The organism is Bradyrhizobium sp. WCU1, assembly GCF_053474805.1.
Window position 1 is genome coordinate 1,256,390 of the sequence record NZ_CM130280.1, and the last position, 230,686, is coordinate 1,487,075.

The 230,686-nt window shown below is 64.5% G+C and carries 186 protein-coding genes and 1 pseudogene (2 of these 187 cut by a window edge); 103 read left to right on the top strand and 84 right to left on the bottom strand.

Features of this window, described 5'->3' with window-relative positions; translation table 11 throughout:
- The 3 genes from ACTUWL_RS05730 to ACTUWL_RS05740 all read left to right on the top strand — a co-directional run.
- On the top strand, positions 1-1,092 hold the 3' portion of the coding sequence (locus tag ACTUWL_RS05730; protein WP_021076318.1) for a serine hydrolase domain-containing protein. It extends 183 nt beyond the left edge of the window; 1,092 of the gene's 1,275 nt are visible here — the last part of the coding sequence; its start codon lies beyond the left edge, outside the window; the stop codon is at positions 1,090-1,092.
- A 174-nt stretch (positions 1,093-1,266) separates the two neighbouring features.
- Positions 1,267-2,727: a sensor histidine kinase gene (locus ACTUWL_RS05735; RefSeq protein ID WP_106940224.1), complete on the top strand. Its 1,461-nt coding sequence runs from the start codon at positions 1,267-1,269 to the stop codon at positions 2,725-2,727.
- Between the two features lie 101 nt (positions 2,728-2,828).
- Positions 2,829-4,148, top strand: a complete 1,320-nt coding sequence (locus ACTUWL_RS05740; protein WP_035649685.1) for a dicarboxylate/amino acid:cation symporter — start codon at positions 2,829-2,831, stop codon at positions 4,146-4,148.
- A 55-nt stretch (positions 4,149-4,203) separates the two neighbouring features.
- On the opposite strand, the gene ACTUWL_RS05745 is transcribed toward ACTUWL_RS05740, so the two are convergent.
- Positions 4,204-4,605: a hypothetical protein gene (locus tag ACTUWL_RS05745; RefSeq protein WP_146160361.1), complete on the bottom strand. Its 402-nt coding sequence runs from the start codon at positions 4,603-4,605 to the stop codon at positions 4,204-4,206.
- Between the two features lie 477 nt (positions 4,606-5,082).
- Here ACTUWL_RS05745 and ACTUWL_RS05750 point away from each other — a divergent pair, with 477 nt between their 5' ends.
- The 4 genes from ACTUWL_RS05750 to ACTUWL_RS05765 all read left to right on the top strand — a co-directional run bounded on the left by ACTUWL_RS05750 (position 5,083) and on the right by ACTUWL_RS05765 (position 10,339).
- Positions 5,083-5,478, top strand: a complete 396-nt coding sequence (locus ACTUWL_RS05750; RefSeq protein ID WP_094194089.1) for a helix-turn-helix domain-containing protein — start codon at positions 5,083-5,085, stop codon at positions 5,476-5,478.
- Between the two features lie 380 nt (positions 5,479-5,858).
- Positions 5,859-7,190: a L,D-transpeptidase family protein gene (locus tag ACTUWL_RS05755; RefSeq protein ID WP_021076323.1), complete on the top strand. Its 1,332-nt coding sequence runs from the start codon at positions 5,859-5,861 to the stop codon at positions 7,188-7,190.
- Between the two features lie 208 nt (positions 7,191-7,398).
- Positions 7,399-7,728, top strand: coding sequence for a hypothetical protein (locus tag ACTUWL_RS05760; RefSeq protein WP_021076324.1), 330 nt, complete (start codon positions 7,399-7,401; stop codon positions 7,726-7,728).
- A 298-nt stretch (positions 7,729-8,026) separates the two neighbouring features.
- Positions 8,027-10,339 (top strand): NACHT domain-containing protein, encoded by a 2,313-nt coding sequence (locus ACTUWL_RS05765; protein WP_021076325.1) that lies wholly within the window; start codon positions 8,027-8,029, stop codon positions 10,337-10,339.
- 47 nt (positions 10,340-10,386) lie between these two features.
- On the opposite strand, the gene ACTUWL_RS05770 is transcribed toward ACTUWL_RS05765, so the two are convergent.
- The 8 genes from ACTUWL_RS05770 to ACTUWL_RS05805 all read right to left on the bottom strand — a co-directional run bounded on the left by ACTUWL_RS05770 (position 10,387) and on the right by ACTUWL_RS05805 (position 19,458).
- Positions 10,387-11,469 carry an isocitrate/isopropylmalate dehydrogenase family protein gene (locus ACTUWL_RS05770; RefSeq protein ID WP_021076326.1) on the bottom strand — a complete coding sequence of 361 codons (1,083 nt, stop codon included), beginning with the start codon at positions 11,467-11,469 and terminating at the stop codon, positions 10,387-10,389.
- A gap of 121 nt (positions 11,470-11,590) precedes the next feature.
- The gene (locus ACTUWL_RS05775) at positions 11,591-12,664 is read right to left on the bottom strand and encodes an alcohol dehydrogenase (RefSeq protein WP_021076327.1); all 1,074 of its coding nucleotides are present in this window, start codon (positions 12,662-12,664) and stop codon (positions 11,591-11,593) included.
- 141 nt (positions 12,665-12,805) lie between these two features.
- Complete coding sequence (locus tag ACTUWL_RS05780; RefSeq protein WP_021076328.1) at positions 12,806-13,774, bottom strand: ABC transporter ATP-binding protein; 969 nt, start codon at positions 13,772-13,774, stop codon at positions 12,806-12,808.
- The gene (locus ACTUWL_RS05785) at positions 13,771-14,757 is read right to left on the bottom strand and encodes an ABC transporter ATP-binding protein (RefSeq protein ID WP_106940222.1); all 987 of its coding nucleotides are present in this window, start codon (positions 14,755-14,757) and stop codon (positions 13,771-13,773) included. Before ACTUWL_RS05785 ends, ACTUWL_RS05780 begins: the two co-directional genes overlap by 4 nt.
- Positions 14,754-15,623 (bottom strand): ABC transporter permease, encoded by an 870-nt coding sequence (locus ACTUWL_RS05790; RefSeq protein ID WP_021080769.1) that lies wholly within the window; start codon positions 15,621-15,623, stop codon positions 14,754-14,756. The genes ACTUWL_RS05785 and ACTUWL_RS05790 overlap by 4 nt, the downstream gene beginning before the upstream one ends.
- Positions 15,610-16,560, bottom strand: coding sequence for an ABC transporter permease (locus ACTUWL_RS05795; RefSeq protein ID WP_021080768.1), 951 nt, complete (start codon positions 16,558-16,560; stop codon positions 15,610-15,612). The genes ACTUWL_RS05790 and ACTUWL_RS05795 overlap by 14 nt, the downstream gene beginning before the upstream one ends.
- Positions 16,561-16,566: 6 nt before the next feature.
- Positions 16,567-18,108 carry an ABC transporter substrate-binding protein gene (locus tag ACTUWL_RS05800; protein ID WP_021080767.1) on the bottom strand — a complete coding sequence of 514 codons (1,542 nt, stop codon included), beginning with the start codon at positions 18,106-18,108 and terminating at the stop codon, positions 16,567-16,569.
- A gap of 117 nt (positions 18,109-18,225) precedes the next feature.
- Positions 18,226-19,458 carry a CaiB/BaiF CoA transferase family protein gene (locus tag ACTUWL_RS05805; RefSeq protein ID WP_035652509.1) on the bottom strand — a complete coding sequence of 411 codons (1,233 nt, stop codon included), beginning with the start codon at positions 19,456-19,458 and terminating at the stop codon, positions 18,226-18,228.
- A gap of 149 nt (positions 19,459-19,607) precedes the next feature.
- On the opposite strand from ACTUWL_RS05805, the gene glgA reads away from it, so the two are divergent.
- Positions 19,608-21,032: a glycogen synthase GlgA gene (gene glgA, locus ACTUWL_RS05810; RefSeq protein ID WP_021080765.1), complete on the top strand. Its 1,425-nt coding sequence runs from the start codon at positions 19,608-19,610 to the stop codon at positions 21,030-21,032.
- 175 nt (positions 21,033-21,207) lie between these two features.
- Positions 21,208-22,266, top strand: coding sequence for a class I SAM-dependent methyltransferase (locus tag ACTUWL_RS05815; RefSeq protein ID WP_021080764.1), 1,059 nt, complete (start codon positions 21,208-21,210; stop codon positions 22,264-22,266).
- A gap of 58 nt (positions 22,267-22,324) precedes the next feature.
- On the opposite strand, the gene ACTUWL_RS05820 is transcribed toward ACTUWL_RS05815, so the two are convergent.
- On the bottom strand, positions 22,325-23,869 hold the full coding sequence (locus ACTUWL_RS05820; RefSeq protein ID WP_373011197.1) for a L,D-transpeptidase: 1,545 nt from the start codon (positions 23,867-23,869) through the stop codon (positions 22,325-22,327).
- Between ACTUWL_RS05820 and ACTUWL_RS05825 the strand changes: the two genes are divergently transcribed.
- Entirely contained in the window at positions 23,766-24,017 is a 252-nt protein-coding gene (locus ACTUWL_RS05825; protein WP_291734629.1) for a hypothetical protein, read from the top strand. The two genes, ACTUWL_RS05820 and ACTUWL_RS05825, sit on opposite strands and share 104 nt — an antisense overlap.
- Before the next feature lie 96 nt (positions 24,018-24,113).
- Here ACTUWL_RS05825 and ACTUWL_RS05830 read toward each other — a convergent pair whose 3' ends face one another.
- The 4 genes from ACTUWL_RS05830 to ACTUWL_RS05845 form a co-directional block, all read right to left on the bottom strand.
- Entirely contained in the window at positions 24,114-25,352 is a 1,239-nt protein-coding gene (locus tag ACTUWL_RS05830) for an MFS transporter (protein WP_021080762.1), read from the bottom strand.
- Positions 25,353-25,440: 88 nt separating this feature from the next.
- The gene (locus ACTUWL_RS05835) at positions 25,441-25,956 is read right to left on the bottom strand and encodes a PRC-barrel domain-containing protein (protein ID WP_021080761.1); all 516 of its coding nucleotides are present in this window, start codon (positions 25,954-25,956) and stop codon (positions 25,441-25,443) included.
- Between the two features lie 47 nt (positions 25,957-26,003).
- Positions 26,004-28,205 (bottom strand): amylo-alpha-1,6-glucosidase, encoded by a 2,202-nt coding sequence (locus ACTUWL_RS05840; RefSeq protein ID WP_021080760.1) that lies wholly within the window; start codon positions 28,203-28,205, stop codon positions 26,004-26,006.
- Positions 28,206-28,290: 85 nt separating this feature from the next.
- Positions 28,291-30,054, bottom strand: coding sequence for an ABC transporter ATP-binding protein (locus tag ACTUWL_RS05845; protein ID WP_021080759.1), 1,764 nt, complete (start codon positions 30,052-30,054; stop codon positions 28,291-28,293).
- A gap of 313 nt (positions 30,055-30,367) precedes the next feature.
- On the opposite strand from ACTUWL_RS05845, the gene ACTUWL_RS05850 reads away from it, so the two are divergent.
- The 6 genes from ACTUWL_RS05850 (at position 30,368) to ACTUWL_RS05875 (ending at position 36,319) form a co-directional block, all read left to right on the top strand.
- The gene (locus tag ACTUWL_RS05850) at positions 30,368-31,435 is read left to right on the top strand and encodes a glycosyltransferase family 4 protein (protein ID WP_021080758.1); all 1,068 of its coding nucleotides are present in this window, start codon (positions 30,368-30,370) and stop codon (positions 31,433-31,435) included.
- 301 nt (positions 31,436-31,736) lie between these two features.
- A complete protein-coding gene (locus ACTUWL_RS05855; protein ID WP_021080757.1) occupies positions 31,737-32,990 on the top strand; it encodes an ABC transporter substrate-binding protein in 1,254 nt (417 codons plus the stop codon).
- A 16-nt stretch (positions 32,991-33,006) separates the two neighbouring features.
- Complete coding sequence (locus tag ACTUWL_RS05860) at positions 33,007-33,876, top strand: branched-chain amino acid ABC transporter permease (RefSeq protein ID WP_021080756.1); 870 nt, start codon at positions 33,007-33,009, stop codon at positions 33,874-33,876.
- Positions 33,876-34,862: a branched-chain amino acid ABC transporter permease gene (locus ACTUWL_RS05865; RefSeq protein WP_021080755.1), complete on the top strand. Its 987-nt coding sequence runs from the start codon at positions 33,876-33,878 to the stop codon at positions 34,860-34,862. Before ACTUWL_RS05860 ends, ACTUWL_RS05865 begins: the two co-directional genes overlap by 1 nt.
- 10 nt (positions 34,863-34,872) lie before the next feature.
- Positions 34,873-35,622: an ABC transporter ATP-binding protein gene (locus ACTUWL_RS05870; RefSeq protein ID WP_021080754.1), complete on the top strand. Its 750-nt coding sequence runs from the start codon at positions 34,873-34,875 to the stop codon at positions 35,620-35,622.
- Positions 35,615-36,319, top strand: coding sequence for an ABC transporter ATP-binding protein (locus ACTUWL_RS05875; protein ID WP_021080753.1), 705 nt, complete (start codon positions 35,615-35,617; stop codon positions 36,317-36,319). The genes ACTUWL_RS05870 and ACTUWL_RS05875 overlap by 8 nt, the downstream gene beginning before the upstream one ends.
- A gap of 130 nt (positions 36,320-36,449) precedes the next feature.
- On the opposite strand, the gene ACTUWL_RS05880 is transcribed toward ACTUWL_RS05875, so the two are convergent.
- A complete protein-coding gene (locus tag ACTUWL_RS05880) occupies positions 36,450-38,393 on the bottom strand; it encodes an alkyl/aryl-sulfatase (RefSeq protein WP_021080752.1) in 1,944 nt (647 codons plus the stop codon).
- Positions 38,394-38,442: 49 nt separating this feature from the next.
- Positions 38,443-40,263 (bottom strand): flavin-containing monooxygenase, encoded by a 1,821-nt coding sequence (locus ACTUWL_RS05885; protein ID WP_021080751.1) that lies wholly within the window; start codon positions 40,261-40,263, stop codon positions 38,443-38,445.
- 124 nt (positions 40,264-40,387) lie between these two features.
- Here ACTUWL_RS05885 and ACTUWL_RS05890 point away from each other — a divergent pair, with 124 nt between their 5' ends.
- The 9 genes from ACTUWL_RS05890 to soxA all read left to right on the top strand — a co-directional run bounded on the left by ACTUWL_RS05890 (position 40,388) and on the right by soxA (position 49,148).
- Positions 40,388-41,176 carry an IclR family transcriptional regulator gene (locus tag ACTUWL_RS05890; RefSeq protein WP_021080750.1) on the top strand — a complete coding sequence of 263 codons (789 nt, stop codon included), beginning with the start codon at positions 40,388-40,390 and terminating at the stop codon, positions 41,174-41,176.
- 436 nt (positions 41,177-41,612) lie between these two features.
- On the top strand, positions 41,613-43,010 hold the full coding sequence (locus ACTUWL_RS05895; protein ID WP_035652504.1) for an MFS transporter: 1,398 nt from the start codon (positions 41,613-41,615) through the stop codon (positions 43,008-43,010).
- 154 nt (positions 43,011-43,164) lie between these two features.
- Positions 43,165-43,614 (top strand): (2Fe-2S)-binding protein, encoded by a 450-nt coding sequence (locus ACTUWL_RS05900; protein WP_021080748.1) that lies wholly within the window; start codon positions 43,165-43,167, stop codon positions 43,612-43,614.
- A gap of 10 nt (positions 43,615-43,624) precedes the next feature.
- Positions 43,625-45,817, top strand: coding sequence for a xanthine dehydrogenase family protein molybdopterin-binding subunit (locus tag ACTUWL_RS05905; RefSeq protein WP_021080747.1), 2,193 nt, complete (start codon positions 43,625-43,627; stop codon positions 45,815-45,817).
- Between the two features lie 57 nt (positions 45,818-45,874).
- Positions 45,875-47,146 (top strand): NAD(P)/FAD-dependent oxidoreductase, encoded by a 1,272-nt coding sequence (locus ACTUWL_RS05910; protein ID WP_021080746.1) that lies wholly within the window; start codon positions 45,875-45,877, stop codon positions 47,144-47,146.
- 13 nt (positions 47,147-47,159) lie between these two features.
- The gene (gene soxX / locus ACTUWL_RS05915; protein WP_035652501.1) at positions 47,160-47,588 is read left to right on the top strand and encodes a sulfur oxidation c-type cytochrome SoxX; all 429 of its coding nucleotides are present in this window, start codon (positions 47,160-47,162) and stop codon (positions 47,586-47,588) included.
- 8 nt (positions 47,589-47,596) lie between these two features.
- Positions 47,597-48,058 (top strand): SoxY-related AACIE arm protein, encoded by a 462-nt coding sequence (locus tag ACTUWL_RS05920; RefSeq protein WP_021080744.1) that lies wholly within the window; start codon positions 47,597-47,599, stop codon positions 48,056-48,058.
- Positions 48,058-48,378: a thiosulfate oxidation carrier complex protein SoxZ gene (gene soxZ / locus ACTUWL_RS05925; protein ID WP_021080743.1), complete on the top strand. Its 321-nt coding sequence runs from the start codon at positions 48,058-48,060 to the stop codon at positions 48,376-48,378. The genes ACTUWL_RS05920 and soxZ overlap by 1 nt, the downstream gene beginning before the upstream one ends.
- Complete coding sequence (gene soxA / locus ACTUWL_RS05930; RefSeq protein WP_021080742.1) at positions 48,375-49,148, top strand: sulfur oxidation c-type cytochrome SoxA; 774 nt, start codon at positions 48,375-48,377, stop codon at positions 49,146-49,148. Before soxZ ends, soxA begins: the two co-directional genes overlap by 4 nt.
- 149 nt (positions 49,149-49,297) lie before the next feature.
- Here the strand turns inward: soxA and ACTUWL_RS05935 are convergent, their stop codons facing one another.
- A complete protein-coding gene (locus ACTUWL_RS05935) occupies positions 49,298-50,071 on the bottom strand; it encodes a ferredoxin--NADP reductase (RefSeq protein WP_021080741.1) in 774 nt (257 codons plus the stop codon).
- A 169-nt stretch (positions 50,072-50,240) separates the two neighbouring features.
- Between ACTUWL_RS05935 and ACTUWL_RS05940 the strand changes: the two genes are divergently transcribed.
- Positions 50,241-51,437, top strand: a complete 1,197-nt coding sequence (locus tag ACTUWL_RS05940; RefSeq protein ID WP_021080740.1) for an amidohydrolase family protein — start codon at positions 50,241-50,243, stop codon at positions 51,435-51,437.
- A gap of 113 nt (positions 51,438-51,550) precedes the next feature.
- On the opposite strand, the gene ACTUWL_RS05945 is transcribed toward ACTUWL_RS05940, so the two are convergent.
- From ACTUWL_RS05945 to ACTUWL_RS05980, 8 genes are all read right to left on the bottom strand, one after another.
- Positions 51,551-52,006, bottom strand: a complete 456-nt coding sequence (locus tag ACTUWL_RS05945; protein WP_021080739.1) for a MarR family winged helix-turn-helix transcriptional regulator — start codon at positions 52,004-52,006, stop codon at positions 51,551-51,553.
- An 18-nt stretch (positions 52,007-52,024) separates the two neighbouring features.
- Positions 52,025-52,729 (bottom strand): ABC transporter ATP-binding protein, encoded by a 705-nt coding sequence (locus tag ACTUWL_RS05950; RefSeq protein ID WP_021080738.1) that lies wholly within the window; start codon positions 52,727-52,729, stop codon positions 52,025-52,027.
- Positions 52,726-53,517, bottom strand: coding sequence for an ABC transporter ATP-binding protein (locus tag ACTUWL_RS05955; RefSeq protein WP_021080737.1), 792 nt, complete (start codon positions 53,515-53,517; stop codon positions 52,726-52,728). Before ACTUWL_RS05955 ends, ACTUWL_RS05950 begins: the two co-directional genes overlap by 4 nt.
- The gene (locus tag ACTUWL_RS05960; RefSeq protein ID WP_021080736.1) at positions 53,514-55,403 is read right to left on the bottom strand and encodes an ABC transporter permease; all 1,890 of its coding nucleotides are present in this window, start codon (positions 55,401-55,403) and stop codon (positions 53,514-53,516) included. Before ACTUWL_RS05960 ends, ACTUWL_RS05955 begins: the two co-directional genes overlap by 4 nt.
- Positions 55,404-55,574: 171 nt before the next feature.
- Positions 55,575-56,789, bottom strand: coding sequence for an ABC transporter substrate-binding protein (locus ACTUWL_RS05965; protein WP_021080735.1), 1,215 nt, complete (start codon positions 56,787-56,789; stop codon positions 55,575-55,577).
- 27 nt (positions 56,790-56,816) lie between these two features.
- On the bottom strand, positions 56,817-57,401 hold the full coding sequence (locus tag ACTUWL_RS05970) for an amino acid synthesis family protein (protein ID WP_021080734.1): 585 nt from the start codon (positions 57,399-57,401) through the stop codon (positions 56,817-56,819).
- 16 nt (positions 57,402-57,417) lie between these two features.
- On the bottom strand, positions 57,418-58,326 hold the full coding sequence (locus ACTUWL_RS05975) for a UPF0280 family protein (RefSeq protein WP_021080733.1): 909 nt from the start codon (positions 58,324-58,326) through the stop codon (positions 57,418-57,420).
- Positions 58,323-59,771 (bottom strand): hypothetical protein, encoded by a 1,449-nt coding sequence (locus tag ACTUWL_RS05980; RefSeq protein WP_021080732.1) that lies wholly within the window; start codon positions 59,769-59,771, stop codon positions 58,323-58,325. The genes ACTUWL_RS05975 and ACTUWL_RS05980 overlap by 4 nt, the downstream gene beginning before the upstream one ends.
- 275 nt (positions 59,772-60,046) lie before the next feature.
- Between ACTUWL_RS05980 and ACTUWL_RS05985 the strand changes: the two genes are divergently transcribed.
- The 6 genes from ACTUWL_RS05985 (at position 60,047) to ACTUWL_RS06010 (ending at position 68,165) form a co-directional block, all read left to right on the top strand.
- Positions 60,047-60,514, top strand: a complete 468-nt coding sequence (locus ACTUWL_RS05985) for a (2Fe-2S)-binding protein (protein WP_021080731.1) — start codon at positions 60,047-60,049, stop codon at positions 60,512-60,514.
- A gap of 20 nt (positions 60,515-60,534) precedes the next feature.
- Complete coding sequence (locus ACTUWL_RS05990; protein ID WP_291736597.1) at positions 60,535-64,047, top strand: molybdopterin cofactor-binding domain-containing protein; 3,513 nt, start codon at positions 60,535-60,537, stop codon at positions 64,045-64,047.
- A 61-nt stretch (positions 64,048-64,108) separates the two neighbouring features.
- A complete protein-coding gene (gene pncB, locus ACTUWL_RS05995; RefSeq protein WP_021080729.1) occupies positions 64,109-65,413 on the top strand; it encodes a nicotinate phosphoribosyltransferase in 1,305 nt (434 codons plus the stop codon).
- 45 nt (positions 65,414-65,458) lie between these two features.
- Positions 65,459-66,754, top strand: a complete 1,296-nt coding sequence (locus ACTUWL_RS06000; RefSeq protein ID WP_021080728.1) for an O-acetylhomoserine aminocarboxypropyltransferase — start codon at positions 65,459-65,461, stop codon at positions 66,752-66,754.
- 4 nt (positions 66,755-66,758) lie between these two features.
- On the top strand, positions 66,759-67,538 hold the full coding sequence (locus ACTUWL_RS06005) for an alpha/beta fold hydrolase (protein ID WP_021080727.1): 780 nt from the start codon (positions 66,759-66,761) through the stop codon (positions 67,536-67,538).
- Positions 67,539-67,946: 408 nt separating this feature from the next.
- Complete coding sequence (locus ACTUWL_RS06010; protein ID WP_021080726.1) at positions 67,947-68,165, top strand: hypothetical protein; 219 nt, start codon at positions 67,947-67,949, stop codon at positions 68,163-68,165.
- Here ACTUWL_RS06010 and ACTUWL_RS06015 read toward each other — a convergent pair.
- The 3 genes from ACTUWL_RS06015 to ACTUWL_RS06025 all read right to left on the bottom strand — a co-directional run bounded on the left by ACTUWL_RS06015 (position 68,152) and on the right by ACTUWL_RS06025 (position 68,977).
- On the bottom strand, positions 68,152-68,376 hold the full coding sequence (locus ACTUWL_RS06015) for a hypothetical protein (protein WP_035652497.1): 225 nt from the start codon (positions 68,374-68,376) through the stop codon (positions 68,152-68,154). The two genes, ACTUWL_RS06010 and ACTUWL_RS06015, sit on opposite strands and share 14 nt — an antisense overlap.
- A 54-nt stretch (positions 68,377-68,430) precedes the next feature.
- Positions 68,431-68,673 carry a hypothetical protein gene (locus ACTUWL_RS06020; protein ID WP_021080724.1) on the bottom strand — a complete coding sequence of 81 codons (243 nt, stop codon included), beginning with the start codon at positions 68,671-68,673 and terminating at the stop codon, positions 68,431-68,433.
- 94 nt (positions 68,674-68,767) lie between these two features.
- The gene (locus tag ACTUWL_RS06025; protein ID WP_021080723.1) at positions 68,768-68,977 is read right to left on the bottom strand and encodes a cold-shock protein; all 210 of its coding nucleotides are present in this window, start codon (positions 68,975-68,977) and stop codon (positions 68,768-68,770) included.
- A 421-nt stretch (positions 68,978-69,398) separates the two neighbouring features.
- Here ACTUWL_RS06025 and rpsU point away from each other — a divergent pair, with 421 nt between their 5' ends.
- Positions 69,399-69,674, top strand: a complete 276-nt coding sequence (gene rpsU, locus ACTUWL_RS06030) for a 30S ribosomal protein S21 (RefSeq protein ID WP_021080722.1) — start codon at positions 69,399-69,401, stop codon at positions 69,672-69,674.
- Between the two features lie 111 nt (positions 69,675-69,785).
- Positions 69,786-70,022, top strand: coding sequence for a DUF6894 family protein (locus tag ACTUWL_RS06035; protein ID WP_035652494.1), 237 nt, complete (start codon positions 69,786-69,788; stop codon positions 70,020-70,022).
- A gap of 340 nt (positions 70,023-70,362) precedes the next feature.
- On the opposite strand, the gene ACTUWL_RS06040 is transcribed toward ACTUWL_RS06035, so the two are convergent.
- From ACTUWL_RS06040 to ACTUWL_RS06055, 4 genes are all read right to left on the bottom strand, one after another.
- Positions 70,363-71,385 carry a S1C family serine protease gene (locus tag ACTUWL_RS06040; protein WP_021080721.1) on the bottom strand — a complete coding sequence of 341 codons (1,023 nt, stop codon included), beginning with the start codon at positions 71,383-71,385 and terminating at the stop codon, positions 70,363-70,365.
- A 313-nt stretch (positions 71,386-71,698) separates the two neighbouring features.
- Positions 71,699-72,154: a hypothetical protein gene (locus ACTUWL_RS06045; RefSeq protein WP_021080720.1), complete on the bottom strand. Its 456-nt coding sequence runs from the start codon at positions 72,152-72,154 to the stop codon at positions 71,699-71,701.
- Positions 72,155-72,162: 8 nt separating this feature from the next.
- Positions 72,163-73,764, bottom strand: coding sequence for a GMC family oxidoreductase (locus ACTUWL_RS06050; RefSeq protein WP_021080719.1), 1,602 nt, complete (start codon positions 73,762-73,764; stop codon positions 72,163-72,165).
- A 124-nt stretch (positions 73,765-73,888) separates the two neighbouring features.
- Complete coding sequence (locus ACTUWL_RS06055; RefSeq protein WP_021080718.1) at positions 73,889-75,112, bottom strand: cytochrome P450; 1,224 nt, start codon at positions 75,110-75,112, stop codon at positions 73,889-73,891.
- Positions 75,113-75,341: 229 nt separating this feature from the next.
- Between ACTUWL_RS06055 and ACTUWL_RS06060 the strand changes: the two genes are divergently transcribed.
- The gene (locus ACTUWL_RS06060) at positions 75,342-76,976 is read left to right on the top strand and encodes a flavin-containing monooxygenase (RefSeq protein ID WP_021080717.1); all 1,635 of its coding nucleotides are present in this window, start codon (positions 75,342-75,344) and stop codon (positions 76,974-76,976) included.
- 189 nt (positions 76,977-77,165) lie between these two features.
- A pseudogene (locus ACTUWL_RS06065) lies at positions 77,166-78,155 on the top strand (IS30 family transposase); the annotation flags it as partial.
- 41 nt (positions 78,156-78,196) lie between these two features.
- Here ACTUWL_RS06065 and ACTUWL_RS06070 read toward each other — a convergent pair.
- The 7 genes from ACTUWL_RS06070 to ACTUWL_RS06100 all read right to left on the bottom strand — a co-directional run bounded on the left by ACTUWL_RS06070 (position 78,197) and on the right by ACTUWL_RS06100 (position 89,729).
- Positions 78,197-81,499, bottom strand: coding sequence for an acetyl-CoA carboxylase family protein (locus tag ACTUWL_RS06070; RefSeq protein WP_021077413.1), 3,303 nt, complete (start codon positions 81,497-81,499; stop codon positions 78,197-78,199).
- A gap of 230 nt (positions 81,500-81,729) precedes the next feature.
- Complete coding sequence (locus tag ACTUWL_RS06075; RefSeq protein ID WP_021077414.1) at positions 81,730-82,614, bottom strand: ABC transporter permease; 885 nt, start codon at positions 82,612-82,614, stop codon at positions 81,730-81,732.
- Positions 82,611-83,567 (bottom strand): ABC transporter permease, encoded by a 957-nt coding sequence (locus ACTUWL_RS06080; RefSeq protein WP_021077415.1) that lies wholly within the window; start codon positions 83,565-83,567, stop codon positions 82,611-82,613. Before ACTUWL_RS06080 ends, ACTUWL_RS06075 begins: the two co-directional genes overlap by 4 nt.
- Positions 83,568-83,669: 102 nt before the next feature.
- A complete protein-coding gene (locus tag ACTUWL_RS06085; protein ID WP_021077416.1) occupies positions 83,670-85,217 on the bottom strand; it encodes an ABC transporter substrate-binding protein in 1,548 nt (515 codons plus the stop codon).
- The gene (locus tag ACTUWL_RS06090) at positions 85,214-86,233 is read right to left on the bottom strand and encodes an ABC transporter ATP-binding protein (RefSeq protein WP_021077417.1); all 1,020 of its coding nucleotides are present in this window, start codon (positions 86,231-86,233) and stop codon (positions 85,214-85,216) included. Before ACTUWL_RS06090 ends, ACTUWL_RS06085 begins: the two co-directional genes overlap by 4 nt.
- Positions 86,230-87,306 (bottom strand): ABC transporter ATP-binding protein, encoded by a 1,077-nt coding sequence (locus ACTUWL_RS06095; RefSeq protein WP_021077418.1) that lies wholly within the window; start codon positions 87,304-87,306, stop codon positions 86,230-86,232. Before ACTUWL_RS06095 ends, ACTUWL_RS06090 begins: the two co-directional genes overlap by 4 nt.
- A complete protein-coding gene (locus ACTUWL_RS06100; RefSeq protein ID WP_021077419.1) occupies positions 87,306-89,729 on the bottom strand; it encodes a CaiB/BaiF CoA transferase family protein in 2,424 nt (807 codons plus the stop codon). The genes ACTUWL_RS06095 and ACTUWL_RS06100 overlap by 1 nt, the downstream gene beginning before the upstream one ends.
- A gap of 245 nt (positions 89,730-89,974) precedes the next feature.
- On the opposite strand from ACTUWL_RS06100, the gene ACTUWL_RS06105 reads away from it, so the two are divergent.
- Positions 89,975-91,189 (top strand): mandelate racemase/muconate lactonizing enzyme family protein, encoded by a 1,215-nt coding sequence (locus tag ACTUWL_RS06105; RefSeq protein ID WP_021077420.1) that lies wholly within the window; start codon positions 89,975-89,977, stop codon positions 91,187-91,189.
- 173 nt (positions 91,190-91,362) lie between these two features.
- On the opposite strand, the gene ACTUWL_RS06110 is transcribed toward ACTUWL_RS06105, so the two are convergent.
- The 11 genes from ACTUWL_RS06110 to ACTUWL_RS06160 all read right to left on the bottom strand — a co-directional run bounded on the left by ACTUWL_RS06110 (position 91,363) and on the right by ACTUWL_RS06160 (position 105,285).
- Complete coding sequence (locus tag ACTUWL_RS06110) at positions 91,363-92,604, bottom strand: ABC transporter substrate-binding protein (protein WP_035650439.1); 1,242 nt, start codon at positions 92,602-92,604, stop codon at positions 91,363-91,365.
- A gap of 106 nt (positions 92,605-92,710) precedes the next feature.
- Positions 92,711-94,750, bottom strand: coding sequence for a hydantoinase/oxoprolinase family protein (locus ACTUWL_RS06115; RefSeq protein ID WP_021077422.1), 2,040 nt, complete (start codon positions 94,748-94,750; stop codon positions 92,711-92,713).
- A gap of 7 nt (positions 94,751-94,757) precedes the next feature.
- Positions 94,758-96,416 carry a hydantoinase B/oxoprolinase family protein gene (locus ACTUWL_RS06120; RefSeq protein ID WP_021077423.1) on the bottom strand — a complete coding sequence of 553 codons (1,659 nt, stop codon included), beginning with the start codon at positions 96,414-96,416 and terminating at the stop codon, positions 94,758-94,760.
- A 29-nt stretch (positions 96,417-96,445) separates the two neighbouring features.
- Positions 96,446-97,705, bottom strand: coding sequence for an MFS transporter (locus tag ACTUWL_RS06125; RefSeq protein ID WP_021077424.1), 1,260 nt, complete (start codon positions 97,703-97,705; stop codon positions 96,446-96,448).
- Between the two features lie 255 nt (positions 97,706-97,960).
- On the bottom strand, positions 97,961-98,806 hold the full coding sequence (locus ACTUWL_RS06130) for a CmcJ/NvfI family oxidoreductase (RefSeq protein ID WP_021077425.1): 846 nt from the start codon (positions 98,804-98,806) through the stop codon (positions 97,961-97,963).
- Between the two features lie 371 nt (positions 98,807-99,177).
- Entirely contained in the window at positions 99,178-100,119 is a 942-nt protein-coding gene (locus tag ACTUWL_RS06135; RefSeq protein WP_021077426.1) for an ABC transporter substrate-binding protein, read from the bottom strand.
- Positions 100,116-101,210, bottom strand: coding sequence for an LLM class flavin-dependent oxidoreductase (locus ACTUWL_RS06140; protein WP_021077427.1), 1,095 nt, complete (start codon positions 101,208-101,210; stop codon positions 100,116-100,118). The genes ACTUWL_RS06135 and ACTUWL_RS06140 overlap by 4 nt, the downstream gene beginning before the upstream one ends.
- A gap of 32 nt (positions 101,211-101,242) precedes the next feature.
- Complete coding sequence (locus tag ACTUWL_RS06145) at positions 101,243-102,415, bottom strand: acyl-CoA dehydrogenase family protein (RefSeq protein WP_035650401.1); 1,173 nt, start codon at positions 102,413-102,415, stop codon at positions 101,243-101,245.
- Positions 102,409-103,206: an ABC transporter ATP-binding protein gene (locus ACTUWL_RS06150; protein WP_021077429.1), complete on the bottom strand. Its 798-nt coding sequence runs from the start codon at positions 103,204-103,206 to the stop codon at positions 102,409-102,411. The genes ACTUWL_RS06145 and ACTUWL_RS06150 overlap by 7 nt, the downstream gene beginning before the upstream one ends.
- Complete coding sequence (locus ACTUWL_RS06155; RefSeq protein WP_021077430.1) at positions 103,200-104,216, bottom strand: ABC transporter permease; 1,017 nt, start codon at positions 104,214-104,216, stop codon at positions 103,200-103,202. The genes ACTUWL_RS06150 and ACTUWL_RS06155 overlap by 7 nt, the downstream gene beginning before the upstream one ends.
- The gene (locus tag ACTUWL_RS06160; RefSeq protein WP_021077431.1) at positions 104,194-105,285 is read right to left on the bottom strand and encodes an ABC transporter substrate-binding protein; all 1,092 of its coding nucleotides are present in this window, start codon (positions 105,283-105,285) and stop codon (positions 104,194-104,196) included. The genes ACTUWL_RS06155 and ACTUWL_RS06160 overlap by 23 nt, the downstream gene beginning before the upstream one ends.
- 476 nt (positions 105,286-105,761) lie before the next feature.
- Here ACTUWL_RS06160 and ACTUWL_RS06165 point away from each other — a divergent pair, with 476 nt between their 5' ends.
- On the top strand, positions 105,762-106,748 hold the full coding sequence (locus ACTUWL_RS06165) for an ABC transporter substrate-binding protein (RefSeq protein ID WP_021077432.1): 987 nt from the start codon (positions 105,762-105,764) through the stop codon (positions 106,746-106,748).
- A 365-nt stretch (positions 106,749-107,113) separates the two neighbouring features.
- On the top strand, positions 107,114-107,893 hold the full coding sequence (locus ACTUWL_RS06170) for an SDR family oxidoreductase (protein ID WP_021077433.1): 780 nt from the start codon (positions 107,114-107,116) through the stop codon (positions 107,891-107,893).
- Positions 107,894-108,014: 121 nt separating this feature from the next.
- Here the strand turns inward: ACTUWL_RS06170 and ACTUWL_RS06175 are convergent, their stop codons facing one another.
- Positions 108,015-108,314: an HU family DNA-binding protein gene (locus ACTUWL_RS06175; protein WP_021077434.1), complete on the bottom strand. Its 300-nt coding sequence runs from the start codon at positions 108,312-108,314 to the stop codon at positions 108,015-108,017.
- A 443-nt stretch (positions 108,315-108,757) separates the two neighbouring features.
- Between ACTUWL_RS06175 and ACTUWL_RS06180 the strand changes: the two genes are divergently transcribed.
- The 4 genes from ACTUWL_RS06180 (at position 108,758) to ACTUWL_RS06195 (ending at position 114,003) form a co-directional block, all read left to right on the top strand.
- On the top strand, positions 108,758-110,371 hold the full coding sequence (locus ACTUWL_RS06180) for an ABC transporter substrate-binding protein (protein ID WP_021077435.1): 1,614 nt from the start codon (positions 108,758-108,760) through the stop codon (positions 110,369-110,371).
- 199 nt (positions 110,372-110,570) lie between these two features.
- Positions 110,571-111,548 (top strand): ABC transporter permease, encoded by a 978-nt coding sequence (locus ACTUWL_RS06185; RefSeq protein WP_021077436.1) that lies wholly within the window; start codon positions 110,571-110,573, stop codon positions 111,546-111,548.
- A 2-nt stretch (positions 111,549-111,550) separates the two neighbouring features.
- Complete coding sequence (locus ACTUWL_RS06190) at positions 111,551-112,381, top strand: ABC transporter permease (protein WP_021077437.1); 831 nt, start codon at positions 111,551-111,553, stop codon at positions 112,379-112,381.
- Complete coding sequence (locus ACTUWL_RS06195; RefSeq protein WP_106940339.1) at positions 112,378-114,003, top strand: ABC transporter ATP-binding protein; 1,626 nt, start codon at positions 112,378-112,380, stop codon at positions 114,001-114,003. Before ACTUWL_RS06190 ends, ACTUWL_RS06195 begins: the two co-directional genes overlap by 4 nt.
- 26 nt (positions 114,004-114,029) lie before the next feature.
- Here the strand turns inward: ACTUWL_RS06195 and ACTUWL_RS06200 are convergent, their stop codons facing one another.
- Positions 114,030-115,397: an NAD(P)/FAD-dependent oxidoreductase gene (locus ACTUWL_RS06200; protein WP_021077440.1), complete on the bottom strand. Its 1,368-nt coding sequence runs from the start codon at positions 115,395-115,397 to the stop codon at positions 114,030-114,032.
- A 78-nt stretch (positions 115,398-115,475) separates the two neighbouring features.
- Between ACTUWL_RS06200 and ACTUWL_RS06205 the strand changes: the two genes are divergently transcribed.
- The 4 genes from ACTUWL_RS06205 to ACTUWL_RS06220 all read left to right on the top strand — a co-directional run bounded on the left by ACTUWL_RS06205 (position 115,476) and on the right by ACTUWL_RS06220 (position 119,594).
- On the top strand, positions 115,476-116,330 hold the full coding sequence (locus ACTUWL_RS06205; RefSeq protein WP_021077441.1) for a VOC family protein: 855 nt from the start codon (positions 115,476-115,478) through the stop codon (positions 116,328-116,330).
- A gap of 185 nt (positions 116,331-116,515) precedes the next feature.
- Positions 116,516-117,838 carry an ABC transporter substrate-binding protein gene (locus ACTUWL_RS06210; protein WP_021077442.1) on the top strand — a complete coding sequence of 441 codons (1,323 nt, stop codon included), beginning with the start codon at positions 116,516-116,518 and terminating at the stop codon, positions 117,836-117,838.
- Complete coding sequence (locus tag ACTUWL_RS06215; RefSeq protein ID WP_021077443.1) at positions 117,835-118,773, top strand: carbohydrate ABC transporter permease; 939 nt, start codon at positions 117,835-117,837, stop codon at positions 118,771-118,773. Before ACTUWL_RS06210 ends, ACTUWL_RS06215 begins: the two co-directional genes overlap by 4 nt.
- Complete coding sequence (locus tag ACTUWL_RS06220) at positions 118,770-119,594, top strand: carbohydrate ABC transporter permease (protein ID WP_021077444.1); 825 nt, start codon at positions 118,770-118,772, stop codon at positions 119,592-119,594. The genes ACTUWL_RS06215 and ACTUWL_RS06220 overlap by 4 nt, the downstream gene beginning before the upstream one ends.
- A 164-nt stretch (positions 119,595-119,758) precedes the next feature.
- On the opposite strand, the gene ACTUWL_RS06225 is transcribed toward ACTUWL_RS06220, so the two are convergent.
- Positions 119,759-120,436: a cysteine hydrolase family protein gene (locus tag ACTUWL_RS06225; protein WP_021077445.1), complete on the bottom strand. Its 678-nt coding sequence runs from the start codon at positions 120,434-120,436 to the stop codon at positions 119,759-119,761.
- Positions 120,437-120,624: 188 nt separating this feature from the next.
- Between ACTUWL_RS06225 and ACTUWL_RS06230 the strand changes: the two genes are divergently transcribed.
- Entirely contained in the window at positions 120,625-121,638 is a 1,014-nt protein-coding gene (locus ACTUWL_RS06230) for a formamidase (RefSeq protein WP_021077446.1), read from the top strand.
- 13 nt (positions 121,639-121,651) lie between these two features.
- Here ACTUWL_RS06230 and ACTUWL_RS06235 read toward each other — a convergent pair whose 3' ends face one another.
- Positions 121,652-122,692, bottom strand: a complete 1,041-nt coding sequence (locus tag ACTUWL_RS06235; RefSeq protein WP_021077447.1) for a YeiH family protein — start codon at positions 122,690-122,692, stop codon at positions 121,652-121,654.
- Positions 122,693-122,808: 116 nt separating this feature from the next.
- On the opposite strand from ACTUWL_RS06235, the gene ACTUWL_RS06240 reads away from it, so the two are divergent.
- Together ACTUWL_RS06240 and ACTUWL_RS06245 are read left to right on the top strand one after the other, a co-directional pair.
- Positions 122,809-123,741, top strand: a complete 933-nt coding sequence (locus tag ACTUWL_RS06240) for a LysR family transcriptional regulator (RefSeq protein ID WP_021077448.1) — start codon at positions 122,809-122,811, stop codon at positions 123,739-123,741.
- Positions 123,742-124,046: 305 nt separating this feature from the next.
- A complete protein-coding gene (locus tag ACTUWL_RS06245; protein WP_021077449.1) occupies positions 124,047-124,472 on the top strand; it encodes a hypothetical protein in 426 nt (141 codons plus the stop codon).
- Between the two features lie 133 nt (positions 124,473-124,605).
- Here the strand turns inward: ACTUWL_RS06245 and ACTUWL_RS06250 are convergent, their stop codons facing one another.
- From ACTUWL_RS06250 to ACTUWL_RS06260, 3 genes are all read right to left on the bottom strand, one after another.
- The gene (locus tag ACTUWL_RS06250) at positions 124,606-124,827 is read right to left on the bottom strand and encodes a hypothetical protein (RefSeq protein WP_035650444.1); all 222 of its coding nucleotides are present in this window, start codon (positions 124,825-124,827) and stop codon (positions 124,606-124,608) included.
- A 150-nt stretch (positions 124,828-124,977) separates the two neighbouring features.
- Entirely contained in the window at positions 124,978-126,216 is a 1,239-nt protein-coding gene (locus ACTUWL_RS06255; protein WP_021077451.1) for an ATP-binding protein, read from the bottom strand.
- A gap of 130 nt (positions 126,217-126,346) precedes the next feature.
- Entirely contained in the window at positions 126,347-127,606 is a 1,260-nt protein-coding gene (locus tag ACTUWL_RS06260) for an allantoate amidohydrolase (RefSeq protein ID WP_021077452.1), read from the bottom strand.
- Between the two features lie 359 nt (positions 127,607-127,965).
- Between ACTUWL_RS06260 and ACTUWL_RS06265 the strand changes: the two genes are divergently transcribed.
- From ACTUWL_RS06265 to ACTUWL_RS06285, 5 genes are read left to right on the top strand one after another with little or no spacing between them, the layout of a single operon-like run.
- The gene (locus tag ACTUWL_RS06265) at positions 127,966-129,075 is read left to right on the top strand and encodes a BMP family ABC transporter substrate-binding protein (RefSeq protein WP_021077453.1); all 1,110 of its coding nucleotides are present in this window, start codon (positions 127,966-127,968) and stop codon (positions 129,073-129,075) included.
- Positions 129,072-130,181, top strand: coding sequence for an ABC transporter permease (locus ACTUWL_RS06270; RefSeq protein ID WP_021077454.1), 1,110 nt, complete (start codon positions 129,072-129,074; stop codon positions 130,179-130,181). Before ACTUWL_RS06265 ends, ACTUWL_RS06270 begins: the two co-directional genes overlap by 4 nt.
- Position 130,182: 1 nt before the next feature.
- Positions 130,183-131,109 carry an ABC transporter permease gene (locus ACTUWL_RS06275; protein ID WP_021077455.1) on the top strand — a complete coding sequence of 309 codons (927 nt, stop codon included), beginning with the start codon at positions 130,183-130,185 and terminating at the stop codon, positions 131,107-131,109.
- A gap of 15 nt (positions 131,110-131,124) precedes the next feature.
- A complete protein-coding gene (gene biuH / locus ACTUWL_RS06280) occupies positions 131,125-131,808 on the top strand; it encodes a biuret amidohydrolase (RefSeq protein WP_021077456.1) in 684 nt (227 codons plus the stop codon).
- Positions 131,805-133,337 carry an ABC transporter ATP-binding protein gene (locus tag ACTUWL_RS06285; RefSeq protein WP_021077457.1) on the top strand — a complete coding sequence of 511 codons (1,533 nt, stop codon included), beginning with the start codon at positions 131,805-131,807 and terminating at the stop codon, positions 133,335-133,337. The genes biuH and ACTUWL_RS06285 overlap by 4 nt, the downstream gene beginning before the upstream one ends.
- Before the next feature lie 279 nt (positions 133,338-133,616).
- Here the strand turns inward: ACTUWL_RS06285 and puuE are convergent, their stop codons facing one another.
- Together puuE and ACTUWL_RS06295 are read right to left on the bottom strand one after the other, a co-directional pair.
- A complete protein-coding gene (puuE, locus tag ACTUWL_RS06290; protein ID WP_021077458.1) occupies positions 133,617-134,555 on the bottom strand; it encodes an allantoinase PuuE in 939 nt (312 codons plus the stop codon).
- Between the two features lies 1 nt (position 134,556).
- A complete protein-coding gene (locus ACTUWL_RS06295; protein ID WP_021077459.1) occupies positions 134,557-134,970 on the bottom strand; it encodes a DUF3830 family protein in 414 nt (137 codons plus the stop codon).
- Between the two features lie 197 nt (positions 134,971-135,167).
- On the opposite strand from ACTUWL_RS06295, the gene ACTUWL_RS06300 reads away from it, so the two are divergent.
- On the top strand, positions 135,168-135,902 hold the full coding sequence (locus ACTUWL_RS06300; protein ID WP_021077460.1) for an SDR family NAD(P)-dependent oxidoreductase: 735 nt from the start codon (positions 135,168-135,170) through the stop codon (positions 135,900-135,902).
- A 111-nt stretch (positions 135,903-136,013) separates the two neighbouring features.
- On the opposite strand, the gene ACTUWL_RS06305 is transcribed toward ACTUWL_RS06300, so the two are convergent.
- The 3 genes from ACTUWL_RS06305 to ACTUWL_RS06315 all read right to left on the bottom strand — a co-directional run bounded on the left by ACTUWL_RS06305 (position 136,014) and on the right by ACTUWL_RS06315 (position 138,297).
- Positions 136,014-136,904, bottom strand: coding sequence for an aldose 1-epimerase family protein (locus tag ACTUWL_RS06305; protein WP_021077461.1), 891 nt, complete (start codon positions 136,902-136,904; stop codon positions 136,014-136,016).
- Between the two features lie 114 nt (positions 136,905-137,018).
- On the bottom strand, positions 137,019-137,786 hold the full coding sequence (locus ACTUWL_RS06310) for an enoyl-CoA hydratase-related protein (protein WP_021077462.1): 768 nt from the start codon (positions 137,784-137,786) through the stop codon (positions 137,019-137,021).
- 76 nt (positions 137,787-137,862) lie between these two features.
- Entirely contained in the window at positions 137,863-138,297 is a 435-nt protein-coding gene (locus tag ACTUWL_RS06315; protein ID WP_035650408.1) for a MarR family winged helix-turn-helix transcriptional regulator, read from the bottom strand.
- A 287-nt stretch (positions 138,298-138,584) separates the two neighbouring features.
- Between ACTUWL_RS06315 and ACTUWL_RS06320 the strand changes: the two genes are divergently transcribed.
- The 8 genes from ACTUWL_RS06320 (at position 138,585) to ACTUWL_RS06355 (ending at position 147,059) form a co-directional block, all read left to right on the top strand.
- Entirely contained in the window at positions 138,585-139,484 is a 900-nt protein-coding gene (locus ACTUWL_RS06320; protein ID WP_021077464.1) for a CHAD domain-containing protein, read from the top strand.
- Between the two features lie 160 nt (positions 139,485-139,644).
- A complete protein-coding gene (locus ACTUWL_RS06325; RefSeq protein ID WP_021077465.1) occupies positions 139,645-139,917 on the top strand; it encodes a helix-turn-helix domain-containing protein in 273 nt (90 codons plus the stop codon).
- The gene (hyfB, locus tag ACTUWL_RS06330) at positions 139,914-141,929 is read left to right on the top strand and encodes a hydrogenase 4 subunit B (protein ID WP_021077466.1); all 2,016 of its coding nucleotides are present in this window, start codon (positions 139,914-139,916) and stop codon (positions 141,927-141,929) included. Before ACTUWL_RS06325 ends, hyfB begins: the two co-directional genes overlap by 4 nt.
- Positions 141,920-142,876 carry a respiratory chain complex I subunit 1 family protein gene (locus tag ACTUWL_RS06335; protein WP_021077467.1) on the top strand — a complete coding sequence of 319 codons (957 nt, stop codon included), beginning with the start codon at positions 141,920-141,922 and terminating at the stop codon, positions 142,874-142,876. The genes hyfB and ACTUWL_RS06335 overlap by 10 nt, the downstream gene beginning before the upstream one ends.
- Positions 142,876-143,538 carry a hydrogenase-4 component E gene (locus ACTUWL_RS06340; RefSeq protein WP_021077468.1) on the top strand — a complete coding sequence of 221 codons (663 nt, stop codon included), beginning with the start codon at positions 142,876-142,878 and terminating at the stop codon, positions 143,536-143,538. The genes ACTUWL_RS06335 and ACTUWL_RS06340 overlap by 1 nt, the downstream gene beginning before the upstream one ends.
- A complete protein-coding gene (locus ACTUWL_RS06345; RefSeq protein WP_021077469.1) occupies positions 143,535-144,983 on the top strand; it encodes a hydrogenase 4 subunit F in 1,449 nt (482 codons plus the stop codon). Before ACTUWL_RS06340 ends, ACTUWL_RS06345 begins: the two co-directional genes overlap by 4 nt.
- A gap of 18 nt (positions 144,984-145,001) precedes the next feature.
- Complete coding sequence (locus ACTUWL_RS06350) at positions 145,002-146,513, top strand: hydrogenase large subunit (protein ID WP_021077470.1); 1,512 nt, start codon at positions 145,002-145,004, stop codon at positions 146,511-146,513.
- Between the two features lie 12 nt (positions 146,514-146,525).
- Positions 146,526-147,059: an NADH-quinone oxidoreductase subunit B family protein gene (locus ACTUWL_RS06355; RefSeq protein ID WP_021077471.1), complete on the top strand. Its 534-nt coding sequence runs from the start codon at positions 146,526-146,528 to the stop codon at positions 147,057-147,059.
- 63 nt (positions 147,060-147,122) lie between these two features.
- Here the strand turns inward: ACTUWL_RS06355 and ACTUWL_RS06360 are convergent, their stop codons facing one another.
- Positions 147,123-148,133, bottom strand: coding sequence for a LacI family DNA-binding transcriptional regulator (locus tag ACTUWL_RS06360; protein WP_021077472.1), 1,011 nt, complete (start codon positions 148,131-148,133; stop codon positions 147,123-147,125).
- Between the two features lie 97 nt (positions 148,134-148,230).
- Between ACTUWL_RS06360 and ACTUWL_RS06365 the strand changes: the two genes are divergently transcribed.
- The 4 genes from ACTUWL_RS06365 (at position 148,231) to ACTUWL_RS06380 (ending at position 152,954) form a co-directional block, all read left to right on the top strand.
- The gene (locus ACTUWL_RS06365; protein ID WP_021077473.1) at positions 148,231-149,103 is read left to right on the top strand and encodes a phytanoyl-CoA dioxygenase family protein; all 873 of its coding nucleotides are present in this window, start codon (positions 148,231-148,233) and stop codon (positions 149,101-149,103) included.
- A gap of 78 nt (positions 149,104-149,181) precedes the next feature.
- Complete coding sequence (locus ACTUWL_RS06370; RefSeq protein WP_021077474.1) at positions 149,182-150,525, top strand: MFS transporter; 1,344 nt, start codon at positions 149,182-149,184, stop codon at positions 150,523-150,525.
- 3 nt (positions 150,526-150,528) lie between these two features.
- Entirely contained in the window at positions 150,529-151,389 is an 861-nt protein-coding gene (locus tag ACTUWL_RS06375) for a sugar phosphate isomerase/epimerase family protein (protein WP_021077475.1), read from the top strand.
- Between the two features lie 71 nt (positions 151,390-151,460).
- Complete coding sequence (locus ACTUWL_RS06380; RefSeq protein WP_291738574.1) at positions 151,461-152,954, top strand: hypothetical protein; 1,494 nt, start codon at positions 151,461-151,463, stop codon at positions 152,952-152,954.
- Between the two features lie 15 nt (positions 152,955-152,969).
- Here ACTUWL_RS06380 and ACTUWL_RS06385 read toward each other — a convergent pair whose 3' ends face one another.
- On the bottom strand, positions 152,970-153,818 hold the full coding sequence (locus ACTUWL_RS06385) for a division plane positioning ATPase MipZ (protein ID WP_158267772.1): 849 nt from the start codon (positions 153,816-153,818) through the stop codon (positions 152,970-152,972).
- A gap of 310 nt (positions 153,819-154,128) precedes the next feature.
- Complete coding sequence (locus ACTUWL_RS06390) at positions 154,129-154,917, bottom strand: crotonase/enoyl-CoA hydratase family protein (RefSeq protein ID WP_021077478.1); 789 nt, start codon at positions 154,915-154,917, stop codon at positions 154,129-154,131.
- Positions 154,918-155,019: 102 nt separating this feature from the next.
- Between ACTUWL_RS06390 and ACTUWL_RS06395 the strand changes: the two genes are divergently transcribed.
- The 4 genes from ACTUWL_RS06395 (at position 155,020) to ACTUWL_RS06410 (ending at position 158,667) form a co-directional block, all read left to right on the top strand.
- Complete coding sequence (locus tag ACTUWL_RS06395; RefSeq protein WP_021077479.1) at positions 155,020-155,589, top strand: TetR/AcrR family transcriptional regulator; 570 nt, start codon at positions 155,020-155,022, stop codon at positions 155,587-155,589.
- 37 nt (positions 155,590-155,626) lie between these two features.
- The gene (locus tag ACTUWL_RS06400) at positions 155,627-156,385 is read left to right on the top strand and encodes an SDR family NAD(P)-dependent oxidoreductase (protein ID WP_021077480.1); all 759 of its coding nucleotides are present in this window, start codon (positions 155,627-155,629) and stop codon (positions 156,383-156,385) included.
- Between the two features lie 112 nt (positions 156,386-156,497).
- On the top strand, positions 156,498-157,421 hold the full coding sequence (locus tag ACTUWL_RS06405) for a glutathione S-transferase family protein (RefSeq protein WP_021077481.1): 924 nt from the start codon (positions 156,498-156,500) through the stop codon (positions 157,419-157,421).
- 211 nt (positions 157,422-157,632) lie between these two features.
- Positions 157,633-158,667 (top strand): LLM class flavin-dependent oxidoreductase, encoded by a 1,035-nt coding sequence (locus ACTUWL_RS06410; RefSeq protein ID WP_035650457.1) that lies wholly within the window; start codon positions 157,633-157,635, stop codon positions 158,665-158,667.
- A gap of 499 nt (positions 158,668-159,166) precedes the next feature.
- Here the strand turns inward: ACTUWL_RS06410 and ACTUWL_RS06415 are convergent, their stop codons facing one another.
- Positions 159,167-160,717, bottom strand: a complete 1,551-nt coding sequence (locus tag ACTUWL_RS06415; RefSeq protein WP_021077483.1) for a porin — start codon at positions 160,715-160,717, stop codon at positions 159,167-159,169.
- 757 nt (positions 160,718-161,474) lie between these two features.
- Positions 161,475-164,579, bottom strand: coding sequence for a helicase-related protein (locus tag ACTUWL_RS06420; protein ID WP_021077484.1), 3,105 nt, complete (start codon positions 164,577-164,579; stop codon positions 161,475-161,477).
- A 625-nt stretch (positions 164,580-165,204) separates the two neighbouring features.
- On the opposite strand from ACTUWL_RS06420, the gene ACTUWL_RS06425 reads away from it, so the two are divergent.
- Positions 165,205-167,178 (top strand): substrate-binding domain-containing protein, encoded by a 1,974-nt coding sequence (locus ACTUWL_RS06425; protein ID WP_021077485.1) that lies wholly within the window; start codon positions 165,205-165,207, stop codon positions 167,176-167,178.
- A 98-nt stretch (positions 167,179-167,276) separates the two neighbouring features.
- On the opposite strand, the gene ACTUWL_RS06430 is transcribed toward ACTUWL_RS06425, so the two are convergent.
- The 3 genes from ACTUWL_RS06430 to ACTUWL_RS06440 form a co-directional block, all read right to left on the bottom strand.
- Complete coding sequence (locus ACTUWL_RS06430; protein WP_021077486.1) at positions 167,277-168,182, bottom strand: FkbM family methyltransferase; 906 nt, start codon at positions 168,180-168,182, stop codon at positions 167,277-167,279.
- A gap of 233 nt (positions 168,183-168,415) precedes the next feature.
- Complete coding sequence (locus tag ACTUWL_RS06435; RefSeq protein ID WP_021077487.1) at positions 168,416-181,699, bottom strand: filamentous haemagglutinin family protein; 13,284 nt, start codon at positions 181,697-181,699, stop codon at positions 168,416-168,418.
- A 278-nt stretch (positions 181,700-181,977) separates the two neighbouring features.
- Complete coding sequence (locus tag ACTUWL_RS06440; RefSeq protein WP_021077488.1) at positions 181,978-182,481, bottom strand: hypothetical protein; 504 nt, start codon at positions 182,479-182,481, stop codon at positions 181,978-181,980.
- Positions 182,482-182,841: 360 nt separating this feature from the next.
- Here ACTUWL_RS06440 and ACTUWL_RS06445 point away from each other — a divergent pair, with 360 nt between their 5' ends.
- Genes ACTUWL_RS06445 through ACTUWL_RS06455 form a run of 3 tightly spaced genes read left to right on the top strand, consistent with a single transcriptional unit; the run spans position 182,842 to position 188,121 of the window.
- Complete coding sequence (locus ACTUWL_RS06445; protein WP_021077489.1) at positions 182,842-184,989, top strand: hypothetical protein; 2,148 nt, start codon at positions 182,842-182,844, stop codon at positions 184,987-184,989.
- Between the two features lie 58 nt (positions 184,990-185,047).
- Positions 185,048-187,372, top strand: coding sequence for a type II secretion system secretin GspD (gene gspD / locus ACTUWL_RS06450; protein WP_291732032.1), 2,325 nt, complete (start codon positions 185,048-185,050; stop codon positions 187,370-187,372).
- Between the two features lie 20 nt (positions 187,373-187,392).
- On the top strand, positions 187,393-188,121 hold the full coding sequence (locus ACTUWL_RS06455; protein WP_168471099.1) for a COG3904 family protein: 729 nt from the start codon (positions 187,393-187,395) through the stop codon (positions 188,119-188,121).
- A gap of 65 nt (positions 188,122-188,186) precedes the next feature.
- On the opposite strand, the gene gspG is transcribed toward ACTUWL_RS06455, so the two are convergent.
- Positions 188,187-188,678, bottom strand: a complete 492-nt coding sequence (gspG, locus tag ACTUWL_RS06460; protein ID WP_021077492.1) for a type II secretion system major pseudopilin GspG — start codon at positions 188,676-188,678, stop codon at positions 188,187-188,189.
- 173 nt (positions 188,679-188,851) lie between these two features.
- Positions 188,852-190,786 carry a substrate-binding domain-containing protein gene (locus tag ACTUWL_RS06465; protein WP_021077493.1) on the bottom strand — a complete coding sequence of 645 codons (1,935 nt, stop codon included), beginning with the start codon at positions 190,784-190,786 and terminating at the stop codon, positions 188,852-188,854.
- A 370-nt stretch (positions 190,787-191,156) separates the two neighbouring features.
- On the opposite strand from ACTUWL_RS06465, the gene ACTUWL_RS06470 reads away from it, so the two are divergent.
- The 11 genes from ACTUWL_RS06470 (at position 191,157) to gspM (ending at position 204,110) form a co-directional block, all read left to right on the top strand.
- On the top strand, positions 191,157-193,346 hold the full coding sequence (locus ACTUWL_RS06470; protein WP_021077494.1) for a tetratricopeptide repeat protein: 2,190 nt from the start codon (positions 191,157-191,159) through the stop codon (positions 193,344-193,346).
- Between the two features lie 183 nt (positions 193,347-193,529).
- Positions 193,530-195,983, top strand: coding sequence for a tetratricopeptide repeat protein (locus ACTUWL_RS06475; protein WP_106940330.1), 2,454 nt, complete (start codon positions 193,530-193,532; stop codon positions 195,981-195,983).
- A 245-nt stretch (positions 195,984-196,228) separates the two neighbouring features.
- Entirely contained in the window at positions 196,229-196,861 is a 633-nt protein-coding gene (locus ACTUWL_RS06480) for an RNA polymerase sigma factor (RefSeq protein WP_021077496.1), read from the top strand.
- Between the two features lie 125 nt (positions 196,862-196,986).
- Positions 196,987-198,702 carry a GspE/PulE family protein gene (locus tag ACTUWL_RS06485; RefSeq protein ID WP_021077497.1) on the top strand — a complete coding sequence of 572 codons (1,716 nt, stop codon included), beginning with the start codon at positions 196,987-196,989 and terminating at the stop codon, positions 198,700-198,702.
- 7 nt (positions 198,703-198,709) lie between these two features.
- Positions 198,710-199,915 carry a type II secretion system F family protein gene (locus tag ACTUWL_RS06490; RefSeq protein WP_021077498.1) on the top strand — a complete coding sequence of 402 codons (1,206 nt, stop codon included), beginning with the start codon at positions 198,710-198,712 and terminating at the stop codon, positions 199,913-199,915.
- A 9-nt stretch (positions 199,916-199,924) separates the two neighbouring features.
- On the top strand, positions 199,925-200,374 hold the full coding sequence (locus ACTUWL_RS06495; protein ID WP_021077499.1) for a prepilin-type N-terminal cleavage/methylation domain-containing protein: 450 nt from the start codon (positions 199,925-199,927) through the stop codon (positions 200,372-200,374).
- 28 nt (positions 200,375-200,402) lie between these two features.
- The gene (locus tag ACTUWL_RS06500) at positions 200,403-200,813 is read left to right on the top strand and encodes a hypothetical protein (RefSeq protein ID WP_035650418.1); all 411 of its coding nucleotides are present in this window, start codon (positions 200,403-200,405) and stop codon (positions 200,811-200,813) included.
- On the top strand, positions 200,810-201,547 hold the full coding sequence (locus ACTUWL_RS06505; RefSeq protein ID WP_021077501.1) for a PulJ/GspJ family protein: 738 nt from the start codon (positions 200,810-200,812) through the stop codon (positions 201,545-201,547). The genes ACTUWL_RS06500 and ACTUWL_RS06505 overlap by 4 nt, the downstream gene beginning before the upstream one ends.
- A complete protein-coding gene (locus tag ACTUWL_RS06510; RefSeq protein ID WP_021077502.1) occupies positions 201,544-202,485 on the top strand; it encodes a type II secretion system protein GspK in 942 nt (313 codons plus the stop codon). The genes ACTUWL_RS06505 and ACTUWL_RS06510 overlap by 4 nt, the downstream gene beginning before the upstream one ends.
- Positions 202,485-203,534 carry a PilN domain-containing protein gene (locus ACTUWL_RS06515; protein WP_021077503.1) on the top strand — a complete coding sequence of 350 codons (1,050 nt, stop codon included), beginning with the start codon at positions 202,485-202,487 and terminating at the stop codon, positions 203,532-203,534. The genes ACTUWL_RS06510 and ACTUWL_RS06515 overlap by 1 nt, the downstream gene beginning before the upstream one ends.
- Positions 203,535-203,537: 3 nt before the next feature.
- Complete coding sequence (gene gspM / locus ACTUWL_RS06520; RefSeq protein ID WP_021077504.1) at positions 203,538-204,110, top strand: type II secretion system protein GspM; 573 nt, start codon at positions 203,538-203,540, stop codon at positions 204,108-204,110.
- A gap of 26 nt (positions 204,111-204,136) precedes the next feature.
- Here the strand turns inward: gspM and ACTUWL_RS06525 are convergent, their stop codons facing one another.
- The 3 genes from ACTUWL_RS06525 to ACTUWL_RS06535 form a co-directional block, all read right to left on the bottom strand.
- Positions 204,137-205,084, bottom strand: a complete 948-nt coding sequence (locus tag ACTUWL_RS06525; RefSeq protein ID WP_021077505.1) for a UDP-glucuronic acid decarboxylase family protein — start codon at positions 205,082-205,084, stop codon at positions 204,137-204,139.
- 1 nt (position 205,085) lies between these two features.
- Complete coding sequence (locus ACTUWL_RS06530) at positions 205,086-205,541, bottom strand: hypothetical protein (RefSeq protein ID WP_146160379.1); 456 nt, start codon at positions 205,539-205,541, stop codon at positions 205,086-205,088.
- Between the two features lie 1,300 nt (positions 205,542-206,841).
- Complete coding sequence (locus ACTUWL_RS06535; RefSeq protein ID WP_106940327.1) at positions 206,842-207,432, bottom strand: TetR-like C-terminal domain-containing protein; 591 nt, start codon at positions 207,430-207,432, stop codon at positions 206,842-206,844.
- A 537-nt stretch (positions 207,433-207,969) separates the two neighbouring features.
- On the opposite strand from ACTUWL_RS06535, the gene ACTUWL_RS06540 reads away from it, so the two are divergent.
- Together ACTUWL_RS06540 and ACTUWL_RS06545 are read left to right on the top strand one after the other, a co-directional pair.
- A complete protein-coding gene (locus ACTUWL_RS06540; protein WP_035650426.1) occupies positions 207,970-208,941 on the top strand; it encodes an AraC-like ligand-binding domain-containing protein in 972 nt (323 codons plus the stop codon).
- A 262-nt stretch (positions 208,942-209,203) separates the two neighbouring features.
- A complete protein-coding gene (locus ACTUWL_RS06545; protein ID WP_021077509.1) occupies positions 209,204-209,593 on the top strand; it encodes a PRC-barrel domain-containing protein in 390 nt (129 codons plus the stop codon).
- A gap of 20 nt (positions 209,594-209,613) precedes the next feature.
- On the opposite strand, the gene ACTUWL_RS06550 is transcribed toward ACTUWL_RS06545, so the two are convergent.
- Positions 209,614-210,087: a phosphate-starvation-inducible PsiE family protein gene (locus tag ACTUWL_RS06550; RefSeq protein WP_021077510.1), complete on the bottom strand. Its 474-nt coding sequence runs from the start codon at positions 210,085-210,087 to the stop codon at positions 209,614-209,616.
- A 180-nt stretch (positions 210,088-210,267) separates the two neighbouring features.
- A complete protein-coding gene (locus ACTUWL_RS06555) occupies positions 210,268-210,789 on the bottom strand; it encodes a hypothetical protein (protein ID WP_035650430.1) in 522 nt (173 codons plus the stop codon).
- Positions 210,790-210,873: 84 nt separating this feature from the next.
- Between ACTUWL_RS06555 and ACTUWL_RS06560 the strand changes: the two genes are divergently transcribed.
- The 4 genes from ACTUWL_RS06560 to ACTUWL_RS06575 all read left to right on the top strand — a co-directional run bounded on the left by ACTUWL_RS06560 (position 210,874) and on the right by ACTUWL_RS06575 (position 214,904).
- Positions 210,874-211,890, top strand: coding sequence for a quinone oxidoreductase family protein (locus ACTUWL_RS06560; RefSeq protein WP_021077511.1), 1,017 nt, complete (start codon positions 210,874-210,876; stop codon positions 211,888-211,890).
- 244 nt (positions 211,891-212,134) lie between these two features.
- Positions 212,135-212,746, top strand: coding sequence for an HdeD family acid-resistance protein (locus ACTUWL_RS06565; RefSeq protein WP_021077512.1), 612 nt, complete (start codon positions 212,135-212,137; stop codon positions 212,744-212,746).
- 335 nt (positions 212,747-213,081) lie between these two features.
- Positions 213,082-214,290, top strand: a complete 1,209-nt coding sequence (locus tag ACTUWL_RS06570; RefSeq protein WP_021077513.1) for an alcohol dehydrogenase catalytic domain-containing protein — start codon at positions 213,082-213,084, stop codon at positions 214,288-214,290.
- Positions 214,291-214,334: 44 nt separating this feature from the next.
- Entirely contained in the window at positions 214,335-214,904 is a 570-nt protein-coding gene (locus tag ACTUWL_RS06575) for a type 1 glutamine amidotransferase domain-containing protein (protein WP_021077514.1), read from the top strand.
- A gap of 237 nt (positions 214,905-215,141) precedes the next feature.
- On the opposite strand, the gene ACTUWL_RS06580 is transcribed toward ACTUWL_RS06575, so the two are convergent.
- A complete protein-coding gene (locus ACTUWL_RS06580; RefSeq protein ID WP_021077515.1) occupies positions 215,142-215,849 on the bottom strand; it encodes a helix-turn-helix domain-containing protein in 708 nt (235 codons plus the stop codon).
- A 308-nt stretch (positions 215,850-216,157) separates the two neighbouring features.
- Here ACTUWL_RS06580 and ACTUWL_RS06585 point away from each other — a divergent pair, with 308 nt between their 5' ends.
- From ACTUWL_RS06585 to ACTUWL_RS06630, 10 genes are all read left to right on the top strand, one after another.
- Positions 216,158-216,628 (top strand): PRC-barrel domain-containing protein, encoded by a 471-nt coding sequence (locus ACTUWL_RS06585; RefSeq protein WP_021077516.1) that lies wholly within the window; start codon positions 216,158-216,160, stop codon positions 216,626-216,628.
- Positions 216,629-216,694: 66 nt separating this feature from the next.
- Complete coding sequence (locus ACTUWL_RS06590; protein WP_021077517.1) at positions 216,695-217,300, top strand: hypothetical protein; 606 nt, start codon at positions 216,695-216,697, stop codon at positions 217,298-217,300.
- Between the two features lie 235 nt (positions 217,301-217,535).
- Positions 217,536-218,189 (top strand): BON domain-containing protein, encoded by a 654-nt coding sequence (locus tag ACTUWL_RS06595; protein WP_021077518.1) that lies wholly within the window; start codon positions 217,536-217,538, stop codon positions 218,187-218,189.
- 74 nt (positions 218,190-218,263) lie between these two features.
- Complete coding sequence (locus ACTUWL_RS06600; RefSeq protein ID WP_106940325.1) at positions 218,264-218,704, top strand: Hsp20/alpha crystallin family protein; 441 nt, start codon at positions 218,264-218,266, stop codon at positions 218,702-218,704.
- 138 nt (positions 218,705-218,842) lie between these two features.
- Positions 218,843-220,756: a molecular chaperone DnaK gene (gene dnaK / locus ACTUWL_RS06605; protein ID WP_021077520.1), complete on the top strand. Its 1,914-nt coding sequence runs from the start codon at positions 218,843-218,845 to the stop codon at positions 220,754-220,756.
- 42 nt (positions 220,757-220,798) lie between these two features.
- Positions 220,799-221,341: a nucleotide exchange factor GrpE gene (locus ACTUWL_RS06610; RefSeq protein WP_021077521.1), complete on the top strand. Its 543-nt coding sequence runs from the start codon at positions 220,799-220,801 to the stop codon at positions 221,339-221,341.
- A gap of 45 nt (positions 221,342-221,386) precedes the next feature.
- Entirely contained in the window at positions 221,387-222,298 is a 912-nt protein-coding gene (locus ACTUWL_RS06615; RefSeq protein WP_021077522.1) for a DnaJ C-terminal domain-containing protein, read from the top strand.
- A 2-nt stretch (positions 222,299-222,300) separates the two neighbouring features.
- Positions 222,301-222,579, top strand: coding sequence for a chaperone modulator CbpM (locus tag ACTUWL_RS06620; RefSeq protein ID WP_021077523.1), 279 nt, complete (start codon positions 222,301-222,303; stop codon positions 222,577-222,579).
- A 73-nt stretch (positions 222,580-222,652) separates the two neighbouring features.
- Positions 222,653-223,384, top strand: a complete 732-nt coding sequence (locus ACTUWL_RS06625; RefSeq protein ID WP_021077524.1) for a DUF6894 family protein — start codon at positions 222,653-222,655, stop codon at positions 223,382-223,384.
- A 515-nt stretch (positions 223,385-223,899) separates the two neighbouring features.
- The gene (locus ACTUWL_RS06630; RefSeq protein ID WP_448213435.1) at positions 223,900-224,997 is read left to right on the top strand and encodes an alkene reductase; all 1,098 of its coding nucleotides are present in this window, start codon (positions 223,900-223,902) and stop codon (positions 224,995-224,997) included.
- Positions 224,998-225,367: 370 nt separating this feature from the next.
- Here ACTUWL_RS06630 and ACTUWL_RS06635 read toward each other — a convergent pair whose 3' ends face one another.
- From ACTUWL_RS06635 to ACTUWL_RS06660, 6 genes are all read right to left on the bottom strand, one after another.
- Positions 225,368-225,538 carry a hypothetical protein gene (locus ACTUWL_RS06635; protein WP_158267771.1) on the bottom strand — a complete coding sequence of 57 codons (171 nt, stop codon included), beginning with the start codon at positions 225,536-225,538 and terminating at the stop codon, positions 225,368-225,370.
- A 26-nt stretch (positions 225,539-225,564) separates the two neighbouring features.
- Entirely contained in the window at positions 225,565-226,026 is a 462-nt protein-coding gene (gene trxC / locus ACTUWL_RS06640; RefSeq protein WP_035650436.1) for a thioredoxin TrxC, read from the bottom strand.
- Positions 226,027-226,043: 17 nt separating this feature from the next.
- Positions 226,044-226,895: an aldo/keto reductase gene (locus tag ACTUWL_RS06645; RefSeq protein ID WP_021077527.1), complete on the bottom strand. Its 852-nt coding sequence runs from the start codon at positions 226,893-226,895 to the stop codon at positions 226,044-226,046.
- 148 nt (positions 226,896-227,043) lie between these two features.
- Positions 227,044-227,577, bottom strand: coding sequence for a DUF1931 family protein (locus tag ACTUWL_RS06650; RefSeq protein ID WP_021077528.1), 534 nt, complete (start codon positions 227,575-227,577; stop codon positions 227,044-227,046).
- A 36-nt stretch (positions 227,578-227,613) separates the two neighbouring features.
- Entirely contained in the window at positions 227,614-229,365 is a 1,752-nt protein-coding gene (locus tag ACTUWL_RS06655; protein WP_021077529.1) for an FAD-dependent oxidoreductase, read from the bottom strand.
- 12 nt (positions 229,366-229,377) lie between these two features.
- Positions 229,378-230,686, bottom strand: partial view of an aldehyde dehydrogenase family protein gene (locus tag ACTUWL_RS06660; RefSeq protein WP_021077530.1) — the 3' portion only. Its footprint extends 266 nt past the window's final position; 1,309 of the gene's 1,575 nt are visible here — the last part of the coding sequence; its start codon lies beyond the right edge, outside the window; its stop codon occupies positions 229,378-229,380.

Below are 230,686 nucleotides of genomic sequence, written 5' to 3' on the forward strand. Positions count from 1 at the left end.
CGCAAGGCGCCGATGAAGGACGACACTATTTTCCGCATCTATTCGATGACCAAGCCGATCACCTCAGTCGCCTTCATGATGCTGGTCGAGGAAGGCAAGGTCGCACTCGACGAGCCGGTCGCGAAGTACATTCCGGAATGGAAGAACCTCGGCGTGTTCGTTGCCGGTACCGCACCCGCCTTCCTGACGCGCGCGCCGACGCGTCCGATGCAGATCGTCGACCTCTTGCGCCACACCTCGGGCCTCACCTACGGCTTCCAGCAGCGCTCCAATGTGGATGCCGCCTATCGCGAGAAGAAGATCGGCGAGGTCATCAAGGCCGGTACGCTCGACAGCATGATCGAGGACCTGGCGAAGATCCCGCTGGAGTTCTCGCCGGGCGAGGCCTGGAACTACTCGGTCTCGACCGACGTGCTCGGCTATCTCGTCGGCAAGATCGCAGGGATGCCGTTCGAGCAGTTCCTCAAGGAGCGGATCTTCAAGCCGCTCGGCATGAACGATACGGATTTCTTCGTGCCCGCCGACAAGGTGCACCGCTTCGCCGCCTGCTATTCCGCCGATCCGCAGGGCGGCTTCAACCCGCTCGCCGCCGAGCGCAAGGGCACACTGACGCTGCAGGACGATCCGACGACCAGCTCGTTCCTGTCGCCGCCTTCGCTGGTCTCGGGCGGCGGCGGGCTGTGTTCGACCGCGGCCGACTATCTGACCTTCTGCCGGGCGCTGCTCAACGGCGGCGAGCTCGGCGGCGTCCGCCTGCTCGGCCCGAAGACGCTGAAGCTGATGGCCTCCAATCACCTGCCCGGCGGCGTCGACCTGCCGGCGATGTCGCGTTCGATGTTCGCCGAAGCCGCCTATAACGGCATCGGCTTCGGGCTCGGCTTCGCCGTCACCATGCATCCGGCGCAGACGCTGATCGCCGGCAGCCCGGGTGAATTCAACTGGGGCGGCGCCGCGACGACGTCGTTCTTCATCGATCCGGCCGAAGAGCTGATTACCATCTTCATGACCCAGGTGCTGCCGTCGAGCGCCTATCCGCTGCGGCGCGAGCTGCGCACCATGGTCTACGCCGCGATCACCGAGAGCAATCTCTGACCAATGACTCTTCCGCGGCGCAGGACATGCGCCGCGGAGTTTGCAATTGCCAGTCATTTCCTTTGGCTGACTTTTCCGACTTCCCCTAAGTGCACCGCAAACGGGCATCGACCCGGGGACATCGTGCCGAAACTGACATTGCCAGTGCGTCTCGCGCTTCTGGTCGCGGGGACGATGTTGCCGCTGATCGTTTTCGCGGTCGGGATCGTGTTCCACAATTACCAGCGGGATCGTCAGGCCGCCACGCAGCGCGTGCTCGAGACGGCGCGCAGCATCCGCCTGCTGCTGGATGCGGAAATGCAGCGCATGACCGGCGGGCTGCAGGTGCTGGCGCTGACCAATTCGCTGCGCAACAGCGACTTCGGCAGTTTCCGCCGCGTCGCGGTCGGCTTCCTCGACCAGTACGGCAAGGACGGCGTGGTGCTGGTGGCGGACCGCAGCGGACGCCAGGCGTTCTCCTCGCTGACGCCGGACACCGCGGACCTGCCGCCGCGCAACAATCTCGAGATCGTCGAGAAGGTGTTCGCGACCCGGCAGCCGCAATACTCCAACCTGTTCTTCGGTCAGGTGAAGCAGCGCCTGATCATCACCGTCGAGGTGCCGGTGATCCGCGACGGCGAGGTGCTCTACGACATCTCCTTCAGCCCGCCGATCGAGATCTTCCAGGCCATCATCGAGAAGCAGCGCCTGAACCAGGACTGGACCATCTCTATCTTCGACGGCAACGGCGTCAACCTGGCGCGGGTGCCGAATCCGGAAGCGACCATCGGCCAGCGTGCCGCGCCATCGCTGTTTGCCGAGATGTTCCGCCGCGACGAAGCGACACTGCCGACCGTCTCGCTGGAAGGCGTGCCGCTGATCACGGGCTTCACCCGATCGCGCGTCACCGGCTGGACGGTCGCGGCGGGGATCACCGAGAACTCGCTAGTGGGGCCGCTGTGGCGCACGCTTGCGATCACCAGCGTGATCGGCGGCGTCCTGCTCCTGGTCGGCCTCGGCTTTGCGGTACGGATGGCGACCACGATCGCGCGCGGTGAGCTGCTGCACGATCTGCTGATCGAGGAGCTCAACCATCGCGTCAAGAACACGCTGGCGATCCTGCAATCGATCGCCACGCAGACCTTTCGCAGCGCGAGCCGCGCCGAGCGCGAGAAATTCGAGGGACGGCTCGGCGCCCTTGTCGAGGCGCACAATCTGCTCTCGACCGACAAATGGCAGGGCTCCGACCTGCAGGACGTGGTCAGCCGCGTGCTGCGCCCCTATCTGCTGAACAACACCGCCGAGCGGGTCAAGATGTTCGGACCGCGCGTGCCGCTGTCGCCCCGGCTTGCCTTGGTGCTGTCGATGATCCTGCATGAGATGGCGACCAACGCCGCCAAATACGGCGCACTCTCCAACGACACCGGCATGGTGACGCTGGACTGGGAAATCCTCGAGGAAGGCGCAGCACCGAAGCTCCGGATGATCTGGACGGAGGCTGGCGGCCCGGAGGTCGTAGCGCCAGTGCAGCGCGGCTTCGGCTCCCGCCTGATCGAGCGCAGCGCCCGCGACCAGTTAGGAGGCGAAGCCTCGGTCGATTTCCTGCCCCACGGCGTCGTCTACACGGTGATCAGCTCCCTCGAAACCGGCGATTGACCGGGCCAACGGCATCCAAACCTGCGACAACTTGGCACGCAAGTTGCTAAGATAGGACGGGTTCGGCCGGCATGAACACCGGCAAGAAACAGGGGGAATTGATGTCGACCATCGCAGCTGAAGCCACCATGGCACGCAAGCCGCTCTACACATCGCTGTTCGTGCAGGTGCTTGTCGCGCTGCTGCTCGGGATCGTCATCGGCATGGCCGCGCCCGATTTCGCGATCGGGCTGAAGATCTTCAGCGATGCCTTCCTGAAGCTGATCTCGATGATCGTGGCACCGATCGTGTTCTGCGTGGTGGTGCACGGCATTGCGGGCGCCGGCGACCTCAAGAAGGTCGGACGCGTCGGCGTCAAGGCGCTGGTGTATTTCGAGGTGATGACGACGGTGGCGCTCGTGGTCGGCTTGATCCTGGCCTATCTGTTCGGGCCCGGTCACGGCATGAACATCGACACCTCGACACTGGATGCCAAGGCGCTCGGCAACTACGCCAGCAACGCGCAGAAGCTGAAGGGCGAAGGCATCGGCAGCTTCCTGCTCAACATCATCCCGAGCACCTCATTCGACGCGCTGTCGCGCAACGACGTACTCCAGGTGCTGTTCTTCGCCATCATCTTCGGCGTCAGCCTGGCGCTGGTCGGCGGCGAGAAGGGCGAGCGGATCTCGTCCTTCATCGATGCGGTCTCCACCGTGCTGTTCCGCGCCATGGGCCTGATCGTGCGCTTCGCGCCGATCGGCGTGCTCGGCGCCGTCGCCTACACGGTCGGCAAATACGGCGTCGGCTCGCTGAAGCAGCTGCTGTCGCTGGTGGCGCTGTTCTACGTCTCGGTCGCCGTGTTCGTGCTCGGCGTGCTCGGCGCCGTGATGGCGCTCGCCGGCATCAACATCCTCAAATTCCTCGGCTACCTGCGCGAGGAACTGATGATCGTGGTCGCCACCGCCTCGTCGGACGCGGTGCTGCCGCAGGTGATGCGCAAGCTGGAGCGTTTCGGCGTCAAGGATTCGGTGGTCGGCCTCGTGATTCCGACCGGCTATTCCTTCAACCTCGACGCGTTCTCGATCTATCTGACGCTGGCGGTCGTCTTCATCGCACAGGCGACCAACACGCCGCTCTCGTTCGGCGACCTGCTGCTCGTGCTCGGCGTGTCGCTGATCACCTCGAAGGGCGCGCATGGCGTGCCGGGTTCCGCGATCGTCATCCTGGCGGCGACGCTCAATGCCGTGCCGAGCATCCCGGCGATCGGCCTCGTGCTGGTGCTTTCGGTCGACTGGTTCATCGGCATGGCGCGCGCAGTCGGCAATTTGATCGGCAACTGCGTCGCCACCGTCGTGGTCGCGGCATGGGAAGGCGACCTGGATCGGGACAAGGCCCGCCGTGTGCTCGAAGGCACCGATGCGGTGGACGTGACCGCGGGCTGAACCGCACGGCAGAGGACCGGCGGTGTCCCGCGCATCGCGCGGGACACGAGCGGGCTTACTTGATCAGCCGCAGATACGGCGGCAACTGCCTGGTCGCCGGTTCCTGCACCGGCTCGTCCGACGCGATGATATCGCACAGCGCCTTCAATTCGGAATCCGTCACCTTGTGGAGCTCCATCCGAAGCTCGAGGATCGCAAGGGACAATAGCCGCGCCGTCTCCGTATTCGCCCGGTCAGTCAGGAACCCCTGACATTCCTCCAGGGTTGCAAGCAGCGCCAGCAACCGTTCTTCCGCATTTGCGACCGGCATATCTTCCACTCCCGAAGCCGCGAGGTAGAGTCGAGGTGTTCCCCTCTTCCGCTTCATTTGGCCTCTCCTGCCAGAGTTCGCCGGCGTTTCGTAGGCGCACAATTGTTCCAGATGATTCAGAACTTTTGGGCAATTGTCCAGCAACATTCCGAAAGCCCGACTTGGACTTACGTCAAGTTTTCGCATTGGCGACGTTTCAGTCAAGCAACCTGAGCAGCTCGCCGCGACCTCTGGATGCACTAGCTGGGGTTGCATCCATATCAAGACGCCCGTACAATATAGTTGCCCGTAGAACTACGGGCGCAGTGCATTGCCGCCCAGTAAGCATGCGCGCAAAATCTGTGTCGATCAAACTCGCGCTAGTTGTGGTTTGGTCAATATTTTGCCAAATGTAGAGGGCGGGGTGTCGACAGACACCTTGGCGCGGTCGACTTAAGGTCGTCGGCCGAGTCGGTACTAGGGTGCTTCCAACGCGCAAATGCGTTTGGATACCATCCCGCGATCTTCTTGGATTTCGTAGTTCGGACGAACTGACGATCCACTCGAGCTTAACGCGGTACATCATGAATGTGTCCCTGACCCGACCGGGCCAGGGATTCTCGATTTGAAGGACGGGTCACAAGAATGAACAGATCAGCAGCAAAGAAGATGAAGCAACGCAGTGCCGGCAAGCCGGACATTGAGTTGGGCAAGCGGATTCGCCTGCGCCGGGTCGAGCAGAAGATCTCGCAGGCCGAGCTCGGCGACAAGCTGGGCGTCAGCTTCCAGCAGGTTCAGAAGTACGAGAAGGGTGTGAACCGCGTCGGCGCCGCTCGCCTTCAGCAGATCGCGAGCGCGCTGGACGTGCCGGTCACCTTCTTCTACGACGGCGACAACAAGGCCCGCGAAGTCGAGAGCCTGCTGTTCCTCGACAGTGCGTTCAGCCTCCGGTTGCTGCGCGCCTATAGCAAGATCAAGGATCAGACCGTGCAGCGCCAGCTGGTGTCGCTGATGGAATCGATCGCCGCCAACGAAGACTGAGCGGCTGCGCAGGTACGGTCGCGACGCCGCGAACGCGATCGACCAGGGCGAGCGGATTGGCCGGCGGCCGGTCATCGGACCACCACGGTCGGGCCAGGAAGATGTCGAAGCGCTGCCATCCGCGATGGCAGCGCTTTTTCTTTTTTGTCTCTTCGGCACCACGCGAGAGCGAGTTCCGCGCTGATGTGTACGGTAAGGCCGTTGCGATACCGGCAAGACGGCCGCGGTCATGCAGCGGCGGCAACCAAAACTTAATCAAGACGCAACGGTCTCGGCGTAGATCATCACCTCCGAATAAGCGCACCGCCCCCTTTGATTCGTGCGGCGGGGCCGAGTTTTCCGATCTTTCGCGCAAGCGGCGCAGTCCGGAGAAACGCGATATGCAGAGACAGACACTCGTCGTCGTCGCCACGATGCTTGCGGCGCTGCCGGCATTCGCCCAAACCGCCGGCGCGCCCGGTCCGGCTGCCGCGGTCCCACCTCATCATGCTGTGCCGGCTGCGATACCAGCGGCCACCCAGCCGAGCTCGGCCAAGCCGGCTGCGTCGGCCACGGTCGCGGAAACGCGATCGGCTGCAGCGCTCGCGTTGTCGCACGAACCGACCTACGATCAGGGCAGCGCGCAGCGCATTCGCGAGGTGGTGAAGAGCTATTCCGATCTCGCCGCCCACGGTGGCTGGCCCACGATTCCCGCGGACGCGAAATTCGCGTTGGGCGTCCAGGGCGCCAATGACGAGCTGTTGCGCAAGCGTCTGATCATCACCGGCGACCTTGCCGCCGACAAGACCACCGGCGCCTATGATGAGGTGGTAGCCGAGGCGGTGAAGCACTTCCAGGCACGCCACGGGCTCGCGGCAACCGGCACGGTGACGCCACGGACGCTGGCTGCGCTCAACGTTCCCGTGCAGAAGCGTCTCAAGCAGCTCGAGGCCTCGCTGGAGCGGCTGGACCAGATGGACTTCCAGTTCGGGCAGCGCTACGTGGTCGTCAACATTCCCGCGACCTTCGCCGAGGCCGTCGAGGACGACAAGGTCGTGCGGCGCTACCGCGTGATCGTCGGCAAGACCGAGAAGCCCTCGCCGACGCTGACGTCGGAGATCACCGACGTCATTCTCAATCCGACCTGGACGGTGCCGTCTTCGATCGTGAAGACGGAGATCACGGCTCATATGCGCAAGGATCCGACCTATCTGTCGCGCATGCACATGGACGTGCTCGACGCCCACGACAACCCGATCGATCCGCATGCGGTCGACTGGTCGGGCAATCACGTGCCCGACGTCACGGTGCGTCAGCAGAGCGGCGCGTGGAATGCGCTCGGCGCGGTCAAGATCGACATGCCGAACGCCTATTCGGTCTACATGCACGACACCAATCAGCACAGCCTGTTCAGCGACGACTATCGCTTCGACTCGCATGGCTGCTCGCGCGTCGACAATGTCCGCGATCTCGCGGCATGGCTGCTGAAGGACCAGCCGCAGTGGACCCGCGCCGCCATCGATGCCGCGATCATCACCGGGCAGCGTCAGGACATCCGCATGCTCAAGAAGGTCCCGGTGGCCTGGATCTACCTCACGGCCTGGATGACGAAAGACCGGACCATCCAGTTCCGCAACGACGTCTACGACCAGGACCAGCAACTCCTCGAAGCCACTGCAGAGGAAGCTGCGTTTTTCAACAAGGCCGCCGAACATCCGCTGACCACGCAGTAGCGCGCTTCCGAACGGAGCGCGACATCGCGAGTCCGCCCGCCATTGTGTCGCGCGGCCAATTGTCGCCCGCGCATCGCGCGACCTCACAACTCCCGCATTTCCTGCGTTGAACCGGCATCGCCAGGACCAAGTGCACGTGCCTGTCTTTTTTGTCGCAGCAACCAGGCGGCCGCATGAACGTTTTCAGGCTTCAACCAAGGAGATTTCGATGAATATCAAGCTTGCCGTTATTGGATTGGTCGCGCTCGGGAGCGCGACGTTGATGTCCGGTGCGGCGTCGGCGCTGCCGAACGGGCTTCCGCAGGCCAGCCACATCGCAGGCGAAACGTCCAATATCGACAAGGTGCGCCAGGTCTGCGATCGCTGGGGCCGCTGCTATTGGCAACCGGGTTACGGCTACGGACCGCGCCATCACGGATGGCATCATCGTCCGCACTTCCACCATCGCCACGGATACCGCCCTCATGGCGGTCATCACGGTGGCGGTCATCACGGCAGACATCGCGGCGACGGACATCACGGCGGACACCGCCGCTGATTATGCGAGGGGGCTTCGGCCCCCTCACCTTTTTTGCAGCAGGGCGCCGCCAGCGCAGCCTCCGACATTCGCCGGTACCGTTGCTGCCGTCAAAACGAGCAGCGTGACACCTTCGGCATGGACCGCGTGTTCGACGGCCGGCCAGTCCATCTCCGGCCACAAGGCTGGGCGTCACTGCATCGTCATCTAGCCAAATCGACCAAACAGGGCGTTGCATCGCGGAGCGATAGCGGCGTAGCTTGTCGCAACCTCCGATGACCCACGTCTACCGACGCCGGACGAACTGAGGAGCGGCAAGATGGCAGCCAATGAGGGCGATCGCTTCCGCGATCAGGTCGCAGCGTTCCTGCGCGCGGTCAGAAAAGACGTCGATGTCGAAGTTCTGCTCGGCCACAAGCGGGTCGACATCGTCTGGCGCAGGCAGGAATTCGGCAACAAGGCGCGGGTCGTCGCCATCGAGTGCAAAAAGTATTCGCGCGCCCTGAGCCTTGAACAGGTTAGCGGCATCTGGGCCGACTACAGCGCGCTCTATGATCAACATCTCATCGACGAAGTCCTGCTGATCACAAGTCAGGATATCAGCGCGACCGCAAAGGGCTACGCGAACGGCATGCGTGCTCTTTCGTACATGACGTTCTCACAGTTGCAGGACGCCACCCTCAATGTCCGTGCCTACCTGCGCAGCCTCGAAGCCTCCTATTCGGAGGAAGGAATCGAGAATTACTATATAGCCTCGCACTGCGATGCCGGTGTCGAGGTCGTCACGCACATATCGGATTGGATGACCGCCGAAGGACGCCCGACCCTGGCCGTGCTCGCCAGTTACGGCATGGGGAAGACGACGACAGCCAGAAAAGTAGCCGCAGAGCTGGCCAATGCACACCTGGAAGGCGAGCAGGTTCGAATTCCCATCTATGTGCAGCTTCAGGAGATCGTTGGAGAGCAAAGTCTGGAGGGCCTGCTCGGCAAGGTCCTCGCAGCGCGCGCACCCATCGAAGGTTACCACTTCGACACATTCATGACGCTCAACAAAGCCGGGCGTTTCCTGGTGATCCTCGATGGCTTCGACGAGATGAAGCATGCGATGACCTGGGACGACTTTCGCGCGACCTTCAAGGAACTGAACCGGCTCGTCACACCCAACGCCAAGGTGCTGCTTCTCGGCAGACCGACCGCCTTCCTGTCCGACGACGAAGAGACGTTTGTGTTGAAGGGAGTGCGCACGCTCGCCGGCCGTCAGGTTCGAGAGCCGGATTGGCCGGCCTACGAGACCACCAGGCTGCTGCCGTTCTCCCCCGAGCAGTCGATCATGTTCGTGAAGAGCTACTCGATGTATCGCACCGAAAACAGCGCGACGGACGAATACATCGTGGACCGTGCTGAGCTGGAAAGACGCACCAAGATACTCGAGCTCAACGACTTCGGCGATCTGCTTTCGCGGCCAGTCCAAGCCAAAATGTTCTGCGAGATGTTTCTCGACCGGTTCGTCGAACCAAAGCCCTATTTGACCGGAGAGCTGTACGAAGTATTCGTCACGCGGATCATCGAGCGCGAAATCGACAAGCGCACCAGATCGCCATTCGACTACGCTGACCGGCGGAAGTTCGCCGAAGCGATCGCCTGGTGGCTCTGGATGACAGCCCAAACCATGAGTGTCGATGAGGGCGACATCCCCGATGAGATCGTGCGCCCGTTCATGCCGGCGTCCGACGCCGATCTGGATGCCGTGAGGCGCGACCTTGTTTCGGCGTGCTTCCTGGATCGGAAGGGCAACAAGACCTTGTTCTTTCCCCACAGATCATTCCAGGAGTTTCTAGTCGCAAGTTACGTTGTCACGAACAAGATTGACGACATGAACCTGGTGGCGACCGCAGTCACCCGGGACGTCCTGAAGTTCATTGCCGAGTCACCGGACAGTTCGGCGACTTTCAAACTCTGGCACGAAGCCCTGCTTCACTTCTCCGGCGCAATGCCGCTGCATCTCCTGATCGACATTGCCAAATCCGCCGTCGAGCGAGCAGCACAACGACAACGGGTGCAGTGTCCGTGGGATATCGTCCTGCAATTCCTCACCTCGGTCAGAGGCGACGGTGCCGGCGAAACGCGTGTCGGGCTGATCGCCGTAGATCATATTCGCACGTCGCTGGACTTCTTTTCCGATCCGCAGCGCCGCCTGATCTGCATCGACGCCTTCCTGATCGCATTGACCCTTGCCGAGTCTGACACCCAATCGGTGATATCAACCCATATCTTCGGAGCTCTTGTGATCCAGTTGCGGATAGAGCTCGGCGATATGCCGGGATCAGCAGTGGATCCAAGGTTCTCGCTCAGTCGCTACATGAGCCAGGCGGAGTCCGACCCGTATTATCAGATACTGAAGAAGGCATTCACCTTCACCGAAGCGCGAGACGGAACAATAGAGGCAAAGTACATACCGCTTGAACTGGCGGCCGCAGTCCGCGAGCGGTATCCTTCATATCGCGTCAAGGACATCGACGGGTTGGAACGAGTGGCCAAACAGACCATCAGCATTTCGGCCGACCGCCCCTATCCGCACGTGACGCAAATTCGATTGAGGAGAGCACTGTCTGCTCTTGGTGTCCGGACCTAGAGCATGACCCGGAAAAGTGGAAACCCGGTTTCCGAAAGGATCATGCTCTAGAGCGACGCCAGAACTGCCCGCGCGACATCGGCGGTGCCGTTGCTGCCACCAAACTCGAACGGCTTGATACCGCCGGCATAGACCTTGTCGACCGCGCGCTCGATGTTCTCGGCAGCTTCAGCGGCGCCATCGAGACCATGCTTGTCGGCTAACCAGTCCAGCATCATCGCGGCAGACAGGATCATCGCGGTCGGGTTGGCCTTGCCCTGCCCCATGATGTCGGGCGCGGTGCCGTGACATGGCTGAAACACAGCGTAGCGGTCGCCGATGTCGGCTGACGGCGCCATGCCCATGCCGCCGATCAGGCCGGCTGTGAGATCCGACAGGATGTCGCCGAACATGTTCTCGGTCACCATGACGTCGAAGTCCCAGGGGCGCTTCACCAGCGCCGCCGCGGTCGCGTCGATGTAGAGGTGATCGGCCCTGACATCGGGATGGCGCTTGGCGGTCTCGTCAAAAATGCCGCGGAAGAACGCGAACGCCTTGAACACGTTCGCCTTGTCGACACAGGTCAGCCCGCCTCCGACGCGGCCGCGCGCCTTGCGACGTTCGGCGAGCCGGAACGAGAACTCGAACAGCCGCTCGGAGGTGCGGCGCGTGATCACCATGGTCTCGCGCGCCTCGCTGTCGGTGACCACCCCCTTGCCCATCGAGGCGAACAGGCCCTCGGTCGATTCCCTGATCACGACGAGGTCGATGCCCTTTTGATCTGCGCCGACGATCGTGCTCCTTACGCCCGGAATCAATCGCGCGGGCCGAACGCCGGCATAGAGATCGAAGATCACCCGCAGTTCGATCTGCGGCGCGATCTCGGTGTTGTCGGGATAGCGCACCGACGGCAGGCCACAGGCGCCGAGCAGGATCGCATCGGCCTCCTCGCACAGCCGGATCGTGCTTTCCGGCATCGACCTGCCGGTCTCCTTGTAATGGCCAGCGCCCGCAGGCGCCTCAGTGAAGCGGAATTTGAGGCCCACCGAGGCCTCGATCTTGCGCAGCACCTCGAGCGCCGGCGCCATCACCTCGGGGCCGATGCCGTCGCCGCCGAGGACTGCGATGTGAAGGGCGTCGTTGGCGGACATGGGGATTCCTCAAGACAATGAGAGAAGACCGGTCATTGCGAGGAGCGAAGCGACGAAGCAATCCACGTCGCTGCAATCGGAGAGATGGATTGGTACGCTTTGCTCGCAATGACGGAGGCGTTTATTGCGGCGTCAATACCGCACGTCCGACGAGCTGGCCCTTCTGCAGATTGGTCAGCGCCTCGTTCGCCTTCGCGAGCGGCATCGGCGTCACCGGGATCGCTGGAATCTTCTTATCGCGCACGAGGTCGAGCAGCTCCTGGGTCTCGCGCAGATTGCCGACATAGCTGCCCTGGATGGTGACCGCCTTGATCGGGATCAGCGGCAGCGCCCAGGTCGCGCCGCCGCCGAACAGGCCGACGATCACGAGCTTGCCGCCCTTGGTCAGGCAGTCGAAGCCGAGCTGCGAGGTCTGCGCGTTTCCGACCAGGTCGATCGCGGCGCGGATCGGCTGGCCGGCCTTCTTGATAAGCTGCTCCAGCGCGTCGGGGGCCTTGCCGTCGACGGTCGCGAGCGCACCGGCAGCCTCCGCCGCCTCGCGCTTCCTGGCATCGATATCGACCACGATCGCGCCCTTGCCGCCCATCGCCTTCAGCAGCGACAGCGCCATCAGGCCGAGGCCACCGGCGCCGAAGATTACGATCGGCGTGTCGAGGTCCTTCTCGACCTTCTTCAGCGCGCTGTAGGTGGTGACTCCAGAGCAGGCGTAGGGCGCGGCCGTGACCGGATCGAGCCCGTTGAGGTTGAGCAGATATTTCGGATGCGGCACGGTCATGTGATCGGCATAGCCGCCGTCACAATAGACGCCGAGCGCATTCGGCTTGATCGCGCACATGTTCTCGTCGCCGCCGAGGCAGGTCGGGCATTTTCCGCAGCCGAGCCAGGGATAGGCCAGCGCGACATCACCGACCTTGAGGCCGCCTTTGTCGGCGTCCTTGACGTCGGGGCCGAAGGCCACGATCTCGCCGACCGTCTCATGCCCCATCGTGCGCGGCAGCGAGACGCCGCGATCTTTCAGCGACAGCGGCTTGCGGCCATGGCCGAGATCATAGCCGCCCTCCCAGATGTGCAGGTCGCTGTGGCAGACGCCGGCGGCCTTGACCTTGATCAGCACCTGCGTGCCCGACGGCTGCGGTGTCGGCTGGTCGACCTCCTTCAAGGGGGCATTGAAATCGACGACCTGGAAACTCTTCATCGCTGTTCTCCCGAAGCTTGTTGTTGCGGCGGACCTTGCCACGCCTGCCCGCCCGGGACAAACGCTGATGACCGCATTTTCGAGCAAGCCGCCATGCAGCCCGCTCGAAGGCCAAGACGCACCATCTGTGGGCGTCACTCTTCAGATCAGTGGATGATGGCAGGCCGCGAATTGGCCGGTCGCGACCAGACGCAGTTCCGGCACCTCGCTGGCACAGCGCGCATCGGCGCGCGGGCAGCGGGTGCGGAAGCGGCAGCCGGAGGGCGGCGCGATCGGCGACGGCGGCTCGCCGACCGGGATGCTCCGGGTCGGGCGGACGTCCGGATCAGGCACCGGGATCGCCTCGATCAGCAGCGCGGTATAGGGATGCGCCGGCCGCGCGAACAGCTGCTCCGACGGAGCGACCTCGCAGAGCCGGCCGAGATACATCACCGCGACGCGATCCGAGACTGCCTTCACCACCGCAAGGTCGTGCGCGATGAACAGCAGAGTCAGGCCGTAGCGCGCCTTCATCTCCTCCAGCAGATTGAGGATCTGGGCACGAATTGAAACGTCGAGCGCGGACACCGGCTCGTCGCAGATCACGAATTCCGGATTGAGCACCAGCGAGCGGGCGATGCAGATGCGTTGGCATTGTCCGCCGGAGAATTCGTGCGGCAGCCGTCCGCTCACCAGCGCAGGATCGAGGCCGACCGCCGCCAGCACCTCGGCTACCCGCCGCTTGCGCTCCTCGGGGTCCTTGACGCCCGCGATCACCAGCGGCTCGGCGACGATGTCGCCGATCCGCCGCCGCGGATTGAGCGAGGCGATCGGATCCTGAAAGATCAGCTGCACGCGCCGGCGCATCCGGCGCAGCGCCTCGCCCTTCAAAGTGGTGAGGTCGTGGCCGTCGAACAGCACCTTGCCGGAAACCGCCTGGCGCAACTGCAGGACCGCGCGGCCGAGCGTGGACTTGCCGCAGCCGGATTCGCCGACCAGCCCCAGCGTCTCGCCGCGCGCGATGTCGAGGCTGACGTCGGAGACGGCATGGATGGTCTTCCCGCCCACCGAATATTCGACGACGAGGTTCTCCACCTTCATCAGCGGATTGGGTGCAGCCTGCAGCATCATGCGCCGACCCTCGCGGTGATCGGATGGAAGCAGGCGTAGAGATGTTCCGATGTCTCCGCCGGGCTCAGCTGCGGCTTCTCCGCGCCGCAGCGCTCGGCCGAATAGCGGCAGCGCGGCGCAAACGAACAGCCCTTGAGCGGCCGGGTCGGATCGGGCGGCCGCCCCGAGATCGCCGGCAGCGGCGTATGCGGCGCGACGTCGAGCTTCGGCAGCGCGGCGAGCAGCGCCTCGGTGTAGGGCATCCGCATCTGCTTGAACAAGGCGGGCGTCGGTGCGCGCTCGACGACGCGGCCGGCATACATCACCGCGACCTCGTCGGTGCGGCCGGCGACCACGCCGAGGTCATGGGTGATGATGATCATCGCCATGTGGCGGCGCTGCTGCTCGCGGGCCAGCAGATCGAGGATCTGGGCCTGGATCGTGACATCGAGCGCGGTGGTCGGCTCGTCCGCGATCAGCAGCTGCGGCTCGCAGGACAGCGCCACCGCGATCGCGACGCGCTGGCGCATGCCGCCGGAAAGCTGGTGCGGATATTGTGTCAGCCGCTGCTCGGGCGCGGGAATGCCGACTGCCGCCAGCAGTTCGATGCTGCGCTGCCGCGCCCGGGCGAGATCGAACTCGAGATGTTCCTGAATGGTCTCGATCAACTGGGTGCCGATGGTCAGCACCGGGTTGAGCGAGGTCATCGGATCCTGAAACACCACCGCCAGCGAGCGGCCGCGCAGCTTGCGCAATTTCTCCGCCGACAGCTTGGTCAGATCCTGTCCGCCGAACATCACCCGGCCGGACAGTTTCGCCTTCTTGGGCAGCAGTTGCAGGACGGCGCGCGACAGCATGGTCTTGCCGCAGCCGGATTCGCCGACAATGCCGAGCGTCCTGCCGGCGCCGACGGTGAGATCGACATGATCCACCGCCCGCAAATTGCCGCGCGGCGTCGGCAGGTCGACCACCGCATTCTCGACCGACAGCAACGCGCCGCTCATAGTGCACCTTGCCGGGGGTCGGTCAACGCGCGGATGGTGTCGCCGATCAGGTTGAACGAGAGCACGGTGAGGAACATCGCGATCGCCGGAATGAAGGCAAGCATTGGCGCCACATCGAGGCTCTCACGCCCCTCCCCGATCATGCTGCCCCAACTCGAGATCGGCGGCGGCACACCGAGGCCGAGGAAGGACAGCGAGCCTTCGACCACGATGGTGACGGCGACGCCGAGCAAGAAGAAGGCAAGCAGCGGCAGCAACACATTGGGCAGCAACTCACGCAGCAGGATGCGCGCATGCGTGGCGCCGAGCGCCTGTGCCGCGATGACGAATTCACGCCGCGCCAGCGTCAGCGTCGCTGCCCGCGCCACCCGCATGAAGGCGGGAATGCCGAGCACGCCGAGGATGCAGGTCAGGTTGAAGATCGACTGGCCGAGATAGGCGGTGACCGCAAGCGCCAGGATCAGCGGCGGGAATGCCAGCAGCACGTCCATGCTGCCGACCACGATGGATTCGAAACGGCCGCGGAAATAGCCGGCGAGGATGCCGAGCGCGCCGCCGATGGTGACCCCGATCATCGGCGCGCAGAGGCCGACGATCAGCGAGATCCGTGCGCCGTAGATCAACCGCGACAGCTCGTCACGGCCGAGGCCGTCGGTGCCGAGCCAGTGCTCGGCGGATATTGGCCCCCTCCGTTCGAGCATGTCCATGTCAGTCGGGCTCGGCAGCGGCAGCAGATCGGCGAAGATCGCGACCGCGAACACCAGCACCATCCAGCCGATCGCGACCCAGAACAGCGCGCCGAGCCGGCGCTTGCGCCGCACCGGTGCCGCATTGGTCTCATCGAGGCTGAGCTCAAGCGTGGCCATGGCGGATCCTCGGGTCGAGCACGGCGTAAAGCAAATCGACGATGAAGTTCATGATCACGAAGCCCGCCGCGACCAGCAGCACCACGCCCTGCAGGATGATCAGGTCGCGGGTATAGATCGCGCCGACCAGCAGACGGCCGATCCCCGGCAACGCGAAGATCGATTCAACGATGACGGTGCCGCCGATCAGGCGGCCGATGTTGATGCCGGTGATGGTGACAAGCGTCAGCGAGGACGGCTTCAGCGCGTGCACGAACAGGATGCGCGACGGCTTCAGGCCCTTCGCCTTGGCGAGCGCGATATAGTCCTCCTGGAGCGCCGCGATCATGTCCGAACGCAGCACCCGCATGATGCCGGGCCATTCCGCAAGCCCGAGCGTCAGCGCCGGCAGCACCATGAAGCGCAGATTGGCGATCGGGTCCTCGGTGAACGGCACGTAGCCGGTCGCCGGCAACAACCGCAGCTCGACCGCGAACAGATAGATCAGCAGGATCGCCGACAGGAAGGTCGGCACCGACAGCATGCCGAAGGCCGATCCAGTCATGAGACGGTCGAACGCACTGCCGGCCTTGGCCGCGCAGGCGATTGCGAGCGGCACGCCGATCGCAAGCCCGATCAGCTCGGCGAGGATCATCAGCTCGAACGAGACCGGGATGCGCTCGCTGACCGCCTGCCACACGGTCTGCCCGGTGCGGAACGAGCGTCCGAAATCACCCTGCAGGATGTGCCACAGCCAGCCCAGATAACGCAGCCAGATCGGCTGATCGAGCCCCATGTCGTGGCGCAGCGCCGCGACGTTCTCAGGCGTCGCCTGGTCGCCAAGTATCACGTAAGCGAGATCGCCGGGCAGCAGCGAGGCGATCACGAAGGTCAGCACCGAGACCGCGATCAGCACCGGTACCAGGTACAGGAGCCTGCGCGCGACGAACAACAGCATGAAAGGCTATTCCTTCCAGGCGTAGGAGACGTCGAGCACCCCGTTGAACATCTTTGGCACGCCCTTCACCTTCGCGCTCGATATCGCGTAGTAGGTATTCTGGAAGGTCCAGAACCAGATCGCCTCCTTGTTGATCAGTCGGCTGACCGCGCAATAGTCCTCGGTGCGCTGGGCGACGTCGGCGGTGGTTCGGGCATGCTCGAGCAGCCGGTCGAGTTCCGGATCGGAGAAGTTCGCCAGCGCCACCGGGCTGCCGGTGTGGAAGTTGGCGTACATCTGCGGGTCGGGATCGGCGAGATCGACGATACGCCACGGCGTCAGTTGGAACTGGCGCATGAAGGCGCGCGGCACGATCGTGGCCTGATCGACCTGCTCGATCTCCATGTTGGCGCCGACCCGCTTCCATAGCTGCTGCAACACCTGGCCGACGGTGCGGCCGCGCGGCGTCGCCGATACGATCATCTTGAAATCGACCGGCTTGCCGTAATCCTTGAGCAGCGCCTTGGCCTTGTTGATGTCTTCGGGCAGCGCGCCGTCGTCCTTGCACTTGACCCAGGAGCCGTCGCCATAGGGATTGGTGGCCGGCCGCGCCAAGCCGTTAGTGATCGCCTGCGATATCTTCTTGCGGTCGAGCGCCATCACCAGCGCCTGACGCACGCGGACGTCGTCGAACGGCGCCGCCTTGGTATTGAAGGCGTAGACCTGCGCGCCTGAGCCGGCATAGGTGTTCACGCTCAGGCTCTTGTCCTTCTGCGCCTTCACGATGTTGTCGGCGTCGTACTCGTCGTCCCAGATGACATCGGCCTCGCCCGATTGCAGCGAAGCAAAGCGCGACTGCGCGTCCGGCAACGGCTTCAGGATGATACGATCGAGATAGGGCTTGCCCTTGTCCCAGTAGTCCGGGTTCTTCTCCAGCACCATGCGGTCGCCGGCGGTCCAGGATTTCAGGACATAGGGACCGGTGCCGACCGGGTTGCGGTTGTAATCATCGCCCTTGGCCTTCCAGGCCGTCGGCGACTGCATCACGTTGTTGGAGCTCTGGATCGACTGGGTCTCCGGGAAGTTCACCGCCGGATCGCTGAAATTGTAGCGCACCGTGAGGTCATCAATGACGTCCACGCTCTTGATGCTGGTGATGTAGAACGCGCAGCGGCACTTGTTGGCCGGATCCTTCTGGCGGTCGAAGTTCTCCTTCACCGCCTGCGCATTGAACGGCGTGCCGTCGTGGAATTTGACGCCGGGCCGCAGCTTGATGGTCCAGGTCTTGAAGTCTTCGGAATGCTCCCAGGATAGTGCGAGCTTCGGCTTCGGCTCACCCTTGTCGTCGAGCGTCATGAGTGTGTCGAAGATCGCGGCCGCCGCGGTGTTGGCCGATGTGTCGTAGACGCCGACCTTGAGCGGGTCGAAGCCAGGGATATCAAGTTCCTGGCCGACGGTCAGCGTGCCGCCCGGCTTCTGCGCGTGGGCAGGCGCAGCGAATGTTGCGGCCGCTAATCCCGCCACAAGAAATATGCGCGCAACCGCGTGCGCGTGCCCGGCCAGCTTCATCGATGCTCCCTCCCAGGTGGGCGACGTCCGGTGTTCCGGATCGTCGTATGTCGGGCGGCAGCTTGTCCGGAATCGCCGCGCGCGACAAGACCGTAAAACGGATGAAAAGCCGCAGGCTTAACTTCGCGCCGTCTTCGCCGGTTGCGCTGCGAAGCCTGCGATCTGATCGTCGGAGAGGCCGATCTCCTTCAGGTATGACAGCGTGTGCTCGCCGAGCGTCGACATCCGCTTGCGGGCACCGACCGTTGCACCCGACATCCGGAACGGCAGGTTGAGCACCTTGAAGCTGCCGCCGCCGTCCGCGACCTCAGCCAGTGCGCCGCGATGGGCGATCTGCGGATCGGCGAGCGCCTCGCGCACGGTGCGATAGGCCGACGACGGAACGCCATATTCATTGAGCGCGGCAAGACAGGCCTGCGTGCTGACTGCGCGCGACCACGCCTCGACGCCCTCCATCAGATCAGCCCAATTGTCCCGCCGATCGGAATATTTGGCGAAGCGCGGATCGGACACCCATTCGGGTCGGCCGATCACCTGCATCAGGTTTTGGAACGTCTTCTCGCTAGCGATGGCCACCATCACATAGCCGTCGGTGGTCTCGATCGGGCCGAACATCGGACGCTGGGTCTGCTTCACCTCGAATTGCGACCACTGCAACTCGTTCAGGGTCAGGCTCAGCATCGATTCCAGCATCGAGACGTCGATATGCTGGCCCTTGCCGCTGGCGGCGCGCTGATAGAGTGCAGCCGAGATCGCGCCGAACGCATAGACGCCGGTCAGCACGTCGGCGTGGTAGATGCCGCAATAGTCCGGGCGCGAGCGGCCCGGCTGGTAGGCGAGATGCGCCATCTCGTAGCCCGAGGCGGCATGGATCACCGGCGCGTAGGCGGGCAATTCCGCCGACGGCCCGGTCTGGCCATAACCCGAGATCGAGCAGAAGATCAGCTTCGGATTGATGTCGCGGACCGAGGCATAATCGAGCTTCAGCCGCCGCATCACGCCGGGACGGAAATTCTCCACCAGCACGTCGGCGGTCGCGATCAGCCGGCGCACGGCCTCGACGCCGGCGGGCGACTTCAGGTCGAGCACCAGGCTCTGCTTGCCGATATTGAGTTGGCCGAACGCGGTCGAGCAGTTGTTGCGCAGCGGCGGCCGCGTCCGCATCGTCTCGCCCTCACTGGGCTCGATCTTGATCACCTCCGCGCCCATGTCGGCGAGCATCCGCGTGCAATGAGGTCCGGCGATCGTGGTCGAAAAATCGAGCACCCGAAGGCCGTCAAAGCTCCGTGTCAAATTCCCCTCATCGTCAGCGGCTATTGTCGTTGCCAAGGCTTCCTCCAGCTTCGTCATTGTTTGGCGTCGCGCGACCCTAAAGTGAGCCGTCCCGACAGGAAAGCGTCTCCTCCAGGCCGGGCCCGCGGGCGGTCTTGCATTTTACTCAAAGGCAGATTGGACCCGATCTTGCATGGCCCTGTCATGGGCTGGAACGAGGGCGCTTGTTGAAGGTCTTATTCGTCACGACGGAAATGGACGATTTCGTCCGTGTCGGCGGACTTGCCGCCGTTTCCGCAGCGCTTCCGCGGGCGCTCCGCCCCTGGAGCGACGTCAGGATCATGCTTCCCGGCTACCGGGATGTGGTCGAACAGTTCACCCATATTGAAATCGTTGGACAATGCGCAGCCCTGGCCGAGATGCCGGCCTGCACGCTCGGGCGCGCATCGACCAAGGACGGGCTGCCGGTCTATGTGCTGCTGTGTCCAGAGCTCTACGACCGGCCGGGCAATCCCTATGGCGATGAGTCCGGCCGCGACTGGCCCGACAACGACATCCGGTTCGGCCGCTTTGCCTCCGCCGCTGCCGAACTTGCAGCCGGAACGCTGGACAAGAATTGGGCAGCCGACCTGGTTCACGCCAACGACTGGCAGGCCGCGCTCACACCCGCCTACCTCGCCTGGCGTCAGCTGCGGATTCCGTCGATCCTGACCATCCACAACCTTGCCTATCAGGGCCTGTTTCCGAAGGACTCGCTGCGGCGGATCGGCGCACCGGACAGCTCATTCCACATCGACGGGCTGGAGTTCTACGACAAGCTCTCCTTCCTCAAGGGTGGGCTCGTCTACGCCTCGCACCTGACCACCGTCAGCGCGACCTACGCGAAGGAGATCACGACCGCGGAGCTCGGCTGCGGGCTGGAGGGGCTGCTGCGCGTGCGCTCCGCCGCCCACCAGCTGACCGGCATCCTGAACGGCATCGACGAGAGCTGGGATCCGCGCCACTGCGCGCAGCTCGCGCAGCCGTTCGGCGCCGGCGACTGGAAAGGCAAGCAGGCCAACGCCGACTATGTCCGCCGGCAGTTCGGGCTCGCGGTCTCGCGCGGGCCGATCTTCGGCCTGGTCGCGCGGCTCGTGCATCAGAAGGGCGTCGACCTCGTGCTGTCGGCCGCCGACGAAATCATCAGGGACGGCGGACAAATCGTCGTGACCGGCAGCGGCGAGCCCGCGATCGAGGACGCGCTGGTGGCCGCGCACCGGCGCCGCCCTGACGCGATCGGCGTCATCATCGGCTTCAACGACGGCCAGGCTCGCCGGATCTTCGCCGGCAGCGATTTCACCCTGATGCCGTCGCGCTTCGAGCCCTGCGGCCTCAGCCAGATGTACGCGCAGCGCTTCGGTTCGCTCCCGATCGGTCACCAGACCGGCGGGCTTGCGGAAACCATCGCCGACGGCGAGACCGGCTTCCTGTTCTCGCAGCCGTCGGCGGAGTCCTTCCTGGGCGGCGTCAGGCGTGCGTTCGACACCTATCGCGCCAAAGACCGCCTCAACGCGATGCGCGCCAGCGCGATGGCCAAGTCCTACAGCTGGAACCTGTCGGCGGCCTGCTACAGCGCGCTCTACAGACGGCTGGTGATACCGCAGGCGGCGTAGCCGGCGTTTCCCGCACCCGCGACATCGCATCGACTGGGATCCCAGCGGGCCGGTCACAATCACTTCATTGCTGCGAACCTTTCCGGCGATCGCGTCGCCCTACGGCTGGACGACGCATGCATGAAATTGCGAATGATGGACTTTTGACCAAACGCGATTGCGATGGAGAAACATCATGGACGTCAACCAAGAACGCCTCAATTCATTCATGGGAAAGATGATTGGCGATGTCGGTGCGGCGATGAACGCCTCGCTGATGCTGCTGGGCGACAAGCTCGGGCTGTACCAGGCACTCGCAAAGCAGGGACCGATGAATGCCTCGGCGCTGGCCAAGGCGACCGGAACGGCCGAGCGCTACGTGCAGGAATGGCTCTCGGCGCAGGCCGCCTCCGGCTACATCGAATATGACAGCAAGTCCGGGAAATTCTCGATGCTGCCCGAGCAGGCGCTCGCGCTTGCCGACGAGGACAGCCCGGTCTTCCTCGGCGCGGTGGGAAGCCTGGTCGGCGCGACGTTTCTCGACGAGCCGAAAATCACCGACGCGTTCAAGACCGGCAAGGGCGTCGGCTGGAACAAGCGCAACGAGTGCCTGTTCTGCGGCACTGCCCGCTTCTTCCGCACCAGCTACAAGCACTACCTGGTGCAGGAATGGCTGCCGGCGCTCGAAGGTGTCGTCGACAAGCTGAAGAAGGGCGCCGTCGTCGCCGACGTCGGCTGCGGGCACGGCGTCTCGACCCGGTTGATGGCGGAAGCGTTTCCAAAATCGACCTTCTACGGCTTCGACTATCACGACGGCTCGATCCAGACGGCGCGACAATCCGCGCGAGAGGCCGGATTGTCGGACCGCGTCCATTTCGAGACCCATTCTGCCAAGACATTCCCTGCCAAGGGGTACGATCTGGTGTGCTTCTTCGATTGCCTGCACGACATGGGAGATCCGGTCGGCGCCCTCAAGCACACCCGCTCTACCCTCGCCGACGACGGCACCTGCCTGTTGATCGAGCCGTTCGCCAACGACCGGCTGGAAGACAACCTCAATCCGATCGGGCGCGTCTACTACGCGGCCTCGACAATGATCTGCACGCCGGCGTCGCTGGATCAGGAGGTCGGGCTTGCGCTCGGCGCTCAGGCCGGAGAGGCCAGGTTGCGCGAGGTGGCACGCCAGGGCGGCTTCTCGCGCTTCCGCCGCGCGGCGGAAACGCCGTTCAACCTGATCCTGGAAGCGCGCCCGTAGTCGCCCCGAGCGATGGACGGCGGTGTCACGCCGCCGTCCATGCTCACAATGCGCCGGGCTACCAGTCCTGTTGCGATTGCCAGTAGTACTGGCCGCCGCGCCGGCGCGGATTGCCGGCTTGCGGATTGCCGTAATACGGCGTGCCGTACTGGGTCGGCGCCTGGGGATTGCCGTATTGCGGATAGCCGTACTGGGTACCGGACTGGGGATTCCAGCTGCGCCGGGAGAAGAAACCGAAACCGTCGTCGTCCGAGCTCGCAACCATGTCGTCGGTCTCCATCGGCCTGGTCGGCTTGCGCGTGATGAAACCGCCCTGGGGCTGGTTGCTCAAAACGGCGACGAACTCGGTGCGATAGTTGGTCTCGGCGCTCAATGGCTCATCCGAGATGATGATCGAGGAGCGCGGCACGACGGTCGGCGCGATCCGATCCAGCACATCCTGCGGGATGGTGACGCGGTCGAGCGCGTCCTTGGCGTTGTCGCCGTCGTCGATCGTCACCTCGGTCCAGCGCAGGCCGGAATCGTTGCGCGCCATCGCCGTGTAGATATGGGTGCCGATCGGCCGGTCCGGATCGCGAATGGTGACGGGAACCTCGATGCTTGAATCGAACACCTCGCCGCCGTCGGCCCATGGCTTGTGGGTGTTGCGCCGGACGTAGAGCTTCTGCGTCGCGCGGCTGATGTAGACCGAGACCGGCTCGAGCGCGAGCTTCGCTTCGGTCGCTGCCTTCTGGGTCTCGGTCTTCTTGGCCTCGGCCGCCTTGGCCGCGTCCTTTGCCGCTGCCGCGGCATCGAGCTTCGGCTTGGCGTCGCCCTGGGCGGCCTCGAATTGCGTGGTCGCCTCCGCGGCCTTGGCAGCCGCCTTCTGCTTCAGATCCTCGGCGCGCGCCTTGGCCTGATCGGTCTTGGCATTGGCGAGCGTCTTGTCGGCGAACGCAACGGCAGCATCGGCACGGGCCTTGGCCTGTTGCAGCTTGCGCAGCGAGGCCGGCGTGAACAGTGCGGCTTCCTTCGTGGCGGCGGCTGACGCCTTCTTGGCCTCGTCGGCGACCTTGGCGGCATCCGCGGCCTCGCGGGCCAGCGTCTCGGCACGCGCCGGAGCGGCGGCAATGGCCTGTGCGTTCGGCACGAACAGCGCCGGATGGCTGAAATCGACCGGGGCCACGTCATTCGGCGCGATGATCACCCGCATCCCGATCCGCGTCTTGTCGAACAGCTTCTCGGCAAAGTCGTAGGGCATCCGCACGCAGCCGTGGGAGGCCGCATAGCCCGGCAGCGGCCCACCATGCAACGCGACGCCATTCCAGGTGATGCGCTGCATGTTCGGCATCCAGGCATCGTCGTACATGGTTGAGTGATGGTCCTTGTCCTTCTCCACCAGCGCAAACACGCCGGCCGGCGTCTCGCGTCCCTTGACGCCGCTCGATACCGGCGCGCGGTAAATCCAGCCGTCGGCGTCGTAGACGGTCACCTTCTGGGCGCTGATCGACACGATCGCCATGATCGGCTCGCCCGCCGCGCGGGGCGCGGTCGCCTCGGCAGTTGCCGCTGGGCGCTGCTGCTTTGCAGCGACGCCGCCGGTCAATGACGCAAGTGTGACGATGGCCGCGAAAGTCACAAAGGCGGGAGGCCCCCAACGCCGCATCGTTCCGGTGATTTGCGCCGTCGTCCTACGATTTTCCATGCCGTTCCTCGGTCGAAATGCCTGCCCGCGCTACGCCGATCCGTACCAGATCACGATTTTGGATTGATTAATCCAGGGGACTGTCAGCTCGTTCCAGCAGCAAATCACTCATATATGACGGCGCATGCGTGAGGAAGGGTGCCTGGAGCCAAACCTGCCTCCGTCATGCCGTCCGCCGCGTCTCCGGCATCACCAGCCAGATCACGAGCAGCCCGAGCGCGGCAACGCCGGCGAGGCCCGTGAAGGCCGTGCCGCTGCCGAGCTTGTCGCTGACATAGCCGGCCAGCACCGTGCTGAGCGAAGCGCCGACGCCGACCGCGGTGCCGACGATGCCCTGTGCCAGGTTGAAATGGCCGCTGCCGAACGCGACGTCGGCCACGATCAACGGCACCATGACGCTGAAGATCGCCGCAGTGATGCCGTCGAAGACCTGCACCACGACCAGTAGATAGGGATCGCGCACCGTTGCGAACAACAGGCCGCGGATCACCAGCGAGGCGAACGCGATCAAGAGCAGCGGCCGCCGGCCCCAGGCCTGGGCCTTGCGGCCGACCGAGGGGGAACACAACGCGACGATCGCCTGCGGCACGATGATGCAGGCGGCGATCAGGACCGGCGCCCATTGGCTCGAACGCGTCGTCACCACGCCGGCCATCAACGGCAGCATCGCGGCATTGGCGAGCTGGAACAACAGCATCGCACCGGCGAAGATCAGCAGTGAGCGCTGCCGGACCAGGCCGAGGACGCTGGTTGCTTTCTTGTCCGGCACCTCGCGCTTCACCGCACCGTGGGCCTGCGCGATGTCGATCTCGCGCTCGCGGATCCGCGCCAGCGCCAACAGCGTCGGAATTGCCAGCAGGAAGGTGACGAGGAACACGGAACGGCTCGACAGGAAATAGCCGCAGGCCCCCATCAGCGCCGCGGCCGAGCCGCTGCCGAGCGAGGCGAACCGCGCGTTGCGGCCGAGCCGCTCGCCGATCGCCAGCGGCCCGACCAGGCCGAGGCTGATCGCGGCGATCGCCGGTCCCAGCACGCAGCTTGCAAGCGCGTGCAGCGTCGCGGCGAGCGTCACCACGGGAAAGATCGGCCACAGCGCGTAAGCCAGCGCAGCCGACCCGATCGCGGCCACCGCGCAGCCCGCGACCACGCGCTCCGAGCGCGCCGCATCGACGATCGCACCACCGGGTATCTGGCCGAGCAGGCCGACGATGCCCCCCATCGAGAGCACGAAGCCGATCTCGACCTGGGTCCATTTCTGGGTCGTCAGATAGACCGCGATAAACGGACCAAACCCGGTTTGCACGTCGGCCAGGAAAAAGACGAACCAGTCCAGCCCGCGCTGGCTTTCGCGCGACGGCGCACTCGGCTGCTCCGGGCCGGGCCGTTCAGCGACAATTGACACAACATGAGTGCCACCGGCAGATCGCTCGTCACGATCGTCGCCAACCGCCTCGAAGGAAGAGTTCGGACGCGCGACCAGCTTCTGCCCCCTAATGCTCGTAATCCCATGGATGGAGATTGCCGGCCGCGCCCAGCACGATCAGCGGCGTATCTTCCTTGTATTCAGGCGCAGCGCTCACCTGCTGCTTGTTGAGGTCCAGCGTGATGCTGTCGCTCTTGCTGGAAACGCCGGCGAACCGCAGCGCGTTCCAGTCGACCACGATCTTGCGGCTGCCGACCCCGAGAAAGCCGCCGAAATCGATCACCGCGGCGCGCACCTTGCCGTCGCGGTCGACGATGACGTCGACGATGCGACCCATGTCCTCATTGGCGGAACTGCGCACGTCGCGCCCGAGAATGCCGTGCGCGTCACGCGCGCCGATCACCGTCACCGACGGCGGTGGAGACTCCTTTGCCGCGGCGGCCGCTGGCGGCGCGGGAGTTTCCGCCGGCGCTTGGGCCGCTGCCGGCGGTGATGGTACCGGCGACGGCGACGCATCGTCGGCGGCGCGGACACCAGCACATGTCAGCAACGCCGCTGCAACAACCATGATCCTCGGACGCATGTTGCTCTCCCCACAATTTCCGTAGCGCGCGTGCCGCGCAGCGACGCTCAATGCGTCAACACGATCGACACCTGGATCTGGCCGCGCGTCCGCAACACTTCGAGTGACACCTCATCGCCGTGGCGGCGCAGCCGCAGATCGACGCTGGATGCGCCGAGCCTGAGATCGCGCAGCACCACGTCGTTGAGGAACTCCGGCAGGCACGGATCACGCAAGCGGATCTCGCCGCGCGCGGTGTCGAATTCCAGCCCGAGCGCGGCCTCCAGCAGCGTGAACGGCGTCGCGCTGGCCCACGCCTGCGGCGCGCAGGCCACGGGATAGAGCACCGGGCCGCGCCGGCGCTCGCGGCGGAAGCCGCAGAACAGCTCGGGCAGCCGCCGTAGCTCCATATAGCTCGCGGCGTCGAACAGCCCTTTGAAAAGATGCGCGACCGAACGCTTGAGGCCGTAGCGGGCCAATCCGAGCGCGATCAGCGCGTTGTCATGCGGCCAGATCGAGCCGTCGTGATACGACATCGGATTGTAGCGCGCTTCGCCGACGGCGACGGTTCGGATTCCCCAGCCCGAGAAGAATTTTTGGCTCATCAGATCCGCGGCGACCCGTCGCGCGCGGTCTTGGCGCACCATGCCGGAAAACAAGGTCTGTCCGGCATTCGACGTGCGCACCCTGCAGGGCTGCTTGGCGCCGTCGAGCGCGACCGCATAGGTGCCGAGCTCTTCGCACCAGAATGCCTCCTCGAACCGCGCGCGCAGCCGTTCGGCCTCGGCTTCGAGCTTCAACGCCTTGTCCGCAAAGCCGAGCGTGCGCGCCGCGCGCGCGGCGAGCTGCTTGCCGGCGAACACATAGCCCTGCACTTCAGCCAGCGCGATATTGCCCTCGGCAAGCGTGCCATCGGCGTGAAAGATGGCGTCGAAGGAGTCCTTCCAGCCCTGGTTCCGCAGTCCCTTTTCGGTGGCGCGCTGATACTCGACGAAGCCGTCGCGGTCGGGATCACCCGGACCGTCGATCCACTGCAATCCGGCCTCGACCGCCGGCCACAGCTCGCGCAACGTCTCGACGTCGCCGGTGCGCTCCAGATAGAGCCCCGCGAGCAGCACGAACAGCGGCGTCGAATCGACGCTGCCGTAATATTGCGCGAACGGCACCTCGCGCAGCGCGGCCATCTCGCCGCCGCGCATCTCGTGCAGGATCTTGCCGGGGGCGGCATCGGCGAGCGGATCGACCGCCTTGGCCTGGAACAGCGCCAGCCGCTTCAGAACGCCCTTGGCGATCCGCGGATCGACCCACAGCATCTGCAACGCGGTGATCAGGCCGTCGCGGCCGAACGTCGTCGAATACCAGGGAATACCGGCATAGGGATAACGGCCCTGCGGCGTCTCCGTCATCAGCATGTTGAGGTCGGCCATCGCCTGGCACAGCACCTCGTTGAAGATGTTGTTCGAGGTTTCGATCGAGGCCGCACCAGCCGACGAATTCCGCATCTCGCGCCGGTGCGCCAGGAGCCCGCGGAAAAACGGCACCGGCTTCTGCATGATCGGCTTGTTGCAGGACACTGCAACGAACAACGAGGTGAGCTGCCCCGGCTCGAGATCGAAATGATAGGTCGCGGCGTTGACCGACAGCCGGGTCGGCCGCGGATCGAAATGCAGCGCGGTGATCCGCGTCTGCTCGTCGAGACCGCAATACTCCAGCACCACGTCGGTCGGGCCGAGCAGCTTGCTCGAACCGATGCCACGCCGCGGCCGCCGCTCGCCGCGCACCTCGAACAGGTCGGCGAAGTCATTGTCGAACAGCAGCGTCAGATCGAAGCTCGCGGCATGATCGCCGTGGTTCTGCAGGCCAATGCGCTGATAGGCGGTGCCGCGCCACAGGAAGATCGAGCGCACGATGTGCAGCGTGTCCTTCTGCAACGTCAGGCGGCCGTCGCGATAGACGTCGGAATTGGTGAGATCGACCGTCAGCGCCGAATTGTCGTCGCGCATGTTGGAGCCGAGCAGCAAGGGCTGCACGTCCTCCAGCACCATTTCCAGCCGCGCGAGGTAGCGGGTGTCGGCGTTGAACAGGCCGTCCGGCCCGCCGGCCGAGGCGCCGATGTCGCCATGGCTATCGAGCACGATGAAGGTGTCGTCATGCTTGAGCGAGCGCCGCGGCCGCGCCGCCGGCCCGGTCATCGGAATGTAGAACGGCGATTCGGCTACGTGCTCAGTGATACGAGCGGTGATGATCTGCGTAACGACGTCAGCTGCCATCTGAACCTCTGGCGACTCTTCTCAGCTCGAATCCTAAGCTCAACGAACGCACGGGAACGCAAGCACAGGCTTGATGACGCGGGGATCAGGCCGCGCTGGTGGAAAGGCGGCCCATTTCGCGCGCCACGAGGTCGCGGTACGGACCCCTTCCCTTCACCAGGATATCGGGCGGACCGTCCTCGACGATCCGGCCGCCCTGCAGCACGACCACGCGGTCGAAGCTGCGCAGCGTCGCGAGGCGGTGTGCGATCGCGACCACCGTACGCCCGCGCATCAGGCGCGACAACGCCTCACGGATCGCCTCCTCGGATTCGGCATCGAGCGCCGCCGTGGCCTCGTCGAGCAGCAGGATCGGCGCGTCCTTCAGGAACGCGCGCGCGATCGCGATGCGCTGGCGCTGTCCGCCCGAAACCTTGACGCCGCGATCGCCGACGATGGTGTTCATGCCCTCGGGCAGGCTCTCGATGAAGTCGCAGCGCGCCGCGATCGCCGCGCGCAGCACTTCATCGTCGGTGGCGTCCGGCCGACCGTAGCGGATGTTCTCCAGGATCGAACGGTGGAACAGCGAGATGTCCTGTGGCACCACCGAGATTGCCGCACGGAGGCTCTGCTGGGTGACGCGCGAGATATCCTGGCCGTCGACCGCGATGCTGCCCTGCTCGACATCGTAAAAGCGCTGCAGAAGGGTAAATAGTGTTGACTTGCCGCCGCCGGACTGGCCGACCAGGCCGACGCGCTGGCCGGGCTGGATGCGGAGGCTGAAGCGCTCGAACACCTGCAGGCCGCCGGGATATCGGAACGACACGTTGTTAAACGCGATCGCTGCACCGCTCTTCACCAGCACCTCGGCTTCCGGATGGTCCTTCAGCTCGTGCGGCTGCAACAGCGTCGCCAGCGCCTCGGTGAGGCGCGCGACATGCTGGGTGACGTCGACCAGCGCAACGGCGAGATCGCGAGTCGCGCTGAGGATCGAGATGCCGAGCGTGCAGACCAGCACGACGTCGCCGGTCGTGGCCTGGCCCTGCTGCCAGAGCGAGAGCGCCCAGGCCAACATCGCAATAGTCAGAACGACGGTCACGGCAGCGTGAACGAGGCGGAGCTTTTCGAGATAGCGCAGGGAACGGCCGCGCGCGACCAGTTCCCGATTCACCGTCGCATCGAAGCGGTCGTGCTCGTAGCCGAGGCCGCAGAACGCGCGCACCAGCGGCAAATTGTTGATCACATCGACCATCTCGCCATCGACCGCGGCCGCCCGGTTGGCAAAATCGTCATGCAAGGGTCGGCCGGCGGCGGCCATGCGGAACATTGCCACCACCATGGTTCCCGCGATCAGGATCAGCACGGCTGACATTGTCAGGCTTACGGTCCCAACCAGGGTGATCGCGGCAAAGGTTGCGATGCACGGCGGCAACACATTCCATACGAACATGTTCTCGACTGTAAACACCGCGTTCGACGTCGCCGTGATCCGGCTGGTCAGCATGCCCGGCAGCCGGTCGGTGAAATAGCTCGGCGCGTGGCCGGTGAGATGGCGGAACATGTCGCGGCGCAGGTCGCCGGAGACGCTGACGAAGGTGTAGCTCGCGGTCCAGCTCGCGATCCGCCACAGGAAGTTGTCGGCGGCGATCAGCGACATGAGCAGCGCGAATGCCAGCCATACGCCATGCGCGGCCGACGGCCCGGCCGACAGCGCGTCGACCAGGTTCTTCACGCCATATTGCGTGCCTACCGAGCAGGCAACCGCTGCGACGACAGCCGACAAGATTACAACATGCGACGGAAGCCGCCGGCGCAGATAGCGCAGCACAAAAGGGAACGGGCGATGCGCGTATCCTGACAGATGGTCCATGACGTCCTGCAAAAGCTGTTGAAGGTGAACGAGAAAATTTTAATTGAAGCTCTCGTGCACGATGACGCGAAGGGCGGCGCTTGGATTTCTTGATGCAGCCATCACTGCGCAACAATTTTGCAACGCTGGCGTCGGCGAAAACCTGTTGGAGCGTGATGGCATCAGCAAGACCACAGTGTGATGGAAGAAAGAAGCGGCAGATCTCCCACACCTAAGGAACCTCGCACGTGCGAGAACGTTCCCGTCTTTGGCATGTCGGTGCCATCAGAGGGCTGAGGGCAGTTCATTCCACATTACAAACAGGAGACGGAGAATGCGCATCGCGCAGGTTGCCCCGCTGACGGAGGCTGTTCCCCCCAAGCTCTACGGCGGCACCGAACGGGTCGTGCACTGGCTGACCGAAGAACTGGTAACCCTTGGACATGACGTGACGTTGTTCGCCAGTGGCGATTCACAGACCTCCGCGAAGCTCGATGCGACTTGGCCGAAGGCACTGCGCCTCGACGGCTCCGTCCGCGATCCCAATGCGCTGCACATGGTGATGCTGGAACGCGTGCGGCAGAAGGCCGACGACGAGGAGTTCGACTTCCTGCACTGCCATCTCGACTATTATCCGTGGTCGCTGTTTGCGCGGCAGCCGACGCCGTTCGTGACCACGCTGCACGGACGGCTCGACCTGCCGGAGCATCAGCCGGTCTTCAACACTTTCTCCAAGATCCCGGTGATCTCGATCTCGAATGCGCAGCGCCGGCCGGTGCCGCAGGCGCACTGGGTGCGCACCATCCATCACGGCCTGCCGGAGAATCTGCTGACGCCGCAACCGGCCAGGCAATCCTATCTCGCCGTGCTCGGGCGCATCGCGCCGGAGAAAGGCGTCGATCGCGCGATCAGGATCGCAACCCGTTGCGGCATTCCGCTGAAGATCGCGGCCAAGGTCGATCGCGCCGACCAGGAATATTACGACGAGTTGATCAAGCCGCTGATCGCCGACAATCCGCTGGTCGAGTTCATCGGCGAAATCAGCGACCGCGAGAAGCCGGACTTTCTCAGCGGCGCGATCGGTCTGCTGGTTCCGATCGACTGGCCGGAGCCGTTCGGCCTCGTGATGATCGAGGCGATGGCCTGCGGCACGCCCGTCATCGCCTATAACCGCGGCTCAGTGCCGGAGATCATCGAAGATGGCCTGACCGGCTTCATCGTCGAGGACGAGATCAGCGCGATCTCCTCGGTCGGGCGCCTGTCGATGCTCAACCGCGACGCGATCCGCAAGCAGTTCGAGACCCGGTTCACCGCACGGCGGATGGCCCTCGATTATCTCGCCGCCTATCGCAGCCTGATGGAAGCCAAGCCGCGCTTCAAGCTGGTGGCAAGCGCGGAATAGAAGTTGCAGCGGTCGATCGAATAATCCGGCAGGCCGGCCGGCAGTGTCCGTGCCGGTCCGTTGGGTCATCCGATTATCAATAATACTGCCGTGTCCGTCGGCAACTCCCACGCATCGAAGTTGTCGGCATACGCGCGTCGCGTGATTGCTGCGACGCACCACTCGCAACGCGTTTGCTCAGCGCCCCGGCGGCTATCGTCTTTGCGATTGGCAAATTACGTGCTCTTATGCGCCCCGCTTGAGCCAAAAATAATAAGCGAGCGGACGGAGAGCCGCGCCGTGGTCGCACAGGGGGAACGCCATGACAGAGGACCGCAAGCCGCCGGCCATTAATAATGTCGCACCGTCCAAAGCCTCGCAGAAGAAGCTGAACCGCCGCAAATTCCTCGCCCGGACCGGTGGCGTGCTCGCAGCCGGCGCATTCGGCGCGGTCCCGATCCGGGGCTGGGCCGCCGATCCGATCAATATCGGCGCGCTCTATCCGACCACCGGCAGCATGGCGCAGATCGGCACCGGCTGCGTGGCCGCGGCGAAGCTCGCGGTCGACATGGTCAACGAGGCCGGCGGCATCAAGTCGCTCGGCGGCGCCAAACTCAACCTCATCGTCTCCGACGTGCAGAGCGACACCACGGTGACGCGCACCGAGACCGACCGTCTCATCACCGGCAACAAGCTGTCGGCGATCCATGGCTGCTACGCCAGCGCCCTGACCTTGATCGCGAGCGAGGTGTGCGAGCGCGCTCACGTTCCGATCATCACCGGATCGAGCTCCGACCAGCTCAACAAGGGACGCAGCTACACTTTCACGCCGTTCGCACGCGCCTCGCAATTCGCCAAGGCGCAGTTGCAGATGGCCAAGCTCGTCAGCGATCAGGCCAAGGTCGCCGTCATCTTCGAGAACACCGCGTTCGGCACCTCGACCTCGAACGGGCTGAAGGAGCTGGCGCCGGGCGAAGGCGTCGAGATCGTGATGTTCGAGCCCTACTCGGCCGGCTTCACCGATGCCAGCCCGCTGATCAACAAGGTCAAGGCCTCCGGCGCCAACACGCTGTTCTCGCTGTCCTACCTCAACGATCTCATCCTGATCGTGCGCACCGTGAAGCAGGTCGGACTCAACATCGCGATCAATGGCGGCTCGGGCGGCTTTGTGATGCCGGACTTCTACAAGAACGTCGGCAAGGCGGCCGAGGGCCTGCAGGGCGTCGCGCACTGGAACCACGACGTCAACGACGATGCGCAGAAGGTCAATGCCGAATTCAAGAAGCGCACCGGCGAGTTCGCGTTCGAATATGCCGGCGGGCTGGTCGCGCAGACCTTCATGCTGGCCGACGCGCTGGAACGCGCCGCCTCCGCCGACCCGAAGAAGGTGCGCGAGGCACTCTCGACCCTGGACGTCTCCTCGGGCTTTGCCGCGATGGCGCCGGGCGGCAAGGTGAAGTTCGGCCCCGACGGCAAGAACGTCTATGGCCGTCCGGTCGGCGTGCAGTGGCAGAACGCCGACCTCGCCAGCATCTTCCCCAAGGAAGACGCCCGCGCCCCGCTGATGAAGACCTGAACCACGGTCGCATCGCATGTGGGAGACACTGGCCCAGGCTGTCATCAACGGCCTGCTCATCGGCGGCATCTACGCGCTTGTCAGCATCGGCGTCACGCTGATCTTCGGCGTGGTCAAGATCGTCAATTTCGCCCAAGGCGAGTTCGTGATGATCGGGATGTACATCTCGTTCTTCCTCGCCACCCAGTTCGGCATCGATCCGCTGGTCTCGCTGGTGGTCTCGATGCCGGCGCTGTTCCTCGCCGGCGTCCTGATCCAGCATTTCCTGATCCGCAGGGTGCTCGGACCGAACGACATGCCGCAGATCTTCCTGACCTTCGCGCTGTCGCTCTTGCTGTTGAACCTCTCGCTGATGTTGTTCAGCGCCAATTACCGCACCGTCCACACTTTCTATTCGGACGAAGCGTGGCACATCGGCGGGCTGTATGTTCCCGTGGCCAAGCTGATCGCCTTCGCGGTCGCGATGGCGCTGAGCGGCCTGCTCTGGGTATTCCTGCACACCACCGATCTTGGCCGCGCCATGCGTGCGGCATCGCAGAACCGCGACGTCGCGATGCTGATGGGGATCAATCCGAACCGCGTGTTCGCGGTCGCCTTCGGCACCGCGCTGGCGCTCGCAGGCGCCGCCGGCTCGCTCCTGATGCCGTTCTATTCGGCCTATCCATTCGTCGGCCAGGTATTCGTGCTGATGGCGTTCGTCGCCGTCGTGATGGGGACGCTCGGCAATGTGATGGGCGCGCTGGTCGCGAGCCTGATGATGGGGATTGCGGAATCGCTCGGCATCCAGTTCGTCGGCGCCGATTCCGGGCTGATCGTGGTGTTCGCGCTATTGCTCTTAACGCTTGCCTTCAGGCCAAGCGGCCTTGGCGCCAGGAGGGGCCGCTGATGCAGACGTCAGGCACATTGAAATGGCTTGGGCTCGCGATCGGCGCGGTCGTCATGCTGGCGCTGCCCCAAATCGTCACGTCGTCGTTTGCGATCGACATCTTGATCCGCATCTTGCTGTTCTCGTTCATCGGCGTCGCCTGGAACCTGATGGGCGGCTATGCCAAGCAGCTTTCGCTCGGGCACGCCGCGTATTTCGGCCTCGGCGCCTACACCTCGACCATCATGCAAGTGAATTACGGCATCTCGCCCTGGATCGGGATGATCGCGGGCGGTGTGGTGGCAATGCTGGCGAGCCTGCCGATCGGCTGGCTCTGCTTCCGCCTGCGCGGCCCCTATTTCACCATCGCGACGATCGCGACGGCCCAGGTGCTGATGCTGATCTTCCTCAAGTTCCGCGACTTCGCCTGGGGCGCCGAGGGCACCACGATCCCGAACCTCGGCAGCGCGCCGCTGATGATGCAGTTCGAGGAGAAGTCGTCGTATTACTACGTCGTGCTCGGCTTGCTCGTGGTCGGACTGTGGATCACCCACAGGATCGAGAAATCCTGGATCGGCTACTACCTCGTCGCGATCGGTGAGGATGAAGATGCGGCTGAGGCGATCGGCGTCAACGCGCCGAAGGTCAAGCGGGACATCTACATGATCAGCGCGTTCCTGACCGCGCTCGCCGGCACCTTCTACACCCAGTACATCTACTTCATCGATCCTGCGACCGCGTTCAGCTTCAACGTCTCGATCGAGGCCGCGCTGGTGTCGATCGTCGGCGGCATCGGCACGCTGTGGGGCCCCGTGATCGGCACTGTGCTGCTGGAAACCACCTCGGCGCTGCTGCAGAGCTGGCTCGGCAGCTCGGTGGGCGGCATCCAGCTCACGGTCTACAGCCTGATCCTGATGGCGGTGATCCTGTGGCGGCCGACCGGGCTGATCGGGTTTGCGACCGATCTCTATCGCCGCTGTGTCCGGCGCCAGCCGGCGCGCGCCTGAGGTCGCCCCGATGGCAGAAGCATTGGTCGTCAGGGGTCTCAGCAAGCGTTTCGGCGGCCTGCGCGCCGTGCAGGACGTCAGCTTCACCGTGCAGGAGAACGAGACGGTGGCGCTGATCGGGCCGAACGGGGCCGGCAAGACCACGAGCTTTCACTTGATCACCGGATTTCACCGGCCGGACTCAGGCTCGGTGCTCGCCTTCGGGCAGGAAGTCGTGGGGCTCAAGCCGCATGACGTCTGCGCGCTCGGCATGGCGCGCACCTTCCAGGTCGCAAAGCCGTTCGGCGCGATGACGGTTCTTGCCAATGTGATGACCGGCGCGTTCCTGCGCGACCGCCATATCGCCGCCGCCCGCAGCAAGGCGCGCGAAGCAATCGAATTCGTCGGCCTCGGCGCCAGGGAGCAGACCCCGGCCAAGGACCTCACCACCATCGACCAGCGCCGGCTCGAGATGGCCCGCGCGTTGGCGACGCAGCCCAGGATCCTGCTGCTTGACGAGGTGATGGCCGGGCTCAACCCGGCCGAGATCGATCAGGCGGTGGCGCTGGTCAAGAAACTCTCCGCAAGCGGCCTGACCATCGTGATCGTCGAGCATGTGATGCGCGCGATCATGGCGGTGGCGCGCCACATCGTGGTGCTCGACCACGGCCAGAAGATCGCCGAGGGCGCGCCGAAGGAGATCGTGGAGAATACGGAGGTGATCCGCGCCTATCTCGGCTCCTACGTGCATCCGCCGGCGCCGGGAGACGCACATGCTTGAGCTCTCCGGCGTCAGCGCGAGCTACGGCTCGGTCCCTGCCATCACCGATGTCAGCATCGCCATTGGCGAGGGCGAAGCCGTCGGCCTGTTGGGCGCCAACGGTGCCGGCAAGAGCACGACGCTGCGCGCCGTCTCCGGCCTCGTCAAACTGTTCGCAGGCAAGGTCACCTTTGACGGCGTCGACCTCGCGACGCTGCCGCCCTACCGGATCCCCGAGCTCGGCATCGCACACGTCCCGGAAGGCCGCCAGGTCTTCCCCGAGATGACGGTGCAGGAGAATCTCGAGATCGGCGCCTATACGCCGAAAGCGAAGGCGGATCGCGCGCGCACGATGGAGCTGGTCTACAGCATCTTCCCGCGGCTCGCCGACCGCCGGAAACAGCTTGCCGGCACCATGAGCGGCGGCGAGCAACAGATGGTCGCGGTCGGACGTGGCCTGATGCTGAAGCCGCGCCTGCTGATGCTGGACGAGCCCTCGCTTGGCCTCGCACCCGTGATGACCGACGTGACCTTCGAGAAGATCGGCGAGATCCACAAGATGGGCACCGCGATCCTGCTGGTCGAGCAGAATGTCAGCCGCGCGCTGTCGCTGGTGCAGCGCGCCTATGTGCTGGAAAGCGGCAATGTGATCATGCAGGGCACCAGCGCCGAGCTCGCCGACAACAAGCAGGTGCAGGCGGCGTATCTCGGGATTTGAGATGTCCGTTCGTCATTCCGGGGCTCGCGTAAGCGAGAGCCCGGAATCCATCGATCCGCGGGGTTGCGGCCCGATGGATTCCGGGCTCGCGCCAAGAGGCGCGCCCCGGAATGACGACTTCGTTTCGGCACTACCTCACCACAGTCCGCTTCGGCTCGACGATCTCCCACATCCGTGGGAATTCATCCATCAGCATCATCAACTCGCCGAGCCGCAGCGGCTCGCCGGACACCTTGACCTTGCCGGCGGCGACGGCTTCCGGGAACGTGGTCAGCTTGGCGATGACCTCGTCGAGCACGCTGCGCGCCAAGGTGAAGCCGGCGTGCGCATCGGGTGCCTGCGTGCCCTTGACGTAGGTCAGCGCGGAGTTCTCGAGATTGAGCACGAAGCTCTCGCCTGTGTCGGTAAAATTCCAGTTCAGCACGATGCGCTTGCCTTCGGCCTTGGGGCCGTTGAGGCGAATGCCGAGCACGTCCCAGAGCTGCTCGGTGCGCAGCGCGGCCAATGTCTCGCGCGGCATCGGCGAACGCGGCGGCGTCTTCGGCATGCCCTGCCGAAGCTCCTGGGCGCCGAACAGATAGGCATTGCGCCAGGTCGAACTCTCCGCGGCGTAGCCGAGCTGCTCGAACGTGTCGGCCAGCAGTGCACGGGCCGCCTGGTTGTCGGGCTCGGCGAACACCAGATGGCTGACGGCCTGCGCAACGAAGCGGAATTCGCCCTTGGCGAAGTCAGCCGCGGCGCGCTTCAGGATCGCGTCGGCGCCGCCCATATACTCGACATATTTCTTGCCGGCCTCGACCGGCGGCAAGGAATCGAGATTGACGGGGTTTGCGTCGTACCAGCCGAGATACTTCTGGTAGATCGCCTTCACATTGTGCCGGATGTGACCGTAATAGCCGCGGCCGTGCCAGGCCCCCTCCAAACTCTGCGGCAGCCGGATCGTCTCGGCGATCTCGGCGGCATTCAGCCCGTGGTTCATCAGCCGGATGGTCTGGTCGTGCGCGTATTTGTAGAGGTCGCGCTGCTCGCGGATCATGGTGTCGATCCGCTCCTGCCCCCACACCGGCCAGTGATGCTGGCCGCACATTGCCTCGGCCTTGCCGCCCCACATCTGCAAGGCTTCGCCGAGATATTTCGACCATGCCAGCGCATCGCGCACGTCGGCGCCGCGGAACGGCAGCAAATTATGGAAATTGTGCGTGCAGTTTTCCGCGAGGTTCAACAGCTTGTAGCGCGGGATGAAGAAGTGCATCTCCGCCGGAGCCTCGCTGTTCGGCGCCATCTGGAATTCGAACTCGACGCCGTCGATCACGCGCTTGTCGCCGGTCGCGATGATCAGGTCGGTCGGCCGCAGCAGCGCCACGCCACCGGCCGCCATGGTCTTGCCGAGGCCGCAATCGACCTGGCCGCGCACGCCCTTGGCGAGGAACGGCCCGAACTGGTATTGCGCGCGGCGCAGCATCGCCGGACCCGCGATGATGTTCTCGGAGACCGCATGCTCCATGAAGAAGTTCGGCGCGATGATTGGCACGCCCGCCGCGAGCATGGCGTCGTCGAGCACGCCGCGGGCGCCGCCCCAATGGTCGGTGTGGGTATGGGTGAAGATGACAGCGGCGACCGGCCGCTTGCCGCGATGCTGGAAATACAACTCCATCGCGGCGCGGGCGCCCTCGATCGAGGTCAGGGTGTCGACCACGATGACGCCCTTGTCGCCCTCGATCAGCGTCATATTGGCGATGTCGAGGCCGCGCACCTGATAGACACCGGGCACCACTTCGAACAGGCCGTGATGCATGTTCAGTCGCGACTGCCGCCACAGGCTCGGGTCGACGGTCGCGGGCGCTTTCTCCTCGGACAGGAAGCCGTAGGGCTCAAGGCTCCAGACCACCCTGCCCTGCGCCGAGGTGACGCGGGCGTTCTCGATAGTGCCGAGAAAGCCGCGCGCGGCATCGTCGAAATCCCTGGTGTCGGCGAACGGCAGCGCCTTCAACCTCGCCTCGTGCTGCGCGATGACCGGCGCGGATGCCGCCTTCGGACCATCGTGCGAGGTTTCACCTGCGGTTGTCTGGGTCATACTCGAGCACTCCCTCGTTGGGCAGACATCAGTCCCGGCCGTGCTTCACTCAGCGGAATTGCACGCCTTCGAACTGGCCGCTGCTGCGCCACTCGTCGATATATTTGAAATAGGCCAGCGCGCCCGCCGGATAACCGACATTGAGCTTGGCCGCAGGCCCGGGCTCGCGTCCCTCATTGTTGTAATAGCCGGGCGTGCAATCGGGGCCGCCGATCATCCGGCCGACCGCGGTCAGCAGCAACTCGACCCAGCGGTCCTCGGCGTCCTTGCTGACTTCGATTTCCCTGAAGCCATTGGCCTGTGCGTGTCCGACCATCAGGGCGATGGTGCGCGCGGCTTCGGTCAGATTGTGCGGCACGTTGGAGATCAGATTGGCGCCCTGCGTTGGTTGCACGAAGAACAGGTTGGGGAAGCCATGGACGTGGATGCCGTGCTTGGTGCGCATGCCCTCGCCCCAATAATCCGACAACTTGATGCCGTCGCGGCCCGTCGCGTCGAATCCCGCCCGCCGCTTGTATTCGGTGCCGACTTCGAAACCCGACGCGTAGATGATGCAGTCGAGCTTGTATTCCTTGCCGGCGACGACGATCCCGTTCTCGGTGATCTCCTCGACGCCCTTGCCGTCGGTATCGACCAGATGGGTGCCCGGGGTGTTGAACGCCTGCAGATAGGCATCGTGGAAGCATGGCCGCTTGCAGAGCTGGCCGTACCAGGCCTTGAGATTCCTGGCCGTCTCGGGATCGCGGACGATGGTGTCGACCCGGTTGCGGATCTCCTCCATCTTCTCGAAGTCGGAATCCTCGAACGCCGCCCGCATGTTTTCCACGCTGCGCTGCTCGCGCGGCAGCAGCATGATCTTGGCGCGGATCCGCTTCGACAGGTCGGTCCAGCCGTCCTGCACCAGATCCTCTTCGGCCGATCCGCCGGCCTGGTTGGCGGTGAAGTTCTCCAGCCAGCGCTGTTGCCAGCCCGGGGTTGCGATATCGGCAAACCAGGCGGGATCGATCGGGCCGTTGCCGCGCACGTCGACCGAAGACGGCGTGCGCTGGAATACGTAGAGCTCCTTGCAGGCACGCGCGAGGTGCGGAATGCATTGCACCGACGTTGCGCCGGTGCCGATGATGCCGACGCGCTTGTCGGCAAGCTTGTCCATCAGCGCGCCCCGGGGATCGCCGCCGGTGTAGTCGTAATCCCAGCGGCTGGTATGGAACGAGTGGCCCTTGAAGCGCTCGATGCCGGCAATGCCGGGCAGCTTCGGCACATGCAGCGGGCCGGTGCCGATGCCGACATATTGCGCGGTGAAGGTGTCGCCCCGCGTCGTACGGATGATCCAGCGCGATTGCGCGGCGTCCCAATCGAGGCCCGTCACCTCGGTGTGAAACAGCGCATTGTCGTAGAGATTGAACTGCCGCCCGATCCGCTGGCAGTGCGCCAGGATCTCCGGCGCATGCGCGTATTTCTCCGACGGCATGTGGCCGGTCTCTTCGAGCAGCGGCATGTAGACCATCGACGCGGTGTCACACTGCGCGCCGGGATATCGGTTCCAGTACCAGGTGCCGCCGAAATCGCCGCCCTTCTCGACGATGCGGACATCCTTGACGCCGGCCTCGGTCAGCCGCGCCGCAGTGGCGAGCCCGGCAAAGCCGCCGCCGATAAAGGCGAAGGTGACGTGATCCGTCTTCGGTGCGCGCTCGACCACCGGCGTGTAGGGATCCTCGAGATAATGCGCGAGCTGGCCCTTGATCTGGAGATACTGGTCATTGCCGTCGGGACGGAGCCGCTTGTCGCGCTCCTCGCGGTACTTCGAGCGCAACCGCTCCTTGTCGATCGCGGCGGGCTTTGCGTCTCGGGCTTGCTCGGTCATCGTCATCGGAAGGGCGCCTCGTTCCAGCGGTTTTTTGTCCTTGTTCCCGGCAGATAAACAAATCTCGACACGACTTGCAAATTCATTTCGATATCTTGACAGATTGGCTAACCGGAGATCATTATTTTGCATGACAGTGATTTCTCCTGCCGAAATTCAGGCGGATCCGTCCTTTGCGACCACGCTGGCCCATGGGCTCGACGTGCTCGCGGCCTTCCGCCGTCACCCGGGCTCGCTGTCGAATGCCGAGCTTGCGCTGCACACCGGCCTGTCGCGGCCGACGGTGTCGCGGCTGACCTATACGCTGGAGCAGCTCGGCTATCTCAGGCGCGACGCCAAGGGCCGCTTCGTGCTCGGGCTCGGCGCGCTCGCCGCCGCCTATCCGGTACTGTCCTCGCTGAAGGTGCGCCAGCTTGCCCGCCCGCTGATGCGCGACTTCGCCACCTATGCCGGCGGCACGGTGTCGATCGCAATGCCGTTCGGGATCGACTTCATCTATGTCGAGACGCTGCGCACGACGGATACGGCGCCGCATGTGCCCGACGTCGGCTTCGTCAGCACACTGGCGCCGACCGCGGTCGGACGCGCTCTGCTGTCGTTATTCACCGAGCCGGAGCTCGGCGCCTATGTGGCGCGCGTCAAGGCCGAGCGCCCAGATGAATTCGATTACGTGCAGAAGCGCACGTTGCCGGATGTGGAGTTATGCCGCCAGCGCGGCTTTGCCATCTCACTCGGCGAATGGCGGCGCGAGATCTTCGGCGTTGCCGCCCCGCTCTATCGCACGCCGGGCGGCGAGTGCCTGTCGGTCAATTGCGGCGTCCCTTCCTATCGCTTCAGCGCCGAGCAGATCGAGCGTGAATGCGGCCCGCGCATCCTCGGTCTCGCCCGCAGCATCCGCGCGCTGGTGATGGAAGAATAGAGCGCGCCGCATGCCCACTTTCGTCATTCCGGGGCTCGCCGCAGGCGAGAACCCGGAATCCATTTGGCCGCATGGTTCGTGGAAGAACGGATTCCGGGTTCCACGCTAACGCGTCGCCCCGGAACGACATGTGGAGAGGGCGAAACGAAATCCAAAGCTCGATCGATTCACGTCACGAGAATCCATCTCTGCGAGTTGTTGTTATTGGAGCGTGAACAAACTCGCCGTCGTCCTGGCGAAAGCCAGGACCCATTACCCCGACTGCCAATTGTTGCACGACGCTGTAGCGACGATCCCTCTCACAACATCCATTCGTGATTATGGGTCCTGGCGTTCGCCAGGACGACGGCGGACTTCGCATATGCATCATGCAATGCTGCGGCTGTGGAACGGGATGCCGGCGTAGTACATGGCGGTCCCGGAGACAGTTTCAGGCATGCTCGAGAAGACCCCGACCACCGCGGCAGCGGCGCCGATCACCGATGGATTGCCGTGGGAACGGCGGCGCTGGGCGGTGGCCGCGATCTTCACGGCGCTGGCGATGGCCTCGCTCGACACCGCGATCGCCAACATCGCGCTGCCCGCGATCGCCAGCGATCTGCATGTAAGCCCTGCCGAAGTGGTCTGGGTCGTCAATGTCTATCAGATCGCGCTGGTCGCGACGCTGCTGCCGCTCGGCGCGCTCGGTGAAATCGTCGGCCACCAGCGGATCTATCTCGGCGGCCTGCTGCTGTTCACATTGGCGTCACTCGGCTGTGCGCTGGCGTGGTCACTGCCGAGCCTGCTGGTCGCGCGGACCCTGCAAGGGCTCGGCGCCAGCGGCCTGATGAGCGTCAACACCGCGCTGGTGCGCTTCGTCTATCCGAGCCGGATGCTCGGCCGCGGCTTCGGCCACAACGCGCTGGTCGTTGCGACGGCGTTCACATTGGGACCGACCATCGCCTCCGGCATCCTCGCGCTCGGCCCATGGCCGTGGCTGTTCGCCGTCAACATTCCGTTCGGCATCATCGCATTGCTAATCGGCATGAAGACGCTGCCGAAGACGCCACGCGCCAAACACGCCTTCGACTTCCTCGGTGCAGCCCTTGCCTGCGCCTGCCTCGGCCTCTTCATCATCGGCATCGGCAGTGCCGCCCACAAGACCGCGCCATCGCTTGTCATCGCCGAGCTGATCGGAGCCATCCTGTTCGGCTGGATCCTGACCCGCCGCCATGCCGATCATCCGGCGCCGATGCTGCCGATCGACCTGTTCCGCCGCCCGATCTTCGCGCTGTCGGCCGCGACCGCAGTCTGCTCATTCGCTGTGCAGGGCCTCGCCTTCGTGTCGCTGCCGTTCTATTTCGAGGACATCCTGCATCGCTCGCAGGTCGAGACCGGCTTCTTCATGACGCCTTGGCCGCTGGTGGTTGCGTTCATGGCGCCGATCGGGGGCCGGCTGTCGGATCGCTATCCGGCCGGCATCCTCGGCGGCATCGGCATGCTGTTGCTGGGCCTTGGCATGGTGCTGCTCGCGACCCTGCCGGCCGAACCCAGCGTCGCCAACATCGTCTGGCGCACCATGATCTGCGGCATCGGTTTCGGCTTCTTCCAGACCCCCAACATGAAGGCGATCATGGCGAGTGCGCCGTCGCATCGCAGCGGCAGCGCCAGCGGCATCGTTGCGACCGCGCGGCTGACCGGGCAGACGATCGGCGCCGCCCTCGCCGCCCTCTGTTTTGCCCTGGCCGATCGCGAGGGCGCCACCGTCGCACTGGCATTGGGCGCAGGCTTCGCCGCACTCGGCAGCGTGATGAGCTTCCTGCGCCTGGCCGTCGCCTCACCGCAAAAGACATAACAGGCATGTAGCGCGCGCAGAGGCGCGACCTTACACCGCTGCATCAACTTTCTTCCGCACTGCAAGCGCATATTCTTGATTTGAACCGTTCCAGTTTCGAGGCCAACATCGCGCTGAAGTCCAGTCGGAGGATTGGACCATTCAGGGGAACGCGATGGCAAACCTCAAGATCAACGGCAAGACAACCACGGTAGACGTCGAGGACGACACGCCACTGCTCTGGGCGATCAGAGAGAATGTCGGACTGACGGGGACCAAATACGGCTGCGGCATTGCACAATGCGGCGCCTGCACCGTGCATGTCGACGGGGTCGCGATGCGCTCCTGCGGTGTCACGGTCGGCGAGGTGGCCGGCAAGGACATCACCACGATCGAGGGTCTCGCGGCGGGCGGCGTGATGCACAAGGTGCAGCTCGCCTGGATCGCCAGCGACGTGCCGCAATGCGGCTATTGCCAGAGCGGCATGATCATGGCCGTCGCGGCACTCCTGAAGGAGAACCCGAAGCCATCAGACGATGACATCAACGACGCCATCACCAACATCTGCCGCTGCGGCACCTTCCAGCAGGTGCGCGAGGCGATCCATGCTGCCGCGAACGCGTGAGGAAGCAGCCATGAATCTGCAAGTCAACCAGCACGTCAAGCTCAATCGCCGCGCCTTCGTGATCGGCACGGCCACCGCCGGCGCCGGCCTCGCGCTCGGCCTCGATCTGCCGTTCGGCGGCCCAGCCGTGGTCCGCGCAGCCGATGGCGCGCCTGAAGTGAATGCCTGGGTCGTGATCCGGCCCGACGATACCGTGGTGATCCGCATCGCCCGCTCCGAGATGGGTCAGGGCACGCTGACCGGCCTCGCTCAGCTTGTCGCTGAAGAACTGGAATGCGACTGGTCGAAGGTCACCACCGAATATCCGACGCCCGGCCAGAGCGTCGCCCGCAAGCGCGCCTGGGGCGATTTCTCGACCGGCGGCAGCCGCGGCATCCGCACCTCGCAGGACTATGTCCGCAAGGGCGGCGCCACCGCGCGCGTGATGCTGATCCAGGCCGCGGCCAATGAGTGGAAGGTGCCGGCCGCGGAGTGCAAGGTCTCCAACGGCGTCATCACCCACACGGCGTCGGGCAAGACCACGACCTACGGCAAGGTCGCGGAAGCCGCCGCCAGGCTCGAGCCGCCGGCCGACGTCAAGCTGAAGGATCCGAAGGACTGGACCATCGCCGGCAAGGGCCTGAAGCGGCTCGATACCGTCGACAAGACCACCGGCAAGATGATCTATGGCATCGACGTCAAGCTGCCGGGCATGCTGAACGCCGCGATCAAGGACTGCCCGGTGTTCGGCGGCAAGGTGAAGAGTTTTGACGAAGCCAAGATCGCCAACATGAAAGGCGTCAAGAAGGTGGTGCCGGTCGGCGACAGCGCTGTTGCCGTCGTCGCCGACACCTGGTGGCGCGCCAAGACTGCGCTGGATGCGCTGCCGATCGTCTGGGACGAAGGCGACAACGCAAAAGTCTCCAGCGAGACGATCGCGAAGTGGCTTGCCGAAGGTCTCGACAATGCGCAGCCGGCCTATGTCGGCAACCAGAACGGCGATGCCAAGGCAGCGATCGCAAGCGCGGCCAAGAAGGTCGAAGCGGTCTACAGCTACCCCTACCAGAACCACGCCACGATGGAGCCGATGAACGCCACCGTGCTCTACACGCCTGACAAATGCGAGGTGTGGTGCGGCACGCAGAATGGCGAGGCGGCGTTCGCCGCAGCGCTCGAGGCCTCCGGCCTGCCCGCCGAGAAGGTCGACGTGCACAAGCTGATGCTCGGCGGCGGCTTCGGTCGGCGCGGCATGACCGACTATGTCCGGCAGGCGGTGGCGATCGCCAAGCAGATGCCGGGCACGCCGATCAAGCTGCTGTGGTCGCGCGAAGAGGATATGCAGCACGGCAAATATCACCCGGTCACGCAGTGCAAGCTGACCGGCGCGTTCGATGCCGACGACAACCTGGTGGCGCTGCACTACCGGTTGTCCGGCCAATCCATCCTGTTCTCGGTGCGCCCGGAAGCGCTGCAGAACGGCATGGACCCCGCCGCGTTCCAGGGCGTCGCGCAATCCGGCGAAGCCGCGATCGGCTATTCGGTGCCGAACCTGCTGGTCGAGCATTCGATGCGCAATCCGCACGTCCCGCCGGGCTTCTGGCGCGGCGTCAACGTCAATCACAACGCGATCTACATGGAATGCTTCATGGACGAGCTTGCCCAGGCTGTCGGCCAGGACCCGCTCGAATTCCGGCGCAAGCTGATGGGCAAGAATCCCAAGCATCTTGCCGTGCTCAATGCGGTCGCTGAGAAGATCGGCTGGGGCACGCCGGCGCCGCAGGGCGTTTATCGCGGCATCGCGCAGGTGATGGGCTATGGCAGCTATGTTGCCGGCGCCGCCGAGATCTCGGTGACCGACGGCAGCAAGATCAAGGTGCATCGCATCGTCGCCTCCACCGATCCCGGCTATGTCGTCAATCCGGCGCAGGTGGAGCGGCAGATCGCGGGCTCCTTCGTCTATGGTCTCAGCGCGCTGTTCTACGGCGGCTGCACCGTGAAGGACGGCCGCATCGAGCAGACCAATTTCGACACCTACAACTCAATGCGCATCAACGAAATGCCGAAGGTCGAAGCTGTGATGGTGCCGAGCGGCGGGTTCTGGGGTGGCGTCGGCGAGCCGACCATCGGCGTTGCGGCGCCGGCGGTGCTCAACGCCTATTTCGCCGCGACCGGAAAGCGCATCCGCTCTTTCCCGCTGCGCAACCAGAACATCTCCTTCGCCTGATCAAACCCGAAGCGGCGGCCTGAGCGGCCGCCGCTTCCTTATTCCGGATTGTCGTGCATGGCCGTCTCGCGTCATCAGACGCGCAGGGATGTGATCCGTGGCGTCGCTGCCGTCGCGGCGGCGGCATTGGCGCGTCCGTCGCTGGCGCAAGCAGCGCCGCGCATCGCGGTAATCGGCGGCGGCTTCGGCGGAACGGCCTGCGCGCGGGCGCTGCGGCGGCGCGACGCAAAACTCCAGGTCACGTTGATCGAACCGAACAAGACTTTTACCGCGTGCCCGTTCAGCAATGAAGTGATCGCCGGCCTGCGCGAACTCACCGCACAGCAATTCACCTACGACAAGGTCGCGGCTGACGGCATCACGGTCGCCGCTCAGGCGGCCACCAAGATCGACGCGCAGGCGCGCGGCATTGCACTCGCTGATGGCACGACGCTCCCCTACGATCGGCTTGTGCTGGCCCCCGGCATCGACATGCACTTCGATGCCCTGCCCGGCTATGACGAGGCCAACGCCGAAAAGATGCCGCACGCCTGGAAAGCCGGCGAGCAGACGGTGCTGCTGCGCCGGCAGCTCGAGGCGATGGACGACGGCGGCCTCGTCGTGATCGCGGTGCCGGCCGCACCGCTGCGCTGCCCGCCGGCGCCTTACGAGCGCGCCAGCCTGATCGCGCATTACCTGAAGGCGAACAAGCCGAAGTCGAAAATCCTGGTGCTCGACGCCAAGGACAATTACTCGCAGCAGAAACTGTTCGAGAAAGCCTGGGCCGAACTCTATCCCGGCATGATCGAACGGATCGCGCTGTCGCAGGGCGGGCGCGTCACGTCGGTCAATCCGGCCACCAACGAGATCGTCACCGATTTCGGCAATTACACCGCGGCGGTCGCCAACGTGATCCCGCCGCAGCGCGCCGGTCGCATCGCCGAGATCGCCGGCGCGGCTGATCACACCGGCTGGTGCCCGATCGATCCGGTGAGCTTTGCCTCAAAACTCGTGCCAAATATCCACGTCATCGGCGATGCCGCAATCGCCGGCGGGATTCCAAAATCCGCCTCCGCCGCGGCAGCGCAAGGCCGCGCCTGTGCGGCAGCGATCGTGAATTCACTGGCCGGCAAGGCGCCGGACACGCCACGGCTCGATGGCGCCTGCTACAACACCGTGGCTCCCGGCTACGCATTCTCGTTGAAGGGCATCTATCAGCCGAAGGACGATCAGTACGCCGAGGCCGAGGTGACCACGAGCCCGGTCGAAGCGCCGCGCGAGCTCCGTCAGCACGAGGCCGATCAGGCGGTCGACTGGTTCAAGGCGATCACGGGAGAGGCCTTTGGCTAGGCTCGCGCTCGCGATGTTCCTCGCCGCCGGACTGCTCGCGGCCTGCGCGCCTGCCGGCGCCGAGACGCTACGGCCTTACGCCGTGGTGGGCGATGCCATCCCGCAATCGCTGACGGGAACCAAGGGTGACGTCACCCGCGGCCGCGCGCTGATCGTCGAGCGTTCGTCCACTTGCATCCTCTGCCACAGCGGCCCATTTCCGGAGCAGGCGTTCCAGGGCGACCTCGCGCCGAACCTCTCCGGAAGCGGCGCGCGTTGGTCGGAAACACAATTGCGGCTGCGGCTGGTCGATGCGTCGCACCTCGATGCGGCGACGATCATGCCGTCCTATTATCGCGTCGACGGTCTCACACGGGTCGGCAATTCATGGCGCGGCAAGCCTATCCTGTCGGCGGAGCAGATCGAGGATATCGTGGCCTATCTGGTAACGTTGCGGAACTAGGATCAAGCATGGTGGATTCGAATCAAACCAGGCGAACGTTTCTGAGCCTTACCGGCGGTGCTGCCGTGATGGTCATCGTCCGTCCCGTGGCCGCCACACCGGCGATGCAGTCGGCGGCGATACGCAACATCGTCGGCGAGGCCAACGTGCGGACCGGCAAGGTCAGGCTCGATATTCCGCCGCTGGTCGAGAACGGCAACACCGTCCCGATGACGGTCAGCGTCGAAGGCCCGATGACGGCGGAGGCATATGTGAAGAGCATCTACGTCTTCAACGAGAAGAACCCGCAGCCGAATATCGGCAATTTCTATCTCGGGCCGCGCGCCGGGCGCGCCCAGGTGTCGACCCGCATTCGCCTCGCCGACAGCCAGAAGGTCACCGCGATCGCGCGGCTGTCCGACGACACGTTCTGGTCCGCGACCGCCGACGTCGTGGTGACGCTCGCCGCCTGCACCGAGGAGGCGATCTGATGCCGTCGGCCCTGATCAACGTGCCGAAGAAGGCCAGGCGCGGCGACGTGATCGAGATCAAGACGCTGATGTCGCACATCATGGAGACAGGCTATCGCCACACCGCCTCCGGCGACGTGGTGCCGCGCGACATCATCACGAGCTTCACTTGCCGCTTCAACGGCGTGGAAGTATTCCGCGCCGACCTTTATCCGGCAATCGCGGCCAATCCGTTCATCACTTTCTTCACCACCGTGACCGAGAGCGGCAGGTTCGAATTCGAATGGATCGGCGACAAGGGATTTTCGGAGACCGCGCAGGCTTCGATCACGGTCGAATGAGGATTGCGCTCTGCATTGCGCTGCTGACGGCGCTGGCGGGCGCGGCGCTCGCTGCCGAGATTCCGCTGGACCAGCGCCGCTCCGGCTATAGCTTCATGAGCCCGGACACCAGGGCAATGCAGGACGAGGACACCGCCAATCCAGGCATGCTCTCCGTGCTCGACGGCGAGGCCTTGTGGAAGCGCAAAGCCGGCACCGCGGACAAGGCCTGCGCTGACTGCCACAGCGATGCGCGCGTCACCATGAAGGGTATCGCTGCGCGTTATCCCGCGTTCGAGAAGGCACTGGGACGGCCGGTCGACCTCGAAGGGCGGATCAACCTCTGTCGTGCCAATCACCAGCAGGCCTCGCCCTTCGCCTACGAAAGCCGGGAGCTGTTGGCACTGACGGCCTATGTCGCGCAGCAATCGCGCGGCGAGCCGATCGCAGCCGGCGACGATCCGGAGCTGACGCCGTTCGTCGAGAAGGGCCACGCGCTGTTCGTGCAGCGGCAGGGCCAGCTCAACCTGGCCTGCGCCAACTGTCACGACGACAATTGGGACAAGAAGCTCGCGGGGAGCGCGATCACGCAGGGACAACCGACCGGCTATCCGCTCTACCGGCTGGAATGGCAGTCGCTCGGATCGCTGCAGCGCCGGCTGCGCGCCTGCATCACCGGCATCCGGGCACAGGCCTATGATTACGGCTCGCCGGAGCTGGTCGAGCTCGAGCTCTATCTGATGACACGGGCGCGCGGCATGCCGGTGGAGACGCCGGCCGTCAGGCCGTAACGCTAACCGCATCACCGGAAACGACGCGAAGCAACCCATTGCTCCCGGCTGTACCGGAAGATGGGTTGCTTCGTCGCTTCAGCGCAAGATTGCTGTGCAATCTTGTCGCGAACCCTTCGCAATGACGGGGCTAGGGATCACTGCGAAGATCAACGCTCTGCGAACGCTTTCTCGACCACGAATTGGGCGGGCTCGCCGTGATTGCCCTCGGCGAAGCCACGGCCGTTCAGCATCGTGCGGGTGTCGGCGACCAGCGCCGGCGAGCCGCAGATCATGACGCGGTCATGCGCGGCATCGAGCGCCGGCAGCCCGATATCGGCGAACAGCTTGCCCGAGGTGATGAGGTCGGTGATGCGACCGCGGTTGCGGAACGGATCGCGCGTCACGGTCGGGTAATAGATCAGCTGGTCGCGCACCAGATCGCCGATCAGTTCGTCCTGCGGCAGCGTCTCGGTGATCATCTCGCCATAGGCGAGCTCCTTGACGCGGCGACAGCCGTGCAGCAGCACGACCCTCTCGAAGCGATCATAGGTCTCGGGATCCTTGATCACGCTGAGGAACGGCGCGAGGCCGGTGCCGGTGCCGATCAGATAGAGATTGCGGCCGTCCTCGAGATTGTCGATGACAAGCGTGCCGGTAGCCTTGCGGCTGACGATGATCTCGTCGCCCTCCTTGAGGTGCTGGAGACGCGAGGTGAGCGGGCCGTCCGGAACCTTGATCGAGAAGAATTCCAGCGTGTCCTCGTAATTCGCGCTGGCGACGCTGTAGGCGCGCAGCAGCGGCTTCTCGCCGACCTTGAGCCCGATCATGGTGAACTCGCCGTTGCGGAAGCGGAACGACGAATTGCGCGTGGTCTTGAACGAGAACAGCGTGTCGGTCCAGTGATGAACGCTGAGGACGCTTTCCCGGTTGAAATTGCTCATCGCACCAATCCCTGATTTGTGCTGCGGCGGGGAAGGACTTGAACCCTGTTGACCGGCCGGATCGTTTGTATACGATCATTCGTATACGAATGAATAATCCGGCTTGATCCAAAAGTCAAGCCGGGCTCAAATTCCCGGGCAATTCGGCAGAAACAGAAGGAAAACACCCATGGCTCACGACGCGCCCCAGGCCACCGGCCCCAGCAAGCTGGTGATCCGCAATATCGGGCTGTTGCTGTCGGGAGCGCTGGAGAAGCCGATTCTGGACGCCGATACCATCGTCGCCGAGAACGGCAAGATATCAGCGATCGGCCGCTTCAAGGACGTCGATACCGAAGGCGCCACCACGATCGTCGATGCCATGGGAACGACGGTCGCACCCGGCCTGATCGACAGCCACGTCCATCCGGTCGCCGGCGACTGGACGCCGCGGCAGAACCAGATCAACTGGATCGACAGCTATCTGCATGGCGGCGTCACCACCATGATCTCCGCCGGCGAGGTACACATGCCCGGCCGGCCGCGCGACGTGGTCGGCGTCAAGGCGATGGCGATCTTCGCGCAGCGCGCGTTCTGGACGTTGCGGCCCGGCGGTGTGAAGGTGCATGCTGGCGCGCCCGTGATCGAATGCGAGATGGTAGAGGACGATTTCAAGGAGATGGCCGCCGCCGGCGTTAAGCTGCTCGGCGAGGTCGGGCTCGGTGGCGTGAAGGACGGCCCCACCGCCCGGAAAATGGTCGGCTGGGCGCGCAAATACGGCATCCAGAGCACGATCCACACCGGCGGCCCGTCGATACCGGGATCGGGCCTGATCGACAAGGACGTGGTGCTGGAGGCCGACACCGACGTGGTCGGTCACATCAATGGCGGCCACACCGCACTGCCCGACGACCAGATCCGCTGCATCTGCGAGGGTTGCAAGCGCGGCCTCGAGCTGGTGCACAACGGCAATGAGCGCTCGGCGCTGTTCACGCTGCGCACCGCGCGCGAGATGGGCGACCTGCACCGCGTCATCCTCGGCACCGATGCGCCGGCGGGCTCCGGCGTACAGCCGCTCGGCATCCTGCGCATGGTCTCGCTGTTGTCCTCGCTCGGCGAGCTGCCCGCCGAGCTGGCGTTCTGCCTTGCGACCGGCAACACCGCGCGGATGCGCGAGCTCGATTGCGGCCTGATCGAGGTCGGCCGCTCCGCCGATTTCGTGCTGATGGACAAGGCGCAGCATTCACCGGGCAAGAACATCCTGGAGAGCGTTCAGCTCGGCGACCTCCCCGGCATCGGCATGACCATCATCGACGGCATCGTCCGCACCCAGCGCAGCCGCAACACCCCGCCCGCGGGCAAGGTGCCGGAGATCGTGGCGAAGTAGGCACGCTGTCGTCATTGCGAGGAGCGAAGCGACGAAGCAATCCACATCGCCGCAGGCGGAAAATGGATTGCTTCGCTATGCTCGCAATCGCGTAGATGGAGCAGTACGTATCATCACCGCAGCTTCCCGAGCAGCGCCATCAGCGTCTCGCGCTCCTTGGCGTCGAGCGGCGCCAGCGTCTCCCTCGAGATCACAAGCGCATTCGGCGCGGCCTTGTCGGCCATCTGCTGGCCGGCGCGCGTCAGGCTCACCAGCAGCCGGCGGCCGTCATTGGGATCGGGTGCGGTCTCGGTCAGGCCGCGCGCGGTCAAGCGGTCGATCACGCCCTTGATGGTCGCAACGTCCATCGAGGTCAGCCGCCCCAGCTGGTTCTGCGAGCACGCGCCGACCTCAGACAGTTTCGACAGCGCCGCCCATTGCGTCGGCGTCAGGCTGATGCCGATCTCGCGGGCGAAGATCACGGCGTGACGCTGCGACACCTGGCGCAGGATGAAGCCGATCTGCTCGTCCAGCACATAGCCCGGCTTTGCGGCCTTCACGCTTCGCTTCGGTGCAGCACTCCGCGCCATTGTCTTAACCCCTGCCCTTTACAGCGACAGATGCGCGTCGCGGACATCCGGACGCGCATCAAGTTCGGCCATGGTGCCGCCGAAGCAGATCCGGCCCCGCTCGATGATGTAGGCGCGATCCGAGATCAGCCGGGCGAAATGCAGGTTCTGCTCTGACACAACGATGCTGACGCCCTCTTGCTTCATCGCCAGGATCGCATCGACCATCTGCTCGACGATCTTGGGCGACAGGCCCTCCGAGGGTTCATCGAGCAGCACCAGCGACGGATTGCCCATCAGCGTGCGCGCGATCGTCAGCATCTGCTGCTCGCCGCCGCTCATCCGCCCGCCGGGCCGGCCGCGCATCTCGCCGAGATTGGGAAACAGCTTGAACAACTTGTCGCGATCCCATTGCGGCGCGCCCGGTCGCTTCGGCTGGCGGCCGACCTCGAGATTTTCCTCGACCGTCAGATCCGTGAAGATACGCCGCTCCTCCGGGACGTAGCCGAGCCCGCCGCGCACGATCGCATGCGTCGGCAGCGTTGACACGTCCTTGCCCTCGAACATGATGCGGCCGGAACGGTTCTCGACCAGGCCGACGATGGAGCGGAACGTGGTCGACTTGCCGGCGCCGTTGCGGCCGAGCAATGCGACCACCTCACCTTCGCCGACCTCGAGCGCGATGTCGAACAGGATATGCGCCGGGCCGTAAAAGCTGTTGAGGTCGTTCACCGTGAGCTTCATGCCGATGCTCCCTCGCGGTGCCTTGCGTCGTAGAGCAGGCCTTCGCCGAGATAGATCGCCCGCACCTGCGCGTTGCCGCGAACCTCCTCGGGCGAGCCCTCGGCGATCAGGCTGCCGCGGTTCAGCACCAGGATCCGGTCGGCATGCTCGAACACCACGTCCATGTCATGTTCGGTGAACAGCACGCCGATCGACTGCTCGCGGGCGATCCGCGCCGTCAGCCGCATCAGCTCGATGCGCTCGCGCGGTGCCATGCCGGCGGTCGGCTCGTCCATCAACAAGAGCTTCGGCTGGTTGGCGAGCGCGATCGCAAGCTCCAGCCGCTTGACGTCGCCATAGGCAAGCTCGCCGCAGGGCCGCTCCGCATAGGCACCCATGCCGACCAGATCGAGCAGCCGCCCGGCCTCGTCGCGGGCCTGACGCGCAGTCGAAGCCCACAGATTGAACAGTTGCCCGCCATGCGACACCAGCGCGACCTGCACATTCTCGCGCACCGTCATGGTCGGGAACGTCGCTGCAATCTGGAACGTGCGCCCCACCCCCATGCGCCAGACCACGCGCGGCTTCTTGCCGGTGGTCTCCTCGCCCAGCACGCGGATGCGGCCGCTATCGGGAATGTTCTGGCCATTCAGCATGTCGAAGCAGGTGCTCTTGCCGGCACCGTTCGGTCCGATCAGCGCCAGGATCTCGCCGGCACGCAACTCGAACGAGACGCCGCGCACCGCGTGCACGCCGCCATAGGATTTGGTCAGCCCCTCGACCGACAACAATGCGGGGACCATGCTCATTCGGCGGTCTCTATGCGGGAGGTGAGCAGGGGCGAGGCCGACGAGGGCGATTTACGCCGCCGGCGCATGACTGCTTCCAGCGTACCGACGATGCCCTTCGGGAACGCGACCACGATCAGCACGACAAAGCCGCCGAGCACGAGCTTCGACCAGTCGGTCTGGCTGACCAGCCAGATGTTCAGCGCCTTGTAGACGATGGCGCCGACCACCGCGCCGGACACCGTCTCGACGCCGCCGAGCAGCACCATGACCAGCGCGTCGACCGACAGCGAGATGCCCATATTGTCCGGGAAGACGCTGCCCTTGAGATAGGCGAACAGCGCGCCGGCGAGGCCTGCGACCGTGCCCGCGATCACGAAGGCGGTCCACTGGATGCGCTTGCCGTTGATGCCGATTGCCTCGCTGCGCAGCGGCGAATCGCGTGTCGCGCGCAGCGCAAAGCCGAACGGCGAGAACACGATGATACGGAGGATCACCACGGCAAGCGCGGCGATGCCGAGCGACAGCCAATAGAAATGCGACGGGCTCCCCGCCCATTTTTCCGGCCAGACGCCGAGAATGCCGTTGTCGCCGCCGGTCACCGACACCCATTGGAACGCGATCGACCAGACGATCTGGGCAAAGGCCAGGGTCAGCATCGCGAAATAGACGCCCGAGAGCTGCACGGCGAAGAAGCCGAACACGGCGGCGCCCATAAGGCCGAGCAGCGGCCCGAGCAGCAGGCAGGCGATCATCGGCAAGCCCGCCATCTTGGCGAGCAGCGCCACGCCATAGGCGCCAAGGCCGAAATAGGCCGCGTGCCCGAACGAGGCGAGCCCGCCGACCGACATCAGGAAATGCAGGCTGACCGCGAAGATCACGAAGATCGCGATCTCGGAGCCGACGGTGAGCACGTAGTTGCCGGCGACGAACGGCAGCGCAGCGGCGACGATGAGCACGGCGATCGCGGCAAGCCGTTCGTTCGTCGTCAGCGGCCGCCATGGATTGACGGTGAGACCCGGCGTGCGCCGCGCCGGCGCCTCCGGCTTGCCGAACAGCCCCCACGGCCGGACGATCAGCACCACCGCCATTACCAGGAACACCAGGATGATGGAGATCTTCGGAAAGATCAGGATGCCGAACGCGTTGAGCTCGGACACCAGCACAGCCGCGACGAAGGCGCCGATGATGCTGCCGAGGCCGCCGATCACGACCACGACGAAGACCTCGACGATGACGCGCAGGTCCATCGCGTGGTTGACCGCATCGCGCGGAATCTGCAGCGCGCCGCCGAGCGCGGCGAGGAAGACGCCGAGCGCGAACACACTGGTGAACAGCCATTTTTGATTGACGCCGAGCGCCGCGACCATGTCGCGGTCCTGTGTCGCCGCGCGCACCAGCACGCCCCAGCGGGTGCGCTGGAACAACAGCCAGAGCACGCCGAGCACGACCGGCCCGAGCACGATCAGGAACAGGTCGTAGCTCGGAATATTCTGGCCGAAGAAATCGATCGCGCCCTTGAAGCCCGGCGCGCGGCGGCCGACGAGATCATCCGGCCCCCAGATCAGCACCACGAGGTCCTCGACCATCAGGGTGAGGCCGAAGGTCGCCAGCAGCTGGAACAGCTCCGGCGAATGGTAGATCCGGCGCAGCAGCACCATCTCAACCAGCACGCCGATTGCGGCAACCGCCAGCGCGGCGATGACGATGCCGCCCCAGAAGCCGAATGCGCCCGAGAAACGCTCGGTCAGGGTGAAGGCGACATAGGCGCCGAGCATGTAGAACGCGCCATGCGCGAAGTTCACGATCCGCGTCACGCCGAAGATGATCGACAGACCCGAAGCGACCAGGAACAGCGACGCCGCGCTGGCAAGACCGGTCAGGAACTGGACGATATAGAAGGCCATAGGCGGTCCGCGTTGGAGTTTTTCTTCACCTCGCCCCGCCTGCGGGGAGAGGTCGAATTCAAGCGCAGCTTGAATTCGGGTGAGGGGAACTCTCCACGAGCCCACTCTTGGAGACGTCCCTCGTCCTAACCCTCTCCCCGTAAGAACAGGGAGAGGGGAAACTAAGAGGCCTCAATCCTTCGGCCGCATCTTCTCGATCTCGGCATCGCCAGGCAGATAGTCCGAACCCTTGCGATAGGCGGTATCGACCATGATGCCCTTGCCGTCCTTCAGCGCGGTCTTGCCGGTGAAGGCGCCGAGCGTCGACTGGTGGTCGATCTTGCGGAAGGTGATCTCGCCGAACGGCGACGGCGTCGAGATGCCTTCGGCCGCCGCGATCAGCTTCTCCGGATCGCTCGAGCCGGCCTTGGCGAGGATTGCCGCCGCCGCCTTGATGGTCTGGTAGCCCACGATCGAGCCGAGCCGCGGATAGTCGTTGTACTTGGCCTGATAGGCCTTGAGGAACGCGTCGTGCTCCGGCGTCTTGATCGAATACCAGGGATAGCCGGTGACGATCCAACCCTCGGGCGTCTCGTCCTTCAGCGGATCGAGATATTCCGGCTCGCCGGTCAGGAAGCTCACCACCGTGCGCCCCTTGAACAGGCCGCGGGTGTTGCCCTCGCGCACGAGCTTGACGAGGTCGGCGCCGAAAGTGACGTTGAGGATCGCCTCCGGGTTCGCGGCGGCGGTCGCCTGCACCACCGGGCCGGCGTCGATCTTGCCCTGCGGCGGCCACTGCTCGTCGACCCACTGGATATCAGGCCGCTTCTCCGACATCAGCTTCTTGAACACCGCAACCGCCGACTGGCCGTATTCATAGTTCGGCGCGATGGTCGCCCAGCGTTTTGCGGGAAGTTTGGCGGCTTCTGCCACCAGCATCGCGGCCTGCATGTAGTTCGACGGCCGCAGGCGGAAGGTGTAGCGATTACCCTTCGACCAGGTGATCGCGTCGGTCAGCGGCTCAGCCGCGAGGAAGAACACCTTCTTCTGGTTGGCGAAGTCAGAGACCGCGAGGCCGATATTCGACAGGAACGTACCGGTTAGCATCGCGACATTCTCGCTCGACACCAGTTCGTTGGCCGCGGTCTGCGCATCCGCCGGCTTGCCGCCATCATCCTTGGAAATGACGACGAGCTTCTTGCCATTGATGCCGCCGGCGGCATTGATCTCCTCCACCGCGAGCTGCCAGCCCTTGCGATAGGGCTCGGTGAACGCCGGCAGCAGCGAATAGGAGTTGATCTCGCCGATCTTGATTTCGCTCTGCGCCATGGCCTGCGTCGTCATGGCGCCCGTTGCCATGGCCGCGACCGCGATCGCCAATCCCGCCCCTACGAAATAACCACGCATCCCGTCCTCCAGTTTCCTTGAAAGAGATTAACGCAATCCGTCTTCGCCTTTGACTTCGCCGACCGTCAGCCCGCCGACGCGCGGCAGCGGCCGCCCGCTGTCGGTGACCGCAACCGCGACCATGATCTCGTTGGCCCGCGGCGCATCGTTGATCTGCACCTCCATGCCGTCGAAATGGCTGCGCACGAAGGCCGCATCCTTGTGCCCGAGCGGAATATCCAGCGTGGTGCCGGGCCCCGAGCGCTTCTTCGACGACGGGATCAGCGCCGCGCCCTTCGACAGCACCTTGCGCACCGGCGCACCCATTTTCGGATGCAGGATCGCGGCCGCGTGCTCGAGCTCGCCATTCTCGCCGACAGCGGCGGCCTTGCCGTAGCTGTGCGCCTTGGCACCATCGATGCCGAGCGCGGCGACGGCCCGCTTGGAGAGCAATTCACCGAGTTCCTCGCCGATCGCGATCAGCGGCGACAGATCCTCGACATAACGTCCGGCGAAGGGATTCTCGATCACGGCGATGGCGGCGGCGCGGCGGGTCGGCGGCGCGATGGTCTTGCCCATCTCCAGATGGATCTCCTCGACCACGGTGACGATCTTGCGAATAACGGCGCTCATTGTGCCTCGCTCCCGGTCATGCCTGCAGCATGTGTTCTATCGTTCGTTCCTGAAACGCGTGCGACTTCGGCGCCCCGATCCCAGTTGCACCAACAAGCCGCGTTTCGCCCAGTAGACGCAATGCCGCGCCCTCGATCAATCCCGACATCAGGAGCATGCGCGCCCGCGCCGCGCCCGCCTCGAGCGCCTGCCCAATCTCGTGTTCCGCCAAATTCTCCACATCGCGCGTCACCAGTCGTCCACCGAGGTCGCTGTCGGGCTGCAATTCGTTGGCCGGAACGCGCATGATCGCGGGATGGCCGGGCAGATCGACCGCGTTGGCGATCACGGTCGCAGCCGCATCGGCCTGCGATGCCGTTCGCGCCAGCACGGTGACGGCGTCGGCGATGCCAAGCGAGAAGCTGCGGCCGTGGCGGCCGCTGGTCGCAATCCCACGGACCGGCATGTCGGCATCGACCGACATCGTGCGCATCACGCCATGACGGTCTGGCCGGTCCATCAGGCCGACGGTAAATTGTTCGCCCTCGCCGAGATGCAACGCGATATCGCCGCCATTGTTGACATAGCCGCGGTCGAGCGCCGCTACGCGCAACATCGTACCGAGGATTTCCTCGGCGACCGAGCCCGCGACGGCGGCCATCGGCGTGATGAAGCAATCCGCGGCAAACGGCGCGACCGCCGCATGCATGCGCCGCGCGACCACGCCCTTCAGCAAGCAGCGATCGGGATGCGCCGCGCTGCGCAGTTCGGCAAGTTCCGAGCAGAGTTCATCGAGCAGACCGGTCAAGTGCTCCGCCGCCGCCTGATAGGCGGATCGAACTTCCGCATCCCTGCCCCTGGCTTCGATGACGAGATCAATGGGCCCATCCTGCAAATGCAGCCGCTTGCCGTCAGGAAGAAGCGCGATTTGCGGGAGCCGCGTCATGCGTGCCGCCCGGGCAGGTACGGCATCGGCCGGATGTCGGCGCTGTCCCGCAGCGACGACAGCGGACGGACATAATCCATATGGCCGCCGAGCGCCGCGTAGTCCGACAGCCGCATCGTGAACTCGATCGGCGCCACCAGTGCCGGGGTCGGCACATAACCGAAGGCGCCGGCCGGCATCTGCGTGACATCGACCATGTAGGTGATGCCGCCACCCGGCCACACGTACACCGGCGCGCCGCCGCTGGTCACGCGCGTCAGCGCGTCCTTCACCGAGCGCGTCAGCCGCACAGGATTGTCGGTGACGCCGGCGCGCAGCGATCCGCCCGCGCCGCCCATGAACAGCACGGTGCACAGCGCGGGTTCGCAATTCTCCTGGATGCGCTCGACCGAGAATCGGAGATCGGCCGGCATCTCGGTCTCGACCGGCTGCAACGCCTCGTCGAGCACGTAGTACGATGCATGCTCGCCGGTCGTCGAGACCATCAGCATGGTGAGCCCGGGCCGCGCCTCCTTGGCATTGAAGGGACCGAGGATCGACAGCGGATCGGAGATGTTGGTGCCGCCCCACCCGGTGCCGGGATCGGCGACCTGGAAATAGCGGCCGGGCGTCGAACGGCGGCCCTTCATCTTGATGCCGGTGTCGGCGATGTCGAGCAGCTTGCCGGCCTGGTGCTCGCTGAGCACGCCGGTGATGTGGTCGTCGACCACCACGACCTCATCGACCTTGCCGTGCCACTGCTTGGCGAACATGCCGATGGTGGCCGAGCCGCAGCCGACCCGCATCCGCTCTTCGGCCACACCGTTGACGATCGGCGGCTTGCCCGCTTGCACCACGACGGTGGCGCCGCCATCGATGGTCAGCTCCACCGCCTTGCAATTGGAGAGATCCATTAGCGTGTCGCAGGTGACGCGGCCCTCTTTCTTGGAGCCACCGGTCAGGTGATGCACGCCGCCGAGCGAGAGCATCTGCGAGCCATATTCGCTGGTCGTGACATGGCCGACCGCCTCGCCGTCCGCGCGCACAGTCGCGGTCTCCGGACCGAGATAGCGGTCGGTGTCGATTTTTACCTTGACGCCGCAATAGGAGAAGATGCCCTCGGTCACCACCGTGACCATGTCGACGCCGTCGACTTCCGACGACACGATGAACGGCGCCGGCTTGTAGTCCGGATAGGTGGTGCCGGCGCCGATCGCGGTGACGAACAGGTCGGGCTGCCGGACGATCTTGCCGTCCCAGTCGCCGCTGACCTGGAAAGGCACCAGCTTGCCGCCATGCGAGACGGTACGCTCCAGCACGACATGCGGATCGACCCGCACCAGCGTGCCATCATGATTGGCGTAACGGTCGCACGCGCCGGCCGCGCCCGGCTTGATGTAGCACATCACCGGACAGGCATCGCAGCGGATCTTGTCGCCGGCGGCGACGGTCATTGTGTCAGCCATCGTGACCAGACCTGGACTTGTGGCGGCGGTCGATCATACTGCGCTTCCGCCTCCGGTGCTTATCGTTCGTATACGAATGATCCTGCGCGCGAGCCCGGGACCTGTCAAGCGGCCTTTGCAATCAAAAGCTGCCCTTCGCTTGCGCACCCTGTTCATAAAGCGTGCACGCGCTGCAGCGCGGCATGCCGCCGCTTGCACGTTTGTACACAAACGTTATCCTCGTCTTCGATTTGACGCTGACGTTGCAGCGCAAACATCAGGGGAGAACCGGGGCAATGCGCCTGACCGTGAACGGCAGGAATCATGACGTCGACGCCGCTCCCGACACCGCATTGCTCTACGTGCTGCGCAACGATCTCGCATTGAACGGACCGAAATATGGCTGCGGGCTCGGCGAGTGCGGCGCCTGCGCGGTGCTGATCGACGGCGTCGCCGCGCGCGCCTGCGTGATTCCGATCGAGGGCTGTGCGGGACGCGACATCGTCACGCTGGAAGGGCTCGGCAGCCGCGAACATCCCGACCCGGTACAGGAGGCCTTCATCCGCGAGCAGGCCGCGCAGTGCGGCTACTGCCTCAACGGCATGATCATCACCACCAAGGCGCTGCTCACGCGCAATCCCAATCCTTCCGAGCATGAGGTGCTGGAAGCGCTGCGCTACAATCTCTGCCGCTGCGGCGCGCATATCGAAATCATCCGCGCCGCGATGCGCGCCGCCGGTCACGCGCTCGAGGCGCGCGGTTGATGGCGGGTCCGGAGCAACGCATGCGCGGCGCGCTGTCGGTGGTTCGCTCCGCGGTTCTTGGCGCGGAAGGCGCGTTCGAGACCTTCATCACCGTCACGGCTGAAGGTTCGGTCAACGCCTATAACGGCCATGTCGATCTCGGCACCGGCATCCGCACCGCGCTCGGACAGATCGTGGCCGAAGAGCTCGACGTCTCGTTTGCCCGCGTCGTGGTGATCCTCGGCGACACCGCCGTGGTGCCGAACCAGGGCGCGACGATCGCGAGCGAAACGATCCAGATCACCGCCGTTCCCTTGCGCAAGGCCGCAGCGCAAGCCCGGCATTTCCTGCTCTCGCGCGCGGCCGAGCGGCTGGAGCTACCGGTCGATGATCTCACCATCGAAGACGGCCTGATCCGTGGCCACGACAACCGCAGCGTCAGCTATGGCGAGCTGATCGCCGACGAGACCATCCGCCTCGAGCTCGCCGACGACGTTCAGGTCAAGGCGGTGAGCGCCTATTCCGTCGTCGGCAAGTCGGTGCCGCGCGTCGATCTGCCGGCAAAGGCCACCGGTGAGCTGGTCTATGTCCACGACGTGCGCGTGCCCGGCATGCTGCACGGCCGCGTCGTCCGCCCACCCTATGCCGGCGTCGACGCCGGCCCGTTCGTCGGCACCAGCCTGATCGCGGTCGATGAAGCCTCGGTGCGGGATATTCCCGGACTTGTCGCGGTGGTGCGGATCGGTGATTTCGTCGGCGTCGTCGCCGAACGCGAGGAGAACGCGATCAAGGCCGCCGCGCAGCTCAAAGTGAGCTGGAAGCCGGGACCTGATCTGACCGATCTCTCCGATATCGAGCAGGCGCTGCGCGCCAATCCATCGACGCCACGGCAGCTGATCGACAAGGGCGATGTTGATGCCGCGATTAAGGCGGCGGCCAAGCCGATGCAACGGACGTATCTCTGGCCCTATCAGATGCACGGCTCGATCGGCCCGTCCTGCGCGGTCGCCAGCTACGGAGACGATGGAATTCGCGTCTGGTCCGGCACGCAGAACCCGCACATCCTGCGCGGCGACCTCGCGCTCCTGATCCAGCGGCCGGAATCCGAGATCGACGTGATCCGGATGGAAGCCGCCGGCTGCTATGGCCGCAATTGCGCCGACGACGTCTCCGCAGACGCACTGCTGCTGTCGCGCGCGATCGGGAAGCCCGTGCGCGTGCAGCTCACCCGCGAACAGGAACATGCCTGGGAGCCGAAAGGCACCGCGCAGCTGATGGACGTCAATGGCGGGCTCAATGCCGATGGCAGCGTCGCCGCTTATGACTTCTCGACGCGCTATCCCTCGAACGGCGCGCCGACCTTGGCGCTGCTGCTCACCGGGCGGATCGCACCTGAAGCCGCAATGTTCGAGATGGGCGACCGCACCGCGATCCCGCCCTACGACTACGAGAATATGCGCGTGGTCGCCAACGACATGCCGCCGATCGTACGCGCTTCCTGGTTTCGCGGCGTCTCGGCGCTGCCGAACACCTTTGCGCACGAGTCCTATATCGACGAGCTCGCGGCCGAGGCCGAAGTCGATCCGATCGAGTACCGGCTGCGCTATTTGAAAGACAAGCGCGCGATCGATCTCGTCAACGCGGTCGCCGAACGCGCGGGCTGGACGCCGCGCCCGGTGCGGAAAGAGCCCGAGGCCGACGGCGACATCCTCCGCGGCCGCGGCTTCGCCTATGCGCTCTACGTGCACAGCAAGTTTCCCGGTTACGGCGCGGCATGGTCGGCGTGGATCGCCGATGTTGCGGTCAACAAGGCGACCGGCGATGTCAGCGTGACCCGCGTCGTCGCCGGCCAGGATTCCGGGTTGATGATCAATCCCGAGGGCGTGCGACACCAGATCGAAGGCAATGTGATCCAGTCGACCAGCCGCGCGCTGATGGAGGAGGTCTCCTTCGAGCGCGGCGCGGTGACGGCGCGGGAATGGGGCGCCTACCCCATCATCAAATTCCCTGAGCTGCCCAAAATCGATGTGCTGATGCTGCCGCGGCAGGACCAGCCGCCGCTCGGCGTCGGCGAATCCGCCTCGGTGCCGAGCGCGGCCGCGATCGCCAACGCGATCTATGATGCTACCGGCGTGCGCTTTCGCGAATTGCCGTTCACGCCGGAGCGCATTTTGAAAGGCTTGCGCGGCGAGCAACCCACAGCGCCTGCACCGCTGCCGCCGCCCGCGCGGCCGGCCGAGCTCAACCGATGGCAAAATCCGTTCGCAAAGCGCGGCGGCGTACTCGCCGGCATCGCCGCACTCTGCGCCGCGGCGCTTGGGATCGGCGCCGCCGTCCTGCCCTGGCGTGCGATCGCGCCGATCGCCCAGCCCGATGCCTCGGTCTATTCCGCGGCCACCATCGCGCGTGGCAAGGAGCTCGCGGCGCTCGGCGCCTGCGCCGTCTGCCACACGTCGGAGCATGGCGTGGTGAATGCCGGCGGCCGGCCGCTCGAGACGCCGTTCGGCACCGTCTACACGACCAACATCACGCCCGATGTCGACACCGGCATCGGCGCCTGGTCCTATCCCGCCTTCGAGCGCGCCATGCGCGAAGGCATTCACCGCGACGGGCGCCATCTTTACCCGGCATTCCCGTACACGCATTTCGCCAGGACCAATGATGCCGACCTGCAGGCGCTCTATGCCTACCTGACGGCGCAGGCGCCGGTGCGCGCGGCGACGCCGGCGAACACGCTCGCCTTTCCGTTCAACCTGCGGCCGCTGCTCGCCGGATGGAATGCGCTGTTCCATCGGCCTGATACGTTTCGGCCCGATCCATCGAAATCTGAGATCTGGAATCGCGGCGCCTACCTGATCGAAGGCCTCGGACATTGCAGCGCCTGCCATTCGCCACGCAATGGGCTCGGCGCCGAACGGCAGCGCGCCTATCTTGCCGGCGGCTTCGCGGAGGGCTGGGAGGCGCCGGCGCTGACCTCGCTATCGAAGGCGCCGATCCCATGGAGCGAAGACGAGCTCTACGCTTACTTGCGCACCGGCGAGTCACGCCTGCATGGCGTCGCCGCGGGACCGATGGCGCCGGTCGTAAAGGAGCTCGCCGCGCTGCCCGACCAGGACATCCGCGCGATGGCGGTCTACCTCGCCTCGTTCAACGAAGCCGCCGACCGGCCGGCTCACGATGCGCTCGCCGCGAAGCTCGAAGCCAGCACGGCCGTCACCACGGCCGCCTCGGCCGGCGGGCGGATCTATCAAGGCGCCTGCGCGGTCTGCCATGAGGTCGGCGGGCCGCCGCTGTTCGGCAGCCGGCCGTCGCTGGCGCTGAACAGCAATCTGCACAGCGATGTGCCCGACAATCTGATCCAGGTCATCCTGCACGGCATCGCCAAGCCGGCCGCAACCGATCTCGGCTACATGCCGGCCTTCAAGGACAGCATGAGCGACAGCCAGGTTGCTGAGCTTGTCGGCTTCCTGCGGCGCCAGTTTGCCCCCGCCAGGCCGGCCTGGGCCGATGTCGCCGCCACGGTTGGCCGTATACGGCAGACCATAGCGCGCTGACCTGCCATGTTCCGCCCGATACCCACTGGGCGGACCGCGCCCGGCAGGCTAAGGTTCCGGCATGACCGTGACAGATATCGCGACCCGGACCTACAACCACGGCTGGCGGCTCGACCCGATCGTGCGCAGCCTGCTCGACACCGATTTCTACAAGCTGTTGATGCAGCAGATGATCCGGGAATCCTATCCGGACACCCGCACGACCTTTTCGGTGATCAACCGGTCGACCCATATCAAGCTCGCCGAAGTCATCGACGAGGGCGAGTTGCGTGCCCAGCTCGACCACGCCCGCACCATCCGCTTCTCCAAGAAGGAGCTGATCTGGCTCGCCGGCAACACGTTCTACGGCAAGACCCAGATGTTCTCGCCCGATTACATCAACTGGCTCTCGACCTTCCGCCTGCCCGAATACGAGCTGCACAAGGTCGACGGCCAGTATGAGCTGCATTTCCACGGGCCGTGGACCCACACCACGATGTGGGAGATCCCGGCGCTTGCGATCCTCAACGAGCTGCGCTCGCGCGCGGCGACCAAGACCTACGGCCGCTTCGCGCTCGACGTGCTCTACGCCCGCGCCAAGGCCAAGCTGTGGGCCAAGGTCGAGCGGTTGCGCAAGCTCGACGGCCTGCGGCTGTCCGATTTCGGCACGCGGCGCCGCCACGGCTTCCTGTGGCAACGCTGGTGCGTCGAGGCGGTGAAGGAAGGCCTCGGCTCGTCGTTCACTGGGACATCCAACGTGCTGCTGGCGATGGACAACGACCTCGAGGCGATCGGCACCAATGCGCATGAGCTGCCGATGGTGGCCGCCGCGCTCGCCAATGACGACCAGGAGCTGCGCTGGGCGCCCTATCGCATCCTCGACCAGTGGCGACACGCCTATGGCGGCAACCTCCTGATCGCACTGCCCGACGCCTTCGGCACCAAGCCGTTCCTGCGCGACGCGCCGGATTGGGTTGCCGACTGGACCGGCTTCCGCCCCGACAGCGCGCCGCCGATCACCGCCGGCGAAGACATCATCAAATGGTGGAAGCAGAAGGGGCGCGATCCCAAGGAGAAGCTGCTGGTGTTCTCGGATGCGATGGATGTCGGCTCGATCGAGGAGACCTTCCATCACTTCAAGGGGCGCGTGCGCGTCAGCTTCGGCTGGGGCACCAACCTGACCAACGATTTCGTCGGCTGCGCGCCTGACGGCACCGCCGAGCTCGATCCGATCTCGATCGTCTGCAAGGTGACGTCGGTCGACGGCCGACCGGCCGTGAAGCTCTCCGACAATCCGGAGAAGGCGACCGGCATCCCCTCGGAGGTCGAGCGCTATCTGCGGGTGTTCGGCAATGTCGGCCGCGTCCGCACCGCAGTTCACGTATAGAGCTGCAGACCAAATATCCTCATCGACTGACCTGACGAGCCTCGCATGCCCGCACCCAAGCCGCCTGCCTTCGAAACCCTGAGCCTGCACGCCGGCCAACGCCCCGATCCCTTAACCGGTGCGCGCGCGGTTCCGATCTACCAGACCACGTCCTACGTGTTCCAGGATGCCGACCACGCCGCGGCGCTGTTCAACCTCGAACGCGCCGGCCACATCTACACGCGGATCTCCAACCCGACGACCGCAGTGCTGGAGGAGCGCATCGCCGCGCTCGAATGCGGCGTCGGTGCGATCTGCACCGCGAGCGGCATGGCCGCGATGCATCTTGCGATCGCAACGCTGCTCAATGCCGGCGACCATATCGTCGCCTCCGCCTCGCTCTATGGCGGCACCATCAATCTCCTCGCACATACGCTGCCGCGGTTCGGCATCACCACGACCTTCGTGAAGCCGCGCGCGCTCGACGAGTTCCGCGCCGCGATCAGGCCGAACACGCGGCTCGTGATCGGCGAGACCATCGGCAATCCCGGCCTCGAAGTGCTCGATATCCCCGCGGTGGCGCAAATCGCGCATGACGCGAAGATCCCGCTGTTGATCGACAACACCTTCGCGACGCCGTATCTGAGCCAGCCGATCGAGCTCGGCGCCGACATCACGATGAATTCGGCGACCAAGTGGATGGGCGGCCACGGCATCGCGATCGGCGGCGTGATCGTCGACGGTGGCCGGTTCGACTGGCGCGCCTCCGGCAAGTTCCCGCAGCTCACCGAGCCCTATGCCGGCTATCACGGCATCGTCTTCGACGAGCAGTTCGGCAAGGCCGCCTTCATCATGCGCGCCCGCACCGAGGGCCTGCGCGATTTCGGCGCCTGCCTGTCGCCGACCAACGCCTTCCAGCTGTTGCAGGGCATCGAGACGCTCGGCGTCCGGATGGACCGGCACGTCAGCAACACCCAAAAGGTGCTGGAGTTCCTGACTGCGAACAAGGCGGTCGACTGGGTGCTGCATCCGTCGCTGGAGACGCACCCCGATTACGCGCTGGCGAAGAAGCTGCTGCCGCGCGGCGCCGGCTCGATCATCAGCTTCGGCATCAAGGGCGGCCGCGCCGCCGGCAAGAAGTTCATCGAGCAGCTGAAGTTGATCAGCCATCTCGCCAATGTCGGCGACGCCAAGACGCTGGTGATCCATCCTGCCAGCACCACGCATCAGCAGATGGACGCCGAACAGCTCAAGGCCGCCGGCATCGGCGAGGAGCTGGTGCGGCTGTCGGTCGGCATCGAAACCGCCGACGATATCACCGACGATCTCGGCCAGGCGCTGCGCGCCTCGCAAAGGACTTGAGGCCATGCAGCTTTCAGTGAACGGTGCAGACACCTTCATCGCGACCGGCGGCAAGCCGTTCGATCCCTCGCTGCCGGCGGTCGTGATGATCCACGGCGCCGGCTTCGACTCTTCGACCTGGGCGCTGCACAGCCGCTGGTTCGCCCATCACGGCTATTCCGTGCTGGCGCCTGATTTGCCGGGCCACGGCCGCTCCGCCGGCAAGCCGCTGCCGACCATCGCCGAGATGGCCGACTGGATCGCCGCGCTGATCACCGCCGCCGGCGCAACCAAGGCCCGATTGATCGGCCATTCGATGGGCTCGCTGATCGCGATCGAGACCTCGGCACGACATCCCGACAAGGTCTCCGGCCTCGCATTGATCGGCACCGCCGCGACCATGACGGTCGGCCTCGATCTGCTGAAAGCCGCCGAAGCAAATGACGGCGCAGCGATCGACATGGTCTCGATCTGGGGCCTCGGCTTCAAGGCCGAGCTCGGCGGCAGCCTCGCACCGGGGCTGTGGATGCACCAGGGCGCGCAGCGGGTGCTGCAGGAGGCCAAGCCCGGCGTGCTCTACAACGACCTCAACGCCTGCAACGCCTACCAGAACGGGTTGACCGCCGCGGCGGCCGTGAAGGTGCCCGCGACCTTCATCCTCGGCGAGCGCGACATGATGACCCCCGCCAAGGCCGGCAAGGCGCTCGCCGCCGCGACGCCGAACGCGCGGACCGTCGTGCTGCCTGGCGCCGGCCACATGATGATGGTCGAGACGCCGGACGAACTGCTGGCAGCGTTGCAGTAGGGCGGCCGCGAAGCCTTCTCCCGCTGTGAGAGAAGGTGGCGCACCGCGAGCGTTCCCAAAATATCGAAAACAACCCCATGCAAAGGAGCCGGGAGCCCGCCGGGACTTGGACAAGCACACTTGGATAAGCACACTTGGACAAGCAACTTGACACGTCGGGCAAATCAGCGATACATTCTATTATTCCGAAATCCGGCGATGCCCGCTGCGGTTCGCAGGAAACCGACAAGATGAAGCCGACCCGGCGCGCGCCTGTCTAGCAGCTCCTCTTGTCGACATTGCGCTCACAATTGCTGTCCTGTCGGCACTGCTTGTCAGCGTTCTCAAGCTGGCCTGGTGACGCAATCTCGAAGCCTTCCCGCGCCCCGGGCGGCGCGGCGGAAAAACAAGCCCAGTCTGGAGGTCACAATGACCAAAAACGAAGCGAATACCCGCCATCGGCGGGAAGCCGACAAAGCTTTCAAGGCTATCAGCAATGCCAAACCGATGACCGACTACGCGAAGGCGGAGCAATCCTTTCACGAGAATCGCGAGCGCCTGAAAGCTGAGCGTCTGGCCCGGGAAGCTGCGGCGAAGCCCCTGCGGAATAGCCCGGCATTATCGAAGCACCGACCTAAAGCATCGTGAGCATGACGATTCCGTCTTCGAGCTCTCCTAAAGCCAGGCGCGCTCGCGCGATCCTCTCGAATTCCGTCCGGTATTTGTGCAGATAGCTGAACGCCTGCTTGTCGGTTTGGAACGTCGTCGTAAGCCGGCACATTTGTCGCGCTGCCCCCAGCGCGAGGGTGAACGTGATCGTTCCACCACCGTCCGATTTTGCTCTGGGCACGATCAGCACTCTCCCGGCTGTCACTCCGTCCTCGGCAAGTCCATCGACACTGGTCGAGGGTGTCTACCGCAACAACTTTCTCGTGCGCTTCTTGGCCGGGAATGCCGGCGAGGCTGCTGCAAGGGTCGCGTCCGCAGCTTCCTTGGCCATGCGTAGCTCGCGGAGGCGCGCCATGTTCTTGCGCACTTCGATCGCCTGGCGTTCGACATCCGCGATTGCCCGCACGCCTTCTTCGGCGGCGAGGCGCTGACGATCGGCGCGCGCGATCGCTTCAGGTGACGGTACTGCCGATTTCCTGGCGCTCATCCTTCACCTGCTGAAAATAGGCAAACCCGCTCAATCCAGGGATCGAGCGGGCAGCATTGCCGTTTCAGTACATCCGTGAAACGGCGCGACGAGATCAAGCCAGCGAGAGATTTTCGGCGCTGACCTTGCCCCGCATCTTGTCAGTCTTGAGCTCGTAATTGACCTTCTGGCCCTCGGCGAGACCCGAAAGGCCGGCGCGCTCGACCGCGCTGATGTGAACGAACACATCGTTGCTGCCGTCGCCCGGCTGGATGAAACCGAAGCCCTTTTGGCCGTTGAACCACTTAACCGTACCTGTCGTCATTTTCTTCTCCAAAGCGCGCAAACGCGTTTCGCGCGACAATCGCGCGGCGATTTCAACTTCGTCGATGTCTTTGGAAAAGGAGCCCGCGGGCACGTTCAACAAGGCACAGCGGCTAATCGAATAATGGTAATATACACGATGACCGCCATATTACAAGGAAGCCTGACAATTTGATTCAGCTCGCCGCTGCGGCTCCGTTCGGGGCAGCAGTTCCAATGGGACTTCAGGCCTTTATCGTTTGACTTGTTCTCGCGGGAGTGGTCACTTCCTCCCACTGAACCGCATCGCCGTGACGAGCAAAATTGCTCGTTCGAGGCTGGCGAGGAATGCGCGGTCGCTCTCATTCTTCCATTTGCAACGAACTCCTGCGCAACCGGCTGCGCGCAGGATCGTCCCAGCTTGCAGTCATCGAGGAGATTTAATGCAGGTCGTAGTCCGCGATAACAATGTCGACCAGGCACTTCGTGTTCTGAAGAAGAAAATGCAGCGTGAAGGCGTGTTCCGCGAAATGAAGCAGCGTCGTGCCTATGAGAAACCCTCGGAGAGAAAGGCGCGCGAAAAGTCCGAAGCCATTCGCCGGGCTCGCAAACTCGCTCGCAAGCAAGCGATCAGGGAAGGTCTGCTGCCGGCGCCCCCGAAGAAGAAGCTCCCCGAACGCAAACCGTCCCTGCCGCGGACTTCCGCGTCCGCGGGCTGAGGGAACAAAGCAACACTCACGCTGTCCTATCGGCCGGCGGCGCTCTCACTGACAGGGAACAGCCGGCTGGCGCCGATGTTGAACCAGCGCCAGAAGCAATGAGGCGCCGGAGTGACGCGCTATTATTTCGATATCCGCGACGACACCGGGCTTTATCCCGATGAGGAAGGACTGGAGTGCGGAACTCAGCGCGAAGCTGAGGTCGAAGCGGCTCAGACACTGGCGGATCTAACCCGAAATCTCCTGCCTATGGATGAACGGCGAGACCTTGTTGTCGAAGTACGAACCAATACCGAGCGTGTGTTTCAAGTAGCGCTCGTTTTCAACAACAGCAGGGTAATCCAGTAATCTGGCGAAGTGTGACCTTAGCCGCTTCGCCATCGTAGCGGTCGTATGTCCGCTATGGGGTCTCATAGTCGGTAAAGCACGAGCGCGGAATCTCCGCTTCGCCTCCAAGACCCGACATTGTCGTGCGATCAGACGCCGGCCACATGATGATGGTCGAGCAGCCCGACGAGCTGCTGACCGCGCTGCAGTAGCGCTGCCGCGAACTCCCCCTTTCCTTCTCCCTGTGTGGAAGAAGATGGCGCGGACGTAGTCCGCGACGGATGAGGGGTTCTCTCCGCAGCTGAGCTCGCGGAGAGATACCCCTCACCTGAGTGCATCTCGCATGCAGATGGGATTGCCCTCACTGCTTCGCCGGCTTCCTCCCGATCGGATGGATATCGATCGCGCGGAGGCGGCCGAGGCGGAGCACGTCCATCGACAGCGTGCGGTCGATCCGGCTGTGATCGAGCGCGCGGATCAGGTCGTCGACGCCGTTGATCTCAACGCCGTCGAGCTTGATGACCACGTCACCCGGCAACAGGCTCGCGCGCGCGGCCGGGCTGTCCGGCTCGATCTGCATCAACAGCGCACCCATCTTGTTCTCGACGCCGGCGAGCACCGCGTGCCGCCGCGGCACCGGCGCGGTCTGGCCGGCGACGCCGATATAGGCGCGGCGGACATGGCCGTGACGGATGATCTCCGACAGCACGAACTGCGCGGTGTTGCTGGCGACGGCAAAGCAGATGCCCTGCGCGCCGTTGATGATCGCGGTGTTGATGCCGATCACCTCGCCGTGCGACGACACCAGCGGGCCGCCCGAGTTGCCGGGGTTCAGCGCGGCGTCGGTCTGGATCACGTCCTCGATGGTGCGCCCGCTGACCGAGCGGATCGAGCGGCCGAGCGCCGACACCACGCCGGCGGTGACCGTCGATTCGAAGCCGAGCGGATTGCCGATCGCGACCACCAGCTGGCCGCGCCGCAGCGTCTTGGAGTTGCCGAGCGAGGCGTAAGGCAGATCGCGCGCGCCATCGGCCCGCAGCAGCGCAAGGTCGGTATCGGGATCGACGCCGAGCACATGGGCATCGGTGACGAAGCCCTCGGTGTCGCGCAGCCGGATCTCCTTCGACGCGCCGACCACATGGCTGTTGGTCACGACGAGCCCATCGGGCGAGATCACGATGCCCGAACCGAGGCCGCCGCGCTCGCGCGCATTGCGCACCTTCGGCCCGGTCTCGACCCGGACCACGGCCGGACCGACGCGGTCGGTGACGTCGATCACGGCATTGGAATAGGCATCCAGCAACGCCCGGTCATCGACCAGCGCAGCGTCAGCCGTTCGCGGTGACGGCCTGTCACCGGCGGTATCTGAGGTAAAATCCAACATGGTGAGAGTCCTTTGGTCCTCTCAGATGGTGACCGGCTCCCGCCGCCGCAAGTGGTTACGCCACCCGCCTGCCCGGGTGGCTAGGGCAAGATAAGTCCTGGATCGAAGCCGCTCGGCCGCGCTTGGTTCACCTCTCCCCATTGGGGAGAGGTCGGATTGCGCCTGGCGATGCGAAGCATCGTCCAGTGCAATCCGGGTGAGGGCTCTTGTTCTCTCGATAGACCGTAATCCCTCACCCGATTTGCTGCGCAAATCGACCTCTCCCAAAGGGAGAGGTGAAGCACCGCCGTCGGTGGAGGTCAGCCCAATCTCATCAGCCCTGGGTCGCCCGCCGCAGCACCCCGCCGCGCGCCCGCACCGGATCGAGCAGCGACCAGTCGCCGTCCGGCAGCACATGGCCCTTCGGGAACGGCGCCCGCAACTCGAGCCCGAGCGAGCGCAGCACGCGGTCGTCGCGGTAGTAGCATTGCAGAACCACACGAACGAGGGTGGCCGCGGCCGCGCCGCCATGCTTGCGAAACTCCTGCGCCACCGCGTCGCGCCTGACCTCGTCGAGCTCGGCGAGCGGTTGGCCGGCGAGCTTTCCCAGATGATCCAGCGCCTGAGCGACCAGCGCGGTGTCGCGGCCGAGCGTTGCCAGCATGTCGGCCTGGATCGCGGGGTCGTCCGCGCCCGGCACCCTGTACTCGGCGCTTTCGGGAACGATCATCGCGGCGACGGTGCGAAGATCGGCGCGCTGGGCTGCGGTCAGTTGTGTTGCTTCGGACATGGACGGTCTCAATCGAACAGGTTGGCGAGGCGCTGCTTCATCTGGTCGGCGATGTAGAGCGCGAGGGCCTGGATGGTGGAGGTCGGGTTCACGCCGCCCGAGGTGACGAAGATGCTGCCGTCGACGATGAACAGGTTCTTCACGTCATGCGAGCGGCCCCATTCGTTGACCACGGAGCGCGCCGGATCGGTGCCCATCCGCGCGGTGCCGAGCAGGTGCCAGCCGCCCCACGGGATCGGATCGTTGATGCAGATGTCGGTGGCGCCGGCGGCATCGAGGACCTCGCGGCCGCGCGCCAGCGCATGGTCCATCATCTTGCGGCTGTTGGCCGAGATCGTGTAGTCGATCTTCGGCGCGGGGATGCCGTGGCTGTCCTTCAGCACGGGATCGAGCGTGACGCGGTTGTGCTCCTCCGGCAGGTCCTCGCAGATCGCGGAGACCGCGAGGCGATGCCCGTTCAGCCTTCGGAACACGCGGTGATGGTCCTTGCCCCAGGGCAGGATGCCCTTCTGCTCGCTCGCGACCGCCTCGAACACCGGCCCGGCGCCGCGGCCGAACTGGATGCCGTAGCCGCGGACGAAGCCGCGCGACAGATCGGTGTCGTAGAACTCCTTGCTCCACAGGCAGGTCGGCGGCGCGCGGTTGCTGTCGGTCGGCTCCTTCACGAAGCCGTAGACCTGCGCATAGGGATGGAACATCAAATTCTTGCCGACCAGGCCGGACGAGTTGGCGAGGCCGTTGGGGAATTTCCCCGACACCGAATTGAGCAGCAGCCGCGGCGTGCCGACGCCGTTGCAGGCGATGATCACGACCTCGGCCGGCTGGAATTGCTCGACGCCGTCCTTGTCGTAATAGACGACGCCGGAGGCCATGCCCTGCTCGTTGGTCAGGATCTCGCGCACCCGGCAATGGGTTTTCAGCTCGACGCCGGCGCGGATCGCATGCGGCCAATAGGTGATGTCGGTCGAGGCCTTGGCGCCCTGCGCGCAGGCCGGCGTGCAATGGCCGAGATTGATGCAGCGCGCCCTGCCCTCGTAATCCATCGTCGCGACCGTGGTGTCCGACGGCCACCAGTGCCAGCCGAGCTTGTTCAGGGCCTTGCCGAGCAGCGGGCCGGACAGCCCGAGCGGCTGCGGCGGCATCGGCGGGTGGCTCAGCGGCGACAGCGGGTCGCCCGACAGGCCCGAGACGCCCATCATGCGGTCGTTCTCCTCGAAGAACGGCGTCAGCGCGTCGTAATCGATCGGCCAGTCGTCGGCGACGCCGTCGAGCGTCTTCACCTTGAAGTCGGACGGATGCAGCCGCGGCCAGTGCGCGGTGTACATCACGGTCGAGCCGCCGACGGCATTGAAGTTGACGACCTTGATCGGCGAATTGTCGTCGTTGATCGGGTAGTCCTCGGGCCGCTTGCGGACATTCGGGCTGGACGACCACTCGCCGTAGAATTTCGCCTCCCAGTCGCGCCCGGTGCTCGGATATTCGGCCGGATTCATCCAGCCGCCCTGATCGAGGCAGAGGATGTGCATCTTGGTATCGGCAAGGCTCCAGGCCACCGCCGCGCCGGATGCGCCGGCGCCGATGATCAGGACGTCAACGGGATCGTTCTTCATTCTTGTTCCTTGGCATGTCCTCTTTCGTCATTGCGAGGAGCGACAGCGACGAAGCAATCCACCTCTCCCCATGTGGCGACATGGATTGCTTCGCTTCGCTCGCAATGACGGCTGGTGATGCGGCTCAATTGACGATTCTCACCGGCAAGCTTCGTATACCGCGGATGAAATTGGAATAGAGCCTTTGCGGCGGGCCCATAATCTCAAAACGCAGATCGCGCGCCAGAACCTCCTCCCAGAGGATGCGGAGTTGCTGTTCGGCCAGGCGATCGCCGACGCAGCGATGCACGCCGGCGCCGAAGGCGAGATGCTGGCGCGGCTTGGCGCGGTCGATGATGAATTCGTCGGCGCGCTCGATCTTGTCCTCGTCGCGGTTGCCGGAGATGTACCACATCACCACCTTGTCGCCCTTCTTGATCTGACGGCCGGCAAGCTCGACATCGTTGCGCGCGGTGCGGCGCATGTGCAGCACCGGCGTGTGGTAGCGGATGGTCTCGGACACCAGGTTCGGGATCAATTCGCGTCGGGCGCGGACCAGCTCGAACTGCTCCGGATTCTCGCACAGCGCCATCAGCCCCGCTGACATCGAGTTGCGCGTGGTGTCGTTGCCGCCGACGATCAGGAGCCCGATCGTGCCGATGAACTCGCGCGCATCCAGATTCCGCGTCGCTTCCGAATGCGCCAGCATCGAGATCAGGTCGAAGGTCGGAGGCGCATCGATCCGGGCGTCCCATAGCTTGCGGAAAGCTTCTCCCATCTTGATCAGCTCGGCATTGCGTTCGGCCTCCGAATGCACCACCGCGTCGGGCGAATCGATGTTGGCGATCGCGACATCCGACCACCAGGTCAGCTTGGCGCGATCTTCCGCGGGAAAATCGAACAGCGTCGCCAGCATCATGTTGGTGAGGTCGACCGAGACCCGCTCGGCCCAGTCGAAGGTCTCGTTGCGCGGCAGCGCATCGAGCACGGTGGCCGTGCGCTGGCGGATCAGGGCCTCGAGATTGGCGAGGTTCGACGGCGCCACGATCGGCGCCACCGTGCGGCGCTGCGCGGTGTGGCCGGGCGGATCCATGCGGATGAAGCTCGGCCGCTCCTGCCCCTTCGGCTGGTCAGCGACCTGGATACCGCCGAGCTCAGAGGCCGAGGAATAGTTCTGGTGATCCAGCTCGACGGCGAAGATGTCGTCGTAGCGCGTCACCGACCAATACGGGCCGTAAGCCGACGTCTCGCAATAATGCACGGGATCGTCGCGACGCAGTTGCGCGAACAGCGGCCGCCAGGTGTCGTCCTGATAAAGCCAGGGGTTGCTGACATCTGTCGACGTCGGCCTGCGCAGCGCCTCTCCCATCGCCTCACTCCCGCTGGTTCCGTCGCCGCTTGGCGGGCGATCTTATCCACCCGACGATAGCGGGTATCCCGCGGCCGAGTAAAGCCGCGGGGCGGACAGTCCGCGGCGCGGAATGCGCGCGGGCAGGGAGCCCTCCGCAAATCCCGATGGCAGCCCCGCTCTGCGATGTTTGTCGGCGACAGGAAGACCGGCTAGCCTTGCCGGCAATCAACCCAGGGAGCAACGACAGGTGGCCGCATCGCGCCCGGACAACAGCCCCGAGACGGCTGCGCTGGATTACGACGTCATCATCATCGGCGCCGGCCTGTCCGGCATGTATCAGCTCTACCGGCTGCGCGAGCTCGGCCTCAGCGCGCGCGTATTCGAGGCGGGCACCGGCGTCGGCGGCACCTGGTACTGGAACCGGTATCCCGGCGCGCGGTTCGATTCCGAAAGCTATTCCTACGGCTATTCGTTCTCGAAGGAGCTCTTGCAGGAATGGGAATGGTCGGAGCATTTCGCCGGTCAGCCCGAAACCCTGCGCTACTGCAACTATGTCGCCGACAAGTTCGATCTGCGCCGCGACATCCAGTTCGCGAGCCGCGTCACGTCGGCGATCTACCAGGACGAGACGCGGAGCTGGCGGATCACGCTGGAGAGCGGCGCGCAGCACAGCTGCCGCTTCCTGATCACCGCGATCGGTCCGCTGTCGACCCCGACCCTGCCGCGGATCGCGGGCATCGACGATTTCAAGGGGCAATCGTTTCACACCGCGCGCTGGCCGAAGGAGAAAGTGGATTTCACCGGCAAGCGCGTCGCCGTGATCGGCACCGGCGCCACCGGCATCCAGACCATCCAGACCATCGCCGGCGAGGTCGGCCACCTCACCGTGTTCCAGCGCACCGCCAACTGGGCGGCGCCGCTGCACAACGGCAAGATCGACGCGGAGACGCAAGCCAGGATCAAGGCCGGCTATGGCGAGATCTTTGCCCGCTGCAAGGAAACCTTCGCCTGCTTCGTGCATACGCCCGATCCGCGCGGCGCGTTCGAGGTGAGCGACGAGGAGCGCGAGGCGTTCTACGAGAAGCTCTATGGCGAGCGGGGCTTCGGCATCTGGCAGGGCAATTTCAAGGATATCCTGATCGATCGTGCGGCGAATGCCACGATCAGCGATTTCGTCGCGCGCAAGATCCGCGAGCGCGTCAAGAACCAGGCGGTGGCCGAGAAACTGATCCCGAAGAACCACGGTTTCGGCACCCGGCGGCTGCCGCTCGAGACCTTCTATTACGAGGTCTACAACCGCGACAATGTCGAGTTGGTCGACATCAAGGAAACGCCGATCGAGCGGATCACGCCGGAGGGCATCCGGACGACCGAGAAGGACTACGCCTTCGACATCATCATCTACGCCACCGGCTTCGATGCCATCACCGGCAGCTTCGACAAGATCGATTTCCGCGGCGCGCATGGCGCCCGGCTGAAGGAAAAATGGACGCACGGGCCGGAAACCTATCTCGGCCTGATGGTCGACGGCTTCCCCAACATGATGATGCTGATGGGCCCGCACACCGCGCTCGGCAACATCCCGCGCAGCATCGAATACAGCGTCGATTGGGTCACCGGCCTGCTCCGCTTCGCGCAGCAGAAAGGCCTGACCTTCCTCGACGCCACGCCCGAAGGCACCGCCGGCTGGACCGATCATGTCAAGGCACTCGGCGTCGGCCTGCTCTCCAACGAGGTCGATTCCTGGATGACCGGCATCAACCGCAACGTCGAGGGCAAGCAGAGGCGCATCGTCGCCCGCTACAGCGGCAGCGCGCCGGCGTACCGGGCGCGGTGCGATGAGGTGGCCGCGACAGGGTATGCGGAGTTGAAGCTGGGGTAGGTCTCTCGGTAGCGCGAGGCGCCCGCTCCACCCACCGCCGTCGTCCTGGCGAAAGCCAGGACCCATAACCACCGCATTCCGGTGGTGAACAAGACAGCGGCCCCAGCGTCGCACAACAAAAGAGATTTGGGGTCATGGGTCCCCTGAGTTCACAAACGAAGTGCAACACTTCCAACTGGAGGTGTTGCCATGGGGCGGACTTACAAGCAGCTCTCCCTGGAGGAGCGATGCGAGATTGCCAGGCTTTCGGCCGGTGGCAGCTCGATCCGGCAAATCGCGGCAGCTTTGGATCGCCCGCCATCAACGATCTCTCGGGAGCTGAACCGTAATTCTGGCGTTCAGGTCGGCTACAAGCCCAGCTATGCCCAGCAACAGATGCGAGCGCGGCGCTGGACGGGCTCTCGCCTCGAACGGGAGCCCGGCCTGCGCCGTGCGGTGTTGGAACGTCTTGGCCGGGGCTGGTCGCCCGAGCAGGTCGCCGGCCGGCTGGCTCGCGAGCACGGCCGCAAGGTGATCTCCTATGAGAGCATCTACCGCTTCATTTATGCCCAGCTCACCCGCACCTCGGACTTCAGCTGGCGGCGCTACCTGCCGCGCGGCAAGAGCAAGCGCGGTCGCCGCGGCAAGCGGGGCGGCAGTCCCGCAAGCTTCATCGAAGGCCGTGTTTCGCTGGATCTGCGCCCCGTCGAGGTCGCCGATCGCAAGACCCCGGGCCATTGGGAGGCCGACCTCATGATGTTCTCCAAATACGGTCAGCAGATCCTGGCCGTGCATGAGCGCACCTCCCGCCTGTTGCTCGGCGTCCCCCTCGCAAGCAAGCTCGCCTCCGGCGTCGCTCACCATCTCGTACGCCTGTTCGAGGTCCTGCCACAGCCGATCCGCCAGACCGTCACCTTCGACAACGGCACCGAGTTCGCATCTCACCTTGCCTTGCAAAGCCTCTTGATCAAGACGTACTTCTGCGATCCCCACGCCCCCTGGCAAAAAGGGGGCATCGAGAACGCCATCGGCCGCATGCGCCGCTTCATCCCGCGCAACACCGACCTCGAAAAGCTGCCAACCCGCCGCCTGCGCAAGTCCATCGCCGCCTACAACAACACCCCGCGCAAATGCCTTGACTTCAGGACCCCGGCAGAGGTCTTTGCTGCTCAAGTGTTGCACTTCGAGTGTGAATCCACCTCCTGGCTTTCGCCAGGACGACACCGAATATTCAACTGCCATCACCACGCATCAATACACGGCCGCTTCCGCGTCGCGCGCGGCTCCGGCTTCGGCACCGAGCGCAGGCCGGCCATGATCCAGTGTCGCGTGTCGGCGGGATCGATCACCTCGTCGATCTCAAGCACCGAGGCGATCGAGACCGCCTTGCCGTTGGCGTAGAGCTCGGCGACCTTGGTCTGGAAATACTTCTCGCGCTCGACCGGGTCCTCGATCGCCTCCATCTCCTTGCGGAAGCCGAGCCGGACATAGCCCTCGAGGCCCATGCCGCCGAACTCGCCGGTCGGCCACGCCACCGTGAAGAACGAAGCGTGGAAGCCGCCGCCGATCATCGACTGCGCGCCGAGGCCGTAGCCCTTGCGCAGCACGATGCCGAACAGCGGCACCGTGATGCTGGCGCCGGTGACGAACATCCGCGCGACATGGCGCACGATCGCAGTCTTCTCGGCCTCGGGCCCAACCATGAAGCCCGGCGTGTCGCACAGCGAGACGATCGGGATATCGAACGCATCGCACAGCTGCATGAAGCGCGCGGCCTTGTCGCCGGCCGGCGCATCGATCGCGCCGCCGAGGTGCTTCGGATTGTTGGCGATCAGGCCGAACGGCTTGCCTTCGATGCGGATGAAGGCGGTGATCATGCCGACGCCGAAATCGCGCCGGATCTCCAGCACAGAGTCTTCGTCCGCGATCAGGTCGATGACATTGCGGATGTCGTAGACCCGAAGACGGTTCTCCGGAATCGCGCGGCGCAGCAGCCGCTGGTCCGGCGCCTTCCAGTCGGCGACGGCGCCCTGGAAGTAGGACAGATATTTCTGCGCCACCGCCGTGGCCTCTTCCTCGTCCTCGACCAGGATGTCGATCACGCCGTTCGGCGACTGGAAGGAAACCGGGCCGACCTCGGCCGGATGATAGACGCCGAGCCCGCCGCCCTCGATCATCGCCGGGCCGCCCATGCCGATCGAGGCATTTTTGGTGGCGATGATGACGTCGCAGACGCCGAGCATCGCGGCGTTGCCGGCGAAGCAATAGCCCGAGACCACGCCGACCACCGGCACCAGTCCCGAGAGTTTTGCGAACTGCACGAAGGACGGACCGTCGAGGCCGGTCATGCCGAGCCGGTCGGTATCGCCGGGACGGCCGCCGCCGCCCTCGGCGTAGAACACCAGCGGAAGCCGCCACTGCTCGGTCAGCGACAGCATGCGGTCGATCTTCTTGTGGTTCATATGGCCCTGGGTGCCGGCCAGCACGGTGTAATCGTAGGAGATCACCATGCAGCGCGCGCCTTCGGGACCGAAATGCCCCGCATTGACGGTGGCGACGCCCGCGATCAGACCGTCGGCCGGGGTGTTCTTGATCAGGTCCTCGACCTTGCGGCGGCGACGCTGGGCCGCGATCGCGAGCGAACCGTATTCGACGAACGAGCCCTCATCGACCAGCTGCGCGATGTTCTCGCGCGCGGTGCGCTGGTTGGTCTTGCGGCGGCGCTCTACCGAAGCCGGACGATTCTCGTCCAGCGTGATCGCCTTGCGCGCGATCAGCTCGGCGAGATCGGGACGGATGTGATCGAGATCGATCGCGGCCTCTTCCGCCGCGTGATGGCCATCGACCTCGGCCGGCTCGAGATACAGGATCGGATCGCCATGCATCAACGTGACGCCGACGCCGCCCGCGATCTTCGTCACCCGGCCGCCATGCGGTGCTGCGACCAGATGCTCCATCTTCATCGATTCCAGCACCGCAATCTGCTGGCCGGGTCGCACCAGATCACCTTCCGCGACCTCGATCGCCACGATCGTGCCCTGCAGCGGCGCGGGTACCGGGAGCGATCCTTCCGGGGCGGCTTCGATGACAACGGCCTTCGTCGCGGCCGCCTCGCTCACCTCGAGCAGCGGCGCGGCATGTTCCTTCGCGGCGCCGACCAACGCCGCCACGTGGGTATCGATGAAGTTGGTGCTGATCTTGTTCCGGGCAAAGCTCTGATGCACCAGGATGGCGCCGAGCAAGGGGATGTTGGTGGCGACGCCGCCGATGCGGAATTCCCGCAAGGTGCGCGCCGCCTTGTGCACCACGTCGGTCCATTTCGGGCTCGGCGAATGCACGATGACTTTTGCCAGCAGCGAGTCGAACGCGGCGCTGGTCCGGTAGCCGGAATAGCCGAACGTATCGACCCGGACGCCGGGCCCGGACGGCAGGTCGAACACGCTGAGCGTGCCCCCGGTCGGCTTCGTCAGCCCCTTCTCGTCCATCACCTCCATATTGACGCGAATCTGCATCGCATAGCCGCGCGGCAGCGGCACGGCCGATTGCGCGAGGCCAAGCGAGGCCAGCGTGGCGCCGGCCGCGACCGCGAGCTGCGAACGCACGAGATCGACGCCGAGCACGGCCTCGGTGACGGTGTGCTCGACCTGGAGCCGCGGATTGGCCTCGATGAAGGCGAAGGCGCCCTCGCCTTCGCCGGCTTCGTCATCGACCAGGAATTCGAAGGTACCGAGATTGTCGTAGCGCGCGGCGGTCGCGAGCTGCTTTGCGGCCTCGATGATGCGCGCCCGCAGGCTCTCGCTCAGGGACGGGCTCGGCGCCACTTCGATGAGCTTCTGGTTGCGGCGCTGGATGGTGCATTCGCGCTCCCAGAGATGACTGATCGCGCCGTGGCGGTCGCCGATGATCTGCACCTCGATATGGCGGGCCTTGCGGATCAGCCGCTCGACATACACAGCATCGCTGCCGAACGCCGCCTTGGCCTCGGACTGGCAGCGCGCATAGGCTTCGTCGAGCTTGGCCAAGTCCTCGACCACGCGCATGCCGCGGCCACCGCCGCCGGCGATCGCCTTGATCATCACGGCGGCGTTCGTGCCGAGGGAGGCGAAGAACGCCTTAGCTTCGTCGAGTGAGGTTGCGCCCGAGGTGCCGGCGATGATCGGCACGCCGCATGTTTTCCCCAATTCCTTCGCCTTGGCCTTGTCGCCGAACAGATCGAGCGCTTCGGGCGACGGGCCGACGAAAGTGATCTTCTCCTCGGCGCAGCGCCGGGCAAGCTGGGTGTTCTCGCTGAGGAAACCATAGCCCGGATGCAACGCGTCGCAGCCGGCGGCCTTGGCCGCCGCGATCACGGCCTCGATGTCCAGATAGGCCCGCGCGCCACGCCCGGGGATTTCCCGCGCCTCGTCGGCCGAGCGGACATGCAGCGAAGCCGCATCATCGGCGGGATAGATCGCGACCGTGGCAAGGCCGCTATCGGCGGCGGCGCGGGCAATCCGGATCGCGATCTCACCGCGGTTGGCAATCAGCAATTTCTTGAAGGACATGGTGGTTCCGTGCGTCTCTTGGGCGACCGATAATCTTCTTCACCTCGCCCCGCTCGCGGGGAGAGGTCGAAGCCGAAGCGAAGCGTAGGGTTCGGGTGAGAGCGAGTCTCCACAAGCGAACTCGCGGACAGTCCCCCTCACCCGAAATTCGCGCTGCGTGCAAATTTCGACCTCTCCCCGCAAGCGGGGCGAGGTGAACAGGTCGCGGCAGCCCGTAAACAATTGCACAGCTAGCGATCCTTCATGGTCGGATCGAGCACGACACGCAAGGATTCGCCCAGCGCGTTGAACGCCAGTGAGACGACGAGAATGGCAAGGCCCGGCGCATACATCTGCTCAGGCGCAATTTCCATATATTGATAGGCACGCGCCAGCATGGCGCCCCAGCTCGGATCCGGCGGCTGGATGCCTAGGCCGAGAAACGACAGACTGGCCTCCGCGAGCAGCGCGGCAGCCAGCAGCAATGTCACCTGCACGATGACCGGCTGCAAGGTGTTCGGCAGCACGTGGCGCCACAGGATGTGCCAGGTCGGCGCGCCGAAGCCTCTGGACGCATCGACATAGAGCTCTTGCCGCACAATCAGCGTGCGGGCGCGGACGATGCGCGCCAGTGCCGGAAACATCGTGATGCCGATCGCGATCATGCCGTTGGTGAGCCCGATGCCGAGCGCGCCGGTGACCGCGATCGCCAGCACGATGGCCGGGAATGACAGGAAGGTGTCGATGATGCGGCTGACGACGTCGTCGATCCAGCCACCAAAATAGCCGGCGATCAGGCCGACCGGCAGCCCGATCAGGACCGCAACGCCGACCGCGAGCAGGCTGGCGTAGACGGTCGCCGGCGCGCCGTAGATCAGGCGCGAGAACACATCGCGGCCGAGATCGTCGGTCCCAAGCAGATGCAGTTGTCCCGGCGGTGCCAGCATGTTGTTGACGTCCTGCGCGGTCGGCGCATAGGGCGCAATCCAAGGCGCGCCGATCGCGACGATGACGAGCACCGATAGCACCAGGATCGACAGCGCGGCTCTGAGATCGCCGGCGAGCCAGCGCAGCAAACGCCGCAGCCGGGACGGCTTGGCCGGTGCTTTGAGGGATGCGAGCGCCGTGTCGGTCATTGCTCGATCCTCGGATCGACCGCGGCGCACAAGAGGTCGGTAATCAGATTGACCGCGATTACCACCACCACCATGGTGAAGACGACGCCCTGCACGATCGGGAAATCGCGCTGAATCGCGCCGCGCACGATCAGGCTGCCGAGGCCGGGGATCGCGAACACCGCCTCAATCACGACGGTCGCCGCCAGCATGCGGTTGACCAGCAGACTGATGATCGTGAGCAGGTTGACGCCGACATTCTTCAAACCGTGCTGCCAGAGGATGCGGGACATCGACAGGCCCTTGGCGTGCAGGGTGCGGACATATTGCGACGACAGCACCTCGAGCAACGCGCCGCGCAGCTGGCGCGCCACCTCCGCCATGCCGTAGGCTGCGATCGCAATCCCCGGCAGCAGCGCGTGCCTGATCGCATCGATCGGCGAGACGCTGAAGGATTTCGCGCCGGTCGCCGGCAGCCAGTTCAGCTTCAGCGAGAACTCCGCCACCAGTATCATCGCGAGCCAGAAGCCGGGCACGGCGACGCCGAGCGAGGCGATCATGCTGATCAGCTTGTCGATCCAGCCATTCGGCTTGATCGCGGCGATCACGCCCATCGGGATGCCGGTCAACAGCGCCAGCAGCAGCGCGATCACGACGATCAGCAGCGTGTTCGGGAAGGCGCGGCCGATGGAATCGGCGACCTTCTCGCCGGTCAGCAGCGATTGCGAGAGATCGCCCTGCACGACATGGCCGAGCCAGGCGCCATATTGCACCAGGAACGGCCGGTCGAGGCCGTAGAGCTGCCTGATCTCGGTGATCCGCGCATCGGTGGCGTTGTCGCCCGCCAGGGTCACGGCGATGTCGCCGGGCACCAGCTTGAGCAGCGCGAACACCATCAGGGTCGCAAGCAGTATCACGGGCAGCGCCTGCAACAGGCGGCTGCCGATGACCTTGACCGGTGACCGTCGCGCCATCGCTAAAGCACGATGAAATTATGATGGAACATCATCGTGCTTTAGCTCCTTTTTTGAGCATGATCATTTTCGGAAAACCGCTTCGCACTTTTCCGGATCATGCTAGCTTTCCAGCCAGACGTCGTCGTATTTCGGCTTGCCGAGCAGGTTGGGCCGATAGCCCTGCACCTTCTTGTTCATGGCGACCAGCTCGAACTGGAACGCCAGCGGCACCACCAAGGCATTCTCCATGACCAGCCGCTGCACGGTTGAGAACGCCTTGCGCCTGACCTCGATATCTTCGGACGCGCGCGACTCCTTGATCGCGGCCTCGAGCTCCGGCGGGACCGGCGCGCGGCCGGCATTATAATAGGCGTCCTTGGTGAACATCAGCGAATAGGTCAGGCTCGGGTCGGGCCGTCCGGTCCAGGCCGAGAGCAACCCGGCCCCCTTCTTCTCCGCACCGAAGAAGGCCGCAGACGCTTCCGCGACCGTGCCGTTGACGAACTTCACGTTGATACCGGCCTTGCGCAATTGCTCGATCAGGATTTCTTCGCGCTGCACCGAATCCTGATCGGTGTAGCCGCCGATCTCGATCGCGGTGCCCTCCTTGAAGCCGGCTTCGGCGAGCAGCTTGCGCGCCTTGTCCGGATCGTAAGGATAAAGTTTTGCGACCTCGGCATCATAGGCCCAGTGCGACTTGGGCAGGTTCATGTAGGCCGGCTCGGCGAGGCCGGCGAGCGCGGCCTTGGCGAAGGCTTCGCGGTCGATCGCGAAGTTCAGCGCCTGGCGGACCTTGACGTTGTCGAACGGCGGCTTCGCCCAGTTGAGGAAGATCTGGAACACGTAGAGTGTCGGGCCGTGCACCACCTTGACGCTCGAGGCACGCTCGATGATCGCCTTCTGCCGCGGCGGCAGCTGATAGATCAGATCGTTCTGGCTCGCGGAGACCGAACGCGCGCCGGTGGTGAGTTCTGGAATGATCGAGAATTCGATGCCGTCGGGATACGGCCGGTTCGGCTTCCAGTATTTCTCGTTGCGCTTGACCACGATCTTCTCGCCGTCGGCCCAGCTCACGAACGCATAGGCGCCGGCGCCGACCGGCTTGCGGGTCACGACGCCGCCCTCGGCCACCTTCAAGGCCGTCGGCGACACCATCATGCCGGCGCGATCGGAGAGGATGCCAGGCAGCGCGGTGTCCGGCGTTTTCAGCTTCAGCGTCACCTGCTGCGGCCCGGTGACCACGACCGCGTCGACCGAGAGCAGATCGGCCTTGATGTTCGACTTCGCATCGCTCCGGTTGCGATCGAGGTTGAACTTGACGGCCTCCGCATCGAGCGGCGTGCCGTCATGGAAGGTGACGCCGGAGCGGATGTTGAGCACCAGCGTATTGGGATCGGTGAACTTCCAGCTCTCGGCAAGCCCCGGCTTCGGCTTCAGCGTCTCGAATTCCCATTCGACCAGCGTGTCGTACATCGTGAACAGGAAGGCGTGGTCGGAGCCGGCGCCGCCGGTGGCGGGATCGAGGCTCGACGGATTGGCCGGCGCGGAGATCCGCAACGTGCCGCCCTTCTTCGGCGCGGCTTGCGCGAATGCGCGGCCGCCGAGCGTGGTGCCCGCCAGCGCAGCCGAGATCAGCGCCATGGCCTCGCGTCGGGTCGTCATCGTCATGGCGTTGTCTCCGGTACGTTGTTCGAAAAAATCGGGCGGTCGGCGAAATGGCAGGCCACCCAGTGATCGGGCTTCAGCTCGCGCCATTCCGGCACGCGCTCGGTGCAGAGCGGCTGCGCATGCGGGCAGCGGGTGCGGAAACGACAACCCGACGGCGGATCGATCGGGCTCGGCACCTCGCCTTGCAGCACGATCCGGCTCTCCTGCCGCATCGACGACGGCAGCGGCCGCGGCTCGGCCGAGAGCAGCGCGATGGTGTAGGGATGCAGCGGCCGCTCGGCGACCTCCCCGGTCGGGCCGAGCTCGACGAACTGGCCGAGATACATCACCGCGACGCGCTCGCTGATATGCGACACCACCGCGAGATCATGGGTGATGAAGACGTAGGTCAGCCCGAGATCGCGCTGCAGATCAGCGAACAGATTGAGCACGTCGCCGCGGATCGACATGTCTAGCGCCGCCACCACCTCGTCGCAGACGATCAGTTTCGGCTTCAAGGTCAACGCGCGGGCGATCACCACGCGCTGCTTCTGGCCGCCGGACAGCTGGTGCGGATAGCGCTCGCCGAACTCCTGCGGCAGCCCGACGCGCTCCAGCGCTTCCCGCGCCTGCCGCTCGCGCGCGGCGCGGTCGCCGATACGGGCGAGCTCCAGCGGCTCCAGCACCGAGGCGAGGATGGTCATGCGCGGGTTCAGCGCCGCGTTCGGATCCTGGAAGATGATCTGGTAATCGCGGCGATGGTGCTGGAATTGTCCGCGCGACAGCGCCAGCGGATCGATGCCGTCGTGCAGGATCGAGCCGGCGCTGGGCTTCAGCAGGAACACCAGCGCGCGGCCGATCGTGGTCTTGCCCGAACCGGACTCGCCGATGATGCCGAAAGTCTCGCCGCGACGGACGTCGAAATTGACGCCGTCGACCGCCTTCACGGTGGCGCGGCGGTCCGAGGTCTGGAAGCGGACCTGGAGGTCGCGCACCGAGACGATGGCGTCGCGGCGCTGTTCTGAAGCTGCGGTCATTGCGTCGCGACCTTCGCGGCAACCTGCGCATCCGGCGGATGCAGTGCACCTGGCAGATTGAGCTCGGCAAAGCGATGGCAGCGCACTCTTCTGCCGCCGCCGGCATCCTGCAGCTTTTGCTCGGCCTCGCAGCCTTTGGCCGCATGCGCGCAACGGGCGCGGAAGCGGCAGCCGGCCGGCATCTCTGATATCGACGGCACCCGGCCCCGGATCGACGGCAGCCGGCCGTGACGCGGGCTCAAATGCGGCAGCGAGCGCAACAGGCCCGACGTATAGGGATGCAGCGGTCGCACCAGCGCCTCGTCGACGGTGGCATCCTCGATCACCTCGCCGGCATACATCGTGATCATCCGCGTGCAGGTCTCGGCGACGACGCCGAGATCGTGGGTGATCAGCATCAGCGCGGTCTTCGAGGTCTCGCTGATGTCACGCAGCAGTTCGAGGATCTGCGCCTGCACGGTGACGTCGAGCGCGGTGGTCGGCTCGTCCGCGATCAAGAGCTGCGGCCCGCAGATCAGGCTGGCTGCGATCATCACGCGCTGGCGCATGCCGCCAGAGAGTTGGTGCGGGTAATCGTCGATCCGCCGCTCCGGCGAGGCGATACCGACCCGGCGAAGCATCTCCAGCGTCTTCGTACGCGCCTCCTCATAGGAAACATCGCTATGCACGCGCAGCGTCTCGGCGATCTGGTGGCCGACGGTGAACACCGGGTCGAGCGCGCTCATGGGCTCCTGGAAGATCATCGCGATGCGCTTGCCGCGGATGGCGCGCATCTGCCGCGCGCTGCAGGACGCCAGATCGATGCCGTCGAACAGGATCTTGCCGTCGAGCCCGGCGAAATTGCCCGGCAACAGGCGCAGGATCGACAGCCCGGTGATGGTCTTGCCGCAGCCGCTCTCGCCGACGATGCCGATGCGCTCGCCGGGCGCGACGTCGAAGTCGATTCCGCGCGTCGCCTGCCAGATGCCTTGCGCGGTCCTGAAACGGATGCCGAGCCCGCGCACGGACAGCAGCGGCCGCACGCCATCGCGCGCGCCCTCCGCCTTGCGCTGTGCCGGTGGCGCTGCTCCCATCAGCCCGCCGCCCGCTTCTTCTCTTTCACCAGCTGCTCCTCCATCAGCATCTCGGTGCCGATGATGCCATCGCGGCTGAGCTCCTCGAGCTCGGCGTCGGACAGGCCGAGCATGCCGCCAAGAATTTCCCGGTTGTGCTCGCCGAGCGTCGGCGGCACCGAGCGGATCGCGAACGGCGCGTCGCCTTCACGGAACGGCATCGATGGCTGCGGATGCCGTCCGATGAAGGCGCGGTCGACCTGCTGGATGAAGCCGCGGGCGTGGAGCTGCGGATCCTTCAACAGATCGATCGGCAGCCGCGCCACGCCGGATGCAACACCAGCGGATTGCAGCGCGGCCATCGCCGCATCGGCATCGCGCGCGGAGGTCCAGGCCGTGATCGCAGCCTCGATCTCGGCCTCGATGGCACGACGGCCCGCGGCAGTCCTGAGCTTTTGGTCTGCCGCCCAATCCTCGCGGCCGAGCAGTCGCGCAAGTTTGAGCCACATCGCGTCGTCGGAGACCGCGACCACGATCCAGTTGTCCTCGCCATTGCAGCGGAAGCAGCCATGCGGCACGAAATCCGGATGGCGGTTGCCGTATTTCGAAGGCTGCTTGCCGTCGATCGAATGCGCGACGATCCAGGGCGCTGCGAACGGCATCATGCATTCGATCTGGGCGAGATCGATGAACTGGCCCTGCCCCGTGAGTTTGGCGTGGATCAGCGCGGTCAGCACCGCGACGGCGCCATTGAGGCCGCCGACGGCGTCACCGAACGCGGTATGGCTCATGACCGGCGGCCCGCCGGCATCGCCGACCACGCTCGGCAGGCCCGAGCCTTGCTCAAGGGTCGATCCATAGGCCCGGCAATCGCGATGCACGCTGCCGGCGCCGAATGCCGACATCGACATCATCACGAGCTTCGGATTGATCTTGCTCAGCACGTCGTAACCGAGCCCAAGCTTGGGCAGCACCTCGACCGAATAATTGTCGACCACGAGGTCGGCATCGGCGAGCAGCCGCTTTGCAAGTGCCAGCCCCTTCGGCCGGGTCAGGTCGAGCGTGATGCCGCGCTTGTTGCGGTTCATGATGCAGTAGCGCACCGACTTCTCGTACATCTGCTCCAGCACATAGGCCGGGCGCCGATCAACGCCGCGCCACCAGTCCGGATACTGCGTCGCCTCGATCTTGATGACGTCGGCGCCGAGATCGGCGAGCGTGCGGGTACAGATCGGTCCGGCCCAGCCCATCGAGAAATCGACGACGCGGATGCCTTCGAGCGGCAACCGAATGGTCGGAGCCGGCTTCGGCGTGGGCAGGCGCGGCGCGGCCTCGAGCCTCGCCTGCTGCTCGCCGATATCGGGCACGCGGCCACCGCGCCGCGGCGGCGTTGCCGTCAGCCGCTGCATCGTGCCGGCGCTGAAACCAGCCTCGTTGCCGACCGCGATCGGCACGATGGCGCCGCGGGCGCGCTTCTCCTCGTCGGCGATGAGGTCCGATATCTCCGGCACCGGCACGATCGGGATCTTGCGCTTGAGACCCTCGGTGAACCATTCCTGCGCGGTGCGCTGCTTCAGCTTCGGCAGGATCTTGCCTTCGATCTCGGCGACGCGTTGCAACCGGTCGACGCCCATGACCAGCGTCGGATCGTCGCGCAATTCATTCAGCCCGAGCATTTCGCAGAACGCGCGCCACTGCGCCGGGGTCACCGTGGTGACGCCGAGCCAGCCTTGCCTCGTCTCGTAGATGCCGACCGGAAAAGTCGGCCAGAACCGGTTGACCCCGATCCGCCGCATGATGTCGCCGCGCTGGAACGCCTCGAACATGATGTATTCGGTGACCGCGATAGAGGCTTCGAACAGGCTGAGATGGCTTTCGCGCCCGCGCCCGTCCTGCATGCGGCCGAGCACCGATGCGGCTGCCGCGATGAAGCCCCACAGCCCGCCCAGGATGCCGACCTGGAAGTCCGGCGCGTGCATCGGCGGCCCCTGCTCGGGTCCGACCAGCTTCACGAGTCCGGTCAGCGCGCGGATCGTGGAATCGGTCGCGGCGAAATCGGCATAGGGTCCGCGATCGCCGAACCAGGCGAGGTCGAGATGGATCAGCCCCGGATTGTCGCGCCTGATCGTATCGAGATCGATGTCGGGACAATCGGCCGCAGCGACGCCGCGCCCGTCGAGCAAAATGTCGCAGCCTGCGATCAGCTCGTGCAGGCGCGATGCATCGCGCTGCGCGAGGACGACGCTCGATTTGTTGAAGTTGAGAAACGCGAACCACGCGCTGTGCCCTTGCGGCGTCAGCGGCGCGGTGCGGCGAAGCGGATCGCCCGCCTGCGGTTCGACCTTCTGCACATCGGCGCCGAAATCCGCGAACAGCCGCGCGCAATAGCTCGTCGCCGCCGCGCTTCCGATCTCGACAATCCGCAGATGCGACAACGCGCCCATCACGCTTCCTCGCGACAAAATGACCAGCCGATGACATCGGCTGATTCAGTTTCTTGTTGCTTGAACTTGAAGCCGCGCCGACTGTGTGATGCAAGTGGAATTTTCTTCCGCTTGACGGAATTCGCTGGATTGCCGCAGCACTTTGCAGCAAGCGTGCGTTGACGGTCTGCCGCCGTGCGGTTGACGCATTGCTCGATCCGCTATTGTGCTCCCTTCAACCATCAACAAGCGCGGGGCAGGAAACCATGAGCAAATCAACCACCATCAAAAGCGTCGAAACGCTCGCCTGCGATGCCGGCTGGCGGAATTATCATTTCGTCAAGGTGACGACCTCGGATGGGCTGGTCGGCTGGAGCGAGTATGACGAAGGTTTTGGCGCGCCCGGCGTGACCGCCGCGATCGAACGGCTGTCGGCGCGGGTGGTCGGCAAGAACGCGTTCGAGCACGAGCGGATTTATGTCGAGCTGTTCGCCGCGACCCGTCCCGCTGCCGGCGGCGTGGTGGCGCTGGCGTTAGGGGCCATCGAGAACGCGCTGCTCGACGTCAAGGCCAAGGCGCTCGGCGTGCCCTGCTACGATCTGCTCGGCGGCAAGATCCGCGACCGCGTGCGGGTCTACTGGTCGCATTGCGCGACCTGGCGCATCAATCACCCCGACTGGTACAAGCCGGCCATCACCGATCTCGACGGCGTCAAGGCGATCGGCGCCGAGGTGCGCGAGAAGAAATTCACGGCGATGAAGACCAACATCTTCGTCTACACCGACGGCAAGCCCGCGGGCTGGCGTCCCGGCTTCGGCGTGCCGTTCCAGCCCGAGATCAATGTCGACCGCAATGTGCTGCGCAATCTATGCATGCATCTGGAGGCGATCCGCGACGGCGCGGGGCCGGATGTCGACCTTTTGCTCGACCTCAACTTCAACGCCAAGACCGAGGGCTATCTGAATATCCTGCGCGCCATCGAGAAGATGGACATGTTCTGGGTCGAGATCGACACCTTCAACCCGCAGGCGCTCGGCTACATCCGCCGCCAGAGCCCGCACCCGATCTCGTCCTGCGAGACGCTGCTGGGCTTGCGCGAATTCCTCCCCTATTTCGCCGAGCAGGCGATGGACGTCGCGATCATCGACACGCCGTGGAACGGGGTCTGGCAATCAATGAAGATCGTCGCCGCCGCCGAGCATTTCGAGGTCAACGTCGCGCCGCATAATTTCTACGGCCATCTCTGCACCATGATGAACGCGCATTTCTGCGCGGCAGTGCCGAATTTGCGGATCATGGAGACCGACATCGATCGCCTCGCCTGGGACCACGAGCTGTTCACCCATGTGCCCGAATTCGTCGACGGCCATCTGGTGATCCCGGACCGCCCGGGCTGGGGCACCGAGCCGAACGAGGACGGCCTGCGCGCGCATCCGCCGAAGAACAAGGGCGGGCTGTTGAACTACGGGCTGAAGAAGTAGAAATCGTTGCGCCGATCCTCTCCACGTCGTCGTCCCGGCGAAGGCCGGGACCCATAACCACGAATGGGAGTGAGCCGGTGCGCTGGAGCCACAGCCCGCTATAACAACAGGCTTCGGTGGTAATGGGTCCCGGCCTTCGCCGGGACGACGCTTCCTCAACTACCGCGCCCCCCTCAATTATCCTCCCTGACAGCTGTGAACGCGCTTTCGATCACGTCGCCGATCGGCTGCCAGGCGTTGCCGTCGAACTGCACCAGCCGCATCTGCTTGATCGGACGGAAATCCTTCGGCCCGGTGTTGATCACGATCCCAGGCAGCGCGATCGGGCTCTGAAAGTTCTTCAGCGACGCCGCCTGCCGCATGATGTTGTCGCGCGACAGGTCGTCGCCGCACTGCCGCAGCACCTGCATCAGCGTGTCGGCGGCGGCATAGCCGAACACGGCGTAGATGTCGTCCTTGTCGCCGTCGGGATAGTACCTGTCCATGAAGGCGTCCCACGCCTTGATCTGCGGATCGTTCTTCCAGGCGGCGTCGCCGGCGTCCTTCAGGAACGAGGTCGAGATCACGCCGAGCGAATTCTGCAGGCCGGCGGGCCGCAGCGCGCTGGCGATCGAGGCCGATGCATTGTCGAGGATGAACACCGGATGCCAGTCGAGGTCGGCGGCGACGCGGATCGCGCGCGCCGCGATCGCCGGGGCGCCGTCGAACACCAGGATGTCGGCGCCGGAACCTTTCAGGATTCCGACCTGGTTCTGGATCGCGGTCTCCGATGCGTCGAAGGCGAGGTCGGCGACGATCATGCCCGCGGTGTCGCCGAGCCCTTCCTGCAATCCTCTGAACAGGTCACGGCCGAACTGGTCGTTCTGCCACAGCACCGCTATCTTGCGCGAGGGATAGGCGGCCTGGATGTAATTGGCATAGATCCGTCCCTCGGCGCGGAAGGTCGGCTGCCAGCCCATGGTCCAGGGAAAGCTCGTGGGATGCGCCCACTCCTCGTCGCCGGAGGCGACGAACAGCTGCGGGACCTTCCTCTCGTTGAGATATTTTCGGACCGCGAGGTTGCTCGGCGTCCCGAACGAGCCGAACATCAACAGCACGTCCTGATGCTCCACGAGATCGCGGGTCTGCTCCATCGCGGTCTTCGGATTGGAGCTGTCATCGACCGAGACGAACCTGACCTTGCGGCCGTTGATGCCGCCATGCTCGTTGACCATGTCGAAATAGGCGGCTTCCGCCCGCCCGATGGTGGCGAACGCGGCGAGCGGCCCGGTGTAGGGCATGACATTGCCGATGCGGATTTCGCTGCCGGCCGCCTCGGGCGCTGCCTGCGCCTGCTGCGCGCGCATCGGCACCGCCGCAAGAACGGCTGCGAAGACCAGCGATATCGAAAGCGCAGTTTGTCTTTTTGTTTGCATCAACATCGCCACAACGCCGGCGCAGACCGGCGCTCCCTCCCAGCGAGCGGACTTTATCGCCCAAGCCAAGGCCGGAAAAATGAAATGTTGATGGCAGAGGTGGACCTCAGCGCAATGTTATGTCCAGCCAACCCAGCGCATTGACCGTGACGCGGTCGCCATCAGCGACCAGAACCGTGGTGGTTTCGGCCTCGATAATGGCAGGACCGGCCAGCGAATGGCCCGGTTTGAGGCCATCGAGCGCATAGACCGGCACTTCACGCCAGCCACCGAGCCAGGCCTGCCGCTTGCCGCGGGGCGTGCAGGCCGCAGCCGAGCCGGCCTTTCCGGCATCGCTGCCGCGTGGCGCGACCTTGCCGACCGCGGCGACGCGGGCGTTGACGAACACCACCTCCTGCCCGCGCGAGGCGTAGGTGTAGAGCTCCTCATGGCGGCGATGGAAGCGCTCCTCGATCTGCGCCACGAGGTCAGCGGCGCCGAGATCGAGATCGCCGAGCGGCACGTCGATCTCGAACACCTGCTCGCCATAACGCATCTCGGCGGAGCGCTCGATTGCGATGTCGCCCTTGAACCAGTCGCGCAGCCGCCCCGCGGCCTGCGCTTCCAGCGCGGCAAACAAGGCGCGCACCTCGTCGGCGGAAATCCGCCCCGTACCGTAATGCGTGCGGCTGACCTCGTAGCGCAGATCGCTGGTCAGCATGCCCCAGGCCGACAGCACGGAGGCCACCGTCGGCACGATGATGCGCTTGATCTCGAGCTCGCGCGCGACCTCGGCGGCGTGCATGCCGGCCGCGCCGCCGAAGCTGAGCAGCGCGAATTTGCGGGGATCGACGCCGCGGCGCAAGGTCATCAGGCGGATGCCGTCGGCCATCTTCAGGTTGATCATCTTGTAGATGCCGGCGGCCGCCTCGATCCGCGACAGCTCGAGCGCCGCCGCAATGCGGTCAACCGCGGCTTCCGACGCGGCGCGATCGAGCGGCCGCGCGCCGCCCATGAAGGCCGCCGCATCGAGATAGCCGAGCACGACATTCGCGTCGGTGACGGTGGCAGCCGTTCCGCCGTTGCCGTAGCAGGCGGGACCCGGCACCGAGCCCGCGCTCTCCGGCCCGACCCGCAGCGTGCGGCTGCCGTCGACGCTGGCGATCGAGCCGCCGCCCGCCGCGATACTGGCGATGTCGAGGCTGCGCAGCGCGATGCGCTGGCCGGCGAGCATGCCGTCGGCCGACAGGGAGGCCTGGCCGTCAGCGATCAAGGAAATATCGGTCGAGGTGCCGCCCATGTCGAACGGCACGAGATCGGGAATCCCAAGCATCTCGGCGCAGCGGCGGCTGCCGGAGATGCCGCCGGCCGGGCCCGACAGCACGGTGCCGGCAGCGAGCCGCGAGGCTTCCTCCACCGGCGCCATGCCGCCGTGCGACAGCACGACGAACAGCGAGCCCTTGAAGCCGGCTTCATGCAGGCTGCGCTCCAGATTGGTCAGATAGCGCCGCACCGTCGGCTCGACATAGGCGTTCACGATCGTGGTCGAGACGCGCTCATATTCCTTGATCTGCGGCAGCACGTCGCTGGAGCGCGACACGCTGACATCAGGCAGTTCCTTCGCCAGCCGCTCGACCGCGGCAAGCTCATGCACCGGGTTGAGATAGGCGTGCAGGAAGCAGACCGCGACCGAATTCGCGCCGGAGCGCTTGACCTCGGCGATGACATCGCCGAGCGCGGCGGCATCGAGCGCAACAGCGGCGCTGCCGTCGGCCTTCAGCCGCTCGCGCACGCCGAAGCGGCGCTCGCGCGGCACCAGCGGCTCGGGCGGCGGCGTGCGCAGATCGTAGCGATCCGGCTTCAGGCCTTCGCGCATCTCGACGACGTCGCGATGCCCCTCGGTGGTGAGCAGCGCGACCTTGGCGCCCTTGCGTTCCAGCAACGCGTTGGTCGCAACCGTCGTGCCGTGCACCAGGCGATCGGTGGCGGCCAGCATCGCCGCGCGCGTGACGCCGAGACGCCGCGCCAGCTCTTCCAATCCGGCCATCACGCCGACCGACTGATCGGCCGGCGTGGACGGCGATTTCGCGAACACGGTTCGCCCGCTTTGATCAGTCGCAACCAGGTCGGTGTAGGTGCCGCCGACGTCAACGCCAATCGTATACATCGCTGCCCTATACCGCCTTCGAAACCAGACCTTGCGCGACGTCGCGCGCGCGCGCCTCAGCCGAGCGCTTCTCAGGCGGCCCCCAGCCGCCGCCGCCCGACGAGCGGATCTCGAGGCAATCACCGGGGCGCAGCTCTATGCCGACCTCCTTGGTCTTCAGCACGCGCGGCGCGCGGCCTTCCGACAGGAGGCGATAGTGATGCGGCTCGCCATCCTTGCCGCCGAGCATGCCGCACGGGCCGTGGCGCGCGCCGTCGCCGGCGGTGTTGCCCTTGGCCGGCCTCTCGGTCTCCAGCACCATGTCGAGCGCCACACCGAGGCCGCCGCGATGCTGGCCATCGCCGCCGGAATCCGGCCGGAACTCGTGCTGGCGGAAATGCAGCGGAAAGCGCACTTCGGCGACCTCGATGCTGCCGAATTTGAGCCCGCCCACCGAATGCCACTCGCCGATCGAGGAATAGCCGTCGCCGCCGGGCGACGCGCCGCCGCCGGGCCGCGCCTGGAACATGTGCCAGATGAAATTGCGTCCGTTGCGCGGATCCTCGCCCTGGATCGCGATGCGGAATCTTCGCCCCCAGCCACCCATCACGCGATCCGGACAGGACGCCGACATCGCCTTGATGATCGCCTCCACGATTTCGTTGGAGGGATGGCTGGTGCACAAGGTCACCGGACGGCCGGGATCGGCCCACACGATGGTGCCCTGCTTCGCCACCACTTTCAGCGGCCGCAGCGCGCCTGTGTTCTTGGGAATATCGGCGTCGATCAGATAGGCAAACGCCATCGCCACCGCAGCCTGCATGTTGGCGTGCGACGAATTGACAAAACTAGTCGACTGCGGATCGGAGCCGGTGAGATCGACCTCAATGTCGCTGCCCTTCTTGGTCACCTTGGCGGCGATCTTGATGTCGGTGCGGCCGTGGCCGTCATCGTCGAGCAGCGCCTCGCCGTAGAACACACCATCCCTCCAGGTCGACACCACGGCGCGGGTCTGCTGCTCCGTCGCATCGAGAATGGCTTCGATCGCGGCTTCGACCGTCTCGGCGCCGAATTCGCTGAACAGCTTTGCGACCCGCCGCTCGCCGAGATGCGCCGCGCCGAGCATCGCCGCGAGGTCGCCGCGGAATTCGCGGGGGTTGCGGATGTTCAAAGCCAGCAGGTCGAGCAGGTCCTCGCGCGGCTTGCCGGCCTCATAGAGCTTGATCGGCGGAATCCGGATGCCTTCCTGATAGATCTCGGTCGCCGCCGGATTGTAAGCGCCATGGGTGGCGCCGCCGATGTCGCTCTGATGCGCCCGCACGATGGTCCATAGCAGCCTTTTTCCGCCATCGAATACCGGCACGAAGGCGGTGAGATCGGGCAGATGGCTGCCGCCCTGATAGGGATCGTTGAGCAGGATGACGTCGCCCGGCGCGACATCCTTGAAGCGCTCTTCGACCGCGAGCGTCGCCCACGGCAGCGCGCCGACATGCACCGGAATGTGATCGGCCTGCGCGATCAACCGCCCGCTGGTATCGCAGATCGCCAGCGAGAAATCGCGGCTGGAATTGAGGATCTGCGAATAGGAGGTGCGAAGCATGGCTTCGCCCATCTCCTTGACGATCGACGACAGGCGGTGCTGGACGACGGAACGAGTGATCGGATCGATCTTGGCAGGCGTGGACACGTGACTTCCGGAAGCAGTGGAACAGACCGCTATCTTATCGTCACCGCCGTCGAGGTATAGACCCAAAACAGCACGACCCCGATCACCAGCGCGGCGGCGATGAACAGCAGCACGGCAGGCAGCCCGAACAGCGCCGCAACGCCGGCGGTGCTCGATTGCAACAGCGCTGCGCCGAGGAAGAACGCGAGATTGACCGACGACAGCGCCTTGCCGGTGTTCTGGGCGTCCACGAGCTGCCGCGTCATGCCATAGATCAGCGGCTGCGCCGACGTCGCCAGCCCGATCAGGATCAGCAGCACCAGGTCATATTGCGTCGGCATCACGGCAACGCCGAACAGATTCGAGACCGGGAAATGCGGCGCGCCGGCGGCCATCGCTACCAACAGCAATGCGGCGATGGCATGCGTTGCCGCCACCATGGTGCGGCGGTGCCCGAACTTGCGATCGAAGGCGCCGATGCAGGCCGGGCCGACGATCATCGCCAGCGTGAACAGGCCGAGCACGTTGCCGGCCTCGATCCGGCTCAAGCCCTTCACATCCATCAGCCACGGCCCGCCCCACAGGCCGCGCAGCACCAGCGACGCGCCGAGCGAGACCAGCGACAGCGCGATCAGCCCGCGCAGGCCGCGCGACAGGCCGAGCCGCAGCACCTCGGCCATCTGATGCAGCGGCGAGGAATCATCCGCATGCACCGCCGGCTGCCGCGGCACCAGCGCAAACACCGCGATCAGCACCGCAATTCCGAATCCAGCCGAAACCCAGAAGCCGGCCCGCCAGCCGAACTGATCGACGACGAAGGCGAGCGGGCTCGCCGACAGCAGCATGCCGATATTGCCGATCGAGAGGATCAGGCCGGACCACAAGCCGAACTTCGCCGCCGACATCTGCTTGGCGGCGAGCGTCATCGGGCACATCAGCATGCCGGAGGTGGCGATGCCGAGCATCAATTGTCCGAGCACGAAGCTCGCGGGGCCGGTGGCCAGCGCCGAGACCAGCGTCCCGACCACGGTACCGCCGAGCAGGCTCAGCGACACCGGCCGCACGCCAAAGCGGTCCATCGCGGCGCCCACCGGGATTTGCGAAGCGGCAAAGGAGAAATGATAGATCGAGGTAAGGCTCGCCAGCGCCTGCGGTGAGGTACCGAAATCCCGCGCCATCAGGTCGAGGCTGATCGCCGGGATCGTCCGCAGCAGCGTCGACAGCATGTGGGCCGAGGCCAATGCCAGGAGCGCAAGAACCAGGGCGCGGAACCCGATCCCCGCCTCCTCCTTCGTCACCACGCCGTCCATGAATCGCCCATTTCCCAAGCAGCCTTGGGGAGGGCGTAACATTATTGGGCTGATGCTGCCAACTTTATAGGCATGCGGATCGGGCTGAGCTTTCTTGCCTCTCCCGCTTGCGGGGGAGGCCGGATCGCATCGTCCGATGCGGTCCGGGTGGGGGCTCTCTCCACGACGCAACTCGTGGAGAGAGCCCCCACCCGGACCCTCCCCCCCGCAAGCGGGAGAGGGAGCGCACCGAATTTGCGGCTAACCTGATCGCGACTACTGCTTATGAAACACCAGCGTGCGGAGCTCGATGCTTTCGCGCGGCGCGGCGTCCGCCGGCGTGGTCGGATCGACGAACGCGGTGTGCGGCCCGAACCGGGTGCGGCCGTCGGTCGCCGAATCATAGCATTTCAGCAGGATCGCCTCGTCCGGCGTCATCTCGGGAATGTAGAACCAGCGGTGGTTCGGATTGTACTTCACCGAATAGGTCTCCCCGCTGCGGTTCGGGTAGATCAGGTCGGAGGCGATCAGATCCTCCGGCGCGACGGTGGTGCCGTCGGCCATCGCCAGCGGTGAATCACGCAGCGGACCGCGGATCGGGCGCCACAGATTGATCACCTGGACGCGACCTTTGACGAGCTGCTCGGCTTCGTCCGGCAGATGCTCGAACACGCGGTTGAGGCCCGACACGGCGGTCTGGTCGACATGGACGCGGGTTGCGGGCTGGCGCGGTCCGCCGCCGCGGATGTCAGCCGCCCCCTCGACGCGCTTGCGCACGGTGTGATCGAAGATGAAGACACGGTCCGCGTTCAACGTCGCCTTCAGGAAGGCTTCGACGGCGGGGTAGTAGACGTTGCGGACTTCGTTGTCGTCGTAATAGTCCTTCACGCTGGTCGGATGCTTGACCAGCGCAAAACCTTCGCGATCGAGCGAGAAGCTGTCGGCGATCAGGCGCCCGTCGAAGATCGGGACATTGTGGGGTTCGGGCAGCGCGGTGGATTTGGGTTCGCCGGGCGGCGGATCGAAAGCGTAAGTCCGGGGCTTGCCCGGCGTCGGCGCGAGGTAATTCAGTTCAGCGGTCACAAACGGCAGCGACTCGATGCGAGTTTCTTGAAGGCCCACGGTGATCTCCCGGACTCGATTGTTGGTGCTTTTGATCTTGGCGGCGGCGGCCGGGGTGACAAGGGCGCGGCGAAAATAGCAACGTTGCTGTTCCGGAATGTACGACGTGAGGAAAATCCTTGCCGTGCGGCTGGCGCGGGACGAATGGATATTTTGGTGATCACGGATTCGTTAGCGTGATGAGTGTCAGCGCATCCTCTCCACGCCCGTCGTCCTGGCGAAAGCCAGGACCCATAACCACCGAATTTGATGATGAGCGGGATAGCGGCACCAGCCTCGTCCAAAACAGACGATTGGGGTAATGGGTCCTGGCTTTCGCCAGGACGACGCTGATGGTGATTTGCAGCGCCTGCCGCCTATGCTGTCGCGCTCTACAGCCCCGCACCCTTCTCCACCGCCGCAGCAAACGAGCGATCGACAATATCGGCGGCGTTGATCTTCTGCCGGATCAGGCCCCAGCGGTCGTAGAGGTCGATGGTCTTCTGCTCGTCGGCGACCACGCCGTCGTCGATCGGCGCGATGCGGATCTTGGCGCGCGCCAGCCAGTTCACCGCAACTGCGGGCGGGATGTTCATCAGCCGGCCCCAAGTCGCAGCATAGCCCTCGACATTGTGCTGCGACCAGGCGCGCGCGGTGGCGAGGCGGCGCACGAAATCCTCGAGCTCGGCGCGCTTGGCCTTGATCGCGTCCGGGGTTGCGACCTGGAAGCCGAGGCCGGGCGTGATGCCGTCGGCCGTGATGACGCGGCGCGACTTGAACAGCACCTCTTCCTGACTCACATACGGCTCCCAGGTCGACCAGGCATCGACCGAGCCTTGCGAGTAGGCGACCTTGGCGTCCGACGGCGCGAGGAACACGATCTGCACGTCGCTCGCCTGCCAGCCCTTCGATTCCAGCGCCGCCAGGATCAGCTGATGGCCGATCGAGCCGCGGCCGGTCGCGATCTTCTTGCCGCGCAGATCGTCGAAGCTCTTGATCGCGGAATTTTCCGGCACCACGATCGCAAGCCCGTCGCGCGACTGGCGTACCGCCGCGATCGCCTTAACCGGAATTTTGGCAGCAGCCGCGAACGTGAACGGCGCATCGCCGACCAGGCCGGTGTCGATCGCGCCCGCACCCAAGGCCTCCAGCAGCGGCGCCGCCGCGGCGAACTCCTTCCACTCGATCTTGTAGGGAACGTCCTTCAAGACGCCGGCCGCTTCCATCACGGCCTGCGAATTGCCCTTCTGGTCGCCGACACGCAGGATGGTCTGCGCGGCGGCGACATCGATGGCGGCGAACACAAGCGCCGCCGCGACGATGAAGCGGATCATTCGGCGGCGATCCCGCGCTGCTGGTCGCGTGCGTCGATCAGCTTGCGGGTCAACGGGATCAGCGCGCGGCCGTAGTCGATGGCGTCGACCAGCGGATCGAAGCCGCGGATCAGGAAGTGGCTGACGCCGAGATCATAGTAATCACCGAACACTTCGGCGACCTGCTCGGGCGTGCCGACCAGCGCTGTCGTGTTGCTGTTGGCGCCGGTGAGCTTTGCGATCTCGGTCCACAGCCGCTTGTCGATGCGCTGGCCCTGATCGGCCAGCGCCAGCAGCCGCTTGGCGCCGTCGGTCGCGTGGTTGGGACGGCGGTAGCCGGTCTGGTCCTGCAGCGCGGTGGCGCGCTCGAGGATGTGTTCGGCCTTCTTCCACGCCTTCTCCTCGGTGTCGGCCAGGATCGGCCGCACCGACAGGCTGAAGCGCGGCGTCGGCCGGCCATGCTTGGCCGCGGCCGCGCGCACCCGCGCGGTGACGTCGCGCACCTGGGCGTAGGATTCGCCCCACAGCGCGAACGTATCGGCGTGCTTGCCGGCGACCTCGACCGCGGCATCCGAACCGCCGCCGACGAAGGTGTAGATGCCGCCCTTCTGCAACGGCTTCACCTGCGAGAAGCCGTTCTCGACATTGTAATACTTGCCGCTGTAGCTGAACGGCTTCTCGCTGGTCCATTCCAGCCGGACCACGTCGAGGAATTCGCTGGTGCGGGCGTAGCGCTCGTCCTTGTCGTCGAGCGTGTTGCCGTCCTGGCGCAGCTCGATCGCGTTGCCGCCGGTGATGACATGCAGCGAAACCCTGCCGCCGTAGAACTGGTCCAGCGTCGCGAGCTGGCGCGCCAACAGCGTCGGCGCAGTGAAGCCCGGACGCTGCGCGATCATCACCTTCAGCTGCTTGGTGATGGTGAGCACATGCTGCGCGACCTGCAAGGCATCGGGAGTCGTCGAATGGAACGCCAGCAGCGCGCGATCGAAGCCGGCCAGCTCATGGGCCTTGGCGACCGTCTCGATATAGGGCGGATCGAGCACCGGACCTGACCGCACGATGGTCTCGGACGCATTGTTGTTGGTGATGAAGCCGATGAACTCGACCGGCATGGCTGATAACTCCGTTGTTGTTGGCCGTTGTTTCAGACGCCCAGCGCAAAGCGTCCGGCGGCGACGCGGGTGGAATCATCCTGCGGAGTATGGACGCGGCCGCACAATACATCGCGATAATGCCGCTCCAGCGGATTGGTTCGCGACAGGCCGTGATTGCTGGTCAGCGACAAGGCATCCTCCACCACTGCTGCGGCGTTATTGGTCACCGTCAGCTTGATGATGTTAGACTCGATCGCGGACAGCGGAAAGCCATTATCGAAATCGGAAGCAAAGCTGTCGATCAGCCGCGCATTCACCGCAAGCCGCGCCTCGATGCCGCCGGCCACCTCCTGCATCCGTGGCAGCGTCGCCAGCGGCGCGCCGAGATTGGCGGGCACCCGCTCCTTGAGGAATTTGACCAGCCAGTCGCGGGCGGCGCGGGCGATACCGTCATAGATCGCGGCAACGAAGATCGCATGCACGGTCGCCTGGGTAACGTCCGGAACCTTCCAATCGTCGGGCTTGCGGACGTCGATCTCGTAGTCCAACGGGAACACGACGTCGTCGAAGACCACGGTGTGGCTGCCGCTGGCGCGCAGGCCGAGATGATCCCAGGTTTCCTCGATCCGTGTTCCCGGCAATCCGGCCGGAACCAGAAACTGGCCGACACGGGTGTCCTGTTCGTCGGTTTTCGCCCAGACCGCGTACCATTTCAGGATCGGGGCTCCGGTCGAATAGATCTTGCGGCCGGTCAGCCGCCAGCCGGTTTCGGTGCGGCGCGCAATGGTCGCCGGCAGGCCGCCGCGCGCGGGCGAGCCGAGCTCGGGCTCGACCCGCAGCGCGTTGATCAGCGCCACGCCCTCCACCGTCTCCTTCGCAAGCTTGCGCGACAGCCGGGCAGGCCAACGCGTGCTGCGCGCCATCACCAGATGCTGGATGTAATGCATCGACAGCACCAGCGCGGTCGACGGATCGGCCTTGCCGATGATGCCGAGCACGCGCGTGGCATCGCGCGCGCCCGCCCCGCTCCCGCCAAGCGCCGCTGGCACGGTCAGCGCCAGCAGGCCTTCGCGCGACAGATCGGCGAAATTCTCGAATGGAAAGCTGGCGTCACGGTCATGTGCGGCGGCACGGCCGGCAAACACATCGGCGAGCCGCAACGCACGCGCAATGTGTTCCGGCTCATTCGCCTGCGGCAGCTCCCTCGCCGCCGTCGTCACCACGTCGCCTCCAGCCCGAGCAGCCCGAGGATCTGCTTGCGCAGGTCCGCGAGATAGGGATCGCCGCGATGCCGCGGATACGGCCTGGCGACCGCGATGTCGGCCTTGATCCGCGCCGGCCGGTCGGAGAGCACGATGACGCGGTTGGCGAGCACCAGCGCCTCCTCGACGTCATGGGTGACCAGCAGCGTGGTAAACCCCTTGCGCTGCCACAACGCCACGAGCTCGGACTGCATCGCGATCCGCGTCAGCGAGTCGAGCTTGCCGAGCGGCTCGTCGAGCACCAGGATCTTCGGATCGTTGACCAGCGCGCGCGCCAGCGCCACGCGCTGTGCCATGCCGCCGGAAAGCTGGTGTGGATAGGCGTTGCGGAACGAGGACAGGCCGACCAGCTCGATGACCTCATCGACGCGGTGCCGTTGCGCCTTCAGGATGCCCTGCGCCTCCAGCCCGAGCGCCACATTGTCCCAGACCGTGCGCCACGGAAACAGCGTCGGATCCTGGAACACGACGACACGCGACGGATGCGGGCCCGTGATGCGCGCATCATCCTCCCGCAGCGAGCCGGCGCGCGGCTTCTCGAGCCCCGCGACCAGCCGCAGCAAAGTCGACTTGCCGCAACCGGACGGGCCGAGCAGCGCGACGAACTCGCCGGGTGCGATCGAAAGGCTGACATTGTCGAGCACCGGCAGGGTCGCGCCGTCGATATCGAAGGCGTGGCTGACGCCCTCGATGTCGAGCTCGGCGCCGACGGCGGGATAGGTGATCGCCTCGGCGGCGGACTGCACTACCATTTGACGACGCCCTTCTGCCAGACCAGCAGGCGGTCGCGGGTCTTGAACAGCAGCGTGATCGCGCCGGAGCAGAGCAGCGACATCACGATCAGCGCCGCATACATGTTGGAATACGCCGCCCAGCCCTGCGCCCATTGCAGATACCAGCCGAGCCCCGCCTTGACGCCGATCATCTCGGCGACGACGAGAACCGCAAAGGACGAGCCGAGCCCCATGAACAGGCCGACGAACACATGCGGCAGCGCGGCGGGGATCGCGACCTTGAGCACCAGGAATGACGGCTTGGCGCCGAGCGTGCGCGCGACGTCGTAATAGGCGCTGCTGACGCTGGCGACACCTGACCAGGTCAAGACCGTCACCGGGAAGCCGGTGGCAAGCGCGATCAGGAAGGTCGAGGCGCTCCAGCTCGACGGGAAGGTGAAGAAGGCGATCGGCAGCCAGGCCGTGGCCGGCAGCGGACCGATGAAGCGCAGCACCGGATGCACCCAGTAGCCGATCTTCTGCGACCAGCCGATCGAGACGCCGGTGACGAAGCCGACGGTTGCGCCGATGATGTAGCCGCCGAGCTGCAGCTTGACCGAGGCGAACACGCTGTCGAGCAGCTTTGGCAGGTCGTCGGTATAGACTTCAAGGATCGCCTGCGGCGGCGGGAAGAACGGCAGCGGCAGCCAGGCGAATTTCGCGGTCGCGACCTCCCATAACGTGACGAAGGCGCCGAAAGCCAGCAGCCACGGCGCACGCTTGCGCAGCGCCTGCCCGGCGCTGCCGAGATAATCCGCGCTGAACGTGCCGAACAGGATAAAGGCCGCGATGACGATGGCGCCGATGCCGAGCGATCCGGTCCGCGACCAGTCACCGACATCGGGCCAATAGAGGCATGAGAGACCGAACGCCGCCCATGCAAGGCTAGCCGCAAGCCCGACACCGTAGCTGCCGGAGATATCCGCGAATGTGACCGCAGCGCGCGGCGCGGCCGCGGCGGTCGCGTCAGACACTGAATACGTCGACATAGATCCGCTCCGCGAATTTGGCCGTATCCGTGCTCTGCTTGAACACCTGCACCGATTTCAGATCGTCGGCGTAGCCCTTCAGCTCGCGCTTCAGCACCTCGCCGGTCGGATGATGGTGATGGGTGTGGTAACGCGCCATCGCTTCGAGATCGGCGAGGCTCGCCGCCTTCGGCGCGTAGGGCTGGAACGATTTCGCCGCCTTGTCCGGGTTCTGCGAGGTGAACATCGCGGCATCGAGCAGCGCCTGCGTTATGGCACGCGCGACGTGCGGCTCCTCGCGGACCAGGCTGCCGCGCAGGCCGACGATGCAGCAGCTCTTGTCGCGGTATTCGCCGTCGAGATTGGAGGCAACCTCCTTGTATTGCGTATCCTTCAGCCAGAGATAGGCCAGCGGGTCGGACGACAGGAACGCCTGCACCTCGCCCTTCTCGACCGCGACGTTCAAGAGATTGCCCGGATAGGCGCGCCAGTCGACGTCCTTGACCGGATCGATGCCGAGCTTGGAGAGCTGGATCGAGAAGAAGTTCTTGTCGGGGCCGGCGAGGTCGCCGACCGCGACGATCTTGCCCTTGAGGTCGGCGAGCTTGCCGATGCCGGAACTGGTGCGGGTCAACACCCGCATGCAGCCGCCATGGGTGCCGGCGGCGATCTTGACGTCAAACCCCTGTTCGAGCGGCTTCAGCCAGCGCAGCGCCATGCCGAGCCCGGCATCGCTCTTGCCGGTGGCGATCGCCTCCAGCAACTGGTCGGTCGAGCCGGAATAATTGACGAGCTCGACATCGAGGTTCTGCTTCTGGAAGAAGCCGTGGTCGATCGCAACCGGAAGCGGCGCGAGGCAGACCGCACCGGCGTTCCACGACAGTTTCAGCTTGCGCGGCGCACCTGACAGCGGCGGCGTATCGGACGCGGTCTTGCAGATCGGGAATTCGGAGAAGTCGATCGCCGGCGTGATCGGGCGCGGCGCGAAGGCCTGCGCGCTATAGGCGCCGATCGGCGCGGCAAAGGCTGCTGCGGCGCCCGCACGCAGCAATGTGCGGCGATCCATCACCGTCTTCTTGTTGGTCGACATTTTCACTCCTGCATTTCGGCAAGGCTCCGCCCCACGCGCAAATCGTCATGACCTGCACGCCCCGTCGTTCGAAGCTCAAGGTTCAGAAAAAGCGGATTTCTCCGGCGCTATTGCACTCAAAGCAACCCTCAAATGATGCGGCGCGACAAGTTCACCGTCAATGAAATGGAATTTCGAATGTGGTCGGTGCGGCAGCCGATCTCTCCACGATCGCATCGCGCGACGATGAAAGGATTTTCGCTGTCGGCACGGCGCAGAGACGCGGCGCGGACACTGCGATTGCATCAAATTTGAGCGGCTAGCGACCGCACGCACGATGTCTTCTACGCGCGACCTGCTCGACGAGATCATCCTTGTCGTAGCGTCCGCGAATTCAGATTTCCGTTTCGTTGACGGCGAGCGGCTTGCTCATAGACTTGGTCGAACGCTGCCGCGCCTTTCGCCGAGCAACGACTGAATCAGAAAGAAAAACCGACATGCACAAACTCGCCCGCTCGGGCTCTCGCCATTCCCTCACTCGCCGCACCGCGGCCGCGCTGATCACGGCGGTGATCACGCTGTCAACATCGGCGGCGGCGTTCGCGGCCGACGCGATCGTGCTGCGGGTCGGCGACCAGAAGGGAGGCAACCGCTCGCTGCTCGAGATCTCCGGCCTCGCCAAGGACCTGCCCTACAAGATCGAGTGGTCGGAATTCCCGGCCGCTGCCCCGATCCTGGAAGCGATCAATGCCGGCGCGCTGGAAGTCGGCTATACCGGCGATCTGTCCTTCCTTACGGTCTATGCCTCGGGCGCGCCGATCAAGGCGATCGGCGGCACCCGGTCCGACGCGCGGACGCAGGCGATCCTGGTGCGCGGGGATTCGCCGATCAAGTCGGCGGCCGACCTGAAGGGCAAGCGCCTTGCCGGCACGCGCGGCGGCTGGGGCCAGTTCCTGATCAACGCGACGCTGGAGAAGGCCGGCAGCCGGATCGAGGATGCGACCTTCGCCCCGCTCGGCCCGGTCGATGCCAAGATCGCGCTGCTCGCCGGCTCGATCGACGCCTGGGCGGTGTGGGAGCCCTACATCTCCTACGCGACATTGAAGGACAAGGCGCGGGTCGTCGCCGACGGCGAGGGCCTGACGCCGACCATCACCTTCATCGTCGCATCCGACAACGCGATCGCGACCAAGCGCGCCGCGGTGCAGGACCTTGTGCAGCGGCTCAACAAGGCGCGGCTGTGGTCACTCGACCATCTCGCGGAATACGCTGGGAGCACGGCCGAGCTCACCAAGCTGCCGGAAGACGTGCTGCTCGCCGCCTACACCGCGCAGAAGACCTCGCCGATCGCGATCGACGAGGCCGTGGTGAAGGAGGTACAGGCCGCATCTGACCGCGCCACGCGCTATGGCATCCTCGGCAAGACGCTCGATGTCAGCAAGGCCGTCGATCGCAGCTTTACGGCTGGCGCGAGCTCGAACTAGGCCGCGCGCACACCTCCCCTTGAAAAGGACGCGTATGACGTTGGTGTCCGTAGACTCCGTTCCGCCTCTCCCGCTTGCGGGGGAGGCCGACGCGCGCTCAGCGCGCGGTGGGTGGGGGCTCTCTCCACGATATGCCTCGGGAAGAGACCCGCACCCCAACCCTCCCCCGCAAGCGGGAGAGGGAGCCGAGCGACGTGCTCACCTGACGAGGTGACTCACCCCGCATAACCATGGAGACCCCCGATGTCCGGCCCGCTCCATCTCGCCCTGATCGTCACGGCACACCTGCTCTGCATGACCTTGTTGGTCGCGCTGTCGGTTTGATAGCGTCGCTCCGGGACCTTGATCCATCGGAGAAAACAACAATGAACCTATCGATGAAAGACCGCGTCGCGGTGGTCACCGGCGGCAGCAAGGGCATCGGGATCGCGGTGGCGCGGCGGTTTGCGGAGTCCGGCGCCAAGGTCGCGATCCTCGCCCGCGGCGCAGCCGATCTCGCGGCGGCGCGCGAGGCGCTCGCCAAGGACGGGCTCGTGGTGCGGGATTACGTCTGCGACGTCGCCAAGGCCGCCGACATCAGCAAGGCCCATGACAAGATCGTCGCCGATCTCGGCGGGATCGACGTGCTGGTCAACAACGCCGGCACCGCGCGCACGCTGGCGTTCGAGAGCATCAGCGACGAGGCCTGGCAGGAGGACCTCGACCTCAAACTGTTCGCCGCGATCCGCTTCAGCCGGCTGGTCTGGCCGGGCATGAAGCAGCGCAAATGGGGCCGCATCATCAACGTGCTCAACACTTTCGCCAAGGCGCCGGCCGGCAATTCGGCGCCGACCTCGGTGTCGCGCGCGGCCGGCATGGCGCTGACCAAGGTCATGGCCAATGAGGGCGGCGAGCACAACATCCTGGTGAATGCGTTGCTGGTCGGCCTGATCATGAGCGATCAATGGGTCAAGCGGCATGCTGCCCAGGCGCCGAACACGGATTTCGAGGAATTCGCCAAGGGCCTTGCCAGGGGGACGCCGCTCGGCCGCATCGGCACGGCGGAGGAATTCGCCAACCTCGCCTGCTTCCTGGCCTCGGAACAGGGATCCTACATCACCGGCACCGCCATCAATGTCGACGGTGGCCGCTCGCCGGTGGTCTAGCACTTCGGCTTCGATCCAGTCGAAGCCGAAGTGCCAGGGTCTTGCTTTGGCAGGCAGCAACCTACGGCAGGAAGCGACGGCTCAAAAGCAAAAGGCCTCCGTCACCGGAGGCCTTCTATTCTTAAACCGCGTCCTTGGCGGCCTTGACCGGCCGTGCGCGGACGATCTTCCGGGCCGGCTTGGCCTTGAACATCATCTCTTCGCCGGTGAAGGGGTTGGTGCCCTTGCGCGCCTTGGTCGCAGGCTTCTTGACGACAACGAACTTCGCGAAGCCGGGGACGAGGAACACCCCGGCCTTCTTCAGCTCCTTGTGGCCGACATCGACGAGCGAGTCCAAAACGTTCTTGACGTCGCGCTTGGAGAGTTCGGTGGTGGTCGCGATCTTCTCGATCACTTGCGACTTCGACAGTTGGGTAGCCATGGTTGCTCCATTGATTCTGGAGTGGGCACGATATGGCGGAAAACGCCGAGAAAAACAGTGTTTTCTGCACTCACCCCAGCAATATCGCTGTGGACAGCCCCCGAATCAGTGATTTTTCCAGTGTTTTTTCCAGTCAAGGCACTTCCGACCCCTAAAATTATAGCGTTTGCGCGGCTTCGGGGCTCCCGAAGCGGCCGCTCGAGAGAATCACCCGAACACATCTCGCGCCGCCGGCCTGCGACGACGCGGCGCGCAATCCGGGTTGCGACGCGCCGCAATGCGCCACTTCAGGTTTCGGAAACGATCCTCCAAAAGGCCGAGCCATTAGAAAACGACTTGGGTTCGACTCGGGTTCCCATTCCAAGGTAACATCACAGAGGGGCGCCACGCCGATCGGCCGGCCGCCCGATGCAAGCCTTTATGTAAGTTCTGGAGACCCGCGTATGGATTTGAGCCGCCTCGAGATCAACCGCCGCACGGCCCTGCTGACCTCGGCCGCGATTGCGGCAAATGTCATCAATCCGATGCGGGCCTTCGCGCAGGAGACCCCGCGCAAGGGCGGCGTGTTCAACGTCCACTACGGCGCCGAGCAGCGCCAGCTCAATCCGAGCATCCAGGCCTCCACCGGGGTCTACATCATCGGCGGCAAGATCCAGGAGAACCTGGTCGACCTCGATGCCCAGGGACAGCCGGTCGGCGTGCTGGCCGAGAGCTGGGAGGCGACGCCGGACGGCAAGACCGTCACCTTCAAGCTGCGCAAGGGCATCACATGGCACGATGGCAAGCCGTTCACCTCGGAGGACGTCGCCTTCACCGCGATGAACATGTGGAAGAAGATCCTCAACTACGGATCGACGCTGCAGCTGTTCCTCACCTCGGTCGATACGCCCGATCCGCAGACCGCGATCTTCCGCTACGAGCGGCCGATGCCGCTGAACCTGCTGCTCCGCGCCCTGCCCGACCTCGGCTATGTCTCCGCAAAACATCTCTATGAGAGCGGCGATATCCGCCAGAACCCGACCAATCTGGCGCCGGTCGGCACCGGCCCGTTCAAATTCGTCAAATATGAGCGCGGGCAATACATCATCGCCGACCGCAACCCGGATTACTGGCGGCCGAACGCGCCTTATCTCGACCGCATCGTCTGGAAGGTGATCACCGACCGCGCCGCCGCGGCCGCGCAGATGGAGGCCGGCGAGCTGCATTACAGCCCGTTCTCCGGGCTGACGATCTCGGACATGGCCCGGCTCGGCAAGGACAAGCGCTTCATCGTCCAGACCAAGGGCAATGAGGGCAACGCCCGCACCAACACCATCGAGTTCAACTTCCGCCGCAAGGAATTGTCCGACATCCGCGTTCGCCGCGCCATCGCGCATGCGATCAACGTGCCGTTCTTCATCGAGAATTTCCTGGGCGATTTCGCCAAGCTCGGCACCGGCCCGATCCCCTCGACCTCGACCGACTTCTATCCCGGGCCGAACACGCCGCAATATCCCTATGACAAGGCCAAGGCGATCGCGCTGCTCGATGAGGCCGGCTTCAAGGCCAGTGGCGGCAACCGCTTCGCGCTGAAGCTCTTGCCGGCGCCGTGGGGCGAGGACATCTCGCTGTGGTCGACCTTCATCCAGCAGTCGCTGGGCGAAGTCGGCATCCAGGTCGACATCGTGCGGAACGACGGCGGCGGCTTCCTCAAGCAGGTCTATGACGATCACGCCTTCGACCTCGCCACCGGCTGGCACCAGTACCGCAACGATCCCGCGGTCTCGACCACGGTGTGGTACCGCTCCGGCCAGCCCAAGGGCGCGCCGTGGACCAACCAATGGGGCTGGGAGGACAAGACCGTCGATGCCACCATCGACAATGCCGCCACCGAAGTCGATCCGGTGAAGCGCAAGGCGCTGTACGCCGAATTCGTCAAGGAGGTGAACACCGAGCTGCCGGTCTGGATGCCGATCGAGCAGATCTTCGTCACCGTGATTACGGCCAAGGCGCGCAACCACTCCAACACCCCACGCTGGGGCTCGGCGAGCTGGCACGATCTTTGGCTGAGTGCATGAGGCCGCTTCTCCCGCTCCCCGTTTCTTCACGGGGAGAGGGTTGTGGTGAGGGGCCCTCTCCGCAATTTCGATCCATCGACAGACCTGTACCCCCTCACCCGGATCGCATCTGACGATGCGATCCGACCTCTCCCCGCAAGCGGGGCGAGGTGACCGAGAGGCCAGTGTCCACGTCGTCTGAAACCGCTATAGATGAAGCATGCGTATCCTGAGCCTTGCGGGGCGGCGGCTCGCCGCCTCGATTCCGACCTTGTTCCTGATCCTGATCGGCGTGTTCCTGCTGTTGCAGCTCGCACCCGGCGACACCGTCGATGCGCTGATGGCGCAGATGGGCGGCGGCGATGCCGCGACCGCCGAGGCGCTGCGCAAGTTTTACGGGCTCGACCTCTCGGTTCCGGCGCAGCTCGGCAATTATCTGTGGCATCTGGTGCGGCTCGATCTCGGATTCTCCTCGATCTACGGCAAGCCGGTGGCGACCGTGATCCTGGAACGGCTGCCGCCGACCATCCTGTTGATGACCGCGTCGCTGTCGTTTGCGTTCTTCTTCGGCCTCGTGTTCGGCGTGATCGCCTCGCGTGGCGTCAACCGCTGGCCGGATACGCTGATCTCCACACTCGGCCTGATCTTCTACGCCACGCCTTCGTTCTGGTTCGGGCTGATGGCGATCGTGGTGTTCTCGGTCTATCTGCAATGGCTGCCGCCGGGCGGCTTCGAAGACATCGGCACCGTGCAGACCGGGATCTGGCGCGTGCTCGACATCGCCGCCCACCTGGTGCTGCCGACGCTGACGCTCGGGCTGATCTTCCTTGCGATCTATCTGCGCATTATGCGCGCTTCGATGCTCGAGGTCTTGAACCTCGATTTCGTCCGCACCGCCCGCGCCAAGGGGCTGGACGAGACGCACGTCATCACCCGCCACGTGCTGCGCAACGCGCTGCTGCCGATGGTGACGCTGATCGGATTGCAGGCCGGCACCATGCTCGGCGGCTCTGTCGTGGTGGAGAGCGTGTTCTCGCTGCCCGGCCTCGGCCGCCTCGCCTATGAATCGGTCGTGCAGCGCGACCTCAACACACTGCTCGGCATCGTCTTCGTGTCCGCGCTGCTCGTGATATCGGTGAACTTCGTGGTCGACCTGCTCTACGCGCGGCTCGATCCGCGCATCGCGGCGGAGGGCTGACGATGGATGCGGTGAAACGCTACTTCCGCAGCCCGGCTGCGGTGATCGGCCTGATCCTGCTGCTGCTCATCATCGCGATGGCCGTCAGCGCCGGCTTCCTGTATCCGCGCGATCCGCTCGCGCTGGCGGGCCGGCCGCTGGTCTGGCCGTTCTCCAACCCGCGATTCCTGCTCGGTACCGACAATTCCGGGCGCGACATCGCCGCCCAGATCTTCTACGGCGCGCGGATTTCGCTCCTGATCGGCGGGGTCGCCACCGTGATCGCGATCGTGATCGGCATCCTGGTCGGCGCCTTCGCGGGCTATTATGGCGGCTGGGTCGACAATGTCCTGATGCGGATCACCGAGGCGTTCCAGACCTTGCCGAACTTCGTGCTGCTGCTGGTGCTGGTCGCGGTGTTCGGCTCGACCCTGACCACGGTGACCATTGCAGTCGGCGTGGTGTCGTGGCCGGCGCCGGCGCGGCTGACCCGCGCCGAGTTCCTGTCGCTGCGCAACCGCGAATTCGTCCAGGCCGGCAAGACGCTCGGCATGAAGGACCTCCAGTTGATCCTCGGCGAGATCCTGCCCAACGCGCTGCCGCCGGTCATCGTCTATGCCAGCGTGGTGATGGCGGTCGCGATCCTGCTGGAAAGCGCGCTCGCTTTCTTAAGGCTGTCCGATCCCAACGTCGCCTCCTGGGGCAATCTGATCGGGCTCGGCCGCGACGTGCTGCGCGTGCAGTGGTACGTCTCGGCAATCCCCGGCATCGCGATCCTCGTCACCGTGCTGGCGGTGTCGCTGGTCGGCCAGGGCCTCAACGATGCGCTCAATCCGAGGCTGAAGAGCCGATGAGCGAAGCTGTCCTTTCGCTCGACGGCCTGACCGTGCGCCTGCCCAGGGGCGCCGACCGGCCGCATGCGCTGTCCGACGTCTCATTGTCTGTCGCGTCGAACGAGATCCTCTGCGTGGTCGGCGAGTCCGGCTCCGGCAAGTCGATGATGGCCAACGCCATCATGCGGCTTCTGCCCAACGAGGTGACGATCGAACGGGGCCGGATGATGTTCGAGGGCCGCGACCTCTGCGCCGCAGATGGCGCCGCCATGCGCGAGGTCCGCGGCGCGGGGATCGCGATGATCTTCCAGGAGCCGATGACCGCGCTCAATCCGTTGCGCACCATCGGCGACCAGATCGGCGAGATGTTTGCGATCCACACCGGCCTGTCCAAGGCTGAGATCAACGCGCGGGTGCTGGCGCTGCTCGAAGACGTTCGGATCTCCGATCCGAAGGCGGCTGCGAAAGCCTACCCGCACGAGCTGTCCGGCGGCCAACGCCAGCGCGCCATGATCGCGATGGCGCTGGCGCTCGACCCGAAACTCCTGATCGCGGACGAGCCGACCACCGCGCTCGACGTCACGACCCAGGCGCAGATCCTGAAACTGATCCGCGATCTGCAGCAGCGCAAGAAGACCGCGGTGCTGTTCATCACCCATGATTTCGGTGTGGTCGCCGAGATCGCCGATCGCGTCGTGGTGATGCAGCACGGCGCCATCGTCGAGCAAGGCGCGGCCGACACGGTACTGAACGATCCGCAGCATCCCTATACAAGGCAATTGATTGCCGCCGTGCCGCCGCTGACGACGCCACCGCCGCGCATCCTGTCCGGCAAGACCATCCTGACCATCGACGGCGTCTCCAAGACCTATCGCACCGGCGGCTTCCTCGGTCGCGGCGCGCGGATCACGGAAGCCGTCAAGAACGTCTCGCTGCGCCTGCCGCGCGGCGCGACGCTCGGCATCGTCGGCGAGTCCGGCTCGGGCAAATCGACGCTGGCGCGCTGCATCGTGCGGCTGATCGACCCCGATGCCGGCTCGATCGTACTCGCCGGCAAGGACTGGGCGAAGCTCGGCCGCGACGAGATCAGGCGCGAGACCCGCCACATCCAGATGGTGTTCCAGGACCCGTTCGCCTCGCTCAATCCGCGCCGCAAGGCGACCGAGCTGGTGGCGCAGGGGCCGATCGTGCATGGCACCGGACGCGCCACCGCGATTGCGGAAGCACGAAAACTGTTCGAGCTGGTCGGGCTCGACCCTTCCGCCGGCGACCGCTTCCCGCACGAATTCTCCGGCGGCCAGCGACAGCGCATCGGGCTGGCACGGGCATTGGCACTCAGGCCCGACGTGCTGGTCGCGGACGAGCCGGTCTCGGCGCTCGACGTCTCGGTGCAGGCACAAGTCTTGAGGTTGCTCGCCGAGCTGCGGCAGCAGCTCGGCCTGTCCATCATCTTCATCACACACGATCTGCGCGTCGCCGCGCAGATCTGCGACCTCATCGCGGTCATGAAGGATGGCGCCGTGGTCGAGCAAGGGATGACCGCCGAGGTGTTCGGCAGGCCGCAGCATCCCTATACGCAGGCGCTGCTTTCGGCGATCCCCGGCGGCGACTTCACGCGCAAGCGCGATGCCTTGATCGCCTGATCGGGCCACGCGCTTGGCGGCGGTCCTTACCTGGAGCGGTGCGAGGCGAGCACTTGCTCCGCCCAGCGCAGCAGCTCGAAGCGATCGCCCCTGACCGGTTCCTGGGCGTCGCGGCGCCGGTAGAGCACCAGCATCCAGGGCGCGAGCTTGCGCAACAAGCCGTGCGCCACATACTGCACCGGCTCGGTGAACGGCAGCGCCAGCTCATTGTCGGGCACGCCCTGGACTGCCCGCGCCAATTCGCGGCCGAGCGGGATGGTCAGCGCGACGGCGCGGCCGTTGCAGCCGGTCCAGCCATAGGCGTTCGGTCCGAGCCGGTGCATCCGCGGCAGGAAATCCGCGGTCATCCCGACATAGCCGTTCCAGACATAGTCGAACGAGACCTCGCCGATCTGCGGCCACAATCGCTGCAACCGCTCGGTCAACCGCGCCTTCAGCCGCCCGGTCTTGTCGCCGAACCCGAGCACGGCGCCGCCGGTGACGAGGCGATTGCGGGCATCGTAGCGCGCGAAATACAGCTCGCCATGGGTGTCCGACATCGCCTGCCGGCCGGGGATGATGGTTTTGCGGACGTTGTCCGACAGCGGCTGCGTCGCCATCTGCCAGGACAGCACCGGCATCACCTCGGTCGCGATCTCGGGCACCAACGATTTCGCGAACTCGCCGCTATAGGCATTGGTCGCGACCACCAGCGCACGACCCGAGATTTCGCCCTTCTCGGTCTTCACCACCCAGCGATCGCCGCGGCGCTCGAAACTCAGCGCCGGCGAACGGGCATAGATCCGTCCACCGAGGCCGAGCACGGTGCGCGCAAGGCCGCGCGCCAGTGCCAGCGGATTGACGTGACCGCCGGTCCTGTTCCAGAAACCGCCGTACCAGGCATCCGAGCCGAGCATGTCGCGGGTCTGGTCGCGCGAGAGCAATTCGACCGGCGCGCCGAATTTCGACCATTGCTGCACCCGCCGCTCCGCGATCTTGATGCGGCCAGGCGAGTGCACCGGCTGCACCCAGCCGGCCTGCTCCTGCTCGGCCGCGATATCGTAGCGCTTGACGATTTCGAACAGCATGGCCGCGCTGTCGCGCAGCATCGCGACGAAGCGCTCACCGGCGGAGCCATGCCGCTTGATGATGTCATCGGGATCGGGGCGCGACAGCGTCGGGATCACCTGCCCGTTGTTGCGGCCCGAGGCGCCCCAGCCCGGCTCGGCCGCCTCGACGATCGCGACGTCGACATTGGCCTCGCGCAGATGCAGCGCGGTCGACAGCCCGGTGAAGCCGCCGCCGATGATGACGACATCAGCCTGCTGCGCGCCGGTCAATTCGGGGCAATCGGGGCCTGACGGCGTCACGGCGGCCCAGAGCGAATTGGGCCAGCGCACGGCATTGCTGCTCATCATGATCCTTTCTTGCGGGTGCCCGGTCATTCTGGTTAGCTTTACTCTACTCACTCATTCCAGCCGGGAAGACAAGAAGTGGCACTCAAGAACGTCATCGGAATCGATCACGCCGTGGTCATGGTCAAGGACCTCGACAAGGCCGCCGAAAATTACAAACGGCTCGGCTTCACCGTGTCGCCGCGCGGCACCCACAGCGCGCATATGGGATCGGGCAACTACACCATCATGTTCGACCCCGACTACATGGAATTGCTCGGCGTGCTGACGCCGACCGAACACAATGCCCCGGCGCGCGCCTTCCTCGAGAAGCGTGGCGAAGGCATCGAGCGGATCGCGTTCACCGCGGTGGATTCCGCCGAAGGCGCCGAGGAGATCCGCGCGCGCGGCTATCCGCCGGTTGGGCCGACCGATTTCGAGCGCCCGGTGACCTTGCCGAACGGCACCATCTCCGCGGCAAAATTCCGCACCTTCCAATGGCCGACGGCAGAAGCGCCCGGCGGCGTCCGCATCTTCGCCTGCCAGCACAAGACCCGCGAGACGGTGTGGATTCCCGAATTGATGACGCACGCCAATGGGGCAAAGCGCCTCAAGCAGGTCCTCATCGTCTCGCCCGATCCCGCGACTGACGCCGCGCATCTCTCCAAGATGATCGACATCGCCGTCAGGAACGATGCCGACGGTGCGATTGCGATGCCGTCCGGCGGCGATCGCGCCGACTTCGTGTTCCTGACCAGGGATCAACTCGGCAAGCGCTATCCCGGCGTGTCGCTGGATGGCCTGTCCGATCGCGGCGGCGCCGGCCTCGTCATCGCAGCCGACCTTGCCGCGACCGAGAAAGCGCTCGGCGCGACCGGCGTGAAGGGCGGCAACGGCATCACCGTGCCGCCGGCTTCCGCGAACGGCACCCTGCTCGCCTTCGTCAAGGCATAGCTGCCCGACGTCGCGCGGCGCTGCATCATGCGGCGTCGCCACTCAAGCATCGATGCGAACTTTGATCGCATCGATGCTGTACCTGCATCGGTTGATGCTCGATCCGTCCGGAAAACCGGTGTTCACTTTTCCAGATCATGCTCTAGTATCTCTCCCAAACAAGAACCGTCCCAGGGGAGAGAAACATGTCGCATCACCTGATCTCGCGCCGGCAGATGCTGGCCGGCACGGCAGCCGCAGGCGCGGTTGGATTGGCCGGATTTCCGGCCCGCGCCGAGGTCAACTGGAAGAAATATTCCGGCACCTCGCTCGAAGTCAGCCTCGCCAAGGGACCGCGCGGCGACAATCTGCAAAAATACATCAAGGAATTCACCGAGCTCACCGGCGTCAAGGTGGAATCGGAGCAAGTCCCGGAGCAACAGCAGCGCCAGAAATGCGTGATCGAGCTGTCCTCGGGCAAGCCGAGCTTCGATGTCGTTCACCTCAGCTATCACGTGCAGAAGCGGCAATTCGAGAAAGCCGGCTGGCTCGCCGACATGTCGGGCTTCCTCAAGGATCCAAGCTTGACGCTGCCGGATCTGGTCGAGAGCGACTTCTCCGCAGCTGGCCTGCAATATGCGCGCAACGACAAGGGCCAGATGCTGTCGCTGCCGTGGTCGGTCGACTACTTCATCCTCTACTACAACAAGGATCTGTTCCAGAAAAAGGGCGTCGAAGTCCCGAAGACGCTGGACGAGATGGCGGTCGCTGCCGAGAAGCTGACCGACCCGAAGGAAGGCGTCTACGGTTTCGTCGGCCGCGGCCTGCGCAACGCCAACATGGCGATGTGGAGCAACTTCTATTTGAATTATGGCGGCGAATTCCTCGATGCCAAGGGCAACATCCTGTCCGACGGTCCCGAGGCTATTGAAGCCACCAAACTCTATCAGCGGCTGCTGACCAAATGCGCGCCGCCCGGCGTCGCCGGCTTCAACTGGATGGAGTCGATGGCTTCCTTTACCCAGGGACGCGCCGCGATGTGGATCGACGCCACCGGCTGGGCGCCACCGATCGAAGATCCAACCGCCTCGCGCGTGCCCGGCAAGGTCGGCTACACCGTGGTCCCGGCCGGACCCAAGGGCCACTTCTCATCCACGTATGGTGACGGCCTCGGCATCGCCGCCGCCAGCAAGAACAAGGAAGCCGCCTATCTGCTCTGCCAATGGGCGGTCTCGCGCGGCCAGGGCACGCGCTTGATCCAGGCTGGTGGCGGCGTGCCGTTCCGTAGCTCGATCGTCGACGATCCCGAGGTTGCGAAGGGCGTCAAGACCAAGGAATGGCTGCAATCGGTGATCGATTCCTCGAAGATCTCGAAGCTTGGCCTGCCGGTGATCATCCCGGTCGCCGAGTATCGCGACATCGTCGGCGCGGCGCTGACCGCGACGCTGTCGGGCGCCGATCCCGCCACCGAATTGAAGAAGGCGCACGATCAGTTCCGCCCGATCCTGGAGCGCAGTGAAAAAGCGTGAGCGTGGTGACACAAGCTTCTCCGGCCGCGGCCGAAACCGCCGCGCCGGAGCGCGAATGGCGCAAGCCATCCTACTGGCCCTTCGTGATCCCGGCCCTGGTGGTGGTGCTCGCGGTCATCATCTTCCCGTGGGTCTTCACGATCTGGATGAGCTTCCAGGAATGGAAGGTCGGCTCGCCCACCACCTTCGTCGGGCTCGCCAACTATTTGCGGCTGCCGACCGATCCGCGCTTCGTCGAAGCGGTCGGCCACACGCTGTCCTACACGGCGCTGTCGGTCGTGCTGCCGCTGGTGTTTGGCACGCTGGCGGCTGTCGTGTTTCACCAGAAATTCGCCGCGCGCGGCTTTCTGCGCGGCATCTTCATCATGCCGATGATGGCAACCCCGGTGGCGATCGCACTGGTGTGGACCATGATGTTCCACCCGCAGCTCGGCGTGCTGAACTATCTGCTGTCGTTGGTCGGCCTGCCGCCGCAGCTCTGGGTGTTCAACCCGACGACGGTGATCCCCTCGCTGGTGCTGGTCGAGACCTGGCAATGGACGCCGCTGGTGATGCTGATCGTGCTCGGCGGCCTCGCCGCGATCCCGACCGAACCCTATGAGAGCGCGCAGATCGACGGCGCCAATTTCTGGCAGGTGTTCCGCTTCATCACGCTACCTCTGATCATGCCGTTCCTGTTCATCGCCGGAATGATCCGGATGATCGATGCGGTGAAGAGTTTCGACATCATCTTCGCGATCACCCAGGGCGGGCCGGGTTCGGCGTCGGAGACCATCAACGTCTATCTCTACAGCGTCGCCTTCGTCTATTACGACCTCGGCTACGGCTCGGCGATCGCGGTGGTGTTCTTCCTCCTCATCGTCGCGCTGGCGGCGCTGCTGCTGTACTTGCGCAAGCGCCTGCTGTGGACCTCGCAGCTCGGGAGCGAGGCATGAACCTGCGTCAGATCCTCGGGCAGATCGGGCTGTGGCTGTCGGTGTTCGTCATCGTCTCGCCGGCGATCCTGTTCTTCCTCTGGATGGGCTCGCTGTCGCTGAAATTCGAGATCGACAACGCCTCCTATCCGCCGGTGTTCTTCCCGGAGCACATCGCCTGGAAGAACTATGCCGACGTGTTCGCGTCCAACCGCTTCCTGACCTATTTCAGCAACAGCCTGATCGTCACCGGCTGCGCCACGGGCCTTGCGATGCTGGTCGGCGTGCCGGCGGGCTACGGGATTGCGCGGATGGCGGCGCACAAATCGGCGATCGTGATCCTGATCGCGCGCATCACGCCGGGCCTGTCGTATCTGATCCCGCTGTTCCTGCTGTTCCAGTGGCTCGGCCTGCTCGGCACGCTGGTGCCGCAGATCATCATCCATCTCGTGGTCACGGTGCCGATCGTGATCTGGATCATGATCGGCTATTTCGAGACCACGCCGCTGGAGCTGGAGGAAGCCGCGCTGATCGACGGCGCCACGCGGTGGCAGGTGTTCCGCCATGTCGCGCTGCCGATCGCGAGGCCCGGGCTTGCGGTCGCCTTCATCCTCGCGGTGATTTTCTCCTGGAACAACTTCGTCTTCGGCATCGTGCTGGCCGGGCGCGAGACCCGCACGCTGCCGGTCGCAGTCTACAACATGATCTCGTTCGACCAATTGAGCTGGGGCCCGCTCGCCGCCGCCGCTTTGATCGTGACGGCGCCGGTGCTGCTGCTCACAGTGATGGCGCAGCGGCAGATCGTCGCCGGGCTGACGGCGGGCGCGGTGAAGGGTGGCTAGACCAGGCCAATATGAAGTTATCGGCCGTCACGGGGGCTCGGCCAAAATATCGCAAAACAACCCCATGCAAAGTAGCCGTCGGCGGCCAACCTTCGACGATGCAACTTGACACGTCGGGCAACTCAGGGATATTATTCTAATATTCCGAAATTTGGCGTCGTGCCCTAGCCGGCGAGCGCCTTCAGCACTGCGGCGGAATCGGCGACCCAGCCGAAAATGCCGCCCTGGGCCTTGATCATCTTCAGGCCCATCTCATGGAATTCCGGGAAGTAGGACGCGCAGCCGTCCGAGATCACGACGCAGCGATAACCGCGGTCGTTGGCCTCGCGCACCGTGGTGTTGACGCAGACTTCGGTGGTGACGCCGCAGACCAGCAGATTCTCGATGCCGTATTTCCTGAGGATGTCACTGAGCTCGGTGGCGTAGAACGCGCCCTTGCCGGGCTTGTCGATCACGATCTCGCTGTCCAGCGGATAGAGTTCGGGGATGATGTCATGCCCGGCCTCGCCGCGGATCAGGATCCGTCCCATCGGTCCGGGATCGCCGATCCGTAAGGACGGCGCGCCGCGCTCGAGCTTGGCCGGCGGCGCGTCGGACAGATCGGGCAGATGGCCCTCACGGGTATGAACCACGAGCAGGCCTGCGTCGCGCACCACCGCGAGCACCGCGGCGATCGGCTGCACCGCGCGGGCGAGCTGGCTGACGTCGTTGCCGAGCGTCTCGCCGAAGCCGCCAGGCTCCATGAAATCGCGCTGCATGTCGATGATGACGAGCGCGGTCCTGCTCCAGTCGAGCGTGATCGGCGCCGGCTCCGCCGCGATGGTCCCGCCTGAATTCGCCATGGCGCACGCTCCGAATGCGAGAAGACCCGCGCTTGATTAAGCAAACCGCGTGCCACGACGCAATCACCGGCAGCTGATTTGCCGATCGTCCGATCCTGCTGGCATGATCGTTGCTAGCTGGGAGCCCGACCGAACGAAGATCATCGTTCGCGAAATGACAGCCCATTTCAACAGGCGGGAGGACAGGCATGAACGGACTTGGCGGCCTCAACAAGTCACCCAACGGCGTCGTGATCGGACTGGTGCAGCTGCAGCTGCCCGTGGTCGCGACCAGGGCCGATCTGGCGCGGCAGACCGAGCGCATCGTCTGGATGGTCGGCAAGGCGCGGCGCAATCTCGCCACCATGGACTTGGTCGTGTTTCCCGAATATTCGCTGCATGGCCTCTCGATGGATACCAATCCGGAGATCATGTGCCGGCTCGACGGGCCCGAAGTCGCAGCCTTCAGGCAGGCCTGCATCGACAACAAGATCTGGGGCTGCTTCTCCATCATGGAGTTCAACCCGCACGGCAATCCCTACAATTCAGGACTGATCATCGACGATCACGGCGAGATCAAGCTCTACTACCGCAAATTCCATCCCTGGATTCCGGTCGAGCCGTGGGAGCCGGGCGACATCGGCATTCCGGTGATCGACGGACCGAAGGGCGCGAAGCTCGCGCTGATCATCTGCCACGACGGCATGTTCCCGGAAATGGCGCGCGAATGCGCCTACAAGGGCGCCGAGATCATGATCCGCACCGCGGGATACACCGCGCCGATCCGCGACAGCTGGCGCTTCACCAACCAGGCCAATGCGTTCCAGAACCTGATGGTGACCGCCAATGTCTGCATGTGCGGCTCGGACGGCTCGTTCGACTCGATGGGCGAAGGCATGATCGTCAATTTCGACGGCAGCATCATCGCGCACGGCACCACCGGGCGGGCCGACGAGATCATCACCGCCGAGGTGCGGCCCGACCTCGTGCGCGAGGCGCGGATCAATTGGGGCGTCGAGAACAACATCTATCAGCTGTGGCACCGCGGCTATGTCGCGGTGAAGGGCGGCGCGATGGATTGCCCCTACACCTTCATGCAGGACATGGTGTCCGGCCGCTTCCGTCTGCCCTGGGAGGATCAGGTCAAGATCACCGACGGCACGTCCTGCGGCTTTGCCGCACCGACACGGATGTTCGGCAAGACCGCGAAAGCCGCCGAATAGCCGCCGCAAGCGGCTATTTGAAGCAGTGCACGAGACCGATGCTCAAGCCCAAGAGCAGCATCAGCGACAGCGTCACCGCGGCCGTCACCCGGCCGCCGACGGTCGAGAGCACACGCACATCGACGCCAAGGCCGAGCGCGGCCATCGAGAGCACGGTGAGGATCGCCGCCGTCCTGGTCACCGGTGCGATCGCGATGTCGGGCACCAGCTGGAACGAGCGCAGCGCGGCCAGCACCAGGAAACCGATGATGAACCACGGCACCAGCTTGAACGGGCTGATCGAGGCGGTCTTTGCCGCGCCCTCCTTCGCCGGCCCGCCCTCGCGCCGCCGCGCCACGACCAGCGAGAGGGCGACCACGATCGGGCCCAGCATCAGGACGCGCACCAGCTTCACCAGCGTGCCGATCTGGGTCGAGACGATGCCGGCCGGCACGGTCGCCGCCAGCACCTGCGGCACGGCATAGACCGTGAGCCCGGCGAGAATGCCGTATTGCGTCGCGGTCAGCTTCAGGAGCGGGATCAGGAGCGGCAGGCCGAGCACCATCAGCACGCCGAGGATGGCGGTGAACGAGATCGACGAGGCGATGTCGTCGCCATCGGCCTCGATCACCGGCGCCACCGCCGCGATCGCGGAATTGCCGCAGATCGAGTTGCCGCAGGCGATCAGGATCGCGAGTTTGGTCTTCAGCCCGAGCAGGCGGGCGAGGCCATAGCTCACCGCCAGCATGACCACGACCGTCGCGGCGATGGCGCCGATCAGGAGCCAGCCCGACGCCAGGATCGCGGCGAAGCTGATCGACGCGCCGAGCAGCATCACCGCGACCTCGAGCAGCTGCTTGGCGCTGAAGGCGATCCCCGAGCGCCAGCGCTCGGACGGGTCCCAGGCGGTCCGCACCGCCATCCCGAGCAGGATCGCGACCACCAGCGCCTCGATATAGGGGTGGTCGAAAACCCGCTCCTCGGCGGCCTGGATGCCGAGTGAGATGACGGTGACCGCTCCGCAGAGCAGAATGCCCGGAATGAGCAGGATGATGCCCTTCAGCACCCCCTGCATCCGCCCCTGATGTTGTTCTTGTTCCGGCACAAAATCCTCTTTTCGGAGAAGATTTTATGCGCCAGACCCCACTCATTGGCTAATATCTTTTCGGACTGCCCCGATAGAGAGAAGTTATGTCCCTCAACCTGCACCTGCTCCGCCTGTTCGCGGCCGTGGCGAGGACTGGAAGTTTTTCCCGCGCTGCCGACCTCCTGCACATCAGCCAGCCGGCGATCTCCAAGGGGGTGCGGGATTTTGAGCTGCAGGTCGGCTGCCGGCTGCTCGACCGCACACCGAAGGGGGTGCGGCCGACCCGGGAGGGCGCGGCGCTGGCCCGGCATGCCGAGACGCTGTTCGCGGCCGAGCGCGCCGCCGAGGACGAATTGCAGGCGCTGCGCAACCTCGACAGCGGCTCGCTGCGGATCGGCGCCAGCACGACGATCGCGACCTACATGGTCCCGGAATATCTCGGCGTGTTCCACCGCGCCTTTCCCGGCATCGACCTGCATGTCGTGAGCGCCAACACCAGCGACATCGCGGCGCTGATGCTCGGGCATGAGATCGAGATCGCGCTGGTCGAAGGGCCGGTCGAGGACGAGAACCTGACCAGCGACGCCTGGCGCACCGACGTGATGGTGTTGATCGCAGGCCCTGATCATCGCTTCGCGGCTGCCGCAGGCCCGATCGACGTCCGCCAGCTCAACGAAGAGATCCTGATCGTGCGCGAGCCGGGCTCCGGCACGCGCGAGGTGGTGGCACAGGCGCTGGCCGCCCACCGCGTCGAGCCGCAGCGGACGCTGGAGATCGGCAGCACCGAGGCGATCAAGCAGGCGGTCGCAGCGGGTGTCGGGGTCGCGATCGTATCGGTTGCAACGATCGACGATCAGGTCAAGCTCGGAAAACTGAAGGTGATCCCGATCAAGGGCGTCCACATCGAGCGCACGCTGTGGCAGCTCAAATCGCCCGGCCGGCTGGATGTGCCGGCGGCGGTCGCGTTCGAGGGGATCATCCGGGAGACAAGGGCCGCGAACACGGCGCCGCGGACGCGGGCCGCCAGAGCGCGATGAGACCGGAGTAACGCCCGCTTTCGCAGGCAAAGCCGAGACGCGATCCGACCCTGGCAATATCATCTTCTTGTAACCCGAAGACGCGATTAAACGAAAATGCGGAGCGCATACGTACCGCCGGATTCGAGAACGGTCCGGACCCGAATGCCGGATGGCTGAAACCAACGCTTTTGACCAATAGAGACTTCGCTCCGCGCGGCCGCTTACTGCTCGTTTCCAAGTAAGTTGATCCAAATCAACATGGCTCGGACGAGAGCACGTTATTTGCGAGCCGGTCGTGAAACGTTCAACTGAAGGAGGAGCGCATGAAGCCCCTTTCTGAACAACTCGCCGAATTGTCGGTGCGCGCAAGAAACGCCGAAGCTGCGTTTGCAGCCGCACAAAAGGAAGCGCGTGACAAGATCGAAGCGCGCAAAACGGAGGCGCTTTCGGCTGCAAAGACAGCAGTCGAAAAGATCAGCCAGCAAATCAAGTCGGTCGGCGAGTCTGCCAGCAGAGACAGGCAAGCGCTGCAAGCAAAGATCACTGCGGACGTGAACACCTTGAAGGCGTACGCGCTCCAGGCAAAGCATGATATCAAGGCGAACCTCGCCGAGGACCGCGCAAACCTTCTGGAAGAAGACGCCGGATTCGCCGTCGACTACGCCATAGCGTCGGTCGAACAGGCACAACTCGCCGTCCTCGACGCGATCGATGCTCGTCTTGCAGCCGAGCAGGCTAGACGCAGCTAGCTCTGCAAACCGAAGCCGCCTCCGTTCGCGGCTTCTTTCATATCACGCAGCGAATCGGTTGAGTGATTACGGTCTATCGAGAGAGTAAGAGCCCTTATACGAGAGATAGGCCGAGACCAAACCATCCTGCGCCTCAGAGCGCGGCGAACAGACCCTGCGCCCAGGCAACGACACGCTCGAAGCTGAACACGCCGGGCTCGAAATACACCGCGCGTGCCAGCACGATGCCGACCACCAGCACCCAGAACACGCCGGTGCCCGCGGTCTTCAGCCATTTCGACACGGCCTCGCTCCCGGCCGAGGAATCGACCGCGGGAACCGGCTCACCGAAGGGATCGAATGCGGATTGGCTCATCGTCGCGACCATCAGGGACTGCCGTGACAATGTCGCGACGGCGGGGGCAGAAGCAAGGGTCCCGGAATGCCTTTTGCACCCGTACCTTGGAAGGACGTTTTCCGACTCCCTGGCCGGGGAGTATTTCCTTCTCGGCTACCTGATCCGGCCTCAGCTGTCCGTCCCGCGCTGCGGGGCGATGAGCGGCAGCGTGATCCGCACGCGCGTTCCCATGCCTGGGGCACTGTCGAGATGCAGTTCTCCGCCCAGACGGTTGGTGACGATGTTGTGCACGATGTGCAGGCCAAGCCCGATCCGGCCGATGTCGCGGCGCGTGGTGAAGAAGGGATCGAAGGCCTGCCGCAGCACGTCGCGGTCCATCCCGCAGCCGTCATCGGCGAACAGGATCTCGACCCGGTCCGCGCCTGACGCGCGCAGCCGGATCGTGATGGTGCCGCCCTTGCCGTCCGGAAATGCATGCGCGACCGCATTGACGAACAGATTGGTCAGCACCTGACCGTAAGGACCGGGATAGCTGTTCATCGCCAGACCCGACGGACAATCGACCTCGAGCGCCAGATTGTTCTTCGGCAACGCCGGGCGCAGGTTCGAAAGAACTTGTTCCGTCACCTCGCCGAGATCGAACGCGCTGCGATCGAAATAGCTGCGATCGACGGCGACCTGCTTGAATGACTGCACCAGGTCCGCTGCGCGCTTGAGGTTGCCGACCAAGAGCGACGACGCGCTTTCGACGACCTCGATGAAATCGCTCAGACTCGAGCGCTTCAGCTTGCCGCGCGCTGCCTCGGCGGCGAAGTCGGCGCATTTCTGCTCCAGCACCGAGGCGACCGTGAGGCTGGTGCCGACCGGGCTGTTGATCTCATGCGCGACGCCGGCCACCAGCCGGCCCAGCGCCGCGAGCTTCTCCGCCTCGATCAGCGACGCCTGGGTCTCCTGCAGATGATGCAAGGCCTTCTCGGCCGCATCCCGCGCCGCGCGGATCTCGCGTTCGCTGCGCTTGCGATCGGTGATCTCCTCAGCCGCAACGTTGACGCCGACGATGCTGCCGTTCGGCTCGCGCTGCGGATGCCAATGCGTGATCCAGCATCGCTCGTCATTGTGGCCCGGACGCTGGCCGTAGACCTCGACGCCGGTCACGGGCTCGCCGGTCTCCATGATCGAGCGAACGATGCCTTCGACCGCGGTGGCCAGCGCGGGCACGCAATCATGCACGGTGCGTCCGAGATGGCCTTCGACCGAGATGCCGCAGATCTCGGTGAGCCGCTGATTGATCTGGAGATAACGGCAGTCCGGAGAGAGGTAGGCGAGACCGATCGGTGCAGTGTCGTAGATCAGCTGCAGCGCCGGTTGTTTTGGGAACTGAACGTCCTGGACGACGGACGACCGCATGTCCTTCCCCCCGTTGGCACCAAGTCTAGCCGTTCACGGCCGGCGCGCAAATAGGCCGACTGTGCCAGGCAACGGCGATCAAATCTGTCCAGATTCGGCACGGACGGACGACCGCCCAGCCGCGGCACCTTCACATATTCACTGTACCGTGCGGTCGGAAATTCTCGACGAAACGCAGCAGCACCCGCGCGCCGGTGTCGGCGTCGGCGAGCTCGACGTGCTCGGCCGGATTGTGGCTGATCCCGCCGCGGCAGCGCACGAAGATCATGCCGATATCGGCGACATCGACCATCGCCATGCCGTCGTGCCCTGCCCCGCTCGGCAGTTCGAACACGGTATGGCCCTCGGCTGCGACAGCCTCGGCGATCTGCGCCTTCAGCCATGGCGCGCAGGGCACGCTGCGGTTCTCGTGGGTGACGTCGATCTGCAGCGCGAGCTCGCGTCGCTTTGCGATCGCCTCGATCTGCCGCACGATGTCGGCGACCGCGCGTTTGCGATGCATGTCGCTCTGCGAGCGGATGTCCATGGTGAAGGACACCTTGCCCGGGATCACGTTGGTGGCGCCGGGCATCGCGTTGATATAGCCGACGGTGCCGACGAGGCCGGCTTCATCGCTCCGGCAGAATTGCTCGATCGCAACGATGCATTCGGCGGCGCCCGCCAGCGCATCCCGCCGCAGCGGCATCGGCACGGTGCCGGCATGGCCGGCGAATCCTGTGAGACTGGCGGCGAGCCGCGTCGCACCTGAAATCGCGGAGACGACACCGACCGGCAGCGCCTTCTGTTCCAGCACGGGCCCCTGCTCGATGTGCAGCTCGACATAGCCGAGCAGCTCGCGACGCACGCGCGCCGCCTTGCCGATATGATCGGGATCGAGGCCGAAGGCGATCAGCGCATCGCGCATCGAGATGCCGGCGCGGTCGCTTGTGTTGAGCACGCTCTCGTCGAACGTGCCGGCAACCGCCCGGCTGCCGAGCAGGGTCGAGGCGAAGCGCACGCCCTCCTCGTCCGCGAAGCCCACGATCTCGATTGCGAACGGCAGCCGCTTGCCCCGCCGGTTGAGGTCGGCGACGCAGGCGATCGCGGTGATGACGCCAAGCGGGCCGTCCCACCTTCCGGCATCGCGCACGGTGTCGTAATGCGAGCCGAGCATCAACGCCGGCAGGCCCGGCCGCTCGCCCTCGTAGCGGCCGCAGACATTGCCGATCGCATCGAGATGCGCGCTCATGCCGGCCTCGCGCATCCAGGACAGGATGAGGTCGGCCGCCTTGCGATGCTCCTCGGTGAGGAAAATGCGCGCCAGATGCTCCGGCGTCTCCGAGATCGCCGCGAGCTGATCGATCCGCGCCACGATCTCGTCGCCAAGGGAAGACGGATTCTTCTCGCTCATACTGTTTCCCATCGGTCGAACCGGCGCCGGAGCCCACTCCACTCGTAGCAGGCCCGGTCCGATTCACCAGCCGGCAAATGCCGCCTTCCGGCCGGGCGCGCATCGGCCGCTCGGCGGTTAGCGGCTGCTTAACGGCATTGCATACAATGAGGATTGATCGCATACAAATTAGGCAATTTTGGCTCTGCCGATTCCAAAGGCGAACCACGTCGACCGTCGTTCGCATTCATAATCAGCTACTTACGGAACCGTGATCGCCAAACGTGCTCTGGCATGAAGCTTGCGACACTCTGTCAAGCGCCGCCGTTACGGCGGCTGCACAAGGACAGGCGGGCCCGCCCCGCCGGAGGGAGCAGGCGATGGATTTTAGCAGGATTTCGAGAAGGCATTTATTGCAGGGAAGCGCGGCATTGGCGCTAGGCAGCTCGCTCGGCGTTCGCGGCGCTGCGGCTGCGGAAACCACGGTCGGCTTCATCTATGTCGGGTCCCGCGACGACTACGGCTACAACCAGGCCCACGCCCAGGGCGCCGCGGCGCTGAAGAAGCTGCCCGGCATCAAGGTGGTCGAGGAAGAGAAGGTGCCGGAGACCGACGCGGTCGAGAAGACCATCGAGTCCATGATCAACCTCGACGGCGCCTCGCTGCTGTTTCCGACCTCGTTCGGCTACTACAACCCGCACGTTCTCAAGATGGCGGCCAAGTTTCCGAAGATGCACTTCGAGCATTGCGGCGGCCTGTGGACCGACAAGGACCCGAAGAACGCCGGCAGCTATTTCGGCTACATCGACGAGGCGCAATACATCTCCGGCATCGTCGCCGGCTATTCGACCAAGAGCGGCAAGCTCGGCTTCGTCGCCGCCAAGCCGATCCCGCAGGTGCTGCGCAACATCAACGCCTTCACGCTCGGCGCCCGGCTCGCCAATCCGAAGGCGACGACGCAGGTGATCTTCACCGGCGACTGGTCGATGCCGGTCAAGGAAGCCGAGGCCACCAACAGCCTGATCGACCAGGGCGTCGACGTGCTGACCTGCCATGTCGACGGACCGAAGACGATGGTCGAGAACGCCGCGCGCCGCGGCGCGATGGTGTGCGGCTATCACGTCAACCAGTCGCCGTTGGCCCCGAAGGCCTATCTCACCGGCGCCGAGTGGAACTGGGAGGCGCTGTATCCGAAGTTCGTCAAGATGATCGTGGCGGGCGAAGCGATCCCGAACTTCTATCGCGGCGGCCTGAAGGAAGAGATCGTCAAGGTCTCGCCCTATGGCGAGATGGTCTCGGCGGAAGCACGCAAGCATGCCGACGACGTCAAGGCCAAGTTCATGTCCGGCGAATACACGATCTTCAAGGGCCCGATCGCCGACAACAAGGGCAAGACGGTGATCGCCGGCGGCACCGATCGCGGCCAGCAGGATCCCGAACTCGAGAAGATGGACTATCTGGTCGAGGGCGTGATCGGAGCCACCGCGTGACGACCGAGGCGGCGGAATCGGTGGAGGCGGCCGGCGTTGCTCCGGCCGCCGATCCCGGCTTCCTCCAGCGCTACGGCGCGAGCATCGAATATATCCTGATCCCCGGCGCGGCGCTGGTCGGCGCGCTCGCGGTGTTCGGCATCTTCGTCGCGCTCTACGGCAAGAACCCGCTCGATCTCTATTTCTACATGTATTACGGCGCGTTCGGCACCGCCTTCTCCTGGCAGAACACGCTGACCCGCGCCGCGCCCCTGATCCTGACCGCGCTGTGCACGGCGCTGCCGGCGCAGCTCGGCATGGTGATCATCGGAGGCGAAGGCGCGCTGCTGATCGGCGCGCTGTCGGCGACATCGGCGGCGCTGGCGCTGCAAGGTGCGGCGCCGCTCGTGGTGCAGATCGCGATGGTGATCGCGGGCATGATCGGCGGCGGCCTCTGGATCATGCTGTCGGGCGGCCTGCGGCAGTATCGCGGGGTCAACGAGACGATCTCGAGCCTGCTGCTGGTGTATATCGCGCTGGCGATCCTCAACCATCTGGTCGAGGGACCGATGCGCGATCCGGCGAGCCTTAACAAGCCGTCGACCCGCGAGATCGGCGCCGCCAACATGATCGGCACGATTCCCGGCACCGACGTGCATTGGGGCCTGGTGTTCGGCCTGGTGGCAGCCATTGCCGCCTACATCCTGATCTATCACACCACGTTCGGCTTCGCCGCGCGCGTTGCCGGCGGCAACATCCGCGCCGCCAAGATCGTCGGGCTTTCGGTCGGCAAGCTGATCCTGACCGTCTGCTTCCTCGCCGGCAGCTGCGCCGGGCTCGCCGGCATGATCGAGGTCGCGGCGGTGCAGGGCCGCACCAACGCCAACCTCGCCGCGGGCTACGGCTTCACCGGCATCCTGGTCGCGTTCCTGGCGCGGCAGAATCCGCTGGCGATCATTCCGGTGGCGATCCTGCTCGGCGGCATCTCGGCCTCCGGCGGACTGTTGCAGCGGCGGCTCGGCCTGCCCGACGCCTCGGTGCTGGTGCTGCAAGGCATCATCTTCGTGTTCGTACTGGCGAGCGACGCGCTTTACGGACGGATCGGCTTCCTGAAGGGAAAGTCCTGACATGGCGGACGCATCGCTCGGGCTCTGGACCGTCCCGCTCGCTGTGTTCGGCGGCGCCATCCGCGTCTCGACGCCGTTTTTGTTCGTCAGCCTCGGCGAGTGCATCACCGAGCGATCCGGCCGCATCAATCTCGGTCTCGAGGGCACGCTGGTGATGGGCGCGCTGAGCGCCTATGGCATCTCCTATCTCTCCGGCTCGCCATGGCTCGGCGTGCTCGCGGCCGGCATCACCGGCGCGCTGTTCGGCGCGCTGCATGCCGGGATCTGCTCGCTGCCGCGCGTCAACGACATCGCGGTCGGCATCGCGCTGATGCTGCTCGGCACCGGACTCGCGTTCTTCCTCGGCAAGCCACTGATCGAGCCGACCGCGGCACGGCTGCCGGCGATCGATTTCGGCTGGTGGAGCGACATCCCGCAGCTCCGCGCGGCGCTGCGCATCAACGTGCTGTTCCTGATCGGCGTCGCGATCGCGCCGCTGCTGTACTGGGCATTCAGGACCACGCGCTGGGGCCTGTTGATCCGCACCGCCGGCGAGAGCGCGGACGCGGCGCGTGCGATGGGCCATTCGGTGCTTCTGATCAGGCTGCGCGCCACCATGGTCGGTGGCTTCCTCGCCGGCATCGGCGGCTCGTTCCTGTCGCTGTTCTATCCCGGCAGCTGGAACGAAGGCCTCTCCTCGGGACAAGGCATCACCGCCGTGGCGCTGGTGATCTTCGCGCGCTGGGACCCGATGCTGTGCCTGTGGGCCTCGCTCGCCTTCGGCGGCGCCGCAGCCCTCGGGCCGGCGCTGCAATCGGTCGGCATTACCTCCGGCTATCATTTGTTCAACGCCGCGCCCTACATCCTGACCCTGGCGATCATGATCATCACCTGCTCGCCGAAGCGCACGCTGACCGGCGCACCGGCCGAATTGTCCATCACCCGATAGACCGCGAGATCATTCATGCCCGAGCGCTTCATCAAATCCGAGCCCTACGCCTGGCCCTACAACGGCGACCTGCGGCCGGAGAACACCGCGCTCATCATCATCGACATGCAGACCGATTTCTGCGGCGTCGGCGGCTATGTCGACAAGATGGGCTATGACCTCTCGCTCACGCGGGCGCCGATCGAGCCGATCAAGAAGCTGCTCGCGGTGATGCGCGCGCAGGGTTTTCACATCATCCACACCCGCGAAGGCCACCGGCCTGACCTGGCCGACCTGCCAGACAACAAACGCTGGCGCTCGCGCCAGATCGGCGCCGGGATCGGCGACCCCGGTCCGTGCGGCCGCATCCTGGTGCGCGGCGAGCCGGGCTGGGACATCATCCCCGATCTGGCGCCGCTGCCGGGCGAGCCCATCATCGACAAGCCCGGCAAGGGCTCGTTCTGCGCCACCGACCTCGAACTGATGCTGCGGCTGCGCGGCATCGAGAACATCGTGCTGACCGGCATCACCACCGACGTCTGCGTCCACACCACGATGCGCGAGGCCAACGACCGCGGCTTCGAATGCGTGCTGGTCGAGGACTGCTGCGGCGCGACCGACCGGAGCAACCACGACCACGCGCTGAAGATGATCAAGATGCAGGGCGGCGTGTTCGGCGCGGTGACCAGATCCGCCGACCTGATCGGAGCGCTGTCGTGATCATCGGCGAACCGCCCGCACCGTCAGGCGCGTTCGGCGTCGACGCCATCGCCGTGACGATGCGGTTCGGCGACTTTCTCGCGCTCGACAATGTCGAACTGAAAGTGCGCCCCGGCTCGTTCCACGCCCTGCTGGGCGAGAACGGCGCGGGCAAGAGCACGCTCGTGAAATGCATCATGGGCTATTACCACGCCACCGAGGGCGACATCATCGTCGGCGGCCGCCAGCAGAGCATAGCCAATCCGAAGAACGCGCATGCGCTCGGTCTCGGCATGGTCTACCAGCACTTTACCCTCGTGCCGGCGATGACGGTCGCCGAGAACCTGGTCCTGGCACGCGACGACGTGCCCTCGATCGTCGATTGGCGCAAGGAGAAGAAGGAGCTTGAGGCCTTCCTGGCGCGGATGCCGTTCAAGGTGCCGCTCGACGCAAAAGTCTCCGACATCTCCGCCGGCGAACGGCAGAAATGCGAGATCCTCAAGCAGCTCTATCTGAAGCGCCGCTTCCTGATCCTGGACGAGCCGACCTCGGTGCTGACGCCGGGCGAAGCCGACGAAGTGCTCGGCATGCTGCGCGCGATGGTCGTCGCGGGCGAACTGACCATCCTGATGATCACGCACAAGTTCCGCGAGGTGATGGCGTTTGCCGACGAGGTGACGATCCTGCGCCGCGGCAAGCTCGCCGGCACCGGCCGGGTCGCCGACCTCACGCCCGACGAGATGGCCCGCACCATGATCGGCGCCGAGCAGCTGACGGTGCAGCCGCCGCGCACCGGCGAGACCGGCGCAGCGCGGCTCGAGCTCGACAGACTCACCGCGCTTGACGATGCCGGCGCGATCGCGGTGCATGGCGTCTCGCTGACGGTGAAGAGCGGCGAGATCGTCGGCATCGCCGGCGTCTCCGGCAACGGCCAGCGCCAACTGGTCGAGGTGCTGGCCGGCCAGCGCGAGGCCGAGAGCGGCGTGATCCGCGTCCAGGGCGAGGCCTATGCGGCGAGCCGCGAGGAGATGCGGCGGCACAGGATGTCACTGCTGCCGGAGGAGCCGCTGAAGAACGCCTGTGTCGGCGGCATGAGCGTCGCCGACAACATCGCGTTTCGTGAATTCGACCGCGCCCCGTTCGCCCGCGGCGGCTGGTGGCTGAACGGCAAAGCGTTCAGGAGCGATGCGGAGCGCAAGATCAACCGCTACAAGATCAAGACCCGCACGCCGGAGACGCCGATTGCCGCGCTCTCCGGCGGCAACGTGCAGCGCGCGGTGCTGGCACGCGAGCTGTCGGGCGACGTCGAAGTGCTGATCGCCGCCAATCCCTGCTTCGGGCTCGACTTCGCTGCGGTGGCGCAGATCCATGCCGAGATCATGGCCGCCCGCAACCGTGGCGCGGCGGTGCTTTTGGTCAGCGAAGACCTCGACGAGCTCTTGGAGTTGTCGGATCGGCTGGTCGTGATGTTCCACGGCGCGTTCGTCCACGAGGCCCGGGCCAGCGAAGCCGACCTCACCGAGATCGGCCGGCATATGGCGGGGCATTGAGGTTCTCCCTCACCCGGAACGCATCTGGCGATGCGTTCCGGCCTTTCCCCGCAGGCAGCATGACAAAAGTTCGGTGTCGTCCCGGCGTAGGCCGGGACCAATAACCACAGGGCCTTGTTGTTGAACAAGGCTGTGCCCCCAGCTCGATTTTATCACCACGCCCTGTGGTTTTGGGTCCCGGATCTGCGCTGCGCTTGTCCGGGACGACGAAGTTCTTTGCCATATGCGATTGCCCTGCCGCAGGCGAGGCGAAGTGGCCACGAGTCGCTAACGACCGCGCTAGCCGATCTCGAACGCCTGCTCAGCGAGATGCCTGAGATTGGCCTGCCAGTGCTCGGCGATCTGAAGCCGGGTCGGCACCCAGACGTGCTCGTGCTTCCCGATGTAATCGAGGAAGCGCATCAGCGCGGCCGCGCGACCAGGACGGCCGACGACACGGCAATGCAGGCCGACCGACATCATTTTCGGTGACGTCGCGCCCTCGGCATAGAGCACGTCGAAACTATCCTTCAGATAGGTGTAGAACTCGTCGCCGCCGCCAAAACCCTGTGCGTTGATGAAGCGCATGTCGTTGGCATCGAGCGTATAGGGGATCACGAGATGCGGCTCGGTGCCGGCAGCCTTGATCCAGTACGGCAGATCGTCGGCATAGGAATCGCAGAGATAGCGCAGACCGCCCGCTTCCATCAAAATCCGCAGCGTGTTGATCGAGGAGCGGCCGGTGTACCAGCCGAGCGGCCGCGCGCCGGTCGCCTCGGTATGCACGGCGATGGCGCGCGCGATCTCCGCGCGCTCCTCGTCCTCCGACATGTCCCTGTGCTCGACCCAGCGCAGGCTGTGGCTTGCGATATCCCAGCCCGCCTCCTGCATCGCGGCGACCACATCCGGATTGCGCTTCAGCGCCATCGCGACGCCGAACACCGTCGCCGGCAGCTTCCGCTCGGTGAACATCCGCCACAGCCGCCAGAAGCCGGCGCGCGAGCCATATTCGAACATCGTTTCGATATTGGCGTGACGCTGGCCGACCCAGGGCTGCGCGCCGAGCACGTCCGACAGGAACGCTTCCGAGGCGCGATCGCCGTGCAGGATGTTGTTCTCGCCACCCTCCTCGAAATTGACCACGAACTGCACGGCGATCCGCGCAGCATCCGGCCATTTCGGATCCGGCGGGTTGCGGCCGTAGCCGCGGAGATCGCGCGGATAGCGGGCCTCGGTCACATCAGATTTCCTCGAACCGGATGTTCTGCGCGCCCTTCCACAGCACGGTCTTGCCGAACGCGGTGAGGTTCTCCAGCCCCGAGGTCAGCGTGATGAAATGATTGCCGGCGAGCTGGCCCATCTTGCTGGCGAAGTGCACGCCGCCATAGGCGAGCAGGATCTCGGTCTCGCTGATGCCGCCGGGATAGAGGATGATCTGGCCCGGCGCCGGATAGCTGGTGTGGTTCTCGTAGGAGACGCCGAAATCGAGATCGCCGAGCGGCATCCAGACGCCTTCGCCGCTCCAGCGCACGTGGATCGCCTGGCTCTCGAACGGCATCGCCTTGCGGAACGCGGCGACCGTCTTCGGCGCCAGCTGTTCCTCGAAACGGGCGTCAAAGGTGAAATCGCCGGCGCGGACAATCAGTTTGCTCATCGGACTCTCGTGGTAGCTGGAAGAAGTGATACCCCAACCATTGCCGCCGGCCCGCGCCGGACGCAAGGCCGATTCCGGCCCCGGAAGCCGGTTTTTCGCCGCATGCCGGCTGCGGCAACGCAGATTTGAGCAGGGTTGCATTGCGCCGCGTCGCCCCGTTTGCGAACCTGTGAGGGCACGTCAAACAGGGTGCCCAGATGACGACAAACAGTCTGCACGGACATGTGGCGCTGGTGACCGGCGGATCGCGCGGCATTGGTGCTGCGATCGTCAAGATGCTGGCGGAGGCCGGTGCTGCCGTCGCGATCAATTACCGCGAACGCTCGGCCGAAGCCGAGACATTGGCGAAGGGCATCATTGCCGCCGGCAGCCGGGCGGTTGCGATTGCCGCCGACGTCTCGGAAGCAGCCGCCGTCGCCGCGCTGGTCGAACGTGCCAAATCCGAGCTCGGCCCGGTCGACATTCTCGTCAACAATGCCGGCATCGCGATCGTCAGGGGTGTCGACGACCTCACCGAGGAGGATTTCGACCGCACCATCACGGTCAACCTCAAATCGGCGTTTCTCTGCACGCAGGCGGTGCTGCCGATGATGCGCACCCGGAAATGGGGCCGCATCGTCAACATCTCCTCCGGTGCCGCGCGTGGCGCCGGTGCAATCGGGCCGCACTACAATGCATCGAAGGCGGCTGTGGAAGGCTTGACCCGCGGTTATGCCGCGCGCCTCGTCAAGGAAGGCATCACCGTCAACGCGGTGGCGCCCTCACTGATCGAGACCGACATGATGAAGGGACAGAGTAGCCTGGTCAGCCGCATCCCGGTCGGCCGCTTCGGCACCGTCGAGGAAGTCGCGCAGGCCGTGATGCTGCTGGTCAACAATCCCTACATGACCGGACAGACCATCGCGATGAGCGGCGGCATGGCGTTCAACTAAGTTCCCGAGCACGATCGACCGCGATCTCGCCGCGCATGAGGCCTGGGCGCACGAAAATCCGCCGTCGGCAACCGCGCGCATTGAGCGGATCACGCAAGCGATGCCGTTTCGTCAGCTCACGCGAATCCGGTAGCTGAGCGATCGGCGCGCGCCGGGCGCAATCTGCAGCAGGCCGGGCTTGTCGGCGAACTCGCCTTCGAACTCCGCCGGACTGGCATAACCGTGCCACGGCTCGATGCAGAGGAACGGGGCCCCGCCAACCTTCGACCAGACGCCAAGCTCGCGGAATCCACGCCAGGAGATTTCGATCGCCGGGCCTTGCGTGGCTGCTGCCGGGCCCAGTGTCGCCGTGAACAGGATCGATGTACTTGCGATCTGATCGAAGACCATCGCGTCGTCATCGAACAGCTCCTCCGTCAGCGCAAGCGTTCTGCCCTTGACCGGATTGGGCTCAGGCTGCGGCCGCATCAATCCATCCTTCAACCGCCGGATCGGCGCGGGTTCAGTCTTGCCGAAAGTCAGCGTGTAGGCCTCCTTCGGCAGCCCCGGCACCAGCGGCCAATTGAACGCGGGATGACCGCCGAGCGAGGCCGGCAGCATCTCGTCGCCGGTGTTGATGATCTCGAAACCGACCTCGAGATCTGCGCCGTCAACGGCATAGGTGACCTCCAGCCTGAACGCGAAAGGATAGCGCGCCCGCGTTTCCGCATCGTCTGACAGCGCGAGCTTGCACGACTGGGTCCCCTGCTCCACCCAGGCAAAGCGGCGATCGCGCGCGAAGCCGTGCTGCGTCATCGGATAGGTCTTGCCGTCGTGGCGAAGCCTGTCGTTCTTCAACCGGCCGACGATCGGGAACAGGATCGGCGCATGGCGTGGCCATTGCGGGCCGGCCTGCCACAGCAGCTCCCTTCCCTCGGCATTCCTGAGCGACGACAATTCGGCGCCTTGGGCGTTGATGGTTGCGGCAATCCCGTCGCCGCGCAGGGTGTGACTGTCGGTCATGGCTGGCCTCGTCGGGGTTGCACTGTGCCCCGCCACGAGATGTTCGATGCCGGCGAAGCCGTCAACCCAAAAGCGATGGGGCCGCCCCCGCGTAGCGGCCCCGGGGCGCCAAGCCTAACCGCTGATCTTGGAGAAATCCGGCTGGCGACGCTCGGCAAAGGCCGCAAACGCCTCGCGCGCTTCGGCGCTCATCAGCCGCTCCTGGAAGATCTTGCCCTCGCGCGCCATTTGCGCGCTGATCCCAGCGGGATCGCGCATCAACGCCTTGGTGTGCTGCAGCGAGCCGAACGGCCGCTTCGCCAATGCGTCAGCAGCAGCGCGTGCCTTGGCACGAAGATCCGCGAGCGGCACGACGGCATTGGCAAGACCGATGGAGACCGCAGTCTCGGCCTCGACCGGTTCACCCAGCGCGAACATCGCATAGGCGCGCGCATAGCCGATCCGTTGCGGCAGCAGGTAGGTCGAGGCCGCCTCCGGCACCAGCGCCAGATTGACGAACGGCGTGATCAGCCGCGCGGTCGGCGCGAGGTAGACGAGGTCGCAATGCAGCAACATGGTGGTGCCGATGCCGACCGCATTGCCCTGCACGGCCGCAACCAGCGGCCGCGTCGCCTTGGCAAGACAGCCAAGGAAACGGCTCACGTGACGCTCGCCCTGCACGCCGCGCGACACCGCGGCGAAATCGACGAGCTCGTTGCCGGCAGTAAAACTGTCGCCGTCGCCCTGCAACAGCACGGCGCGGATCGCGGTATCGCTTTCAGCGCGCTGCAGCGCATCGGCCATTGCGCCATACATCGCATTGGTAATCGCATTCTTCTTGTCCGGACGCGCCATCGTCACGGTGAGGACGCCACCGTCCAGCGTTACGACCACCTCACTCATGCTCTCACTCCTGTTGCTTGCTGCTTGTCTGACGCGTTCGCTTCGCGCGAACGGGTGCCGGCTTCGCTCGCGAACGCTAACCGTCCCTGTCCTTTGGAAACTTGTCTTGCAGGCTGGTCAGCCAGCGCGATACCACGTCGATCTCGGCTTCCGAGAAGCCATCCATCAGGCGGTTGTTGATCACCCTGGTCCGCGTCGCGGCACGCTTGCCGAGCTCCTGCCCCGCCGAGGTCAGATGGAGCCGCTGGCTGCGCCCGTCCTCGCCGTCGCGCCGGCGCTTCACGAGGCCCGCGCGCTCCATCCGGTCGGCAAGACCGGTCATCGCCGACGGCACGATGTCGAGCGCCTGCGACACGTCGCCGATCAGCGCGCCGTCGTTGCGGCCGAGGAAGAACAGCACGCCGGCCTGGGCCGACGTCAGATCGTGCGCGGCCGTCTCCTGATCGATGGCGCGTTGCAGCCGTCGATAGGCCACGGTCAGAAGGAAGATCAGCCGGTGTTCCGCTTTCATACACGCCGTTATATATTTCGCGTACGAAATATCAACATGTTTCGCACGCGAAACATTTTGATATTTGCCGCCATCGGTTGCGACACCTCCAAAAACTCCGGCGACAGAACCCATATGCTGGCTGGAATGAGCCCCGTCGAGCGGGGTCGATTGCGACATTTTGATCGCGCCGCCGGAGCGTCGCATCGCGGCCGCGCAGAAAACCCTTGATCGACAACGATCAAACGGGAAATCTCCATCCGGGAGCCGCATTTGCGTTGCGGCTCCGGCGGCGCCACGGGAGTGTCATGTCGGCAGCGGCAAGTCCGGACAGGGAGCGCGTCGTCCGCCCGAAGCGGCCGCGTCATCTCAGCCAGGCCATGCGTTGCGAGACCGCGTTTCGCCTGATCCTGTCCGAATGCCTCGAGGAGGTCGCGACCAACCACGAGGCGCTGAGCTCCGGCGATCCCGCAGCGCTCCACCAGACCCGGATCGCACTGACCCGGCTGAAGGCGGCGGTCGCCTTCTACGGCCCGATGGTGGCCGACAGCGAATGGACGCGATTGAAGTCCGAACTGAAATGGCTGAGCGCCCATCTCGGCGCGACGCGCGATCTCGACGTGGCGATCGCGAACAGCAAGGGCTTGCCCGAGGAGCGCATGCTCCAGACGGCGCGAACCGACGCGTTCGACGCCCTCAAGGAAGCGCTGCAAAGCGACCGATACTGGCGATGGTTCGACGGCATGTGGGACTGGGTCGGCAGCGGCCCCTGGACCACGCGGCAGAACCGCCGCGCCGCGCAGCGGCGTGCGGTACCGGTCGCAGTGTTTCACGCCCGCCGGCTCGCGCGGTGGCATGGCAAGCTGTGCCAGAGGAGCCGCGGGCTGCAAGGCATGGGCAAGAACAAGCGCCACCGCGTCCGGCTCGCCAGCAAGCGGCTGCGCTACGCCATCGAGTTCTCGGAGGGCGGCTTGCCTGCCGATGTCTACGCATCATGGCGGAACGTGCTGAAGCATCTGCGAAAGGGACAGCAGCTGCTCGGCGAGTTGAACGATGACGAGGTGCGCCGCGCGTTGGTCGAAAGTGCTGATGCCCTGGCGCAGCGCGCCCAGGAGCGCAAGGCCAAGCACCAGCGCGTGCACGAGCGGAAGCGCAAGAGCAAGCTGCTGCGCCGCGCTGCGGACGTCTACCGAAAGATCGCCGACTGAGCACCCAGCAGCGGATTCTTGCCCGCACGCGGCATCGATCGCGCCGATAGTCCGCCCATAAATGATGTATAAAACATTACTTATTGCACTTGCAACATCATTACTTAATATGCATAGATGACATTCAGCTAGACCCGACTCCCAACCGACGGCCCGATCGATGATCACTGCAGCGCAGCTTCGGGCTGCAAGAGCCTTGCTTGGCATCGACCAGCGGCAGCTCGCCGAGCTGTCCGGGTTGTCGGTGCCGACCATCCAGCGCATGGAAGCAAGCGAAGGCACCATTCGAGGCAATGTCGACTCGCTGGTGAAACTGATCGACGCACTCGGTGCGGCCGGCGTCGAGGTCATCGGCGAGGGCGCCGTCAGCAGCGGCGGCGGCCGCGGCGTACGATTGAGGGCCGGGTCAGGCTCGCCGAAGGTGCAGACGTGATCTCAACGGTCGCCCAGCAGCTCTGGTGTGTAGCCGCGCTGCTGGCGACGACCATTCTCGCGATTGCCACCAGCCGATCACGCCGATCGACAGCCGTCGTCTACGGCGCGACCTTTGCCATCTCGGCGATCGCGCTGGCCGCGGCGCTGCACGCGCTGATCGCCCACAGCAATGCGACCGAACTGATGTTGCCGGTCGGCCTGCCCTGGCTGGGCTCGCATTTCCGTCTCGATGCGCTCGCCGCATTCTTTCTCGCGGTGGTCAATCTCGGCGGTGCGGCCGCAAGCCTGTATGGGCTCGGCTACGGCAGCCACGAATCGACGCCGCAACGCGTCCTGCCGTTCTTTCCGGCGTTCCTCGCCGGAATGAATCTCGTTGTGCTTGCCGACGACGCGTTCACCTATCTGCTGTGCTGGGAATTCATGTCGCTCGCGTCGTGGGCGCTCGTCATGGCGCACCACCGTGAAGCAGACAATGCTCGGGCGGGCTACGTCTATCTCGTGATGGCAAGCTTCGGGACCCTGGCTCTGCTGCTTGCGTTTGGCCTGCTGTCGGGAGCCGGCGGCAGTTACAGCTTTGCGGCCATGCGCGGCGTCCAGCACACGCCGTTCGAAGCCGCGCTGGTGCTTGCGCTGATGCTGCTCGGCGCCGGGTCGAAGGCCGGCCTGGTCCCGCTGCATGTATGGCTGCCGCTCGCTCACCCCGCGGCCCCGAGCCATGTCTCGGCGCTGATGAGCGGCGTGATGACGAAGGTCGCGGTCTACGGATTCATCCGCGTCGTGTTCGATCTGCTCGGACCGCCGAACTGGTCGGCGGGTGTCGTCGTTCTCGTGCTCGGCGGAGTGACCGCGGTGATGGGGATCCTCTATGCGCTGATGGAGAAGGATCTCAAGCGCCTGCTCGCCTACAGCACGATCGAGAACATCGGCGTCGTGTTCGCGAGCCTCGGTCTCGCATTGGCGTTTCAGGCGAACGGCTACGGCCTGGCGGCGGCCCTCGCTTTCACAGCCGCGCTGTTCCACGTCCTCAACCATTCGTTCTTCAAGAGCCTGCTGTTCTTCGGCGCCGGTGCGGTGCTGACGGCCACCGGCGAACGCGACATGGAGAAACTGGGCGGCCTGATCCACCGCATGCCGCTTACCAGCTTCGTCTTTCTCGTCGGCTGCGTTGCGATCTCGGCGCTTCCGCCGTTCAACGGGTTCGTATCGGAATGGCTGATGTTCCAGGCGGTCCTGCAAAGCCCCGATCTGCCACAATGGATGCTGAAGATCATGGTGCCCGCGGTCGGCGCGTTGCTGGCGCTGGCGGCAGCGCTCGCGGCCGCGTGCTTCGTCAAGGCCTTCGGGATCACCTTCCTCGGCCGCGCGCGAAGCCCGGCCGCTGAGGCCGCCGGCGAGGTCGATCGCTATAGCCTCGCCGCGATGTTTGGCCTCGCCGCGCTGTGCTTCCTCGCCGGAATTCTGCCGGGCCTGGTGATCGACGCGCTGTCGCCCGTCGCAATGGCCGTGATCGGCAACCGAATGCCGGTTCAGGCGAGCGACGCCTGGCTTTCGATCGTTCCGATCGAGGAGAGCCGCAGCTCCTACAACGGATTGCTCGTCTTCATCTTCATCACGGCTGCGGCATCGCTTGCCGTGTATTTCATCCATCGGTTTGCATCGCGCGCGATCAGGCGCGGGCCCGCCTGGGGTTGCGGCTTTACCGATCCGGCTCCGGCGGCGCAATATTCCGGAGTAAGCTTCGTCCAGCCGATCCGCCGCGTGTTCGGCACATTGATCTTCCAGGCCCGCGAACACGTCGACATGCCGCCGCCGGGTGACTTGCGGCCGGCCCGCCTCAGGATCGACATGCACGATCCAGTCTGGGAACGGCTCTACACGCCGGTGACCGAAACGGTGTGGTTCTTTGCCGATCGGCTGAACCAGCTCCAGTTCCTCACCATCCGCCGCTATCTCAGCCTGGTCTTCGCAACCCTCGTCACATTGCTGCTGGCGCTCGCGATATGGTCGTGATCTCGGACATCCTCGTTCAACTGGGCCAGATGACGCTTGTTCTGCTGCTTGCGCCGCTCCTGACCGGCGTCGTGCGCAAGATGAAGGCTCGCCTGCTACGCCGCAAAGGACCATCGATCGTCCAGCCGTATCGTGATCTGCTGCGGTTGCTTCGCAAGGAAGTCGTTCTGGCCGAAAACGCGTCCTGGCTGTTCCGCGTCACACCCTACATCACGTTCGCCGCGATCTGGGTCGCCGCGGCATTGGTCCCGACATTTGCCACCGGCCTTGAGTTCAGCTGGAGTGCCGACCTGATCGCAATCGTCGCCCTGCTCGGCAGCGCGCGCTTCTTCCTCGCGCTTGCCGGCATGGATGTCGGCACCAGCTTCGGCGGCATCGGCTCCAGCCGCGAGGTGATGATCGCCGCGCTCGCCGAACCGGCCATGCTGTTGATGGTGTTCTGCGTCGCGCTAATCGCCGGCTCGACCCAGCTGTCGACGGTCGCGACCTTCATGGCGTCATCCGAAGTGGGCCTGCGCGTCTCGCTCGGCATGGCGATGATTGCCCTCATCATGGTGGCGCTCGCCGAGAACGCCCGTATTCCAATCGACAACCCGGCCACGCATCTGGAGCTGACCATGGTGCATGAGGCGATGATCCTGGAATATTCCGGACGCCATCTCGCCATGATCGAGTTCGGCGCCTTTCTCAAGCTCCAGCTCTACGTCTCGCTGATCATCTGCGTGTTCTTTCCCTGGCAGATCACCACCGAAGGCGCAGGCCCGCTATCCTACCTCGTGAGCGTCGCCGCCTACATCCTCAAGCTCGTGATCGCAAGCTTCCTGCTTGCGATGTTCGAGACCGCGACGGCGAAGGTGCGGGTCTTCCGTGTTCCCGAGTTCCTCGGCGCCGCGCTCATGCTGGGCCTGCTCGGTACGCTTCTCCGGTTCGTATCGCGAGGCTTCTGATGCACAACCTCGCCTTCGACATTGCTCATCTGCTCGCCGGCGGGCTCGTGCTGATCAGCTTCATGATGCTGTATCAGGATCGCCTGTATGCGTTGCTGAACATCTTTGCAGCTCATGCCGTGGTGCTCGCGCTCTCCGTCGCCTGGCAGGCATTCATCCAGAACGCACCGCATCTCTACGTGACCGCGGTCATCGCACTGGTCTTCAAGGCGATCATCATTCCGGTGGCGCTGCACCGGATCGTCAAGCAGCTCGGCATTCATCGCGATATCGAGACCGCAGTCGGTATCGGCCCGACCATGCTGGCCGGCATGGGCCTCGTCGCCCTCTCGATGGTACTGATGCTGCGGGTGACCGGCGCGGCCGATCCGCTGGCGAGGGAAGATCTCGCCTTCGCGCTGTCGGTGGTGCTGCTGGGACTGCTCGTCATGGTGACGCGGCGCAACGCCGTCAGCCAGGTCGTCGGCTTCATGTCGCTGGAAAACGGATTGGTGCTGGCCGCGACCGGCGCCAAGGGCATGCCGCTGGTCGTGGAGATCAGCGTGGCTTTCTCGATCCTGATCGCGTTCATCGTCATCGGCGTGTTCCTGTTCCGGATCCGGGAGCGCTTCGACACCGTCGATGTCGGTGCGCTCGATGAGTTCAGGGGGGAGCGGCGATGAACGCGGCGTCGGATGCCGTTGCCTGGATTCTCCTGATACCGATCTGCGCCGCAGCGGTGCTGGCGGCGCTGCCCGGCTATCGGCTGACCGCGGGGCTCAATATCGTTGCCAGCTTCAGCACCTTCCTGGCTGCGCTTTCGCTGCTCGTCGTCGCCCGCCCGCAACCCGGCCCGTATCTGCTGGTCGATGATCTCAACATCGTCTTCATCGTGCTCAACACCTTCGTCGGTCTAACCACGAGCGTGTTCAGCGCGAGCTACATTGCTCATGAGCTCGAGACCGGACGGCTGACGCCGCGCTATCTGCGATTCTACCATGCCATGTATCAGGTCATGATGTTCGGCATGAACCTCGCATTCGTGTCGAACAATATCGGCCTGATGTGGGTCGCGATCGAGATCGCGACGCTCACCACCGTCTTGATGGTCGGCATCTACCGGACCCACGCGGCGCTGGAGGCTGCCTGGAAATATTTCATCCTCGGCAGCGTCGGCATCGCGCTCGCGCTGTTTGGTACCATCCTGGTCTACATGGCCGCGCTGCCGGTCGTCGGCGAGGGTCAGGACGCGATGGTCTGGACAGTGCTGGTCAGCCGCGCCGCGGCATTCGATTCGGCATTGCTCAACGTTGCCTTCATCTTCCTGCTGCTCGGATACGGGACCAAGGTTGGCCTCGCGCCGCTGCACGCCTGGCTGCCGGATGCGCACGCCGAGGGCCCGACCCCGATCTCCGCCGTGCTCTCCGGCCTGCTGCTCAACGTCGCGCTCTACGCGGTGCTCCGCTTCAAGATCCTGCTTGCCGCCAATCCGGACGCGATATCACCGGGTCCGCTGATGGTGACGATGGGGCTGACCTCGTTGCTGTTCGCGGCCTTCATGCTCTACCGCCGCCGCGATATCAAACGGCTGTTCGCCTATTCCTCGATCGAGCATATGGGCATCATCGTGTTTGCATTCGGGATGGGCGGCCCGCTCGCCAACTTCGCCGGCCTGCTGCACATGGTGATGCACAGCCTGACAAAGTCGGGGATCTTCTACGCGGTCGGCCACATCGCGCAGGTGAAGGGCACGCAGCGGATCGCCAACATTCGCGGCCTGACTGAAACCCATCCCGCGCTCGGCTGGGGCCTGGTGATCGGCGTTGTCGCAATCGCCGGTCTGCCGCCGCTCGGTATCTTCATGAGCGAATTTCTCATCGTCAGCTCGACCTTCGCGCGCCAGCCGCTGCTCGCGATCCCGCTGGTCTTTGGCCTGCTGCTCGCCTTCGGCGCGCTCGTGCTGCGCCTGACGAGCCTTGCGTTCGGCGAGCCGCGCGGCAGTGCGGCGCCGGCCGAAGCGTCCTATTTGCCGATGTTCGCGCATTTCGCGCTGGTGCTGACTGCGGGCATCTATCTTCCGAGACCGCTCGTTGTCTGGTTCCAACACGTCGCCAACCTCCTGGGCTAGCGCGAGGGAGAACGAGACATGCCGGCATTGATCGATCTGATCCGGGCAGGCCGCAGAGTTGAACGGCATCACCCATGGCCGCGCGTCAGCGTCGACGGCGGCACCTGGCGCTCCGCCGCCGGCGCCCTTGCGGACGGCAGCCTGAGCTTGCTCGGACTGTGGGGCGAGCCGTCGCGCGTGCATATGGCGCTGCTTGACAACAGCACATCCAATATTGGTGTGATCAGCCTGGATTGCCCCGATCGCCGCTACCCCTCCGTCGCCGCCCGCCATCGCCCGGCGCTTCGACCGGAGCGCACCATCCACGACCTGTTCGGACTCGTGGCCACCGCGACGCCGGACAGCCGCCCCTGGCTCGATCATGGTCGCTGGCAAATGCAGGCACCGCTGGGCCAACGTCTCGATGCGGCACCGGATCCAGCGCCTTATCCGTTCCTTCCGGCCGAAGGTGACAGCCTGCACCAGATTGCGGTCGGCCCCGTGCATGCCGGCATCATCGAACCCGGACATTTCCGCTTCACCGCCAGCGGCGAGACCGTGGTTCGCCTCGAGCAGCGGCTCGGCTACACCCATAAGGGGGTCGAAGGGTTGATGGCGGGACGCACCGTCGAGCAGGCCGCGCGGTTGGCCGGCCGGGTGTCCGGCGACAGCACGGTTGCCTATGCACTGGCGTTCGCGCAAGCCGTCGAGGCCGCGCAGCAGATTGCGGTGCCGCCGCGCGCGGTGTTGCTGCGCGCGCTGATGGCCGAGCTCGAGCGGCTGGCCAACCATCTCGGCGACATCGGCGCGATCTGCAACGACGCGTCGTTCGCGCTCATGCATGCGCATTGCGGCGTGCTGCGCGAACAGGTGCTGCGCTCGGCTGACGCCGCATTCGGCCACCGCCTGATGCGCGACATCGTCGTTCCCGGTGGCCTGGCACGCGACATCGCCGGCGAAGGACCTGCGGCAATCCGGGCCGCGCTCGAGCAGATCCGCCGGCATTTTCCATCGCTGGTCGAGCTCTATGACAACACGGCATCGTTGCAGGACCGAACCGTCGGCACCGGCATCGTCACCGCGGCACTCGCAACTCAATTCGGCGCCGGCGGCTATGTCGGACGCGCCAGCGGCCGCACCTACGATGCCCGCCGCAGCCCCGGCTATCACCCCTATGATGGCCTGCGCTTCGATGTGCCTACGCTCTACGACGGCGACGTGAACGCCCGCGTCTGGATCCGGATCCGCGAGGTCGAGCAGAGCCTGTCGCTGGCAGGCCAGATCCTCGATGCACTCGAGGCCGGCCCAATCAGGGTGCCGTTGCAGATTGCGCCGGAGCCTTGCGAGGGCATCGCGCTCGTCGAAGGTTTCCGGGGCGACATCCTGGCATGGCTCCGCCTGAGCGATGGCCGGATCGAACGATGTCATCTGCGCGATCCGTCATGGTTTCAATGGCCCCTGCTCGAGGCGGCCATCGAAGGCAACATCGTGGCGGACTTCCCGCTGTGCAACAAGTCGTTCAACTGCTCCTATTCAGGGCACGACCTCTGAGGACCGGACGCGATGCGCAAACTTCTGCTTCAGAGTCTGTTTCGCCAGCCATTGACCGAGCAGGCGCCGCGTCCCGATGACGCCGCGATCGCGGAACTCGCGGCCACGGTCGGCCGCACCGCAAGGCGCCGCCTCGGCCGCAGCCTGTCGATCCGCGAGGTTGATGCCGGCTCGTGCAACGGATGCGAGCTGGAAATTCACGCGCTCAGCAATCCGTATTATGACGTCGAGCGATTTGGAATCTGGTTTGTCGCGTCACCCCGTCACGCCGATGTCCTGCTCGTCACGGGTCCGGTGACGAAGAACATGCGCGAGGCGCTGGAGCGAACCTACAATGCAACGCCCGATCCGAAATGGGTTGTCGCGGCGGGCGATTGCGCCAGGGACGGCGGATGCTTTGCTGGCAGCTACGCAGTGGTGGGCGGGGTTTCCGCAATTGTCCCGGTCGATCTCCACATTCCGGGATGCCCTCCGCCTCCGATGACGATCCTGCGTGGTCTTCTCAGCTTGCTCGAGGAGGTGGACGCCGGCGGCGCGGCGCGCTGAGGGATCGCGCTTTTAAGCATGATCTTCTCGGAAAACCGCTACGCACTTTTTCCGGATCATGTTTTAGCCGCTGTCGCGCAGCACCAGTTCGAAGCCGAGATCGACGCGGCGTTCGCCGCCGCGCTCCAGCGTCAGCGTCGCCGCCGTGCGCCCGATCGCATCGCCGTGCACGCTGATCGTGCTCAATGTCGGCGAAATCAGCTGGCCCATTTCGAGATCGCCAAGCCCGATCACGGCAACCGGCTGCGCCGATGCGGGCCCGTCACGCAGCAGGCCGGCCTTGCGCAGCCCTGACATGAAGCCGATCGCATGCGCATCATTGGCAGCGAACACCGCGTCGACATCGGGCAGGCGCGCATGCGCCGCCACGCTGCCGGAGTCCTTGCGGTCGAGGATCAACCTTCGCGGCTCGGCGAGACCGCCTGCCAGCGCCTCGTCCCTGAAGCCGAACCAGCGACGCGTGCCGCGCGGATCGTCGCCCCCGATGAAGGCGAGTTGCTTGCGTCCCTGCGCGACCAGATGCTTCGCGACAGCGACACCGGCCTTGTAATTGTCGAAGCCCGCGACCGCATCGATCGGGTTGGCCGGCAGATCCCAGGTCTCGACGATCGGGATCCGTGCGTTGCGCAGCAGGCGGGTGCCGTCTTCGGTCGCCGGCGAGCCGACCATGATGATCGCCTCGGGCCGCCGCGACAGCAGCGCCGCCAGCATGCGGTCCTCGCGCGCCGCATCGTAGCGCGACTGCGCCAGGATCACCGAGAAGCCGAGCGGCTCAAGCTTGTCGGACAGGCCCTGCACCGTGTCGGCGAAGATCGAATTGGCGATGGTCGGCACCAGCACGCCGACCGAATTGGTCCGCGCGCTCGCCAGCGCGCCGGCCACGAGGTTCGGGACATAACCGAGATCACGCATTGCCCGCTCGACCCGCGCCCGGGTCTCGGGGGCGACCAGGTCGGGCATCCGCACCACCCGGCTCACCGTGATCGAGGACACGCCGGCGCGCTTGGCCACCTCGGAGAGGGTGGGCGCGGCACCGGCCGGGCCGGGCCCGGGTTCGGTCAGTTCGGAGCTCATGGCGGGAGCCTGCACGATTCCGGGTTGCCAAGCCATGATGTTAGCGCTAGCATTGCCTTATGTTAGCGCTAACATCAATGAAAATGGGAGAAACGGCATGATTTCGGACGAGCTGGCTCAAGCCTACAAGCGCGACGGGGTGATCGTGGTCCCCGAGGTGCTCGACCAGGAGACCCTGGGGCGGGTGCGCACGGTGCTCGCGGAGCTGGTGGCCGGCGCCGCCGCGGTGACCGAGCACACCGATGTCTACGATCTCGAACCGGGCCACACGCCGGAGACCCCGCGCGTCCGCCGCATCAAGGCGCCGCACAAGGTGCACCCGATCTTCGACGAGATCGTCCGCAGCCCCGCCGTGATCTCGATCCTGACCAAGCTGATCGGTCCCGGGCTGCGCCTGCACGGCTCCAAGCTCAACATGAAGTCGGCGCAATACGGCTCGCCGGTCGAGTGGCATCAGGACTGGGCGTTCTATCCGCACACCAATGACGACATCCTCGCGATCGGCGTGCTGCTCGACGATTGCGATCTCGAGAATGGCCCGATGCTGGTGACCCCAGGCACGCACACCGGCGCCACGATGTGGGATCACCATGGCGAGGACGGCTGCTTCGCCGGCCTGATCGATCCGGACCAGATCCAGGACGACATCAAGCGCGCGGTGCCCTGCATGGGCAAGGCCGGCAGCATGTCCTTCCATCATGTGCGCGCGCTGCACGGCTCGGCGACCAACACCTCGAACCGGCCGCGCAACCTCTTGCTCTATGAAGTCGCCGCCAGTGACGCCTGGCCGCTGATGGGCGTGAAGGATTTCGACGAGTTCAACAGCCGCCTGCTGGCGGGGCCACCGGTGGTCGCACCGCGGCTCACCGACGTGCCGGTGCGGATGCCGCTGCCGCCGGCCAAGCGGCAGGGATCAATCTACGAGACACAATCCGCGTCGAAGAAATCCTACTTCACGCGCGCCGCCTGAGACTGACGACAACGCCCGCGGCCAGGCCGCGGGCGTTGCTGCTTTCAAACCATAAAAATCAATACAACGGGGAAACGAATGACCAAGATGGCAGATGGCGCCAGCACATCGCGCCTGCGTGTGATTCTCGCCGCAAGCATCGGCTCTGCGCTCGAATGGTACGACTTCTTCCTCTACGGCACCGCCGCCGCGCTGGTGTTCGGCGAGTTGTTCTTCCCGAAGAGCGATCCGGTGGTCGGCACGCTGCTGTCGTTCCTGACCTTCGGCGTCGGCTTCGTGGTGCGACCGTTCGGCGGCCTGTTGTTCGGCATCCTCGGCGACCGCTATGGCCGCAAGCCGGTGCTGGTCGCAACCCTGCTGATGATCGGCATCGGCACCACGGCGATCGGCTTCCTGCCGACCTATGCGCAGATCGGCGTCTGGGCGCCGATCCTGCTGGTCGCGATGCGCGTCATCCAGGGCCTTGGCGCCGGCGCCGAATATGGCGGCGCGGTGATCTATCTGGTTGAAAATGCACCGCCGAAGCATCGGGGCTTCTGGGGCGGCTTCGCGCCGCTCGGCGTCTCCGTCGGTAATCTGCTCGCCGCCGGCGCCTTCGCGCTGGTGACCATGCTGCCGCGCGAGGCGCTGATGAGCTGGGGATGGCGGCTGCCCTTCCTGGCTAGCTTCCTCCTGATCGTGGTCGGTATCTTCGTCCGCATGCGCATCACCGAGACACCGGTCTATACCGAGGCGGTGGTCAAGCGCGGCAAGGTCGAGAGCAATCCCGCGATGGAGGCCTTGCGCCAGCACCCGCGCAACTTCTTCGTCGTGCTCGGCGCGCGGATGGCCGAGAACGGGCTCGGCTATTTCTTCCCGGTGTTCGGCCTGAGCTACGTCATCACCACGCTCGGCGTGCCCAAAGCGGAGGCGCTCAGCGCGCTGATGCTGGCGTTCACGGTCGAGCTGTTTGCGATCCTCGGCTTCGCGGCATTGTCTGACAGGATCGGACGGCGTCCGGTCTACATGTTCGGCGCGCTGGCCGGCGTGGCGCTCGCCTTCCCGTTCTTCTGGATGGTCGGCACCAAGGAGTGGATCATGATCGCGCTCGCCTTCATCCTGGCGCGCGCGGTGGTGACGGCGGCGATGTTCGGGCCGCAGGCGGCGTATTTCGCCGAACTGTTCCCGCCGCAACGCCGCTTCGCCGGCTTCGCCTTCGCGCGCGAGCTCGGCTCGCTGCTGTCCGGCGGCCCGGCGCCGTTCGTCGCCACCGCGCTGGTGGCGGCCTACGGCACCTGGTGGCCGGTCGCCTGCTACGCGATGTTCCTGTCGGCCTGTACGGTGGTTGCGATCTGGATCGGACCGGAGACCTATCAGGAGAACATCGCGGCCGATGCCAGCGAGCAGGCCGAGCTGCCCGCCGCGATCCCGGCACGGGCCTGAGCGGTGGCGCAGCAGCTGCGCGTCCTGCAATCGCTCTGGGCGATGGAGCGGCGGCTGGCGGATGAGGCCGAATGGCCGCTGCAAACCCAGCTCGCGATGATCCGCGATGCCGGGTTTGACGGCGCCGGCGTCCGCTTCATCGATCCGGCCTTCGCGCGCGAGGTGACGGGCTTCCTGCGCGCGCATGGCATGATCTGGCAGGCGCAATGCTACCCGAAGTGCGTCGATGACCTGAAGCCGGTGCTCGAGCTGGTCGCCGAGCTCGGCGCCGATCACGTCAACCTGCAGCCGGACGTCCGGCCGCGCCGGCTCGCCGACTGCATTCCCCTGCTCGAAGGCTGGCGACGGCTTGCCGCGGAGGCCGGCGTTCCCGTGCATGTCGAGACCCATCGCGACCGCATGACGACCGACCTGTTCTTCATGCTCGATCTGCTCGACTGCTTTCCCGATCTGCGGCTGACCGCCGACCTCTCGCACTATCTGGTCGGCCGCGAATTCGCCTGGCCGGTCGACGATGTCAATCATGCGATGATGCATCGCATTCTCGACCATGCCTGGGGCATCCACGGCCGGATCGCGAGCCGCGAGCAGGTGCAGATCTCGCTTGGCTTCGCGCAGCATCAGGGCTGGGTGTCGCTGTTCATGGACTGGTGGGACTACGGCATCCGCTCCTGGCGGAAGCGCGCCGGGCCCGATGCAACCCTGACCTTCCTGTGCGAGCTCGGTCCGCCGCCCTATGCCATCACCGGGCCCGACGGCAGGGAATTGTCCGACCGATGGCAGGACGCGCTGGTCATGAAGGACATGATCCGCGCGCTGTGGGAGCGCATCGCGAACGAGCCGCCACGCCCGCCGCCGCGTTGATTTGGACGAGCCGCGGCCGCATCCTGCGACAACCGCAATTCGGAGGGACGCGAGGGGCTGTGCGCGACCGCTTGGCATATCCGCTTCGACGCCTCGCATGCGTCGTCGTCCTGGCGATCGCCGCCTGCCTCGGCACGAAGGCGATCGCGGCGGAGCCGACGCTTGATGTCGCCGCCATGCCGCGCGTCGCCACGATCGGCCCGCGCTTCCAGTCCTACAACATCGAGATGGTCGAGGTGACCGGCGGACGGTTCTGGAAGCCTTATGCGGCCGCCGATGCGAGTGCCAAGACGGAACAATTGGCACCGCGCACACCGATCGATCTGCGCGATGGCAGGCTGCGCAAACTCGCCGCAGCGCTCGCTCCGGCCTATCTTCGCGTGAGCGGAACCTGGGCCAACAGCACGTTCTTTGCCGATTCCGATACGCCGCCGGCCGCACCGCCGGCCGGCTTCAACGGCGTGCTGACACGGCAGCAATGGCGAGAGGTGATCGATTTCTCGCACGCGGTCGACGCTCCCATCGTCACGTCCTTTGCGATCAGCGCCGGCACGCGTGACGCCGGGGGGCGATGGAGCGCGGAACAGGCCCGGCAGCTTCTCGCCTTCACGCGGTCGGCCGGTGGCCATATCGCCGCAGCGGAATTCATGAACGAGCCCGATCTGCCGACGATCGGCGGCGCTCCCGCAGGCTATGACGCCGCAGCCTACGGCCGCGACTTTGCAGCGTTCAGTGCCTTCATGAAGGACGCAGCGCCCGATGTGACGATCCTCGGTCCAGGCACGATCGGCACCGGCGCCGATACACGCGCGCGCTTTGCGGTGTCGGCTGCGGGCATCGACGAGGTCTCCTATCATCATTACGGCGCCCTCTCCGCGCGCTGCTCCGGCGATCGCACCGCGAAGTTCGCCCTGTCGGACGCCTGGCTGGCACGAACCGGGAAGACGCTCGCCTTCTACCGAACGCTTCGCGACCGGCTCGCATCGGGCAAACCGATCTGGCTGACCGAGACCGCGGAAACTGCCTGCGGTGGCAATCGCTGGGCTGCAACCTTCACCGATACGTTCCGCTACCTCGATCAGCTCGGCCGTCTCGCCAGGGCCGGCGTTCAAGTGGTGATGCACAACACGCTCGCGGCGAGCGACTACGGGCTGCTCGATGAGCGAACCCATCTGCCGCGGCCGAACTACTGGGCCGCGCTGCTGTGGCGGCGATTGATGGGAACCAGCGTGCTCGATGCCGGCGTCACCGTGCAGCCCGGCCTCCACGTCTATGCGCATTGCGCACGCGACATGCCGGACGGAGTAGCCCTGCTCGTCATCAACAATGATCGGCGTTACCAGCGCAAGCTGACCCTGTCAGCCGCCTCGCAACGATACACATTGGCGAGCGCAAACCCCGCAGACGGCACCGTTCGGCTCAACGACAGCCCGCTGGCGCTGGCGGCTTTCGACCAGATCCCCGCGCTGAATGGTGAGGTTGCCGCGGCCGGACCGATCACCTTCGCGCCCGCGACGATCACGTTCCTGACCATTGCCAATGCCGGCAACACCAATTGCCGATAGCGAGCCGACGCCGCCTTACGCCGCGTCGCGGCTGTCCTCGGAGGAGGCTGCCGGGCGCACCAGATGGCCAAGCATGATCGCTGTCATCAGCCGCTCCATCTCAAGCCATGCAGTGACATGCGACATGGTCGGGCGGCCGCCAATCGCGAGCTGATTGACGTCGTCGACCGCCGTCAATCCGCGCGGGTAGAATTCACGGAAGATCACACGTTCGGCCAAGCCGTCGACCAGGCGGAAGTTCAGCGTCTTCGATAGCTCGCCGAGGGCTTCGCCGACCACGCGCTTGTTGCGCGAACCGATCGTGGAGAGACGGTTGCGCAGCACCACCCATTCGAATGCCGGCTGGTCGTTCGCGCTGCGCTGCCGCCGCGCCTCCTCCACCATTTTCGAATAGTGGCTGATGCCGGTCACCTTGAAGTCGTTCGGATCGACGGTGCCGAGGACGTCGAAGTCGACGAAGCTGTCGTTCAGCGGCGTAATCAGCGTATTCGCCAGCGCATGCGTGAACGTCGTCAGATAAGTGTCATGGCCGGGACAGTCGATGACGACGAAGTCGTGCGACCGGCTGAGCCGTTCGACGATCTCGGCAAGCGCGCTGCGGCCGAGCGTCTCGACTTCGCTGCTCCTGCCGCTCACCGTCTCGAAGCACATATGTGCCGGGATGCCGAGATCGAGCGAGGTCTCTCGCGCCCAGTCCCGCCGGTTATCGACGTAATGCGTCAGCGATTTCTGCTTGTTGTCGAGATCGATGGTGGCGACGCGCTGACCCGCCTTGATCAGCGCGACGGCGACGTGCATGGCAATCGTCGACTTGCCGGAGCCGCCCTTGTTGTTTCCTACAACGATGACGCGTGCGTTTGTCATGGGAATCCCTACCGGACGCTTGAGCCAAAGCAGGACGAAATCAAATTTCATGAATGCTTTGAATCTCCCTGATTCGACGAATCTCGACAAGAGTCGTCGCAACATCACCGTGATCGAAATTCGTGCGGTTGCGACATCATTGTCACAACCGCATCGAGGGCACGTACCGTGAACGCAATGCACGTCTCAGGGACTAACGTCCCTGAGACGAAGGCGCGATGAGACCAGGTAGGATCGTCATCGCGCTTTAGCGCCTTGTTCGAGCATGATCTTTCCGGAAAACCCGCTTTGCACTTTTCCGGATCATGCTTCAGCGCCCCTGGAACACGGCGGCGCGGCGTTCCACGAATGACTTGATGCCTTCGGCCGCATCCGACGTGTTGAGCACGCGTTCGCGGATCTCGGGGATGATCGCGATCGCCGCCTGCTCGCCGGCTTCGATGAACTTGCGGCCCGCCTCTTTCGTCACCTGGATTCCAAGCGGCGCATTGCGCGCAATGATCCCGGCAAGCGCCATCGCACGCTCCACCTGCTGACCCGCTGGCACGACCTCCTGCACGAGGCCGATCCGGTGCGCTTCTGCTGCGGTGAACTCGTCGCACAGCAAGAGGTGATACATCGCATCACCCCACCCGGCGCGGCTGATGTAGCGGAAATGCGCACCGGCCAGCGGCGCGATGCCGCGCTTGGCCTCCATCTGGCAGAACCGGCTGTCATCGGCGGCGACGACGATATCGCCGGCCAGCATCATCTCGATGCCGACGGTGAATACGATGCCCTGCACCGCCGTGACGATCGGCTTGCGGCAGCGCTTCGACAATCCAAAGGGATCGACGTTGCCCTCCGGCAGCGGCTTGCGCGATGCGGTCGGGCCAAAGAATTTCGGCATGTCGAGACCTGCAGTGAAGCTGCCGCCGGCAGCACAGAGCACGCCGACCCAGAGACCGTCGTCATTGTCGAGCAGTGTCAGCGCGTCGGACAGCTCGGCCATCATCTCCGGGCTGAAGGCGTTCTTCTTCGCGGGATTGTCGATGATGATCTTCAGGATGTGATCGTGACGCTCGTGGCGGACCCGACCCTCGCTCGCGCTGCCCGACATCTGTTGCTCCCTGCTTTGTGACTGACTATTTTCTGGATGATGCTTGTCATCCAGATGCATGATGGTCATAATCCAGAATGAGAGTCAAACAGGGGTACTGAGATGGGCCATTCCCAGGCCGACAAGGCCAGGAGCCGCGAGCGGATTCTGAACGAGGCCGCAACGCAGATCCGCGACAAGGGGCTCGACGCGCTCAGCATCGGCAGCCTGATGCAGCAGGTGAAGCTCACCCATGGCGGATTCTACGGGCATTTCGCCTCGCGTTCCGACCTGGTCGCCGCGGCGCTGGAACATGCGCTGAATGCCGGTGAAGCGTCGGCGCATGCAGCGCGCGACCCCGACAAGCCGGTCAGTATCAACACGCTGGTGCGCAGCTATCTCAGCCGCGCCCATCGCGACCAGCCCAAGTCGGGCTGCGCGATCGGCGCGCTGATCTCCGATGTCGGCCGCGCCGACGCGCAATGCCGCGCGGTGATGGAACCGCACATCGAATCCTTCATCGCCAAGGTCGCCGAGACATTCGATGATGATGACGATAGCCGCGCAATCCTGGCAGTCAGTGCGATGGTCGGCGCGCTTGCGATCTCGCGCGTGCTGACCGACTCGAGGCGCTCCGACGCCGTGTTGCGCACGGTGCGCGACGGTATCGTGGCAATGGCATCGGACGAATGATCCTCCCGCTACGCGGGCAGCTTGAATGGAGTGAGCCATGAACAACCGATCCGGCCTTGAACCAATTGCCGTGCAGGGCAGCGTGCTGATTGCCGGCGTCGGCGCATCCAATGGCCTCGGCGCCGCGATCGCGCGCCGTTTTGCCGCCGGCGGCTATCCCGTCGCGATCGCCGGGCGCAATGCCGAGAAGCTCGCCGCAACCGCCGCCGAACTCGCTGCTGATGGCGCCAGGGTCACGCATGTGGTTGGCGATGCCTCCACCGCGGCCGACGTCGCGCGCTTCGTCGAGGCTGCACAAAAGCTCGCGCCGCTCGCGATGGCCGTGCACAATGCGGGCTCCAACCGGCCGGCGCCGTTTCTCAAGGTCAGCGAGCAGCGTTTCGAGGAGCACTGGCGCGAGCACGCGCTCGGCGGTTTCCAGCTCGCTCAGGCCGCGATCCCCGCGCTGCTCGCGCGCGGCGGCGGCACGCTGGTGTTCACCGGCGCCAGCGGCTCGCTGCGCGGCAAAGCCAATTATTCGCCCTTCGCCGCCGCCAAGGCGGCGCTGCGCGCGCTGGCGCAGAGCGTTGCGCGGGAATTCGGGCCACAGGGCATTCATGTCGGCCACGTCGTGGTCGACGGCGGCATCGAGGGGGATCGCCTGCTGAGCCTGCGTCCGCAGTTGAAGGACGATCGCGGACCGGACGGGCTGCTCAACATCGCTGCGATCGCCGACGCCTATTGGGTGCTGCATCACCAGCATCGCAGCGCCTGGACGCTGGAGCTTGATCTGCGGCCGTGGGCGGAGCAGTTCTGAGCGCCCGTGGCGGCACGCCTTCACCCGGGAAAATCGATTGCGATCGGCGCAAATCTTGTCAGGCTATGCGACAAGGTCCGTTCGAGATCGCAACCTGTCCCGGGAGAAGGCCATGTCGCAGCCCACGCCGATCCTGCATCATTTCGACCAGTCGCCGTTCTCCGAGAAGATCCGCGTCATCTTCGGATTCAAGCAGCTCGCCTGGAACTCGGTGCGGATTTCCCGGATCATGCCGCGGCCGGACCTGATGCCGATGACCGGCGGCTACCGCCGCACGCCGACGATGCAGATCGGTGCCGACATCTATTGCGACACCCAGATCATCATCCGCGAACTGGAGCGGCGCTTTCCAACGCCGACGCTGTTTCCGGCAGGCCATGCCGGGATGCCCTGGGCGCTCGGCATGTGGACCGACCGGCCATTCTTCCAGAGCACGGTGAACCTCGTATTCGGCTTCATCGGCGACAAGGTCCCGCAGGATTTTATCGCGGACCGCGAGAAGCTGCGTGGCGGCAAGTTCGACATTGCCGCCATGACCGCGGCGCTGCCACAGATGCGCGACCAGTTCCGCGCCAATGTCGACTGGATCGAGGCGCAACTCGGTGACAACAGGCCGTTTCTTTTCGGCGAGTTCAGCCTCGCCGACGTCAGCGCCTACATGAACGTGTGGTACGCGCGGCAGAGCCTCGCCACGATGGACGAGATGATGAAATCCTGGCCCCGCATTGCGGCCTGGGAGCAACGCATCCGCGCCATCGGCCACGGCACGCGCACCGAGATGTCGTCGGGCGACGCGCTCGAGATCGCGGCGAAGGCGCGGCCGGAGTCGCCCGTCTTCGGCGACCCTGCCGATCCGAACGGCCGCAAACCGGGCGACATCGTCAGCGTGATGCCGGATGACTACGGCAAGGTCCCGGTCCGCGGCGAGATCGTCTCGCTGTCGGCCCAGCACATCGCGATCCGCCGGTCCGACGAACGCGCCGGCGCGGTCGTGGTGCATTTCCCGCGCGCCGGCTTCCTGGTCGTTCCGGGCTGATCAGCCAGCGGCGCCCCGCGACCTGGAAACGCTGCGTTTCGCGACGTGACCTTGTCGGGCCGCGAACCGGTAATATTTCCGTCCCATCTCCAACTGAAGGCTCCACAGCGCGGGCTTGCGGACATCTCAGCAAGCAACACGACCTCTCGGCCTGCGTGCGATGGGTGGCCCGTGGCGGATGCTCCGCCACGCCGACAAACTGGACTATGTGATGACGACCTCCCTCGAATTTGGGCTCGATACGTTCGGCGACGTCACCAACGACGCCGGCGGGGCGCCGCTGGCCCACGCCCAGGTGATCCGCAACGTCGTCGACGAAGCGGTGCTGGCCGATCAGCTCGGAATCGATTTCATCGGGCTCGGCGAGCACCACCGGGCCGATTTTGCGATCTCCTCGCCCGAGACCGTGCTGGCGGCCATCGCCGCGCGCACGGAGAATATCCGCCTCGGCTCGGCGGTGACCGTGCTGAGCTCGGACGATCCGATCCGCGTGTTCCAGCGCTTCGCAACCGTCGATGCGGTCTCGAACGGCCGTGCCGAGGTGATCCTCGGCCGCGGCTCCTTCACCGAATCGTTCCCGCTGTTCGGCTTCGACCTCAGGCAATACAACGAGCTGTTCGAGGAGAAGCTCGACCTGTTCACCGAGCTCCTGAAGCAGGAACCGGTGACCTGGCAGGGCAAGCTGCGGCCGCCGCTCAAGGACCAGTCGGTCTATCCGCCGGTCGAGCGCGGCCGGCTGAAGACCTGGATCGGCGTGGGCGGCAGCCCCGAATCGGTGGTGCGCGCAGCGCATTACGACCTGCCGCTGATGCTCGCCATCATCGGCGGCGATCCCAAGCGCTTCGCGCCCTATGTCGATCTGCACCAGCGCGCCTACCAGCAGTTCGGCCGGACGCCGCAGCCGATCGGCGTGCATTCACCGGGCTATGTCGCCGAGACCGACGCGCAGGCCCGCGAAGAGCTGTGGCCGCACTACAAGGTGATGCGTGACCGGATCGGCAAGGAGCGCGGCTGGCCGCCGATGGGCCGCGACGAGTTCGTCGCCGAGGCCGAGCACGGCTCGCTCTATGTCGGAGCGCCGGAAACCGTCGCGCGCAAGATCGCGGCGACCGTGAAGGCGCTCGGTGCCGCGCGCTTCCAGCTGAAATATTCGGCGGGCCCGCTGCCGCATGAGAAGCTGATGAAGAGCATCGAGCTCTATGGAAGCAAGGTGGTGCCGATGGTGCGCGACATGCTCGCCGCGTGACACCTGCGAGCCGCCCACACAAAGCAAGACCCCCGGCGTTCTAGCGCCGGGGCGCATTACAGACAGGCCCGCGATGCCTGGCTGGCCGAAACAATCGAATCAACCTCAATCTTGGTTCAGAGGTTGGGTCTCGCGGCGTGATACGTGAACGGGTCCGCCGCCCATCCTCGACCATGTCGCTCCAGCCAGCCCTCTGCCACCAACTTTCGGCACGTTGGATTGACGCGCTGTATGGAGCCTCCGTCGCCGAAGATACGCTCGGCAATCTGGCGTTCGGTCAGACCCGGCTGTTCGCGAATAAGCCGAATTATTTGTTGAGCTACCGTCATCGGTCGCCAAAAACGATCCATCGGTGGATCGGTACTGATTAATGAACCAAATATGACATCGTACGAAAAAATGGCGCTCTTGTGAGAGCAGCCGCATTGCCCGAACAAAGCAAAACCCCCGGCGTTTTGGCGCCGGGGGCTCTGTTAGCTGGCTATCAGATCAACCGGTATTACCAGTTGCGCTGAGCGCGGAGCAGCAGGGTCACAGTATTCTGGTCCTTCAACTCGTAGAGAGCAGCAGGCTTGCCGATCGCGGCGCTGGGCGCCGCCACCGTACCAGCATACTTCTGATCCAGATGGGTGTAGGTCAGGTCTGCCGTGAAGGTCAGGTTCTTGACCGGGGTCCACTGGGTCTGGGTGCCAATCTGCGCGATATTGTAGTCGGGGTTGCAGGTGGTGATCGCGCCGCCCAGAGCATTGAGGGTGGTCCGAACCGAACCGCCCACGCCGCCGACGCCGCAGAGCAGGGTCTTAGCCGTATCGTTGTAGGTGATACCGGCATAAGCACCGTAGATCGAGGTGTTCCAGTAGGGGCTCCAGTTGTGCACGTATGCACCGCGGAAGCCCCAGGTCGTGACCAGCTGCTGCCCGGTGTTCACGCCACCGATAGCACCGAACACGCTGTCCGGCGCAACGCCGATACCAACGCTCTGGTAGGCGCCCGGCAGACCGGTTCCACCATAAATGGTGTTCGCACCAGCCGAACCAGCGAGGTCCTGGATGTTGTAGCGCGTCGCACCGTTGGTGTAGACGCCCTGCACGTTGATCGTGTCGCCAGGTCCGGTCGGAATGTTCTTGATCGACAAGGCCAGCTGACCAGCCCAGCCCCACTTGTCGTCCGGATGACCGGTCAACTCAGTGCCGCCGTAGTAGGCCGCGTGGTTGTTATGCGCCGCGAACGACGCCTGGAACAGACCCCAAGCCTGGTCGACGCGCAGCATCGCGACGAGGTCCGGAGCAATCGTGCCGGCGTAATCGCTGGTGCCGTAAGCGCCACCCGCGAGGATGTTGTTCACGCCAGCCTGGTAGTAGGCGGTCTGGTCCTGAGCCGACAGAGACAGCGACACGCCGTTGCCGAACTGAGCGGTGTAGGTGAACTGGTTCACGCCAGTGATAGTACCGCCGCCGCCGACGAGGCCGTCGAAGTTGTTGCCCGGATAGTTGGCCCACGGAGCCGAGAACTGCGAGACTGCCTTACCCATCGTGAAGCCGGCGAACTGGATGAAGGCGTAGTAGACGCCAACCGTACCGCCTGCAACCGCACCGGAGTTCGCGTTGTTCGGGGCCTGAACCGCGCCGATCGGGGAGTAAACGGTCGCACCGTTGCCCTGGCCGGCGTAGGTATCCGAAGTCCACGAGAACGTCGCATCGAAGAAGGTACGGACGACACCGTATTCGGTCGCAGTACGCGTATCGATGTTCAGGTCTTCACGAGAGCGCCAGGTGTAGCCGTTGGTGAACCGGTTGTTTGCACCGCCGGCACCCGAGGTGTTGCCGGTGTGATCCGAGTTCGAGTTCACGACGACGTCGGCGCGCAGGTAGCCGCCCAGCTTGATACAGGTGTCGGTGCCCGGGATGTAATAGAAACCGGGACCATACAGGGAGCAAACCTTCACGTACTCGACCGCTTTGGCCTTGACGGGAAGATCGGCCGCCTGAGCTCCGCCGACCGCGACGAGTGCCGCCGCCGAGCCGAGGATAAGGCTCTTAACCATCTTCATGTTAAACCTCCAAGTTGCTCTATCTCAGGGAAGGTTCCGGATCCGCCGGGTAAAACACCCTCAGGTTGGTTCCCTTTGTCCCTTAAATCCCCGCTCAGTCGCTTCGCGCCTTCGGACACACCCGCATGAACGCGAGGGACTTAAGCGAACCACCTAGAACGGGACGACCTTGGGATGCCCCCCTCCGTCGCAGTTCCATATGAGACAGAAGGCCCCCGATCACGCAACAAAAGACCGCTCGCCTTGGCAGGAGTTGCGGCTGTTTTTGGGCAAATGTTGCACAAATATCACGGGCTTTTGAACTGCGGCATTTCAGCAAGTCATTGAAAAATATACATAATATTTGGAGTTACCGCTAGCGGGCACAAATTGGGCAACACCGGGCGGAACGGTGTGCAAAACGCGTAGTCCTACGGAGAAGGCGAAAATCGGAGCCCGTTTTGGCGGCACTGATTCCGGCCACGGGCAGACTGTTTCAGTCCAAAAAAACCGCTATCTGTAGAACATAGCCCGCCCAAAATACCGTCGACTCGCGCCTGGAAGGGGGCTTTCCGATCGGCTCGGAGCAGGCACGAAGACGGCGGACGGACCGCTTGTTGTCTGCATTAGCGGCGCTACATGTCACCGCGATGTCAGTCCGCAGATCAGTCGATTCGTTCTCCGCAGCAGCCACGCGATGAAATATCTCCACTGCATGCGTGAAGCAGTCACAAGGCGCGACGCCGTGAGATGACGCCGCCGACGAACGCCGTCGCAGTCACTCGTCCAGGATATCCAGCAGATCGTTGATCCGCTCGAACGGCGGCTCTTGCGTCCGGCCCGAGTAGAAGACGCGATCGCCGTCACGTTGTAGCGATCGCGCTCTGGATTTAGGCAACCGCCCAGGCAGGAACGTCGCTGCGACGGCCTCCGGTCCGACGTCGAGCCTGACGATGCCGCGCCGCTTGCAATCGATCCTCAGTCTTGCCGCCGCGAAGAAGTCGCGCCCCGCCGGCGGCAGCCTGCCGAAGCGGCGAGAGGTCTCTTCCTCGAGATCTTCCAGATCGTCCTCGTTCCGGCACCTCGCGACGCGGCCATAGATTTCGAGGCGCATCGATTCCGACTGCACGTAACTCCTCGGCAAGAGATCCGCGACCGGAATATTGAGGTCCGGCACCCACAGATCGCCGGACCGATCGCTGGCCTTCTCCGAAGCCTGCTTCAGAAGGTGGCTGTACAGCACCGGTCCGAACACCTGCACGTGGCCGGACTGCCGCTCGGACAACAAATCTCCGGCACCCCTGAGGTCCAGATCACGCTCGCTGATCGCAAAGCCGGCACCCGGCCTGCTGAACTCCTCCAGAACCGCCAGACGCTTGCCGGACTGCTCCGAGCTCGATTCAGTCAGCATGTACGCGAAGGCGCGCGTTCCGCCGCGCCCCACCCGTCCCCTCAGCTGGTGCAGCTGCGCGAGGCCAAACTTTTCCGGCCAGCAGACCACGATGGTGTTCGCCCGGGGAATGTCGAGACCGCTCTCCACGATATTGGTCGCCAGCAGAACGTCGGCCTCACCTTCGACAAAGCTCATCATGCGGTCGTCAAGCTCGTCGGCGGGGAGCTTGCCATGCAGGCAAACGATGCGGAGCTCCGGGGCGACCGCCTGCACGCGCGCCAGCAGCGGATCGAGATCCTGGATGCGCGGACAGATCAGGAAGCTCTGCCCGTGACGCCGCTGCTCGCGCAGCAATGCCGCGGCAATGGCCGCGTCCGACAACGGCGCGATCCTGGTCACGATTGGAAGCCGATGCACAGGCGGGGATGCGATCACGCTCAGATCCCTGAAGCCCGCAAGACCCGCCGCCAGCGTGCGCGGGATCGGCGTCGCGCTCATCCAGAGCGTATGGACGCCCTTCGCGAGCCCCGAGAGCTTCGCCTTCTCCGCGGCCCCGAAGTGCTGCTCCTCGTCGACGATGACCAGGCTGAGCTTGGCGAATTTCACGTCCTTCGAGGCGATCGCCTGCGTGCCGACCACGACCTTCATCTTGCCGCTTCGCAGGCCTTCCTTGGTCTCTCGCATTTCCTGCGCTGACGTCGCGCGTGACAGGCTTCCCACCTCGATGCCGAACGGTGCAAAGCGCTTGCGGAACGTTGCGACGTGCTGCCTTGCCAGAACGGTGGTCGGCACGACGATGGCAACCTGCTTGCCCGACAGGGCAACGGCCGCCGCCGCGCGCAAGGCCACCTCGGTCTTGCCAAAACCGACGTCGCCGCAGACGACCCGGTCCATCGGATGACCCGACGCAAGATCGTCGAGCACATCGCGGATCGCCTTCGCCTGGTCGACGGTCGTGAAATACGGAAAGCGCGCGACGAACCGTTCGTAGGCGGGACCGGGAGCGACCAGCTTCGGAGCGCGCCGGCGCCGCCGCTGCGCGATGTGCTTGGCGAGCGCCTTGGCGGCGATCTGGATTTCCTGCTCCGCCCTGGTGCGCCGCGCCCACCACGTGCTGCCATCCGCCCGGTCCAATGTCAGCCTGCCGAGCTCCGCCGCATAGGGCCAGATCAGCGCGAGGTCAGCGGGCGGAACGAGCGCGGCATCATCGCCCGCAAATGCCAGCCTGATCATCTCGCGGGATGATCCCTTGCCCATGTCGAGGGCCTGCAAGCCATCGAGCACGGCGAGCCCCCGCTGCAGATGAACCACGACCGCGCCCCGCTCCGGCACGTCGGGATGATCGAACGCCGCACTCCAGGCTCTGGCCATCGGCTGCGGATGATGGGCCCGGCTGCCGAGCACGTCGGTCGCCGTCACGACGACAAGCGGCTTGCGGCCCGAACCGATGAAGCCGGTGTCGAAGTCCGCCAGCAGCGCTGCTTCGCCGCCCCGTCCGTTCGCCGCCTCGTCCCAGTCGGTGAAGCGCTCCGCCTTGATCCCGCCCATCCGCTCCATCGCGCGCAGGTCGTCCTCAACCGCCGCAACCAGCAGCAGCCGCGATCCGGCGCGCTCCGTGTCGGCGACAAAGGCGCGGAGCGCCTTCCGCGACGAGGCGACCTTGGAGAAATCAGGCGTCGGAGTGAACGCCGCCTTTCGCGGCAGCACGCTCATGCGTTTGGTCAGCCGCTTCCAGTCAGCAGGCGCAAAATACTCGCGCTCGGTCTCCCTGCGGCCGGCTGCCTCCTTGATCGTGCTGAGCCAGCTATCGGCGTGACCGGACACGCCCGCGTCCGCGATCCAGCGTGCGCGCTCACAATAATCCGGCAGCACCGCCCGCTGCGCCCGCTTGCCGCCGAGCGCGATCCGTTCCGACATCGGATCGATCAGCAGCTCCTGCGTGTCGAAGACGACGTCGTGCTCGTTGGGATCGACGCGGGCGATCCTGCGGATCACGTCGCCGGAATGCTCGATCCTGAACGGCCCGAGGCCGCCGGCCGGAAACACTTCGAACGTCATGCCGTGGAACAGAACGCTCCCGGGATAATCCGCCTCTTCGTCGAGATCGTATCCGAGCGCCTCCAGGCGATCCTTGAGATCCTGCTCGGAATGGCGCGCGCCGACCTTCAAGCTGATGCTGAGGCGGCCCCAGCTCGCGGGCAACGGCAGCCGCTCCATGACCGCCTCCGCGGTCGACACCAGGAAGACGGGCTTCTTGCGCTTCGCAAGACGCCGCAACACCGAACTGCGCCGGCCGGCGATCTCGCGCGACGGCTCCAGCCCGTCGAACGGCAAGGTATTCAGCCGCGGGAATACCAGCACCTCGAGCGAAGCATCGAGCGAATGCAACACGCTGCCGAGGCGCTCGGCCCTGTTCTCGCTCTCTGCAAGGAAAACGACGCCGTCGCGGCCGGACTGCTTCCATTGCTCGCGGAGGTGCAGCGCCAACATGCCGAGGGGCGAGGAAGATGATATCCCGGAACGCGCCGCTCCCTTGCTGTTCTTCGTCGCGCCAGCAGCAGCGCGGGCCTTCTTGGTATTCGCCACGTCAAATCCATCGTTATTTCGTGAGAGCGATCGCCTGGTGACAAGCGACCGCAGGCCGCCGGCGCCCCCCGACGCACGCAGGCCGCGCCCTCATTACAGTCTCGCACGCGCGTTGGATAGCCGCGGGTTGGGGATCAATTGCGGCAACGGGGATCGTCTCGCGCGGTGCCGTCAGCTCCTTTGTCATCCGGCCCCCACATCAGGTCGCGGCGCTTGCGCTTTGCTCCGGTGAGACGCCACTTGTCCGAGAACTCCACTCGTCTGAAAAATCACCACGAGCTCCTGCGCATCGCACCAATTCAGATTGTCTAAGGGGTGTGAGCCACATCGGCGCCGAAGCCGACACACGCCGCGCAGGGCTGTTCACCTTGGGCGGCGAACAGCTTCGATTGTCTTGAGACGTTCCTGCAAGGTCTTCTTCATCGCCGTCCCATTCACTGCCATCGAACAAGACGTTCTGGACATCACGAGGCCGTCAGGCGGTCACGCGGCGCTTCTGTGTCACGCAACAAAAACAGGGAAGGTTATCATGAAGACGAAATCGTTCGCCGAACGCGTGCTGGGCACGACCTCGCTGGTCGTGTTGTCGGCCGCCGCCATGATCGGAGCCCAGCAACCGGCTGCGGCCCAAACCGGCATCTACGGTGGCGGCAGCACGCTGTCGTCGCTGGCGCTGCGGCAGATCTTCGACTGCTATGCGGGCGCGACGCTGGCCAATGACGGCCAGGCATTCTCGCCGAGCTTCTCGACCGCGACGCCGAGCCCGAACCTGCTGCCGACCAGCTGCACCTTGTTCTCGACCTCGATCGAGGGATTGTTCGCCGCCGTCGGCTCCGGCAACGGCCAGCGCGCCTACATCGCCGACGATGCGCAGCAATTGTTCCGCGGCAGCCCGGCCTCCGCGCCGGCCGTGGTGCGCAAGCCCTCGGCCAAGCCGGCGTTCCGCGACACCGCCAATTCGGCCTTCAAGAGCTATCCCTATCCGCGGCTCGACTTCGCCGCCAGCGACGCGCCGCTCGCCAGCTCGATTGCAAGCCTGACCACGATCTCGTTCAGCAATTTCATCCCGTCGACCAATTGGCAGAACACGTTGCTGATCGGCGCCCTGAGCAGCACGGCCGCCAGCTTCAATCCGTCAGCCGTCGGCGCGCCGATCCAGGTGCCGGCCATGGAGGTCCCGGTTGCGATTGCGGTCAACACGTCGAACTCCGCTTCGGGCGTGACCTGGACCAACCAGTCGGCGCTGTCGCCGAACAACCAGGCCGGCGGAGCGATCCAGCTCTCCGCCGCGCAGCTCTGCGCGATCTTCTCGGCGACCGTGACGGACTGGCACGACACCTCGACGCTGATCCCCGCGCTCGACGCCCACGGCGTGCAGCAATTCCAGCACTTTTACGACGCCAACACCAACGGTTCGCTGACCCCGGTCGCCTATACCAGCGGCCGGCTGCCGATCAAGGTGGTCTACCGCGTGGATGATGCCGGCGCGAGCTTCATCCTGACCAACTACCTCGCCAACCTCTGCCCGCTACTCGACCCGACCGGCACCTATAACTACAAGAAGATCTTCACCGGCGTCGGCGTCGGCGGCAGCACCACGGCGAACCTGCCGTCCGGCAAGTTCTCCCGCCTGCTCGACAACATCAGGGCGGTGAGCAGCTCCGACCAGAGCGACCCGTTCGACGTGGACGACGATGAGGAACGTCCGGATCCGCATTGGATCAGCGCGTCGGGCAGCAACCACGAAGCGCTGAAGATCGGGACCGATCCGCGCTTCGCCGGCCGCATCGGCTATCTCAGCGCCGACTTCACCCAGCCCTATGCGCAGACCGTGACCGAGGAAATCGCCGGCACCACGATCTCCGCGGCGGCACCGCTGTCGGCCAGCGTCCAGAACGAACGGCAGCGCCTGCTCGGCGTCTATCACCCCGGTCAGACCGGCAGCAATGGCAGGGCGCAAAACTTCGTCCGGCCGACGCCGAACAATGCCCAGCTGGCGTTTTCCAACCTGACCGCGCCGAGCGTCAACAGCAGCTATGATGCCTGGAACCTGTATGCCCAGGTCTATCCCGCCGGCACCGTCGTCGGCGGCGTGACCTATGACGGCCTGTCCGTCATCGGCATCCCGCTGCAGACGCAGAGCGACTATCCGATCACCGGCGCGAGCTTCCTCAACGTGTATAGCTGCTACAGCGACACGGCCGGGACGCGGGTGCCTGCTGTGAAGAACTGGCTCGCCTGGTACTTCGGCGGATCGATCACCGGGCTGCCGAACTACAATCCGGCGACCTCGAACTCCGACAATCCCGGCTATGATCCGAACGTCGCCCGGGTGATCCGCAACAACGGCTTCCACGAACTCGACGGCCTGTGGGCCACCAACATCCTGAACGCCTATCTGACATCGAGCGCGGCCGGCGGCCTGCCGACCGCGATCGCGGCCTACAGCACGTCGGGCACGCAAACCGACGGCTGCGCCGGCGTCACCGGCGGCGCGAACTGACGCCGACATCGGATCGTGATCCGGGACGATCCGGATCACGATCTTCAAGACTTCAGCAGCCGGGCTCTCGATCGAGGCCCGGCTGTTTCGTTGCCATATCAGCCGGCCGTGGCGGCGGCGCGCTGCGCGGCGACCAGCTCGAAATAGCGGCTTCCGGCCTGGGGGATGATCGCATCGCGATTGAGCAGATGCTGGATGCAGATCGCCGCGAGATCGTAGGAGCCGTAGCAGTGATGGGCGACGAGGGCGAGATGCTTGAGCTGCTCGGAGCTCATCGCGTCGGCCTTGGTGAAATCGCGGACATAGACGGCGTCGGCCTCGAGCAGCTGGTTGAACGCCTCATAGGCATTGACGCCGCGCATCGGCCAGATCATCCGCTTGTTGATCGCCAGCAGGGCATGGGGGATGAAGCCCTGGCTGCGCAGCTCGAGGTCGATCTCGCCGAACACCGGCTGCTTCTTGTACAGCGGCAGAAACGAGACCTCGGTCTGGATCACGACCGCTTCCGCGAGCCGCCGCCGTCCGTTCTGGAAAACCGCGAGCTCCGAGCCCTGCACGTCGATCTTGAGATAATCCATCGCATCGATCTCGCCGATATCGTCGAGCCGATGCGTCGCGATCCTGCTGTCGGCGATGATGCGGGCCCATTCGTTGAAGCCCTGGAAGTGCTTCAGCATGACTGGGTCGGGCTCCAGCAGGCTGGTCATCCCGGGTGCGGCACAGACGCGGAGGCGGGCCTGCTCGCCGCTGCCGACGACATGAGGCAGATAAGTCTCGAGCTCGCTCTTGTGGGCATTCAACTCGGCCAGCGCGCTCGGTTGCGGCTCGAAGCCGAACAGCCGGCACAGGCGTTTCTGCAGCAGCGGCAGATAGGGCGGGACGTCGATCGGGTTGGCGCCGATATCGACCACAGCGGTAAGCCGTTCGGCTGCAAGCAGCGTGCTCAGCGGGTCGGTCTCGGAAACGGGAAGCGATGGCGCGGACGCGGTTGACGGGGATGACATCATGAGACCTCACGGAGCGTTGCAAGGCGCGTCGAACCTTGCGGTCGAAGCGCAAAGCTCAATCCCCGTCATTGCGAGCCACCCGGTCGGCGCGAAGCGCCGCCGGATGACAGGCTCCGCGAAGCAATCCATCCGTCCACACGCGCGGAACCATGGGTTGCTTCGTCGCTTCGCTCCTCGCAATGACGAGGTTGCATGCATTCACTGGCCTTCACCGTGAGGCCAACGACAGGCTACGGCTGCTGCCGGCGGTGCTCGTCGTCGCTGCCGTTCTGCTTCTGGCTGTCGCCACTGCCGCTGCTACCGGCCGGCGTCGCGTCGTCGCCACCGCCGCCATAGCCCAGCACCTCGACGATCACGACCGAAGGCTGGTCGTTGGGCTTGTTCTGCGCCGGCTGGCCGGACTGCTGGGTCGCCGCCGCCGCGTTGTTGGTGACTCCGGCCAGCGCCGTGTTCGCGGATGGTGGGGCTGTGAGCCCTGTCTCCGTGCCGGTGGCCTGCGCGTTGTACCCGTTCTGGACGACCGGCGCCACGAAAATGAGATCATGACCGCGAACGCCCGCCGCGCCGAGATCGATGGTGCCGCGGGGCGCGACCAGGGTGACGTTGCTCTTGGTCGGATCCTGTCCGGGCAGCGTGACCAGCGCGGCGATGCCGGCGCCGGTGACCAGCCCCTGCGGATTGATGTAACAATAGCCGCCGAGGGTGCAGATCTCGCCGAGCGCAGGGCTCGAGACATAGGTCTTCGGTCCCGCGCCGGCGCTGATGTCGCCATTGGCGGTGAACAGGCCGATGTCACCACCCTGCTGGGTCATGATGCGGCTCTGGTTGACCAGGATCGAGGCGTCGGCGAAGGCACGGATGGCGCCGCCGCCGAGGGTCAGAATGCCTTCCTGGCTTGGGCTCAAGGTATCGAGCGAGGAATGGCCGACGGTGATGCCGCCGCCCGGCCCGAGGATGTTGACGTCGCCGCCCATCTGGGTCTCCAGCACGGAGGCCGCGACATTGAACCTGCCGGTCGCGATCTTCGGCGCGGCCTTGCCGGCGACGCTCAGGCTGTTGTCGGTGTAGCCGTAGCCGGCCGGGAACAGCGTGGAGATCGCCGTATAGGCTCGGGCGTTCTGGCCGAAATAAGGGCTATCCGGATTCTTGAAGTCCTTGCCTACCTGGATCAGGAAATCGAGGAAGGCGCGGTTGACGAGCAGCTGCTGCCGCGCCTGCGGCAGGCCCTTGAAAGTGGCCCAGGCCTGATCGCGCGGCTGGCCGAGCACGGCGGCGATATCGGTGAGGAAGTCGATACCGCCGGTGCCGGCCTGCGCCGGATCGACGTAGTTGGCGATCGCCGCGGCATAGTTGATGCCGGGCTTCACGCCGAACAGCAGATCGAGCTCGGCTCCCTTGGACGGCAAATAAGGCTTGAGAGGATTATTGGGAAGAGCACTAGCGAATGCGCCGCCGGCCGCGCTGCCGTTGCCGATCGTCGCGATGCCGCGTGTCGACGAGTCGGACGGCGAGAACGGACCTAGATCATGCCCGGCCTCCAGCACGAAGGTGCCGGGGCCGTAGAGGAGATAGGAGCCGCCGACCAGATCGTTGCCGGCGACGATGCTGGTGATATCGGTCGCATTGTTGTTCTGGCCGAGGAAATTAAGGCTGTTGCCGCCCAGCGGTGTGCCATTGCTGGTCGTCGAGACGCCGCCGCCCGGGGCCCGCCCCGCGTAGATGTTGTGGCCGGCCTCGATCCGCGCCGGCTTGATCAGGGTCACGCTGGCGGCAAGAGTGCTGACGGGATCAACGCCATAGATATCCTTGCCGGCCGCGATGACGGCCGGCACGGGATCGTTGGCATGCAGCGCCTGGGTCAGCGTGGGCCACGGAGTTCCGAGGAGATTGATAGAGTTACCGGCCAAGTTGACGAAGGTGTCATTTGAGCCGATATATCGCGTGAAGCGGCTATCGATATCTAGCATCGCGAGGCCGGCTCCGAGGCTAATTGAACCGGCTGCGACAAGATTGATCGTGCCCGTGTTGCTCGGCAGCAGATTGCTGACGTCCGTTTTGCTGAGGGTCAGATTTCCGTTAAGTGCTATCAGATCGAACGTGGCGGGAAGCAGCAGACCGACGGTCGCAGGGTCTGCCTGACCGCCGATCTGAACACCGCCCGCGTTGTGCACAAAAAGTCCTGGGATCGAATTCACCGACACAGTCGGGCCTGTCACATCGCCGGTGAGGCTCGTCAGCGAAACGCCGCTGCCTGGGCCATAGCTAGTGAAATAGTTGCTCCAAGCGGCGTTGCCATTGCTCCGAGCATCCGGCGATGCTCCAGGCAAAAATCGCGTCGGGTCGGCTTGGATCCCAAGATTGACTGGCAATGCGGCGGGATCGTAGACGTTGCCGAGCGTCACCGAACCTCGCGCGGCCAAACTGATGAAGCCGTCCTGCACCGCCAGCAACAAGGGCAGCGGGTAGGTGCCGGCGACGGAGTTCGCGGCGAGTGTAACTCCGAGCGTCGGCAGGCCCTGGTTCAACGGATTGCTGCTGGTGGCCTGGACTGAGCCACCCACCCGGATCAGGCCGGCACCGCGGCCAACCAGGAAATCGCTGCTCAGGAGGTTGCCGCCGGCGGTTACGCTGAGATTGCCACCGCCGAAATAGGTGATCTTTGGCGGATTGGCCGAGGTAAAACCGCCGCCGACCACGAGCGTCTCCGGCAACGACGCGCCGACATCGATGATATCGGCGCCCGCCGAAAGCGCGATGTTGCCGCCGCCCAGCGCGCCGAAGCCTTGGAAGAAGGTGGCGTAATTGACCCAAGCCGCCGTCTGGCAGGCAACAGAGCCCGAGGCCGCGCATGCCGCGAACGGCGTCGACGTGCCGTTTGAGAGGCCGTAATGGACATACCAGTCGCTCCACATCTGGCCGGCCGGCCCGCCCTGCACGCCGAACCGGCTGCCGTTGGAATCGATCGGCATCTCGATGCCGATGATCGAGCCGCCAGCGCTGATGGTGACTGCCCCGCCGCCCGTTGCCCAAGTCGGCGTGCTGACAAGCCCGTTCGGATTGAAACCGTAACCGATAGATAGCGTCGGTGCATTGAAATCTGCGGGCGTGGCCGTGGCGGCGCCCGCCGTGTAGACCGCGCCCGGAGCCACCTGGTCGCGCAGTTCGACATTGCCGGCCGCAGCGATGGTGATGGAGCCGGTGCCCGTGCGCACGACCGTCGGAATGTAGATGGTGCCGGCACCTGCAAGGTTTGGCTCGGTGTTCAGATAGGAGGTGTGGCCATCGATGGTGACCTTGCCCGTCACCGTCGGCGGCAACGACGACAAGGCGGTCACCGCGTTGGGATCAACCGATGGCGTATTGCCGATGAAAGCCGCGCCGGCAACGATATCGTAGGAGAAGCTCCCCTTGCCGCTCACCGCCGCCGACATCAATTGCGACGCCGCGGTGGTGTTGAAGACGACGATGGGGTTTCCACCAGGCGGGTTGTAGATCGTCGGATTGTTCGCGATCCGGTCGGCGGGAGGTGTCGGATCTCCCGAAGGCGCGTATGTCCCCTGCAGGGTGGTATAGGCCGGCGGCGCCGCCGGCGGCGTCACCGCGATAGCCGCAAGGATTCCGTCGGCGACGTCGATTCCGGCCGCATGGTCCAGGGCTCCCAGCAAATTCGGTTGGCTGACGAAATTGTTCAACTTGCCCTTATTGTTGTTCACCAGATTGGTATTGATGACGCTGAGGAAGTATGCCGTCCACTTAGTGGCATAGTCCTGCGCCCCGGTGACCACGTTGCCGGTCCCCGAATTGTACAACAACTTTCCGATGCCGTTGGTCAGATTGTAATATTGTGTCCTTGTGGTTGGTGCCGCCGGGATCGCGTTGATTGACGGCTTCACGTGATTGTCAGACAGCGTGTTGGTGTACGCCACGAAGTCTGCGTAGGACAGCACGATGCCGCCGCGCGCCGAAACGCCCGTCATCGATGCGTTGATCCCATTGACGTTGACCCCGACCAGCTCGGTCTCGTAGGCGCGGAACATCCTCAGGTACTGGGAATAGTACAGATTGTACTGATCGATCACCGCCGGATTGCTGGAGCTTATGACAGTCGGCTGCACCAGCTTGAACTGCAGTGCGAGCGCGTTATAGGCGGCAGCCGACAGACCGAAGAACGCGGCGCTGGGCGAGGCCGTGGGCGATGACGGGCCCGACCACGAGCCGTTGGTCTTCACCAGATAGTCGACGATGCCGCTTGAATTGTACTGCAGGACGCCGTTCTGGAACATGCCGAGATAGGAGCTGTAGAGGCTCGAATTGATCTCGCTGGCGTAGAGCGCGGACGCGTCCCCGCCGCGCGGCGTGTAGTTGACGAAGAAGCCGTCGGTCACCGTCGCGTTGATGTTGACGTTGTTCTTCGCCTGCAGAACCAGCGATCCGGGCTCGCCGCCGGTCGCGGTGCGGTACACCAGCGAGACATGGCCGGACGCGTCGACGCTGCCCGCGCCCAGATTCCAGTTGCTGGCGACCGTGATGTTGCCGTTGTTGATGTTGAGGCTCGGATTGATCAGATCGATCTCCGGCCGCGCGTGCATGTTGGCGAAGCTCGCGCTGCCGCCCGCCGGCGTCACGGCCAGGTTCTGGACGAAGCCCGCCAGCGTGTTCTGATAGAAGCTGACGTGATCGGCATTCGGCGCCGAGACGATGAATACCGTACCGGTCGCCTGCGGCGTCGGCGCGACGATCGTCTTGCCGTTCTGATCGGTGCCCGGCAGCGGATTGCCGGCGGCGTCGAACCATCCGGCCGGATCGATGATGCCGTCAAAGTGCCGTGCACCGGTCGAGCTGTCGGTGGTGCTCCACACCGCGTAGGGATTGAGCACGACACCCTTGCCGATCGGGTTGCCGTTGGCATCGAGCACGCCGCGGACGGTGCCGCGGAAATCGACATTGACGGTGTTGTTGGTGAGGATCGGCGCCCGGATGATGACCGCACCGCCGGAGTTGTTGATGTTCGGCCCGCCCGGGCCACCGCTGACGTCGAATATGGCCCCCGGGGCGACGCTGATCGCGCCCGAGGTCGTCATGTTCTGGTAGCCATAGGTGGCGTTGACGGCGCCGCCGGCGTCGGGCGTGCCGGTGGTGCCCAGCGTGATGGTACCGCCGGTCTGCACCAGGCTGGCCGTGGCGTAGGCCGGGTCGGATGGATTGCCTGCGGCGTAGGACGCATTGAGGACGGCGCTGCTGCCGATACTGACGCCGCCGGTGGTGACGCCGCCCGCGGTGACGCCGGCGCCATAGAGCGAGATCTGGCCGCCGCTCGGCCCGCTCGCATCGATGGTGCCGTTGACGATCACGCTGCCGTTGTTGGCAACCAGCAGGACCTTGCCGGAGCTGAGCGTCTGGCCGGCATCGATGCGGATGTCGCCATTGCCGAGGCGCACCGTGAAGCCGCCGGAGAATGCCGAGAGCGGCAGGCCGGTCGCTCCATTGAGGGTTCCCGCCTGCAGCGTGAAATTGCCGCCGAGATCCTTGAACGCAGCGCTACCGTCGAGGGTGCCGTTGAGCGTCGCGCTGTTTGCAGCCAGGATCGACACCGATCCGGCAAAGCCGCGGCCTGCCCCGGCAACACTGACGGTGGCACCCTGCCCGACAATCACATTGCCGGTCGTCGACGCGAGTTGCACGTCGCCGCCGGGTGCATCCTGGACCACGTCGAGGATCGCAATGCGCGAGCCGGACGCATTGATGAGCGCGCCGCTACCCAGCACGACGTCGCCGGCGGTCGCGGTCAGGCTGACCTTGCCGGACAGCGCCTGGATCGTCGCGCTATCGGTGATCGACCCGCCGGCGATGGCGAGAGCGCCGCCGATATTGCTGGCGACACTCGCCGGCTTGTTACCTGCGGCGGTGAGCAGGCTGACATTGCCCAGCGTGCTCAGCGATTGCGTCGCCCCGCTGTTGACCACGATCGCCGGGGCGGACAGCACCATGTTCGCGGCGCCCGCGCCACCGCCCGAGAACGTCACGGTCGGCAGGCTCGAATAGCCGGTGCCGGCATTGGTCAGCGCCAGTCCGGTGACGGCGCCGCCGGACACGGTGGCGGTCGCCGTCGTGCCGGTTCCGCTGATCTTGATGGTCGGAGTGCTCAGGTAACCGTCACCCGCATTGGTCAGGTTGATTCCCGTCACATTGACGAGAACCTGCGCCGCCGTGGCCACGCCTCCGCCGCCGGAGAAGGAGAAGGTGGGCATGCTGGTGTAGCCGGTGCCCGGATTGGTGATGGTCACGCCGACCACGCCCAGCGCCGCGGTCAACTGGGCGCTGCCATCCCCCGTGGCGCTGTTGACGGAGATGGAGTCGACAGAACCGGGGAAGCCGGAGCCGGACGAGGTGAGCTTGACGCCGGTGACCGCACCGTTGGCATCGACGATGGCGGTCCCGGTCGCCGTGACCGGGTTGCCGTTACTGTCGGTTCCGGAGACCGTGACCGGATCGCCGTTGCTGTAGCCCGAACCGCCACTGACGACGGCGAAGCTGACCACGCCGAGCAACGCGGTGCCCTGGGCGCCGGATCCTCCGCCGCCCGAGATGGTCACGGTCGGGACTCCGGTATAGCCGGTGCCGGGGTTCGAGATCGTGACGCCGCCGACATTGAACGCCAGCGCCGCAGCCGCAATCGATCCGGTATCGAGTGTGCCGTTGCCGCTGAACGCGATCGCCTTGCCGGCGTTGAAATTGATCTGGCTGAAGCCGCCGAGATGCTTGGCGCCGACGTCCTCGGTGATGACCTGCGACGCATTGAGCGTGAGGGTGCCGCCGGCGCCGGTGATGCCGACCCCGGTCGCGCCACTGGTGTTGGCGAGATCGATGTTGGTGGCGTTGACCGTGGTGTTGCCACCCTGGCTGAAGAGCCCGGCGCCATCGAAGGTCAGCGTGCCGATCGGATGCGCAGCATCGCCGATCTGCAATCCGTTGGCGTCGTACAGATTGATCGCGGTCGCGCTGCGCAGCCGGACCGAGACGGCATCGTTGAAATTCGCGAGGATGGTAGAATTCAACACAATGCCGGTGCTGCCGCCGCCGATGTTGATGACCGATCCGGCGATGTCGTAATTCCTGGCATTCAGGATGGCGTCGGAGGCGAGCGTGCCGCTGCCGCTGGTGTCGAGCGTCAGCGCATTGCCGCCATCGATGATCGCGCCGGCGCCGATCGAGAAGGCGCCCAGCGGAACCTTGCTGCTCGGCGGCGGACCGCTGCCGGCATATTGCCCGGGAACATAGATTCGGCTGACCGTCACCGTGTCGCCATTCGAAACCCGCAGCAGCGCACCGTCGCCGCTGGCAAACACATAGCTGCCATCGGACTGTTTGACCGGCAGCGAGCCGATCGTGATGTTACGGTCGGTGCCGCCGGGCACCGCGCCGACCGCCCTGACGACGCTGCCGTCACCGATGACAAGGCCCCTGCCGGTGACAAGAGCTCCGTCGCCGGCGAGCGAGACAAGAAGCAGCTCGGGCCCGGTCAACGGATGCGCCGCGTCGGTCAGGACCTCGAGATTGAGCGCGCTGGCGGTGATGTTCTGCACGCCGTTGATGACTTGAGCGGTGCCGCCGATCAGCACCGAGGACGCCCCGAGCCCGCTGATCTGGTCGGCATCGAGAACGAGGTAGTTGTTCGCGTCCGTGCAGCCGGCGGCGCTTCCTCCAACGCAGTCGCCGGCCGGCACCGCTCTGTCGGAAGCGAGGACCAGGATGTTCTTGCCGCTGATCTGCACCTGGCCACCGCCGCCGACGAGGCCTGGCGCCAGATCGCTGGTGCCGGGCGCAAACCGGTTGGTGCCGGCAAGATTGAGCGAATTGGTTGCGCCGAGCACCAGCACGCCGCCATCGATCGGCAGCGGCGGCGGAGCATTTCCTGCCGCAAGCGCCTGGTTGCGGAAGTAGGTTGTTCCCGAGGTAATGTCGATGCGCGAATACTGCGACCAGACCGATTGCGACTGCAGCTGGAATACGGCGGATTGCGACGAACGCGCGCCGGTCAATTGATTGCCGAACGTGCCGGTGACATATCGCGAGCCGTCCGAGCTCGAGGTACCGGCGACCGCATTCGGATTGACGTTGTTTGCAACCTGGACGACGCGGTAGGCGCCGGGCAGCGTTGCGTACATTCCCGGCAGCAGCGTGTAGGTGCCGGCAGGGATGCCGCTGCCGGCACCGATGGTCACCGACTGGCCCGGCGCGATCCCATTCGCGAACGGCTGCACGCTTCCCGCAGGGGCGCCATTCGTACTGTTGCCGGCTGGTACCACCAGGCCGGAAGAGTATGGCGCGAAGGCGAAGTTGGGATCGTAGGCGGCAACGCCGGCCGAGTAGGTCGGGACCAGCGCATAGATCTGGCGACCGTCAGCATAGGTCGGTATGGCGCTGCCATTCGCAGGGTTCTGCTGGTAAGTCGTCAGCACGTTGCGGCTGCCGCCGGTGCCTGCGACAAACTCCGTCGCATAGATATCGCCGCCGCCGCTGAGGTCGAGCAAGGCGCCCGACTGGGTCGCCACGTTCGTACCGAACAGGTCGATCGACTTGCTCGGCGGCGCGGCCAGCACTGGCACGCCCTGATTGGTAGAAGCGCCCTGATACCAGGTGGTGCCGTCGACGGTGTAGCCATCCGGCACGACCAGACCGGCTGCCGACACGGAGGTCAGGCTGCCCGCTGCCAGCGTCACGCTCGCCGTCGGCGTGAAGGTCCCCGAGGCGAAGGTGACGTGCCCCTCGTTGGCAATCGCGTTGATGAATTGGGCCGGGACGTCGCTGCTGGTCCGCACGCCCAGGATGATGTTGCCGAGCGGCGCCCACAGCGTGCCGCCCTGCACGATGTTCTGTGCACTGATCACAATGCTTCCGCCCGCCGAAAGCGGCGGCGTCGGAATGCCGTTCTGTGCGATCGTGATCGCGCCCGACGCGCCGGTCGACATCAGGAGGAACGCGGTGTTGCTGACCGGGTAGATCTCGGCCGCGCGCAGCGTGAGATTGCCGGGAACCAGCAGCGCTCCACCGAACGTCGTCTCTCCCGCGCCAAAGCTGCCGTCGACGAAACCATAATATTGCGGCAGCAACCGGATGGCGCCCGCGCTGGTGAGGTTGACGCTGCCGGCGTTGTCGAGCCCGATGCCGCGCTCGAGGTCGATCCATTGAGCCGTCACGTTCAACGTGCCGGCGCCGGCAGTCGGGACGATCGACTGGGCACTGGGCACGAGTCCGACCAAGCGAACGTAGCCGGCGTTCAGATTGACGACCGACCCGTCCGCGATCGCGATGTGTCCGGCACGCGCGTTAAGGGTCAGGGCGCCGGGAATCCTGACATTGACCGAGCCGCCGAACGCAATGGTTTGAGCATTGAGCGTCACGGAATCGAAGCCGCTGTTGCTCAGCGTATCGGCCCCGATGAATGCACCCGCTGTCGCCGACGCGCCCAAAGCCGGCAGGTTCGCTGCGACCACGCCGGGCTGCTGCACCGTGATGATGTCCGGCGCCGGCGGAGCGCCCTTCGCGGTGTCATTGACGACGCCGATGGTCAGGCTGCCGCCGGTCGCAAGCGGTGCTCCGCCCGCCGCATCGACGGACCCGGCAAAATAGACCGTCCTGCCGGACAGCTGCAGACTGCCGCCGTTGCTCCAGGCCGCCTGCCCGACGACGTGCGGTCCGAAACCAGCCTGCGGCAACTGGATCAGGTTGCTTTCCGCGGTCACCGCCGCACCCTGCAGATTGAACTGCGCGCCGGGCTCCGCCACCACGCTGGTCGCCAACAGCGAGATGGTGCCGGCGTCGCGCACTGTGCCCGTCGAATAGGCGGTCACCTGCGGATTGGGCACGAACACGCCGCTCACATCGAGCACGGCGGTCGCACCGATGCGCACCTCCGTACCCGTTGCATTGATGCTGCCCGCTGGCACGACGATGTTGCCGCGAATAGCGGCCGTCGCAACCGCATTCAGTGCGACCGTGGCCAGCGGATCGGTGACGATGGCGGCGCCACGATCGACCAGCACATTAGTCCCGCCCAGCGTCAGGCTGACCGGTTTGCGCAAGCCATCGGGCACCAGTCCCAGGGACGCGAAGTCGCGCACCCGCGCGCCGGTCGGAATCTTCACCTCGCGGCCGGAGAGCACGGCGCTCGGCTGCTTCTGCAGCAGCAGCTGCGTGCCCGCGGTCACGGTGACCCCGCCAGAAATATCGGTCAGGGTGTACTGGGAGAATCCGCCGCTGGTGAAGAACGAAGGCGGCAGAACCACCCGACCGGCCTTCGCGTCCGATACGGCCATGCCCGCGACAGGGATTCCGCTTTGGAGGGCGACGGCGTTTGCCGTATTCGTGGAAACATACGACGTCACATCCGCGGTCGCGCCGTCGACCGCAATGGTCGAGGCCTGCAATGTCAGCGTACCGCCGCCATCGAAGCCGCCTGCGTAGACGGTGCCGCCAAGCAGCACATTGGCCTGGTTGGGATAGTTGACGGTGCCATCCGGATTGGTGCCGTGCGGGAGGACGTTGAAGTCGGCAGGGCTTTCATTGCTACCAAGATTACCGGAGAAGGCGCCGGTGTAGAGGGATAGGGTCAAGCTACCACCCTTGCCGACCGGCAAGCCATCGGACCCGATCTTGACCTTGCCGGTCGTATCGACATAACCGCCGCCGGACAGGTCGATGACGCTGCCAGGCGAGAGCACGATGCTTTGAGTGACGTCGACGAAGGCGCCGTCACCTCTGCTCGGCCCGTTGCTGGCTGAGAGAGTTGAGATACTCACGCTGCCGCCGTTGACGTAAGCGCGTCCCTCGAGCTGATCCGCCGACAAGCCTGTGTCGTTAACCCAGCGCCCGCGCACGTCGAGCACCGCATGCGGCCCGATGACCAGGGCCGGAACCGGCGGCTGCGCCGGCTGAAACTTGACGGGATAGGTGAAGCCGGTAAGGCTGAGCTGGCCGGCGGGCGCACTGAGTGTGCCGTCAATCGTGGCGACGTTGTCCAGCGTGATGCTGCCACCAGGCCGCACCGACAGAACGGCATTCGTTGTCATGTCTAGCCGATGCGCGCCCGTGATCGAGACGGCCCCGAGCGATGCATTGGAGAGGAGGTCGGTGAAGATCGGGAACAGGCCGTTGACGAGCGTAGGCGACCAGCTCGACGCGTTGGCAAAGTTCAAGCCGCCGAGACCGTACGGATCCGCCCCGGCAGCGGCCTGCGACGTGAGCACCAAATTGTTCGGGTTGCCGGTGCCCGTCGGATTCGCGAACGTGATGCTCAGCGACGCACCCTTCGGCATCTGGTCGGCGGACGAGAGATTCGACGATCCCGCCAGCGCGCGTTGCCGGCTGCCCGCCACCACGTTGCCGATGATGTCGTTGACGATCGGATTGACGGCCGCGACCGTGACCGAGCCGGCATTGGCGCCGGTGATGTAGCTCGCCTCATAATGCGAATTGCTGCTGCCGCCCCAGGGGCTGAGATAGATCTCAGTCAGCTTGGTATCGACGACGCCATTGACCTTGTGCAGGACCGTGAAGCCGCCGCCGACGCCTACATAGGCAATGGTGGGATCGGCGCGGCCGATGTCGTAGACGCGCCCGTCGGCACCCAGCAGGCGCGTCGTGCTGATCAAGCCGCCGGTGTATTGCACATAGCCGGCCGACACGTTGATGGTCGCGCCCGGCTGCTGCACGACATTCTTTCCTGATGTCGAGAAGCTGCCGCCAGCCGTGAGGATCTGGTCTATGCTTTGCGGGATCAGCCCGACATAGCCGGCCGCGTTGAGCAGCGGCGAGCCGACCCATTTCACACCGTCGGCACGCGTGCCGCCGAGGCGCGCATCGATGGTCACGGTCTTGCCGATCAGGGCCTGGGCGAGCGGGCTGTCGGCGACCTCCGCCGCGGTGACGAGGATGCTGATCTGATTGATCGACATCGGCAGCGTGACCCCGGTGATGCCGGAGAGATCGATGGTGCTGCCCTTCTCGAGCAGGACCGTGCCGGCAACACTGTCGGCGCCGATCGTCAGCGCGGCGCCCGGCGCCTTGATCATGGCACCGGCGGCACCCGCGCCGGTGCCCTGCACATCGACGCTGCCAACCGCCGTTATGCTGAGCTGCGGCTGCAGCACCGTTTGGAAATACGGCGCGTTGCTGGCGCCGTTCGCTGATGTCGGTGTGTTGAGCGTCGCGGTCGGCAGGGTTCCGCTGGTCTCGTCCGGCAGGATCGACGTGAGGCTCGCCGACCCCAGCACGATATTGCCGTCGGCACCGGACGCGCAGCCGCTTTGCACGCAGGCCGTGTTCATGTTGATCGAGCCGGTGCGGGTGGTCGAGGTGGTCGCGACGATGCCACCGAGCTGGTTGATCGATCCGCCCGACAGCGTGACCGCGCCGGAATTGGACGTCAGCAGGCCGGAAGCCTGATTCGTTACCACGCCTCCATTGGCCAGCACCCGCATCGCGGTCTGGACGCCGACTGCGGTCGACAGCGGCGTTACCAGGGTGACGGAGCTGTCCGACGCCAGGATGATCTGGCCGTTCCTGGTGGTGATCGCACCGGCATTGCTGACGCCGCCGTCGCCGAGCAGCGCGACGTAGCCACCATCGCCATTCGCGCTCAGCTTGCCGGTTGTGTCGATGATCGCACCCGGCTGGACCGTGACCTTTCCGCTGCCGCTGCCCACGTTGAAGATCGCAGCACCCGAAGCCGTATTGGGAGGGACAACACTGACCGGCACGTTGCCGAGCTGCGAGAACAGCCCGCTTTGCAGGAATCCCTTATAATTGCTGCCGCTGAGCTGCGACGGCAGATCCAGCGTCGAGGCGATCAAGGTGTGCACATTGATCTGGCTGGTGCCGCCGAAGATGATGCCGTTCTGGTTGATCAGGTAGACCGCGCCGTCGGCCCTGATCGTTCCCAGAATCTGGCTCGGCACGCCGGCCGACGCAATCCTGTTGAGCGCGGCCCAGTTCGCGTTGCCCTGCTGGTTGAAATTGACGGTCGTGCCGCTGCCGACATTGAACGACTGCCAATTCAACACCGCCTGGGGCTGAGTCTGGTTGATATTGACCGTGGTCTGGCCGCCGCTGCTGGTCTGCGTCGGCGTGGCGGCACCGACCCAGTTGGTGACGGGATTGGCGACGCCGGGCGCGGCCAGGCCGCTGTTCGGCACCAGGCCGCCGGCATTGAGGCCGTTCGGCACTGCGCTCGGCGCGCTCGCTGCCAACCCGCGCGCGACGCTCTGGGCCGCCTGCAATGCCTGGATCGCCTGCGCGGCGCGTGCCATCGACGCTTGCGAGTTCTGCGCGGCCTGCTGCGCCTGCTGTGCGGCATCCTGCGCCGCGCTGATCGCCGCCTGCGTGGCCGCGCTGCTGACGCCACCCCAGGCGCCGAACGGGCGCGCCGCCGCGGGCGAGCTCATTGCGATCGCGATCGAACTTGCACCTGCGAGCAACAGGCCACGGCGCGAGATCGAGCGAGGGAGCGAATGCATGCGGGCCTTCCAATGCAGCAGACGATGCGAACGATCGTGACGCAACGAGGCACCGGCCAGCCTGCGATCAGTTGGCCCGATGCCGACATCTCAGTGAAAAGCGCGCAACCCTGCTGGCGCAGCCGCCCGCGAGCGGACACGCCCGACAGTTCGGGACGCCTCTCTGATCTTAAGACAGTTTGAGACGAGCTAACGCGAAGCGATTTCGCAAAAAAGTTTTAACCCTGCGGTGGAACTCAACCTCGGCGCGAACCGGCCAGTTCAAAAACACCGTCGCGTCAATTGGTTGGCGATGCTGCTCTGGACTGCCGGAGCGGCCGCTCGGCGGGCTTCGGCGGCTTCGCCGCGCCGGTGAACAGGGCGAAATCCACCGAGCGTTCCCCCTGTTTGAGCACAAGCCGGCGCGGCTCGATCCGCTCGACCTTCCAGCCGCTCACGTCGTCACCGGTGCGTACGCGCATCACTTTGTCGCCTTTGCTCGCGGCACGGATCGCGGCACGACCGTCGCCATTCTCGCTGACAATGCCGAGCACCACCACGCTCGGCGGCGGCGGTGGCGGTGGCGCTTCCTGCCGCGCCACCGGCGCGACCGGCTTGGCCGGCGGACGCCGCGCCGGCGAGAACAGCGGCTTGTCGATGGTCGCGCTCAACTGTTGCAAGGGCTGGACTTCGACCGGATTGTTGACGACGACCTCGCCGCCTGCCGCAAGTTCCGCAGCGCGCGCAAACAATGCGCAAAGACAAAGCCCGGCAACCATCAACATTTGCACTGCGATCGACATCTGTCGGCTGTCCCTAGGTCTGAGCTGGTTGTTTTCTGCTCGCACCTGTCCGCGTGCACCGGATCGTCATCACCGCGTGCAACAATCAACCTGCGCCAGGAGCGCCTGCGTTGCAAGGCTTCTCGTTACTAGGCAACGCGTTGTGTCGCGCATCGCAGCGTGTATGCGTCAAATCTGTGAAAGTGAATCACAGCCGGACATTGTCGCCATGCGCGTCATGCGCGAGCTGTTGTTACGACGGCGTCATCCAAGCCCCACACACTCCAGGCGTGTAGCAGGCGGCAACTTGCCGGCGCTGCCGCTTTGCATCGACGCCTAAAAGCCGTCGAGACGAAACACCGGTATCAAAGACGTGGCGTCATGCGTTCGAGTCGCATCCGTGCCGGCCTCATGCCGCTGCTGCTCGGCGCGCTGTTCCTGGCGCTGGATTGTGTCGTGACGTGCAGCACCGGATCCGCGCAGGCGCTCGCGGCATGCGAGTTGCGCTCGCGCGGCGGCGTGATCAAGCACGTCGTGCAGATCGAGCTCGACAATGTTCACCTGCGCCGCGACGACCCCAACGTGCCGTCGGATCTCGAGCAGATGCCGCATTTGCGCGACTTCATCACGCGCGACGGAATCATCGGAAGCAATCATCAGACCTCGCCGCTTGCCGAGACCGCGACTGACGCGCTCACGATCCTGACCGGTCTGCATGGCGACCGGATGGGCGTTGCAACCGGCAACAGCAATGCTGCGTTCCGCAGCGACGGCAGCATAGGCTTCGCCAGCGCCTTCGCCTACTGGACCGCGACCAGCAGCGATGGCAAGCCGCTGATGTTGGCCGACACCGGCAAGACCGTGCCCGCACCGTGGGTGCCGTTCACGGCCGCCGGCTGCGACGTCGGCGCGTTCGCAACGACCGGCCTGACACTGCAGGAGATCGGCCCCGAGATCGCGGCAACGCTCGGCCCCTCCGAAGCCCGCGCCGCTGCCGGCGATCCGCTCAAGGGGCGGGCCGATTTCCTTGGCATTGCGATCCATTGCGCTCGCGGCAGCGCATTATGCAGCAACGCCAACGCACGTTCGGATCTGCTGCCCGATGAGCCGGGCGGCTACGCCGGCTTCAGCGCGTTGTTCGGCAACCGCAATGTGCAGCCGGTAATCTCGCCGGACGGCCCGGTCAGGGATCTTGACGGCGATATCATCGACGACGACGCAGGTCACCCGGGCTTTCCCGGTGCGTCAGCGACAACGGCCGCACAATCGCTCGGCTATGCCGCGGCGATGCTGGAGGCCGGCGTGCCGGTGGTCTATGTCGGAATCGGCGATGGGCATCGGCCGCCCACCACGCGCCGGCGCGCCCTCGGCCCCGGAGAGCACGACCATGTCGCTAGGCTCGCCGCCGACGATGCCGCCTTCAGGAGCTTTATCGACCGGCTGGGCGCAAGCGGGATCACCACGCGCAATACGCTGTTCGTCGTCGTGCCCACGGGTAATGACCGTTTTGTCGGCGGGCCGCCCAGCCCGCCAGGGTGCGACGGCCTTGCGGTGCCTTGCAGCTACCGGCCGATCGGCGCGATCGGCATCGCCATCGATCGGCTGCTCGCGACCGAGCGCCACAACGTGACCACGTTCGATGTTCAGGTCGGCAACGCGCCGCCGTTCTACATCCGCGGCAATCCGCTCCCCGCCGATCCGCTGACACGCACGCTCGCGCAGGATGTCGGCAGGCTTGCCGTCGTCAACCCGGTCACCGGCAACACCGATCGCCTGACGTCGATGGTCGCGGACCGCGCGCAGATGCAGCTCATGCACATGGTGACCGCAAGCCCGGCGCGCACGCCGCATGTCATCATGTTCGCAGACCCCGATTACATCGTCAGGACGGCCGGCAGCCGCGCCGACTGTACGCAACCGCCGGCCTGCGTTGCGGTCAATCCCGACACGGCGTGGGTACGCGGCGACATCGCGCAGATTCTCGGCGGCAGCTGGTTCGGCATGGCTGGGCCGGGGATCGCGCACCGCGGCGAGACACCCGACATCCTCTCGCACCACGCGGACCTGCGGCCCACCCTGCTGGCGGTGCTGGGTCTGACCGACCGCTACACCCACGACGGCGTCGTGCTTGGAGATGCGCTTGAGCCGAGCGCGCTGCCGGCTGAGCTCGCAGACGATCGCGAGACCTATGTGTATCTGGCGCGTGCCGCCAAGACGATCAACGATCCGCTTGGCCAGCTCGGACGCAACAGCCTTGCCCTTGCGACCCAGGCCATCACGGGCGGCGATGTCGGTTATCAACGTTATCTCGACATGATGGCCGCGATCACGACCAGACGCGATGCCCTGACACGCGAGATCAACACGCAACTCGATGGCGCTGCTTTCGGGCATCGGCCAATCAATCCGTCCTACGCCCGCGTACTGATCGGTCGCGCCGGGGCATTGGTCAACGAGGTCGAGGACCTCGCCGGCAGCAGCCTGGCCCCCGCCGATCGTCCCTGGAAGGCAGCAAGCGATGCGCATTGACAACCGAACTGCCGGCGACACCGAACCATCGGCGCAGAGCGGGCAACAGAGACTCGGCGTGCGGCACCCTCGCAAGGCGTTGATCGCCACATGTCTTGCGCTCGCCGGCCTGCTCGGCGGCTGCATGATGGACAAGAGCATCGACTTGCCCGGACGCGACCAGGTTACCGATCCGATCCGCGATGCCGACCTGCGGGCGCGCTGGAACGGCCCGGTCGGCGGAACGTCCGGCGCAGCGGCCTCCGCGCGCACGCAACCCATGGTGTTTCCCGGCGCCGATCAGGATCTCGCTGCACCGCCGACGCAGCGCGACGCCGTCACGGCGACGACGACGCGCTTCGCGAGCGCCGTTGACGGCGACGTCGCTACCGAGAGCGGCGGCATCGAGCTGAACTTCGACAACGCCGATATTCCGACCGTGGCGAAATCCGTCATCGGCGACAGCCTCGGAATGAACTATATCGTCGACCCGCGCGTGCAGGGCACGATCACGCTGGCCTCCGCGCAACGGATTCCGCGCAAAGACGTGCTGCCGATCTTCGAGAGCGTGCTGCGAATGTCGAATGCGGCGCTGCTGCGCGAAGACAATCTGATCCGCATCGTGCCGCTGCCGGAGGCCGCGGGCGCCGGCGTCTCTGTCGTCGGTGCGGGACAGCCCGGCTATGGCGTCTCGATCGTACCACTGCGTTTCGTCTCTGCCGCGGCCATCGGCAAGACGGCGGAGAGCTTCCTGTCGCGGCCCGGCGCCGTTCGCGTCGATCAAGCCCGCAACGTGTTGTTGATCCAGGGTACCGCCTCCGAGCGACAGGCGGCGCTTGGCGTCATCGGCACGCTTGATGTGGAGTGGCTGCGCAATCAGTCGGTCGGGCTCTATCCGCTGAAGTCGACCGCGCCCGAGACCATGATCCGCGAGCTCGAGAAGGTCTTCGACACCGCCGACGGCGGACAGGGACAGGGCGTGATCAAGTTTCAGCCGGTGTCGCGCATGAACGCCGTGCTGGCGGTGAGCAAGAACAGCAAGGTGCTGGAGCGCGCCACCCAATGGGTGCGGCGGCTGGATCGTTCCGACCCCACCGGCACGACGGTGCGGGTCTACAGCCTGCGCTTCGGCAACGCGCGCAGCATTGCCCGCATCCTCAACGAGATGTTCGTCGGCCGCAATTCGCAATCGGCCAGTGACAGCCAGACCAGTGCGACCGCGCCCGGTCAGAGCGGAACGACGTCGCGCATCGACTCGCTCGGTGCCGGCACCCTCAGCAGCAGCAACAATCCGACGACGTCGCCGCAGGGCGGCACCCAGAACTCGGGCGGCACCAACGGCAACGCGGCCCAGGTCGGATTCTCCGATCGCAAGGACGACGACCAGGATATGCCGGGGGCGGGCGGCGGCGGAACGGGGCTGGGTTCGCTGCCGCGCGGCGTGTTTCAGAACGTTCGCGTCACTGCCGACAAATCGACCAACGCCATCATGGTCTATTCGAACCAGGAAGATTATCAGGTGATCGAGCGGGCGATCGAGTCGCTCGATCGCCCGCGGCTGCAGGTCGCCGTCGATGCGATGGTCGCCGAGGTCACGCTCACGGACCAGCTGCAATATGGCGTGCAGGCCTATCTGACCAGCGCCAACGCCGGCGCCGGCCCTGACAAGGGATCGGTCGGCCTGTTCAGCGCCGCGCAATCCGCCGCGCAGACCGCCCTGCTCGCGCGCGTGCTGCCCGGCTTCAACCTGTTGCTCGGTGCCGAGGCCAATCCGAAGCTGGTCCTCAGCGCGCTGTCCAATCTCACCACCGTCAAGGTGTTGTCGGCTCCGTCGCTCGTGGTCGCCGACAACGAGCCGGCGATCCTCGAGGTCGGTGACCAGGTGCCGATCTCGACTGGCAGCACCGTCACCGGCCTCAATGTGGTCAGCAGCATCAGCCGCCAGAACACCGGCATCATCTTGAAGGTGCTGCCGCACGTGCATCCGAATGGATCGATCGAGCTCGAAATCGAGCAGGAGGTCTCCAATGTCGTCAATCCGGCCGGCGCGAGCGCCCAGAACCTGACGCCGACCATCTCGCAGCGGCGGATCCACTCGACGGTCGGCACCAGCAGCGGCCAGACCGTGCTGCTTGGCGGCCTCATCAAGGAGGACGACGAGCGCTCGGTGGCCGGACTGCCCGGCCTCAACCAGATCAAATATCTCGGCGACCTGCTGAGCCAGAAGAGCGACACCAAGCTCCGCTCGGAGATCATCGTGTTCGTCACGACGAAGCTCGTGCGCAACGGCCACGATGCCCAGGTGGTCGCCGAGGAATTCCGCGAGCGCCTCGACAGCATGCGGCGCGCACCGTCGACCTTCGATGTGCCGGGCGCGGCACGGCCGGCCGTCGCGCGCAAATGACGCTGCGGCCGCCGATGGCGATGGTCTTATCCATTCTCCAGGTGCTGGGTGCAGCCATCTTCAGCACCGCCGCAATCGCGGCCGAGCTGAGCAGCGTGAGCTTGAAGGGCGACATCACGATTGTCGCACTCAGCGGCGACGTCGCCCAAGGCGACACCGAGGCTGCGGAAGCCCTGATCAAGGCCGCCAACGACGGCAACCGCCTGATCTCCGCGGTGAGGCTCGACTCGCCAGGCGGCAGCCTCGCCGAGGCGATCAAGCTCGCCGGGCTGATCCGCCGGGCCAAGCTGCCGACGATCGTTGCGGCCGGGTCGCGTTGTGCGTCGGCCTGCTTCATCGTGTTCGCGGCGGGAAACGAGAAGTTCGCGAGCTATGAGGCCGCGATCGGCGTCCACGGCGTGTCCGACAAATTCGGCCATGAGACGGCGCAAACCGAAGAGGCGACGATTGCCATGGCCCGTGTCGCCAGCGGGTTCGGCGTGCCGCCCCGCATCATCGGACAGATGGTGGCAACGCACGCCCACGAGATCGCGTGGCTGACGCCCGACGATCTGCGCGCCATGGGCGCGATCATGACCGATCGGCCGCGACGCCACGCGCCGCCGCCGACGTCGCCGGACGATCGATGGCTTGCTGGGCTTGGGAATCAGCCGGAGGACGCAGCGACGAGGTCGCAAGCGGCCGATCAGCCCGCGCACGAGGCCGCCGGAAGATCCGGGCAGCATGTCCTGCCTCGACAAGGAAGGTAAGGCAGAGGCGACCTGCTCGGAAAGGCTCGCCCAACAACTCGATATGCCGCTGATCGCAGCAACATTCACTCGTTGCTGGCGGCGCTCGTCAGCTTGTCCAACGAGATGTCGCCGGCGGTCCCGCTGCCACCCTCCTGACCATCGGAGCCATAGGAGAGAATATCGTAGGCATCGCGTTCGCCGGGCGCCCGATAGATATAGGGATGACTCCACGGATCATTTGGAACCACGCCGCCCTTGAGATAAGGACCGTTCCAGTTGGGCGCGCCAGACGTTCGCTGCACCAGCGCCGTGAGCCCCTCTGCAGTCGTCGGGTAACGACCGGTATCGAGCTGGAACAGGTCGAGCGCGCTCGCAAAGCTCCGCATCTGGATCTTGGCGGCCTTGACCTTCGATTCACTCAGGTAGCTCAGCACGCGCGGGCCGACCAATCCCATGATCAGGCCGATGATGGCGATGACGACCAGCATCTCGACAAGCGTGAATCCCCGCTCGCCCTGCCGCGTCTTGTGTCGCTCGAGACGCCCGGAAACAAGGATGGAATTTTGCTTCGACATCACTGTTCGTCCAATACTGTTCGTCCCATGAGCGGCAAGGCAAGGATCGTCACCAGACTTTCGACGCTCTGGGGTAGTTCCGGGCGCCTCGATTGAGGCGCCCGGCCTTGTCATGTGCTCGACACCATCTCGGTACAGCGCAATCGCGATTGCGCCGTCCACAATGCGCCGATTTACTTGGCGCCGCCGCTGGCGCCGTTGGCCACGTTCAAGCAGCCGTTCGTCTGGGTAGCGGCAGCCGCGCTGATGGCGGTCGGCAGCGTGCCCCAGTACTGCTTCTTGATGTTCTGCGCATAGCTGACCGGCACCGCGTGGAAGCCGGCATTCTCGATCACCGCCGAGACGTCCGGATCGAAGTTCGGATCGGTCGAGTCGGCACCGGCAACGTAGGTGGTCAGGAAGTTGACCAGGTTGGTTTGGCGGTTGGCGTCGGCCTGGACGTTGTAGCAGCTGTACAGGTCGAGGAACGTCGTGCCGCTGAGCGGATAGGCGTTCAGCTTGTTGGTGAGCGGCAACACCGGCAGGCCGGTGACGGTCACGCCCGACTGGGTGACAGCGCCGAACACGTTGGCGTAGATGTTGTAGTCGTTCCAGGTCCAGGTCGTGGAGGGCGTCTTGAGCCTCGTGTCAGCCCACGCGGCAGCGGCGCCATCCGGTGTCGGTGCGATAAATGTCAAGCTCGCCGGCTGAGTCGCTGGCGACACTCCGTGGCTCGGAACATAGGTGCCGGCACTGCGCAGCTGCTCGTTCGACAGAGCCGCCGAGCGCGGCGCAGCGATGGTCCCAACCTGTGTGGTGTAGGGCTGGGTGAAGTCGGCGCTGATGTATCCGATACGGCCGGCCTTGCTGCTGTCGGTGCTGATCGCAGATGCCACGCCTCCGCTGCCTTGCGCGCTGATCCAGGCGTTCGTCGCCGTCGTGTTGTTCCAGCCTCCCGCGCCACGGACCGCAGCGATGCGGGTGATCAGGTTCGAGAAACTGGTGCTCGGCAGGGTTGTGGTGTTGAAGATCGACTGGTAACCGTACGCACCGGTGGAATCGAGCAGCGGGCAGACGGCCTTGAGATAGTTGGTCAGGATGAAGCTCGTGCCGCTGCCATCGCCGCGGTACACGATCTTGATCGGCAAGGACGAGCTCGTGTAGCGTTGTGCCGCGCCTGTGTTGTCGATGTTGGTGTAGTCGAAGGCCGCGAGCACTTGGCCGCCGGCGTTGTTGAGGTACGGGATCTTGCCGACGGTGATGTCGTTCCAGTCGGTCACGAGGCCGGTAAAGATCGCGCACAGCTGCGCGGTCGAGAGCTGGATGGCCGCGCCCTGGTTGGCCTGGGTGCCCGGCGTGGCGCCGGTGCCGGCGACCGCCGAGTAGACGGTCATCGAGCTGGTGTTGACGCCGATCGCGACGTTGACTTCGAAAGCCGGGATCTGGATCGGATTGCCGAACACCGTGGCGTTGTAGGCGACCGAAGCCGTCGAGGTGCTGTTCAGCGTGATCTGGGTCAGCGCGCCGCCGGTGGTGGTCCAGCTCTGCGTCGGGTTGAAGCTGACCGACGACGTGGTCAGCGTCGTGGACGTACCAACGAAGGCCAGCGGCGAATCCGACAGGCCGATGTCGACGCGCGGATAGGGATAGCTGCCGAACTGGGTCGCCGGGCTTCCCGGATTGGCGAGGTCGATCGTCGCGGGCTGGTTCGCGGGCAGCGGCGTGTTGATCGAGATGTTGGCCGACGGGTTCGGCGTGACCGTGCCGTTGTACCACTGCTGCGGATCGTTGGTGATGAAGCCGCGCACGCCGTTGCCGCTGCCGACGCCGGCATACATGCCTTGTATCGGCAGGCTCGTCAGCGTGCAGGTGGTCGGCAGCTTGCCCGGCGCCGGGAAGCTCGGGTCGAACGCGAAGCCGTCGGGATAGGCGGTGCCGAAGCCGACGTTGGCGCCCATGTAGCAGTCGAAGATCTGGCGGAAGGCTTCCGAGGCGAGCGTGCTGCCGCCCGTGTAGATGCCGGCAGTGGCGGTGGAGGCCTGCGCGTTCGCGGGCGTGATGCTCGAGGACGCGAGCAGGGCGAGCACCGAAGCGGTGCCGAGCATGTATTTGGACGATTGCATTTTCATTGCGCTGTTCCTGTGGGGTTGATCACCACCGGCACACATCGTCATCGCGTCGTCACGAGAGTGCAAAGTAATCTTCAAGCAAGAAGAAGTTTACTTTCTACCTAACCAAGATTTATTGGAATAAATCTATGATTAGGCAAGCACCTCTGCCGTCGACGTCATGTCTCCGTCGCCGATGATTGACTTCACGTCTGATAGACAATTCGACGATTGGGATCGCGCAGGGATTATTTTCGATCAGCTCCCGAAAAACATCTTGGCAATACCTCGTCAGATGCTCTATGGACTCTGCGTCCGACAGCTCGCTGTCTGATCGCAAGTGATAGACAGAGCAATCTCCGCGGGCTTTCATTCAAGCGAGGCCTCCCACATGGAAGACAACTCGAGCGGGCGTCTTGCGATTCGTGTGGGGCATGGCGGCCATGCAATTTTGGCGCGCCCGCTGAACGGCGGCTATCCATCGACTGACCTGAAGCGGGCGCAAGCGCTGCATCAGGAGGGCGTGGCACACGCACGCCAGGATCGCTGGCGCCCGGCGCTGCGCGCATTCAACGAAGCGGTGCGGCTCGCGCCCGATCAGTCCGGCTTCAATTATTGCAAGGGCGTCGCACTGTGCCGGTTCGATCGCTTCGACGACGCGCGCGAGGCATTCGCCGCGGAACTCAGGGTGACACCGACGCATGCGCCGGCGCTTGCCGAGATCGGCACCTGCCTCGCACGCACCGGACGCACCCGCGACGGCATTCCCTATCTCCAGGATGGATTGCGCCTGCTGCCGAAGATGCCGCTCGCACAGTACAGCCTCGGCCTTGCGCTCCTGACCGAGAACCGGCGCAGCGAGGCCCTCGCGGCGCTGGACAAGGCGATCGAGCTCGATGCCGGAAACGGGGAAGCCTATCGCACCCGCGGCCTCGCCTATGTGATGGACGGACAGTTCGACAAGGCGGTCGACGATCTCCGGGCCGCCTCGACGATCGACAGCGACAATTACAAGGCGATCATCGAGCTCGGCATGAATTTCGGCATCGCCGCGCGCGACCAGCAGGCGGCGCGGCTGTTCGAGATCGCCGCCGAAAGCGCGCCGACCGTCGCGCTGCCGCAATATCTCTACGGCCACTTTCTGATCAATCACCGCGCGTTCGAGCGCGGGCTCAGCTATGTCGACCGCGCGCTGGCGATTGATCCGCTGCAGGCGGAGCATCATGTCGGCCGCGGCTTCGGATTGCTTGGACAAGGTCGCATCGAGGAGGCCGTCGCGGCCTACCGGCGCGCCGGCGAGCTCGATCCCGGAAGCGCCGGCATCGCCGGAACCCTGCTGTTCGCACTTCAGCACAAGCCGGGCGTGACGCGCGGCGAGCTGCTGCGCGAGCACCAGCGATGGGCGATGCTGTACCGGCCGAGCGCGCCGCTCAATCGTCTTGCATTCGCCAACGTGCCGGATCCGGCGCGCAAGCCGCGGCTCGGCCTGGTGTCGGCGGACCTGCACCGGCATGCCGTGTCGTTCCTGGTGCTGCGCGCCTTCGAGGCGCTCGCCGCGCTCGGCTACGAGATCTGTTGCTACAAGACCGACAGCAAGCGGCAGGACGACGATTTCAGCGAACGCTACAAGGAAATCTCGCTGTCCTGGCGCGACGTCTCGGGGATGGACGATCAGGCCCTCGGGCAACAGATTGCCGAGGACCGTATCGATGTCCTGTTCGATCTCGCCGGCCACACCGCCGGTAACCGACTCTCGCTGTTCGCGATGCGCGCGGCGCCGATCCAGCTCAGCTGGGCCGGCTATGTCGGCACGGTCGGGCTCGACACCTATGACGGTCTGATCGCCGATCCGGTGGAGATTCCGCCGGAGCACGACGCGAGCTATATCGAGCGCCCGATCCGCCTGCCCGACTGCTATGTCTGCTATCACCCGCCGGCCAAGGCGCCCGAGGTGCCGCCGCTGCCGAGCTTGAGCGGCGGCCGCTTCACCTTCGGCTGCTTCAACCGTCCGGCGAAGCTCAACAGCGAGCTCGGCAAGGCCTGGGCGCGGATACTCGAGCAGGTGCCGGATTCCCGCATCCTGATGGTTTATGGCGGCCTCGGCGAGACCAGCACGCGCGATGCGGTCTACAACGTGCTCGGCCAGGGCGGCATGCCACGCGAGCGGGTCGAGCTGGTCGGCGAAACCGAGCAGGACAAGCTGCTTGTGGCCTACGGTGAGGTCGATGTCGCGCTCGATCCGTTTCCCTATTCTGCCGGCGTCACGACGCTCGAGGCGATGTGGATGGGCGTTCCGACCGTGACCTTCGTCGGCGATACGTTCGCCGGCCGTCACTCGGCGGCCCATCTCACCGCGGCGGGACTGGGCAGCTTTTGCGCGCACAGCATCGACGACTACGTCGCCATGGCAGTCGGATGGACGCGCCGGCGCGATGAACTCGCCGAGTTGCGCCGTACGCTGCGCGACCGCGTCGCCGCCTCGCCGCTTTGTGACGCGCCGCGCTTCGCCGACAATCTCTCGCGCGAATTGATGAAGCTCTGGGCGGAGTGGTGCGAGGCCCGCACCAACGCGGCGGCCTAGAGCATGATCCGGAACAGTACGACGCGGGTTTCCGAAATGACCATGCTCGAACAACGAGCTAGAGCGCGATGACGATCCGACCTGATCTCATCGCGCGTCAGCCGCAATCGCGGGCGAAGCGGACAAAATAACGGGCCGTCGCTTGGCCGAACGACACGCAGGTCGAGAGTAAGGGGTGCGTTGATGTCGAAGGCAGGGATCAGCGAGGCGCAGACGATGCGTGCAGGGCTGGCGATGCTGAATCAAGCTTCGTCCGGGCGGCGCGCGGAATTCATCCAGACTGTCATGAACCGCGCCATCGCGCTGTTTCGCGACGGCCAGCTGGACAGCGCTGATCTGCTGCTCGAAACCATGGAGCAGGAACCCGCAGTGCGGCCACACGTCCTGCACATTCGCGGCGTGATCGCGCTGCAGCGTGACGATGACGAGCGGGCACTGGAGCTGATCGAGGAAGCAGTCAGGCTCAATCCAGCCGACGGAGAAGCGCATGGCAATCTCGGCGTCCTGCTGCTGAAGGGCCGCCAGTATCCGCAGGCGCTGGCCGCCTACACTGCCGCGCTGACGCTGCGGCCGGACAATCTAGCGGCGCAGCTCGGCCTTGCCCGCGCGCTGGCGATGCTCGAACTGAGCGATTTCGCCGACGAGGTATTCAGCGACCTGATCGCTGGCGCTCCCGATTACATCGATGCGATCGTCGATTTCGGATGGTTGCTCAGCGACACCAACCGGCACGACGCAGGCATCACGTTGCTACGTAGCGCGCTGGAACGATACCCGGAGCGCGCAGAACTGCGCGCCGTGCTTGCCGTCTGCCTGTTCGGCGTCGGCAGCTGGTCGGCGGCCTGGGCGGAGTATGAAGGGCGGCTGTCGGATCCGCGTGTCAGCAGGCATTTGATCTCGACCGACCGGCCCCGTTGGCAGGGTGAGGACCTTGCCGGCAGGACCATCCTGCTGCAATCCGAGCAAGGCTTTGGCGACACCATTCAATTCGTGCGCTATGCGCCGATGGTGAAAGCGCGGGGTGGCCGCGTAATCCTGCGAACGCCGCAAGTCTTGCTGTCCCTGATGCAAACCGTCGCCGGCGTCGATGAAGTGATCAGTGATACGACCATGGCGCCGGCATTCGACGTCCAGCTGCCGCTGCTGTCTTTGCCGCTGATCTTCGATACGCAGGTCGACGCCGTTCCGGCGACAATTCCCTACGTCGCTCCCGATCAGGATCTGGTCGCGCGATGGCGCGAGCGCCTCGGCGGCAATCCCGGCCACCGCATCTCCGTCGGCCTGGTTTGGCAAGGCAATCCCGGCCATCTCAATGATCAGCGCCGCTCGATCCGGCTCGATCTGCTACGTCCCCTGCTCGACTGTCCGGGCACACGGTTTGTGAGCCTGCAGATCGGCCGCGGACGCGAGCAGCTCGCCGATTTCGACGAGCGTATCCTCGATACCGCCGCACAGATCGATGTGGCATCCTTCGCCGATGCGGCGGCGATCATCGGCAATCTCGACCTCGTCATCTCGATCGACAGCGCGATCGCGCATCTTGCCGGGGCGATGGGAAAGCCGGTCTGGATTCTGCTCGCCAACGGCAGCGATTGGCGTTGGCTCCGGGATCGCAGCGATACGCCCTGGTATCCGCAAGCCCGGCTGTTCAGGCAGACAAGACCGGGCGATTGGGCGGAGGTGATTGGACGGCTGAACTCCGCGCTGAGGTCGCTCGCCGGGGCCGGCTCCGAGCAGACGACCGAATCGATCACCGACCAGATCATGGCCTCCGCGCTCAAGATGACGGTCCCGCACCAGGAGAATAACGCGCTGATGTGCGACGCCCTGTTCGTCGAGGCCTGCCGCCAGCATCGCGCAGGCAAGCTGGATCGCGCCACCAGACTCTTCGAGCACGTTCTTTGCCTCGATCACGGACACATCAACACATTGTGCAATCTCGGCGCGATCGAGCTCGGCCGCGGCCACCATGAGCGCGCCCACACGTTGCTGCAGACCGCAGTCACGACGGCGCCCGACCTGGCGCCGGCACGTATTGCGCTCGCCGACGTGCTGATCGCTACCCACAGGAGCGAGCAAGCGGTTGCGCAATACCGCAAGGCGATCGAGCTTGCGCCGACGAGCGTCGATGCGCACGCGGCCTACGCAAATGCGCTGCGAAAGCTCCGCGGTGACGAGCAGGCAAGCGGCATGCATGCCGATATGTTGAAGCGACAGCTACATCAGCATTACCGCAAGGCGCTGGAACTCGCGCCCACCAGCGACGCATTGCATGCGCAATATGCACTGGCCCTCTGCGAACTCGGCGATATCGATAACGCCATGCTGCACTTTTTGGCGGCAACGAAGATCAATCAGCAACAGTCTTCGGAATTCTACGAAGCGCTTGGTCGCGCATGTGCCGCGCGCGGCAATTCGCAGGGCGCGGAAATCAGCCTGAAACACGCGGTTGCGCTCGATCCGCGCCGGGTGACCGCCCATTGTGCGCTTGCCGATCTCTATCTCACGCTCGAACGCCCAGATGAAGCATCGACAAGTTTCCGTGAGGCGCTGGCAATCGATGCCGGAAGTGCTGCGGCCTTGCTCGGAATTGAGCGGGCGGTGCAGCGGAACACAATCGTCAGCGGAATATCGTGACATGCGTTTCCTCACCGGTGTTCGCTTCGTGCTCGACGCTTGCGAACGATCTTGTGTGGCCGCAGCCGTGACGCGCGCAGCACGCGTGCAGCACGCAGATCAATTCCGCATCATCGATCGTGGCGTGGCATGCCGTGACGTGAACACTCGCTGTGGTTTCATTTCCATGTCACCAATCGTCGCTAGAAATGTCGTGACGGACTTGAAATGTGACGATTGCCGCGGTTGGGGATGGGGCCCCTGCAATGAGCGACACCAATCGAACGGCGTTGCTCGCGCTCCTCGTCACAAGCTACGACGATCTCAAACAACGTTTGACACGGCGGACCGGATCGGCCGATCTCGCCGACGAGGCGTTGCAAGACACGTTTCTGCGCTTGAGCAAAGCGGACGGCATCGGACCAGTTCGCGATTTGCCCGCATATCTGTTCCGCGTGGCGATGAGCGCCATCAGCAACCGGCGTGTCGCCGAACGTCGCCGTCGCACGGTGCCGCAAGCGGATACGGTGTTCGATCTGCCGGACGAAACTCCCGGCCCGGACCGGATCATCGAGGCGCGATCCGAGATCAGTGCGCTCCGCCGCGCCATCCAGGAACTACCTGCGCGTCGCCGGGAGATCTTCATGGCGATATGCGTTGAAGAAATCCCGTTGCAACAAGTGGCGAAGCGGTTCGGCATCAGCGTGCGCACGGTCCAGGTCGAGATCAAGCAGGCGCTGGTGCATTGCGCGGTGTGCATCGATCGGAACGCGCAGATGCCGCGGGTCGGGTTTCGGCGTCGAAACCCGTTCAGCGAACGGGACCGCGCGGCGCTTCATCCAGCGAGCGAAAGCGATACGCTGCTTGGCCGGCGATTGCCGTTGGGCGGCAGCAGGTGATGCACGATGGCAAGGCAGATCCACATCGTCCGTCGCGCCGGGGTCGCCACATCGCGCCCGGCGCTTGAGCTGCAACATCCTCACCAAGGTCGACGTCGCAAGGTCGGGGCAGTCGGAGCGAAGCAATGCTAGCGCGTGACAACGGTGCGCCGGCGACACCTGTGGCGCCGCCGATCGACTTCATGGCGTACCTCGCCGGCCGGGGCGCGTTGCGCGACAGCCAGAAGGATGAAGGCGCTGGTCGCCCGCGCAACGGCGACGGGTCGGCCGGCCATGTCGACTGGAGCGCCGTCACCAAGCTGACGTCGTCGGCGCTGGCCGACGAGCTCGCCAGCTTTTACGGTTGCGACCGGGTTCGCCGCGACGACCTGGTGGACGGACGCTTTGCCGGCGCCGAGATGTCGACCCGGTTCCTCAAGGAGGAGCGCCTGTTTCCTTACGAGGGCGCGGCCGGAATGTTACGTCTGGCAGTGGCTTCCCCGATTGACGAAGAGACGTTGCGAGCGGTCGAACTCATGCTGCGCCGGCCGGTCGCGCTTGCGGCCGCGACCGCCGACGATCTCGAAGCCGCATTGGCGCTGCGGCTCGAGCCGGATCAACCGGGCGATACCCCGCAGGCCGCGACCGGCGCCGGTGAGGATGATCTCGACAATCTGCGTGATCTCGCGCGCGGCGCGCCGGTCGTGCGGGCGCTCGACGATCTGCTCCGCCTGGCCGTCGAGCAACGCGCGACCGATCTGCACATCGAGCCGACCGGCAATGCACTGCAGGCTCGCCTGCGCGTCGACGGCATGCTGAAGAACGTTCCGGCACCGCCGATGGCGATGGCCAAGGGCATCCTGTCACGCCTCAAGATCATGGCCGGCCTCAACATCACCGAGCGCCGACTGGCGCAGGACGGACGCGCGCACATTGTGGTCGGTGGCAACGGGATCGACCTGCGGGTCGCCACCATGCCGACGATGCACGGCGAATGCGCGGTCATTCGCCTGTTGCGCAAGGGGGCCGGCCTGGTCTCGCTCGACCAGATCGGGCTCAGCGCGCATCACGAGGCAATCCTGCGCAAGGCGCTGCTTGCCCCCTATGGCATGGTCATCGTCACCGGCCCGACCGGATCCGGCAAGACGACGACGCTGGCTGCTTCGCTCGCGGTGATCAACGAGCCCACCCGCAAGATCCTGACCATCGAGGACCCCGTCGAGTACCAGATACCGGGCATTACCCAGACCCAGGTGCATCCGGGCATCGGGCTTACCTTCGCATCCGCGCTGCGCTCCTTCATGCGGCTCGACCCCGACGTCATCATGGTCGGCGAGATGCGCGATTCCGAGACGGCCCATATCGGCGTCCACGCCGCGCTGACCGGCCATCTGGTGCTGACGACGCTGCACACCAACACCGCCGCTGGCGCCGTCACGCGCCTGATCGACATGGGAATCGAGAGCTTCCTGCTGGCCTCGTGCGCACGGGTGATCGTGGCACAGCGACTGGTCCGAATTCTGTGCGATCACTGCAAGGAACCGCACACCCTGTCGGCCGCCGACATCGCGGCCGACGAACGCTATGCAGCGCTCGGCATCGAGGCCGGTGAGGTGATCTGCCGGCCCAAGGGCTGTGACTGGTGCGGCTCGACCGGCTTCCGCGGCCGCAAGGGCGTGTTCGAGATCATGGAGATCGGTCCGGCACTGCGACGGTCGATCGGCCCGAAAACCGATGCCTCCGACCTCGAGGCCGTTGCCCGGCGCGCCGGCATGACCTCGATGACCGAGGACGGCGTCGCAAAGATTCGTGCCGGGCAAACCACGCTCGACGAGATATTCCGATTGACCATGAGCCTGTAGGACGGTCATGCCGCACTATCGCTACCGCGCGTTGACCAAGGCCGGCGAGATCATTCTCGGCGACGTCGACGCGCCGTCGCGCGAGGAGGTGCTGCGGCGGATCGAGTATCTCGGCCACCTGCCGGTCGAGGCCGAGGTCGCGGGCCGCAGCGCACTGCGCGCCGGTGTTTCAAGCGGGAGCCTGCCCCGGCCACGCGAGCTCACCACATTCCTCCGCCTGCTGGCCTTGCTGCTTCGCTCTGGACTGACGCTGGAAGCGGCGCTCCAGACCCTGGAGGAAGACACCAACAAGGCGGTGGCCCGTTTTGCCGGAGGGCTGCGTTCAGCGGTCTCCGGCGGCGACGGCTTCGCCGAGGCACTGGAGCGCCACAACCAGATCATCGAACAGATCTACATCGCGATGGTGCGCGCCGGCGAAGCGTCCGGCAAGCTGGAAGTGGTGCTGCGGGCGATCGTCGAGGACCGGACGCGGCGCGAGCAGCTGTCGCAACGGATCACCTCGGCGGTCCGCTATCCCATGTTCCTGGTCGGGTCGGCACTCGTCATCCTGTCCTTCTTCCTGCTCTATGTCGTGCCGCAGTTCGAATCGGTGTTCACCGAGCTGCGCGGACGTCTCAATTCCGGCGCGGCGTTTGCGCTCACGATGTCGACCTGGCTGCGCGCCCATCTCGACACGTTCCTTGGCGGCTGCGGCGCGGTGCTGTTGCTCGGCTGGCTGATGCTGCGCCAGCCGGCCGCGCGCGCATCGCTGATGGCGCTGCTCGCGACCATCCCCGGCATATCCGGCCCGATGCACGATCGCCGCACCGCCCGTTTCATCGGCACGCTCGGACTGCTGGTCGAGAACGGCGTCGCATTGCCGACCGCGCTGAAGATCCTGCGCGATATCATGACGGAGCCCCGCTACGCCGCGGCGGTCGAGCAGGTGCATGAGCAGGTGCGCAACGGCCGGCGTTTCATCGAGGCGCTGTCCGAGAGCGACCTGGTGCCGCCGCTTGCGGTCCGCATGCTCCGGGTCGGTGACGAGACCGGAGATCTGTCGGCAATCGCACAGCACGCCGCAGATCTCTACGAGCAGCGGCTCGCCATCGGCCTCGACCGGCTGATGGGCGCGATCGGACCGATCACCATCATCGCGGTCAGCATCGGCATCGGAACTCTGGTGGTATCGATCATGAGCGCGCTGCTCAGCATCACCGAGCTTGCGATGTAGGGATGGCCGATGGCGCGCACGACAATCAGCGGTTCGATGGCGGGCTCCACCCTGATCGAGATGATGGCGGTGATGCTGATCATCGCGATGTTGGCATCGCTGGTGGTGGCGACCGTTCCGGGCACCGGGCGCGGCAGCCTGAAGGCGCTGACGCTGCAAACCGTAGCGCTGCTGCGACGCGAGCGACTTGCGGCGATTCTCACCGGGCAGAGCCGCCGCGTGTCGCTCGACGGCAATACGCGCACGATCGTCGCGCAGGCCGGTACGATCGCGATCCCCCGCGACGTCCGGGTCGATGTGATTGGCGTCAACGAGCTCTGGTCGGGACGGCAGGCGGTCGTGCGGTTCGAGCCGGACGGCGCCTCGACCGGCTCGGTGCTGAAGTTCTCCTGGGAGAATGTGCGCTATGAGGTGGACGTCAACTGGTACAACGGCCGCGTTGCGGTCGATCTGCCCTGAACCTCGCGCAGCTGAGGCAGGGTTCACCTTGATCGAGGCGCTGGTCGCAATGGCGCTGCTCCTGGCGTTCGTATCGGTGCTCGGCCCGCATCTTTTTTACGCACGCAGGATCGCGGACAAGATCGACGGCCGTATTGCAGCTCAGGTCTTGTTGCGCACGATCCTGGATTCTCCGGTCGATCGTGCGATTCTCGCAAATGGAACGCGTGACGGCGAGACCGCCGGGTTGCGTTGGTCGGTCACGTCGGAGCCGATGTTCGTCGGTGCCATCGCCGTACGGCGGGACGCGCCGACGTCAACCCCGCCGGACAAGAAGGCGGAGGCGGCAACGAAGCGGCCGAACTGGATCGCGTACCATCTCGTTGCGACGGTGTCGTGGGCGCCCGGACAGATGGTCAGCGCGGATACGTTGCGGCTCGGACCTGAGGCTGACGAATGAGCACCCCACCTCGCAGAGTAGTCCATGCGTCGCGTGGCTTCACGCTGATCGAGGTGCTTGCCGCGCTCGCGATCGGGTCCGCGGTGATTGCCGCAACCGCGGTGCTGATCAACAACGTCGCGCTGAATTTCGATCGCAGGACGGGCCTGGTGGGAAAGACCGATCAGTTGCTGCTCGCGGTCGACCGCCTCGCGGCGGATATCGGGTCGGCCCGGCAGGTGAAACAGGGGGACGGCGCGGACGCGACGGCCGCCTTCGACGGCGACGCGAACCGGATGACGTTCGTCACCGGAAGCAGTGCGGGTGGTGGCCAGGGCGAGGAAGTCGTCAGCCTGCAGGTCGAGGAGACGGACGGTGTCAATCGTCTGGTCCGGCGCCGGGCCCGATGGCAAGGACAGCGCACGCCGTTCGCGGGCGTCGCGCTGCAAGACCCGGTCCGCATGATCGAAGGCCAGGTCGACATCACATTCGCGTTCGGAAATCCTGGCCCGGACGGGACCTTGTCCTGGAGCGCGACATGGGCCGGACAGCCGCTGCTGCCGCAGTTGGTGCGGCTGACCGTTCGGGATCGCGCGAGCGGCGCCGATCTGTTGCCTGGCGTTCAGTTTACGTTGCGCGCCGACGCCCCGATGGGCTGCGCTCAGCCCGGAGCCAACGCCGACTGCGTCACCGGCAAGTCCGGATCGCCAAAGGAGACACCGGTCAAGGGCCCGGCGCCGGGAGCACGCCGATGAGCAAGCATCATGCCCAACGCGGCATGGTTCTGCTCGCCGTGCTTTGGGCGATCGCGCTGTGCGCCCTCCTCGCCATGGCCACGTCGACGACGTTTCGCAGCCTCGCCGGCATCGTTCGGATCGACCGGGAGCGCGTGCAAGCCGATGGGCTGCTGGCCGCAGGGCTCGAGGCCGCCGCCGGCATCGTTGCGGCGTCGCGAGATGCTCCGCTTACCGAGCGCAGCTCCACGCTGACATTCGCAGCCGGATCGGTCCAGCTGACCGTCAGCGACGAAGGCGGCCGCATCGACATCGGAAGGGCCCCGGTCGAGCTGCTCGCGTCACTGCTGCGCAGTGTCGGTGCCGAGGATGACGATGCCGGCATCCTGGCGCAACGGATCGTCGCGCTACGCGAGTCTGCAGGGCAAGCACGACCGAACGATGCGCAGCCGCGGCCGAACGATAGGGCGAAGCCATCGGCGCCCGCCAAGCCGGACCAGCCCGCGGCCACGCCTGCTGCCGCACCGTTCACCGACATCGGGCAGATCGCCGGTATTCCCGGCATGCAGCCGCAGTGGATGGCCGCGATGGCACCGCTGATCACCGTGTTCGGCGGCGACGGCGTCGATCCGCTCACCGCACCGGTGGCGGTACTGCGGGCCCTGCCGTCGTTCGATGCGGAGCGTCTCGACACCTTCCTCGACATGCGGAGTTCTCCGTTGGTCGATCCCGAGCGGCTCTCCTTCCTGCTCGGACCGGCGCAGAAATATCTGAAGGCGCCGCAGACGCATGTGGTCGCGGTGAACCTCGTCGCCGGCACGACCGGCGGATACACCGCGAGAGCCAAGGCGTTCATCGTGCTGCTCCCCGACGACAAGCAGCCGTACCGGGTTCTGGCCTGGACACCGGTATCGCGGTTCGCAACGCCAGGTGCGGTCGCATCGCTGGAGGTGCCCTGATGAACATCGACGTGATCATGCGACGCTGGATCGACATCCTCGCCCGGCTGTGGCTCGGCTGGCAGGAGCGGCGCCGCGCCCGGCATTGGTTGAAAGTGACCAGGGTCGGCAGCGAATGGATTCTTGAAGACGCGAAGAAATCGACGAGATCGACGTCCGCGGCGGGGTCTGCAGGCATCGCGCTGCCGGACGAGATCGTTCGCGCCGCGCAGAAATCGTTCGTCATTCTCGAGCTTCCCGCCCCCGATATTGTTTCGCGCGCGATGACCGTTCCGGCACAGGCGCGCGATCTTCTGGCGGGCATCGTGCGCAATCAGATCGAGCGACTGTTTCCATGGCGGGCGAGCCAGGCCGCCTACGGCTTCAAGGTAGCCGCCGGCGCCGACGCAAATATCCTCAATGTGCAGGTCCTCGCCACCTCGCGCGCGACGCTCGACGAGGCATGCGGTGAGCTCCGTGCCCTGGGGCTGCGGGTCGATCGCGTCGTTGCAGGCAAGGACCGCGATGACGGAGCGATCACGCTGTGGTCGCGCCTGGCCCATGCGACCGACAGCAACCTGTCGCGGACACGCCGAATGGTCGCCGGCCTGATGATCGGAGCGGTCTGTCTGACGCTGGTCGTCAACGTCTGGGCCTTCATGAGTGCGGCATCCGCGGACGGCGACAGCGACGAAATCGGACCGCGCGTTGCGACGCTGCAGCGCCAGATCAGGGGCAGCTCGTCGAAAGCGGCCATCGCCTCGCTCGCGCCGGCCGAGCGGGCGCGCGCCCTGAAGGAGACGTCGCCGGTTGCAGTGGTGGTGGTCGAAGCGCTGTCCCGCGCCCTCCCCGATACGTCCTATCTCACCGAGATGAACATGGACGGCTCGACGCTGCGCATCACAGGCCTGGCAGGCGATGCGCCGTCGCTGATCGCGCCGCTCGAACGCTCCGGGCATTTCAAGGATGTGCATTTCTTTGCCCCGACCACGCGCAATGCCGACGGCGGCCGCTTCGTGTTCCATATCGAGGCGCGCGTCGAGCCGCATGTCAGGATCGATGGAGAGTGAACCGTGCCGAAGCCGAGGCTCAACTTCAAGTTCGACATCAGCCGCGAGCAGGTCTTCGCGGTCGGCGGCTTCTGCGCGCTGCTGATGCTCTGTGCGATCGCGATTGCCGGCGCGCTGCAGGCACGTTCCAACGCTCTGCAACACCTCGCCGAACAGCGCGACGAGCTGGCGGCGCTGGAGGCACATTCGCGGCCGGCTGCCAACAAGGGTGCACAGACCCAACGCCTCGCAGCGCCAGCAGCGGCCTTCCTGGATGCGCCGACCAGCGGCCTCGCCACCGCGCAGTTGCAGGCCTATCTCTCCGAACTGGTGACAAGCGAGCATGCCGTCCTGGTCTCGTCGGGCGTTCCCGCCGAGCGCGACGACAAGAGCGACGCCATCAGACTGCAGATCTCCCTGAATGCCACGCTTTCGGCGCTGCAGACATTGCTCTACCGGCTCGAAAGCGGCACCCCCTATGTGTTCGTCGACGCACTGCTAGTGCAGCCCGGAGGATCGGCCGAACGCAGCGCCGGCGATCTGGTGTTGAAGGTCAATCTGACGGTGCACGCCTTCTGGCGCCGCAGGACGGCTTGACCGACGGTGTCCCAATCGGACGGATGCTATTCGGCCGCCGCTTTCAACTGGCCGCGGAAGTAGCCGATCGTTCGCTCGAGGCCACGGCCGAGATCGATAGCCGGCTCCCAGCCGAGCACCGCGCGCGCCAGCGAAATGTCCGGCTGCCTTTGCCGGGGGTCATCGGACGGCAGCGGCGCGAACACCAGTCTGCTTCTTGATCCGGTCATTGCAATGACCTGCTCGGCCAGTTCGCGGATGGTGAACTCTCTGGGATTGCCGATATTGATTGGCCCGGTGAAATCGTTCGGCGTGTCCATCGCCCGGATCATCGCCTCGATCAGATCGTCGACGTAGCAGAAGCTGCGGGTCTGGCGGCCGTCACCGTAGATGGTGATATCATTGCCGCTGAGCGCCTGGACGATGAAGTTCGACACCACCCGGCCATCATTGGGGTGCATGCGGGGCCCGTAGGTGTTGAATATCCGCACGACCTTGATCCGCAGGCCGTGCTGTCGCCAATAGTCGAAGAACAACGTCTCGGCACAGCGCTTGCCTTCATCATAGCAGGAGCGCAGTCCGATCGGATTGACGTGTCCCCAATAGGCTTCGACCTGCGGATGGATTTCCGGATCGCCATAGACCTCCGAGGTCGACGCCTGGAGGATCTTTGCCTTCACGCGCTTGGCAAGACCAAGCATGTTGATGGCGCCGTGAACGCTGGTCTTGGTGGTCTGCACCGGATCGAACTGGTAATGAATCGGCGAAGCCGGACACGCCAGATTGTAGATCTGGTCCACCTCGACATAGAGCGGGAACGTGACGTCGTGGCGCATGACCTCGAACCGGGGATTGCCGACCAGATGCGCAATGTTGGCCCGGCTGCCGGTGAAGTAATTGTCGACGCAGAGCACATCGTGGCCCTGCTCGACGAGCCGCTCGCACAGATGTGAGCCAAGAAATCCGGCCCCGCCGGTCACCAGCACTTTTGCCACGTCACTCCCTCTTCATGTCCGAGCCTGAAGGCGGTTGCCAGACCCATGCGCGTCGACGCGAGGGAACGTAGCCGGCGACATGCGAACAATCGCCGCCCTGTGAACCGAACACCATCCACTGCGTGACTTTCCAGATTTCGTTGCGTCGGAGCGCCGCCCCGGCAATGACGCAGTTATTCCAGGGAGCAACCACGAACTGGATATCGTAGCAGCCCGGCACGATGCGCGAGACCGTGTGCAATCGCGACGGCGGCAACGCCTCGGTAAATTGATCCGGCCCCCACTGCCCCGCTCCACACGGCGAAATGTAGAGATGCTGCAGCGGCGTGTTGGAGGCATTGACGATGGTGAATTCAGCCGCATCGGCGCGAGACGAGAGTATCGCCGCCATCGCCGTCAGAACGAGCTGTCGATAGGATGAGCGAAACATGGGGGCGAACGCACTGCGGACATTCATTGCAACTGCCGCGTGGCAGGCAGCGGACGTTAGCATCGCGCCATTGCAGTTTTGTGGCGTTTCCCGTTGTAATTGTCTTGTCCGCACTGCGTTGCGCGAATGACTGCGCAGTGTCGAACGTGCGCAGTTGATCGTTTCGTAGCGCTTGCGTTTTGCGTGATGCGAGAAGAGCTGATGCGACTTCGCGCAAATATCCGATCGCTTGGTGAGGTGCGACGATTCACGCCGGGCTAACGTGCAAAAAATTTCTCGCGTGTCGATCCGAATTTCGCCTCAACGTCGAGCAGTGTCGGCGGTGAGAGCTGCGTCGTGACGGCGCAGATGATCTGACGACACGCCCGCACTCTCGAGCCGGTCTTCGCCGGCCTCCATGTCAAGCATTTTCGCCTGCGCGCCACAGAGCGACGGCCGAGGATATTTTTCGTCTGCGGCGAATCCGGCATGATTTGAACATCGCTCAACCTCGCGCGGCGGCGCGACTCGATGCCGAGCACGGGTCGACTTGGAGCCAACGCCGCATTCCTTGTGCGCAAGCCGGTCCCTGTCCTCAACGGCCGCACGGGCCTGGACCGGGGCGAATCTATTTTTCTATCAAAATCAACGACTCAATTACTGGCTGGGGCGGGAGGGATCGAACCTCCGAATGGCGGAATCAAAACCTGCTTGTTTATTCAATGATTTCAACGCGCGTTTGCACAATCATCCCGTTTAGCGAGCCTTGCTCGGCGAGGGATAAAAAGCTGGTGAACTACCGATCGGGTGGAACCACAAATAGACAGCCAACAGCCATCCCGGATTAGCGCCTCCCCTGCTATCGCTGCGGAGCTTGTGGTGGCGCGTCGCCAGACGAACAGTGGCGACATTTTCGCGCAGGTCATTGAGGATTCCAGGCCATCGAAGAACCAGAGCACGCTCTCGATGAACTTGAAAGTAACTCGATGATCTACGGCCACTTGCCGGCAAAGAAGCGCTGTTTGCGGCGGTGGTGGCCCGCACCATCGAGGACAAGTTAACGAGCCTTGGATAGCAATCGTCGAGAGAGTGGTCGAGGAAACGCTTGGCATGGTGGGCGAGACGATCGCGCAATCGCAGCGGTTCCCCGAGCCGAAGAGCCCTCGCGGGAGAGCCGGTGCCACTCGTTTGGCTGGACACTCGGCGGAGGTGATCGTTAGCTCCGTTGGATGGGGGACCGCGTACGCTCTGCGCGCTGCCGCCAACTTTCGGAGATTGAAACGGACGAAGGGCTCACTAGATCCTCGGATCGCTCGTCACCGCGGACACACCATGTCGTAAACCCAACTCAGAGCCGGCCTGTCTCGCTGACACGCAGACCCGCAATAAAAATATCCAGCGCCAGCTCGTATGCTTCATCGTAAGAAAATGTATGTAAGAACGCATCCATGAATTCGTGCAGGGCAAAGCCGCGGACCAGACATCGGAGAATTTGCAAGGCGACATCGCCTTTCCGGCCGCTGAGATTGCATTCAGCGAACACCGCGATCATGAACTCGTGGACCTCCTGATAAGCTCGATGCCATTCCGGACATTCGGTTACAGGTGCGCGAAAAGTCGTTGCAGCCAGTGCAGGGTGCTCGACCGCAAACCGGCGCATTTCAGTGGCGACTGCCCTGAGCGCCGAAAACGACGATTTGCCGTTCCGTGCGCTTTCGAGCCGACCCAAAAGATTCCGGCACGACCTGATCGCGAAAAACCGCCGGATCTCCGGAATGCTGGTGCGTGGTTCACCTGAGGCGAGTTCCAATTCGGCCGCAATGTCGTGCGCGAGCCGCTTGTCCCAGTTCGAGGCCAGGATTTCATCAATCGAGAAATCGCGCGGGTGCTTCATCGAGCGGATTCCTTTCCAGTGCGAAGCAAGGCTGCTGCCGTTCATAGTTGACTTCAAGTTTGTTGCCGCGGACCCAGACCCGCCTGCATCGTCGAAATACCGGCTTCGGGCCCGACGCGAAAATCAGAAAGAATCTGGTCAGGTCTTGCGGATCTCGGACCAACAAGCGCGCTCCGCCATCCCACACGCTTAGAACTTGGCAATCGGTCGACCATGACTCGTCAAGGGCGACGCACCGCGCATCCAACGGATCAGTGAACGTGACCCTTTTCGGTTTGGCGCGAAGTGCTGGAAAGCCTAACGTCTGAGGTCGGCCTTTCGCAGGATCAGATCCGGTCGATTGCCTTGGAGCTATCGACGGAGGCTTCTTTTCGTGTCCGGACGTGTTCAGCATCGTTGCACGGCGCAAGTCGTTTTATGGATATTCGACGGGACTTTTGAGTCGCTATTTCTTCGACAGTTGGCTAAGGCGGACGCATTCCTGGGAATTTTCGAACAAGACTGAGCATAAGCCCCTCCTCGGGGGGCGCTCGGTCGAATGAGCGCCATTGCTCGGCCAAACGACGGTAAAGGGATCGTTACTTGCGGACAGTTTTCACAACCGATCAGGTGCATGCTCGCGACCGATTTGACTATTGGCATAGCGTCGCTTGCCAACGGATCGTGGAGCACGAGACGATCCCCGCGGATCGGTTGAACTTTGGGGCCTCAATTGAGGTTGGCGGCTTGGGCAATCTGGAACTTGTCCAGTTTCGCAATTCTCCTATGCAGGTAAGCCACACCCTCGCGCAAGCGACTCGCGCGCGTTCCGACCAACTATTCGTGTGTTACCAGGTCTCCGGTTCCGTCTTGATCGCACAAAATGCACGCGAAGTGACTTTGAGCGCGGGAAACCTCACGCTGATCGATCCATTGCTTCCATATGACTGCAGGTTCTTTGATGGCTCGAAGACGCTCGTTTTGAAGGTGCCGCGGCTCGAGTTGCGAGCCCGCCTTGGTCGAAATCGGGAACTTGTCGCCCGTCTCGTCCGTCCGATCCGGGTCGATGACAGCCTGACCCTGACGCTCACTGGGATGCTGCCCTCTCTCGCCGCGAAGATGGCGTCTGTCACGGAGGAGATGGTGGGCAATCACGCGGTGGACCTGATTGCCTTGTCCATCGCCCGAACTCTTGAGGGCGGAAGTGTTCGGGTTTCGTCATCAAAGGCGATTTTGCTTGCTCGTATTCGTACGGCGATAGAGGCGAGGCTGACCGATTCGAATCTGCATGCACAGGACATAGCTGAAGCGGTCGGCATCAGTGTTCGCTATGCGAATGAACTCTTGTCAGCGCAAGACACGTCCATAATGCAACTGGTGCTGGCGAGGCGTCTGGCCCGGTGCCGATACGCTCTGGAGGATCCCGATCAGGCTCATCGTACTGTGAGCGAAATAGCATATGGGTGGGGATTCGGTGATCTCACTCACTTCGGGCGGAAATTCAAAGCCACTTACGGCATTACCCCAAGCGAATGCCAGGTGCTGGCTCGCCGGATGCAAGTGATCACGACTTGAAGCTGAAAATTACATCGCATTCACCAACGTCAATTGCATCGGGCGAACTTCGCGAGTGCGACCGCTGACAATTTGCAGTGGCGCCGTGACAATCGTCAATGCAGCCGTTGGCTGCTGACGTTAGCGAGATCGGATGTCGAGGCCCCAAAATGGCGGCGATGCCGGATCGGGCGAGAACATTTGTAGGAAAGCCTCCTCGATATCCGCTAAGGGTTTCTCGGCAACGAGCGTCTCCGCTCTTTCCGACCAGGAGCCGATATTCATGAACCGTATTCGTCCCTTTCTCGCCGCGATCGCCCTTGTTCTGGCAACCCTTGTTCAAGGACTTGGCCGAGCCGCAGGTCAGGAAATCGCCCTGACGCCCATGGAGTCGAAGGAGGTCGCCAAAGGCTATCGGGCTGAGGCCCTCAAGCTAAAGCCTGTGATCAGCGACAAGGGCGAGATGATCGGAAGGATTAGCGACTTCATATTTGGTAAGGATGGCAACATCTACGCCGTCCTCGCGGTCAGCGATCTCGTTGGCTCCGGTGGTCATCTCGTCGCAATACCCTTCCATGGTCTCAAGCTCGACGATCAACGTGGAGAGATTGTGCTTCCAGGCGCCAGCCAGGCAGCTCTCGGAAAACTGCCCGTCTATCTCAGCAGTCCATAGCGCCAACGTTGCTCCTTCCTTCAGGCTGCTTCTTCCTGTCGGCAATCGCTGTCGCGTACCAGCCAATACACCACACCGAGCGCGAGGATAACGGTCGCAAATGCCAGCGTGTGTAAGGCATATGTTTCGTTCAGATCCAGAATGATGACCTTTCGGCAGATGGCAAGCAGCGCGATCACGATCACGGACCGGATCTGCACCACTGCCTCTCGACGTTCAGCCACCACCAGCAAGGACTTCTTGAACTCCAACGCAATGATCACGGTAAAGATCATGCCGAAAACGGCCTGGAATACCCTGAAATCAGACGGATCCAGACTGCCGGCCAACACCAACCCAAACAATATCTTCAGGCTCAGTGTCCAAACCGCCGCGACCACAACGATCGCGATCAGGGACGTCAGGAAGAGCACTACAGCGTGCTCAAACCATTGATAAAGTGACACCAACCTGAATTGGCTCTTCGTCTCGTGGAGTTCATCCCTAATCGACATGATCGCCCTCGCTCTCTTCCCTTCGCTGGCCTGACGCGCGTTGTCGGGCCGAGCTGTCAATCGGGATCGAACGGGACCATATGGCGGGAAGATATTGTTTCGCCTTGACTGCTGTCAGCAGATGTTCGGCGTCCATGGCACGCCGCGCTCATCATTTTTCCGCGCTTCAATTGAGAATCGTCAATGCACGGCCCCTTGGCTTTTGCGATGATCCAAGTGCGAGGTTTCGCACCGTCGCAGCCCGTCCCGGGTTTCCTCCCTCGACTTGGACCGCCAGCACACAGCTGCGCGGTCCTTTCTTTCTCCGCACGCATGAAAGATCAGCCGGCGCGGGGCGCAGCCCCCCTCGCGCCGCATGGACAGCAAAGCGACCATGATCGTCGGCCCGAAGAACAGGCCGAGCAGCCCGAGAGTTGCACGGATGGCGTCCACGAAAGTGATCGACAGACTTTCTCCTTGCATCCACAACGAAGGCACCGATCGCGACACGAGCCGCGGCCCGCACCCAGCTGCGCTTGAGACTTTGGCCCAGCTTGGCTTGACAACCATCATGGCATCTGGCGGCCGCTCCACGGTACTGGACTGCCAGATCAGGACAACGAACTCGGCTAGCTCGAGACCGCCGGCGTGCTGATCGAGGAATGCCGCAAGCTGGACGCCAATCTGCTGATAATGGGTACTTAAGGCCGTTACGACATGCATGAATTGCTACCCGGCAGTACGACGAGCCGCTTGCTTGGTCGCTCGCCCCAGCCCGCTGGTCGTTGCCCGTCAAGGAGCCAACCCATGCTTGACCGACCCCGCCGTGCCGCCCTTGCCGGAATTCACTCAGGTCGCATTCCTCGCACGATGTATGCAGCAGCCATGGATCGCTTTGGCGAACCCGCCGTACTCATCGGGCACGCGCTGCCGGTTCCGACGATTGATCCTGGCGAGGTTTTGATTGCGCTCGATACATCAGGAGTCGGACCATGGGATATCGACGTGCGTCGCGGACGCTTTGCCGGCCGCAAGCCACACTTCCCGATGGTTCCGGGCGTCGATGGCGCCGGTATTGTCGTGGCTGTCGGCTCTCGCGTGCGCCGACTGAAAGTTGGCGACGAGGTCTATTCGTACAGCTGGCAGAACCCGAAAGGCGGCTTCTACGCCGAGTACGTGGCAGTACCCGCCAACAATGGGGCGCCGATCCCGAAACGGCTGGACCTTCAGCACGCAGGAGCTATTGCGACAACAGGTCTGACGGCTCTGCAAGGTATCGACGATGCCCTGACTTTAAGGGCGGGTGAGACAATCATCATTCATGGCGCCTCGGGCGGCGTCGGCACGCTGGCCGTTCAATTTGCCAAGCTGCGTGGCGCTCGCGTATTTGCTACGGCTTCCGGAATAGAGGGCGTCGAACTGGTGCGAGAGATGGGTGCTGACGCGGTCGTCGACGGCAAGCGGGTGGTCGACATCGACAATCGCGCGCGCGCCTTTGCGCCCAAGGGAGTTGATACCGTGCTCGCTCTCGCCGGCGGCGACGCGCTCGGGCAATGCCTCGATGCACTTCGGCCAAACGGAAAGGTGGCTCACCCAAACGGCATCGAGCCAGCGCCAAGGAAGCGACGCGGTATCACATTGACTCGATATGACGCCGTTGCCGGGGTCCGCGAATTCGAGCACCTCAATGACGCAGTGCAGGCGGCGAAGCTCAAGGTCCCGATCGCAGAGCGTTATTCGCTGGCCGACGCCCACAAGGCGCACTTACGTCTCGAGGCAGGCAAGGTCCTTGGAAAAATCGTGCTGACAGTTCACGGCGCATGATTGAGATCCTTCCCGACCAAGGGGTGGCCTGGATCCACATGGGCACAGCGGCGTCTGCTTCACGCGCTGCGGCGTCACCTTGGCTGGTTCGGGCGCTGCGGGAACGCCGCACGGACCGAACGTAAAGCCTCGCCATTCGAATGGTCTCACAGCCAGCAAAGCTTGATAGCTGTCAAGGCACGTGCTCGCGGCAGATCGCTACTATGACCCGACCTGGAAACCGGCGGTTATCTTGGAGCTCGACATGGCTACCACGACCTTCAACAGCAATGCTGACTTTAACATCGACTCTGCCTCCGCGATGCTTGCCAAGAATTGGTGGCTGTTCCTGTTGCGAGGCATCTTCGGAATTGTCTTCGGGTTGCTCGCTTTGCTCTTCCCTGGTCCCACCATGCTCTCGCTGGTGTTATTGTTCTCGGCCTACATGTTGGTCGACGGCATAGCAGGAATCATATCCGCTGTTCGTGCGATGCGACGGAAGGATCAATGGGGACTGTTGATACTTGAAGGCCTTCTCAATATCGCCCTCGGCGTTGCCGCCTTTATCTGGCCCGGCCTGACGGTGTTTGCCTTTGTCTTCATGGTCGCCGCCTGGGCGATCGTCTCGGGCGCGCTGATGATGAGTGCTGGCTTTCGCCTCAAGCTTGATCACGGCCGCTGGTGGATGGTTTTCGGCGGGCTGTTGTCCGTGGTTTATGGCGCGCTGCTGGTCGCTATGCCGCTGATCGGGGCTGTGGTGCTTACGTGGTGGATGGGAGCTTACGCGATGGCCTTTGGCATTGCGCTGGTCGTTCTGTCCTTTAAGTTGCGCGCCCGCCAGGAGGAGCAGACTGGCTCGCTCGCCGAGGCGGCGTGAGCATCCCTTCGAAGCATCTCAAGGCGCACTTGGTGCACCTTCCGAATGAAAGAAGTAAAGAGGCATTGGAGCTTCCTTTTCCATTCAACAGTCAACGAGCCGAACGATGTCTTCATCGCGCTGCGGACTGGGCGGCAACCCGAAGCAGTCCTTCCAGTTCGCTTTCGCAATTATTGACGAACGTCAGGGCGCGCAAAAAAAACTTCCGTATGCTGTCTGCAACCAACGCTCCCCGAGATCGCACGAACGACCCGCAGCGATTTGTTGCTCGCTAGGAGCGCGCAAAACCGACAGGCATGCTGCAAAACTTCCGTTCAACGCAAAGGACTCAAACCATGGCCGGCAATCGCGTTCTGACATTTCAAGGTCCCATGAAGCTCGAAGTCAAAACCATTGACTATCCGAAGCTCGAGGATCCGCACGGCAGAAAGATCGAACACGGCGTGATCATCAAGCTGGTGTCGACCAACATCTGCGGCAGCGACCAGCACATCTATCACGGTCGCTTTGAGGCTCCGAAAGGCATGGTCATGGGTCATGAAAATACCGGTGAGGTCGTCGAGGTCGGCCGCGACGTGGAACTCATCAAGAAGGGAGACCTGGTATCAGTTCCCTTCAACGTCTCCTGCGGCCGCTGCCGCAATTGCAAGGAGCGGCATACCGATGTTTGTGAAAATTCTTACGTCAACGACATCGTCGACTGTGGCGCTTATGGGTTCAATCTCGGCGGTTGGCAAGGCGGACAGGCCGATTACATGCTGGTCCCCTATGCCGACTGGAATTTGCTGAAATTCCCCGACAGAGACCAAGCGATGGCGAAGATCCTGGATCTCACTTTGCTCTCCGACATCCTGCCGACCGGATATCATGGCTGCATCGAGGCCGGCGTTAGGACCGGCTCGACCGTCTACATCGCAGGCGCCGGGCCGGTCGGCCGTTGTGCCGCTGCCAGCGCCCGTCTTCTCGGAGCGTCGTGCATCATCGTAGCGGACAGGTTGCGGGAGCGGTTGAACCTCGTGAAGGAATGCGGATACGAGACCGTCGATACGACCAGCGCGACGCCGGTGCCCGATCAGATCGAGGCGATCCTTGGAGAGCGTGAAGTTGATGCGGGCGTCGACTGCGTCGGCCTGGAAGCTCACGGTTACGGCGAGGAAGACCGGGAGGAGCACTCGGAAGCGATCATCAATGTTTTGTTCGACATCGTCCGCGCCGGCGGCGCGATGGGTATCCCGGGCATTTATACCAATTTGGATCCCGCCGCGCCGAAGACCGCCATGGCAAAAAAAGGTGAACTTCCGCTCGCCTTCAGCAAGGCCTGGATCAAGTCACCGAAACTCACCGCCGGCCAAGCGCCTGTTATGCACTACAATCGCGATCTCATGATGGCGATCCTGTGGGACCGCATGCCGTATCTGCGCAAAGTGGCAAACACCGAGATTATCTCGTTGGAAGACGCTCCCGCGGCCTACAAGACCTTCAGCGACGGCTCGCCCAAGAAGTTCGTTATCGATCCGCACAATATGTTGAAAAAGGCTGCCTGAACGCGCGCCGAGCGCTACGCCTGTGAGCGATAGGAGTTTGAATCATGGCAAGTGAGACACTCGACGGCCTGAAGGTTGCGATTCTGATCGAGGATGGATTCGAGCAAGTCGAAATGGTGGAGCCGCGCAAGGCGCTCGACCAAGCCGGCGCCAAAACCAGCATCGTGTCGCCGAAAGACCAGCAAGTCCGTGGCTGGAAGTTCACGGAGTGGGGCGACGCGTTCCCGGTGGACGTTCCCCTCAATCAGGCCAAAGCAGAAGACTTCGACGCGCTGTTGCTGCCGGGTGGCGTCATCAATCCCGACGCGCTTCGCATCGAGCCTGCGGCGGTTGCCTTCGCAAAAGCCTTCTTCGATGCCGGCAAACCGGTCGCCTCGATCTGCCACGGGCCATGGACCATCATCGAGACCGGCGCAGCACGGGGACGTCGTATGACGTCGTGGCCTTCACTCAGGACCGACCTGAAAAATGCCGGCGCGGATTGGGTGGATCAGGAAGCGGTTGTGGACAGAGGCCTGGTCACGAGCCGCAAGCCCGATGATATCCCGACAGCATTCAACAAAGAGATGATCAAGCTCTTCGCCGAAGCGCGAGGACGCCGTTCTGCTGCGTGACGCCATACGGAGCAAGCTGATTGGCCTCGTGCGCCTGCGTTTTGGTTCCTTCGGACGCGCGGTCGCGGCGATCGGCCAAGGACGCTGTATCTTGGCGATTCCTAAGGCATCCACCGCCGCAGCGCGGGCGGTGGCACGCGCATTAAACTCGCCGCAAAGCAAGTCGCAAGGATTCAACCTGCATCAATCGGGCTGTGGCTGCGCGTTAGAAAAGTCCACGTCCCAGATGGAGCACATTCAGGCAGCGATCGTATCAGAACCAGCGTTCGGATACTTTCTACCAGTTTGGTGCTCCAGTGCGTCGCGATCCACAATTCGGACCGTTCGAATCCCAATCAGGGCAATGATACCGCGCTGCTGCAGGTCTGAGAACGCGCGGCATACAGTCTCGACGGACACGGCGAGGTACTCGGCAAGATCATACCGCGTAATCGGAAGCCGTATGTTTCCCCGCTGATCTCCGTAGCGCCTTTCAAGCAACAGCAGGAACGCACTCACCTTGTCCGCCGTCGTAACACCCCCGAGGACGACAAGTTGCTGTCGGGTCCGTTCCAACGATTGAAAGGTGATGTCTCTCAGCTCTCTTGCGAACTGGCGATCGCGCTCGCCGAAGCTCTCGAGCCGCGCTCCCGAATAGCCCGCGAGCACGGTCTCTCCCGTAATGGCCTCGATCGGCTCTTCTCTCTGGCTCTTCCCGACAAAGAAGAAATCATGCACCAGCATCAAGTCCAGGATCTGCCGGCGTCCGTCGGTGCGGATGGTCGACCGCCGTACGGCGCCGGCAATCACGTAGTACCAATGTCCCGCGCTACCCTTGTCTTCCGGAACCTGCTGGTCACGGTTTAGCTTGATAATTGCAACCGGTCCATCGAGCCCCTTCAACGCGTGCGACTGTGCGGCGAGAATCCTTCGATAATAGTCCGCTGGGTGGATTATCGGCTTCATTTCTCTGTCCTTCCTTCTTCAGTCGCTTACTTCAAGCACTCTCGGCGGGAGGAACGATCCGTTCGCAGACAATCAACTATCAGCAGTACATCCATGTAAATCTGGGAAATTTTCATACGTATAAACACGTAACGGCGCTTGAGCCACATCCAGACGCGGGCTGCCGCGAATGCGCGGTCATGACGGTTGGACAGTCAAGGCGTTCACCCGCACTGCCGGATTAAGCGACCCGCGAATTGACAATGGTCAGCGCACTCCTGGTTCGAAGAGGGTACTCGCTAAGCTACCAGCAGTCATAGGAGCGAGACATGGAAGCAACCATCCCCCGTCCCCTTTCGAAACTCATCAGCAGCGCAGCCACTCCGTGCTGGCAGAACGCAGCGACGCGGAGGAGATATTCCGGCTTAGCGGCACTTGCCGGAATAGTGGCTGTCCTCAGCATCAGCCCCGCACTTCCGCAGGCTGGCGTGGCTCTCGTCAAGGTCGACTTAAGTGTCGTCGCGCAGGGCTATCGCATGAGCAAGCTGATCGGCAGCACCGTCATCAACGACAAGAATGAGAAGATCGGAAGCCTGGACGATTTGATTGCCGCCAAAGATAAGAAACAACTCAACTTCGCGATTCTACAGGTCGGCGGCTTCCTCGGCGCAGGCGGCCATCTGGTCGCAGTCCCGGTTGAAAGCCTCGTCATCGACGATACCGGCAGCAAGGTCACTCTCCCCGGCGCATCCAAAGAAGAGCTGAAGAAGCTGTCGGAATTCCACTACCGATCCTCTTGACAGTCGCATCATATGGCGGTGTCAAGATCAACCGACACGATCCTGGACCACAGGCGCACTCGCGAAGTGACCGGTGTCTTTCATTCGCGACGTACGCTCGATGACGCGGCCCAGGATCTTCTGCTGTCGGGATTCGATCGCTCCGACATCGACCTCAGCGCATCTCCCGACGAAGTGCAGCGACGGATGAATTACGCTGTGGTTCCTCCAGCCGATCTCGCCGACATGGCGACCACGCCGAGACAGCCCTGCTTTGGCGACGACGATTTGGCTAGCGCCGAAGCCGTCGCCAGCGGCGTTCTCGGCTGCATTGCAGCGGTTGGCTGCGCTCTTTTCCTGATGATCAAAGGCTATGAGACTATGGCAGTCGCCATGTGGTCGATCCTGATCGGGATCTTCACAGGAGCCATCGTCATCGTGCCCATACACCGACTACTGCGCCGCGAGCGCGCCAAAGGCTTGGAGCCGGCGGCAGAATGGGATGGTCTCTTGATCTGGGTTCGGGTTCGCGCACCTGAGAAGGAAGCTCAGGCCCAGGAGATTCTGATGCGGCATGGCGGGCAGGCCGTGCACGTTCATGAAATCGACCTCGAAAAGCGGCCGGAAGATCTGCCGCTGCACTCACTTCGTCCCGATCCCTGGCTGGGTGACGAACGCCTCGGGCGACCGTAACGAGGCCGCGACACATGCCACGCTGCGTCATTTCTCCCAGCTTTTCTCACTTCGCCCACGGAGATCATCTTCGGCGACCTTCGTCCAGTTCGCTTTCACAGGATCTCAAGCGAGAAAGTCGAGACGGAAGTTGACGGTCGTCATGGCTTGCTTGCTCTCGTCACGCGCAAGTTGTTCCGACCGGCGATGACGGAGCAGCGCCGAGAATACCACTCGCAAATGCCAGGAGCCAATCATGAAGTCAGACAGTGAGATCGAACGTGACGTCCGTGACGAACTGACATGGAACCCTGACCTCGATGCCAGTGACATAGCCGTTTCGGTCAAGGACGGCGTTGTCACGCTTGCAGGTTTCACACACAGCTACGCCGATCGGCTAGAGGCAGAATTCGCGGCGAAGCGCGTAGCGGGCGTTCGCGCCATAGCCAATGACATCGAGGTTCGGCTGCCATCGATCGATCAGCGCCCGGATCCCGATATCGCACGCGACGCCGTCTCCGCGCTCAAGTCGGAGCTTCCGATCTCTCACGACAAGATAAAGGCCACGGTCAGAGACGGCTGGATCACACTCGAAGGTTCCGCCGAATGGCAATATCAAAAGACCGCAGCTGAGAATGCGGTCCGCAAGGTCAAAGGCGTCAAGGGCGTCATCAACGTGATCATGGTCAAGCCGAAAGTCGAGCCTTCCGAGCTCAAGCAGAAGATTCAGGACGCGTTCAAGCGCAACGCGGAAGTCGACGCCAATCGGATTCAGGTCGAGGCCAACGGCAGCGAAGTGATCCTTAAAGGAACGGTGCGCTCCTGGATCGAACGCGAGGAAGCTGAGCGCGTCGCCTGGTCGGCGCCCGGCGTGAGCAAGGTCGACGATCGCATCGTCGTGAGCCCCTAGAACCGAGTTGCATCGCAAGCTGAAAGGAGAACCAAATGAGGTTACGATCACTCGTCCCGTCTCGTGATGCAGGAATGCTGATGCGGCCCGACTTCGGCCTGTTCGGCCTGCACCGGGAAATCGACCGGCTGTTCAGCGAGTTTTCGCAGGGCTTGAGCCCAAACGGACAGCAGCTCGTGCCGAACATCGAAATCGCGGAAACGGACAAAGCGATCGAAGTCACCGTTGAAATGCCGGGGCTCGAGCGCAAGGACGTCGACATTTCCCTCGAGGATGACACGCTTACTATTCGAGGCGAAAAGAAGGTGGAGCAGGGCACAGGCGACGGCAAGAACGACAAGAATGTCCAGCACAGCGAACGCAGCTACGGCGTGTTCCTTCGCGTGCTGCAGCTGCCGCCCGGCATCGATCCTTCCTTCGTCCAGGCGACGATGACCAACGGCGTCCTGAAGATCACGATTCCGAAGCCCGCAAAGCCGGAGCCGAAGAAAATCGAAGTCAAGGAAGCTGCTTGACCGTTCACGCGGCAAGACGCCCGAGTCTCCTAACAGCCCAGCTCGGCGCGTCTCGCCGCTCGCCGCCAAGAGCGCGAGACGCCACAATTTTTTGGACGGCCGCAGCTGTCCCAGGATTCAAACCCGAAGGAACTGATCATGGCAAAAGCAATCGGTATCGATCTCGGAACCACAAACTCCTGCGTGGCTGTCACGGAAGGTAGCAAAGCCAGGGTCATTGAGAATGCCGAGGGCGGACGCACCACGCCGTCCATGGTTGCCTTCACGGAGGATGGCGAAGTCCTGGTCGGGCAGCCGGCCAAGCGGCAAAGTATCACCAACCCCGAGAACACGATCTATGCCATCAAGCGACTGATCGGCCGACGTTACGACGACCCGATCACAGCAAAAGACAAGACCATGGTGCCCTATCACATCGTGCCGGGCGACAACGGCGACGCCTGGGTCGACGTCCGGGGCAAGAAGTACAGTCCGAGCCAGATCAGCGCTTTCATCCTCACCAAGATGAAGGAAACCGCCGAAGCCACGCTTGGCAGCGCCGTCACACAGGCCGTCATCACCGTGCCCGCCTATTTTAACGACGCGCAGCGCCAGGCAACCAAGGATGCCGGCCGGATCGCCGGGCTGGAAGTCCTGCGCATCATCAATGAGCCGACTGCGGCCGCTCTAGCCTACGGCCTCGACAAGAGAGGCAGCGGCAAGATCGTGGTCTATGACCTCGGTGGCGGCACGTTCGATGTCTCGATCCTGGAGGTCGGCGACGGTGTGTTCGAGGTCAAGGCAACCAACGGCGACACCTTTCTCGGTGGAGAGGATTTCGACAAGCGGATCATCGACTATCTGGCGGACGAGTTTCGCAAGGAAAGCGGAATCGACCTTCGCAAAGATCGTCTCGCCCTGCAACGGCTCAAAGATGCCGCAGAGAAGGCCAAGATCGAACTCTCCAGCGCCACCCAGACCGACGTCAATCTGCCCTTCATCACTGCAGATCAGGCTGGACCGAAACATCTCAATATCAAGCTGTCGCGCGCCAAGCTCGAAGCGCTGGTCGACGATCTGATCCAGCGCACCATCGATCCCTGCAAGGCAGCGTTGAAGGACGCCGGCCTGCAGCCATCTGACATCAACGAAGTCGTACTGGTCGGCGGCCAGACCCGCATGCCAAAGGTTCAGGAGACCGTGCAGAAGCTGTTCGGGCGCGAACCTCACAAGGGCGTCAATCCGGATGAAGTGGTCGCGGTCGGTGCCGCGATCCAGGCCGGCGTGCTCCAAGGCGACGTCAAGGACGTCCTGCTGCTCGACGTGACACCCCTGTCATTGGGCATCGAGACGCTTGGCGGCGTCATGACGAAGCTGATCGATCGCAACACCACCATTCCGACCAGGAAGAGCCAGGTGTTCTCGACAGCGGAGGACAATCAAACCGCCGTCACGATCCGGGTCTTCCAGGGCGAACGTGAGTTGGCGGCTGACAACAAGCTGCTTGGTCAGTTCGATCTGGTCGGAATCCCACCGGCACCGCGGGGCGTGCCGCAGATCGAGGTGACCTTCGATATTGATGCCAACGGTATCGTCAACGTATCGGCCAAGGACAAGGCGAGTGGCAAGGAGCAGAGTATCCGGATCCAGGCGTCCGGCGGCCTGACCGAAGCGGACATCCAGAGGATGGTCAAGGAGGCCGAAGCCCATGCGGACGAGGACAAGCGGCGCAAGGAGCTCATCGAAACCCGCAATCAGGCCGACGCGGTGATCTACAGCACCGAGAAGGCGCTCAAGGACTCCGAGGGAAAGATCCCTTCCGACGTCAAGAGGGAGATTGAGCAGGCGATCGCCGAGGCAAGGCAACGGCTGAGCGCCGAGGACGTGACAGCGATTCAGCAGGCAACTCAGCGGTTGCAGCAGTCGGCATCAAAGATCGGCGAAGCCTTGAACCGCGCAGCGTCCCAAGGCGGGGCTCCCGGCGGCGGACAGGCAGGATCGCCTGATAGCAGCGAAGATGTCGTCGACGCGGAATTCGAAGAGGTCGATCCCGGCAGCCGGAAGGCTTCCTGAAGTCTTTCCAATCCGGGACAAACGCCACAAATGGAGCACCACATGCCCACCAAGACCGTGGATGATGTGCTCGGCGAGGTTCTCGCGGGCGAGCACAGGGAAAGCGACCAGGCGCAGGAGACCAGCGCCGAGCGCGACCGCCTGATGCGTGCGCTTGCGGACGCCGAGAACACGAGGCGCATGGCCGAGCGTCGGGTCCAGGACGCCCGACAATATGCGATCGCCGACTTTGCCCGCGAGCTGCTGCAGGTGGCGGATAATCTGCGACGAGCCATCGACGCTAGCTCGCCGGACCAGGGAGTCAAGAACGACGACGGCCTGCTGGCCGGAGTTGTCGCCACCGATCGGATCCTGACACAGATATTGAAACGCTTTGGTGTCGAGGAAATCGACGCTCTAAATCGGCCATTCGACCCAATGAAGCACGAAGCCGTGATGGAAACCGATCGGTCCGATCAGCCTCCCGGGAACGTCGTGGACCTTTTAGAGAATGGCTACATGCTTCACGACCGGCTCTTGCGGCCGGCCCGGGTCGTTGTAGCCAGACCGCCTAAGCCACAATCGCCGCCACCCCCGCAACAATGAAGCGCCGGCCGATCGGTCCGGCCGACGCGTAAACAGGAGCTGGTGTTGGCTACAGACCCATATGCAACGCTAGGCGTCAAGAGAGACGCGGCACAGGCCGACATTCAAAAGGCCTACCGGCGGCTTGCGAAGAAGCTGCACCCTGATCTCAATCCCGGCAACAAGGCGGCAGAAGAGAAATTCAAGCACCTATCTGCCGCCTACATGCTTTTGAGCGATCCGGAAAAGCGCGCCCGTTTCGACCGCGGTGAGATCGATGCATCGGGTACCGAGCAGCAGCCCCGGCAATACTACCGCGATTTCGCTGATCGGGAAGGCTGGTCGGGCTACACGAGTGGGGCCGGCTTTGCCGATTTCAATGACTTCGCCGGCAGCGAGGATATTCTCTCCGAGATCTTTGGGCGCGCCGGGCGCACCACCCGGCGCGGACGCGGGGTTGACGCCCGATATCACCTGGAGCTCAACTTTCTCGATGCCGTGAACGGCGGCAAGCAATCCATTGTGCTGCCGGACGAAACTACGCTCGAGGTCAACATTCCTCCCGGCACGCGCGACGGCCAGATTCTGCGCCTGAAAGCCAAGGGTCGTCGGGGAGCCGGAGACAATCCGCCAGGCGACGCCCTGATCGAGATCAAGGTCCTGCCGCACCCCTACTTCGTCCGCAAAGGCGACGACATTCATCTGGACCTGCCGATCTCACTGAAAGAGGGCGTGCTGGGCGCGAAACTCAAGGTACCGACCGTGAGCGGCGCTGTCGCGGTCTCTGTACCTAAGTGGTCGAGTTCGGGCCGGGTTCTGCGGATCAAGGGACGCGGCGTGCCGCGCGTCGATGGCGGCAGAGGGGACCAGTACGTCACGCTGAAACTGGTGCTGCCGAAAAAGCCAGACCCGGAACTCGAACGCTTTGTGAGTGAGTGGCAGCCTTCGGATAGCCCGAGACAGTCGATGCGAGTGTGACAATGCAGCTCCAGGAATTTGCCGATCGATCTCATCTCGATCCCTCCACGATTGAAGCCTGGGTGAATGCGGAATGGCTGGTGGCGCATCCACCAGGACATCAGTTTTCCGATCAGGATCTCGCACGAGCCCACCTCATCCAGGATCTCAAGCGCGACCTGGGGATCAACGATGAAGGTATCGCGCTGGCCCTGTATCTGCTGGATGAGCTATACGGGCTGCGTTGCCTGCTCCGAGACATCCAGGCGATGCGGACGACAGCTTCCGAACGCACACATTGATGCGCTTGCGATTGATCGGCTATCATGAGCTTGCGCGTTCGGGCTTCGCCAATCTCCTTGAAGGCCACGGATCATGCAGTCACTTCTCTCAACACTTAACGATGCAGCGATGCACTGGGATGCCTGGCCAAAAATGCTTCGCAGGCTGATGGATGAGGCGGGCGTGGCGGGTGCGGCGCTGATTGTCACGAACAAGACGACGGGTACGGTCGACGAAGCTGTCTTTTGCGGTCTCAGTGCCGAATTCAAATCCCGCTACGTCGAGCACTACGCCACGCTCGATCCATACTCGCCACTCCTGGATGCACGCTGGATCATGCTCTCCAAATGTCTTCCACAGCCCGTTTTGCGGAAAAGCGAGTGGTACAATGAGTTTGTGCTGAGCTGCGGTGTTCGGGACATCCTCGGAACGCGGCTCGCGGACACGGCAGGTCATTCCGTCATTCTTGGCGTTCATCAACGGATCGGACGCCATTTTTCTCAAGATGTCGAGCCACTGATCGCTACGATCACGGGACCCCTCAGGTATGCGGCGCGCTGCCATCTCGATCGCCGGAACGGAGGACAGCAAATTGGCGATCCGCAAACGACCCCCGCAGAAGGTGGTCGCTTCTTTTTTCATATTGAGAACGGCGTGAACTACCCGGACGAATGCGGTAGCATTCTCCTCTCGCCCCACGACGCCGCGGAACGCGGACTGACCATTGCTCGAGAACTGGCGCGGGATGGCGACTGGTCCGGCTTTTCTGTCGTTGTCACCGATGAATGGGGACGAACGATCGCGCGTGTACCGATTCAATCTTGACGACGCGTCGCTCAGTCGAACCCGGCAAATCGCCCGGCTGACCGCGCTGCCGCCCCTGCACGGTCATATCTCGCGCTCGTGACGCCTTTCCGGCACTGATGCCAGCCATTCTCTCCACATCGTGTTGGCGCCGGCAAACCATCCTGCAATCTCAAGCCGGCCAATACGGGACTCGATCTGCTCGTCAGCCAACCGTATTGCCACCAGATCGCCCTGCAGGAACGCTGAAGGCTTCCGTCGCCTGCGCAACCCACACCTCTCTTCTGCAGCGGCAAGAGCATTGACGACTGTCAGCGCGATGCACCGATCCGCCGTTATATTAGGGTGTAGAGATCCAAATATCTTCGGCCCGCTCTCTTACCGAAAGCTCGAAGCATTTAACTCCTTCGACTCGAGGCAACATGGTTACAGCCACCACGCAAGTCCGTGCGCTCAACGGGGTTTCGAATGGGAAAGCGAACCCCCTGTTCCAAGGATGTCGGCTCGGGCCGTTCAGCCTGTCCCATCGAGTCGTCATGGCGCCATTGACCCGTTCTAGAGCACGACAGCCGGGTAATGTGCCGTCTCAGCTCGCGGCGTGTTATTACGCGCAGCGTGCGTCTGCCGCCCTGATCATAAGCGAGGCTACCCAGATCTCGATGCAGGGCCAGAGTTATGCCTGGACGCCAGGTATCCATAGCCGCGAACAAGTCGAAGCCTGGCGGCAGGTTACGAAGGCTGTGCACGAGGCTGATGGGCTGATCTTCAACCAACTTTGGCACGTCGGTCGTATCTCACATCCGGCCCTGCAGCCCGACAACATGCTACCCGTAGCGCCCTCGGCGATCACGCCCGCGGGCAAGGCCTTCATCGAAAACGAGCGCGGCGAGGCAGAACTGGTTCCATTCGTGCGTCCGCGCGCGCTGACTTTTGAGGAGATGCCATACCTTATCAGGCAGTATGAGCGCGCGGCGCGGAATGCGGAGGCCGCCGGGTTCGACGGCATCGAGATTCATGCGGCCAACGGCTACCTGCTCGATCAGTTCATCGAGAGCAGCACGAACCGACGCAGTGACGCCTATGGCGGCACAGTTCAGAATCGAGTGCGGCTTCTGCTTGAAATCACGGAAGCCCTGATTCCCATTCTCGGGGCGGACAGGATAGGCGTCCGGCTCTCACCTCTCGGCAAGATGAACGACATCAGCGACGATGCCCCGGAATCGACGTTCGGTTACCTCGCCGAGCAGCTCTCCGGCTACGGTTTGGCCTATCTGCACATCGTCAACCCGGCGCTCGAGCAGATGCAGAACGGCGAGAAGCCGGAACCGTATGCGCTCAGCATGGCCCGATTGATCCGGAACAAGTATCAGGGAACGCTCATCGTGGCCGGAGGCTTCAACGCCGATAGCGCCACGCAATGGTTGCGCGATGGCCAGGCCGACTTAATCGCCTTCGGCCGCAAGTTCATTGCCAACCCCGATCTGCCCGAACGGCTGCGCGTTGGTGCACCATTGAACGTGGACAATCCCAAGACATACTATGGTGGCGGCGAGAACGGTTACACGGACTACCCTTCACTGGAACAGGACCGCGGCGAAAAGGCGAAGGCCTGCGTCGACCAGCGTTGGCGATGATGCAACAGAGGAGGAGCCGGTCTGCGTGAGAAGATCAATCGTCCTTACGTCGCACAGTCAACTCCCTGCCATCGAGCCCTCTTTGCTAGCGAGCCGTGTCAGCCGTGGCTGCTAGTGTGGCGTGCGGAAGAACTTAGAGTTCAAACAGAGCGCGAGCACTATCATGGGCAGAAGTTTCAGGTCGTATCCTTGTCCGGAATGCGCGAGGATGATTTGGCTGGTTCGCAAGCGAGCCGCCGATGCCGGGCGCCCAGGCGTTACTTGCAATGATCCGATGCAGCGACGGGATCTTTGGAATCTCCTCAATAGCGAATTGCAGCCGCCACGTGAGTTCCATTGGACATCGGCCGAAACGGAGAGATCACAATAATCACCTGCCGTTCATTCGAACCCTCAGGTTCGCCTCGATGCGCCAGTGCCGCGACCGTCGCGCCAATAGGTTTTGCGCAACACCTTTTGCCTGAAAGGTCGTCGCGAGCATTGAAAAGGCGGGCACCTGCTGCTCGGCCGCGGCATGCCCAATCACCAGGAGCTTCTCCACTGGTGCAAAGCACCCTGCTCTTCAACTCATGAGGCTGCGGTCGCGGTTGACGGCGCATGTCGGCGCAACCAGTCGCGCAAAGCCTCGACACCGACGGCGCCGGCCCGCTGAGCGACGATGTTGCCTTTGTGGAACAGCATCAGGGTCGGAATGCTTCGAATGTCGTAGCGGGCCGCCAGCTCCGCTTCCGCCTCGGTGTCAACCTTCAGAAAGCGAAGCTCGGGTTCGAACTCGCCGGCGGCGCGTTCGAAGGCCGGCGCCATCGCTTTGCAAGGCCCGCACCATGCCGCCCAAAAATCGACCACAACCGGAATATCGTTGCATTGGATGTTAGCGGCGAAGCTGCGGGCTGAAACCGGCATCGGATGTCCCGTAAACAGGTGCTGCCGACAGTGTCCGCATTTCGCTTGGCGCGCGTCCCTCCGGTCCGGAATGCGGTTAGTTCTTGTGCAATGCGGGCAAACGATGTGGCGGGCGTCTTTGCTCATTCTCGATCTCTCCCCAATTAGAGCGACGCCAGAGGTTGCTTGCGGGCCGGAGCCGGAAAGGCATCATCGAGTTCCGCCAGATCCCGAGGCGTCAGGCGAACGTCGAGCGCTCCACGGTTCTCGCGCACATGCTCCGGCTTGCCTGATTGGGGTATCGCACACACGCCATCCTGGCGCAGCACCCAGGCCAGCGCCACTTGAGCCGGCGTCGCGCCGAGACGCGCCGCAATCGTCTTGAGCGTGACGTGATGCAACACACGACCCTGCTCGATCGGCGAATAGGCCATGATCGGCAGGCCACTGCGCAGGCACGCGGGCATGAGATCAAACTCGATGCCGCGGCGCGCGAGGTTGTAGAGCACCTGATCGGTCGCAACGTTTGCACCGTGAGGCAAGTCGACGAGCCCCTGCAGGTCGCCGACGTCAAAATTACTGACGCCCCAATATCGGATCTTACCCGCGCCCACCAGGGTGTCGAAGGCATCGACGGTCTCTTCCAGCGGAACCGACCCCGGCCAATGCAGCAGATAGAGGTCGATCTTGTCCACGCCAAGCCGAGCCAGACTTCGGTTGCAGGCCGCCATCGTGCCGTGCCGGGTGGCATTCTGAGGCAGCACCTTGCTCACCAGAAAAATCTCGTCACGCCGTCCCTTGATCGCCTCGCCGACGACACGCTCGGCGCCACCGTCGGCGTACATTTCGGCGGTATCGATCAGGCTCATGCCGAGATCGATGCCGAGACGCAGCGCGTTCACCTCCCCCGTTCGATTCAGCGGATTCTCGGCCATGTGCCAAGTCCCTTGGCCGAGCCGCGGAATTTGCTCGCCTGAAGGAAGCACGACTGTCCGGGTGGTCTCCGTCAGAGCCATGGGGGCACTCCCTGGTGTTTCACATTCTCGCGCATGTAGACGTGGCGGATTTCGCAAACATCGGACATCGCCCTATCGAGATCGATAAGGGAGATCACCGGCAGATGAATCCGACATCGACGTGCGAACCTCAGCCGGGTGCGACCGACTACAGCAGCAACTCGAAGATCCGTGAGGCGAGGTCCCACTGCTTGGTCTGCGGGTTTTTCAAATCCGGCTCGATGATCTTCAATGCTCGTGCGACCGCTACGCCAAGTCCTCCGGCAAGGTCCGGCAGCATTGCTTCGGTCTCGTCGCTGTAGCTGAATTGCAGCGGCGGCCGATGAGCGAGACGGTCGAGAATCGGCGCCAGCTCTATCGTCTCATTCAACCTTCTGAATTGCTCGATGCATTCCTGGAGCCCAGCGGTGATCGGGAGATTCCAGGGCTCGATCAGGACGTCGCCGCCAGCTTTGGCGTCGGCCTCGGCGCGCAGTAAAAACCGATAAATCCTGTGGTCGACGAACTCCTCGTAACGCTTGAGGTCAGCCTTGTCCAGGTTGAGACCAGCCGCCTCGCGAAATAGTCGCTGGAACTGTCGTATGCCCTCTGGGCGCGGCGGCGGCATTTTTTCTGGCGGAAGTTGAGCGATCATCGGGTATGTTTGCCATTGTTCGCCGCCAGTCGCATTGACAGGCGTCATATACGCTGAGCTCTTTCGTCCTCGACCGCCATTTTATCATGCTGCGGCGGCCTGCACCGGCTCTCCGCTCCGGCTGGTCCGCGCCGTCTCGAGAAACGCGTGAATCTGCTGCACAACGGTGGCTCCCTCGCCGATCGCCGCGCCAACGCGCTTGACGGATCCGAAACGAACATCACCCACTGCAAATACACCTGCTATGTTCGACTCGAGCGATGCGGGCGGGCTCGCGCCGTCGGCCGAAAGAAGGTCGTCAGGGGGTACGTTCGTGCCGGTTCGCACAAACCCCTTGCTGTCGCGGCTAACGTTGCAATCGCTCAACCACTCTGTTGCGGGCTCCGCACCGATGAACATGAAGACGTTGCGGATCGTTTTCTCAACTTCGCCGCCGGTCTTGTCGCGCCAGCGGGCCCGTTCGAGTTGGCCCTGCTCATTGCTCGACAATCCGACGATTTCCGTGCAGGTCAGCAACTCTATATTGGCTGTCGCTGCGATCCTGTCGATCAGATATTGCGACATGGTCTCGGAGAGGCTCGATCCTCGCACAAGCATCCATACCTTCTTGGCATAGCGGCTCAGAAACACAGCCGCTTGCCCTGCAGAATTGCCTCCGCCGACCAGCGCCACTTCCTCGTTCCGGCATAGCCGAGCCTCGACCGGGGAAGCCCAATACCAAACTCCACGCCCCTCGAAACTCTCCAGATTCGGTATGTTTGGCCTGCGATAGCGCGCGCCGCTCGCGATCACCACGCTCAGCGCGGTGACGCTCCGACCGTCGGAGAGCTCGATCGCGAATGGGTAGTGCTCACAACGAAGGTTCGCGACCGTCTCGGGGATGATCATCTCCACGCCGAACTTCTGCGCCTGCACATAGGCACGCCCGGCCAACGCCTGGCCTGAAATTCCGGTCGGAAATCCCAGATAGTTCTCGATGCAGCTGCTGGCACCGGCCTGCCCCCCAAACGCGCGGGCATCGAACACGCCGACTGACAAACCTTCGGATGCCGCATAAACGGCAGCCGCAAGTCCTCCTGGACCTGCACCGACAATCGCTACGTCGTATCGGCGCCCGTCGAGATCCGGAGGCACCATCCCCAAGGCCCGAGCCAAGTCAGCTTCGCTCGGATTTTTCAGGATTGCCCCGTTCGGACAGACCACCAGCGGCAATTCACCCGACTTGCAAGGATAGTGCGTCAAAAACATTTGCGCATCCGGATCCTTTGCGGGGTCGAGAACCTGATGCGGATAAGCGTTGCGCGCTAAAAATTCCAGCAGACGCACCATTCCGGGATGGCCATCGTGCCCGATGAGACAAGGTCCTCCGGCGCCCGCCTCGATGAGGAACACCCGTCGTAAAACAAGGGCACGCATAATGCGCTCGCCGAGTTGCACGTCGGCGATCAGCAAAGCGCGAAGTCTGGCTGGCAAAAAGAGCAGCGATTCAACGGGCTCGGTTGCGCGCGCATCGACCAGGGCGGGTCCGCCGGAGAGTTGCGCGACTTCGGCGACGAATTCGCCTGCACCCAGTTCAACGATTTTCTCCGTCCGGCCGGGTCGATCGCGAGCTTCGATGGATACCCGACCGGCAACGATGACGAACATGCCCGGCGGAATCTCGCCCGTCCGGAAAAGATATTGGTTGACGGCGTAGTGTTTGACCTCGCCGAATCGGCGCATGCGGTCGATCTCGTCGGGCGCGAACTTGGGAAACATGTGCTCGCGGCGGGACTCAAGCATGCCGTTGCTGTTCGTCTGTAGACCAGCGGCAACCGTGTTGGATACGTCGTCCATCCCATACGCCTTTCAGGACCACGGCCCTTGCACGGCCGAAGCGCTCCAGGGAAAGCCTCGTGGCGCGTGCTGCGCAGTCAGCCACTGGTCCGTCGTGAACGCCTCGATCGCCCAAGAGCCATTGAATCGGCCAATGCCGGAATTCTTCTCGCCGCCAAACGGACAGGTCGGCAAGTCGATGACGGGTTGGTCATTGACATGAGCCATACCAACCTGCATTTGCTGGGCAAAATGCACGCCCCGGTGCAAGTCGCGCGTGAACACGGCGCCGCTTAGTCCAAAACTTGTTTCATTGGCCACGGCCAAGGCTTCTTCGGCATTGCTGACCCGGAGGACCGGTGCCAGCGGGCCGAATATTTCTTCAGCTGCAAGTTCCATCTGGTTGGTGACGTTCACGAAGACATGCGGCGGCAACACGAAACCGTCCGGCCCGCCTCCGAGCACCTGTTTGCAGCCGTCGTCGCGCGCGCGGCGAATGCGTGCCATCAGCTTCTGAAGCTGCGAGTTGTTGATGATCGGACCAATCATGGTATCGCCATCGCGGGGATCGCCTGCTTTCAACTTCGCCACCCGCTGCGTAAAGCGATCGACGAACGTGTGATAGACGCGCTCCTCGACAATGATGCGGTTTATAGCGATGCAGATCTGGCCCTGGTGCAGAAACTTGCCGAACACTGCGGCCTCAACGGCCTGATCCAGATCGGCGTCCGCGAGCACAACGAAGGGAGCATTGCCACCGAGTTCCAGATCGACGCGCTTGATGATCGACGCCTTCGCCGCAAGTGCCGCGATCCCGCGGCCGACTGGCGTTGAGCCGGTGAACGAAATGACTCGTGGAACGGGATGGCTGACGAAAGTGTCGCCGATTTCGCTGCCGGCGCCGACGATGACGCTGAGGAGCCCCGCCGGCAGACCTGCCTCCTCGAAGATTTTCGCCAACAACAATCCGCCTGTTACAGGTGTATCGCTCGAGGGTTTCACCACAACGGCGTTTCCTACCGCAAGTGCAGGTGCGATGGTACGATTGCTCAGGTGGAGCGGCCAGTTCCAAGGACTGATCGCCCCGACAACTCCGACCGGCTTGCGCCGCACCTGATTTTCCTTACCCGTGATGTCGGACGGAATGTAGCGGCTTTCGACAGCATGGGGCACCGAGGTCGTCCACAGCATGACCGTATGAGTCACTTCCCACTCCAGGTTCGCCTTCAGCCGTGTGCTGCCGGATTCCTTGATCAGCCAATCGACGATTTCGCCACGGCGCGCTTCCATCACGTCTGCCGCGCGGCGAAATACCTGCGCCCGCGCCGCTGGTGCTGAGACG

Excerpts from the sequence above, each read along its gene's own strand:
- ACTUWL_RS05735 (WP_106940224.1), top strand. The coding sequence starts at position 1,267 with ATGTTGCCGCTGATCGTTTTCGCGGTCGGGATCGTGTTCCACAATTAC.
- ACTUWL_RS05740 (WP_035649685.1), top strand. The coding sequence starts at position 2,829 with ATGTCGACCATCGCAGCTGAAGCCACCATGGCACGCAAGCCGCTCTAC.
- ACTUWL_RS05745 (WP_146160361.1), bottom strand. The coding sequence starts at position 4,605 with ATGTTGCTGGACAATTGCCCAAAAGTTCTGAATCATCTGGAACAATTG.
- ACTUWL_RS05750 (WP_094194089.1), top strand. The coding sequence starts at position 5,083 with ATGAACAGATCAGCAGCAAAGAAGATGAAGCAACGCAGTGCCGGCAAG.
- ACTUWL_RS05755 (WP_021076323.1), top strand. The coding sequence starts at position 5,859 with ATGCAGAGACAGACACTCGTCGTCGTCGCCACGATGCTTGCGGCGCTG.
- ACTUWL_RS05760 (WP_021076324.1), top strand. The coding sequence starts at position 7,399 with ATGAATATCAAGCTTGCCGTTATTGGATTGGTCGCGCTCGGGAGCGCG.
- ACTUWL_RS05765 (WP_021076325.1), top strand. The coding sequence starts at position 8,027 with ATGGCAGCCAATGAGGGCGATCGCTTCCGCGATCAGGTCGCAGCGTTC.
- ACTUWL_RS05770 (WP_021076326.1), bottom strand. The coding sequence starts at position 11,469 with ATGTCCGCCAACGACGCCCTTCACATCGCAGTCCTCGGCGGCGACGGC.
- ACTUWL_RS05775 (WP_021076327.1), bottom strand. The coding sequence starts at position 12,664 with ATGAAGAGTTTCCAGGTCGTCGATTTCAATGCCCCCTTGAAGGAGGTC.
- ACTUWL_RS05780 (WP_021076328.1), bottom strand. The coding sequence starts at position 13,774 with ATGATGCTGCAGGCTGCACCCAATCCGCTGATGAAGGTGGAGAACCTC.
- ACTUWL_RS05785 (WP_106940222.1), bottom strand. The coding sequence starts at position 14,757 with ATGAGCGGCGCGTTGCTGTCGGTCGAGAATGCGGTGGTCGACCTGCCG.
- ACTUWL_RS05790 (WP_021080769.1), bottom strand. The coding sequence starts at position 15,623 with ATGGCCACGCTTGAGCTCAGCCTCGATGAGACCAATGCGGCACCGGTG.
- ACTUWL_RS05795 (WP_021080768.1), bottom strand. The coding sequence starts at position 16,560 with ATGCTGTTGTTCGTCGCGCGCAGGCTCCTGTACCTGGTACCGGTGCTG.
- ACTUWL_RS05800 (WP_021080767.1), bottom strand. The coding sequence starts at position 18,108 with ATGAAGCTGGCCGGGCACGCGCACGCGGTTGCGCGCATATTTCTTGTG.
- ACTUWL_RS05805 (WP_035652509.1), bottom strand. The coding sequence starts at position 19,458 with ATGACGAAGCTGGAGGAAGCCTTGGCAACGACAATAGCCGCTGACGAT.
- ACTUWL_RS05815 (WP_021080764.1), top strand. The coding sequence starts at position 21,208 with ATGGACGTCAACCAAGAACGCCTCAATTCATTCATGGGAAAGATGATT.
- ACTUWL_RS05825 (WP_291734629.1), top strand. The coding sequence starts at position 23,766 with ATGATCGGCTCGCCCGCCGCGCGGGGCGCGGTCGCCTCGGCAGTTGCC.
- ACTUWL_RS05835 (WP_021080761.1), bottom strand. The coding sequence starts at position 25,956 with ATGCGTCCGAGGATCATGGTTGTTGCAGCGGCGTTGCTGACATGTGCT.
- ACTUWL_RS05840 (WP_021080760.1), bottom strand. The coding sequence starts at position 28,205 with ATGGCAGCTGACGTCGTTACGCAGATCATCACCGCTCGTATCACTGAG.
- ACTUWL_RS05845 (WP_021080759.1), bottom strand. The coding sequence starts at position 30,054 with ATGGACCATCTGTCAGGATACGCGCATCGCCCGTTCCCTTTTGTGCTG.
- ACTUWL_RS05850 (WP_021080758.1), top strand. The coding sequence starts at position 30,368 with ATGCGCATCGCGCAGGTTGCCCCGCTGACGGAGGCTGTTCCCCCCAAG.
- ACTUWL_RS05855 (WP_021080757.1), top strand. The coding sequence starts at position 31,737 with ATGACAGAGGACCGCAAGCCGCCGGCCATTAATAATGTCGCACCGTCC.
- ACTUWL_RS05860 (WP_021080756.1), top strand. The coding sequence starts at position 33,007 with ATGTGGGAGACACTGGCCCAGGCTGTCATCAACGGCCTGCTCATCGGC.
- ACTUWL_RS05865 (WP_021080755.1), top strand. The coding sequence starts at position 33,876 with ATGCAGACGTCAGGCACATTGAAATGGCTTGGGCTCGCGATCGGCGCG.
- ACTUWL_RS05870 (WP_021080754.1), top strand. The coding sequence starts at position 34,873 with ATGGCAGAAGCATTGGTCGTCAGGGGTCTCAGCAAGCGTTTCGGCGGC.
- ACTUWL_RS05875 (WP_021080753.1), top strand. The coding sequence starts at position 35,615 with ATGCTTGAGCTCTCCGGCGTCAGCGCGAGCTACGGCTCGGTCCCTGCC.
- ACTUWL_RS05880 (WP_021080752.1), bottom strand. The coding sequence starts at position 38,393 with ATGACCCAGACAACCGCAGGTGAAACCTCGCACGATGGTCCGAAGGCG.
- ACTUWL_RS05885 (WP_021080751.1), bottom strand. The coding sequence starts at position 40,263 with ATGACGATGACCGAGCAAGCCCGAGACGCAAAGCCCGCCGCGATCGAC.
- ACTUWL_RS05890 (WP_021080750.1), top strand. The coding sequence starts at position 40,388 with ATGACAGTGATTTCTCCTGCCGAAATTCAGGCGGATCCGTCCTTTGCG.
- ACTUWL_RS05895 (WP_035652504.1), top strand. The coding sequence starts at position 41,613 with ATGCTCGAGAAGACCCCGACCACCGCGGCAGCGGCGCCGATCACCGAT.
- ACTUWL_RS05900 (WP_021080748.1), top strand. The coding sequence starts at position 43,165 with ATGGCAAACCTCAAGATCAACGGCAAGACAACCACGGTAGACGTCGAG.
- ACTUWL_RS05905 (WP_021080747.1), top strand. The coding sequence starts at position 43,625 with ATGAATCTGCAAGTCAACCAGCACGTCAAGCTCAATCGCCGCGCCTTC.
- ACTUWL_RS05910 (WP_021080746.1), top strand. The coding sequence starts at position 45,875 with ATGGCCGTCTCGCGTCATCAGACGCGCAGGGATGTGATCCGTGGCGTC.
- soxX (WP_035652501.1), top strand. The coding sequence starts at position 47,160 with ATGTTCCTCGCCGCCGGACTGCTCGCGGCCTGCGCGCCTGCCGGCGCC.
- ACTUWL_RS05920 (WP_021080744.1), top strand. The coding sequence starts at position 47,597 with ATGGTGGATTCGAATCAAACCAGGCGAACGTTTCTGAGCCTTACCGGC.
- soxZ (WP_021080743.1), top strand. The coding sequence starts at position 48,058 with ATGCCGTCGGCCCTGATCAACGTGCCGAAGAAGGCCAGGCGCGGCGAC.
- soxA (WP_021080742.1), top strand. The coding sequence starts at position 48,375 with ATGAGGATTGCGCTCTGCATTGCGCTGCTGACGGCGCTGGCGGGCGCG.
- ACTUWL_RS05935 (WP_021080741.1), bottom strand. The coding sequence starts at position 50,071 with ATGAGCAATTTCAACCGGGAAAGCGTCCTCAGCGTTCATCACTGGACC.
- ACTUWL_RS05940 (WP_021080740.1), top strand. The coding sequence starts at position 50,241 with ATGGCTCACGACGCGCCCCAGGCCACCGGCCCCAGCAAGCTGGTGATC.
- ACTUWL_RS05945 (WP_021080739.1), bottom strand. The coding sequence starts at position 52,006 with ATGGCGCGGAGTGCTGCACCGAAGCGAAGCGTGAAGGCCGCAAAGCCG.
- ACTUWL_RS05950 (WP_021080738.1), bottom strand. The coding sequence starts at position 52,729 with ATGAAGCTCACGGTGAACGACCTCAACAGCTTTTACGGCCCGGCGCAT.
- ACTUWL_RS05955 (WP_021080737.1), bottom strand. The coding sequence starts at position 53,517 with ATGAGCATGGTCCCCGCATTGTTGTCGGTCGAGGGGCTGACCAAATCC.
- ACTUWL_RS05960 (WP_021080736.1), bottom strand. The coding sequence starts at position 55,403 with ATGGCCTTCTATATCGTCCAGTTCCTGACCGGTCTTGCCAGCGCGGCG.
- ACTUWL_RS05965 (WP_021080735.1), bottom strand. The coding sequence starts at position 56,789 with ATGCGTGGTTATTTCGTAGGGGCGGGATTGGCGATCGCGGTCGCGGCC.
- ACTUWL_RS05970 (WP_021080734.1), bottom strand. The coding sequence starts at position 57,401 with ATGAGCGCCGTTATTCGCAAGATCGTCACCGTGGTCGAGGAGATCCAT.
- ACTUWL_RS05975 (WP_021080733.1), bottom strand. The coding sequence starts at position 58,326 with ATGACGCGGCTCCCGCAAATCGCGCTTCTTCCTGACGGCAAGCGGCTG.
- ACTUWL_RS05980 (WP_021080732.1), bottom strand. The coding sequence starts at position 59,771 with ATGGCTGACACAATGACCGTCGCCGCCGGCGACAAGATCCGCTGCGAT.
- ACTUWL_RS05985 (WP_021080731.1), top strand. The coding sequence starts at position 60,047 with ATGCGCCTGACCGTGAACGGCAGGAATCATGACGTCGACGCCGCTCCC.
- ACTUWL_RS05990 (WP_291736597.1), top strand. The coding sequence starts at position 60,535 with ATGCGCGGCGCGCTGTCGGTGGTTCGCTCCGCGGTTCTTGGCGCGGAA.
- pncB (WP_021080729.1), top strand. The coding sequence starts at position 64,109 with ATGACCGTGACAGATATCGCGACCCGGACCTACAACCACGGCTGGCGG.
- ACTUWL_RS06000 (WP_021080728.1), top strand. The coding sequence starts at position 65,459 with ATGCCCGCACCCAAGCCGCCTGCCTTCGAAACCCTGAGCCTGCACGCC.
- ACTUWL_RS06005 (WP_021080727.1), top strand. The coding sequence starts at position 66,759 with ATGCAGCTTTCAGTGAACGGTGCAGACACCTTCATCGCGACCGGCGGC.
- ACTUWL_RS06010 (WP_021080726.1), top strand. The coding sequence starts at position 67,947 with ATGACCAAAAACGAAGCGAATACCCGCCATCGGCGGGAAGCCGACAAA.
- ACTUWL_RS06020 (WP_021080724.1), bottom strand. The coding sequence starts at position 68,673 with ATGAGCGCCAGGAAATCGGCAGTACCGTCACCTGAAGCGATCGCGCGC.
- ACTUWL_RS06025 (WP_021080723.1), bottom strand. The coding sequence starts at position 68,977 with ATGACGACAGGTACGGTTAAGTGGTTCAACGGCCAAAAGGGCTTCGGT.
- rpsU (WP_021080722.1), top strand. The coding sequence starts at position 69,399 with ATGCAGGTCGTAGTCCGCGATAACAATGTCGACCAGGCACTTCGTGTT.
- ACTUWL_RS06040 (WP_021080721.1), bottom strand. The coding sequence starts at position 71,385 with ATGTTGGATTTTACCTCAGATACCGCCGGTGACAGGCCGTCACCGCGA.
- ACTUWL_RS06045 (WP_021080720.1), bottom strand. The coding sequence starts at position 72,154 with ATGTCCGAAGCAACACAACTGACCGCAGCCCAGCGCGCCGATCTTCGC.
- ACTUWL_RS06050 (WP_021080719.1), bottom strand. The coding sequence starts at position 73,764 with ATGAAGAACGATCCCGTTGACGTCCTGATCATCGGCGCCGGCGCATCC.
- ACTUWL_RS06055 (WP_021080718.1), bottom strand. The coding sequence starts at position 75,112 with ATGGGAGAGGCGCTGCGCAGGCCGACGTCGACAGATGTCAGCAACCCC.
- ACTUWL_RS06070 (WP_021077413.1), bottom strand. The coding sequence starts at position 81,499 with ATGTCCTTCAAGAAATTGCTGATTGCCAACCGCGGTGAGATCGCGATC.
- ACTUWL_RS06075 (WP_021077414.1), bottom strand. The coding sequence starts at position 82,614 with ATGACCGACACGGCGCTCGCATCCCTCAAAGCACCGGCCAAGCCGTCC.
- ACTUWL_RS06080 (WP_021077415.1), bottom strand. The coding sequence starts at position 83,567 with ATGGCGCGACGGTCACCGGTCAAGGTCATCGGCAGCCGCCTGTTGCAG.
- ACTUWL_RS06085 (WP_021077416.1), bottom strand. The coding sequence starts at position 85,217 with ATGACGATGACGACCCGACGCGAGGCCATGGCGCTGATCTCGGCTGCG.
- ACTUWL_RS06090 (WP_021077417.1), bottom strand. The coding sequence starts at position 86,233 with ATGACCGCAGCTTCAGAACAGCGCCGCGACGCCATCGTCTCGGTGCGC.
- ACTUWL_RS06095 (WP_021077418.1), bottom strand. The coding sequence starts at position 87,306 with ATGGGAGCAGCGCCACCGGCACAGCGCAAGGCGGAGGGCGCGCGCGAT.
- ACTUWL_RS06100 (WP_021077419.1), bottom strand. The coding sequence starts at position 89,729 with ATGGGCGCGTTGTCGCATCTGCGGATTGTCGAGATCGGAAGCGCGGCG.
- ACTUWL_RS06105 (WP_021077420.1), top strand. The coding sequence starts at position 89,975 with ATGAGCAAATCAACCACCATCAAAAGCGTCGAAACGCTCGCCTGCGAT.
- ACTUWL_RS06110 (WP_035650439.1), bottom strand. The coding sequence starts at position 92,604 with ATGCAAACAAAAAGACAAACTGCGCTTTCGATATCGCTGGTCTTCGCA.
- ACTUWL_RS06115 (WP_021077422.1), bottom strand. The coding sequence starts at position 94,750 with ATGTATACGATTGGCGTTGACGTCGGCGGCACCTACACCGACCTGGTT.
- ACTUWL_RS06125 (WP_021077424.1), bottom strand. The coding sequence starts at position 97,705 with ATGGACGGCGTGGTGACGAAGGAGGAGGCGGGGATCGGGTTCCGCGCC.
- ACTUWL_RS06135 (WP_021077426.1), bottom strand. The coding sequence starts at position 100,119 with ATGATCCGCTTCATCGTCGCGGCGGCGCTTGTGTTCGCCGCCATCGAT.
- ACTUWL_RS06140 (WP_021077427.1), bottom strand. The coding sequence starts at position 101,210 with ATGCCGGTCGAGTTCATCGGCTTCATCACCAACAACAATGCGTCCGAG.
- ACTUWL_RS06150 (WP_021077429.1), bottom strand. The coding sequence starts at position 103,206 with ATGGTAGTGCAGTCCGCCGCCGAGGCGATCACCTATCCCGCCGTCGGC.
- ACTUWL_RS06155 (WP_021077430.1), bottom strand. The coding sequence starts at position 104,216 with ATGTCGACGTATTCAGTGTCTGACGCGACCGCCGCGGCCGCGCCGCGC.
- ACTUWL_RS06160 (WP_021077431.1), bottom strand. The coding sequence starts at position 105,285 with ATGTCGACCAACAAGAAGACGGTGATGGATCGCCGCACATTGCTGCGT.
- ACTUWL_RS06165 (WP_021077432.1), top strand. The coding sequence starts at position 105,762 with ATGCACAAACTCGCCCGCTCGGGCTCTCGCCATTCCCTCACTCGCCGC.
- ACTUWL_RS06170 (WP_021077433.1), top strand. The coding sequence starts at position 107,114 with ATGAACCTATCGATGAAAGACCGCGTCGCGGTGGTCACCGGCGGCAGC.
- ACTUWL_RS06175 (WP_021077434.1), bottom strand. The coding sequence starts at position 108,314 with ATGGCTACCCAACTGTCGAAGTCGCAAGTGATCGAGAAGATCGCGACC.
- ACTUWL_RS06180 (WP_021077435.1), top strand. The coding sequence starts at position 108,758 with ATGGATTTGAGCCGCCTCGAGATCAACCGCCGCACGGCCCTGCTGACC.
- ACTUWL_RS06185 (WP_021077436.1), top strand. The coding sequence starts at position 110,571 with ATGCGTATCCTGAGCCTTGCGGGGCGGCGGCTCGCCGCCTCGATTCCG.
- ACTUWL_RS06190 (WP_021077437.1), top strand. The coding sequence starts at position 111,551 with ATGGATGCGGTGAAACGCTACTTCCGCAGCCCGGCTGCGGTGATCGGC.
- ACTUWL_RS06195 (WP_106940339.1), top strand. The coding sequence starts at position 112,378 with ATGAGCGAAGCTGTCCTTTCGCTCGACGGCCTGACCGTGCGCCTGCCC.
- ACTUWL_RS06200 (WP_021077440.1), bottom strand. The coding sequence starts at position 115,397 with ATGAGCAGCAATGCCGTGCGCTGGCCCAATTCGCTCTGGGCCGCCGTG.
- ACTUWL_RS06210 (WP_021077442.1), top strand. The coding sequence starts at position 116,516 with ATGTCGCATCACCTGATCTCGCGCCGGCAGATGCTGGCCGGCACGGCA.
- ACTUWL_RS06220 (WP_021077444.1), top strand. The coding sequence starts at position 118,770 with ATGAACCTGCGTCAGATCCTCGGGCAGATCGGGCTGTGGCTGTCGGTG.
- ACTUWL_RS06225 (WP_021077445.1), bottom strand. The coding sequence starts at position 120,436 with ATGGCGAATTCAGGCGGGACCATCGCGGCGGAGCCGGCGCCGATCACG.
- ACTUWL_RS06230 (WP_021077446.1), top strand. The coding sequence starts at position 120,625 with ATGAACGGACTTGGCGGCCTCAACAAGTCACCCAACGGCGTCGTGATC.
- ACTUWL_RS06235 (WP_021077447.1), bottom strand. The coding sequence starts at position 122,692 with ATGCAGGGGGTGCTGAAGGGCATCATCCTGCTCATTCCGGGCATTCTG.
- ACTUWL_RS06240 (WP_021077448.1), top strand. The coding sequence starts at position 122,809 with ATGTCCCTCAACCTGCACCTGCTCCGCCTGTTCGCGGCCGTGGCGAGG.
- ACTUWL_RS06245 (WP_021077449.1), top strand. The coding sequence starts at position 124,047 with ATGAAGCCCCTTTCTGAACAACTCGCCGAATTGTCGGTGCGCGCAAGA.
- ACTUWL_RS06250 (WP_035650444.1), bottom strand. The coding sequence starts at position 124,827 with ATGAGCCAATCCGCATTCGATCCCTTCGGTGAGCCGGTTCCCGCGGTC.
- ACTUWL_RS06255 (WP_021077451.1), bottom strand. The coding sequence starts at position 126,216 with ATGCGGTCGTCCGTCGTCCAGGACGTTCAGTTCCCAAAACAACCGGCG.
- ACTUWL_RS06260 (WP_021077452.1), bottom strand. The coding sequence starts at position 127,606 with ATGAGCGAGAAGAATCCGTCTTCCCTTGGCGACGAGATCGTGGCGCGG.
- ACTUWL_RS06265 (WP_021077453.1), top strand. The coding sequence starts at position 127,966 with ATGGATTTTAGCAGGATTTCGAGAAGGCATTTATTGCAGGGAAGCGCG.
- ACTUWL_RS06275 (WP_021077455.1), top strand. The coding sequence starts at position 130,183 with ATGGCGGACGCATCGCTCGGGCTCTGGACCGTCCCGCTCGCTGTGTTC.
- biuH (WP_021077456.1), top strand. The coding sequence starts at position 131,125 with ATGCCCGAGCGCTTCATCAAATCCGAGCCCTACGCCTGGCCCTACAAC.
- ACTUWL_RS06295 (WP_021077459.1), bottom strand. The coding sequence starts at position 134,970 with ATGAGCAAACTGATTGTCCGCGCCGGCGATTTCACCTTTGACGCCCGT.
- ACTUWL_RS06300 (WP_021077460.1), top strand. The coding sequence starts at position 135,168 with ATGACGACAAACAGTCTGCACGGACATGTGGCGCTGGTGACCGGCGGA.
- ACTUWL_RS06305 (WP_021077461.1), bottom strand. The coding sequence starts at position 136,904 with ATGACCGACAGTCACACCCTGCGCGGCGACGGGATTGCCGCAACCATC.
- ACTUWL_RS06310 (WP_021077462.1), bottom strand. The coding sequence starts at position 137,786 with ATGAGTGAGGTGGTCGTAACGCTGGACGGTGGCGTCCTCACCGTGACG.
- ACTUWL_RS06315 (WP_035650408.1), bottom strand. The coding sequence starts at position 138,297 with ATGAAAGCGGAACACCGGCTGATCTTCCTTCTGACCGTGGCCTATCGA.
- ACTUWL_RS06320 (WP_021077464.1), top strand. The coding sequence starts at position 138,585 with ATGTCGGCAGCGGCAAGTCCGGACAGGGAGCGCGTCGTCCGCCCGAAG.
- ACTUWL_RS06325 (WP_021077465.1), top strand. The coding sequence starts at position 139,645 with ATGATCACTGCAGCGCAGCTTCGGGCTGCAAGAGCCTTGCTTGGCATC.
- ACTUWL_RS06335 (WP_021077467.1), top strand. The coding sequence starts at position 141,920 with ATGGTCGTGATCTCGGACATCCTCGTTCAACTGGGCCAGATGACGCTT.
- ACTUWL_RS06340 (WP_021077468.1), top strand. The coding sequence starts at position 142,876 with ATGCACAACCTCGCCTTCGACATTGCTCATCTGCTCGCCGGCGGGCTC.
- ACTUWL_RS06345 (WP_021077469.1), top strand. The coding sequence starts at position 143,535 with ATGAACGCGGCGTCGGATGCCGTTGCCTGGATTCTCCTGATACCGATC.
- ACTUWL_RS06350 (WP_021077470.1), top strand. The coding sequence starts at position 145,002 with ATGCCGGCATTGATCGATCTGATCCGGGCAGGCCGCAGAGTTGAACGG.
- ACTUWL_RS06355 (WP_021077471.1), top strand. The coding sequence starts at position 146,526 with ATGCGCAAACTTCTGCTTCAGAGTCTGTTTCGCCAGCCATTGACCGAG.
- ACTUWL_RS06360 (WP_021077472.1), bottom strand. The coding sequence starts at position 148,133 with ATGAGCTCCGAACTGACCGAACCCGGGCCCGGCCCGGCCGGTGCCGCG.
- ACTUWL_RS06365 (WP_021077473.1), top strand. The coding sequence starts at position 148,231 with ATGATTTCGGACGAGCTGGCTCAAGCCTACAAGCGCGACGGGGTGATC.
- ACTUWL_RS06370 (WP_021077474.1), top strand. The coding sequence starts at position 149,182 with ATGACCAAGATGGCAGATGGCGCCAGCACATCGCGCCTGCGTGTGATT.
- ACTUWL_RS06385 (WP_158267772.1), bottom strand. The coding sequence starts at position 153,818 with ATGACAAACGCACGCGTCATCGTTGTAGGAAACAACAAGGGCGGCTCC.
- ACTUWL_RS06390 (WP_021077478.1), bottom strand. The coding sequence starts at position 154,917 with ATGTCGGGCAGCGCGAGCGAGGGTCGGGTCCGCCACGAGCGTCACGAT.
- ACTUWL_RS06395 (WP_021077479.1), top strand. The coding sequence starts at position 155,020 with ATGGGCCATTCCCAGGCCGACAAGGCCAGGAGCCGCGAGCGGATTCTG.
- ACTUWL_RS06400 (WP_021077480.1), top strand. The coding sequence starts at position 155,627 with ATGAACAACCGATCCGGCCTTGAACCAATTGCCGTGCAGGGCAGCGTG.
- ACTUWL_RS06405 (WP_021077481.1), top strand. The coding sequence starts at position 156,498 with ATGTCGCAGCCCACGCCGATCCTGCATCATTTCGACCAGTCGCCGTTC.
- ACTUWL_RS06410 (WP_035650457.1), top strand. The coding sequence starts at position 157,633 with ATGACGACCTCCCTCGAATTTGGGCTCGATACGTTCGGCGACGTCACC.
- ACTUWL_RS06415 (WP_021077483.1), bottom strand. The coding sequence starts at position 160,717 with ATGAAGATGGTTAAGAGCCTTATCCTCGGCTCGGCGGCGGCACTCGTC.
- ACTUWL_RS06420 (WP_021077484.1), bottom strand. The coding sequence starts at position 164,579 with ATGTTGGCGCTGCACCTCCGCGAGCAATGGAAGCAGTCCGGCCGCGAC.
- ACTUWL_RS06425 (WP_021077485.1), top strand. The coding sequence starts at position 165,205 with ATGAAGACGAAATCGTTCGCCGAACGCGTGCTGGGCACGACCTCGCTG.
- ACTUWL_RS06430 (WP_021077486.1), bottom strand. The coding sequence starts at position 168,182 with ATGTCATCCCCGTCAACCGCGTCCGCGCCATCGCTTCCCGTTTCCGAG.
- ACTUWL_RS06435 (WP_021077487.1), bottom strand. The coding sequence starts at position 181,699 with ATGCATTCGCTCCCTCGCTCGATCTCGCGCCGTGGCCTGTTGCTCGCA.
- ACTUWL_RS06440 (WP_021077488.1), bottom strand. The coding sequence starts at position 182,481 with ATGTCGATCGCAGTGCAAATGTTGATGGTTGCCGGGCTTTGTCTTTGC.
- ACTUWL_RS06445 (WP_021077489.1), top strand. The coding sequence starts at position 182,842 with ATGCGTTCGAGTCGCATCCGTGCCGGCCTCATGCCGCTGCTGCTCGGC.
- ACTUWL_RS06455 (WP_168471099.1), top strand. The coding sequence starts at position 187,393 with ATGGTCTTATCCATTCTCCAGGTGCTGGGTGCAGCCATCTTCAGCACC.
- gspG (WP_021077492.1), bottom strand. The coding sequence starts at position 188,678 with ATGTCGAAGCAAAATTCCATCCTTGTTTCCGGGCGTCTCGAGCGACAC.
- ACTUWL_RS06465 (WP_021077493.1), bottom strand. The coding sequence starts at position 190,786 with ATGAAAATGCAATCGTCCAAATACATGCTCGGCACCGCTTCGGTGCTC.
- ACTUWL_RS06470 (WP_021077494.1), top strand. The coding sequence starts at position 191,157 with ATGGAAGACAACTCGAGCGGGCGTCTTGCGATTCGTGTGGGGCATGGC.
- ACTUWL_RS06475 (WP_106940330.1), top strand. The coding sequence starts at position 193,530 with ATGTCGAAGGCAGGGATCAGCGAGGCGCAGACGATGCGTGCAGGGCTG.
- ACTUWL_RS06480 (WP_021077496.1), top strand. The coding sequence starts at position 196,229 with ATGAGCGACACCAATCGAACGGCGTTGCTCGCGCTCCTCGTCACAAGC.
- ACTUWL_RS06485 (WP_021077497.1), top strand. The coding sequence starts at position 196,987 with ATGCTAGCGCGTGACAACGGTGCGCCGGCGACACCTGTGGCGCCGCCG.
- ACTUWL_RS06490 (WP_021077498.1), top strand. The coding sequence starts at position 198,710 with ATGCCGCACTATCGCTACCGCGCGTTGACCAAGGCCGGCGAGATCATT.
- ACTUWL_RS06495 (WP_021077499.1), top strand. The coding sequence starts at position 199,925 with ATGGCGCGCACGACAATCAGCGGTTCGATGGCGGGCTCCACCCTGATC.
- ACTUWL_RS06505 (WP_021077501.1), top strand. The coding sequence starts at position 200,810 with ATGAGCACCCCACCTCGCAGAGTAGTCCATGCGTCGCGTGGCTTCACG.
- ACTUWL_RS06510 (WP_021077502.1), top strand. The coding sequence starts at position 201,544 with ATGAGCAAGCATCATGCCCAACGCGGCATGGTTCTGCTCGCCGTGCTT.
- ACTUWL_RS06515 (WP_021077503.1), top strand. The coding sequence starts at position 202,485 with ATGAACATCGACGTGATCATGCGACGCTGGATCGACATCCTCGCCCGG.
- ACTUWL_RS06530 (WP_146160379.1), bottom strand. The coding sequence starts at position 205,541 with ATGAATGTCCGCAGTGCGTTCGCCCCCATGTTTCGCTCATCCTATCGA.
- ACTUWL_RS06535 (WP_106940327.1), bottom strand. The coding sequence starts at position 207,432 with ATGAACGGCAGCAGCCTTGCTTCGCACTGGAAAGGAATCCGCTCGATG.
- ACTUWL_RS06545 (WP_021077509.1), top strand. The coding sequence starts at position 209,204 with ATGAACCGTATTCGTCCCTTTCTCGCCGCGATCGCCCTTGTTCTGGCA.
- ACTUWL_RS06550 (WP_021077510.1), bottom strand. The coding sequence starts at position 210,087 with ATGTCGATTAGGGATGAACTCCACGAGACGAAGAGCCAATTCAGGTTG.
- ACTUWL_RS06555 (WP_035650430.1), bottom strand. The coding sequence starts at position 210,789 with ATGCATGTCGTAACGGCCTTAAGTACCCATTATCAGCAGATTGGCGTC.
- ACTUWL_RS06560 (WP_021077511.1), top strand. The coding sequence starts at position 210,874 with ATGCTTGACCGACCCCGCCGTGCCGCCCTTGCCGGAATTCACTCAGGT.
- ACTUWL_RS06565 (WP_021077512.1), top strand. The coding sequence starts at position 212,135 with ATGGCTACCACGACCTTCAACAGCAATGCTGACTTTAACATCGACTCT.
- ACTUWL_RS06570 (WP_021077513.1), top strand. The coding sequence starts at position 213,082 with ATGGCCGGCAATCGCGTTCTGACATTTCAAGGTCCCATGAAGCTCGAA.
- ACTUWL_RS06575 (WP_021077514.1), top strand. The coding sequence starts at position 214,335 with ATGGCAAGTGAGACACTCGACGGCCTGAAGGTTGCGATTCTGATCGAG.
- ACTUWL_RS06580 (WP_021077515.1), bottom strand. The coding sequence starts at position 215,849 with ATGAAGCCGATAATCCACCCAGCGGACTATTATCGAAGGATTCTCGCC.
- ACTUWL_RS06585 (WP_021077516.1), top strand. The coding sequence starts at position 216,158 with ATGGAAGCAACCATCCCCCGTCCCCTTTCGAAACTCATCAGCAGCGCA.
- ACTUWL_RS06595 (WP_021077518.1), top strand. The coding sequence starts at position 217,536 with ATGAAGTCAGACAGTGAGATCGAACGTGACGTCCGTGACGAACTGACA.
- ACTUWL_RS06600 (WP_106940325.1), top strand. The coding sequence starts at position 218,264 with ATGCTGATGCGGCCCGACTTCGGCCTGTTCGGCCTGCACCGGGAAATC.
- dnaK (WP_021077520.1), top strand. The coding sequence starts at position 218,843 with ATGGCAAAAGCAATCGGTATCGATCTCGGAACCACAAACTCCTGCGTG.
- ACTUWL_RS06610 (WP_021077521.1), top strand. The coding sequence starts at position 220,799 with ATGCCCACCAAGACCGTGGATGATGTGCTCGGCGAGGTTCTCGCGGGC.
- ACTUWL_RS06620 (WP_021077523.1), top strand. The coding sequence starts at position 222,301 with ATGCAGCTCCAGGAATTTGCCGATCGATCTCATCTCGATCCCTCCACG.
- ACTUWL_RS06625 (WP_021077524.1), top strand. The coding sequence starts at position 222,653 with ATGCAGTCACTTCTCTCAACACTTAACGATGCAGCGATGCACTGGGAT.
- ACTUWL_RS06630 (WP_448213435.1), top strand. The coding sequence starts at position 223,900 with ATGGCGCCATTGACCCGTTCTAGAGCACGACAGCCGGGTAATGTGCCG.
- trxC (WP_035650436.1), bottom strand. The coding sequence starts at position 226,026 with ATGAGCAAAGACGCCCGCCACATCGTTTGCCCGCATTGCACAAGAACT.
- ACTUWL_RS06645 (WP_021077527.1), bottom strand. The coding sequence starts at position 226,895 with ATGGCTCTGACGGAGACCACCCGGACAGTCGTGCTTCCTTCAGGCGAG.
- ACTUWL_RS06650 (WP_021077528.1), bottom strand. The coding sequence starts at position 227,577 with ATGACGCCTGTCAATGCGACTGGCGGCGAACAATGGCAAACATACCCG.
- ACTUWL_RS06655 (WP_021077529.1), bottom strand. The coding sequence starts at position 229,365 with ATGGACGACGTATCCAACACGGTTGCCGCTGGTCTACAGACGAACAGC.